This window comes from Arthrobacter sp. zg-Y1143 (assembly GCF_030125565.1).
GTDB lineage: Bacteria > Actinomycetota > Actinomycetes > Actinomycetales > Micrococcaceae > Arthrobacter_B.
The window spans coordinates 1-227844 of the sequence record NZ_JASKLW010000009.1 but is presented as its reverse complement, the minus strand read 5'-3'; the positions used below and the strand labels follow the sequence as shown (position 1 = coordinate 227844).

Annotated in this window: 210 protein-coding genes, 2 tRNA genes, 1 rRNA gene, 1 pseudogene and 2 riboswitches (1 of these 216 only partly in view); of the genes and pseudogenes, 110 read left to right on the top strand and 104 right to left on the bottom strand. The window is 66.0% G+C overall.

The genetic code is table 11. The features are described 5' to 3' along the window. The 4 genes in view from QNN98_RS11670 to QNN98_RS11655 are tightly spaced (at most 4 nt apart) and all read left to right on the top strand, a layout consistent with a single transcriptional unit that may run on beyond the window. Window positions 1-517: the 3' portion of a hypothetical protein gene (locus tag QNN98_RS11670; RefSeq protein WP_283997286.1), read on the top strand. It extends 467 nt beyond the left edge of the window; only the last 517 of its 984 coding nucleotides appear in the window; its start codon lies beyond the left edge, outside the window; it ends in the stop codon at window positions 515-517. 4 nt (window positions 518-521) lie between these two features. Then, the gene (locus QNN98_RS11665; protein WP_283997284.1) at window positions 522-1706 is read left to right on the top strand and encodes an HpcH/HpaI aldolase/citrate lyase family protein; all 1185 of its coding nucleotides are present in this window, start codon (window positions 522-524) and stop codon (window positions 1704-1706) included. After that, window positions 1703-4495: a phosphoribosyltransferase domain-containing protein gene (locus QNN98_RS11660; RefSeq protein WP_283997282.1), complete on the top strand. Its 2793-nt coding sequence runs from the start codon at window positions 1703-1705 to the stop codon at window positions 4493-4495. The genes QNN98_RS11665 and QNN98_RS11660 overlap by 4 nt, the downstream gene beginning before the upstream one ends. Further along, entirely contained in the window at window positions 4492-5301 is an 810-nt protein-coding gene (locus tag QNN98_RS11655) for an HAD family hydrolase (protein ID WP_283997280.1), read from the top strand. Before QNN98_RS11660 ends, QNN98_RS11655 begins: the two co-directional genes overlap by 4 nt. A 380-nt stretch (window positions 5302-5681) precedes the next feature. Here the strand turns inward: QNN98_RS11655 and QNN98_RS11650 are convergent, their stop codons facing one another. The 6 genes from QNN98_RS11650 to QNN98_RS11625 all read right to left on the bottom strand — a co-directional run bounded on the left by QNN98_RS11650 (window position 5682) and on the right by QNN98_RS11625 (window position 9450). Next, window positions 5682-6386, bottom strand: coding sequence for a DUF6338 family protein (locus tag QNN98_RS11650; protein WP_283997278.1), 705 nt, complete (start codon window positions 6384-6386; stop codon window positions 5682-5684). 363 nt (window positions 6387-6749) lie between these two features. After that, the gene (locus QNN98_RS11645) at window positions 6750-7187 is read right to left on the bottom strand and encodes a hypothetical protein (protein WP_283997276.1); all 438 of its coding nucleotides are present in this window, start codon (window positions 7185-7187) and stop codon (window positions 6750-6752) included. Between the two features lie 34 nt (window positions 7188-7221). Next, window positions 7222-7836, bottom strand: a complete 615-nt coding sequence (locus QNN98_RS11640) for a hypothetical protein (RefSeq protein WP_283997274.1) — start codon at window positions 7834-7836, stop codon at window positions 7222-7224. 89 nt (window positions 7837-7925) lie between these two features. Next, a complete protein-coding gene (locus QNN98_RS11635) occupies window positions 7926-8243 on the bottom strand; it encodes a hypothetical protein (RefSeq protein WP_227926818.1) in 318 nt (105 codons plus the stop codon). 398 nt (window positions 8244-8641) lie between these two features. Next, window positions 8642-9046 (bottom strand): VOC family protein, encoded by a 405-nt coding sequence (locus tag QNN98_RS11630; protein WP_283997271.1) that lies wholly within the window; start codon window positions 9044-9046, stop codon window positions 8642-8644. Window positions 9047-9099: 53 nt separating this feature from the next. Beyond that, a complete protein-coding gene (locus QNN98_RS11625) occupies window positions 9100-9450 on the bottom strand; it encodes a winged helix-turn-helix transcriptional regulator (protein WP_283997269.1) in 351 nt (116 codons plus the stop codon). A 79-nt stretch (window positions 9451-9529) separates the two neighbouring features. On the opposite strand from QNN98_RS11625, the gene QNN98_RS11620 reads away from it, so the two are divergent. After that, a complete protein-coding gene (locus QNN98_RS11620) occupies window positions 9530-10186 on the top strand; it encodes an FMN-dependent NADH-azoreductase (RefSeq protein ID WP_283997267.1) in 657 nt (218 codons plus the stop codon). Window positions 10187-10285: 99 nt separating this feature from the next. Here the strand turns inward: QNN98_RS11620 and QNN98_RS11615 are convergent, their stop codons facing one another. Continuing rightward, window positions 10286-11470 carry a thiolase family protein gene (locus QNN98_RS11615; RefSeq protein ID WP_502864713.1) on the bottom strand — a complete coding sequence of 395 codons (1185 nt, stop codon included), beginning with the start codon at window positions 11468-11470 and terminating at the stop codon, window positions 10286-10288. Window positions 11471-11521: 51 nt separating this feature from the next. Beyond that, a complete protein-coding gene (locus QNN98_RS11610) occupies window positions 11522-12655 on the bottom strand; it encodes a hypothetical protein (RefSeq protein WP_283997263.1) in 1134 nt (377 codons plus the stop codon). Window positions 12656-12773: 118 nt separating this feature from the next. On the opposite strand from QNN98_RS11610, the gene QNN98_RS11605 reads away from it, so the two are divergent. Together QNN98_RS11605 and QNN98_RS11600 are read left to right on the top strand one after the other, a co-directional pair. Next, on the top strand, window positions 12774-12899 hold the full coding sequence (locus QNN98_RS11605; protein WP_283997261.1) for a hypothetical protein: 126 nt from the start codon (window positions 12774-12776) through the stop codon (window positions 12897-12899). A gap of 46 nt (window positions 12900-12945) precedes the next feature. Then, window positions 12946-14139 carry an acyl-CoA dehydrogenase family protein gene (locus QNN98_RS11600; protein ID WP_283997259.1) on the top strand — a complete coding sequence of 398 codons (1194 nt, stop codon included), beginning with the start codon at window positions 12946-12948 and terminating at the stop codon, window positions 14137-14139. Here QNN98_RS11600 and QNN98_RS11595 read toward each other — a convergent pair. Together QNN98_RS11595 and QNN98_RS11590 are read right to left on the bottom strand one after the other, a co-directional pair. Next, entirely contained in the window at window positions 14136-15317 is a 1182-nt protein-coding gene (locus QNN98_RS11595) for a hypothetical protein (protein WP_283997257.1), read from the bottom strand. The two genes, QNN98_RS11600 and QNN98_RS11595, sit on opposite strands and share 4 nt — an antisense overlap. Window positions 15318-15498: 181 nt before the next feature. Beyond that, window positions 15499-16272: an excalibur calcium-binding domain-containing protein gene (locus QNN98_RS11590; RefSeq protein WP_283997255.1), complete on the bottom strand. Its 774-nt coding sequence runs from the start codon at window positions 16270-16272 to the stop codon at window positions 15499-15501. 279 nt (window positions 16273-16551) lie between these two features. On the opposite strand from QNN98_RS11590, the gene QNN98_RS11585 reads away from it, so the two are divergent. Further along, complete coding sequence (locus QNN98_RS11585) at window positions 16552-17079, top strand: hypothetical protein (protein WP_227926809.1); 528 nt, start codon at window positions 16552-16554, stop codon at window positions 17077-17079. A 41-nt stretch (window positions 17080-17120) separates the two neighbouring features. On the opposite strand, the gene QNN98_RS11580 is transcribed toward QNN98_RS11585, so the two are convergent. Beyond that, entirely contained in the window at window positions 17121-17795 is a 675-nt protein-coding gene (locus QNN98_RS11580) for a response regulator transcription factor (protein WP_227913400.1), read from the bottom strand. Continuing rightward, the gene (locus tag QNN98_RS11575) at window positions 17792-19015 is read right to left on the bottom strand and encodes a sensor histidine kinase (RefSeq protein ID WP_283997252.1); all 1224 of its coding nucleotides are present in this window, start codon (window positions 19013-19015) and stop codon (window positions 17792-17794) included. Before QNN98_RS11575 ends, QNN98_RS11580 begins: the two co-directional genes overlap by 4 nt. Before the next feature lie 169 nt (window positions 19016-19184). Here QNN98_RS11575 and QNN98_RS11570 point away from each other — a divergent pair, with 169 nt between their 5' ends. Next, window positions 19185-20435, top strand: a complete 1251-nt coding sequence (locus QNN98_RS11570) for a serine hydrolase domain-containing protein (RefSeq protein WP_283997250.1) — start codon at window positions 19185-19187, stop codon at window positions 20433-20435. 116 nt (window positions 20436-20551) lie between these two features. On the opposite strand, the gene QNN98_RS11565 is transcribed toward QNN98_RS11570, so the two are convergent. After that, entirely contained in the window at window positions 20552-23311 is a 2760-nt protein-coding gene (locus tag QNN98_RS11565) for a beta-glucosidase (RefSeq protein WP_283997248.1), read from the bottom strand. A 277-nt stretch (window positions 23312-23588) separates the two neighbouring features. On the opposite strand from QNN98_RS11565, the gene QNN98_RS11560 reads away from it, so the two are divergent. Continuing rightward, window positions 23589-24524 carry an alpha/beta hydrolase gene (locus QNN98_RS11560; protein ID WP_283997246.1) on the top strand — a complete coding sequence of 312 codons (936 nt, stop codon included), beginning with the start codon at window positions 23589-23591 and terminating at the stop codon, window positions 24522-24524. 46 nt (window positions 24525-24570) lie between these two features. Here the strand turns inward: QNN98_RS11560 and QNN98_RS11555 are convergent, their stop codons facing one another. Both QNN98_RS11555 and QNN98_RS11550 read right to left on the bottom strand, forming a co-directional pair. Further along, complete coding sequence (locus QNN98_RS11555) at window positions 24571-27327, bottom strand: beta-glucosidase (RefSeq protein WP_283997244.1); 2757 nt, start codon at window positions 27325-27327, stop codon at window positions 24571-24573. A 356-nt stretch (window positions 27328-27683) separates the two neighbouring features. Next, complete coding sequence (locus tag QNN98_RS11550; protein ID WP_283997243.1) at window positions 27684-28166, bottom strand: hypothetical protein; 483 nt, start codon at window positions 28164-28166, stop codon at window positions 27684-27686. A 183-nt stretch (window positions 28167-28349) separates the two neighbouring features. On the opposite strand from QNN98_RS11550, the gene QNN98_RS11545 reads away from it, so the two are divergent. Further along, the gene (locus QNN98_RS11545) at window positions 28350-28739 is read left to right on the top strand and encodes a hypothetical protein (RefSeq protein WP_283997241.1); all 390 of its coding nucleotides are present in this window, start codon (window positions 28350-28352) and stop codon (window positions 28737-28739) included. On the opposite strand, the gene QNN98_RS11540 is transcribed toward QNN98_RS11545, so the two are convergent. Together QNN98_RS11540 and QNN98_RS11535 are read right to left on the bottom strand one after the other, a co-directional pair. After that, window positions 28736-29347, bottom strand: coding sequence for a phosphatase PAP2 family protein (locus QNN98_RS11540; RefSeq protein WP_283997239.1), 612 nt, complete (start codon window positions 29345-29347; stop codon window positions 28736-28738). The genes QNN98_RS11545 and QNN98_RS11540 overlap by 4 nt on opposite strands. Window positions 29348-29408: 61 nt before the next feature. Beyond that, a complete protein-coding gene (locus tag QNN98_RS11535) occupies window positions 29409-30680 on the bottom strand; it encodes an arginine deiminase (RefSeq protein WP_283997237.1) in 1272 nt (423 codons plus the stop codon). An 860-nt stretch (window positions 30681-31540) separates the two neighbouring features. Here QNN98_RS11535 and QNN98_RS11530 point away from each other — a divergent pair. Both QNN98_RS11530 and QNN98_RS11525 read left to right on the top strand, forming a co-directional pair. Continuing rightward, window positions 31541-32338: an FRG domain-containing protein gene (locus tag QNN98_RS11530; RefSeq protein WP_283997235.1), complete on the top strand. Its 798-nt coding sequence runs from the start codon at window positions 31541-31543 to the stop codon at window positions 32336-32338. Continuing rightward, window positions 32335-33489, top strand: coding sequence for a GmrSD restriction endonuclease domain-containing protein (locus tag QNN98_RS11525; protein ID WP_283997233.1), 1155 nt, complete (start codon window positions 32335-32337; stop codon window positions 33487-33489). The genes QNN98_RS11530 and QNN98_RS11525 overlap by 4 nt, the downstream gene beginning before the upstream one ends. A 108-nt stretch (window positions 33490-33597) precedes the next feature. On the opposite strand, the gene QNN98_RS11520 is transcribed toward QNN98_RS11525, so the two are convergent. Further along, window positions 33598-34806 (bottom strand): DNA cytosine methyltransferase, encoded by a 1209-nt coding sequence (locus QNN98_RS11520; RefSeq protein WP_283997231.1) that lies wholly within the window; start codon window positions 34804-34806, stop codon window positions 33598-33600. Window positions 34807-35207: 401 nt separating this feature from the next. Here QNN98_RS11520 and QNN98_RS11515 point away from each other — a divergent pair, with 401 nt between their 5' ends. Further along, entirely contained in the window at window positions 35208-36101 is an 894-nt protein-coding gene (locus tag QNN98_RS11515) for a GIY-YIG nuclease family protein (protein ID WP_283997228.1), read from the top strand. A 620-nt stretch (window positions 36102-36721) separates the two neighbouring features. On the opposite strand, the gene QNN98_RS11510 is transcribed toward QNN98_RS11515, so the two are convergent. The 3 genes from QNN98_RS11510 to QNN98_RS11500 all read right to left on the bottom strand — a co-directional run bounded on the left by QNN98_RS11510 (window position 36722) and on the right by QNN98_RS11500 (window position 39780). Continuing rightward, window positions 36722-37567 carry a protein NO VEIN domain-containing protein gene (locus QNN98_RS11510; RefSeq protein ID WP_283997226.1) on the bottom strand — a complete coding sequence of 282 codons (846 nt, stop codon included), beginning with the start codon at window positions 37565-37567 and terminating at the stop codon, window positions 36722-36724. A 149-nt stretch (window positions 37568-37716) separates the two neighbouring features. Beyond that, window positions 37717-38865 (bottom strand): GDSL-type esterase/lipase family protein, encoded by a 1149-nt coding sequence (locus QNN98_RS11505; RefSeq protein WP_283997224.1) that lies wholly within the window; start codon window positions 38863-38865, stop codon window positions 37717-37719. A 54-nt stretch (window positions 38866-38919) separates the two neighbouring features. After that, window positions 38920-39780 carry a helix-turn-helix domain-containing protein gene (locus tag QNN98_RS11500; protein WP_283997222.1) on the bottom strand — a complete coding sequence of 287 codons (861 nt, stop codon included), beginning with the start codon at window positions 39778-39780 and terminating at the stop codon, window positions 38920-38922. A 98-nt stretch (window positions 39781-39878) separates the two neighbouring features. Here QNN98_RS11500 and QNN98_RS11495 point away from each other — a divergent pair, with 98 nt between their 5' ends. Then, a complete protein-coding gene (locus tag QNN98_RS11495) occupies window positions 39879-40427 on the top strand; it encodes a VOC family protein (protein ID WP_502864710.1) in 549 nt (182 codons plus the stop codon). Between the two features lie 30 nt (window positions 40428-40457). On the opposite strand, the gene QNN98_RS11490 is transcribed toward QNN98_RS11495, so the two are convergent. Further along, window positions 40458-41261, bottom strand: a complete 804-nt coding sequence (locus tag QNN98_RS11490; protein WP_283997220.1) for a helix-turn-helix domain-containing protein — start codon at window positions 41259-41261, stop codon at window positions 40458-40460. Between the two features lie 154 nt (window positions 41262-41415). On the opposite strand from QNN98_RS11490, the gene QNN98_RS11485 reads away from it, so the two are divergent. Further along, entirely contained in the window at window positions 41416-41685 is a 270-nt protein-coding gene (locus QNN98_RS11485; protein ID WP_227926774.1) for an Atu4866 domain-containing protein, read from the top strand. Window positions 41686-41694: 9 nt separating this feature from the next. Here QNN98_RS11485 and QNN98_RS11480 read toward each other — a convergent pair whose 3' ends face one another. The 5 genes from QNN98_RS11480 to QNN98_RS11460 form a co-directional block, all read right to left on the bottom strand. Beyond that, a complete protein-coding gene (locus tag QNN98_RS11480) occupies window positions 41695-42111 on the bottom strand; it encodes a VOC family protein (protein ID WP_227913429.1) in 417 nt (138 codons plus the stop codon). Between the two features lie 82 nt (window positions 42112-42193). Further along, window positions 42194-43369 carry a multiple monosaccharide ABC transporter permease gene (gene mmsB / locus QNN98_RS11475; protein ID WP_283997473.1) on the bottom strand — a complete coding sequence of 392 codons (1176 nt, stop codon included), beginning with the start codon at window positions 43367-43369 and terminating at the stop codon, window positions 42194-42196. Between the two features lie 23 nt (window positions 43370-43392). Next, entirely contained in the window at window positions 43393-44955 is a 1563-nt protein-coding gene (gene mmsA / locus QNN98_RS11470) for a multiple monosaccharide ABC transporter ATP-binding protein (RefSeq protein WP_283997216.1), read from the bottom strand. 123 nt (window positions 44956-45078) lie between these two features. Next, a complete protein-coding gene (chvE, locus tag QNN98_RS11465; protein WP_283997214.1) occupies window positions 45079-46200 on the bottom strand; it encodes a multiple monosaccharide ABC transporter substrate-binding protein in 1122 nt (373 codons plus the stop codon). Window positions 46201-46449: 249 nt separating this feature from the next. Further along, complete coding sequence (locus QNN98_RS11460; protein WP_227926770.1) at window positions 46450-46842, bottom strand: hypothetical protein; 393 nt, start codon at window positions 46840-46842, stop codon at window positions 46450-46452. Window positions 46843-47194: 352 nt separating this feature from the next. Here QNN98_RS11460 and QNN98_RS11455 point away from each other — a divergent pair, with 352 nt between their 5' ends. Then, a complete protein-coding gene (locus QNN98_RS11455) occupies window positions 47195-48319 on the top strand; it encodes a thermonuclease family protein (protein WP_283997211.1) in 1125 nt (374 codons plus the stop codon). Between the two features lie 56 nt (window positions 48320-48375). On the opposite strand, the gene QNN98_RS11450 is transcribed toward QNN98_RS11455, so the two are convergent. Both QNN98_RS11450 and QNN98_RS11445 read right to left on the bottom strand, forming a co-directional pair. Further along, the gene (locus tag QNN98_RS11450) at window positions 48376-48897 is read right to left on the bottom strand and encodes a hypothetical protein (RefSeq protein ID WP_227926768.1); all 522 of its coding nucleotides are present in this window, start codon (window positions 48895-48897) and stop codon (window positions 48376-48378) included. Window positions 48898-48947: 50 nt separating this feature from the next. Continuing rightward, complete coding sequence (locus QNN98_RS11445; RefSeq protein ID WP_283997210.1) at window positions 48948-49367, bottom strand: hypothetical protein; 420 nt, start codon at window positions 49365-49367, stop codon at window positions 48948-48950. A gap of 369 nt (window positions 49368-49736) precedes the next feature. On the opposite strand from QNN98_RS11445, the gene QNN98_RS11440 reads away from it, so the two are divergent. The 5 genes from QNN98_RS11440 (at window position 49737) to QNN98_RS16540 (ending at window position 55185) form a co-directional block, all read left to right on the top strand. Then, entirely contained in the window at window positions 49737-50495 is a 759-nt protein-coding gene (locus QNN98_RS11440; RefSeq protein WP_283997208.1) for a LamB/YcsF family protein, read from the top strand. Then, entirely contained in the window at window positions 50492-52315 is a 1824-nt protein-coding gene (locus tag QNN98_RS11435; RefSeq protein ID WP_283997206.1) for a 5-oxoprolinase subunit B/C family protein, read from the top strand. The genes QNN98_RS11440 and QNN98_RS11435 overlap by 4 nt, the downstream gene beginning before the upstream one ends. Then, the gene (locus QNN98_RS11430) at window positions 52312-54057 is read left to right on the top strand and encodes an acetyl/propionyl/methylcrotonyl-CoA carboxylase subunit alpha (protein ID WP_283997204.1); all 1746 of its coding nucleotides are present in this window, start codon (window positions 52312-52314) and stop codon (window positions 54055-54057) included. Before QNN98_RS11435 ends, QNN98_RS11430 begins: the two co-directional genes overlap by 4 nt. A 91-nt stretch (window positions 54058-54148) precedes the next feature. Next, complete coding sequence (locus QNN98_RS11425) at window positions 54149-54811, top strand: GntR family transcriptional regulator (RefSeq protein ID WP_283997202.1); 663 nt, start codon at window positions 54149-54151, stop codon at window positions 54809-54811. Between the two features lie 119 nt (window positions 54812-54930). Further along, window positions 54931-55185 carry a DUF2188 domain-containing protein gene (locus QNN98_RS16540; RefSeq protein WP_502864725.1) on the top strand — a complete coding sequence of 85 codons (255 nt, stop codon included), beginning with the start codon at window positions 54931-54933 and terminating at the stop codon, window positions 55183-55185. 1160 nt (window positions 55186-56345) lie between these two features. Here the strand turns inward: QNN98_RS16540 and QNN98_RS11420 are convergent. From QNN98_RS11420 to QNN98_RS11400, 5 genes are all read right to left on the bottom strand, one after another. After that, complete coding sequence (locus QNN98_RS11420; RefSeq protein ID WP_283997200.1) at window positions 56346-57197, bottom strand: putative hydro-lyase; 852 nt, start codon at window positions 57195-57197, stop codon at window positions 56346-56348. A gap of 33 nt (window positions 57198-57230) precedes the next feature. Next, window positions 57231-58448 (bottom strand): NRAMP family divalent metal transporter, encoded by a 1218-nt coding sequence (locus QNN98_RS11415; RefSeq protein ID WP_283997198.1) that lies wholly within the window; start codon window positions 58446-58448, stop codon window positions 57231-57233. A 134-nt stretch (window positions 58449-58582) separates the two neighbouring features. Then, entirely contained in the window at window positions 58583-59848 is a 1266-nt protein-coding gene (locus QNN98_RS11410) for an NRAMP family divalent metal transporter (protein ID WP_283997196.1), read from the bottom strand. 69 nt (window positions 59849-59917) lie between these two features. Next, complete coding sequence (locus tag QNN98_RS11405; RefSeq protein WP_283997194.1) at window positions 59918-60784, bottom strand: MBL fold metallo-hydrolase; 867 nt, start codon at window positions 60782-60784, stop codon at window positions 59918-59920. A 19-nt stretch (window positions 60785-60803) separates the two neighbouring features. After that, a complete protein-coding gene (locus QNN98_RS11400) occupies window positions 60804-61184 on the bottom strand; it encodes a hypothetical protein (RefSeq protein WP_283997192.1) in 381 nt (126 codons plus the stop codon). A 211-nt stretch (window positions 61185-61395) separates the two neighbouring features. Between QNN98_RS11400 and QNN98_RS11395 the strand changes: the two genes are divergently transcribed. The 5 genes from QNN98_RS11395 (at window position 61396) to QNN98_RS11375 (ending at window position 64769) form a co-directional block, all read left to right on the top strand. Beyond that, on the top strand, window positions 61396-61773 hold the full coding sequence (locus tag QNN98_RS11395; RefSeq protein WP_283997471.1) for an ArsR/SmtB family transcription factor: 378 nt from the start codon (window positions 61396-61398) through the stop codon (window positions 61771-61773). Continuing rightward, complete coding sequence (locus tag QNN98_RS11390) at window positions 61770-62276, top strand: SRPBCC family protein (RefSeq protein WP_227913443.1); 507 nt, start codon at window positions 61770-61772, stop codon at window positions 62274-62276. Before QNN98_RS11395 ends, QNN98_RS11390 begins: the two co-directional genes overlap by 4 nt. Next, window positions 62273-62767 carry an SRPBCC family protein gene (locus QNN98_RS11385; RefSeq protein WP_349643222.1) on the top strand — a complete coding sequence of 165 codons (495 nt, stop codon included), beginning with the start codon at window positions 62273-62275 and terminating at the stop codon, window positions 62765-62767. The genes QNN98_RS11390 and QNN98_RS11385 overlap by 4 nt, the downstream gene beginning before the upstream one ends. A 2-nt stretch (window positions 62768-62769) precedes the next feature. Next, window positions 62770-63204, top strand: a complete 435-nt coding sequence (locus QNN98_RS11380) for a VOC family protein (protein WP_283997190.1) — start codon at window positions 62770-62772, stop codon at window positions 63202-63204. A gap of 179 nt (window positions 63205-63383) precedes the next feature. Beyond that, on the top strand, window positions 63384-64769 hold the full coding sequence (locus tag QNN98_RS11375; RefSeq protein ID WP_283997468.1) for an amino acid permease: 1386 nt from the start codon (window positions 63384-63386) through the stop codon (window positions 64767-64769). A gap of 18 nt (window positions 64770-64787) precedes the next feature. Here QNN98_RS11375 and QNN98_RS11370 read toward each other — a convergent pair whose 3' ends face one another. Beyond that, window positions 64788-65153: a hypothetical protein gene (locus tag QNN98_RS11370; RefSeq protein WP_227926753.1), complete on the bottom strand. Its 366-nt coding sequence runs from the start codon at window positions 65151-65153 to the stop codon at window positions 64788-64790. Window positions 65154-65166: 13 nt separating this feature from the next. Then, window positions 65167-65466 carry a hypothetical protein gene (locus QNN98_RS11365; RefSeq protein WP_227926752.1) on the bottom strand — a complete coding sequence of 100 codons (300 nt, stop codon included), beginning with the start codon at window positions 65464-65466 and terminating at the stop codon, window positions 65167-65169. 139 nt (window positions 65467-65605) lie between these two features. Here QNN98_RS11365 and gluQRS point away from each other — a divergent pair, with 139 nt between their 5' ends. Both gluQRS and QNN98_RS11355 read left to right on the top strand, forming a co-directional pair. Then, window positions 65606-66526, top strand: a complete 921-nt coding sequence (gluQRS, locus tag QNN98_RS11360; RefSeq protein ID WP_227926751.1) for a tRNA glutamyl-Q(34) synthetase GluQRS — start codon at window positions 65606-65608, stop codon at window positions 66524-66526. Window positions 66527-66561: 35 nt separating this feature from the next. After that, window positions 66562-68346 (top strand): glycoside hydrolase family 15 protein, encoded by a 1785-nt coding sequence (locus QNN98_RS11355; protein WP_283997187.1) that lies wholly within the window; start codon window positions 66562-66564, stop codon window positions 68344-68346. Window positions 68347-68408: 62 nt separating this feature from the next. Here the strand turns inward: QNN98_RS11355 and QNN98_RS11350 are convergent, their stop codons facing one another. After that, window positions 68409-69428, bottom strand: a complete 1020-nt coding sequence (locus tag QNN98_RS11350) for a GmrSD restriction endonuclease domain-containing protein (protein WP_283997185.1) — start codon at window positions 69426-69428, stop codon at window positions 68409-68411. A gap of 291 nt (window positions 69429-69719) precedes the next feature. On the opposite strand from QNN98_RS11350, the gene ppk2 reads away from it, so the two are divergent. Further along, complete coding sequence (ppk2, locus tag QNN98_RS11345) at window positions 69720-70682, top strand: polyphosphate kinase 2 (protein WP_283997465.1); 963 nt, start codon at window positions 69720-69722, stop codon at window positions 70680-70682. Window positions 70683-70691: 9 nt separating this feature from the next. On the opposite strand, the gene QNN98_RS11340 is transcribed toward ppk2, so the two are convergent. After that, window positions 70692-71555 carry an NmrA/HSCARG family protein gene (locus QNN98_RS11340; RefSeq protein WP_283997183.1) on the bottom strand — a complete coding sequence of 288 codons (864 nt, stop codon included), beginning with the start codon at window positions 71553-71555 and terminating at the stop codon, window positions 70692-70694. Between the two features lie 183 nt (window positions 71556-71738). Between QNN98_RS11340 and QNN98_RS11335 the strand changes: the two genes are divergently transcribed. Both QNN98_RS11335 and QNN98_RS11330 read left to right on the top strand, forming a co-directional pair. Beyond that, window positions 71739-72461 carry a FadR/GntR family transcriptional regulator gene (locus QNN98_RS11335; RefSeq protein WP_227926746.1) on the top strand — a complete coding sequence of 241 codons (723 nt, stop codon included), beginning with the start codon at window positions 71739-71741 and terminating at the stop codon, window positions 72459-72461. A 9-nt stretch (window positions 72462-72470) separates the two neighbouring features. Then, complete coding sequence (locus QNN98_RS11330) at window positions 72471-73256, top strand: alpha/beta fold hydrolase (RefSeq protein WP_227926745.1); 786 nt, start codon at window positions 72471-72473, stop codon at window positions 73254-73256. Window positions 73257-73259: 3 nt separating this feature from the next. Here QNN98_RS11330 and QNN98_RS11325 read toward each other — a convergent pair whose 3' ends face one another. Further along, complete coding sequence (locus QNN98_RS11325; protein WP_283997180.1) at window positions 73260-73838, bottom strand: GNAT family N-acetyltransferase; 579 nt, start codon at window positions 73836-73838, stop codon at window positions 73260-73262. Window positions 73839-73972: 134 nt separating this feature from the next. Here QNN98_RS11325 and QNN98_RS11320 point away from each other — a divergent pair, with 134 nt between their 5' ends. Next, on the top strand, window positions 73973-75409 hold the full coding sequence (locus QNN98_RS11320; protein WP_283997178.1) for a DUF2252 domain-containing protein: 1437 nt from the start codon (window positions 73973-73975) through the stop codon (window positions 75407-75409). Here QNN98_RS11320 and QNN98_RS11315 read toward each other — a convergent pair. Both QNN98_RS11315 and QNN98_RS11310 read right to left on the bottom strand, forming a co-directional pair. Further along, window positions 75406-76809: a GntP family permease gene (locus tag QNN98_RS11315; RefSeq protein WP_227926742.1), complete on the bottom strand. Its 1404-nt coding sequence runs from the start codon at window positions 76807-76809 to the stop codon at window positions 75406-75408. The genes QNN98_RS11320 and QNN98_RS11315 overlap by 4 nt on opposite strands. A gap of 40 nt (window positions 76810-76849) precedes the next feature. Beyond that, window positions 76850-77365: a gluconokinase gene (locus QNN98_RS11310; RefSeq protein WP_283997175.1), complete on the bottom strand. Its 516-nt coding sequence runs from the start codon at window positions 77363-77365 to the stop codon at window positions 76850-76852. Between the two features lie 150 nt (window positions 77366-77515). Between QNN98_RS11310 and QNN98_RS11305 the strand changes: the two genes are divergently transcribed. The 3 genes from QNN98_RS11305 (at window position 77516) to QNN98_RS11295 (ending at window position 82276) form a co-directional block, all read left to right on the top strand. Further along, the gene (locus tag QNN98_RS11305) at window positions 77516-78298 is read left to right on the top strand and encodes a sulfite exporter TauE/SafE family protein (protein WP_283997464.1); all 783 of its coding nucleotides are present in this window, start codon (window positions 77516-77518) and stop codon (window positions 78296-78298) included. 152 nt (window positions 78299-78450) lie between these two features. Further along, window positions 78451-81765 carry a DEAD/DEAH box helicase gene (locus tag QNN98_RS11300; protein WP_283997173.1) on the top strand — a complete coding sequence of 1105 codons (3315 nt, stop codon included), beginning with the start codon at window positions 78451-78453 and terminating at the stop codon, window positions 81763-81765. A gap of 58 nt (window positions 81766-81823) precedes the next feature. Continuing rightward, on the top strand, window positions 81824-82276 hold the full coding sequence (locus QNN98_RS11295; RefSeq protein WP_283997171.1) for a MarR family winged helix-turn-helix transcriptional regulator: 453 nt from the start codon (window positions 81824-81826) through the stop codon (window positions 82274-82276). Between the two features lie 36 nt (window positions 82277-82312). Here the strand turns inward: QNN98_RS11295 and QNN98_RS11290 are convergent, their stop codons facing one another. From QNN98_RS11290 to QNN98_RS11280, 3 genes are all read right to left on the bottom strand, one after another. After that, window positions 82313-83230 carry an NAD(P)-dependent oxidoreductase gene (locus tag QNN98_RS11290; RefSeq protein ID WP_283997170.1) on the bottom strand — a complete coding sequence of 306 codons (918 nt, stop codon included), beginning with the start codon at window positions 83228-83230 and terminating at the stop codon, window positions 82313-82315. 98 nt (window positions 83231-83328) lie between these two features. Next, on the bottom strand, window positions 83329-84012 hold the full coding sequence (locus QNN98_RS11285) for an FMN reductase (RefSeq protein WP_283997168.1): 684 nt from the start codon (window positions 84010-84012) through the stop codon (window positions 83329-83331). A 113-nt stretch (window positions 84013-84125) separates the two neighbouring features. Beyond that, window positions 84126-85796, bottom strand: coding sequence for an FAD-binding dehydrogenase (locus tag QNN98_RS11280; protein ID WP_283997166.1), 1671 nt, complete (start codon window positions 85794-85796; stop codon window positions 84126-84128). Between the two features lie 191 nt (window positions 85797-85987). On the opposite strand from QNN98_RS11280, the gene QNN98_RS11275 reads away from it, so the two are divergent. After that, the gene (locus QNN98_RS11275) at window positions 85988-86131 is read left to right on the top strand and encodes a hypothetical protein (protein ID WP_227913462.1); all 144 of its coding nucleotides are present in this window, start codon (window positions 85988-85990) and stop codon (window positions 86129-86131) included. A gap of 80 nt (window positions 86132-86211) precedes the next feature. Here QNN98_RS11275 and QNN98_RS11270 read toward each other — a convergent pair whose 3' ends face one another. After that, window positions 86212-86448: a YegP family protein gene (locus QNN98_RS11270; RefSeq protein ID WP_227913463.1), complete on the bottom strand. Its 237-nt coding sequence runs from the start codon at window positions 86446-86448 to the stop codon at window positions 86212-86214. Window positions 86449-86575: 127 nt separating this feature from the next. Here QNN98_RS11270 and QNN98_RS11265 point away from each other — a divergent pair, with 127 nt between their 5' ends. The 3 genes from QNN98_RS11265 to QNN98_RS11255 are packed head-to-tail and all read left to right on the top strand — an operon-like array spanning window position 86576 to window position 88065. Then, the gene (locus tag QNN98_RS11265) at window positions 86576-87037 is read left to right on the top strand and encodes a very short patch repair endonuclease (protein ID WP_229960001.1); all 462 of its coding nucleotides are present in this window, start codon (window positions 86576-86578) and stop codon (window positions 87035-87037) included. A gap of 48 nt (window positions 87038-87085) precedes the next feature. Next, on the top strand, window positions 87086-87775 hold the full coding sequence (locus QNN98_RS11260; RefSeq protein WP_227913465.1) for an HAD family hydrolase: 690 nt from the start codon (window positions 87086-87088) through the stop codon (window positions 87773-87775). A gap of 29 nt (window positions 87776-87804) precedes the next feature. Then, on the top strand, window positions 87805-88065 hold the full coding sequence (locus QNN98_RS11255; protein WP_283997159.1) for a hypothetical protein: 261 nt from the start codon (window positions 87805-87807) through the stop codon (window positions 88063-88065). A 56-nt stretch (window positions 88066-88121) separates the two neighbouring features. On the opposite strand, the gene QNN98_RS11250 is transcribed toward QNN98_RS11255, so the two are convergent. Both QNN98_RS11250 and QNN98_RS11245 read right to left on the bottom strand, forming a co-directional pair. Continuing rightward, on the bottom strand, window positions 88122-90614 hold the full coding sequence (locus QNN98_RS11250; RefSeq protein ID WP_283997156.1) for a Tex family protein: 2493 nt from the start codon (window positions 90612-90614) through the stop codon (window positions 88122-88124). A gap of 53 nt (window positions 90615-90667) precedes the next feature. Next, the gene (locus QNN98_RS11245) at window positions 90668-90961 is read right to left on the bottom strand and encodes a DUF503 domain-containing protein (protein WP_227913468.1); all 294 of its coding nucleotides are present in this window, start codon (window positions 90959-90961) and stop codon (window positions 90668-90670) included. Between the two features lie 79 nt (window positions 90962-91040). Here QNN98_RS11245 and QNN98_RS11240 point away from each other — a divergent pair, with 79 nt between their 5' ends. From QNN98_RS11240 to QNN98_RS11215, 6 genes are all read left to right on the top strand, one after another. Continuing rightward, window positions 91041-91532, top strand: a complete 492-nt coding sequence (locus QNN98_RS11240; RefSeq protein ID WP_283997153.1) for a DUF2243 domain-containing protein — start codon at window positions 91041-91043, stop codon at window positions 91530-91532. Further along, window positions 91525-92304 carry a cytochrome c oxidase assembly protein gene (locus tag QNN98_RS11235; RefSeq protein WP_283997151.1) on the top strand — a complete coding sequence of 260 codons (780 nt, stop codon included), beginning with the start codon at window positions 91525-91527 and terminating at the stop codon, window positions 92302-92304. The genes QNN98_RS11240 and QNN98_RS11235 overlap by 8 nt, the downstream gene beginning before the upstream one ends. Window positions 92305-92358: 54 nt before the next feature. After that, window positions 92359-94029: a RecQ family ATP-dependent DNA helicase gene (locus QNN98_RS11230; protein WP_227913471.1), complete on the top strand. Its 1671-nt coding sequence runs from the start codon at window positions 92359-92361 to the stop codon at window positions 94027-94029. Window positions 94030-94094: 65 nt separating this feature from the next. Then, window positions 94095-95291, top strand: coding sequence for a type III polyketide synthase (locus QNN98_RS11225; protein ID WP_227913472.1), 1197 nt, complete (start codon window positions 94095-94097; stop codon window positions 95289-95291). Further along, window positions 95288-96022: a class I SAM-dependent methyltransferase gene (locus tag QNN98_RS11220; protein WP_227913473.1), complete on the top strand. Its 735-nt coding sequence runs from the start codon at window positions 95288-95290 to the stop codon at window positions 96020-96022. The genes QNN98_RS11225 and QNN98_RS11220 overlap by 4 nt, the downstream gene beginning before the upstream one ends. After that, window positions 95959-97221, top strand: coding sequence for an FAD-dependent oxidoreductase (locus QNN98_RS11215; protein WP_283997149.1), 1263 nt, complete (start codon window positions 95959-95961; stop codon window positions 97219-97221). The genes QNN98_RS11220 and QNN98_RS11215 overlap by 64 nt, the downstream gene beginning before the upstream one ends. A 12-nt stretch (window positions 97222-97233) precedes the next feature. Here QNN98_RS11215 and QNN98_RS11210 read toward each other — a convergent pair whose 3' ends face one another. The 4 genes from QNN98_RS11210 to speB all read right to left on the bottom strand — a co-directional run bounded on the left by QNN98_RS11210 (window position 97234) and on the right by speB (window position 102171). Next, window positions 97234-98880 carry an MDR family MFS transporter gene (locus QNN98_RS11210; RefSeq protein ID WP_231700795.1) on the bottom strand — a complete coding sequence of 549 codons (1647 nt, stop codon included), beginning with the start codon at window positions 98878-98880 and terminating at the stop codon, window positions 97234-97236. A gap of 41 nt (window positions 98881-98921) precedes the next feature. Continuing rightward, window positions 98922-99440 carry a MarR family winged helix-turn-helix transcriptional regulator gene (locus QNN98_RS11205; RefSeq protein ID WP_227926727.1) on the bottom strand — a complete coding sequence of 173 codons (519 nt, stop codon included), beginning with the start codon at window positions 99438-99440 and terminating at the stop codon, window positions 98922-98924. A 95-nt stretch (window positions 99441-99535) separates the two neighbouring features. Further along, the gene (locus QNN98_RS11200; RefSeq protein WP_227913477.1) at window positions 99536-101206 is read right to left on the bottom strand and encodes a thiamine pyrophosphate-binding protein; all 1671 of its coding nucleotides are present in this window, start codon (window positions 101204-101206) and stop codon (window positions 99536-99538) included. Further along, window positions 101203-102171: an agmatinase gene (gene speB, locus QNN98_RS11195; protein WP_283997145.1), complete on the bottom strand. Its 969-nt coding sequence runs from the start codon at window positions 102169-102171 to the stop codon at window positions 101203-101205. Before speB ends, QNN98_RS11200 begins: the two co-directional genes overlap by 4 nt. Window positions 102172-102327: 156 nt before the next feature. On the opposite strand from speB, the gene QNN98_RS11190 reads away from it, so the two are divergent. Beyond that, window positions 102328-104010, top strand: coding sequence for an FAD-dependent monooxygenase (locus QNN98_RS11190; RefSeq protein ID WP_283997143.1), 1683 nt, complete (start codon window positions 102328-102330; stop codon window positions 104008-104010). Here QNN98_RS11190 and QNN98_RS11185 read toward each other — a convergent pair. From QNN98_RS11185 to QNN98_RS11175, 3 genes are read right to left on the bottom strand one after another with little or no spacing between them, the layout of a single operon-like run. Further along, a complete protein-coding gene (locus QNN98_RS11185; protein WP_283997141.1) occupies window positions 104007-104582 on the bottom strand; it encodes a helix-turn-helix domain-containing protein in 576 nt (191 codons plus the stop codon). The two genes, QNN98_RS11190 and QNN98_RS11185, sit on opposite strands and share 4 nt — an antisense overlap. Before the next feature lie 23 nt (window positions 104583-104605). Beyond that, complete coding sequence (locus QNN98_RS11180) at window positions 104606-105769, bottom strand: AI-2E family transporter (RefSeq protein WP_227913481.1); 1164 nt, start codon at window positions 105767-105769, stop codon at window positions 104606-104608. A 16-nt stretch (window positions 105770-105785) separates the two neighbouring features. Further along, a complete protein-coding gene (locus QNN98_RS11175; RefSeq protein ID WP_227913482.1) occupies window positions 105786-107561 on the bottom strand; it encodes a long-chain-fatty-acid--CoA ligase in 1776 nt (591 codons plus the stop codon). Window positions 107562-107869: 308 nt separating this feature from the next. Here QNN98_RS11175 and QNN98_RS11170 point away from each other — a divergent pair, with 308 nt between their 5' ends. The 10 genes from QNN98_RS11170 (at window position 107870) to QNN98_RS11130 (ending at window position 120104) form a co-directional block, all read left to right on the top strand. Beyond that, window positions 107870-108997 (top strand): VIT1/CCC1 transporter family protein, encoded by a 1128-nt coding sequence (locus QNN98_RS11170; RefSeq protein WP_227926721.1) that lies wholly within the window; start codon window positions 107870-107872, stop codon window positions 108995-108997. Between the two features lie 146 nt (window positions 108998-109143). Then, complete coding sequence (locus QNN98_RS16535; protein ID WP_502864707.1) at window positions 109144-110154, top strand: DUF6507 family protein; 1011 nt, start codon at window positions 109144-109146, stop codon at window positions 110152-110154. Further along, window positions 110151-111965 carry an alpha/beta hydrolase gene (locus tag QNN98_RS11165; protein WP_283997137.1) on the top strand — a complete coding sequence of 605 codons (1815 nt, stop codon included), beginning with the start codon at window positions 110151-110153 and terminating at the stop codon, window positions 111963-111965. Before QNN98_RS16535 ends, QNN98_RS11165 begins: the two co-directional genes overlap by 4 nt. Beyond that, complete coding sequence (locus tag QNN98_RS11160; RefSeq protein ID WP_283997135.1) at window positions 111962-112546, top strand: hypothetical protein; 585 nt, start codon at window positions 111962-111964, stop codon at window positions 112544-112546. The genes QNN98_RS11165 and QNN98_RS11160 overlap by 4 nt, the downstream gene beginning before the upstream one ends. Before the next feature lie 242 nt (window positions 112547-112788). Next, window positions 112789-114684 (top strand): BCCT family transporter, encoded by a 1896-nt coding sequence (locus QNN98_RS11155; RefSeq protein WP_502864706.1) that lies wholly within the window; start codon window positions 112789-112791, stop codon window positions 114682-114684. A gap of 186 nt (window positions 114685-114870) precedes the next feature. Beyond that, window positions 114871-115242: a DUF6507 family protein gene (locus QNN98_RS11150; RefSeq protein WP_283997133.1), complete on the top strand. Its 372-nt coding sequence runs from the start codon at window positions 114871-114873 to the stop codon at window positions 115240-115242. Continuing rightward, a complete protein-coding gene (locus QNN98_RS11145; RefSeq protein ID WP_283997131.1) occupies window positions 115239-117014 on the top strand; it encodes an alpha/beta hydrolase in 1776 nt (591 codons plus the stop codon). Before QNN98_RS11150 ends, QNN98_RS11145 begins: the two co-directional genes overlap by 4 nt. 132 nt (window positions 117015-117146) lie before the next feature. Then, a complete protein-coding gene (locus QNN98_RS11140; RefSeq protein WP_227926715.1) occupies window positions 117147-117647 on the top strand; it encodes a hypothetical protein in 501 nt (166 codons plus the stop codon). A gap of 583 nt (window positions 117648-118230) precedes the next feature. Then, window positions 118231-118422 (top strand): hypothetical protein, encoded by a 192-nt coding sequence (locus QNN98_RS11135; RefSeq protein ID WP_227926714.1) that lies wholly within the window; start codon window positions 118231-118233, stop codon window positions 118420-118422. Window positions 118423-118562: 140 nt separating this feature from the next. Continuing rightward, window positions 118563-120104: an alpha/beta hydrolase family protein gene (locus QNN98_RS11130; RefSeq protein ID WP_283997128.1), complete on the top strand. Its 1542-nt coding sequence runs from the start codon at window positions 118563-118565 to the stop codon at window positions 120102-120104. A gap of 71 nt (window positions 120105-120175) precedes the next feature. Here QNN98_RS11130 and QNN98_RS11125 read toward each other — a convergent pair whose 3' ends face one another. The 5 genes from QNN98_RS11125 to QNN98_RS11105 form a co-directional block, all read right to left on the bottom strand. After that, window positions 120176-121585, bottom strand: coding sequence for a sugar porter family MFS transporter (locus QNN98_RS11125; protein ID WP_283997126.1), 1410 nt, complete (start codon window positions 121583-121585; stop codon window positions 120176-120178). Window positions 121586-121668: 83 nt separating this feature from the next. Beyond that, on the bottom strand, window positions 121669-122571 hold the full coding sequence (gene sucD / locus QNN98_RS11120; protein WP_227926711.1) for a succinate--CoA ligase subunit alpha: 903 nt from the start codon (window positions 122569-122571) through the stop codon (window positions 121669-121671). Between the two features lie 38 nt (window positions 122572-122609). Then, on the bottom strand, window positions 122610-123779 hold the full coding sequence (gene sucC / locus QNN98_RS11115) for an ADP-forming succinate--CoA ligase subunit beta (protein WP_227913490.1): 1170 nt from the start codon (window positions 123777-123779) through the stop codon (window positions 122610-122612). A gap of 201 nt (window positions 123780-123980) precedes the next feature. Beyond that, window positions 123981-126437 carry a DNA helicase PcrA gene (gene pcrA, locus QNN98_RS11110; protein WP_283997123.1) on the bottom strand — a complete coding sequence of 819 codons (2457 nt, stop codon included), beginning with the start codon at window positions 126435-126437 and terminating at the stop codon, window positions 123981-123983. 85 nt (window positions 126438-126522) lie between these two features. After that, window positions 126523-127326 (bottom strand): inositol monophosphatase family protein, encoded by an 804-nt coding sequence (locus QNN98_RS11105; protein WP_227913492.1) that lies wholly within the window; start codon window positions 127324-127326, stop codon window positions 126523-126525. Between the two features lie 279 nt (window positions 127327-127605). Between QNN98_RS11105 and QNN98_RS11100 the strand changes: the two genes are divergently transcribed. Continuing rightward, window positions 127606-128250, top strand: coding sequence for a hypothetical protein (locus tag QNN98_RS11100; RefSeq protein WP_227926709.1), 645 nt, complete (start codon window positions 127606-127608; stop codon window positions 128248-128250). Window positions 128251-128271: 21 nt separating this feature from the next. Here QNN98_RS11100 and QNN98_RS11095 read toward each other — a convergent pair. Then, a pseudogene (locus tag QNN98_RS11095) lies at window positions 128272-130233 on the bottom strand (MMPL family transporter); the annotation flags it as partial. A gap of 83 nt (window positions 130234-130316) precedes the next feature. Between QNN98_RS11095 and QNN98_RS11090 the strand changes: the two are divergent. Further along, a complete protein-coding gene (locus tag QNN98_RS11090; protein WP_283997120.1) occupies window positions 130317-130862 on the top strand; it encodes a MarR family winged helix-turn-helix transcriptional regulator in 546 nt (181 codons plus the stop codon). 33 nt (window positions 130863-130895) lie between these two features. Further along, window positions 130896-130969, top strand: a tRNA-Arg gene (locus QNN98_RS11085). A gap of 40 nt (window positions 130970-131009) precedes the next feature. Here the strand turns inward: QNN98_RS11085 and QNN98_RS11080 are convergent. From QNN98_RS11080 to QNN98_RS11065, 4 genes are all read right to left on the bottom strand, one after another. Further along, complete coding sequence (locus QNN98_RS11080) at window positions 131010-132185, bottom strand: ElyC/SanA/YdcF family protein (protein ID WP_227926707.1); 1176 nt, start codon at window positions 132183-132185, stop codon at window positions 131010-131012. A 19-nt stretch (window positions 132186-132204) separates the two neighbouring features. Next, window positions 132205-133116 carry a carbohydrate ABC transporter permease gene (locus QNN98_RS11075; RefSeq protein ID WP_283997117.1) on the bottom strand — a complete coding sequence of 304 codons (912 nt, stop codon included), beginning with the start codon at window positions 133114-133116 and terminating at the stop codon, window positions 132205-132207. Between the two features lies 1 nt (window position 133117). Continuing rightward, window positions 133118-134038 (bottom strand): carbohydrate ABC transporter permease, encoded by a 921-nt coding sequence (locus QNN98_RS11070; RefSeq protein WP_227926705.1) that lies wholly within the window; start codon window positions 134036-134038, stop codon window positions 133118-133120. A gap of 64 nt (window positions 134039-134102) precedes the next feature. Then, the gene (locus QNN98_RS11065) at window positions 134103-135338 is read right to left on the bottom strand and encodes an extracellular solute-binding protein (RefSeq protein ID WP_283997115.1); all 1236 of its coding nucleotides are present in this window, start codon (window positions 135336-135338) and stop codon (window positions 134103-134105) included. Between the two features lie 393 nt (window positions 135339-135731). Between QNN98_RS11065 and QNN98_RS11060 the strand changes: the two genes are divergently transcribed. The 5 genes from QNN98_RS11060 to QNN98_RS11040 are packed head-to-tail and all read left to right on the top strand — an operon-like array spanning window position 135732 to window position 140115. Beyond that, entirely contained in the window at window positions 135732-136682 is a 951-nt protein-coding gene (locus QNN98_RS11060; RefSeq protein WP_283997113.1) for an ROK family protein, read from the top strand. Then, window positions 136679-137662 carry a 1-phosphofructokinase family hexose kinase gene (locus tag QNN98_RS11055; protein ID WP_283997111.1) on the top strand — a complete coding sequence of 328 codons (984 nt, stop codon included), beginning with the start codon at window positions 136679-136681 and terminating at the stop codon, window positions 137660-137662. Before QNN98_RS11060 ends, QNN98_RS11055 begins: the two co-directional genes overlap by 4 nt. After that, window positions 137662-138534 carry a class II fructose-bisphosphate aldolase gene (locus tag QNN98_RS11050; RefSeq protein WP_227926700.1) on the top strand — a complete coding sequence of 291 codons (873 nt, stop codon included), beginning with the start codon at window positions 137662-137664 and terminating at the stop codon, window positions 138532-138534. The genes QNN98_RS11055 and QNN98_RS11050 overlap by 1 nt, the downstream gene beginning before the upstream one ends. Then, complete coding sequence (locus QNN98_RS11045; protein WP_227913502.1) at window positions 138521-139345, top strand: DeoR/GlpR family DNA-binding transcription regulator; 825 nt, start codon at window positions 138521-138523, stop codon at window positions 139343-139345. The genes QNN98_RS11050 and QNN98_RS11045 overlap by 14 nt, the downstream gene beginning before the upstream one ends. Window positions 139346-139347: 2 nt before the next feature. Beyond that, entirely contained in the window at window positions 139348-140115 is a 768-nt protein-coding gene (locus tag QNN98_RS11040; RefSeq protein WP_227913503.1) for a glucosamine-6-phosphate deaminase, read from the top strand. A gap of 7 nt (window positions 140116-140122) precedes the next feature. On the opposite strand, the gene QNN98_RS11035 is transcribed toward QNN98_RS11040, so the two are convergent. Continuing rightward, window positions 140123-142018: an ABC transporter ATP-binding protein gene (locus QNN98_RS11035; RefSeq protein ID WP_283997106.1), complete on the bottom strand. Its 1896-nt coding sequence runs from the start codon at window positions 142016-142018 to the stop codon at window positions 140123-140125. 192 nt (window positions 142019-142210) lie between these two features. On the opposite strand from QNN98_RS11035, the gene QNN98_RS11030 reads away from it, so the two are divergent. Then, a complete protein-coding gene (locus QNN98_RS11030; protein ID WP_283997104.1) occupies window positions 142211-143965 on the top strand; it encodes a sensor histidine kinase in 1755 nt (584 codons plus the stop codon). Window positions 143966-144025: 60 nt separating this feature from the next. Here the strand turns inward: QNN98_RS11030 and fdhD are convergent, their stop codons facing one another. From fdhD to QNN98_RS10985, 9 genes are all read right to left on the bottom strand, one after another. Then, window positions 144026-144874, bottom strand: a complete 849-nt coding sequence (gene fdhD, locus QNN98_RS11025) for a formate dehydrogenase accessory sulfurtransferase FdhD (RefSeq protein WP_227926693.1) — start codon at window positions 144872-144874, stop codon at window positions 144026-144028. A gap of 85 nt (window positions 144875-144959) precedes the next feature. After that, window positions 144960-146255, bottom strand: a complete 1296-nt coding sequence (locus QNN98_RS11020) for a molybdopterin molybdotransferase MoeA (RefSeq protein ID WP_227913507.1) — start codon at window positions 146253-146255, stop codon at window positions 144960-144962. Then, complete coding sequence (locus QNN98_RS11015; RefSeq protein ID WP_229960048.1) at window positions 146252-146536, bottom strand: DUF6457 domain-containing protein; 285 nt, start codon at window positions 146534-146536, stop codon at window positions 146252-146254. Before QNN98_RS11015 ends, QNN98_RS11020 begins: the two co-directional genes overlap by 4 nt. After that, window positions 146536-147192: a molybdenum cofactor guanylyltransferase gene (gene mobA, locus QNN98_RS11010; protein WP_283997100.1), complete on the bottom strand. Its 657-nt coding sequence runs from the start codon at window positions 147190-147192 to the stop codon at window positions 146536-146538. Before mobA ends, QNN98_RS11015 begins: the two co-directional genes overlap by 1 nt. Beyond that, on the bottom strand, window positions 147192-147692 hold the full coding sequence (locus QNN98_RS11005; protein ID WP_227913510.1) for an HNH endonuclease: 501 nt from the start codon (window positions 147690-147692) through the stop codon (window positions 147192-147194). The genes mobA and QNN98_RS11005 overlap by 1 nt, the downstream gene beginning before the upstream one ends. A gap of 246 nt (window positions 147693-147938) precedes the next feature. Continuing rightward, window positions 147939-148730 carry an NlpC/P60 family protein gene (locus tag QNN98_RS11000; protein WP_283997097.1) on the bottom strand — a complete coding sequence of 264 codons (792 nt, stop codon included), beginning with the start codon at window positions 148728-148730 and terminating at the stop codon, window positions 147939-147941. A 22-nt stretch (window positions 148731-148752) separates the two neighbouring features. After that, window positions 148753-149562: an NlpC/P60 family protein gene (locus QNN98_RS10995; RefSeq protein ID WP_227926687.1), complete on the bottom strand. Its 810-nt coding sequence runs from the start codon at window positions 149560-149562 to the stop codon at window positions 148753-148755. Window positions 149563-149565: 3 nt separating this feature from the next. Further along, a riboswitch (cyclic di-AMP (ydaO/yuaA leader) is annotated at window positions 149566-149724 on the bottom strand. A gap of 125 nt (window positions 149725-149849) precedes the next feature. Next, entirely contained in the window at window positions 149850-150614 is a 765-nt protein-coding gene (locus QNN98_RS10990) for a M23 family metallopeptidase (protein ID WP_227926686.1), read from the bottom strand. 3 nt (window positions 150615-150617) lie between these two features. After that, window positions 150618-150812, bottom strand: a riboswitch (cyclic di-AMP (ydaO/yuaA leader). A gap of 90 nt (window positions 150813-150902) precedes the next feature. Then, on the bottom strand, window positions 150903-151601 hold the full coding sequence (locus QNN98_RS10985) for an iron-dependent transcriptional repressor DtxR (RefSeq protein WP_227926684.1): 699 nt from the start codon (window positions 151599-151601) through the stop codon (window positions 150903-150905). A gap of 214 nt (window positions 151602-151815) precedes the next feature. Between QNN98_RS10985 and serC the strand changes: the two genes are divergently transcribed. Continuing rightward, window positions 151816-152943: a phosphoserine transaminase gene (gene serC, locus QNN98_RS10980; RefSeq protein WP_283997093.1), complete on the top strand. Its 1128-nt coding sequence runs from the start codon at window positions 151816-151818 to the stop codon at window positions 152941-152943. Window positions 152944-152991: 48 nt separating this feature from the next. Here serC and QNN98_RS10975 read toward each other — a convergent pair whose 3' ends face one another. Genes QNN98_RS10975 through QNN98_RS10965 form a run of 3 tightly spaced genes read right to left on the bottom strand, consistent with a single transcriptional unit; the run spans window position 152992 to window position 155324 of the window. Beyond that, window positions 152992-154272, bottom strand: a complete 1281-nt coding sequence (locus QNN98_RS10975) for an MFS transporter (RefSeq protein ID WP_283997091.1) — start codon at window positions 154270-154272, stop codon at window positions 152992-152994. 53 nt (window positions 154273-154325) lie between these two features. Continuing rightward, the gene (locus tag QNN98_RS10970) at window positions 154326-154919 is read right to left on the bottom strand and encodes a DUF3027 domain-containing protein (RefSeq protein ID WP_283997460.1); all 594 of its coding nucleotides are present in this window, start codon (window positions 154917-154919) and stop codon (window positions 154326-154328) included. A 21-nt stretch (window positions 154920-154940) separates the two neighbouring features. Then, window positions 154941-155324: a cold-shock protein gene (locus QNN98_RS10965; RefSeq protein ID WP_227913517.1), complete on the bottom strand. Its 384-nt coding sequence runs from the start codon at window positions 155322-155324 to the stop codon at window positions 154941-154943. A gap of 225 nt (window positions 155325-155549) precedes the next feature. On the opposite strand from QNN98_RS10965, the gene QNN98_RS10960 reads away from it, so the two are divergent. The 11 genes from QNN98_RS10960 (at window position 155550) to QNN98_RS10910 (ending at window position 166139) form a co-directional block, all read left to right on the top strand. Further along, window positions 155550-155837 (top strand): hypothetical protein, encoded by a 288-nt coding sequence (locus tag QNN98_RS10960; protein ID WP_227913518.1) that lies wholly within the window; start codon window positions 155550-155552, stop codon window positions 155835-155837. Window positions 155838-155876: 39 nt separating this feature from the next. Beyond that, window positions 155877-158306, top strand: coding sequence for a helicase-associated domain-containing protein (locus QNN98_RS10955; RefSeq protein WP_227913519.1), 2430 nt, complete (start codon window positions 155877-155879; stop codon window positions 158304-158306). After that, window positions 158299-159945, top strand: a complete 1647-nt coding sequence (locus tag QNN98_RS10950; RefSeq protein WP_283997085.1) for a DNA repair helicase XPB — start codon at window positions 158299-158301, stop codon at window positions 159943-159945. Before QNN98_RS10955 ends, QNN98_RS10950 begins: the two co-directional genes overlap by 8 nt. A 128-nt stretch (window positions 159946-160073) precedes the next feature. Further along, complete coding sequence (locus QNN98_RS10945; protein ID WP_227926680.1) at window positions 160074-160433, top strand: DUF6507 family protein; 360 nt, start codon at window positions 160074-160076, stop codon at window positions 160431-160433. Then, window positions 160430-161638 carry a hypothetical protein gene (locus QNN98_RS10940; protein WP_227926679.1) on the top strand — a complete coding sequence of 403 codons (1209 nt, stop codon included), beginning with the start codon at window positions 160430-160432 and terminating at the stop codon, window positions 161636-161638. The genes QNN98_RS10945 and QNN98_RS10940 overlap by 4 nt, the downstream gene beginning before the upstream one ends. Before the next feature lie 49 nt (window positions 161639-161687). Then, window positions 161688-162137 carry a hypothetical protein gene (locus QNN98_RS10935; protein WP_227926678.1) on the top strand — a complete coding sequence of 150 codons (450 nt, stop codon included), beginning with the start codon at window positions 161688-161690 and terminating at the stop codon, window positions 162135-162137. Continuing rightward, window positions 162124-162579, top strand: a complete 456-nt coding sequence (locus QNN98_RS10930; RefSeq protein WP_283997082.1) for a hypothetical protein — start codon at window positions 162124-162126, stop codon at window positions 162577-162579. Before QNN98_RS10935 ends, QNN98_RS10930 begins: the two co-directional genes overlap by 14 nt. Then, a complete protein-coding gene (locus tag QNN98_RS10925) occupies window positions 162572-163393 on the top strand; it encodes a hypothetical protein (RefSeq protein WP_227926676.1) in 822 nt (273 codons plus the stop codon). Before QNN98_RS10930 ends, QNN98_RS10925 begins: the two co-directional genes overlap by 8 nt. A 98-nt stretch (window positions 163394-163491) precedes the next feature. Continuing rightward, on the top strand, window positions 163492-164205 hold the full coding sequence (locus QNN98_RS10920; protein WP_227913521.1) for a response regulator transcription factor: 714 nt from the start codon (window positions 163492-163494) through the stop codon (window positions 164203-164205). Between the two features lie 4 nt (window positions 164206-164209). Then, on the top strand, window positions 164210-165703 hold the full coding sequence (locus tag QNN98_RS10915) for a sensor histidine kinase (protein WP_227926675.1): 1494 nt from the start codon (window positions 164210-164212) through the stop codon (window positions 165701-165703). A gap of 145 nt (window positions 165704-165848) precedes the next feature. Next, entirely contained in the window at window positions 165849-166139 is a 291-nt protein-coding gene (locus QNN98_RS10910) for a WXG100 family type VII secretion target (RefSeq protein WP_227913523.1), read from the top strand. A 92-nt stretch (window positions 166140-166231) separates the two neighbouring features. On the opposite strand, the gene groL is transcribed toward QNN98_RS10910, so the two are convergent. The 4 genes from groL to QNN98_RS10890 all read right to left on the bottom strand — a co-directional run bounded on the left by groL (window position 166232) and on the right by QNN98_RS10890 (window position 169712). Beyond that, window positions 166232-167869, bottom strand: coding sequence for a chaperonin GroEL (groL, locus tag QNN98_RS10905; RefSeq protein ID WP_227913524.1), 1638 nt, complete (start codon window positions 167867-167869; stop codon window positions 166232-166234). 433 nt (window positions 167870-168302) lie between these two features. Continuing rightward, window positions 168303-168506 carry a cold-shock protein gene (locus QNN98_RS10900; protein WP_227913533.1) on the bottom strand — a complete coding sequence of 68 codons (204 nt, stop codon included), beginning with the start codon at window positions 168504-168506 and terminating at the stop codon, window positions 168303-168305. Between the two features lie 211 nt (window positions 168507-168717). Further along, window positions 168718-169335: a LytR C-terminal domain-containing protein gene (locus tag QNN98_RS10895; RefSeq protein ID WP_227926672.1), complete on the bottom strand. Its 618-nt coding sequence runs from the start codon at window positions 169333-169335 to the stop codon at window positions 168718-168720. A gap of 68 nt (window positions 169336-169403) precedes the next feature. Continuing rightward, window positions 169404-169712 carry a DUF3263 domain-containing protein gene (locus tag QNN98_RS10890; RefSeq protein WP_283997077.1) on the bottom strand — a complete coding sequence of 103 codons (309 nt, stop codon included), beginning with the start codon at window positions 169710-169712 and terminating at the stop codon, window positions 169404-169406. 140 nt (window positions 169713-169852) lie between these two features. Between QNN98_RS10890 and QNN98_RS10885 the strand changes: the two genes are divergently transcribed. Further along, on the top strand, window positions 169853-170632 hold the full coding sequence (locus QNN98_RS10885; protein ID WP_227926671.1) for a uracil-DNA glycosylase: 780 nt from the start codon (window positions 169853-169855) through the stop codon (window positions 170630-170632). Window positions 170633-170660: 28 nt separating this feature from the next. Next, window positions 170661-171515, top strand: coding sequence for a siderophore-interacting protein (locus QNN98_RS10880; protein WP_229960094.1), 855 nt, complete (start codon window positions 170661-170663; stop codon window positions 171513-171515). A gap of 160 nt (window positions 171516-171675) precedes the next feature. On the opposite strand, the gene QNN98_RS10875 is transcribed toward QNN98_RS10880, so the two are convergent. The 4 genes from QNN98_RS10875 to QNN98_RS10860 all read right to left on the bottom strand — a co-directional run bounded on the left by QNN98_RS10875 (window position 171676) and on the right by QNN98_RS10860 (window position 177935). Then, entirely contained in the window at window positions 171676-173565 is a 1890-nt protein-coding gene (locus QNN98_RS10875) for a threonine/serine exporter family protein (RefSeq protein WP_349643221.1), read from the bottom strand. Window positions 173566-173623: 58 nt separating this feature from the next. After that, window positions 173624-174697, bottom strand: coding sequence for a lipid II:glycine glycyltransferase FemX (locus tag QNN98_RS10870; protein WP_227913538.1), 1074 nt, complete (start codon window positions 174695-174697; stop codon window positions 173624-173626). 142 nt (window positions 174698-174839) lie between these two features. Then, window positions 174840-176414: an MFS transporter gene (locus QNN98_RS10865; RefSeq protein ID WP_227926668.1), complete on the bottom strand. Its 1575-nt coding sequence runs from the start codon at window positions 176412-176414 to the stop codon at window positions 174840-174842. 36 nt (window positions 176415-176450) lie between these two features. After that, window positions 176451-177935 carry a CYTH and CHAD domain-containing protein gene (locus QNN98_RS10860; RefSeq protein ID WP_283997072.1) on the bottom strand — a complete coding sequence of 495 codons (1485 nt, stop codon included), beginning with the start codon at window positions 177933-177935 and terminating at the stop codon, window positions 176451-176453. A gap of 142 nt (window positions 177936-178077) precedes the next feature. Between QNN98_RS10860 and QNN98_RS10855 the strand changes: the two genes are divergently transcribed. Continuing rightward, the gene (locus tag QNN98_RS10855) at window positions 178078-179055 is read left to right on the top strand and encodes an aldo/keto reductase (protein ID WP_227926673.1); all 978 of its coding nucleotides are present in this window, start codon (window positions 178078-178080) and stop codon (window positions 179053-179055) included. Here the strand turns inward: QNN98_RS10855 and QNN98_RS10850 are convergent. Then, window positions 179052-179210, bottom strand: coding sequence for a hypothetical protein (locus QNN98_RS10850; RefSeq protein ID WP_442860178.1), 159 nt, complete (start codon window positions 179208-179210; stop codon window positions 179052-179054). The genes QNN98_RS10855 and QNN98_RS10850 overlap by 4 nt on opposite strands. 169 nt (window positions 179211-179379) lie before the next feature. On the opposite strand from QNN98_RS10850, the gene QNN98_RS10845 reads away from it, so the two are divergent. The 4 genes from QNN98_RS10845 to QNN98_RS10830 all read left to right on the top strand — a co-directional run bounded on the left by QNN98_RS10845 (window position 179380) and on the right by QNN98_RS10830 (window position 183648). Further along, window positions 179380-181083 (top strand): glycoside hydrolase family 13 protein, encoded by a 1704-nt coding sequence (locus QNN98_RS10845; RefSeq protein WP_283997070.1) that lies wholly within the window; start codon window positions 179380-179382, stop codon window positions 181081-181083. 34 nt (window positions 181084-181117) lie between these two features. Continuing rightward, window positions 181118-182134, top strand: coding sequence for a LacI family DNA-binding transcriptional regulator (locus QNN98_RS10840; protein WP_227926664.1), 1017 nt, complete (start codon window positions 181118-181120; stop codon window positions 182132-182134). A gap of 143 nt (window positions 182135-182277) precedes the next feature. Then, window positions 182278-182661, top strand: a complete 384-nt coding sequence (locus QNN98_RS10835; RefSeq protein ID WP_283997067.1) for a DoxX family protein — start codon at window positions 182278-182280, stop codon at window positions 182659-182661. Window positions 182662-182670: 9 nt separating this feature from the next. After that, on the top strand, window positions 182671-183648 hold the full coding sequence (locus QNN98_RS10830) for a hypothetical protein (protein WP_283997065.1): 978 nt from the start codon (window positions 182671-182673) through the stop codon (window positions 183646-183648). Window positions 183649-183668: 20 nt separating this feature from the next. Here the strand turns inward: QNN98_RS10830 and zapE are convergent, their stop codons facing one another. Continuing rightward, window positions 183669-184739: a cell division protein ZapE gene (gene zapE / locus QNN98_RS10825; protein WP_283997063.1), complete on the bottom strand. Its 1071-nt coding sequence runs from the start codon at window positions 184737-184739 to the stop codon at window positions 183669-183671. 220 nt (window positions 184740-184959) lie between these two features. Here zapE and QNN98_RS10820 point away from each other — a divergent pair, with 220 nt between their 5' ends. The 7 genes from QNN98_RS10820 to QNN98_RS10790 all read left to right on the top strand — a co-directional run bounded on the left by QNN98_RS10820 (window position 184960) and on the right by QNN98_RS10790 (window position 191912). After that, window positions 184960-185250, top strand: coding sequence for a DUF1540 domain-containing protein (locus QNN98_RS10820; protein ID WP_283997061.1), 291 nt, complete (start codon window positions 184960-184962; stop codon window positions 185248-185250). 3 nt (window positions 185251-185253) lie between these two features. Further along, window positions 185254-186129 (top strand): HNH endonuclease, encoded by an 876-nt coding sequence (locus QNN98_RS10815; protein WP_227926660.1) that lies wholly within the window; start codon window positions 185254-185256, stop codon window positions 186127-186129. 12 nt (window positions 186130-186141) lie between these two features. Further along, entirely contained in the window at window positions 186142-186525 is a 384-nt protein-coding gene (locus QNN98_RS10810; protein ID WP_227926659.1) for an RNA-binding S4 domain-containing protein, read from the top strand. A gap of 134 nt (window positions 186526-186659) precedes the next feature. Further along, complete coding sequence (locus QNN98_RS10805) at window positions 186660-187505, top strand: tyrosine-protein phosphatase (protein WP_283997057.1); 846 nt, start codon at window positions 186660-186662, stop codon at window positions 187503-187505. Window positions 187506-187516: 11 nt separating this feature from the next. Beyond that, window positions 187517-189355 (top strand): Na+/H+ antiporter NhaA, encoded by a 1839-nt coding sequence (gene nhaA / locus QNN98_RS10800; RefSeq protein WP_283997055.1) that lies wholly within the window; start codon window positions 187517-187519, stop codon window positions 189353-189355. A gap of 75 nt (window positions 189356-189430) precedes the next feature. Continuing rightward, complete coding sequence (locus QNN98_RS10795) at window positions 189431-190189, top strand: SDR family NAD(P)-dependent oxidoreductase (protein WP_283997053.1); 759 nt, start codon at window positions 189431-189433, stop codon at window positions 190187-190189. Window positions 190190-190349: 160 nt separating this feature from the next. Further along, complete coding sequence (locus tag QNN98_RS10790) at window positions 190350-191912, top strand: HNH endonuclease signature motif containing protein (RefSeq protein WP_283997051.1); 1563 nt, start codon at window positions 190350-190352, stop codon at window positions 191910-191912. Between the two features lie 109 nt (window positions 191913-192021). Here QNN98_RS10790 and budC read toward each other — a convergent pair whose 3' ends face one another. From budC to QNN98_RS10775, 3 genes are read right to left on the bottom strand one after another with little or no spacing between them, the layout of a single operon-like run. Next, window positions 192022-192789, bottom strand: a complete 768-nt coding sequence (gene budC / locus QNN98_RS10785; protein ID WP_227913553.1) for a meso-2,3-butanediol dehydrogenase — start codon at window positions 192787-192789, stop codon at window positions 192022-192024. 60 nt (window positions 192790-192849) lie between these two features. Further along, on the bottom strand, window positions 192850-194091 hold the full coding sequence (locus QNN98_RS10780; RefSeq protein ID WP_283997048.1) for an MFS transporter: 1242 nt from the start codon (window positions 194089-194091) through the stop codon (window positions 192850-192852). A 20-nt stretch (window positions 194092-194111) separates the two neighbouring features. Beyond that, window positions 194112-194771, bottom strand: coding sequence for a peptidyl-tRNA hydrolase (locus QNN98_RS10775; protein WP_283997046.1), 660 nt, complete (start codon window positions 194769-194771; stop codon window positions 194112-194114). Window positions 194772-194866: 95 nt separating this feature from the next. Here QNN98_RS10775 and QNN98_RS10770 point away from each other — a divergent pair, with 95 nt between their 5' ends. Both QNN98_RS10770 and QNN98_RS10765 read left to right on the top strand, forming a co-directional pair. Then, the gene (locus QNN98_RS10770) at window positions 194867-195733 is read left to right on the top strand and encodes a DUF1684 domain-containing protein (protein WP_283997044.1); all 867 of its coding nucleotides are present in this window, start codon (window positions 194867-194869) and stop codon (window positions 195731-195733) included. Between the two features lie 78 nt (window positions 195734-195811). Then, window positions 195812-196288 carry a hypothetical protein gene (locus tag QNN98_RS10765; protein ID WP_283997042.1) on the top strand — a complete coding sequence of 159 codons (477 nt, stop codon included), beginning with the start codon at window positions 195812-195814 and terminating at the stop codon, window positions 196286-196288. A gap of 10 nt (window positions 196289-196298) precedes the next feature. Here QNN98_RS10765 and QNN98_RS10760 read toward each other — a convergent pair whose 3' ends face one another. The 5 genes from QNN98_RS10760 to QNN98_RS10740 all read right to left on the bottom strand — a co-directional run bounded on the left by QNN98_RS10760 (window position 196299) and on the right by QNN98_RS10740 (window position 202174). After that, window positions 196299-199334: an alpha-mannosidase gene (locus QNN98_RS10760; protein ID WP_283997040.1), complete on the bottom strand. Its 3036-nt coding sequence runs from the start codon at window positions 199332-199334 to the stop codon at window positions 196299-196301. A gap of 92 nt (window positions 199335-199426) precedes the next feature. Then, the gene (locus QNN98_RS10755; RefSeq protein WP_227913559.1) at window positions 199427-199846 is read right to left on the bottom strand and encodes a hypothetical protein; all 420 of its coding nucleotides are present in this window, start codon (window positions 199844-199846) and stop codon (window positions 199427-199429) included. A 102-nt stretch (window positions 199847-199948) separates the two neighbouring features. Beyond that, window positions 199949-200491, bottom strand: a complete 543-nt coding sequence (locus QNN98_RS10750) for a hypothetical protein (RefSeq protein ID WP_227913560.1) — start codon at window positions 200489-200491, stop codon at window positions 199949-199951. Next, the gene (locus tag QNN98_RS10745; protein WP_227927409.1) at window positions 200488-200862 is read right to left on the bottom strand and encodes a hypothetical protein; all 375 of its coding nucleotides are present in this window, start codon (window positions 200860-200862) and stop codon (window positions 200488-200490) included. The genes QNN98_RS10750 and QNN98_RS10745 overlap by 4 nt, the downstream gene beginning before the upstream one ends. Window positions 200863-201178: 316 nt before the next feature. Beyond that, a complete protein-coding gene (locus tag QNN98_RS10740; RefSeq protein ID WP_283997034.1) occupies window positions 201179-202174 on the bottom strand; it encodes a patatin-like phospholipase family protein in 996 nt (331 codons plus the stop codon). Window positions 202175-202308: 134 nt separating this feature from the next. Here QNN98_RS10740 and QNN98_RS10735 point away from each other — a divergent pair, with 134 nt between their 5' ends. After that, window positions 202309-202911: a GNAT family N-acetyltransferase gene (locus tag QNN98_RS10735; RefSeq protein ID WP_283997032.1), complete on the top strand. Its 603-nt coding sequence runs from the start codon at window positions 202309-202311 to the stop codon at window positions 202909-202911. Next, window positions 202832-203506 (top strand): GNAT family N-acetyltransferase, encoded by a 675-nt coding sequence (locus QNN98_RS10730; RefSeq protein WP_283997030.1) that lies wholly within the window; start codon window positions 202832-202834, stop codon window positions 203504-203506. The genes QNN98_RS10735 and QNN98_RS10730 overlap by 80 nt, the downstream gene beginning before the upstream one ends. On the opposite strand, the gene QNN98_RS10725 is transcribed toward QNN98_RS10730, so the two are convergent. Both QNN98_RS10725 and QNN98_RS10720 read right to left on the bottom strand, forming a co-directional pair. Further along, on the bottom strand, window positions 203503-204585 hold the full coding sequence (locus QNN98_RS10725; RefSeq protein ID WP_283997028.1) for a PLP-dependent cysteine synthase family protein: 1083 nt from the start codon (window positions 204583-204585) through the stop codon (window positions 203503-203505). The two genes, QNN98_RS10730 and QNN98_RS10725, sit on opposite strands and share 4 nt — an antisense overlap. A 10-nt stretch (window positions 204586-204595) precedes the next feature. Next, window positions 204596-205867: an MFS transporter gene (locus QNN98_RS10720; protein WP_283997026.1), complete on the bottom strand. Its 1272-nt coding sequence runs from the start codon at window positions 205865-205867 to the stop codon at window positions 204596-204598. A gap of 201 nt (window positions 205868-206068) precedes the next feature. On the opposite strand from QNN98_RS10720, the gene QNN98_RS10715 reads away from it, so the two are divergent. The 8 genes from QNN98_RS10715 (at window position 206069) to QNN98_RS10680 (ending at window position 213880) form a co-directional block, all read left to right on the top strand. Further along, window positions 206069-207241: an SDR family oxidoreductase gene (locus QNN98_RS10715; protein WP_283997024.1), complete on the top strand. Its 1173-nt coding sequence runs from the start codon at window positions 206069-206071 to the stop codon at window positions 207239-207241. Window positions 207242-207282: 41 nt separating this feature from the next. Beyond that, the gene (locus QNN98_RS10710; RefSeq protein WP_283997022.1) at window positions 207283-208212 is read left to right on the top strand and encodes an NADP-dependent oxidoreductase; all 930 of its coding nucleotides are present in this window, start codon (window positions 207283-207285) and stop codon (window positions 208210-208212) included. Window positions 208213-208457: 245 nt separating this feature from the next. After that, window positions 208458-208709, top strand: coding sequence for a hypothetical protein (locus QNN98_RS10705; RefSeq protein WP_227913569.1), 252 nt, complete (start codon window positions 208458-208460; stop codon window positions 208707-208709). Between the two features lie 368 nt (window positions 208710-209077). After that, the gene (gene uriH, locus QNN98_RS10700; RefSeq protein WP_227927400.1) at window positions 209078-210025 is read left to right on the top strand and encodes a uridine-preferring nucleoside hydrolase UriH; all 948 of its coding nucleotides are present in this window, start codon (window positions 209078-209080) and stop codon (window positions 210023-210025) included. Beyond that, window positions 210022-211446: a uridine transporter UriT gene (gene uriT, locus QNN98_RS10695; protein WP_502864700.1), complete on the top strand. Its 1425-nt coding sequence runs from the start codon at window positions 210022-210024 to the stop codon at window positions 211444-211446. The genes uriH and uriT overlap by 4 nt, the downstream gene beginning before the upstream one ends. Before the next feature lie 34 nt (window positions 211447-211480). Next, window positions 211481-212395, top strand: coding sequence for a PfkB family carbohydrate kinase (locus tag QNN98_RS10690; protein WP_227927399.1), 915 nt, complete (start codon window positions 211481-211483; stop codon window positions 212393-212395). Window positions 212396-212576: 181 nt separating this feature from the next. Further along, window positions 212577-213143 carry a DUF4352 domain-containing protein gene (locus QNN98_RS10685; RefSeq protein ID WP_283997019.1) on the top strand — a complete coding sequence of 189 codons (567 nt, stop codon included), beginning with the start codon at window positions 212577-212579 and terminating at the stop codon, window positions 213141-213143. A 305-nt stretch (window positions 213144-213448) separates the two neighbouring features. Further along, window positions 213449-213880: a hypothetical protein gene (locus QNN98_RS10680; protein WP_227927397.1), complete on the top strand. Its 432-nt coding sequence runs from the start codon at window positions 213449-213451 to the stop codon at window positions 213878-213880. 129 nt (window positions 213881-214009) lie between these two features. On the opposite strand, the gene QNN98_RS10675 is transcribed toward QNN98_RS10680, so the two are convergent. Continuing rightward, entirely contained in the window at window positions 214010-214834 is an 825-nt protein-coding gene (locus tag QNN98_RS10675) for a histidine phosphatase family protein (RefSeq protein ID WP_227913574.1), read from the bottom strand. Between the two features lie 190 nt (window positions 214835-215024). Here QNN98_RS10675 and QNN98_RS10670 point away from each other — a divergent pair, with 190 nt between their 5' ends. Beyond that, complete coding sequence (locus tag QNN98_RS10670) at window positions 215025-216581, top strand: LTA synthase family protein (RefSeq protein ID WP_283997016.1); 1557 nt, start codon at window positions 215025-215027, stop codon at window positions 216579-216581. Window positions 216582-216746: 165 nt separating this feature from the next. On the opposite strand, the gene QNN98_RS10665 is transcribed toward QNN98_RS10670, so the two are convergent. Both QNN98_RS10665 and QNN98_RS10660 read right to left on the bottom strand, forming a co-directional pair. After that, a tRNA-Thr gene (locus tag QNN98_RS10665) sits at window positions 216747-216823 on the bottom strand. 151 nt (window positions 216824-216974) lie between these two features. Beyond that, window positions 216975-217844 carry a DsbA family protein gene (locus QNN98_RS10660; protein WP_227927379.1) on the bottom strand — a complete coding sequence of 290 codons (870 nt, stop codon included), beginning with the start codon at window positions 217842-217844 and terminating at the stop codon, window positions 216975-216977. 169 nt (window positions 217845-218013) lie between these two features. Here QNN98_RS10660 and QNN98_RS10655 point away from each other — a divergent pair, with 169 nt between their 5' ends. From QNN98_RS10655 to QNN98_RS10640, 4 genes are all read left to right on the top strand, one after another. Continuing rightward, window positions 218014-219474: an alpha,alpha-trehalose-phosphate synthase (UDP-forming) gene (locus QNN98_RS10655; RefSeq protein ID WP_227913577.1), complete on the top strand. Its 1461-nt coding sequence runs from the start codon at window positions 218014-218016 to the stop codon at window positions 219472-219474. Continuing rightward, complete coding sequence (gene otsB / locus QNN98_RS10650; RefSeq protein WP_283997015.1) at window positions 219474-220250, top strand: trehalose-phosphatase; 777 nt, start codon at window positions 219474-219476, stop codon at window positions 220248-220250. Before QNN98_RS10655 ends, otsB begins: the two co-directional genes overlap by 1 nt. 167 nt (window positions 220251-220417) lie before the next feature. After that, window positions 220418-221506, top strand: a complete 1089-nt coding sequence (locus tag QNN98_RS10645) for an ABC transporter ATP-binding protein (protein WP_227927377.1) — start codon at window positions 220418-220420, stop codon at window positions 221504-221506. 106 nt (window positions 221507-221612) lie between these two features. After that, window positions 221613-222974 (top strand): DUF4032 domain-containing protein, encoded by a 1362-nt coding sequence (locus QNN98_RS10640; RefSeq protein ID WP_283997014.1) that lies wholly within the window; start codon window positions 221613-221615, stop codon window positions 222972-222974. A 101-nt stretch (window positions 222975-223075) separates the two neighbouring features. On the opposite strand, the gene QNN98_RS10635 is transcribed toward QNN98_RS10640, so the two are convergent. Continuing rightward, entirely contained in the window at window positions 223076-223609 is a 534-nt protein-coding gene (locus tag QNN98_RS10635) for a DUF4190 domain-containing protein (RefSeq protein ID WP_283997013.1), read from the bottom strand. A gap of 226 nt (window positions 223610-223835) precedes the next feature. On the opposite strand from QNN98_RS10635, the gene QNN98_RS10630 reads away from it, so the two are divergent. Next, entirely contained in the window at window positions 223836-225554 is a 1719-nt protein-coding gene (locus QNN98_RS10630) for a glycoside hydrolase family 13 protein (RefSeq protein WP_283997012.1), read from the top strand. Window positions 225555-225616: 62 nt separating this feature from the next. Here the strand turns inward: QNN98_RS10630 and QNN98_RS10625 are convergent, their stop codons facing one another. The 3 genes from QNN98_RS10625 to rrf all read right to left on the bottom strand — a co-directional run bounded on the left by QNN98_RS10625 (window position 225617) and on the right by rrf (window position 227742). Then, window positions 225617-226987 (bottom strand): FAD-binding oxidoreductase, encoded by a 1371-nt coding sequence (locus QNN98_RS10625; RefSeq protein ID WP_283997011.1) that lies wholly within the window; start codon window positions 226985-226987, stop codon window positions 225617-225619. A gap of 9 nt (window positions 226988-226996) precedes the next feature. Further along, complete coding sequence (locus QNN98_RS10620; protein ID WP_227913584.1) at window positions 226997-227494, bottom strand: SRPBCC domain-containing protein; 498 nt, start codon at window positions 227492-227494, stop codon at window positions 226997-226999. A 131-nt stretch (window positions 227495-227625) separates the two neighbouring features. Then, window positions 227626-227742: ribosomal RNA gene (gene rrf / locus QNN98_RS10615) — 5S ribosomal RNA — on the bottom strand. Window positions 227743-227844: the final 102 nt, after the last annotated feature.

The window sequence follows — 227844 nt, the reverse complement described above, 5'->3', positions numbered from 1 at the left end:
CGCCCCGGGCATCAAGGAGCTGCGCACCCTGGACACCGGCAACCCGGTCCTGCGCCTGACTCCGATGGAATCGGCAGTGGGCAGCCTTGCCGTCGCCGGGACCATCCGCGCCGTCTGGGAAGGCCGGGACTTCAGCACCGGCAGCCAGCCCGCACCCGGTCCCGGAATCCCCGCCGACGCCCTCGAAGGCGTGGCCGTGGACACCCCGGGCAACCGCCGGCTGGTCAGTTACGAAGATGACCTGGCCCTGATCGCGCTGCGCCATTCCGGAATGCTGCGCCGGGCACTGTTCTTCCCCAAGCCCAAACAGCCCATGAACGTGGGCCTGTTCAACGGGGAATCGGTCACCATCCCGGAAGCGGCCGGAGAACGCAGCTTCTACGTGCTCTCGGTCCTGCGGATCGGCAATGTGCTGGAGCTGCGCGCCGAGGTGATGCCCTACGGCATGGAACTGAAATCCATCTGGGAGGCCTTCGGATTCAGCATGACCGCACGTTTCCCGTTCCGGGGGAACTGACGCCGTGCGCCACTTCTCCAGCCTCAGCGAGGCCGAAACCGCCCGCCTGTTCCACCGTCCGCCGCAGGATCTGGGCCTGGATTCCGACCCCGGCCTGCTGGCGACTGCGCTTGGCGCCACCCTGTACTGCCCCGGCACCCGCCCGGACCTGGTCAAGGATGTGCGCAAGCAGGCCGCCCGCGGCGTGCTGAGCATGGTGCTGTGCCTGGAGGATTCCATAGCGGACGCCGATGTTCCGGCGGCGGAAACCAATGTGGTGGACGCCCTGGTCCAGCTGGAGCGGGAAAGCCGCAGCGGCAGTGCAGCGGACCTGATGCTCTTCGTCCGGGTACGCACCCCGGAACAGCTGCTCAGCATAGCCGAACGCGCCGGCACGGCACTGGACGTGCTCACCGGGTTCGTAATCCCGAAGTTCGAGAACACCACCGGGTCCGCGCAGCGTTTCCTGGACGCCCTGCACACCGTGAACGCGGCGCGTGAAGCTTCCGTGCCGGGGACCCGGCCGCTGCGGATCATGCCGATCCTGGAATCACCGCTGATGATCCACGCCGAAACCCGCACATCCACCCTCACCGGGATACAGGACCTGCTGCAGGCAAACCGGGCGGATGTCCTCGCGGTGCGGATAGGCGCCACGGACATGTCCAGCGCCTACGGGCTGCGCCGGTCCCGGGACCTGACCATCTATGACGTCAAGGTGGTCTCCGCGGTGATCGGCGACATCGTGAACATCCTGGGCCGGCCGGACGGCTTCATCATCAGCGGACCGGTCTGGGAACACTACGGTTCAGGGGAACGGGTGCTGCGGTCTATGCTGCGTTCCACCCCGTTCGCGGAGGCGGACGAGCTGGGCCTGCGGCAGCGGTTGCTGACGGCGAACCTGGACGGGCTGATCCGCGAGATCGAACTGGACCTGGCCAACGGCCTGCTCGGCAAAACCGTCATCCATCCCTCGCACGTTCCGCTGGTCCACGCCATGTCCGTGATTAGCCATGAGGCCTACCTGGACGCCCTGCACATCTCCGGTGCGGCCGGCGGCGGGGCGGCGGCGTCCCCGTATAAGAACAAGATGAACGAAATGAAACCGCATCAGGCGTGGGCAGCTTCCACCCTCGTCCGGGCCGCCGCCTTCGGTGTGGCCGCCCCCGACACCACCTATGTAGATCTTCTGGAAGCGAGCATGAATTGAGCCAGCACCCCTGGACCGGCGGGTTTGTCCACGAGGCCCTGGGCGTGCGGATCACCTCCGACCCCAATGCGCTGCTGCCCGTGGAAGACCTGGTGGGCCTGGCGCTGCGCCGGAACCCGCGCCGGGCGCACCTCTTGGTCTCCCGCGTGCTGGCCAAGCACGTCCCCACCGAACCGGCCCTGGTGCTGGCCGCCGGCGAGCTGCTTGGCTCCCTGGCCGGCGCCGCGCTGGGCAGCACGGTGAACGAGGCCGTCCTGCGCTCGGTCGCGGCCGAGGTGCAGGCGGTGCTGCGCGGTGAAGGCGCGGCGGTCGACGGCGACGCCCGCGGCGCCGGCGCCCGCCCGGCTGCGGGCCGGTCGGCGCGCGCCCGGCTCATGCATGCCCGGGAACAGCTCTGGGACCTGCCGATTTCCCACCCCGAAGTATTGACCATCGGGTACGCGGAAACGGCCACCGGGCTGGGCCGGCTGGTCGCGGACTCGCTGGGCTCCTACTACATCCACTCCACCCGGCACGCCCCGGACGGCGCGCTGGCCTACGGCGCTTTCGAGGAAGCCCATTCGCACGCCACCTCACACCGCCTGCTGCCCACCGACCCGGCCCTGCTGAACGGCAACGTCCCGGTGGTGCTCGTGGATGATGAGCTGAGCACCGGTGCCACGGTCATCAACACCGTCGCCGAACTGCACGCCGCGGCCCCGCATCCGGTGTACGTGGTGGCCTCGCTGATTGACCTGCGTTCCGACGCCGACCGGGCGCGGTTCGACGAGCTGGCCGCCGAGCTGGGCTGCCGGATCGAAGTAGTTGCCCTCGGCATCGGCCGCATCGAGCTGGGCGAAGACATCCTGGCCCGGGCGCAGCACGTCATCGCTGCCCTGCCCGCCGCCGCAGGAAATGACGGCGCTGACCCCGCGGCAGCGGAGGCGACGGCGCAGAAACCGGGCACGCTGACCGTGCTGGACGCAGCCAAGGACTGCCAGCGGCCGCTGCGCAGCGACCGGTTCGGCAATCCCGCGGGAATGTCCTCTCAGTACCTGGGCACCCTGCCCGAGGCCCTGCCGGGCGCCGTGTCCGGCGAGGACCTGGCCGTCGTCGCTGCCGCGCTGCGCGCCGCCCTGCCCTCCGGCGCCGGGCCGGTGCTGGTGCTGGGCTGCGAGGAATTCATCCACGTGCCCCTGACCGTGGCCAACGCCCTGGCTGAAACCGGTCCGGTGCGTTTTTCCACCACCACCCGCTCCCCCATCGTGCCCATCGACCGGCCCGACTACGCCATCAACAACTCGGTGGACTTCGCCAGCCATGACCTCACCGAAGACGGCCACGGCCCGCGGCACGCCTACAACGTGGGCCCGCGGCTCGGATCGACCCAGGGCACGGGAGGGTCCGCGGTCGGTTTCGGCAGCATTGTCCTGGTGCCCGAACCCGGCACGGATCTGGCGTCCATCACCGGCCCGGGCAGCGTCACCGAGGCGCTGCGCGCGGTGACTCCCGCCGTCGTCGTGCTGCTGGCCCCCGCAGACCTGCCCGCCGCCGATGAGTGGGCCGGACACCCGGCAGCCGCTCCCGCCGCGGTGCCGGTCGCCGCGGTGCCGCTGACGGGACCGGAGTTCGGCTCCTATGCGGCTGAGGACGTGACCTGGCTGCTCAAGGACCTGCGCGATGCGCAGCTGGAGGCACCCACGGCCGAGCGGGAAGCGGCCATCCAGTCCGGCGGCGCGAACTATGCCGAGTCGCTGCCGATGGAATACCTGCCCTCGGCCCAGTACCAGGACCTGTACGAGGAGGCCCTGGTCCGCTCCGCACCCCGGGTGGCCGCCGCCGTCGGCACCGTCACCGAACTGGCGCTGGCGGCCCGCAACCGCGAGCCGGTGCTGGTGTCCCTGGCCCGGGCCGGTACACCCATCGGGATCCTGATGCGCCGCTGGGCGCAGCAGATGCACGGCCTGGACCTGCCGCACTACACCATGAGCATTGTGCGCGGGGTGGGCATGGATGAAACCGCGCTGCGCTACCTCGCCTCCCGGTACGATCCGGCGCGGATCCTGTTTGTGGACGGCTGGACCGGTAAGGGAGCCATCACCCGCGAGCTGACCGCCGCGCTGGAGAAGTTCGAGGCAACCGACGGCGTACGGTTCTCCGCGCAGCTGGCGGTGCTGGCCGATCCCGGGCATTCCGTGGAGCTGTTCGGCACCCGGGAGGATTACCTGATCCCCTCGGCCTGCTTGAATTCCACCGTTTCGGGCCTGGTATCCCGCACGGTGTTCAACAAGGAACTCATTGGACCGGAGGATTTCCACGGCGCGAAGTTCTACTCCCACCTGGCCGCAGCGGACGTTTCCCGGGACTTCCTGACCGCCGTGTCCGCGCATTTCGACGCCGTTCGGGCCGCCGCCGTCGCGCACGCCGCCGAGCTGGCCGGCACCGACCGGACACCCACCTGGGTCGGCTGGGCCGCGGTGGAACGGCTGAGCGAGGAGTACGGCATCCAAAACGTGAACCTGGTGAAGCCCGGGGTCGGCGAGACCACGCGGGTGCTGCTGCGCCGGGTGCCGTGGAAAGTACTGGTGCATCCGGCGGCCCGGACCGACGTGGCACATGTGCTGCTGCTGGCCGAACAGCGCGGCGTGCCGGTGGAGGAAGTCCCGGACCTGCCGTTCAGCTGCGTGGGCCTGATCCATCCCCGGTTCACCGCGGGGGCGGTGGGTGCGGATGGCAAGGCTGTTGCCGGTGCAGCGGCCGGCGCAGGGGCTCCAGCCGGTTCCGGAGCCGCCTCGGGGGCCGACGCGTGAGGACCCTCTTCGCCTCGGACCTGGACCGGACACTGATCTATTCCGCCAACGCCCTGTTCCTGGACACCGAGGATGCCGCCGCGCCGGGCCTGGTGGTCTCCGAGGTGTACGAGGGCAAACCGCTGTCCTTTATGACCCGTGCGGCCGAGGACCTGCTGGTGGCCGCCGCGGAGGCTGCGGTGTTTGTTCCCGTGACCACGCGGACGGTGGCCCAGTACCGGCGGATCCAGTTGCCCGCTCCGGCACCGGAGTACGCGGTGACCACCAACGGCGGGGTGATCCTGCACCACGGGGAGCCCGACGCCGACTGGCAGGACAAGGTCCGTTCCCTGGTGGCCGGCGGCTGCGCTCCCCTGGCCGAGGTGTCGGCGCATCTGGCCCGCCCGGAGTTCGCCGCCTGGACGCTGAAGCTGCGCACGGCTGAGGACCTGTTTGCCTACGCCGTGGTGGACCGGGCGGCGCTGCCGGGGCAGTTCCTGCTGGAGCTGGAGACCTGGTGTGCGGAGCGCGGCTGGACCGTCTCGCTGCAGGGCCGCAAGCTGTACTGCGTGCCGGTGCCCGTGACCAAGCAGGATGCCGTGGCCGAGGTTGCCCGCCGGACCGGGACGGAACAGATCATTGCTGCCGGGGATTCGCTGCTGGACCGGCCGATGCTCCAGGCCGCCGATGTCGCCTTCCGCCCCGCGCACGGCGAGCTGGACGACGCCGGCTACCGCGAGCGGCACCTGCAGGTCACCGCGGCCCGCGGAGTGCTGGCCGGGGAGGAGATTCTGCGGCGGGTGCTCGAGCTGGTGCGGGGCTCCTAGACGTCGACGCCTGTCCAAACCAAAGCTATTTGTTTTCACTCCCCGCGGAGGGAGCAGAAGACGCCGGGTTTGTAGGTGGTCTACGAGGTCCCGTCACCGAGGGGTTCGCCGCCGGGCGCCACCCTCGAGTGTTGAATGTTGCGTCCTTTTCGAGTGGCTTTTTCTTGTCGTCTGCCATGCTACTTGGTGTCCTTCTTGCTGGAGGAAGCACCGGTAGAGCTTGCTGGTGTCCTTGGCGGTACTCGTGTCTGAGCTCCGGCATTTTTTGCGTCAGAGACTCCTGCGTAGCCTCCGCGCGAAGGAGCAATCCACCTAGCGTTTGCCTTTGCTGCTGAACGATCCGTAGCTCGTGAGTTGGCCATGTTGTTCTCCTAACCCTCTCACCCATTATCTCTGTTATCGCCCAATGTACCAGCCCCTACTACAGGACCGGCCTGCAGCTCATTCGGCAAAAAATCGAGGAGTCGAATGTCGTCGCACCTTATGTACAGACCGTCAGGAGCGGACATTTTCCCTGTAAATACACCTTGTTCATTCATCTCATAACCCTGCTCAAGGTAGAGCTCGGGCGGCTCGGGAAATGAACTCGCAAAGGATGAACTGCCGAACCAGCCACCCATCCAGGAGCCGTCGGAGGATTGGACTCTAATCCATCCCGCGCCACGATTCGAAAAAGCAAAATCCCAAGCACTTGGAGTAGGGTCCCACTGGCTACGCAGATGCATTCTTCCGACGATTGCTAGTCTCGCGGTCTCTACAGGAGACGATGTTCCAATGTAATAAACAATGCGTGCCGTAAGCCACGGGATCCCGAGGACGAGGAACAGCGCTCCGAGTGCTGCTGTCCGCCAGGAAGTGGGCATCCCCTCGGAATCAACATCGATGATTGAGGGAGGATAGTCGAGAATCGCTATGTATACACAGAGAAAAACGACGCTTGTTGCTATAGACCGCAACACCCGGATGGTAATGCTTTGCTCATCGGGCCCGGGCCCGCGAACACGGCGGCGGCTAATCTGATAGACAAACCCCGGTACGACAGCACCGACGATTACTAGTAGCTGCAACAGGTCTTGTGGGAACATGCTTTCCTCTCCCAGTTCGGACGAATGGTCAGCAGGGGGAAGCCAAGACAACAATCGAGACGCAGCAATAGCCCGATGTTGCCTTGGCAAGCACAGCGTCAGACACGAATTGTCTTACCGCATTTCCCACAGTTGATGAGTCCATGCTTAGTGACTTTTACCCCAACAAATGTGTAATGACAGTGCGGACAGGTAATAGTCGGAATTGAAACCATGGCGGTTACCTCCCTCCTCATGAAGAACAGGTCGGGTTGATCTGTTCTGAGTGACAGGCTAGATGGGACCACTGACATTTCCCGCGCTGATGGACCTGTCGACGCTCCCGGCCGCCAACGTCGCCTTCCGTGCTGGGGCTGGTGCGGGCTAGAAACTGATGGGCGGCGGGGAAGGGACGGGTCCGGAGACGGGCAGGGTTATGCCGAGCGTCCCGGCCGCGTAACTGAGGAATTCCTCGATCCGCCGGTTGAACGTTTCCGGCACCCCGAAGGACTTGCCGCTGCCAACGCGGAAACCGAAAGTGTCGCGGGCATACACCTCCACCGCAGTGCCCGTGCCGAACCCGGAGGCAGTGAACGTCAGGGCGATCGGCAGGTGTTTGCGCCCTTCTTCGGTCATGTTGCCCCACATCCGGTATTCCGCATTGGACCCCAAACGCACCTCCACCGAGGACTTTTCCCGCCGGACATCTTCACCGTGGAAGGAGAAGGCCGCGGCCAGGGTTTCCAGGACCGCCTGCGGCGGCTGAAGCGCTGTCCACTGTTCCTTCTTCTCCACAATCGGTTTGGTGCTGAACAACGCCATGCCAATTCCCCCCTTTTGATGACTGGATTAAGATTTAGCCGATACCGAGGGCATAGAAGGCCTGCTCATAAAGGGCAGCCCGTTCGTCGCCGAGCATTCCGGTCACGCGGAGGAGCGCCGTTCCCTGCAGATACATGTATTCCCGTTTGTAGGCGGCGCCCAGGGCCAAGTGTTCCTGCAGCTGGGCGAAGCGCGCCTGGGCGTCTGCTTCGCTGGCGAAGACTTCCACCACGGCTCCGCCCACCACGCTGTTCTCCGGCGCGGCTGCGGAGGCGTCGGCGATCCACGCCGCCGAGGTGTAATAGCCCGGCTGGCCGATGAATCCGCCCGGGTCATTCTCCGCCGTTACTTCAGTGACCGAGGTGATGCCGGGGACAACTGCCTGCAGCTGCTGGGCGATGGCTATGGCGGTGACGGGCTCGGCCGGGGTGGCAGGCGCCGGTGCGGAAAGGGTTGGCGGGGGCGTTAGCGTCGGCGTCGGAGTGGGGGCGGGCGACGGCGGGGCCGGCGGAGTTGCAGGGGCCGACGACGACGCGCTCGGAGAGGGCGCTGCTGAAGCGGATTCCTTGGCTGCCTCGGCGGAGGATGAACATCCCGCTAATCCCAGAGCCGCGGCGAGCAGCAACACGGCAATGCTTCCCTTTTGCATTCTTCCCCCATTTAGAGACCTGGTATGAGCACAGCCTACTCCGCAGGATCGAGCACTTTTCTTCGACCTTTCTCGGCGCGGGAGCTGCCTTATTCGGTGAAGGCCTGTTCGTACAGGGATGCCTGACTGGGCATGAGCTTCCCGGAAACCCGGAGCAGGACTGAACCCTTGAGGTAGTGATACTCAGTACCGAATGCCGGTCCCATGCTCTTGAGCACATCTTGGATGTAGGCGGCACGGGTCTGGGCATCTGCTTCGGTGGCAAAGACCTCGACGACAGCCCCACCGTCGACGCCGGTCTGGGCGGGATCCGCCGAGGTGTCGGCGATCCATGCGGCGCTCGTGTACTGTCCTGGACGCCCAATGAGCCCATTCGAATCGTTAGCTTCGGTCACTTCAGTGACCATGCTGATACTGGGAACTTTCCCCTGCAAACGGCCTGCCACACTCATTGCGGTCTCCGCCTCTACAGGTTCCGCCGGACTCTCGTTTGGCGTCTCGACACGAGTAGGTTCGGCTGACTTTGCTTCTTTGGACGCTGTAGCGGACCCCGACGGCGCCGCAGCTTCGCTGTCGGAAGAACACCCCGCAAGTCCGAGAGCACCCAGAATCAAAACTCCCACAATAAATTGCTTGCGCATTTGTTCCCCATATCTATTTATTTATTTGTAATCAAAAACCGCGTCACAGCCTATCCCGCGCCCGCCGTGTATCGAGTGCACGACACTGTCGCCGGTCAAAGCCTCTGGATGCCACGTGGAAACCAAGCAAACGCAGACCACCTGTGTATAGCTCTGAACCCGAGTCAACCCTGTTGTGACGTGGCGTACCGTTCCGCGTGGCTGCGCAGGATGCAGAATTCGTTGCCTTCCGGGTCGGCCAGTACCACCCAGCCGGTTCCATCCGGGCGGCGCTGGTCATCGACCTGCGTGGCTCCGAGTGTCAGCAACCGTGCGAGCTCCGCATCGCGTCCGCCGGCCTCTTCCGGCTGCAGGTCCAGGTGCAGGCGGTTCTTGACCTGTTTGCGGTCCGGCACCCTGATAAACAGCAGCCGCTGGGAGCCGTCGGGCGAGAAGATCATGCACTCGTCGTCGCCGGGCCCAAAGGGCTCCTCCGGATCTGCGTGGAAATCGAGCACCTGTGCCCAGAACACGGACTGCGCGTACGGGTCGAGGCTGTCAAAGGTTGTGTGGGAGATCGAAGCAGTCATGCGGGGAAGCCTACGGCCCGTTGCGGAGGTTTTGCCGCCGGCCCGCCGAGCGGTCACCGCTCGGTCTGCTCCTCCGACTGGGGAAGGTGGGCTGTTGCCCACTGCCCCAGCTGCCGCAGCAACGGCACCAGCTGCTCACCGCTGGGCGTCAGGGTGTAGGCCACCGAGATCGGTGGGCCGGGCTCCACAACGCGCGTTAGCAGCAGGGCCTCGGCCAGCTCGGTGAGCCGGTCGGAGAGTACGGCGTCGCTGATTCCCTCGACGGATCGCCGCAGGGCCGCAAAGGACAACGGCCCGGCGCTGAGGGCATCCACAATCATCCCGTTCCAGCGCTTGCCCAGGATGGTGAAGGCAAGGCTGACCGCGGAATCACATGTGTGCATTGAAACGGGGCCTCTATCCATAGGGCGATTCTACCGCTACAGTCAGCCTAGTCGCTCTGAAAAACAGAGTTACTAAGGAACTTATTGATCGGAGACCCCCATGACTCTCTTCCGCCTGGATGCCAGCATCCTGCCCGCCACCTCCGCCAGCCGTGCCCTCGGCGACCTCGTCGAGGAGCAGTGGACTACCGCTCACCCTGATTCCAGCGTTCGACGCCGCGACCTTGCCGCTGAACCGATCCCCACCGGGGTCTGGCAGGACGCCGTCCTGGGCGGCTTCTCTCCGGAAGAGGCCCGCACCGAGGAGCAGCACCGGGCCCTCGGCTTCGCCACCGAACTGGCTGACGAACTGACCGGTGCCGATGCCCTGCTGTTCACCGTTCCCCTGTATAACTTCGGCGTCTCGCAGCATTTCAAGACCTGGTTCGACCTCGCCTACACCGATCCCCGGATCAGCCCGGAGGGCACCGCACTGCGCGGCAAGCCGGCCGTGCTGGTCACCTCGCTGGGCGGAAACTACAACCCGGGCACTCCCAAGGAGGGGTGGGACCACTCCACCCCCTGGCTGCGCCGCGTGCTGGCAGATGTCTGGGGCCTGGATCTGCGCGTTGTCGAGCGCCCCTTCACCCTCGTGGGCATGAACCCCGCCCTGGATCCCTTCAAGGACATGGCCGCCGCCCTGAAGGAGGAAGCGGAAACCGCCGCGGTGAAGTTCGGCCGGGAACTGGCCGAGCTGCGCCCCAGCCCCGTCCTCTAGGCTCCCACCGTCCACGCACCACCACCCACGCGCGCTTATCGACCGTCCGCGCACAAGCGGCACCCGCCCAAAGGCCGGGTGCCGCTTTGCTGCCAGTGGCTACACCCGTTCCAACAGCATCGACACACCCTGGCCGAGCCCCACGCACATGGTCGCCAGGCCACGCGATGCACCCTCGCGCTCCATCCGGTTCAACAGCGTCACCGTGATCCGCGACCCGGACGAACCGAGCGCGTGCCCGAGCGCAATGGCCCCGCCGTCGCGGTTCACCAGCTCCTCGTCCAGGCCGAGTTGCCGGATGCAGGCCAGGGACTGCGCGGCGAACGCCTCGTTCAGTTCCACCGCACCGATGTCCCCCAGCGACCAGCCGGTCCGTTCCAGCACTTTCCGGGTGGCCGGCACCGGGCCGATGCCCATGACCGCCGGCTCCACCCCGGCGGAGGCGCCGTCGACTATCCGGGCACGCGCGTCCAGCTTCAACCGGCGCACCGCGTCGGCGCTGGCGACGACGACGGCGGACGCGCCGTCGTTCAGCGAGCTGGCGTTCCCGGCGGTCACCACGCCGTCGGGCCGCACGATGGGCCGCAGCTTCGCCAGCGCCTCGGCGCTGGTCTCCCGGCGCGGACCCTCATCGGTCTTCACCACGCCCTTTTTTGTTTCCACCGGCACGATTTCCGCTGCGAACCGGCCCTCGTCCACGGCGGCGAGCGCCCGGGTGTGCGAGCGCAGCGCAAAGGCGTCCGAGTCTTCCCGGCTGATCCCTTCCCGGGAGGCCAGTTCCTCCGCGGTTTCGGGCATGGAATAAGTGGTGCCGGGCAGGTCGTAGAACTTCGGGTTGGTGAACCGGGCGCCGATGGCCGAGTCTGCCAGCTCCCCGGGCTTTGCAAAGGCCTTTTCCGGTTTGGCCAGCACCCATGGTGCCCGCGACATCGACTCCACTCCCCCGGCCACCACCACATCCGCCGCCCCGGACTTCACCATCTGGGAGGCGAGCAGGATCGCGCTGAGCCCGGATGCGCAGAGCCGGTTCACGGTCATGGCCGGCACGGTGTCCGGGAAGCCGGCCAGCAGGGTCGCCATCCGCGCCACGTTCCGGTTGTCCTCTCCGGCCTGGTTGGTGCAGCCCAGCAGCACCTCGTCCACGTCGGCGGGGTCCAGTCCGGCGCGGGCGACGACGTCGGCGAGCACCAGCGCAGCCAGATCGTCGGGCCGGACGGAGGACAGGGCACCGCCGTAGCGGCCCACGGGGGTACGGACGCCGGAAATCAGATAGGCCTCAGTCATGCTGGCCATCGTACTGTGATGCGCGCCGCTTACGAGTTCCGGCGGCGGCGCCTATGTGCCGCTGGTTGGGGACTGAGGGGTGCCTGTCGGCGAGGGGCCCGACGGCGATGGTACGGACGGAGAGGTGCCCGACGGCGGCGTCGGGACAGTCGGGACCGGAACGGGGACCATCGTTGGTGTGGGAGTAGCGGTGGGAGTAGCGGTGGGAGTGGGTGTCGGAACGGGCGGAGTCGGACATGGCGGCGGCGGAGTGGGCGGATCCGTAGGCACTGGTTCCGCCGGCACTGGCGGTGCCGCGGGCAGCGTCGGCACTGGCTGGCTGGTGTGCTCCCGGGCTGCGTTCCGGCGCGCGGCATCCGCTTGGCGGTGCGCCTCCGCCCGCTCGGCGGCAACACGGGCGTTCTCCTCCGCTGCCTGCTCAGCCGCCGCCTTCTCCGCTGCCGCACGCTGTTCGGCGGCCTGCCGATCCGCGTCGAGTCCGGCCCGCAGCCGTTCAGTTTCCGCACGGTCCGCCGCTGCCTGCCGGTTGAGCCGGTCAGTGGCGGCACGCGCCGCAGTGATCCGCTCCGCAGAGGCGCGGTCCATCCACACCAGTTTCCCGGCCATGTCCCGGGTGCAGCGGTAGGCCGTCCGGCCCTGCGTGCGCGCGGCCCCGTCCGGGGAACAGCGCCGGTTCATCAGCGATGCCTCCTGTCCGGCGGTCGGCGACGGCGGGCGCGCTGCCTTGCTGCGCGGCGGCGTCGGCGGGTCCACATCCACCTGCGGGCTGGGTGCCCGTTCCAGCAGGCCGCCGCGCTGCGGGGACGGCCCAGGTTCGAGCGGGGCGATAACGCCCAGTGCCGCGGCGGGCCGCTCGGTCCCCACCGAGGGGGCGGCCATGCTGGTGGCCACCGTACCGACAGCCAGCACGACGACACTGCCGGCCAGCGCCGCTTTCCGCTGCCTGCCGGTGTCCAGTCCGGCCCATGACTGCCGGTGCAGCGCCAGCGCGTACACCCCCGTGAGCAGCAGCAGGAAACCGGCCACCAGGATCCAGACGGCCAGGCCCATCACCCCGAAGAACGCCGCTACGCCAAGCAGGATTGCGGCGCCAACGACGACGGGCCAGGCCGAGCGCGGGGTTTGGCCCGGGACCTGCGGGCGGCGCCGGCGCGGACCGCGCGGCGGAGTGGGGTCGTAGAGCATGGCGCCTCGAGGAGGAGATTCAGCTCGTCAGCAGCGGCCGTCCCGGACCCCATGCACCCGTTCACGGCCAGTGCCCTTGGCATCAACGGTAGGCGCGGCCACGGGCAAACCTCTAGGGGTGGGGCGAACATCGCCCGCCGCGACCGGCAACGACGTCGCCGCCGTCGACGTCGCCGACAACGACGTCCGCCGCTCCCCCGACGTCGCCGTCCCGTTGCGGGCTAATCCCCGCACGCTCCGCTAGCATTCCTCATACTCTTCTTTACCCCTGCCAACGCGAAGGTCTCCCCGTGACAACTGTTGACTCCCTCCCGGATAGCTCCCTGCCGGGTCCCGGAGACCTGATCGACTTCGACGGCCTCCTGACCGCGGAGGAGATCACACTGCGCGATACCGTCCGCGCCTTCGTGGCCGCCGAAATCAAGCCGAACATCGCCCGCTGGTACGAGGACGCGGAGTTCCCGCTGGAGATCGTCCCTCAGCTGGCTAAGCTCGGGCTGCTCGGCATGCATCTGGAGGGCTATGGCTGTGCCGGCCGCTCCGCCGTCGAGTATGGGCTGGCCGCGGCGGAGCTGGAGGCCGGGGACTCCGGAATACGGACCTTCGTCTCGGTGCAGGGTTCCTTGGCCATGTCCGCCATCCACAAGCACGGCTCCGAGGAACAGAAGCAGCGCTGGCTGCCGGCTATGGCCGCCGGCGAGGCGATCGGCTGCTTCGGCCTCACCGAGCCCACCGCAGGGTCGGATCCGGCCGGCATGAGCACCTTCGCGAGGCGCGACGGCGGCGACTGGGTCCTCAGCGGCACCAAACGCTGGATTGGACTGGCTTCGGTGGCGCAGGTGGCCGTGATTTGGGCGCAGACCGACGGCGGCATCCGCGGCTTTGTGGTCCCCACCGACACCCCCGGCTTCACCGCCACCCCCATTGAACCGAAACTCTCCATGCGCGCCTCCATCCAATGCGACGTCACGCTCGACGACGTCCGCGTGCCCGCCGACGCTGTCCTGCCCGGCGTCGTGGGCCTCAAAGGGCCGTTCTCCTGCCTGAACGAGGCCCGCTACGGCATCATCTGGGGTGCCATGGGCGCCGCCCGGGATGCCTTCGAAGACGCGCTGGCCTATTCCCGGACCCGGATGCAGTTCGACAAACCCCTGGCCGGGTACCAGCTGACCCAGCAGAAACTGGTGGACATGGCCCTTGAAATTAACAAGGGCTTCCTGCTTGCCCTGCACATCGGCCGGAAGAAAGACGCCGGCACGCTGGGCCTGCACCAGATCTCGCTGGGCAAGCTGAACAACTGCCGCGAAGCCATTGCCGTCTGCCGCGAGGCCCGCACCCTGCTGGGCGGCAACGGCATCACCCTGGACTACTCGCCGCTGCGCCACGCCAACAACCTGGAATCGGTGCGCACCTACGAGGGCACCGATGAGGTCCACACCCTCATCCTGGGCCAGCACCTGACCGGCATCCCGGCCTTCCGCTAGACCGGTGCCGGGATCTGCGCTGCCTCCAGGTCCTGTTGGTTGGTGCCCGCGTCCCGGGTCGGCGCTGGGGGCGACACCGGAGGTGTAACCGAGCGGCCCGACGGCGGCGGCACAGTCGGATCCGGAGGTGCGGGCGGGTCCGGGGGCACGCGTGGGTCCGGCGGCGCGGTGGGGTCCGGCTGCGGCGGGGTCGGCGGCACGGTGGGGTCCGGAGTGCCGGGGGCAGGCGGTGGCGTTACCGGATCCGGCGTGCCCGGGGCGGGAGTTCCCGGGTCCGGCGTGCCCGGTGCCGGGGGCGGCGTCGTCGGGTCCGGCGTTGCCGGTTCGGTGGGGTCAGGCGGGGACGGCGGATCCGGAGGTCCGGGCTCGCCCGGAACTTCGGGCGGAGGCGCAGGCGGCAGGGTGGCGGACGGGTTTTGTTCGGCGGCCCGGCGAGCGGCTTCCCGGGCCGCCTGTTCTGCCTGCAGCCTGTCCGCTTCAGCGCGTTGCGCCACGGCCCGCGCTTCGACAAGCAGGTCCGCTGTTGCCCTATCCATCCAGACCAGCTGCCCTGCGGTGTTGGCCGTGCAACGGTATTCGATCTCGCGCTGCAGCCGCGTTGCACCCTCGGCGGTGCACGGCGAGTTGGCCAGTGCGGCTTCGGCCGCCGGGCTGCTTTCCGGTGTGTCCGCGGGCAGGCGAGCGCCCTGCACATCGGCGCGGACATCCTGCGGCCGCGGGTCTGCGGTCTCGGGCGAAGACGGCTGCGGCTGCGTCGCAGGGGGCGGCGGGGCCGCGGCGGCGTCGTCGTTGGTGGTGCGTGCCGGATGCGGCACGGACATCACCCCGGCAACCACGCCCATCACCAGCACCACGCCGCTGACCGAGAGGGCGAATTTCCGCTGCTGCAGCGTGTTCAGCCCTGCCCAGCTGCGGCGCCGGAAACCCAGGGCATAGAGGGCGCTGCACAGCAGCAGGACTCCGGCGGCCAGGATCCACACCGCTACCCCGCCAACCCCCTGTAGTACCGCGACCCACAGCAGCCCCGCCACCACGCCGAGGACCGGCCAGGCGGTGCGGGGATTGCGGAGAGGTGAGGGCGCACCGGGTCTTGGTTTACCGGGTCGGGCGTGGGCTGACGGACCGGCGGAGGAGGCGGACTCGGGATCCGGCTGGTCGGGCGTGGGCTGGTGGGACATAGGGCCTCGGCGGGACGGTGCCGGTGCGCTCCCGCCGCTGGCGGGCGGGGATTAGTCCGGCGTCTGTTGCAGCAGCTTTACCGTCCGGGTTCGAGGCTCCGGTGAGCTCCGGCGGGGGCTGCCCTTGGAACCACGCTAGGCGGCTCCAAGGGCAACATCTAGGGGTTGCCGAAACTGATGGCTACCGTTCGCAGCCGACGCCGTCGCCGTCACGGTCCAGATGGGTGCCGTAACCCGGCTGGCCGATCCGTACCGGGGCTGCTCCGGCAGCCTTCGCTGCTGCGCAGTTCGGGTAATAGGCCGCTGCCGGAGCGGGGGCCGGAGCAACATACTGCTGGCGTGCCTGTTCATCCGCCACGCGCTGGGCTTCGGCAGCCGCGGCCGCAGCCTGTTCATCGGCTACGCGCTGCGCTTCTGCAGCCTCTGCAGCGGCGGCCTCGTCGGCAAGGCGCTGCTGTTCGGCCGCTTCGGCAGCCGCGGCCGCTTCCTCGGCTGCCTTCTTCTCAGCTGCCTCCTTGTCGGCCTTCTCCTGGCGGGCGGCAACGATCTTGGTGGAATCGTCCTCGGTCATCCAGACGAGCTTGCCGTTGTCATTTTCCGTGCATACATACACGGTGCTCTGCGCGGTGGGCGTCGCCGAGGGGGAAGCCTTTGTGGTCGAGGGCGAAGACGACGGCGAAGCCTTGGCCTTAGCGGTCGAGCCCTTCGCGCTCCGGGTCGGCGTCGGCGTCGCTGACTGCTTGACCGTCTGCGTGACCCCGGCTGATTTGCAGGCCTGGTTGGCAACAACGGTTGGCGTCGGCGACGCCGACGCGGTGGATTTGGTGGGCGACGGCGTTGCGGACGCCGACGGCTCAGAGCCTTCCGACCCGCCACCGCAAGCAGTGAGGGCCAGGACCGCAGTCAGGGTGACCGCGCCTAACGATAGTGAACGGGCGCGAGGCAGAAATGACATGGATCCCCCAGGAAAGAAAGCGTGTGAAAGTGGATGCGAACGCATCGAGTGACACAGTAGCAGCCCGCGGGCCGAAATGTTACCGGCCAGTAACCAGATTCTCATCAGCCGTCCGAATCCAAGTAGTTGAGGCACCTTGACCGCCGATTCGAGGACCGCAGCCCTTCTGCTCCTCCGGCTTCTCTGGCTTGTCCCCGCCCGGGCACGTAGCTTCCATCCCCCTGTGACCGGGCACCACCGGCGCACGCACGGTGATCGGGTGAGCTTCGGAGGCGCGTTATGGACTGGCTGCTTGTTCTGACCGTGGTGCTGGTGCTTGCGGTCGGCTTTGGCACCGGCTGGCTGGCCAAGGCGTCCGTCGACCGGCGGGAGGGGTCGCGCGCCCTGAACGAGCTGGTGACGTACCTGCACCTGAAGCAGACCCTGGCGCCCATAGAGCCGCGGGCGGCAACCCCGGGGCCGGAGGTGGACCGCGCCCGGTCCGCAGTGGCCGACCTCCGGGAGAAAGTGATCGAAACCCTGGCACAGGTACACACCCGGTCCGGAGCCAACGAAGTGCTGATGCGCATGGCCGCAGCATGCACCCGGTATTTGCGCGTGGCCGGCGACGATCCCGCACGTTATCAGTTCGAGCTCATGGAACTGCGCCGGGGCCTGGTCGGGGAACTGCGGATCCTCAGCGACGGCCGGCGGGACGTGCTGTACCGTGGACCGGGCGAGCACGGAGCGGAACGTGCAGCCCGGAAAGCGGCGCCGAAAAAGAAACCGGACCGGCCACGGAAACGAGGCGACCACCTCGCCCGCTGACCTGGCCGCACCCCGCTGACGCTCCCCTGATGCTTCCCCTGTCAGCCGCCAACCCGGGGCAGGGGCACAACGCCGTTCCGGAACGCCCACACCACGGCCTGCATCCGGTCGCGGGCACCGGTTTTCGTCAAGATTCCCGCCACGTGGTACTTCACGGTGGTGGCCTCCACGAACAGCCGCTCACTGATCTCCTGCGTTGACAGCCCTTCACACAGGAGCGTCAGGATTTCGGTCTCCCGCGCTGTCAGCGGCACAACCAGCGACGCCGGCGCGCTGCGCGGCCCGGCGGTCCGGTTAGCGAACTCAATCAGCACGCGGCGGGTCAGACGCTGGTCCAGGGTGCCGTCCCCGCGGGCGACGGAACGGATTGCACCCAGCAGCGCGTCCTCGTCGGCTCCTTTCAGCAGGAACCCGGAGGCTCCGGCTTCGAGGGCGCCGAAAACATAATCATCGAGTTCGAAGGTGGTGAGCATCAGCACCCCCGTAGTGTTCTGCGGATCGCCGGTGATGGTCCGCGTCGCAGCGATGCCGTTGAGGCCCGGCATCCGAATGTCCATGCAGATGACGTCCGGGCGCAGCTCGCGCACCAGCGCCACGGCCTCGTTTCCGTCGCTGGCCTCACCCACCACTTCGACGTCGGAGCCGGCTTCCAGGATCACCCGGAGTCCGGCCCGCACAATCGCTTGGTCATCGGCGATGGCTACTGTGATCGTCATGTCTCGTCCTCATAGGGAATCACCAGGGTATTGGTCCAGCCGCCGTGGTCATCGGGTCCCGTGCGCAGGGTTGCGCCGATCAGTTCCGCACGCTCGGCCATGCCGATCAAACCGTACCCGGAACGCGATCCCTGCCGCGGTTTAGCCGGCGGCGCGTCATTGGCAACCGTCAGCCGCACCGACGTCGGGCCGTAGTCCACGCGAACAGCACGGGATGCATCGGGGGCGTGGTTCAGCGCATTGGCGAGGGATTCCTGGACCATCCGGTACGCCGCGATCCCCGCCAGCGGCCGGAGCTCCCGCGGCGTCCCGGACTCTTCAAAGCGGACTTGGGTCCCCGCCTGCGATGCTTCGGCAACCAGCGCCGGAAGGTTCTCCATGGAGGCAACGGGCGCAAGCTCGCCTTCGGCGTCGGGCCGCAGGAGTCCCACCGTTTGGCGGAGATTGTCCAGTGTGGTCCTCGCCGCGCGCTGCACCTGGCGGATGTATTCGCCGGCTTCCTCAGGGTCGGAGGTCCGCAATGCCTGTGCCGCCTGGGCGCTGACAATGATGCCGGTCAGATGGTGGGCCGCGACGTCGTGCAGTTCCCGGGCCATCAGTGTCCGCTCCCGCAGCACGGCCTCTTCGGCCAGGCGTTCCTTTTCGCGTTCCGCGGCTTCGGCCCGCTCCTGCAGTGCCTCCAGGAGCCGGACCCGCCCGCCGATAATCTCGGCGGCAACCACTCCCAGCCCAAAGACCAAAGCGGTGCGTGCCGCCGCAAAGGTTGGAATGAGTTCGGCAGGAACCACCGCGCTGGCCTGCACAGCGACCATCGTTACGACGACGGCGGCCGCGGCAAGCCCTGCCGGCACCAGGTAACGTTTCGGGCTGGCGGTTTCACGGACATAGGCATACACGGCAACTATTACCGCAATAGTTCCGGTGCCCACCTCGCCCGCGGAAAACAACAATGTGAGGCCGTCCAGGGCGGTGACCAAAAGGAGAACACCGAACGGAAAACGGCGGCGTGCGGGCAATACCGCGGCCTGGGCGAGCATCAGCAGAACCGGCATCAAATCCAGCGGACCTTTAACCGAATCCGCCTCGAAGGTGAGGACGCCCCACACATAGCCCACTGCCAGCAAAACAATGAGCACGGTGGGCGCGAACTTCCAGCGGGCCTTCCGCGCCCGGGGCTGGGCCTGGGCCGGGGCCGGGGCCGGGCCGGAATTGATGAGCATCGGATCATTCTCGCTTACCCCAGGTGGAGGGCGCCCTATCCGCAAGAACAGGTCCAATCCTGTTCGCAGGCCGGGGGCGCTGCGTTCCGCTTCCGGGAAGGCTGGTTCTCACCACCAACCGAGGGCAACGAGCACCAGGTGCCCCGCCATAACCGGAAGGAACGCCACCATGAATCCCGAAACAGAATCCGCGGCCACCACCCACGACACCAGGGCGCCGTCGTCGTTCAAACGCACCATTGCCTTTGCGGCGACCGGCCTCTTGGCCGCCGGCACGGTCAGTGCCGGTGCCTGGTGGGGCATCAGCTCCGTTGCCGCCGCCGACACCACCGACGCCCCAACCGCGGCTGCCGGCAACACAGTGATCCAAACGCAGTTGGATCAACTGGTGGACCGCGGGTTTCCCGCAGCCCTGGCCTCGCTGACGCATCCGGACGGCAGCCATGAAGACTTTGTGTCCGGCGTCGGAAACGTCGAAACCGGCGAGGACGTTCCGGTGGACGGGGAGGTGCGCATTGGCAGCAACACGAAAATGTTCACCGCCGTCACCGTGCTGCAGCTGGTGGAGCAGGGATCGGTGGAGCTGGACGCTCCCATTGAGAAGTACCTGCCCGGCCTGCTGCACGGCGAGGGGATCGACGGCGCGAACATCACCGTCCGGCAGCTGCTGCAGCACACCAGCGGGCTGCCCGAGTATACGGACGCACTGGCCGTTGATTTCAAGCAGATGCAGCACTCCTACAAGTCTCCCCGGGACCTGATGGACATGGCCCTGGCGCAGCCGGCCCTGTTCAGCCCCGGGGAACGCTGGGAATACTCCAACACAAACTACATCGTGCTCGGGCTGCTCGTGGAAAAGGTGACGCAGCGCCCCCTCGGCGAGGAAATCACCCGCCGCATCATCGAACCCCTCGGCCTGCAGCACACCTATTTCCCGGCCCAGGGCGAACAGAAAATCCGCGGCGAACACCCGTCCGGCTACCACATGGAGGCTGACCTGGAACAGTTCGACGTGACCGAGCTGGATCCCTCCTGGGCCTGGGCGGCCGGGGAAATCATCGCCAGTCCCAGCGACCTGAACGAGTTCAACCGGGCCGTGGTCGACGGCCGCCTGCTCACGGAGGTGTCAATGGCCGAAATGCAAAAGACGGTGCCCTCGGACGAGACCCTGTTTCCGGGCGCCCAGTACGGGCTCGGCCTGGAGCGGTACCCGCTGAGCTGCGGCGGCGAGATCTGGGGCCACGGCGGAGACATCCAGGGCTACGAGACGCGCAATGGGGTGACCGCCGACGGCACCGCCTTCACCATTGCCGTCACGTCCCTCCCCGCAGCCATCGGTGACCCGGCAAACGAGGAGCTGGTCCTGGAGAACTACAAGTCCGTGACGCAGGCCCTGGACACGGTCTTGTGCTCGCAGTAGCCGCTGGTGCTCGACGCGGAAAGCGGGTCCTCACGGCAGGGAGCCCGGGGCGAAAACGCCCCGGGCTCCCTGCTTTGCACTCCCGCCTTGCACTCCTGCACTCAGCTCAGCAGCAGCTACTCCACCGTGATGAACCCCGCGAGCCGGGTGTCATTCACGGAGCTGCCCACGTAAATGGGCACCTGACCGGTCGGTGTCACCCAGCCGTTCGCCGCAGTGTCCCAGTACTGCAGGGAACGCGGATCCAGGTCGATGTTCACCGTCCCGGCTGCCCCGGGAGGCAGCGTGATGCTGGCGTATCCGGCCAGCTGCCGGGCCGGCGTCGGGATGACCGTGGGCAGGTTCCCCACGTAGACCTGCACCGTTTCCTGCCCCTCGCGGGTGCCCAGGTTGGTGACCTGCACCGAGACTTCCGCCGCCGGATCCGCCGCGTCCACCACCGGGGTGGACAGCAGGTTCCCGTACTGGAACCGGGTGTAGGAAAGCCCGTGCCCAAACGGGAACAGCGGCGTCAGGCCCTGCGTGGTGTAGGACTTGTAGCCCACAAACACACCCTCCACATACGGGACCACCGGATCCACCTCGTTGATCAGGTAGAAGGTGTTCTGCTGCCCGGCCTGCGTGGCCTGCTGTTCGGACACCGGGAAGGTGACCGGCAGCTTGCCGGACGGGTTCGCGTCCCCGTACAGCAGCGAGGCCACTGCGGTGCCCTGTGCCTGCCCGGGATACCAGGTTTCCAGTACTGACGGAACGGCATCCAGCCACGGCATGGTCACCGGTCCGCTGGTGGCCAGCACCACAATGGTGTTCGGGTTCACCGCGGACACGGCCCGGATCAGCCGGTCCTGGTCCTGCGGCAGGGTCAGCGTGCCGCGGTCGGCTGCCTCCCCGGTGTAGTCGCGGGCGACGACGACGGCCACCGAGTTGCGCGAGGCGACGTCCACCGCTTCCTGGATGGACGGGGACAGGGCGTTCTCCGGGGCGAACCAGCCCAGCCGCATCATGGCGCCGGGCTGGTCATTGAGGCCGCCGTTGAACTGGTTGGGTGCGTCCGTGGTGTATTCCACCCGGATCGGCACTTCCTGCCCCGCCGCCAGGTTGATCGCGGATTCGGTCTGGTTGTACGGGGCCGGTTCCCCGGTAGTGACCAGGGTGTTGTCAACGAACAGCCGGGCGGTGCCCAGATGCGCCATGGTCAGGGTGTAGTCCCCGGTGGCCGGAGCCACCAGGGTTCCGGTCCACACCACGGACATGGGCGCGGAGACCAGCGGGACCGGCAGTCCGGGCACCTGGGAGGTGTTGATGGTGTCCGCGGAAATACCGGTGCGCAGGTTGATCTGCCGTTCGGAGCGGGCCACCACCGTGTCGCCGGTGAAGTTGTTGATCCCGCTGCGGTACTCGGCCTGCACGTTGGTCAGCACCGTGCTGGGGATCGGCGGGGCGCCGGGCAGCGTGTCGGCCAGCGATACCGGGTCGGTGCCGGCAGCGTATTCCACGTCCGCGTCCCCGGCCCGGGCGGTGATCCCGTCCAGGATGGTGGTCAGCCGTGCCGGGTTGGGAATGGCCCCGGAGCCGCCGCCGTCGATGTACCAATCAGCGTCGGAACCGATCACCGCCACCGAAGGCGTGGTGGAGGCCAGCGGCAGCGCGCCGTCGTTCTTCAGCAGCACCGCGGCGTCCTCGGCAATGTCCTCGGCAATCACGGCGTGCGCGTCCAGCTGGTTCGTTGGCACCGGGACGTTGGTGGGCTGCGGGTTCACGAAGGACCCCGGAGGCGGGTTGTCGAAAATGCCCTTCGCGAACATGGTCAGGGCCACCCGCCGGGCGGCATCGGTCACCCGTGCCTCGGACACTTGCCCGTTCTGCACCGCCGCCAGCAGCGCCGGCCCGGAGAACTCCAGGCCCGGCCCGGCGACGTCGAGCCCCGCGGCGTAGTCCGCGAAACTGTGCGCGGCGTTGAAGTCCGAGGAGACAAACCCCCGGAAGCCGAGCTGGGTCTTGAGGATCCCGTTGAGCAGCGGCGCGTTGCCGCAGGCGAACTCGGTGTTGACCTTGTTGAAGGAGCACATGATGGCGCCCGGATCGGCGTCGCGGACCACGGTTTCCCACGGCCGCGTGTAGGTCTCCTGCAGGGTCCGCTCGTCCACCTCCACGTCCACGTGTCCGCGCCGGGATTCGAAGTTGTTCAGGTTGTAGTGCTTGACCAGGGCGGATATGTCCGCGCCCTGCTCGCCCTGCACCTGCGAGGCGGCAATGGACCCGCTGAGCAGCGGATCCTCGCCCAGGTCCTCCCACATCCGCCCGTTGTACGGGGTCTTGACCAGGTCCATGGTGGGCCCGGCGAGCGCGTTCCAGCCGGTGGCGCGGGCTTCCTCCCCGCCCACCGCCCCGTAGGCGCGGGCGTAGGTGTTGTTGAAGGTGGAGGCCAGGCCGACGCCGACCGGCAGCGCCGTGGTCACGGTGTCTTCCAGCGCCAGGCCGCAGCAGCCGTCCTTGCTGCGGATGGCCGGCAGGCCGAGCTCGGGCACGCCGGGGCCGCCGCTTTGGACCAGATAGTTGACCTTCTGCTCCAAGGTCATGGCGTTGACCACCAGCAGGGCGCGCAGCTCCGGGGACAGCGACGCATCGCGCCAGGGCTGGTCCTCGACCTGCTGCGGTTCGGGGGCGTCCAGGTTTATCGCTGGTACAGCGGCTGCGACGGTGGCCCGGACGGTGGCCGGGAAGCCGGCAGCACTGGCTGCCGGTAGGAAGCTGGTGATGGCGAGCAGTGTCCCGGCCAGCAGTGCCATGGCCCTTCGCAGGAATTTGGCGGGGTTCGGGGAGTTGGATGTACGACGACGGCGGGGCGGCCCGCCGGTGCTGCGGTTTTCTTCCATGGTGGTTCCCTCATACGGGCCGCGTTCACCCCCTGGGCGCGGCGGCTACCGCTGGACATCCGCCGGGTGTTACGGGCGGATCAGGACACGGCGGGGCGCTCGGTGTATCCCCCGGTGAGGCGGCCCCGGCCGCTGGACTGCCGGACCGATAGTGCGGGTGCGGCGAGTGATGGGGGAACGCTATGGAGGCGTCCGGGCACGGTCAACCGAGATGTGCGGGGTTCGCGGCAGGGCATGCTAGATTTCTTGTCCCATCCGGCAACCCCAGGAGCAGCACATGCAGGTCCATCCCCAGGCACAGGCGTTTCTCGACCTCTTGAAGGATGCCCCGCCGCTGGACACCCAGACAGCCGAGCAGAACCGCGCTGATCTGGAGAATGCCCTGCCCCTGACCGGCGCCGCTGTTGACCTGTTTTCGGTCCGGGACCGGACTATTGCCGGGGTGCCGGTCCGGGTCTATTCGCCGGACGCGCCGAACGGGACGCTGCCCGGGGCGGTCGCCTACATCCACGGCGGCGGCTGGGTCCTCGGCGATCTGGAGATCGCAGACACGACGGCCCGCGCCCTCGCGCGGCATTCCGGCGCCATCGTCGTCAGCGTGGATTACCGCAAGGCGCCCGAGCACGTGTTTCCCGCGGCAGCCGACGACGCCGAAGCGGTCACCCTTGCCCTGCTCTCCGGGGAGTCGGGGCTGGCCATCGATCCGAACCGGGTGGCCGTGGCCGGGGACAGTGCCGGCGGCAACCTGGCAGCGGTCACCGCCCAGCAGTTGGCCGGGCACATGCCGCCGCTGGTACACCAGGTGCTGGTTTATCCGGTGACCGATGCCCGCGTGGGCTCCACGGCGAGCTACGCCGAGTTCGCGGACGGGCACTTCCTGACCCGGCGGGACATGCAGTACTTCGTGGACACCTACGCCGGTGGTGCGGACCTGGAGGATATCCGGCTGTCCCCTGCCCGGAATCCAGATCTTTCCGGTGTGGCCCCGGCAACCGTGATCACCGGCGAGTGCGATCCGCTGCGGGACGAGGGCGAGGCGTATGCCCGTCAGCTGCGGGAGGCGGGCGTGCCCACCACCGCGGTGCGCTTCGGCGGGCAGGTGCATCCCTTCCTGTACATGGCTGGATTGATTGACGACGCCGGCGCGGCACGGGAGTTCATCGGCGCCCGGCTCCGGCAGGCCCTGGCAGCGGACGCGGTCCTGCCCGGATAGGAAAACAGGGGCCCGGAGCGTAGCGCTCCGGGCCCCTGCGTCCGGGTTAGACCACCGTGATGAACCCGGCCAGCCGGATGTCATCCACGGAGCGGCCCACGTAGATGGGCACTTGGCCGGTGGGGGTGACCCAGCCGCCCGCGTTGACGTCCCAGTACTGCAGGGACTGCGGATCCAGGTCGATATTCACCGTCCCGATCCCGCCGGCCGGCAGCGAAATGCTGCCGTAGCCGGCCAGCTGCCGGGCCGGCGTCGGCACGCCGGTGGGCAGGTTCCCCACGTACACCTGCACGGTTTCCTCTCCCGGATAGGTGCCGATGTTGGTCACCTGCACCGCCACTTCGGCGTCCGGATCGTCGGCGTCCACCTCCGGCGTCGCGAACAGGTTCGCGTAGTCGAACCGGGTGTAGGAGAGCCCGTGCCCGAACGGGAACAGCGGCACCGCGCCCTGGGTGGTGTACGCCTTGTAGCCGACAAAAACGCCTTCGGCGTACGGCACCACCGGGGACACCGTGGTGAGGAAGTTGAACGGATACGGCGGGGTCACCGCAGACGCCTGCTGGTCGCTGACCGGGAACGTGACCGGCAGCTTGCCGGAGGGGTTCACATCCCCGAACAGCACGGACGCCACCGCCCGGCCCTGCGCCTGCCCGGGGTACCAAGCTTCGAGGACGGAGGGTACCGCGTCGATCCACGGCATGGTCACCGGGCCGCTGGTGGCCAGCACGACCACGGTGTTCGGGTTCGCCGCAGTGACCGCGCTGATCAGCGCGTCCTGGTTCTGCGGCAGGGTCAGGGAACCGCGGTCCGCGGCCTCGCCGGTGTAGTCCCGGGCCACGATGACGGCCACGGAATTGCGGGAAGCAACGTCCACGGCCTCCTGGATGGAGGGCTGCAGCACGCCGGCCGGCGGGGTCCAGCCCAGCCGGATCATTGCGCCCGGCTGGTCGTTCAGTCCGCCGTTGAACTGGTTCGGGGCGTCGGTGATGTATTCGATCCGGATCGGAATGCGCTGGCCTTCGGCCATGTTCACGCCGATTTCCTGCGTGGCCAGGTTGTCCGCCGGCTCGTTGATCACTTCCGCACCGTCCAGGAACAGCCGGGCGGTGCCAAGGTGGGTCAGCGAGAACGTGTAGTTCCCGGTGGCCGGCGCCACGATGGTGCCGGTCCACACCGCCGTCATGGGCGAGGCGGCCAGCTCCCCACCCACGCCGGGCACCTGGGAGGTGTTGATCTCGTCCGCGGAGATGCCGGTGCGCAGGTTCACCTGCTGTTCGGTGCGGGCCAGGGTGGGGGTTCCCTCGAAGTTGTTCAGCCCGAGCCGGTATTCGGCATTCACGTCGGTCAGCACTCCGCTGGGCAGCGGGGGCGGGCCGGGGATGGTGTCGCCCAGGCCCACCGGGTCGGTGCCGCGGGCGTATTCCACGCTTGCGTCCCCGGCCCGGGCGGTGATGCCGTCCAGGATGGTGGTCAGCCGTGCCGGGGTCGGCACGGCACCGGAGCCGCCGCCGTCGATGTACCAGTCGGCGTCGGAGCCGATCACCCCGATGGATGGAGTGCCCGCTGCCAGCGGCAGGGCGCCGTCGTTCTTCAGCAGCACCGTGCCCGCCTCGGCGACGCTCTGTGCAATGGCGTCGTGCGCGTCCAGCATGTTCGCCGGGATGGGAATATCGGTGGGCTGCGGATTCACGAAGGTGTCGATGGGCGGGTTGTCCACAATGCCCTTGGCGAACATGGTGCGCGCCACCCGGCGGGCGGCGTCGGTCACCCGCGCCTCGGACACGGTGCCGTTCTGTACCGCGGCCAGCAGGTTCGGGCCGGAGAATTCCAGCCCCGGACCGGAGACGTCCAGCCCGGCGGAGTAGTCCGCGAAGCTGTGTGCGGCGTTGAAGTCCGAGGTGACAAACCCGGCGAACCCGGTCTGCGTCTTGAGGATCTGGTTCAGCAGCTGGTCATTGCCGCAGGCGTACTCACCGTTGACCTTGTTGAAGGAGCACATGATGGAGCCGGGATCGGACTCCTCCACCATCTGCGCCCAGGGCCGGACGTAGGTTTCCTGCAGCGTCCGCTGGTCCACCAGCACGTCCACGTTTCCGCGCCGGGTCTCGAAGTTGTTGAGCATGTACTGCTTGGGAAGGGCGGAGACGGAGGCGCCCTGCTCGCCCTGCACCTGGGCGACGGCGCTGTCCCCGCTGACCAGCGGATCCTCGCCGAAGGCCTCCCAGAGCCGGCCGTTGTAGGGGGTTTTGCCCAGGTTCATGGTGGGGCCGGCAATGGTGTTGTAGCCGGTGGCGCGGGCTTCCTCCCCGGCAACGGCACCGTAGGCGCGGCCGAGGGTGGGATCGAGGGCGGATGCCAGGCTCAGCCCCACCGGGAGGGAGGTGCTGGGTTCGGTTTCCAGGGCCAGCCCGCAGCAGCCGTCCTTGCTGCGGATGGGCGGGATGCCGAACTCGGGAACCCCGGTGCCGCCGCTCTGGACCAGCAGTTCCACCTTCTGTTCCAGGGACATGGCGGCAACCACCAGAGTGGCCCGCAGGTCCGGGGAAAGGCTGGGATCGCCCCAGGGGAACTGGGAGATGTCCGGCGGGGCGGCCTGCAGGATGTCTACGCCGGTCTGCGCCGGTTCGGCGGCCACGGCGGCCACCGGCAGGAAGCTGCCCGCCATCAGCAGTCCGGCGAGCAGGGCGGTGGTTCTCTTGCGGATGCTTCTCTTGGGGATGGTTTTGCGGAAGATGTGTGGGGTTGGCCGGGACCGGGTGGCCCGGCGGCGGGGTGACTGGTTGATACTTCGCTTTGGTTCCATGGTGCTTCCCTCATACGGGCCGCGTTCACCCCCTGGGCGCGGCGGCTACCGCTGGAATCCGCCGCCACTGGCGTGCGGACAATACGCCGCCGGGGCTCCCCTGCGTCCCCCACGGGGTGCCCCGGCCGCTGACCTGCCGGCCCCGTCAGTGCGGGTGCGGCGAGTGATGGGGGAACGCTATGGAGGCGTCCGGGCAGGGTCAACCGAGATGGGCGGGGTTGGGAGCGACGCGGGCAGATTGGTGCTGCCGAGGGGGTGCGCAACCAAGGTGGACAACCAGGTTGAGCAGGGCCCGCCCTCCCCGGCAGGGGAACCACTGCCCACAGCGCGGCGGGCGGGCAGGATTTACAGGGTAATTACCGGAAGGTTCGTTCAAAGGGGTTGTCGCTGTCGCAGTCCTCGGGCAGCAGGGCCATGGAGAGCAGGTAGGCCACCTGTTCGGCGGCGCGTTCGGTTTCGTTCCAGTCCAGCGAGCGTGCGAGCATCCGGCGGATGCCCTGCCGGCTGCCGACGTGCTGGAACACCGAGGGCATGGTGGTTTCCACTCCCCCGCAGCCACGGTGGCGCAGCAGGATGTGCCCGAACTCGTGGCAGGCGGCGTGCGTGCGGTGCAGCCGGTGGTCGCCGGAGGGCAGCAGGATGATGGACTTGGCTTCCTTCTCGATCCAGAGCCCGGTGACGGACGGGATCACGGAGGAGTCAATGTCGCGCAGTTCAATGGGTTTGCCGTGCGTTTTCGTCACGGCGGCCAGCAGGTCATCGAAGGTGACGTGCTCGTCCAGCTCCAGGGCGTCGACTACTGCTTTTGAGGTTGCCCGCTTCGGCTTCCGAAAACGCATTGGCATTGCTTCCCCCTGTTGTTTCACGCGTCCGTGTTTCACAAGTGCGTCTGTGGAAAGAGACTGAACCGACTTTATCGCACGTTGGAGGTTGGGTTGGCGGGGGCGGTGGCGTGGCGAGTGGGCGGGGGCGCCTGAGGAGCGAGGGTGGTCGCTTCCCCTGAACCGGCACGATAATGGGGCATGGATAAGCGCAGGCTGCTGCTCCGGGCGGTGAAGGCGTTTCACACGGTCGTGTGGTTCACCGTTGAGGGCTGCATGCTTTACGTGCTGATCGCCGGAATCCGGAAACGCTCTGACCGCAGGGCAGGGGCCGCGGCCGCGGTGGTCGCTGCTGAGACCTTGATCTTCGCCGGCAACGGATTTCACTGCCCGCTTACGGCGGTGGCGCGGGATCTGGGAGACGAAACCGGATCGGTCACCGACATCTATCTCCCGCACCGGCTGGCCAAGAACCTTCCCGCCATCCACGTCCCACTGATCATTCTTGCGCTGGTTCTTCACGGACGGAACATTGCCGCCCGAAAGGCTGTGGAGAGGAACAACGCGCAGCCCGCCCGCGTGAGCGGTTAGGGCAGCAACAGGGCCGCGGCGAAGGCCAGGCAGCCGGCGGCGTGCCCGGCCAGGACCTGCGTGGGTGTGTGGTCGCCGAGCTTCACCCGCGACCAACCGGTGGCGGAGGCCAGCAGCAGGGCCAGCGCCGCTCCGACTGCCGGGATGGGGGCCAGCAGGGCCAGCCCGACGTAGGCGGCGACGGCGGAATGTACCGAAAGCTTCCACACCAGGTTCGCTCCCAGGCACAGCATCATGCCGATGAAGACCCCGCCAATTTCGCCGAACAATTCCGCCGGGGCGTCCAGCAGGACCAGGATCAGTGCGCCGATGCCCATGCACGCTGCAGAAGCACCCAGGATCGGAGCCCGCTGGGTGCGCACGCCGATGTGGTGGTCACTCACCTTGCCGCGGTGTTTTAGCACCAGGATCCCGGCGAACGGCAGCCCAACGGTGAACAGCGCCGCGAGGGTGCCCTGCAGCCAGGTCACGCCCGGCGTGAGCAGGGGCTGGAGCAGCAGGAGGATCCCCACCAGGACGGTCGGGGCGGTTGTTTCGGTGACGATGCGCGCCGCGCGCGTGGAGGCGGCGGAGGCTTGCGGGGTGTGCTGCTGCAGGGTGGAGGGCATCAGTCGATTCTACTGGGGCGGGGCGGCCGGGGCGTCGTGCCGCCGCCGGCCGCCGTCGTTGTTAGTCGGGCGGATCCCGGATGATCGGGCAGGTCATGCAGTGCCCGCCGCCGCGGCCGCGGCCCAGTTCGGCGCCGACGATCGGGATGACCTCGACGCCGGCGTTGTGCAGCGCTGCGTTGGTCTGGGTGTTGCGGTCATAGGTGAACACCACCCCGGGCTCGAGGGCGACGGCATTGTTCGCGCTGTCCCACTGCTGGCGTTCGGTGGCGTGGTAGTCCCCGGCGGTCTCCACCAGTCGCAGCTTTTTGTAGCCCATGGCTTCGGCGACCACGTCCACGAAGCGGCGGTCCCGGTGGTCGCGGACCTCCAGGCCGGGGGCCTTGTCCGAGGGGTGGATGGTGAAGGGGTGGATGCCGTCCACGATGGCCGGGTGGATGGTGGCCAGGTCCCGGTCCGCGAAGGTGAACACGGTGTCCAGGTGCATCGCCGAACGGAGCTTGGGCATGCCGGCGACCACGATCCGTTCCGCGGCTTCGTCCTTGAACAGGGCCTGGGCGAGCTGGGTGATGGCCTGCCGGGAGGTCCGCTCCCCCATGCCGAGCAGCACCGTGCCGTTGCCCACGGGCATGACGTCGCCGCCCTCCAGGTAGGCCTGGCTCCAGTCCTTTTCCGCGTCGCCCCACCAGATCTTCGCGCCCACGTAGTCCGGGTGGAACCGGTAGATCGCCTGCATCAGCAGGGTCTCGTCGTGCCGGGCCGGCCAGTACAGCGGGTTCAGGGTCAGCCCGGAGCCGATCCAGCAGGTGGTGTCCCGGGTGTAGAGGGTGTTGGGCAGCGGCGGCAGCAGGTATTCGGGCCGGCCGGTGGATTCGCGGACCAGAGCGACGTAGCTGCCGAGGTAGTCGTCGGGAACGTCCGACGTCGTGAGCCCGCCGATGAGGTAGCGCGCCAGTTCCGCGCCGGTGAGGGAGTCCAGGAAGGCCCGGGTGCCGGCGACCAGTCCGAGGCCGACCCGGTTGGCGATGATCTTGCGGTCCAGCAGCCAGGCCCGCGCCTCGGGCTGGTCCATGGTGGCGCCGAGCAGTTCGTGCAGTTCCACGACGTCCACGCCGCGGTCGGTCATCTGGGTGACGAAGTCGGCGTGGTCGCGCTGGGCGTTCTCCACCCACATCACGTCGTCGAAGAGCAGGTCTTCCCGATTGGTGGGGGTCAGCCGTTCGTGGGCCAGCCCGGGGGCGCAGACCAGGACCTTGCGGAGTTTGCCGACCTCCGAGTGGACGCCGTAGGTGGAGGCAGGTCCTTGTGGGGCGACGGGGGCGGGGGAAGGCATGGATGACTCCTTTATCAGCAGGCTTACATGCATCCTTGCAGACGGAGGGGCGGGGGGCCGAATTCGGGGAAATAGAGCCCCTGGGTGGCTCGTTCCATTGGTAGAGCGGCGGGGTGCCTGAGTATACGGACCCTCGCCCGCGTAGAAACTCCGAGGTGCTCAGACCGCAGAGGACGGATTCCTCATCCAGCGGTGTTAGGGAGACATTCTATGGGTGGTGAGCCTGCGGACGCGCCGATTCGGGCTGACGACAGTCACCCCAGAATGGCTCTCCAGCTTCCCCAGGAATGCATCTATTCCTGCCTCTGCAAGCTCTCCGCTCGCACCAGAGGCAGAAGACGCTACCGAAATGCCCTACCCCGAGAAGCTGAACAGAGACGCGGTGCCGAACCGTGTTTCCTGCACCTCGAGGGCCTTCTTTCCTCCGCAGACGGTAGAGCGACAGGGACCTCCAGCGCAGTTGTAAAGCCCTACGCCCTTGCAGGCACGCTTATCGCCTATAGGTAGGCGCGTCGCTAGTAATGAAATCCTAAGCGAACGCTCTTCTAAAAAGCACCGATAGTTATTCGTAGGTCAGGGGGAGCCTCTTGGCTCCCTTTTAGCGCGAGCAAACGACTAAACAGCCTTGACGGGCCGTGTACATCCCCCTTCCGCACGTCCACTGTCCGTTCTCCTATGCCCAAACTGATACTGGACATAGCCACATGCTTGCCCTTTCAAGCATCAAATGAACACCACAAGGACCATGTCCGGAATAGTTGATCTCATGATCGTCGTAACGTGCTGCTAGCTAGCAGGATGTGAGGTCAGAACAGGTAAAGCGTTCGCAGGTTGCAGTTCTTCTTGGTAACTTCATAACCGTGACTGACGATACGCAACCGACTCTTGCCGATGTAGGGTCTGCTACCCAAACTGCCTATATTACTAGTGTAGAAGATCTTGTAAGAATTTTAAGTTCAGTGACTGCTGATGGCCGTGAAATCTGGTATCGCGGCCACAAAGACCACACATGGGACCTTGAGCCGTCGGCATTCCGGAAACCCGCACACCGCGACAACGAGAGCGCGATGTTGATTCGCTTCAGACAGGAAGCTGCGGCAGCTGGTCTCCAATACGACTTTGACGAATGGGGCTGGATGACTTTTGCACAGCACCATTCCCTGCCGACTCGTTTACTCGATTGGTCCCAGAGTCCACTCGTAGCACTTTACTTCGCGTGTGAAGCGTCGCCAGATTCACAGCTGGAACCGGACGGAGAGTTTTTCTTAATCCACCCTCACGAGTTGAACCAAGAAGCTGGGGACGACGATGCCGGCCACCCGCGGCTCCTGACTGAATCAGACCAAACGCTTGAGGATTACTTGCCGGGGCGGGATCTTAGAAATAGGCGCAAGCCTAGAGCCGTTGTCGCACCTCTTCTCTTCGATCGAATTCGTTTTCAAAGTGGGATGTTCACAGTCGGACAGAGTCCGATTCAGGCAGGGCAAGAGCCTCTTCGCAACGCTCGGTCACTACAGTCGTTCCATATCCCTAGCGCGAATAAGCGCGATCTTCGTTTACAACTTGATGCTTTAGGCTTCAATGAAGTATCGATTTACCGCGACCTCGACCGAATTTCTCGAAGCATCAAAGGCAATTTCGAAAGGGGCTCGGCATGAGAATTCGTACTGAGAGAATCCCGGAGCTAACTATTTCTAAATTCAGACGGATGCAGGAGGTTATTGATGAAGATCCGCCGTACCAGCGCGAAGGCGGAATCTGGGGCGGCGATACTCGTGCTGCCCTCATCGACTCCATCATAAACGGATTTGACCTTCCCAAGTTGTACTTTGAAAAAGCGTCGGTGAGACATAAAACGCCCTCAGGGTTGACGTATCAATATGCGGTCATCGACGGAAAACAGCGCCTCGAAGCCGTGCAGAGCTTCCTGGCTGACGATCTTAGGCTCTCGCCAGATTTCAGGTTCTTTGAAGATGAAGGGGTCAAGGCCGGCGGCCTATCCCTGTCAGAGCTTAAAGAAAAGTACCCGCTCCTAGCCCAACGTTTCTTGGACTTCGAGTTGCCCGTAGTTAGTGTTTCAACAGATACTGGAGACCTGATAGAGGAACTATTCCAGCGACTCAACGCTTCTTCGTCTCTTACCGCAGCTGAACGCAGAAATGCCATTTCCGGAGCGACACGGGACGCTGCGAATGCGCTGGCTGAGCACTCGGCCCTAGTTCGATGCTCACCAATTCGGAACGCGAGATTTAAGTACCGAGAGTTGAGTGCTAAGTTTTTAGCAATTGAGCATCAAACAGCAAAAAAGGGTCGTGTTTTAGACACGAAAGCTGCCACCCTGTACGACTTATTCGTGGCAACCCATTCTACACCTGCGGCGATATCTACTACCGAAATGCACGAATACCAGCGGAAGGTTAGCGAAACTCTTGATCGGTTCGACCGTCTATTCAGCGAAAAGGACAAACTGCTCGCGTCTATCGGGACGTTCGTTGTCTATTACATCGTTCTTCGGGAAGCAAGTACAGAATCCGTGACGAACCGAGAAAAACTGATGCGTTTCGAGGAGTTGCGGCAGGAGGCAGCGAAAATGTCTGAAGACAACCCAGACTATTCCAGCCGCGGGAACGCCCGCCTCCGTGAATACAACGCTCTCGTGCAGTCCACAAACGACGGAAGGGCACTCGAAAGAAGGGCAGAAATTCTCCGCTCGTTCTTGATGAACGGTACGGAGCGAGATGCACTCGCAGGGCTGGAGAGGTTGGGTGACGTGTTCGATGTCCCAGGCGAGGGTACGGGGGATGAATAATTATTGCTAAAATGAACCTCACATAATTGGTATACGGCGTCCCCGTATCGCGCACCATAAGTCGATACGGGGACGAACTATGTAACAGGCGTTCCGACTACCTCGTGTTCAACTGGCCTGGAGTACTGCTTCATCCCTCATCCGGGCGGAGTTGAGATGTCCGGCAACTGCTGCCCCCACGGTTTTAGCCAAGAGCACCGGAACGGCGTTTCCTAGTTGGCGCATCGCTTCACCCCAGGCACCATGTAATTCATAATCATCAGGAAACGTTTGGATCCGCGCGGCTTCCCGTATCGAGTAATAGCGAACAGAGCCATCGACCCGACGTAGCATATTTTCTCCCCCTGGAACGCCGTGGCCTCCAGCTTTTAGGGCCTTACTGGGTTCATCCAGCGGGGATCCTGTGTGCCCCGGATACGCCCTAGCGCCTGGCTGATGATTATGGTTCTTCCAACCAGCCACTCCCCCGGCCAAGGGTTCGGGCATGCCATTTAGCGCATCGCGAACAGTACGCCAGGGGAGGCGCCCATTCACTTCAATTTGACCATCACGAATCTTACGGATTCGGGACTCGAAACGAGACGGAAGCAAGGGACGTTCTTTCGTCGGAACGGAATGCTCGTCCCAATAATTACCGGTCACCCACTGCGCCTCAAGTAGGGCGTCATGGCTATGTGTAGGCTGCGGGAAGGCCCATTCAGTATCGATATCAGCTCGAAAACCCACAATAAAGACTCGGTGGCGGTGTTGCGGCACTCCATAGTCTGCGGCATTCACCAGAGTATCAGCGACGTTATACGTCAAAGAATCATGTTGGCCTGCGATATGCTCTCTCTGCAGCCGCCGAAAGTGATCGAGCCAGCTTTCATTATCGTTTGCCACCAACTCGGGGTACTGCATGCGTAAGCGAATAAACTCGAAATAATCCGAGAATGCCGCTCTCTTAAGACCCCTCACATTTTCCAACAAAAACGCACGCGGTCTAAGCGTACGAACGACTTCAGCAGCCGCCGGGAACATATCTCGCTTGTCGTCGGAGGCCCTAGCCTTACCGCCCATGCTGAACGGCTGACACGGGGGCCCTCCGGTGACGAGATCCAGACCGTCCGGGACCACGCTAAAATCTACCTTGCGGACGTCGCCTTCTCTGACATCCCAGCCCTGAACAGCGCTGTGTCCCGCCTTCCGATTCTGCCTAACCGTGTCGCAGGCCCAACGATCCCACTCGACGAAAAGTTCATTCGCAAAACCCGCCGCGTGTGTACCGAGTGCCAGCCCCCCAGCACCACCGAATAGTTCAACTGCTCTCAACGACATGGGCTCCTCCGAATGGATTAGGGACGGAGACTAGCTTAACAGGCACCTCTGACTACCGGAGTGCCTGCTGACACCTGCCTCCCTACTAATGCGCGCTAGGTCACATGTGGAGGGATGGTCCCCACTGGTTCTCCCCCCCCCCCCCTTGGCTGCGATTCGACCTAAATGTGGTTCTCGATGCTTACGTTGCTACATACTGAACAGCACGGTATGTGAATGCGCATCTTCCGCCGGTGCCATACGTCACTCGGAACTTACACTGGCGGCGGCCGAGGATGCGCCACAAACATGACACATGGGTGCCCCAGTGAATGAGATTCGGTAAGGACGTTCACTTTAGATCGCTACGCATCCATCACGGAGATAGGCACCGCTAGCCACGGTGCTATAACGTAAACCTAATGACACAGAGAACGACTTCGCTTTACAGTGCTGGTGATGCACAATTCGCTGCCGACTTCAGCCTTTCAATCACCCAGGCCTTGAAAATCCAATTGACCCACGCCCTTGACCACCTGCCCCCAGCCAAGCTGACGAGGGCAAATTTGGATCTCTTGGACGATCGGGGCGGCATCTATCAGCTGATGTTGGATGGAAACTCGGTTTATATTGGCAAGTCGAAGGGCTCGCTGCCCAAAAGGCTGACAAAACATTTTTCTAAGATCTCTGGCAGAACCGCAGGGCTTCTGGATCGGATTACGTTCCGCTGCCTTTACGTAAATGAGGACTTAGATAGCATGGCTCCTGAAAAAATGCTAATACAAACTCTGAAATCGAAGGATCAAGCCCCGTGGAATCAGAACGGGTTTGGCAATAACGACCCCGGGCGAAAGCGCGATAACTCCATGGTCAAGGAGGAGCACTTTGACCGCATGTTTGGGATAAATATCGATTTGAACATCAGCCCCAAATCCAAGAAGCCGATTGAAACTCTTTACCAAACGATGACCGGGATAAAGCTAGCTCTCCCGTACACATTTCGGTTCCCCAGCAAGAGCCCCGAGGCAAAAGATCTCAGACTCATCGATGTCTCGTCCGAACGACCGGATGCACTCACAATGACAGTAGGGGAATGGATGAATTGGCTGGCACAACGGCTTCCCGCTGGTTGGATGATCACGAGTTTCCCCGGTTACATAATTTGCTATCAAGAAGCAGACCCTGAGACCTATGAGTCACGCACAGGGGTTTGGCTTTCGGAGGGCGGCGGGTTCCAGCACTTCGTCCACGTCCCCCAGTTCGATGATGATGGTCTGGTGGAAGACGAGGACAATGTGCCCGAAGATGAGGACTAGGAAGTTGTTCTTGAAACGACCAGCCTCGACGGTCATGGCTAGGACCGGCGCATTGCTTCACTCGGGTGCATCAACGTAGTGGCATCCACCGCAAGCTGTTGTGAATCGGTGATGCCGTATTTTCCTGCACATGGCTGTAATTCTCCGCGTATGAGGCGCGTATCCCCCGTTGGGCTACGGACAGCATTTACTCCGGAGGGGGGGCCACGACCACGAACGCCGTGCTGCCTGGCGCGCCTACAGACACGAGGCCGGAGTGAAGGGTGGAGTGATAGAGCGGCGGTATCCCAAATGATGCCCTGCTCGCGTACTTGAAGAAGCCTATGACGAAGGCTGCAGATATTCATGGACAAGCGGCAGGACGTTCACCTACGGTGGGCCAACGCCACGCTGGAATGGTCGCCCAACGCCGGGCTCGTCGTCCCGGGCCCTTTATAAGCCGCCGTCGGAATGAGTGGACGGCACGAATTGCCAAGGCCATTGCCCGTTAGTCAAGCAGCGTCCCTGTCCCCGCTTGACCTAGCCGGTAGGGGTTGGAAGCGCAGGGATTGCTGCTGACACATGGACGGGGTATAGGCGTGGGCCTGCGAGCTGCTCGCCGTCCAGATGGGGATACCGTCTCAGGAACAGCGAGGTACAGCGTAATAGTCATACGGCCGCAACAGGCAGCTTTCCTCAAGCGAGCCTTGAAGGGTATAAAGACCCTGCTTTGGGTTACCGAACCGGAACAGCCTGTACAGATAGTAGCTTCCTGCTTTTTCCTTGCTAAGCCTTACCTCATTATGACTGACGAAGAAGGGCCATTCCTTCGACCTGCGGGTCGTCTTGACCTCGATAAATCTTGTGGATCCGTCTGCATCATAGGATCGGATGTCGTATCCCAGGCCATCTCCCTCAGATACGGACACATGCTCAACCTTTTTCGCGAGGTCCTTGCGCCCAAGTGTCTGGAGCCGGCGCTGCTCAAACTGTACGGTCAGTTTTTCGCCAGCAAGTCCGAGAGAACGCTTCATCGCTTCGACTCTCGGGAAATCGATTCGTCCAACGGAGTGCCCGTGCAAAGTTTCCCCTGGAACTTCAACCATTGGCGGAGTTTCCTCTGCCAAGAAGTAGTCCGTTGGCCCGATATCGGGTGCATCAATCACCTTTAGCATGAGGGAGTCCAGATCATAACTGCTCTGGCGCTTCACTTGTACGGCGCTGCGCAGGGCTTCTTGAACGTTGCTTCTTGGTTTGTATCCCTCTATGTATAGGGAACCCATTTCGCGCAATATGTGACTTATGTTGCTATGTTTATACTCAATGGCCCCGGGACTCCTGCCGATCTGTTCCTGGAGTTTCCGATTAACCGCCCGTTTGCTATATACCTCCCCCTCCAGCTCAGAGCGAAGCATTCGGAAATACGCCTCAATGATCAAAGCTATCTCTGTGGCGGTCCACGATTTAACTCTTTCCCCCAGTGTCATTCACCGAGCATAGCCGGCGGATGTAACCGGCCGGGCAGAATATAGTGGCGAACCCCGTCGTCACTCGTTTCGTTCCAACGGCAGGCAGTTGCTCCCTAGCCCCTCGAATACTTGCCGTGTCCAGGCTTCCCCCAGTCAGTAAACGAGTATCAGGCCGTCCCGAACGGCCCCTTCCCCGCGAAGGCGTACTTCGCAAATCGCTCCCCTATCAGCTGGTGCGTCGCACCGTCTGGATGCAACGCGTCGGGCAGCGGGTGCTCCTCGGCGTCGGTGTGCCCATACAGCGAAAGCCCATCCAGATAGAACAGGTTCGGGTCCTCGGCCCGACGCTCCACCAGCGACGCCAGCGCCTCACGGATCACCCGCAACGTCAGCTGACCGGCAGCCACACCTTCCGGCGAGCCGGTAGCGATAAACCGTACCTGATTGGTCCCGAACGACGCCGGATCGAAAGCGCCCGGACCGGGAGTGTCCTCATGAATGCCACAGAAGATCGGCGAAACGAGCACCAGCGGCGTCTCCGGATGCCCCTCGCGGATGGTGTCCAGGAACCCGTGCACCGCCGGCACAAAGGCGCGCAGCCGCATCACGTCCCCATTCACCACGTTGATGCCCAGTTTCACGCTGATCAGGTCCGCCGGGGTATCCCGCATCAGCTGCGCGGTGAACGGATCCACCAGGGCGCTGCCGCCGAAGCCGAGGTTGTGCAGCTCGACGCCGCCGATCCGCGCCGCCACCGCAGGCCAGATGCCCGACGGCGTCGCAGCATTGGAGCCGTGGCTGATGGAACTGCCGTGATGCAGCCAGACCGGCCGCCCGGAGTCGTACGCCTCCACCGGAGCATCCGACCGCAGCTCCACCAGCTCCACCGACTCGTTGTGCGGCAGCCAGATCTCCACCACTTTCGCGCCCGCAGGCAGGGAAAACGCGCTGACGTGCGACTCCCCCTCCACCTGCCGGCTCGCCCCGGTGGACATGTTCACCTCGGTGTACGAGCCCCCGGTGAGTTCGTCGCTGTGCAGCAGCTCGCCGTCGACCAGCAGGTCAACGAATCCCCGCGGCCGGTCCGCACCCAGGTAGACCACGCGCGTGGGATGCGTGACCAGCTCGACCTGTTCCGCCGTCGTCGTAAAGACCAGCCGGACGCCGGAGGGCTGGGACTCGGCCATCAGCAGCTGCGGATCGGGGAAACGCTCCCGCACTGATGCCGGCAGCCGGTGCGGCCGGAGCCCCCGGGCGGTGGATTCGAGTTCCGCGGCGCCGCGAACGAGTGAGGGCGTAATGGCACTGGTGATCATGGGTTAAGTCATACCGCAGGCCCGGTCACTTCCGGAAAGCGCCTGCGGACACCCCTACGATTCAGCCGCGGACCGCCGGTAGCCGCTGGGCGTGAAGCCGAGTACCTCACGGAAGTCGGCGGCCAGATGGGCGTGGTCGGCGTAGCCCAGGTCGGCGGCAACATCGGCAATGGGGGTTTCGGGATGCAGCCGCAGCCGTTCCGCCGCCTCCTGCAGCCGGTAACGGCGGATCATGGCCAGCGGCGGCAGCCCGACATACCGCCGGGCGAGGCGCTGCACCGTCCGCACCGAGACGCCGAGCTGCCCGGCAAGCTGGTCCACCCGGGTGATCGACGCATCCGCCGGGATCAGGTCCTCCAGCCGGTTCGCGAGCCGCCCCTCGGCATCGGGAGCGGGAACGCGGACTTCCAGCCAACGGGCAGCCGCGGCGACGGCGGCAGCGCGGCGCACCTCAGCGACGTCAGGAACCGGTACGACGCCGGCCCCGGCACCCTCGCGGTCGGCCCCGGCCGCGTCGTCGTCGCCCTGCGGCTTACCGGCCATCGCCGCCACCACCGCGGCCAGTAAGTCCGGAGCGTCGACTTCGATCTCAGTGTCGCGGAGGCTGCCTGGATCGTCAGTGAACATCGGCACCGCAGCGGGACGCAGCAGCATGCCTACCGCCCAGCCCCGGCCCGACAGGTCGCGGAAGGACCGCCGGGTGGCAGGACCGGAAAGCGTGACCCCGTCCTTGTCCACCACAAGGTTCAACGCCGGAAAGGGCAGGACCTCCTGCCGGGACACCCGCCCCGGAGCAAGGTTCCATTCCGGAATCCACACCCAGCGGACCCGGTCCGCCAACTCTGCCGCCGGTAGGATCCGATGGAACTCCGGCAGCCGCGCCGGGTACAGGGTGCCGCGCCACTGCTCGACCATCGCCCCCCTATCCGCGCAACGAACTTCCTCACCCAGTGGCCCGGAACCTGTCGCGAATCTTCAAGCCCGGCCCCTGCCGCCCTGCCTACGCTGGCACCATGACTACAACAAACACACCGAATTCAAGCACACCGGACACCGGATCAACCGGTAAGAGCCCCGCAGGCGTCACCGGCGCCCACACCACCAACGGCATGCCGCATGGTGCCACCACCCTGACCCCGTTCCTGGCCGTACCGGACGCCCGGGCCGCGATCGACTTCTACCGGGACGTCTTCGGTGCCAGGCCCGTCGACATCACCGAGATGGGCGGGGTGGTGGTGCATGCGGACCTGGACTTCGGCACCGGGCGGCTCCAGCTGGGCGAACCGAACGCGCAGTTCGGGCTGGTCCCGATGCCGTCCGGCGACGAGGACTGCTACTCCATGGGCCTCTACTGCGCCAACGCCGACGAGACCGTGGCGAGGGCCGAGGCGGCTGGCGCGACCATCCGGGAACCGCTGAGCACCTTCGTCTCGGGAGACCGGTTCGCCAGTATCCGCGACCCGTTCGGGGTGCGCTGGTCCGTGATGAGCCGGGTGGAGGACCTCTCCGAGGAGGAAAGCGCCCGCCGGGTCGCGGAATGGGCGGCAGAGCAGTCCGGCTAGGGCCGCGCGGCTTTTAGGGGCGGGCGGTAATCAGGACCTCACAGCGAGCAGCGATTTCATCCGCTGCTCGCTGGAACCGTCGGCCTCGGCCTCGTAAACCACCAGTTGCTGCCCCGGTGCTTCTGCCACCTGGAAGGTATAGAAGGTGACGGCAATCGTGCCGGCCCGCTCGTGGTGCAGGACCTTGCCCTCCCGTGTTTTCGGCTCGACCGCGAACAGCTGCCACAACCGGTCGAACTCCGAGTCGGTCCGCAGTTCGGTGATCAGCGCGTCCCGTTCCTGCCGATCGGGGTGGAAATCCATGGTGGTGCGCAGCGCGCCGACACAGGACTCGGCCGCGCGGTTCCAGTCGGCGAAGAAGTGCCGGCCCGCCGGGTCCAGGAACGCGTTCCGGGCAAAGTTTCCGTTGTCCGCAAAGCCGCTGAAGAGCGCCTCCGCCAACGGGTTGAGCTGCGTGATGTTCAGCAGCGAATCTAGAATGAACGCGGCCGAATCCGTGGACGTTTCCAGCAGGTGTGCCAGCGAGGGATCCACCGCCCGAGGGGACGGGGTCCGCTGCGGCGAGCGCCCGGCGAGCAGGTGCAGGCGCTCGTCCTGGTGCCGGGTCATCTGCAGTGCCGCCGACAGGGCGGTGAGAACCTGCCCGGACGGGTTCTTCTCGCGGCCCTGCTCCAGGCGCAGGTAGTAGTCGGTGCTCAGCCCGGCTAGTTCGGCAACTTCTTCGCGCCGCAGCCCGGGCACCCGGCGCCGGGTGTGGCTGGCGAACGGATACAACGCTGCGTCCGCAGCGTTGCGGCGGGCCCGCAGGAACGCCCCCAGATTGTCTTCCCCCATGTCACCAGCCTATCGATTGGTGTGGAGGGTGGGTGAAGCGCACCCATGCTCGACGACGGGATTCTGCCTAGGCTCGACACCAAGACTGCCGGGATCTACCCCAATCGATCCGCAGTCCCAACGCTTCCCGGCACGAACACTAGGAGAACTACGCATGGCAACGCACGGCAGCAAGACCCAGGACCTCGACGTCGTCGGCATGTGGGTGACCGCGGACGGCTACATCCGGCAGGAACTGCTGCCCAACGGACGCTACGACGAGGCACGCGGCGACCGGGCCAGTGCCTACACCGGCAGCTACACGGTCACCGGAGCCCACCTGGACTACCGGGACGACACCGGTTTCACCGCAACGGGCGACATCCGCGACGGCGTCCTCTACCACGAGCACCTCGTGCTCTACCGGGAGACTCCGGTCCAGTAAGAGCCGGCCCTAGGAGTCCTGCCCCTCGATGCTGATCATCCAGCTCGTCCCGAACCGGTCCGTCAGCATCCCGAACAGGTCACCCCACGGCGCCCTCTCCAACGGCAGGTCCATCTGGCCGCCGTCGAGCAGCCGATCCCAGTAGCCGCGCAGTTCCTCCGCGTCGTTGCCGCTGAGTGAGATGGAGTAGCTGCTGCCCTCGTTCAGGTTCATGCCCGACGGCGTGTCCGAGGCCATCAGTACAAAGCCGTTGTCGGTGGTCAGGGAGGAGTGCATGATCTTGTTGCCCTCGGCGGGGTCCTCGGCCATGTTCATGTCGGCGAACGTGCTGGACTCCAGCGTTCCGCCGAACACGCTCTGGTAAAAGTCCATCGCCTCCCGGGCGTTGTCCCGGAAGCTGAGGTAGGGATTCATCTGGCTGGGCATAGCTGTCTCCTTGCAGGTAAGTGCGGACAGTACCCCGCCAGAGTAGGCCTCCCGCCCCGCCGGCGGAAAGGGCAAAAACCTCCTACCGTGCCTTCCGCCGGCTGAACCCGAAGGCCACCGCGGCCAGCAGCACCAGGCCCTTGATCACCTGCTGCCAGGCGGCGTCCACGGACAGAATGGACAGACCCTGGTTCAGCACGCCCATCACCAGGGCACCGATCACGGCACCCACCACGGTGCCCACGCCGCCCTGCACCGACGCTCCGCCGATGAACACGGCGGCAATCGCGTCCAGCTCGAACCCGCCGCCGGCCGATGCCACGGCGCCGCCGGCCCGCGCGGTGCTGACCACTGCGGCCAGCCCGGCTAGGAACCCCATGTTCACAAACACAAAGAAGTTCACCCACTGCGTCTTCACGCCGGACATCATGGCCGCGTTCAGGTTTCCACCCATCGCGTAGACGTGCCGGCCGAACACCGTCCGGTTCAGCAGGAACGAATAGGCGAGCACTAGCACGGCCAGGATGACCACGATGATCGGCATGCCCCGGCTGTAGGCCAGCAGGTAGCAGAGGTACATGATCGCCACCACGGCGAGCGCGATCTTGAAGATAAAGGACCCGTTGCGTTCGCGCGGCAGGTCCAGCCGGCGCAGGTCCGCCCGGCCCCGCAGCTGCTGCACCACCAGCGCCACGCACGCGAGCGCCCCGATGCCCAGCGTCACCAGGTCCGGTGTGCCGGTGGCGGGCAGCGTGCCGCTGCTGATTGCCGTATACGGGCGGGGCAGGCCGCTGATGGTGCCGCCTGTGAGCAGGATCAGGGCGGTGCCGCGGAACACCAGCATCCCGGCCAGGGTGACGATGAACGCCGGGATCCCGACGAACGCCACCCAGAACCCCTGCCAGGCACCGATCACGGCGCCGACGACGAGGGAGAGCAGCACCGCCGCCCACCAGGGCATCCCCCAGTTGTTCATGGCCAGCGCGGCAATGGCCCCGACCGTGGCCACCACTGACCCCACGGACAGGTCGATGTGCCCGGCGATAATGACAATCACCATGCCGATGGCCAGGATCAGCACATACGCGTTCTGCTGGAACAGGTTGCTGACGTTGCCCGGGTACAGCAGCCGGCCGCCGGTGAGGATCTGGAACAGCAGGATGATCACGGCCAGCGCGCCGAGGATGCCGTACGCGCGCAGGTCCACCCGGCGTCGTTTCTTGCCGGTCTTGCCGGGCTTGGGCGGCAGCGGGGCCATGGCCTGCTCTGGAGTAGTGGTGGTCACGAGGCTTGTGCTCCTTGGGTCCGGTCAGCTTGGGTCCGGTCGGCGGTCATGTGGCGCATCAGCTCCTCCTGCGTGGCCTTGGCCCGCGGCACTTCGGCGGTGAGCCGGCCCTCGGCAATGGTGTAGATGCGGTCCGCGAGCCCGATCAGTTCGGGCAGTTCACTGGAAATGACAATTACTGCCTTGCCCTGCGCCGCCATTTCGTTGATGATTCCGTAGATTTCAAACTTGGCGCCGACGTCGATCCCCCGGGTCGGTTCGTCCAGGATCAGCACTTCCGGCCCGGAGTAGATCCACTTGCTCAGCACCACCTTCTGCTGGTTGCCGCCGGAGAGGTTCTCCACCAGGGAGGAGACGCTGGGGGTGCGGATGTTCATCCGTTTGCGGTAGTCATCGGCCACCCCGTATTCGCGGTTCCGGTCGATGATGCCCAGCCTGGCCAGTTTGCCCAGCGCCGCGGCGGACACGTTCACCGTGACGCTGCCGATCAGGTTCAGCCCGTACCGTTTCCGGTCCTCGCTGACGTACGCGATGCCGTGGCCGATCGCCTCGTCCACGGTGCGGGTACGGATTTCGACGCCGTCCTTGTAGACCCGCCCGGAAATGCCGCTGCCGTAGGAGCGGCCGAAAATACTCATCGCCAGCTCGGTCCGGCCTGCTCCCATCAGCCCGGCAAACCCGACAATTTCCCCCGCCCGCACGTTGAAGGACGCCCGGTCCACCACCACCCGGTCCACGTCGATGGGGTGGTGCACCGTCCAGTCCTCCACCCGGAACTTCTCCTCCCCGATCCGGGGTTCGCGTTCCGGGAACTGGTTGTCCAGCGGCCGGCCCACCATGGCCCGGATGATCCGGGTTTCAATTTCGTCGCTGTCCTGGACCTCGAAGGTTTCAATGGTTTTCCCGTCCCGGATCACGGTGACAATGTCCGCAATGGAACGGATTTCCTTGAGCTTGTGGGAAATGATGATCGAGGTGATCCCGGTGTCGCGCAGCTGCCGGATCAGGCCGAGCAGGTGCGCGGAGTCGTCGTCGTTCAGGGCGGCGGTTGGCTCGTCCAGGATCAGGATCTTCACTTCCTTGGACAGCGCCTTGGCTATTTCCACCAGCTGCTGCTTGCCCACACCCAGTTCCACGATCTTGGTGGCCGGGTTTTCCGCCAGGCCCACCCGCCGCAGCAGCTTGGCGGCCTCCATATTGGTTTTGTTCCAGTCGATCACTCCCCCGCGCGCCACTTCGTTGCCCAGGAAAATGTTCTCCGCGATGGAGAGGTAAGGGCTCAGCGCCAGCTCCTGGTGGATGATCACAATGCCGTCATGCTCGGAGTCGTTGATCGAGCCGTAGCTGACCGGCTGGCCCTCCAGCGTGATGGTCCCGTCAAAGCTGCCGTGCGGGTACACCCCGCTGAGCACCTTCATCAGGGTGGATTTCCCGGCGCCGTTTTCGCCGCAGATCGCGTGCACACCGCCGCGTTCCACGTCCACGGAGACGCCGTCGAGCGCCCGGACCCCGCTGAATTCCTTCACAATGCCGTCCATTTGCAGGATGACGTCACTCATACGCGTTCTCGCTATCGCTTACGCGGAGCCAGGGGGTACGACGACGGCGGGAGGCGGCCGCCGTCGTCGTGCCCCTGGTCCGGGCCGGAGGAGGGACGGGATCAGTCCGGAAGGGGCGCCGGGTCAGAGGCCGGCGTCGGAAGCGGACATGAATTCCGAGTCCACCAGTTCCTCCTGGACCGTGTCCTTGGTGACGACCACCGGTTCCAGGATGTAGGTGGGAACAACTTTCACCCCGTTGTCGTAGGTGTCGGTGTCGTTGACCTCCACTTCGTTACCGGCCACGATCGCGTCCACCATGGTTTCCACCTGGGTGCCGAGTTCGCGGGTGTCCTTCCAGACGGTCATCGACTGCCGGTCCCCCTGCATGGCCTGGACGTTGGCGACGTCGGCGTCTTGGCCGGTGATCACCGGCCAGTCCGTTCCCGGTTCGTAGCCGGCGGCGTCCAGGGAGGATTCGATGCCCAGGGCGAGGCTGTCATTCGGGGAAAGCACCACGTCAACCTTCTTGTCCCCCGTGTAGAAGGACTGCAGCCGGTTGTCCATTTCCGCCTGCGCATCCGCGGACTTCCAGCCGAGGATGCCGATGGACGTCCAGTCCTCGTTGCTGGCCGGGGATTTGCCGGAGGGAACCACCAGCTGCCCGCTTTCCACGTACGGCAGCAGCACGTCCCAGGCACCGGCGAAGAAGAACGCCGCATTGTTGTCATCCGGGCTGCCGGCGAACGGTTCGAGGTTGTAGGGTCCTTCGCCGTCGGCCAGGCCCAGCTGCTCTTCGATGAACTCGCCCTGCAGCTGGCCCACCTTGTAGTTGTCGAAGGTGGCGTAGTAGTCCACCGCGTCGGTGCCGTTGATCAGGCGGTCGTACGCGATCACCTGGATGTCCTGGGACTTGGCGTCCTCGAGGGTGGGGCCGAGGACCTCGCCGTCGATGGCCGCGACCACCAGGATCTCCGCGCCGCCGGCAATCTGGTTCTGGATCTGGCTGATCTGCTGGTCGGTTTTGTCATCGGCGTACTGCAGGTCCACGGTGCAGTCCTTGGCCTCGAGTTTTTCCTTCAGACCCTCGCCGTCATTGATCCAGCGTTCCAGGCTCCGGGTGGGCATGGAGATGCCGACGTTGCAGGAAGCGGCCTCACCCTCCCCGCCCCCGTCACCCGAAGTTCCCGCCGGGGCACACGCAGCCATGCCGCTGGCAAGGCCGAAAGCGAGGAGGATAGCCGAGACATTTTTGATTCTGCTCATGCTGAAACCTTCGAAAAGGATCCCGCTGACGGAATTCGGGTACCCGGCACCTAGGGAACACGGCGGAGGGGGCCCCGGCTGGCCCGGCGGCTGGATCGAGCGGATACAACGCTGTAACGCCCGTTGAGGGCCGAGGCCGTCAACTTATTTGTAGGCGCAGACAACATATCCACCCTGCGGCGGTTACGACAAGAGAAATTGAGCAGATACCTACTCGAACGGAGCAGATTACCTACCGGTTTACTTGCACTACTCCCCGGCGGGGCGTCCCCGCACCGCCGACCACGCGCCGTCGAGCACGGTGTCTCCCACCGGTTCCCAGTCATTGGTCTCGAACAGCGACGCCACGGTGTCGCGGTTCAGGTCCGGAGCCACCCCGTCCACCTCTGCGGTGGGATAGCAGACCCACAGCACGCCGCCCGGCTCCACCGAAGCCGCCGCGGTGGCCAGTTCGTGGGCCAGGTCCGCCGCCGTGGAAACGAACAGGACAACGACGTCGGCCGGGAACCGTCCGCTGTCCTCGGCCAGGAACGCGGTGGCGGGCACAAACGCGGACAGCTCGGGGCGGCCGTGCGCACCGTAGACGGTTACGCGGGCGCCGTCAGCAATGGCGAAGGGCGAGGCGGATGATTCGGATGACATGGAGGGCTCCTGCATGAGACTGACGGTGGCGCGTCGGCACGGGGAATTCCCCAACGGGTTCTTCAGCTGAACTCCCCCGAGCCGGCTTTTGTCCATTCTTTCAGGTTTGAACGGCCGACTGTGTGCACGGGCGCCGGTGAGTGGCCACAATCTCTTTTGGGAAGCGTTCTACTGAGCAGCTCCCGGGCTTCCCCGGGCCCGCTCCCCATCTACTGAGCAGCTCCCGGGCTTCCCCGGGCGCCAATAGCCCGTTATGTGCTCAGTCGGTGCCGTGCACCTCCGGCCCTACAGCTACCCCCTCGACGGTTTGTGCCGATAGTTCTACCGGTTATTTCTATAGATGGGGAACATTTTGTATCGCACTACCGTCGGAGTTCACTGCTCCGCACTGAAAAGAAAGGCGGCTGCCGTCGCGGCAGCCGCCGTCGTAGTTCTGGCAGGATCCTCCTGCTCCGCTCCGGCTGCTGCCGACGCAGCACCGGAGCCTCGCGACGAAGCGACTGTGGTCCGGGTGATCGACGGTGACACCCTGGTGGTTGACCTCGACAACGAGGACGTCACGGTTCGGCTGCTGAACGTGGACACCCCCGAGACCAAGGACCCCAACGAGCCCGTGCAGTGCCTGGGCCCGGAGGCCACGGAGTTCCTGAAGAAGGCACTTCCGGCCGGCAGCACCGTGGAACTGGAGTACGACGTCGAGCGCGAGGACCGCTACGGACGCACCCTTGCCGGGGTGTATGACGCCAAGGACCGGCTGATGAACGCCGAAGTGGCGCGGGCGGGCCTGGGCTTCCCGGTGACCTTCGGGAAGAACGTTAAGTTCCGGCCGCCGGTGGATGAGGCGTATCAGGAGGCCCGGGAGAACAAGGTTGGCCTGTACAGCACCACTGTTGGATGCACGGTGCCCGCCATGGTCGGCGCCGCGGAGCAGGCGGTGGCCCAGGCTGCCGCTGCCGGCACCGGTTCCACTGCGGATGAGGCTGCCGCGGCCGTCGCCGTCGTGTACGCGCTGGTTCGGACCGTGGATGAAGCGGCGGACGCCGTGGAAGCCGCGCTCAAGACCGGGGACAACCTGATGTGGAAGGCACTGACCGAGGCGGAACGCACCGCACTGAAGGCGCGGTCTGCTGCGGCCAAGTCCACCATCCATACCCGGCATGACCAGCTCGTCACCCTGCAGGATCAACGGCAGGCCGCCGAAGACGAGGCAGCACGTGTAGCGGCGGAAGTCGAAGCGCAGCGGGTTGCCGCTGAGGCCGCGCAGGCTGCCCAGGCCGAAGCGGACCGGGTTGCGGCCGAGCAGGCCGAGGCCAACCGCGTTGCCGCGGCCCAGGCGGAAGCGAACCGCCAGGCCGAGGCCAACCGCCAGACCCAGCAGTATGTTGCGCCGGCCCCGCCGGTGCAGAGCAACCCGTATGCCGGTTACACCGGTCCGCGTTGCTACGCGCCCGGCGGCAAGTCCTGGCGTCCCTGCTAAACGGGTTCTGCAACAGCAACGGCTGCCGCTCGCTCGGCAGCCGTTGCTGTTGCGGGCTAGGGCGCGGTGCGGGAAACACCCTCCTGCATGGACGGATGGCTGGAGCACTCTCCGTACAGAGTCACGGCCCGGTGGCTCGGACTGGTGGCATAGTCAATCGTCAGCCCGTTCGCGCCCTGGCCGACGGCATTCCAGGCCACCCCCTCCGGATATGACGAATCCCCGAGGACGCCGCTGATCTCCATGCCCCGCCCCTCCATGTACCGGATCATTGCATCCCGATCAGCTTCAAAGTCCTCCGTCCCCGGTCCAAGGAGCTGGAGCGTTATCTGACGCGGTGAATCCTTCCAGTTTTCACTGTCGCACGGCCTCGGGATCAGGGCCTTGTCCGGTTCCGGGGGCCATGCATACCCGTATTCAGACGTCCATCCCGTGGTTGCTCCGGTGACGGCCAGGATCTCGTCCATCTGGGCTACGAACTGGTCGTACGACTCCCGGGACGTTTTGTCGGCGGAACCGGCAGGAGCATCCTCCAGCCCTTGGGCGCCAATTCCGCAGCCGGCAAGCCCGCCCGACACGACGGACAGAGCACACACCATCATCACTAGCCGCCGGGAAATCCGCATGGCTAGGGCGTGTCCCCGGAGACCTTATTCTGCATGGACGGATGGCTGGAGCACTCCCCGTACAGGCTTATCACCCGTGACTGGGAGCTCGTGCCGTAAGTAATCTCCAAGCCGTTTTCACCGAGGCCGGAAGCATCCCAGGACACACCGTCGGGATAGGAAGGGTCACCGAAGAGACCACTGACCGTCAGCCCCTTGTCCTCCATATACTGGATTATGGCGGCGCGGTCCGTCTGCGGGTCCTCCGTTCCCGGTCCGATCACCGTCAGCTGCAGCCGCTGCGGCGAGTCCTCCCAGTTCTCGGTATCACAGGCCCGCGGCACCAGGACGATATCCAGGTCAGAGTCCCACGGCTTGCCGAATTCAGTGGTCCAGCCCGTGGTCTCACCTGTCACGGCCAGGATTTCCTCCATCTGAACCACAAACTCGTCGTACGCCTGCCGGGAGGTTTTGTTCGTAGACGCTTGCGACGAATGGTTTGTGCCCTCTGCCGGATCTGCGGCATCGCCCGCGCCCGCGCAACCGCAGAGGACCGCCACCAAAAACGCAACAAGCGCAGCTGCCCGTACTTTCAGCCTGTCAGCTGGCACAGCCATATCATTCACAACTTCCCCCTTGTCGCGGACAGCCTATGGCATGTGCTGATCGCCGGACATGGGCAGAAGTACCCATGCACCGCCGGAGACTTCGGACTCCTGCCGACAGAACATCGCGCCGATTGTTGAACAATCCGACGTGACGGGGCACACTATAGGAACACCATTGCATCACCCGAGCGCGGAGGCAGAACCATGACGGTCATTGATCTGAACAGCGACGTGGGCGAGTCCTTCGGCAACTGGACCATGGGCGACGACGCCGCCGTCTTCGAATCCGTCTCCAGCGCCAACGTGGCCTGCGGCTTCCACGCCGGGGATCCGTCCACCATTGCGCAGACCTGCCGCGACGCGGTGGCCGCCGGCGTCACCATCGGCGCGCACCCCGCGTACCGTGATCTGGCCGGGTTCGGCCGGCGCTTCCTGGACTGCTCCTACACGGAGCTGTTCGATGACGTGCTCTACCAGCTCGGTGCCCTGCAGGCCATGGCCCGGGCGGCCGGCTCGGAAATCCGCTACGTCAAGCCGCACGGCGCGCTGTACAACACCATCGTGCGCCACGAGGTGCACGCCCGCGCCGTCATCGATGCCGTCCGCACCTTCGACAAAAACCTGCCCGTCCTGCTTCTGCCCGGAGCGGTTGCCCTGGACATCGCTGCCGACGCCGGGCTGCGCGGCGTCACCGAAGCCTTCGCCGACCGCAACTACAACCCCGACGGCACTCTCGTCTCGCGCCGCGAACCCAACGCGGTGATCCACGACGCCGACACTGTCACCGCCAACATGGTCCGCCTGGCCACCCAGGGCACCATCACTGCCGTCGACGGCACCGAGATCCCGATGTCCGCCGAATCGATCTGCGTGCACGGCGACACCCCCGGCGCCGTAGCCATGGCCCGGGCCGTCCGCGCCGGACTCGAAGAGGCCGGCGTCACCATCCAGAGCTTCGTATGAGTTCCCCCGTGGAGACGGACGCGGGAGGGCACATCCGCGGCATCCGTCCCGCCGGGACGAGGGCGCTGCTGGTCGAGCTTGGTTCGCTGGCCGACGTCGTCGCCCTCCACGCACAGCTGCAGTCCCGTCCGCTGCCCGGACAGGTGGACGCGCTGGCCGCTGCCGGGACCGTGCTGGTCCGGTTCGCCGGCCGCCGCGAAACGGTCGCCGCTGCCGCACTGCTGGAGAACCTGGACTTCTCCCACGCCGAGCTGCCGGACGCCCGCACGGTCACCATCGAAACGGTGTACGACGGCGAGGACCTGGCCGAGGTGGCCCAGCTCACCGGCCTCTCCGAAGCGGCTGTGGTCAACGCCCATACCGGCACAGCGTGGACCGGCGGGTTCGGCGGCTTCGCCCCCGGCTTCACCTATCTGGTGGGCGGCGACCCTGCCCTGAACGTCCCCCGCCGCACTTCCCCCCGCAAAGCCGTCCCCGCGGGCTCAGTGGCCCTGGCCGGGGACTATTCAGCCATCTACCCCCGCACTTCTCCCGGCGGCTGGCAACTTATCGGCCATACCAACGCCCTTTTATGGGACCTCTCCCGCCCAAACCCTGCTCTCATCCGCCCTGGCGATTCAGTAATCTTCCATCCCGTCCGTGAATTGGTTACCACCACTTCAAGTTCTCAGGCCGAGGCTCCGAGCACGGGCACCGAAGACCCGGCGTCTCCCGCGAGCGAGGGAACGAACGAGGGGCTGGGACACCTCGTGAGTCCCGCATCGCCGACCGAGGAACGAGGGAGGTGTCTAAGGGACGATGAGGTGTCCCCGCCCACCCAAGGCGACCAAACGACGCTCGAGGTGCGCACCCCAGGCCTCCAGTCCCTGATCCAGGATCTCGGCCGCCCCGGTTATGCGGACCTTGGCGTCTCCATAGCCGGTGCCGCGGATACCCGTTCCGCCCGTCAGGCGAACCGGCTGGTCGGCAATCCGGCCGACGCTGCCGTGATCGAGAACCTTCTCGGCGGGCTGGAGCTGACATCCCGCGGGGACACCGTCCTGGCCCTGTCCGGCGCGGAGATTCCCGCCGCCGTCGTTTCCCCCGGCGGCGAGCGGGACCGGCCCGCACCGCTGGACACCCCCTTTGCCCTACTGGACGGCGAAACGCTGACCCTCGGCACCCCGTTCCGCGGCGTCCGCTCCTACGTTGCCGTCCGCGGCGGCGTGGCCGTGGACCCGGTCCTGGGCAGCCGCAGCACAGACACGATGAGTGGCATCGGCCCGGCACCGCTCGAGGCCGGCACCCTCCTGCCCGTCGGCGCGGTCTCCGACTCAGCCCCGGTGGGCACCGCCGAACCCTCTCCCCTGCCGGAGGGCAGCACGCCCGGCAGCCTGGGCGACGGCGGCACCCCCACCCTGCTGCGGGTCACGGCCGGCCCCCGGCAGGACTGGTTCGGCCCCGACGCCGCCACTGCCCTGACCGCACACACCTGGCTGGCCACCAACGAGTCCAACCGGATCGGTGTGCGGCTGGCCGCCGACCCGCAGGACCCGGACGCCGCCCCGCTGGAACGCATCCGGGACGGGGAACTGCCCAGCGAAGGCGTGGTGGCGGGCTCGCTGCAGGTCCCGCCGTCGGGCCTGCCCGTCCTGTTCCTGGCCGACCATCCCGTCACCGGCGGCTACCCGGTGATCGCCGTCGTCGTGCCGCAGGATCTGCCCGTGGCCGCCCAGCTGCCGCCCGGGCACCCGGTGCGCTTTGTTTTCTCGAACCCCGACACCCTGGCCCCGCTGTCCGCAGAGGAAACCGCCGGGCTGTTCACGGAAGGAACCCCATGAAGAAGGTCCTCATAGCCAACCGCGGCGAGATTGCCGTGCGGGTGGCCCGCGCCTGCTCCGACGCCGGCATCAGCTCCGCCGCCGTGTACTCGGACCCCGACGCCGACGCCCTGCACGTCCGCATCGCGGACGAGGCCTACCCGCTGCACGGCTCCGCCAGCACGGACACCTACCTGAACATCCCCAAACTGATCGACGCCGCCCGGCGGGCCGGCGCGGATGCCGTGCACCCCGGCTACGGGTTCCTGTCCGAGAACGCGGACTTCGCGCAGGCGGTGCTCGACGCCGGGCTGACCTGGATCGGTCCCTCCCCGCAGGCCATCCGCGACCTGGGCAACAAGGTCACTGCCCGCGAGATCGCCGTCCGCGCCGGTGCCCCGCTGGTGCCCGGAACGCAGGGCCCGGCCCAAAGTGCCGAAGAGGTCCGTGCCTTCGCCGAGGAACACGGGCTGCCGGTGGCCATCAAGGCGGCGTTCGGCGGCGGCGGCCGCGGCATGAAGATTGCCCGTCGGCTCGAAGATGTGGAGGACGCGTTCGAATCGGCGGTCCGCGAAGCAGTGTCCGCCTTCGGCCGCGGTGAATGCTTCGCCGAACGGTTCCTGGATAAGCCCCGGCACGTGGAGGCCCAGGTGCTGGCTGATACGCACGGCAACGTCGTCGTCGTCGGCACCCGGGACTGCTCGCTGCAGCGCCGCAACCAGAAACTCGTCGAGGAAGCCCCCGCCCCGTTCCTCACCGAAGAGCAGCGGGCCACCATCCATGCCTCCGCCAAAGCCATCTGCCGCGAAGCCGGCTACACCGGTGCCGGCACCGTGGAATACCTCGTCTCCCCGGACGGGCTGATCAGCTTCCTGGAAGTGAACACCCGGCTGCAGGTGGAGCACCCCGTCACCGAGGAAACCGCCGGCGTCGACCTGGTCCGCGAGCAGTTCCGCATTGCCGACGGGCTGCCGCTGTCCAACACCACCGACCCGGCGCCGCACGGGCACGCGTTCGAATTCCGGCTCAACGCCGAGGATCCAGCCCGCGGGTTCCTGCCCGGCCCCGGCCCGGTGGAAGCCTTCGAACCGCCCACGGGTCCGGGCATCCGGATGGATTCCGGCGTCCGGACCGGGTCCGTGGTGCCCGCCGAGTATGACTCGCTGATGGCCAAGCTGATTGTGTGGGGCGAGGACAGGCCGCAGGCGCTGCGCCGGGCCCGAGCGGCCCTGGATGAGCTGGTGATCCGCGGGGTGCCTACCGTGGTGCCGTTCCACCGGGCCGTGGTCCGCTCCGAGGCCTTCACCCGGGAGGACGCCCTGGGTGTGTACACCACGTGGATCGAGTCCGAATTCGCCGAACCGCTGGCCGCGTCCCCGGAAATCGCTGCGTCACTGCCCGGCGCCGAGCGGGAAACGCTGACCATCGACGTCGACGGCAAGGCGGTGGCCCTGGGCGTGCCGGCCGCGCTGCTGAACGCGCTGCGCGCCGGCGGCGGCACTGCTGCTGCGCCTGCCGGGTCCGGCGGTGCCGGCGCGGCGGCGGACGAGGCTGTGCTCGCCTCGCCGATGGCCGGGAACCTGGTGAAATGGGTGGCCGACGACGGCGCGCAGCTGGCCGAAGGCGATCCGGTCGCCGTGCTGGAGGCGATGAAGATGGAAACCACCGTCCGCGCCCACCGGTCCGGCACCTTCACGCGGGCTGCCACCGAACCGGGCGCCGCCGTCGGACGCGGCGATGCCCTGGGCGAGATCCGCCCCTAAAAGCTCCGGAGGATCGGCCGTCCCCCAGCGGCCGGTTCTCCGGGTTCCACCTCAGGCGGCGGCACCGCTGCCGTACGGCTAGATTAGGGAGATGCCTGTGAACCTGGGGGAAGCCACCGAGCGAGCCGACCACGCCAACACCACGGTGTGGGTGGCCGATGTGCTGCGCAGCAGCATTGCCGCCGGAGAACTGCTGCCCGGCACCAAGCTCTCCGAACAGCAGCTGGCCGCGTCGCTGCAGGTCTCCCGCAATACGCTGCGCGAGGCGTTCACCATGCTCAGCATTGAAGGCGCCGTCACCCGGTACCCCAACCGGGGCGTGTTTGTGGCCGCCCCCGGCGCGGACGCAGTGCGGGAAATCTACCGGGTCCGGCGGATGCTGGAACCCTCGGCCGTTCTCTGGGGTCCGGAACTGGACCTGGACCGGCTCGACGCCGTGATCGCCCGGGCCCGGGGCGCGAAGGAGCGCGGGGCGGTAGGCGAAATGGCGGCCGCCAACCAGGCCTTCCACCAGGCACTTGTTGCAATGTCAGGCAGCGAGCAGCTGCAGCAGGTCATGGGCCGGGTCCTGGCCGAAATGCGCTTGGTCTTCCACGCCATGAGCAGCCAGCCGGACTTCCACTCCACCTACGTGGAGCAGAACGCCCGGCTGGTGGAGCTGCTCCGCACGGGCAAACGCGCCAAGGCTGCCAAGGTGCTGCAGGCCTACCTGGATGCCGCCGAGGCGGAGCTGCTCGCACACATGCACCCGTAGGTCCTGGGCGCGACCTGACCCAAAATTGCCGATCTCTTCAGTGCTCATTGCTCAATTATTGAGAATCATTGTCCATAGTGAACCTCAATGAGGTCAGTCTGGCCTCATGTACATTACAGATGAGGAGCCCGATCATTTCGGAAACAAACAAGAGAATCGTCCAGCGGCGCTCTGATGGAGACTACGAAGTTATCATCCCCGGTGGCTCCCGTGCGTCTGCTGTCACCAATACCCAAAGTCAAGCGATAGATCGAGCCCGTTCGATTTTGGGCAACGACGGCGGAGGGGAGATGTTGATTCGTGGGCTAAACGGCCGTATCCGCCAGCAGGACACGATCAAGCCGGGCAACGACCCGAAGGCATCGAGGGGATAGCGAAATGGGAAAAAAGGGATTTCGTACCATTCCAGTTTCTATCCGCAAACAAATAACTTCACTTACAACTGACACTTTTCGAGTCGGAACAACCGCACGCCTCGAGCCTAAGAAGGTTGAGCAATGGTTGAGCCTGGATGGAGGTGTTGACCAAACTGGCCTTTACACTTTTCCACCCTCTATTGTACCGCCTGCAAACAATGGGCGATATTCATCTTGGAACCAGCATGGCCGTGAGGTCTCGGTTCGAACACGAGGAAAAACTCCAAAGGACTTCGGCTGGTGGGCACCAAGCTTCAATAGCCACTCTCACCACTGGATCAGTCAGACCAGAGATGTATGGCCCCGTGAGCTCCTATATGCACTGCAACTTCCCCTCCTAATTGAAGTTGATCGGAACCGAGATTCAAAGACTAGTAATGTCGTCTTCGCTGTAGACAGAGTGTTCGATCGGGCTGCTGGTTGGGACGACGACGATCTTATATTCGCCTTGTCGCTTCTTCAAGAAAACGTAGGTTCCGTTGGCATTGTTCCAACTAATCAGACACTAGTTGCTTGGCTTCAGCAGCAATACGTTGATTGGGAAATTTTGCCCGGGGGGACCTGGCAAGACGTAGCTACTGATCCAAACAGTTCAGCCGGACATGTGCGACACATCAGTCACTCGACACAAACGCGGCTTGCGGTACTCCAGAGCCATGGTCCGACTGCCCTTATCTTTGGGAAGGGCGCATCTAACTACATTGGTTACAAGTTTCGGGAAGATCTGGTCGTTTTCGAGAATGCCCAGTACGGAAATGCCTTGTACGTCATGTACGACCAGTGGCGAGAATGGTCGAAGCTAAGCCGCGTCGACCTTTTTCGTGCGGGAGGCGTCAAGAGATACACACGTATACCCCACCGAGAAGGGTGGGAAAGTCGCCTCGCCAATACGCTTCGTACGAACGGCTGGCCCCCGGACGAAGCGCCAGCGGAAACGGATTAGTTGACCGGTCTTCTGTCCCGCCTGCCCCTTCATGCGGGACAGAAGACGCCAATGCGCGTACCGTATCTCACCGATACCGAAGGGGAATCGCCGAACGATACTCACCGTAGTCCGGGTCGACTTGGGGCCCATGACTGGTGCGCCTCCGTCAATCGCCACGCCTCTGCTTTAAGGGCTAGGGCACCAGGTACGAGCTGTCCCGGGCGTCCGTGATGAGCATGTGGCCGGGTGCGTGGCCGATGGCCAGCGAGGGCCTGGATTCCATCACTGCGGCCTGCGGCGTGACGCCGCAGGCCCAAAAGACCGGAACGTAGCCTTCGGCAATCTCCACCGGATCCCCGAAGTCCGGCCGGCCCAGGTTCGCAATGCCGATCTCGGCCGGATTGCCCACATGTACCGGAGCGCCGTGCACCGCCGGGTAGCGGGAGGTGATCCGCACGGCGTCGGCAACCTGCGAAGCAGGCACGGGCCGCATCGAGACCACCAGCGGTCCGGCCATGCTGCCGGCCGGTTCGCAGCGGACCGAGGTGCGGTACATCGGCACGTTGGTGCCCTGGTCGATGTGAGCCACCCGGATCCCGCCCTCCTGCAGGGCCGCCTCGAAGGTGAAGCTGCAGCCGACAATGAAGGTCACCAGGTCATCACGCCAGTACCCGGTGATGTCGGTGGGTTCGGCAACTTTCACGCCGTTTTCGTACACCGTGTAGCGGGGGACGTCGGTGCGGATGTCGCCGCCGGCGAGCAGCGCGCCTGCGGTTTCACCGGCGTCGAGCACGCCCAGGATGGGGCAGGACTTCGGGTTGCGCTGGGCGAAGAGCAGGACGTCGAAGGCCTGCTCTTTGGGCACGATGAGCAGGTTGGCCTGGGCGTAGCCGGCGGACCAGCCCGCCGTCGGGGTGACCAGTCCGTTCCGGAACAGCGCCCGGGCTTCCGCCGGGGCGAGGGCGGCCGGGTGTACCGGCTCCGGAACCGTGGTTCGGTCCGGAACCGTGGTGCGATCCGGAACCGCATCGGTGATGTTATCCATGATCTGTTGTCCTTTCCGAAAGTCCGGCTCCGGTTACTGCCAGAGCTTGGCGAGGCCTGACAGGGAATTCCAGCCCAGGAACAGCGTCAGCGCCCAGGCCAGCACGCCGATGATCAGCAGCCACTTGGGGTAGACGTATCCCTGCAGCAGGTCACGGCGCCGCCATGCTGCCCACAGCAGGATGCCGAAGCCCAGCGGGAGGATCAACCCGTTGAACGCGCCGGCGAAGACCAGCAGGGTCTGCGGGGCCTGGCCCAGCAGGAGGTAGACGGCGGTGCAGAAGGCGATGAAGCCCACCGTAATCCAGCTGCGCGTGCGGTCCTTGGTTTCCGGCGTCGTCACGAAGGACACCGAGGTGTAGGCCGCGCCGATCACGGAGGTCAGGGCCGCGGCCCAGAAGACAATGCCGAACATCCGCAGCCCGATTTCCCCGGCGGCATGCCGGAAGGCGTCGGCGGCCAGGTTGTCGCCGGCCAGGGTGACTCCGCCGGCGACGACGCCCAGGATGGCCAGGAACAGCAGTGCGCGCATGATGCCGGTGACAATGATGCCCAGCAGCGAGACCTTGGTGATGTCCTTCACATAGCCGGGGCCGGTGGTGCCGGAGTCGAGCAGCCGGTGCGCGCCGGCGTAGGTGATGTACCCGCCCACGGTTCCGCCGATCAGGGTGGTGATGGTCAGGAAGTCCACCTGCGCGGGCAGCACGGTATTCTTTAGTGCCTCCCCCACCGGCGGTGCGGCGCTGACGGCTACGTAGAGCATCAGCAGGATCATCACCGCGCCCAGGGCCACAACAATCCGGTCCAGGGCGAGGCCTGCCTTTTTGGACAGGAAAATGAAAATGGCGACGGCGGCGGAAATGGCGCCGCCGATTTTGGTGTCCAGCCCCAGCATGGCGTTCAGGCCCAGGCCGGTACCGGCGATGTTGCCGATGTTGAACACCAGTCCGCCGATGAAGACGAGCCCGGCAAGGACCCAGCCGGCACCGGGAAGGACCTTGTTGCCCAGGGTCTGGGCGCGCAGGCCGGAAACCCCGATGATCCGCCAGACGTTCAGCTGGACGGCTATGTCCACCAGGATTGAAACGAGGATGGCGAAGGCAAAGGCCGCGCCGAGCTGGACGGTGAAGACCGTGGTCTGGGTTATGAATCCTGGTCCGATGGCACTGGTGGCCATCAGGAACATGGCACCGAGCAGTGCGGTGCGCTTGGCGTTGGGCCGGACCTTTGCCTTAGTGGCCGTGCTGTCCATGCTGGTTCCGATCGCTGGAAGGTGTGGGGTGGGCCACAAGGGCTTCCAGCAGTCTAAAGGTTGTTCAACAATCCGCAAGCGTTTTGTTGAACGATCCGGGGATTGTTAACACGGGGTTTACACGTCGGTTGCGCCTAGGCCCAAAGGTCGATCAGCCCCGCGAGCGAGTTCCAGCCCAGATACAGGGTCAGCAGCCAGGCCAGCACCCCGGCAATCAGCAGCCAGCGCGGGTACCGGTAGCCGGCAAGCAGATCGCTGCGCCGCCAAGCAGCCCACAGCAGGATGGCGACGCCCAGCGGCAGGATGAGCCCGTTGAAGGCCCCGGCAAACACCAGGAGCGTCTGCGGCGGTTGTCCGGCGAGCAGGTAGGCGGCCGTGCAGACAGCGATGAAGGCTACCGTGAGCAGGTTCCGTGTCCGGGTGCTGGTGGTGATCTTGGTGATGAAGGAAACCGAGGTATAGGACGCACCAATGACCGAGGTCAGCGCCGCGGCCCAGAACACGACGCCAAACAGCCGGATCCCGATCTCGCCGGCCGCCACCCGGAAGGCGTCCGCAGCGAGGTTGCTGCCGGTCAGCACTGCACCGCCGGCCACCACGCCCAGGACGGCAAGAAACAGCAGCACGCGCATCACGCCGGTGACGATCACGCCCAGCAGTGCGGCGCGGGTGATGGGGCCGATGTTCTCCAGCCCGGAGTTGCCCGAGTCCACCATGCGGTGCGCCCCGGCGTAGGTGATGTAACCGCCCACCGTGCCGCCGATCAGGGTCGTAATCGCCAGGAAGTCCACGGTGTCCGGCAGCACCGTGTTCTTCAGGGCGCTGCCCACCGGCGGTCCGGCGATGATGGCCACGTAAAGCATTAGTGCGATCATCACCGCGCCGAGGACCACCACCACCCGGTCCAGCGCCAGGCCAGCCCGTTTGGACAGGAAAATCAGGATGGCCAGCACGGCCGAGACCGCCGCTCCGATCCGGGGTTCCAGCCCCAGCATGGCGTTCAGGCCCAGCCCGGTCCCGGCCACGTTGCCGATGTTGAACACCAGTCCGCCGACAAACACCAGGACGGCCAGTACCCAGCCGGCCCCCGGCAGGACCTTGTTCCCCAGCACCTGGGCCCGCAGGCCGGAAATCCCGATGATTCGCCACACGTTCAGCTGGACGCAAATGTCCACCAGGATCGAGACCAGGATGGCGAAGGCGAACGCCGCACCCAGCTGGACCGTAAAGACCGTGGTCTGCGTGATGAAGCCCGGGCCGATGGCACTGGTGGCCATAAGGAACATGGCCCCCAGGATGGCGGCCCGCTTCGGGTTCGCCGGTTTCCGTTCCCGCTTACCCCCGGAGCGTGCCGACGCTCCGGCAGCCGGCGGATCGTTGGGGGCAACCTGCTCATCCATGGCCTGTCCGTTCCACGGGGGTGCATTTCCGCCGCCAGTGTACGGCGGCCGGTTGAAGGGCAGGAAGAGCTATTCCGCCCCGGGCGCCGCAGTGCCGGAATGTTCCACCCGTCCGTAGGTCGGCTCGCCCGCAAGGCCGCCCTTCCGGCCAGGAAGCAGCACCGGCCGGGGTACCTTGACCGCCGCCCGTTGCCGCCAGGCGGTATTCGCCGCCTCGCGGATGCCGGTCCGGACGGCGGGACCGTGTCCAGGCAGGAGCAGGCAGGCATCCAGTCTCGAAAGGATCGCGAGCGCACTGTCTGCCCGCGCGCCGTCGTGGTGGAACATGGGGTGAAGCAGCTGGGGACCGTTCCGGGCACTGATCGCGTGGCCGGTGACCAGTGCGTCGCCGGTGAGCACGGCCTTGGCCCGGGGCAGGTAAAAGGCGGCATGCCCGGGTGTGTGTCCCGGCGTCGGGACCGCGACCGGAGAGCCGGGCAGACCCGCCAGCAGCGCATCGTCCCAGGCCGCCGCCGACGGCACGGGGTGTCCTGCCGCTCCCCCGGACCGCAGCACGTGCACCGCCCAACGGAAAACCCGGGGCTGCCAGGCCCGCCGCACTATCTGCAGCGGAGTCACGGAGAATTTCTCCTCGCCGCGCAGGTGGTTTAGTTCGCCGGAACTGCAGAGCACCGGGGTGCCGTAGTGCTGGGCGAAATATGCTGCGGCGCCGGTGTGGTCAACGTGGGCGTGGGTGATGAGGACGGCGACGGCGTCGTCCGGCGCCAGGCCCGCTTCCCGGATGGAGGCCAGGACCAGCGGCAGGTCGCCGCGGTAGCCGCCGTCGACCAGGGTGAACCGCTTAGCCTCCCGCAGGATGATCCAGTTCGACGCCGGTCCCTGCACAAAGACGATCCCCGCCGCCGGTTCGGTGAGGGTGTACCCGGCTCGTTTCACGGTCCTTGTCCCTCCGGGCTCAGAGGGTTAGTGCGACCAGCAGCGACGTGCTGGCCCAGACGGCAAAGATCAGCAGGAACACCAACGCGCCGCTGCGCCCGGCACCGCCGCGGTGGAACCATAGAAATACAGCCCATCCGCCTATCAGGGTGATGAGCCAGCCGAAACTTGCCCAGAAACTCAGCGGCGTCAGGTGGGATTCCACTGTCAGGTCCGTGGCCACCAGATAAACGAAGAAAGCCGGCAAAGCGGTTGCAAGGTACAGCAGGTGCACCAGCACCATCACGATGGTCCCGACTATTCCAAGCGGGTTGTCCTGTACAGGCCGGGAGTCCACAGCGGCGGGGGCGTGCGGAGTGTCGGGAGTGTCCGGATTGCTGTACGGATACTGGTATTCCATGAGCCCGTCCCCTCCGATGGTTCCTGCGTGTGCCCATCCGGCACTGCCTGCGCGGCCCACACTACCCGCCGGCCCATATACTTCAACGTTTTTCGCCAAAGCTCTTGATTGCTGTCCGGCCCGCGCGTAGCTTCGTAATCAACCGCAAGGTTGAACAACCGGCACCTTGATTACCAGCACCACTACGGACACACAGAAGCTGACCGAACGCATGGACCCACTTGGCGATGACACCTCATCGGAGAACCTGGACCAGGCTTTCCTGGCCCTGGCGGACCCGGTCCGGCGGCACATCATTGCCCGGCTTTCCAAGGGGCCGGCAACGGTCAATGAACTGGCGGAACCCTTCGAGATCTCCAAGCAGGCGGTTTCGAAGCACATCCAGGTCCTCGAGCATGCCAAGCTCGTCACGCGTAGCCGTGACGCGCAGCGCCGGCCCGTCCACCTGAACCCCGCACGGTTGGAGGCGCTCACCGCCTGGATTAGCCAGTACCGGCTGGTCCGCGAGGAGCAGTTCCGCAGCCTTGATGCCGTGCTTCGCGCACAGGCCGCAGCGACAGGCGGCCCGCAGGCAAAGGATCCCCCATGACCAACGCACTGCAGCTCACCGTCCCCGACGGAGTTCCGTTCATCGATTTCAGCCGCGAAGTGGACTATCCCGTAGACCAGGTCTTCCGGGCCTATTCGGAGCCGGACCTGCTGGTCCAGTGGCTGGGACCGCGCGGAATGAAAATGGACATCAACCACTATGACTTCCGTACCGGCGGCTCCTACAGCTACATCCACACCGGCCCGGACGGGGTGCCCTACGAATTCCGGGGCATCTTCCACACCGTGCGGGAGAACGAAGCCGCCATCCAGACCTTCGAGTTCTCCGGCTATCCGGACATCACCAGCCTGGAATTCATGACGCTTGAGGCGCTCGACGGCGACCGGACCCGGATCACGGCGCATTCCGTCTATCCCTCCATGGAGGCGCGGGACGGGATGGCCGCTTCGGGCATGGAAGCCGGAGTTGCGGAAGGCTTTGACCGGATGGATGAGCTCCTGGCCCAGCTGCAGCCGGAGGCGCTGCAGGGACGGGGTGCATGATGAGCAACCCGTTGACGCTGAACGCGCCCGCCGGCGAGCCTGTTATGGACTTTTCCCGTGAGTTCGATTTCCCGGTAGGCACCGTCTTTAACGCCCATATCGATCCCGAGCTCTTTGCGCAGTGGATCGGGCCGAGAGACGTGGCCACGCGCATCGACCAGTTCGAAGCCCGTACCGGCGGCGCGTACCGTTTTGTGCACTCGAGGGGCGAGGACGAGTACGCCTTCCGCGGTGTCTTCCACACGGTGCGCCAGGACGAGTTTGTGCTGCAGACCTTCGAGTTTGAGAGCACTCCGGAGGTGGTGACGCTTGAGTACAGTACTTTCACGGCGCTGCCCGACGGCCGGTGCCGGCTCACCGGACGCTCGCTCTATCCGTCGGTGGAAGCCCGCGACGGCTTCCTGGGCAGCGGCATGGAAGAGGGCATGTCTGACGGTTATAACCAACTGGATGCCCTGCTCGCATCCGTCGGAACCGGAAGGCAGGCATAACCATGGACTGGACGCTGGAGTTGGTGGTTGTCCCGGTCAGTGACCAGGAACGGGCAATAGCGTTCTACCGCGACCAACTGGGCTTTAACCTGGACCACCAGACCTCAAACGACCAGATGAACTTCGCGCAGCTGACGCCGCCCGGCTCCGGCTGCTCGATCCTCGTGGGCGACGGTGCAGCCAGCCAGGGCATGGTGCCCGGGTCCCTTCGCGGCCTGCAACTGGTGGTCTCAGATGCGCAGGCGGCCCGCCAGGAACTGCTGGACCGCGGCGTCGACGCGAGCGAGGTCACGGTCTTCGACGAGCGCGACGGCGGGACCTTCTTCGGCTTCGCGGATCCGGACGGCAACGCCTGGACCGTGCAGGAAATGAAGGTCCGTGCGGGTTCCCCGCTAATTCCGCCCGAGGCACGCATCAGCTACGGCACCGGCACCTAAATTCGGAGACCGCGCACCGGCACGTCCGCCAGCCTCGAAAATGGACGTGCCGGCGGCGGGCGTACCATGGATAGGCCGACTATTCGGCTGATCCCCCCAATCTCCAAGGTGCGTTTTCTTTGAAGTCCTCCTTTACCCAGGCCTTGGCCCGCGGGCTGAATGTCCGGCACATCCGCTTCATGGCGCTTGGTTCGGCCATCGGCACCGGCCTGTTCTACGGTTCGGCGTCCGCCATCCAGTCGGCCGGCCCGGCCGTGCTGCTGGCCTACATGATCGGCGGTGCCGCTGTGTTCTTGGTCATGCGCGCCCTCGGCGAGATGGCCGTTAGGCATCCGGTGTCCGGCTCCTTCGGCCACTACGCCAGCCGCTACCTGGGCCCGTTCGCCGGGTTCATTACCGGGTGGACGTTCGCCTTTGAAATGGCCATTGTCGCCATTGCAGATGTGACCGCGTTCGGTATTTACATGGGCTTCTGGTTCGAGGACGTGCCGCGCTGGATCTGGATCCTCGCGGTGGTGCTGCTGATCGCGGCACTGAACCTGATGCGGGTGAAGGTCTTTGGGGAAACCGAGTTCTGGCTATCCATCGTCAAGGTGGCGGCCATCATCGCGATGATTGTGGGCGGCGCGGCCATTGTGGTGTTCGGCTGCGGCCTGCCCGACGGCGCGAACCCGGGCTTTGAGACCATGCTCGGCTCGGGCGGGTTCTTCGCGAACGGATTCTGGGGCCTGCTGGCATCCTTCTCCATTGTGATGTTCGCCTTCGGCGGCATTGAAACCATCGGCATCACCGCCGGCGAGGCGGATAACCCCAAGAAGGCCATCCCCGCCGCAGTGAACACCGTGCCGGTACGCATCCTGCTCTTCTATGTGTGCGCGCTGGGCATCCTGATGATGATCTTCCCCTGGCAGGACATCAACGGCGAAACCAGCCCGTTTGTGCAAATCTTCGACTCGCTGGGCATCCCGGCCGCCGCGCACATCCTTAACGCCGTGGTGATCACGGCAGCAATCTCAGCCATCAACTCCGACATCTTCGGTGCCGGCCGCGTCCTTTACGGGCTCGCTCAGGAGGGCCAGGCGCCGTCGTCGTTCGCCAAGATCTCCCGGAACGGCGTGCCGTGGATGACCGTGGCCACCATGGCCGTGGTGCTGCTGGCCGGTGTGGTGCTCAACGCACTGCTGCCCGAGTCCCTCTTCACCATCATTGCGTCGATCGCCACGTTCGCCACCGTGTGGGTGTGGCTGATGATCCTGCTCTCGCACATCGCGATGAAGCGGGACATCAAGCGCCGGAGCCTGCCCGCCTCGGAATTCGGGGTGCCGTTGTGGCCGGTTGCTTCCTACGCCGCACTGGCCTTTATGGCCTTCATTGTGGTGCTGCTGGGCATCATCCCGGAGACCCGGGTGGCCCTTATTGTGGGCGCCGCCTGGATTGTGCTCCTGTTCGCTGCCTACCGGCTGTGGGTGCGCGGCGACGGGCTCAAGCGCGCCGAACTCGCGGATGAGACCGGGGTGCCCACGTCCACCACCCAGACCGAGGGCGCATTCACGGACCGGGCGTAACCGGCTCCGGGTCCAGCCCTACCCCCAGTGGATGGCGGTGGCGATGGCCGACGCGAGCAGACCCGCCACGGCGAGAATCCCGCCGATCATCCGGTTGGGCAGGTCCAGCCAGGAGGGCCGGTTGGTCAGGAACGTGTAGAGCCCGGTGCACAGGGCGATCAGGCCCGCCGAACCCAGCAGGCCGGTAAAGCCGGTTGCCACGCCCTGGGCAATGATGAGCAGCAGCACGATCACGCCCACCACCACGATGGTCCAGCGGGAGCCGCCCGACGTCGTCGTTCGCTTTCCACCCGATGAGCTGCGTCCCGCGTAAGTCATGGCATCAATCCCTACCGGGGCCGCCGTCCCGCCCAGCACGGGAGCGGCGGTAGCCTCGTCGCCCAAAACCGTACTCCGGCTAACCCGGGAGAACTCTGGGTGTCCCGTGTGAATCCCGGCCAGTGCCCGCGGGCAACCGGACCGTGCGGAACAGCGCCAGCCGCAGCGGCCCGAGCCGGAGCGTGAAAACCGGCCAGTCGATCTTGGGCCGCATGATCCCTTCCTGCCCTGTTCCTTCCTGCGCTGTCCCCTCCTGTACCCGGGCCTGCCCCAGCTGTGCCCGTTCCCGGGCCGCCCGCCGGAAGCCGTGCCAGCGCTCCATTTCCCGGGTCCGCTGCCGGTGTTCGGCTAAGGCAAGTTCCACTTCCATGAGTCCCATGCCCGCCACGCTAGGCAACCGCGAAGGTCCTTTCCATGCCCTTGCGGACACCCCCGGTCCGGAATCAAAAGCCCTCCGGTACGGTGTCCGGAAGCGCCCGGAAACACGGACCGCCCGCGCGGCTTTATAGACTGAGAGGGTGCCTACTTCCGACGCCGCCGGCCGCTTCGCCCCCAGCCCCACCGGGGAACTGCACGTAGGCAACCTGCGCACAGCCCTGCTGGCCTGGCTGTTCGCGCGCAGCACCGGCCGCCGGTTCCTGTTGCGGATGGAGGACCTGGACCGGGTCCGCTCCGGTGCCGAAGCAGCGCAGCTGCGTGACCTCGCCGCCGTCGGCCTGGACTGGGACGGGGACATCATCCGGCAGTCCGAACGGCTGGAGTTGTACCTGGAGGCAATCGCGGAACTGCGGGCAGCCGGGCTGGTCTACGAGTGTTTCTGCACCCGCCGCGAAGTAGCCGAGGCCGCCTCCGCCCCGCACGCCCCGCCCGGCGCCTACCCCGGCACCTGCCGGAACCTCACCGAGGAACAACGCGCGGTACGACGGCGGGAGCGGCCCGCTGCGCTGCGCCTGCGCGCCCAGGTTCCCGAGTTCACCGTGACCGATGAGCTGCACGGCAGCTACACCTCGGCCGTGGATGACCTGGTGCTGCTGCGCAACGACGGTGTGCCCTCCTACAACCTTGCCGTGGTGCTCGATGATGCGCTGCAGGGCATCGATCAGGTGGTGCGCGGTGATGACCTGCTCAGCTCTGCGCCCCGGCAGGCGTACCTCGGCTCGTTGCTCGGCCTGCCCCCGGTGCGTTACGCCCATGTGCCGCTGGCCCTGAATACCGCCGGGCAGCGGCTGGCCAAGCGCGACGGCGCCGTGACCCTTCCCGATTTGGCCGCCGCCGGAATGAACGCGGACGCCGCCCGTGAACTGATCCTGGCCTCCCTGGGCCTGCCCGGAAACCTCCAGGCGGCGCTGGCGGAGTTCAACCCGGCGAGCCTGCCCAGGGAACCCTGGATCTTCACCGCCGGGCCCAACGCCGGACCCACCGCCCGGCTGAATCCCTAGCCGTCCCCCACCACCCAACCAGCAAGGAGCAGCACATGAGCATGTCCCACCCGGACCGCACGGACGGCTACGTGGACCTGCGCTCCTACGGGGCAATCGGCGACGGACGGACCGTGGCCCTGGTGGCCCTGGACGGTTCCATCGACTGGTACCCCACCCCGGATCTGGACTCCACACCCGCCTTCGCCCGCCTCCTGGACGCGGAAAACGGCGGGCAGATTGAGCTGCGCCCAGTCGCGGACTTCACCGTGGAGCGCGCCTACGTGGCGGGCACCAACGTCCTGGCCACCATCTTCACCACCGGCACCGGCAGCGTGCGGGTCACCGACTCACTGAACACCGGCGTGGCCGGCCGGCTGCCGTGGGGTGAGCTGGCGCGGCGGATCGAGGGACTCGACGGCGAAGTCCAAATGCGCTGGGCCGTCACCCCGGGCAGCAGCTTCAACACCGCCTCCCCCTGGGTGCAGCAGACGGTGCACGGCCCGGTGCTGCAGGTGCAGGGCACCACCATTGCCGTCCGCGGCCGGGACATCGGCACGGAAGAAACGTCCGAGCGGGACATCAGCGGCACCTTCACCGCCCGGGCCGGCTCACGCCACCTGCTGGCCGTGATTTCCACCCACGACGAACCCCTGCCGCTGCCGGACCCGGACACCATCGACGACGGCGTGGACCGCACCATCGCCAACTGGCAGGACTGGTCCAGGGAGTTCCAGTACGAGGGCCGCTGGAGCGACGCGGTGGAACGCAGTGCCCTTGCCCTCAAACTGCTGCTGCACAGCCCCACCGGCGCGATTGCCGCTGCTGCCACCACGTCCCTGCCGGAGAACGTGCACGGCGGCAAAAACTGGGACTACCGCTACGCCTGGGTGCGGGACACGGCCTACACCCTGCACGCCATGATCCGCTTCGGGCTGCGCGAGGAAGTACACGCGGCGGTGTCCGGGATGCTCAAAAGCGTGCGGGAACAGGGCTCGGATCTGAAGGTGTTTACCCGGCTCAACGGCAGCCGTGCCGAGGACGCCGAGGTGCTGGATATGCCCGGCTGGCGCGGCATTGGACCGGTGGTCAACGGGAACGATGCCGCCGCTCAGCTGCAGATGGGCGTTTTCGGGGACCTGTTCAACATTGTCCAGATGTACGTGGACGCCGGGCATGTGCTGGACACCGGCACCGGCCGTTACCTGGCGGACCTCGCGGACCTGGCCTGCGATGTGTGGCAGCGGCGTGATTCCGGGATGTGGGAGCTGGACGAGGAGCGGCATTACACCACCTCCAAGCTGGGCTGCTGGCACGCGCTGAGCTGCGCTTCGCATCTGGCGGACCTGGGCCAGATTCCGGGTAACCCGGAACGCTGGCGGGCCGAGATGGACCGGATCCGGGACTGGGTGGATGCCAACTGCTGGTCCGAGGAACGCGGCAGCTATGTCTGGTATCCCGGCACCGACCAGCTGGATGCCTCCATCTTGCTGCACGCCATCAGCGGTTTTGACCGGGGCGAGCGGATGTCCTCCACCCTGGATGCGCTGCGCGGTGAACTGGGCCGCGGTCCCCTGCTGTACCGGTTCAGCGGAGCCGAGAAAGAGGAGGGCACCTTTGTGGCCTGCGCCTTCTGGATGGCTGCGGCCCTGGACTGCGTCGGCCGCCGGGAGGAGGCCGCCGCCCTGATGGATGAACTGGTGCCGCTGGCCAATGATGTTGGCCTGTACACCGAGATGATCGCCGAAGAAGACTCCGCCTTCCTGGGCAACTTCCCCCAGGGCCTGTCCCATCTGGCCCTGATCACGGCCGCCCTGACGCTGGGCGAAGAAAGGGACTAGCGGAGGACCCCGCCCGGGCTTAGTGGGGCACCTTCCGTACAGCTGATGCGGCCGCCCCGGAGTCAGGACTCGCAGCCCACGCCGTCGCCGTCGCGGTCGAACTTCGGGTCCCAGCCGGCGTCGCCCACCCGGATGGGTGCCGCGCCGGCGGCCCGGACCGCTGCGCAGTTGGCGTACCCGGTGCCGGGCCCTGCCGCCGGGGCCGCCGGAGCAGCGGGTGCCGGAGGGGCGGGGGGAGCTGCGGCCTCGTCTGCGGCCGGACCAGCTGCCCCAGCTCCGGTGGACACCGCAGCAGTGCCGGCCCGCACCGGCACCGGCTCCTCCGGGCAGCTGGACAGGACAGTGGCGATGGCATCGTGCTCGGCCTGGGTCATCCACAGCCGGTATTCGGCTTTGACCGCAGTCTGGCGGGCCACGTATTCGCAGCGGAAGGCGTTGTTGGCGGGCAGCCAGGTGGCGGCGTCGCCGTCGGACTTGGCGCCGTTGGCCGGGCCGTCTGCCGCCATCAGGTTCAGCGGATCATTGGCCAGCATCCGGCGCTCCTCGGCGGAAAGCTGCTGGGCACCCTTCTGCCAGGCATCGGACAACGCCACCACATGGTCAATCTGCACCGCGGTGCTGGTGGTGTTGCCGCGGACAAAGCTGATGGTGGTGCCGGTGTACGGATCCTGGAACGTGCCCGAGGCGACCACGCATTCCTGCGTACCGTCCTTGTAAACCACGTCCACCAGGTCGCGGGCAAGGATGTCGTTGCGGGTATCGCAGCCGTTGTGGTCCACGTCTGCCCAGGCCGGGCCGAACTGCTCGCGGTCATACCCGGTCTTCGGGGCGCGGCCCTTGATGGGGATTCCGGCGAGCTGTTCCAGCGCTGTTCCGGCGGCAACCACGGAATCGGATGCGGCAGGCGGCGCGGCGGGCTCCGCAGGGGCCGGGACGCCGGAAGCGGTGTCAGTGGCCGTGGCAGTTGCTGCCGAAGGCGAGGCACCCGGACCGGCATCAGCGGCTGGGGTGCAGCCGGCAGCGCCGAGCAGGACCGCGGGCAGGGCAAGAAGGGACAGGACTTTGGTGCGTAGTGAAGTCATCGCCCTCCATTATCGGCGCCGGCCTCCCGGCATCGGCTCAGGCGCGCCGCACGCCAAACCGCGCCAAACCGCACCAAACCGCGCCTGAGCCGCGCAGGAGCCGCGCTGCGGGGTGCCGGAACCCTCTTCCAATATGCCCGCGGGTACGCGTAGTTTCGGAAGGACCGAACCCGCAGGGCAGAGGTCACCCGCAGGGCACATGTCATGGGAGATGTCGTGGCAACCAATAAGAACGGCACCAAAGAAGTTAAGGAACTGGCCGAGCAGCTGGCCGAACGGGATGGCCGCAGCTTGGGCGCGGCCGAGGGCAACGGCCAGCGGGTGGCCGTCACGGAGGACTACGCCCAGGAATTGGACGAGCTCCAGGAGCTGAACAGCAAGGCCAGGAAGCTCAAGATCAAGGTCGATGACAACGCCTGGCGGCAGAACTACCCCTACGACACCAAGCTCAGCCGGCGGACCTATGACCGGCAGAAGCGGCTGCTGCAGATAGAGCTTTTGAAAATGCAGCTTTGGGTCAAAGAGAGCGGGCAGAAAATGCTCCTCATCTTTGAAGGGCGCGACGCCGCCGGGAAGGGCGGCGCGATCAAACGGTTCAATGAACACATGAATCCCCGCGGCGCCCGCGTGGTGGCCCTGGAAAAGCCCACTTCCGAAGAAGTCACCCAGTGGTACTTCCAGCGGTATGTCCGCACCCTGCCCAGCGGCGGGGAGATAGTGATGATGGACCGCTCCTGGTACAACCGCGCCGGGGTGGAACGCGTGATGGGTTACTGCACGCCGGCGCAGTATCTGGAGTTCATGCGCGAAGTCCCCGAACTGGAACGCATGCTGGTCAATTCCGGCACACTGCTGCACAAACTGTGGTTTTCGGTGGGCCGGGCCGAGCAGGTTGCCCGGTTCGCTGCCCGGGAAACCGATCCGGTGAAACAGTGGAAGCTCTCCCCCACCGACCTGGCGAGCCTGGACAAGTGGGACGCCTACACGCAGGCCAAGGAAGCCATGTTCTTTTACACCGACACCGGAGACGCCCCGTGGACGGTGATCAAGTCGAATGACAAAAAGCGTGCCCGGCTGGAGGCCATGCGCCATGTGCTGAACACGGTGGATTATCCGAACAAGGACAAGACCGTGGCGCATGCTCCGGATGCGCTCATAGTGGGTCGCGCCTCCAGCCACTTCGAGGAGGACGAGGAGCCGCACGGCAGCTTCCCGGTGGTCCGGCCGCAGGGCAACGCTGCAGCCGGAGCCTGACCCGGCCCGCTAGGAACGCACGCCGTTGGACACCAGCCAGCTGTCCAGGTCCAGGGCACCGCGGGCAAGGGTGTTGGTGGCTTCGAAGTCCCCCTGGTAGGCCGGCAGCTGCCCGAACCAGCGGAACATTGCCTGCGAGTCTGCTTGTCCCGCCAGGGTTTCCAATGGCAGGGCCTCATAACGGCCAGGCATTCCGGCAGCGGCACCCAGCACGCTGGCGATTTCGGTGCCGGTCAGTTCATCCCCGGCAACCCCCACCGCACCGCCGGGAATCTCCGACGGATCCAGCAGTGCCGCCGCCGCAACCCGGCCGACGTCGCGTACCGCCACCATCTGCAGCGGGATCCCGTCCGGCAACGGCATCCGCAGGACGGTTTCGGCGTCCTCGACCGCGGCGAGGTAGGGCAGGTTCTCCATAAAAAAGACCGGCCGGACCACAGTGAGGCCAATCGGCAGCCCTTGCAGGTACTGCTCGGCGTCGTATTTGCTGTCGAAATGCGGGACACCGCTGTTCCGCTCGGCACCGTCCACCGAACTGAAGACCAGGCGCCCGACGCCGGCCTCCACAGCGGCGTCGCCGAGCGCCTTGGCCATGGGCGCTTCCCCGGCCGGACCGTCCGGGGTATTCATGGTGGTCATGAACCAGAGCGCGTCCAGCCCGTCCATCGCCGGGCCGAGTGTCTCCGGCCGGTCGAGGTCCGCGAGGACCACTTCGGCGCCGCGGGCCGCCAGGTCCCCGGCCTGTTCAGACTCCGGCCGCCGCACCAGGGCCCGCACCCGGACACCCTGCTCCAACAGGGCCTGCGCAGTGGCGGACCCCTGCTTGCCGGTGGCGGCGAAAACGCCGTACAGCTCAGAATTGTCAGTGGACATTGGAATGACTCCTTTTTCGAGCTGGGTTTGTTCCGGTCACGCTATGGCTGCGGCCGTAAATACTCAACGGTTTTACGCCGCCCGCTGAGTGGGAATAAACGGGTGGCTACCGGCAGGTTATGGAGCAGGCGGGGAAGCCCGTGGTGCATAGAATGAACAGGTGATTCGAATACCGGCCGCCGCATGAGTTCAAGGCTGCATAACCTTGTTATTGAATCCGTGGGCAAACGGATCATTTCCGGTGAACTGGCGGCCGGTGACACCATGCATTCCGAGCACCTCGAAACCGAACTCCAGGTCTCCCGCTCGGTGGCCCGCGAAGCAGTGCGCGTTCTGCAGTCCCTCGGCCTGGTTGAAACCGTCAAACGCGTGGGCATCCGTGTGCTCCCCGAGACCAGCTGGAATGTGTTTGACCCGTCCGTGATCCGCTGGCGGCTGGCGGCCGCGGGCAAGGGCGCCCAGCTGCGCTCGTTGACTGAGCTGCGTTCCGCCGTCGAACCGGCGGCAGCCGAGTTGGCCGCCCGGTACGCTCCGGCCGATCTGAGCGCGGAGCTGATGGCGGTGGCGGCGAAAATGCGTTCGGTGGGCCGGGCCGGTGACCTGCAGCAATTCCTGGACCTGGATATCCACTATCACGGGCTGGTGCTGGCCGCTTCCGGCAATGAGATGTTCGCGCAGATGCAGTCGATGATCGCCGAGGTGCTGCGCGGCCGCACGCACTACGGCCTGATGCCGGACCGGCCGCATGAAGAGGCCCTGCAGCTGCATATTGACGTGGCCAACGCGATTTCCGGCGGCGATCCAGAGACCGCCCGCGCTGCCATGGACCAGATTATGCGCCGCACCATGGAGGAAGTGGGCAGTGTATGGACGGACGAACCGCGGGATTTTACGCCGCTGCCCTAGGATGATCCGGTGATAGCGCATGAAGTTGGACAGGGCAGGCCGCTGGTACTGGTGCACGGGTTCGAGCTGGACCACCGCAGCATGCTGCCCCTCGAAGCCTCGCTGGCCGGCAGCTCGTGGCGGCGTATCTACCTAGACCTGCCGTGGACCGAACAGGCGGTTCCGGGATCTGCCGCCAGTGCCCAGGACGTGGCCGACGGCGTCGTAAATGAACTTCGGTACCGCCTGGGAGAGGAGCCGTTCGCGATCATCGGGCATTCATTCGGCGGCATGATCGCCCGCCATGTGGCGCACACGATGCGCAGCCAGGTGCTCGGGCTGGCCACCCTCGGGGCGGTGTTCACAGCCGATCACAGCAAGCGGGTGCTCCCGGCACGCGCCGTTATCCATGCAGATGTTCCAGAACATGCAGTCGACGACGATTTCCGGGACGTGGCGGTGATCCAGACTCCGGGCACCCTTGCCGCGTTCAACGAGTTTGTCCTTCCCGGCCTTCGCGGGACGAATCAGCAGATGACGGAGCGGATTGCCGCGGACTACGCGCTGCGCCGGGAACCGGAGGCTGCGTATCCGGAACCGTTCGAGGCGCCGTCGCTGCATATCTTCGGGCGGCAGGACCACGTGACCGGGTATGAGGACGGTCTGGCGCTGCGGGACCACTATGTGCGCGGCACGTTCGCAGTGCTCGACGCCGCGGGGCACCACGTATACATGGAGCGTCCCGCAGTGGTTGCGGCGCTCGTGGACGACTGGCTGGCCAGCATCCCTGCGCCGTCGCCCGCTCTCCCCCGCTAGCCGCTACCCGGCGGCGGATGCCCGGTATTCCTGCTCCAGCATGCCCAGCAGCACCTGGTCGTGGAACGCTCCGCGGTGGAACACGGCAGCACGGCGGCGGCCTTCTTCGACAAATCCCAGTGAGGTGTAGAGGTGCAGCGCCCGCTCGTTATAGGACCAGGTCTGCAGTTCCGCCTTATGCGCTCCCATTTCCTCGAACACAATCCGCAGGCCCAGCTGCATCGCTTCCCGGCCCATCCCCTGGTTCTGGAATTCCGGACCGATGATGATCGCCATGGTGGCAATCCGCTCGGGAACGGAGATGCCCCAGACGCTGATGTGCCCCACCAGCCGTTCGGCGGGGTTCACGATGCTGTAGCCGAACCCCGAAGGTAACTCGTTTTTGCTCCAGGTCCGGAACATGGCCGCCGCGGACTCCTCCGGCCGTGCGGCCACCCGGTTCTGCTGCAGGACGGACTGGAAGGGGTCGTTCCACCACTCGGCCAGATGCGGCAGGTCCGGCTCGCGCAGTTCGCGGAAGCGGACCCGTTCGCCCGCGAGCAGTGCGGCGGACCAATTCTGCAGATCACTGATGTTGTCCACGCGGCGATACTAACCCGGGCCCGGGTGGATTGGTCTCCCTCCAGCGCTGGTCGGGGAAGATAGCGGACAGGTAACCTGACCCCGCAGGACCTGACCGATGGGCGCAGCGAACCGCTGCAGAGAGGTCGCCGACCATGGAAAGTACCCAAACCCAGCGTCCAACCGTTGCGGAACGTGCGGCAGCAGGCAAGGACCACCGAAGGTCGACCCCCGTATCAACGCATCAGGGGTGGGGTCCCGCTTCCGGCCGCCCGGATCCCGTGGCGCTCATCGAAGCACAAAACCGCACCCGCGACCCCGATCTGGTGCCGGTGCGGCACGGCCGGATGCTCGCCTCGCCGTTCACCTTCTACCGCGGCGCGGCCAAAGTCATGGCCGCCGATCTCAAGGACATGCCGCGCGCGGGCCTGACGGTCCAGCTGAGCGGGGACGCGCACCTGTCCAACTTCGGGGTCTTCGCCTCCCCCGAGCGAGCGTTGGTGTTCGATCTGAACGACTTCGACGAGACACTTCCGGGGCCGTTTGAGTATGACGTCCTGCGGATGGCCGCGAGTTTCACTATCGCAGCCCAAAACAACGGATTCTCCGCAGAAGACACACGCACGGTGACCCGTGCAGCGGTCCGGTCCTACCGGGAAGCAATGCGGGACTTCGCACAAATGGACACGATGGATATCTGGTACGCGCATCTTGCTGAAAAGGACATTTTGGAAGCGATCCGGCAGGCGACGGTCGCCAGCAAGGGCAAGGCGGATAAGAAGGCCGCCAAACACGCCCGAAAGACGGCGGAAGAGACCATCCGGAAGGCCCGGTCCCGGGACAGCCTGCAGGCACAGTCGAAGCTGGCTGAAGAGGTGGACGGGACGTACCGGATTCTCAGCCAGCCGCCGGTTATCGTTCCCCTTCGGGAGCTCGATGTTTCCTGGGGATTGACGGCCGAGGAAATGGAGACCGCCATCCGGGACCAGCTCCGGTCCTACCGGGCGAGTTTGCAGGAGGATCGACGCCGGCTCCTCGAGCGCTTCGAGGTGGTCGACGTCGCCCGGAAAGCGGTGGGGATCGGCAGCGTGGGCACGCGGGGCTTCATCGTGTTGCTGCAGGGCCGCGATTCGGGTGATCCGCTGTTCCTCCAGGTCAAGGAAGCCACCCGCTCCGTCCTGGAGGACCATCTGCCCAAAAGCAAGTATCGGCAGCCCGGTGCCCGGGTGGTGCAGGGCCAGCGCATGATGCAGGCGGCAAGCGATATCTTCCTGGGCTGGACCAGGGGCGTACAGGACAACCGCTACCTCTACTGGCGCCAGTTGAGGGACATGAAAGGTTCGATAGTTGTCGAGGCGATGAAGCCTTTCGGCATGGAGCTTTACGCCCGCACCTGCGGCTGGACCCTGGCCCGGGCCCACGCCCGGTCAGGGGACCCCATCGCAATTTCCGCCTATCTGGGCAAAGGCGAAAAGTTTGACGACGCCGTCACCGATTTCTGCGCACGGTACGCCGCCCAAAACGAACAGGACTACTCCGCCTTCGCCTCCGCCGTGCAATCGGGGCGGCTCCGAGCGGTGGAAGGGGTCTAGAACCCGGAGGCCACTAGGTAGATCACCAGGGCAAAGGCGAAGCCAACGACGCCGATCAGCGCCTGGCCAACCGTCCACGTCTTCAGCGTGGTTTTGGTGTCCATCTGGAAGAACCGGCTGATCAGCCAGAAGCCGGAGTCATTGACGTGCCCGGCGAACACCGAACCGCCGGCCAGCGCCAGCACAATGGCCACCACCTGGACCGCGTTGAAGTCCGGGTTGCCCATCACCACGGGCTGGACCAGGGCGGCAGCCGTGGTCAGGGCCACGGTGGCCGAGCCCTGCGCCATCCGCACAATGGCGGCGATGAGGAAGCCGGCCACAATCACCGGAAGGCCAATGGCGTCGAGTGACTCGGCAATAGCGTTGCCGATGCCGCTGGCGCGCAGGACGCCGCCGAACATACCGCCGGCCCCGGTGATCAGGATGATCGAGCAGACCGGGCCCAGCGCGCTGTCCACCACGGTCTCGATGAGCGTGCCCTTTTTGCCCTGGCGGCGGCCCAGCAGCCACATGGCCAGGAACACGGTGATCAGCAGCGCCACCGGGGTTTCGCCCAGTGTGCGCAGGATCTGCACCCAGCCGGTGTCCAGGGAGACGATCTCCGCGGTGGCCAGCATGTTCAATCCGGTGTTCAGGAAGATCAGCACAAACGGCAGCATCAGCAGGGTCACAATGGTGCCCAGCTTCGGCGAGGAGCGGAACTCGGACTCGGCCGATCCGGAGGGTGCGTCAAGGATGGACGGGACCGGGAGGACGAACTTCTTGCCGAGGAAGGTGCCAAAGAGGTAGCCAGCCAGGTACCAGGTGGGAATCGCAACCAGCAGGCCGAAGATCAGGACCAAGCCGACGTCGGCGCCCAGCAGGCCGGTCGCGGCCACGGGGCCTGGGTGCGGCGGGACAAACACGTGCATCACGGAGAACGCTGCAGCAGCCGGGAAGCCGTAGGTGAGCAGGGAGCCGCCCATCCGCCGCGCCACGGTGAAGATGATCGGCAGCATTACCACCAGGCCGGCATCGAAGAAGATCGGGAAGCCGAACATCAGCGAGGCCACGGACAGGGCCAACGAAGCCCGCTTCTGCCCGAACTTGCCGATCAGTGCGTTGGTCAGCACCTCGGCGCCGCCGGAGACTTCCAGCATCCGCCCGAGCATGGCACCCAGGCCGACCAGCAGGGCAACGCTGCCCAGGGTGGTGCCGAACCCGGCGGTCAGCGTCGGCACGATGCCCGATGCGGGGATGCCGGTGGCAACCGCGGTGAGCAGGCTGACGGTGATCAATGAGAGGAAAGCGTGGATTCGGAACTTCATGATCATCACCAGCAGCAGCGCAATGGCGGCTACGGCGATGAGGAGCAGGCCGGGAGTGCTCAACGTCCAGTTGAGTTCTAGATCGGTCATCGTTGTCCTATCTGGGAAAGAAAGCGGGAATCGGGGCAGGTCAGCGGGCAGTCAGTGCCTGAGCCACAAAGGCGGCAATTTCGGCTGGAGCGAGGTTGATGTCCACCGGAATTCCGGCTTCGTCCGCCGCCAGCGGTTCAAGGGTGTCGATCTGGGAGTCCAGCAGGGTCGGCGGCATGTATTCGTGGTCCCGGTGGGTGAGCCGTTCGGCAATCAGGGACCGGTTTCCGTCGAGGTGTATGAAGCGGGTGCCGGGCGCGAAGGAACGGATGAGGTCACGGTACCGGCGCTTCAGCGCGGAACAGGCGATTACTGTGGATTCGCCGCGGGCGAGGCCGTCCGCGAGCGCCGAGCCGATGGCCCGCAGCCAGGGTTCCCGGTCGGCATCGGTCAGGGGATGCCCGGAGGCCATCTTTTCCCTGTTGCTGGCCGGATGCAGGTCATCTCCGTCGATAAACGGCAGGGATAATTCATCGGCGATGGCGCGGCCCGAGGTGGACTTGCCGCACCCCTGCACACCCATCACAACCAGCGGCGGAACTAGGTACGGCGGCATGGCAGCACACTCCTCAGACGCGTCATCACATCTGATTTGCGGAGCCACGGCGGCAATAAATCAGATTTATCTTCCATAAGATAGCACGGCGTCCGGCCCGACGACGGCGGTTACTGTGCCTGCCGGGCCGCGCGTGGGAGCGTGGACTCCATGTTCGTGCTGGGAGCGGCGGTCGCCGTCGTGGTGGGAACCGTGGTGGGCCTGGTGGGCGCCGGCGGGGCCATCATCGCTGTTCCGGCACTGGTCTATCTGGTGGGCCTGCCGCCCGACGACGCCGTACCCACCTCCCTGATTGTGGTGGGCCTTTCCTCGCTGGCCGGGCTGCTGCCGCGTCTGCACACCGGGATCAACTGGACCCTGGTGGCCGTACTGGGCATTGCAGGTTTTCCGGCGTCCTGGGCCGGTGCTGGGTTGAGCGAACGGCTGGACCCCGATGCGCTGATGCTGCTGTTTGCGGCCCTCATGGTGGTGGCGGGGATCAGGATGCTGCTGGCCGGGCGGAGGATTCCCGGTGCCCTGCCAGCCGCCGTGCCGGTCCGGGGGCCGCTGCTCCGCGGAGTGGCAGTGGGCCTTGCCGTCGGCTTCCTCACCGGCCTGCTCGGGGTGGGTGGCGGGTTCCTGCTCATTCCGGCGCTGCCCATGTTCTTGGGGGTTCCGCTGCAGCAGGCCGTGGGAACGTCGCTGGCGGTAATCGCCATTAATTCCGCCTCGGGGTTCTCCGCACATCTGGCCGGCCTGGGCATGGACTGGACGCTGACCCTGGCCTTCGCGGCAGTGGCGGTGGCAGCCTCACTGGCAGCAGCACGGCTGTCCCGCCTGCTGGATGACCGGGTGGTGAGCAGGATCTTCGCCGTGCTGGTCTTGCTCGTTGCCGCCTGGGTGACGGCCCAGAGCTTGCCCGCCGTCGTCGGGCAGGCTGCCCCGGCCCGGTAGCACCGCCGTCCGGGCCGCAGAAGCCTTGGTACGCAGATCACGCCGTTGTGACCCGCGTTACCAATATCGTAGGCACGACACCCCGGAAGGCTCCAAACCGGCCTGCGGGGCCGGCCGCGCAAACCGTCGGCGCTGCGTGAGACGATAAAACCATGCCCGAAACCCTCCCGCTCGTCGACGTCACCGACGTCATCCGCGTGGTTGGCGGCTCGGCGTTCCAGCGCGGCCAGACCTACGCCAGGAGCGGCGCCGTGCAGGCCCTGGAATGGGATGCCCAGGGCGAAGTGCTGCGCGCGCAGGTACGCGGCACCGCCGCGGTTCCCTACCGGACCCTGTTGCAGCTCGGCGCCAAGCGCCAAGGCGATTACCGGCTGCTGGACAACCACTGCAGCTGCCCGCTGGGCTTTGACTGCAAGCATGTGGCGGCAGCAGCCCTGCAAAGCAATATGGACCATCTGCTGGCCCGGCAGGAACTATCCTCCCCCGCTCTGACCCCGTCTGTCCCGGCCTGGCAGCAGTCGCTGCAGACTCTCATTGACGCGGACCTGGCCGGAGCAGCACGGCCTGCCGAGACCACTCCGCTGGCACTGCAATTTGAACTGCGCAACGTAGTGGCGGCTGCTGATTCGCGCTGGGGTGCGCCGGCGCCGCGCAGCCGGCACCGGGCCACTCCCTTCCGCCTCGGGGTCCGGCCGGTGGTGCGCAATACCAAGGGCAACTGGGTCAAGAACAACCTGGCCTGGAGCAACATCAGCTATCAAACCTACGGCCTGCGGCTGGACCCGGACCAGCACCGTTGGTTCTCCCAGTTCCCGGCCCTGCACCGCTCCAACGGCGTGAGCTACTTCGGGCAGAACGACTCCTGGCTGTACCTGGACGACTTCGCCAATCCCCTGCTCTGGCAGCTTCTGGAGGAAGCTTCACGGCTGGGGATCCCGTTTGTGGGCAGCAAGAAAGACATGGACATCCGGGTGGGCAAACTGGCCGTACTGTCCCTGGACGTCCGCGCGGCCGGCGGCGAGACACCGGCTCCGCTGCGGCTGCTGCCCACCCTGGAAATCGACGGCACTCCGGTTCCCCTGGAAGCCGCCGGCATCATCGGCAGCCACGGCATCTACGTCCGGTCCGCGCAGAACACCGTCACGCTGGCGCCCACCGCCAAAACCCTGACCGAACAGGACAAGGGCCTGCTCCTGCAGGGAGCTCCCGTGACGGTTCCCAAAGCCGACGCCCCGGTATTCCTGGAGAAGTTCTATCCGCGGCTGCGGCAGGTCCTGCCCGTCACCAGCAGCGACGAGTCCGTGGAGTTTCCCGAAATATCCCCGCCGGTGCTGGTCCTGTCGGCGTCATTCGGCGCCGACGATGAACTGGTGCTGGGCTGGGAGTGGGAATACCGGCACGGCAGCACCGTGACCCGGCTGCCGCTCACCGGCAAAGCCGCAGCGGCGGACGACGCCGACACCACCTACCGCGATATCCCCGCCGAAGGTGCGCTGCTGGCAGAAGCCGGCAGCACCATGTCCGCAGTGCCGCGGAACCGCACCCTGCGCGGCATCGAAGCCGCGGAATTCACCGAGCATGTCCTTCCCGACCTGGAAAAGATCGAGGGCCTGCGGGTGGACATCTTCGGCGAACGCCCGGACTACCGGGAACTGCTCGAAGCACCCAAGCTGAAAATCACCACCGTGGAAACTGAACGCCGGGACTGGTTCGACCTGGCCGTGATGGTCACCGTGGAAGGCCGGCTGGTGCCGTTCGCGGATATCTTCAAGGCCATCGCGCAGGGCAAAACCAAGCTCCTGCTGGTGGACCGCACCTACCTGTCCCTGGACCGCCCCGAGTTCGAGCACCTGCATGCCCTGATCAACGAGGCGCAGGGACTGCAGGAATGGGACACCGGGGAACTGGGGATCAGCCGCTACCAGGCCGGGCTGTGGGCGGAGCTGGAAGAGCTCGCGGAAGAAACCGAGGAAGCCGCAGCCTGGCGGGAATCGGTGTCCGCCCTGCTGGACCTCAAGAGCGTGGACCCGGTGCCGCTGCCGGCGGGCCTGCAGGCGAACCTGCGCCCGTACCAGCATGAAGGCTTCAACTGGCTCGCGTTCCTCTGGGACCACGGCCTGGGCGGCATCCTCGCCGACGACATGGGCCTGGGCAAGACCCTGCAGACCCTGGCCCTGCTGGCCCGCGCCCGGGAAAAGCAATCCCGGGAGCAGCAGGACCGGCAGCCGGTCCGTCCGTTCCTGGTGGTTGCCCCGACCTCGGTGGTGCCCAACTGGGCATCCGAAGCGGCGCGGTTCACGCCGGGCCTGAAGGTAGTCACCGTGGGCGACACCACTGCCAAGTCCAAGGTGCCGCTGGCCGAGGTGGTGGCGGGCGCCGACGTCGTCATCACCTCCTATGCCGTGTTCCGGCTGGACTTCGCCGCCTATCGGAAGACCGAATGGGACGGGCTGATCCTGGATGAGGCGCAGTTCGTGAAGAACCGCGTAACCCGCGTGCACCAGTGTGCCCGGGACCTGCCGGTGCCGTTCAAGCTGGCCATCACCGGCACGCCCATGGAAAACAACCTGATGGAACTGTGGGGACTGTTCGCCATTGTGGCCCCGGGCCTGTTCCCGTCCGCGCGCAAGTTCGCGGATGAATACCAGCGGCCCATCGAGCGCGGTGACAGCCCCGACCTGCTGGCCCGGCTGCGCAGCCGGATCCGGCCGCTGCTGATGCGCCGTACCAAGGAAGCTGTCGCCAAGGACCTGCCCGAGAAGCAGGAACAGGTCCTGGAAGTGGAACTGCACCCCAAACACCGCAAGATCTACGAGACGCACCTGCAGCGCGAACGCCAGAAACTCATGGGGCTGATCCAGGACATGGACCGGAACCGGATGATCGTTTTCCGCTCCCTGACCCTGCTGCGCATGCTGAGCCTGGATGCCTCCCTGGTGGAGGAGGAATACGAGGGCATCCCGTCAGCCAAACTGGATGTGCTGTTCGAGCAGCTCAACGACATTACCGCTGAAGGCCACCGTGCGCTGATCTTCAGCCAGTTCACCTCCTTCCTGAAGAAGGCGGCGGAACGGCTGGATGAGGCAGGCATTAAATACGCCTATCTGGACGGCTCCACCCGCAACCGTGCCGACGTGATTGCCTCCTTCAAGGAGGGCGAGGCACCTGTGTTCTTGATCAGCCTCAAGGCAGGCGGGTTCGGCCTGAACCTGACCGAGGCGGACTACGTTTTCCTGCTCGATCCCTGGTGGAATCCTGCAGCCGAGTCCCAGGCCGTGGACCGCACCCACCGGATCGGGCAGAAAAACAATGTCATGGTCTACCGGATGGTCGCCCGGGACACCATCGAGGAGAAGGTGATGGCGCTGAAGGAGCAGAAGGCGAAGCTGTTCACCTCGGTGATGGACGACGACGCCGTTTTCAGTTCAGCGCTCACTGCAGAGGACATCCGGGCCCTCCTGCAATAGGTTCGGCTGAGCCGCCCATGTCCTTCCCGGGACGGGCATTGATTTGTACAGTGGAGTGATGGCCACTCAGGAGCGTCCCATTGGATTCTGGCTCAAGCTTGTCGACCAGCTGGTTGATGACCAGTTCGGTGCCAGCTTCGAAGAGCACGGCGTCACCCGCCGGCAGTGGCAAATGATGAACCTGCTGGTGGAGGGGCCGGCCACCCAGAAACAGCTGTCGGACGGTTTGCGGCCGTTTTTCCCTGCCGTGGAGGCCGGCACTTCCGAAGAACTCATTGAAGAACTGCGGGAGTCCGGCTGGGTGGCACTTGAGGACGGCCAGTACCAGCTGACGGACCTGGGCAGCCGCAGCTTGGAGAACCTGCGCGGCGCCGTGGACCGGATCCGGCAGTTGATGACGGAGGACATCGCCGAAGAGGAGTACACCGCCCTGCTGGCAGTGCTGCAACGGATGGCCCGGAACCTGGGCTGGGACGGCGACGTCGCCTCCGGGCCGAGGGTGGATACCTGAGTCCGGCTGGACGCACGCTCCTCTCAGCGTGCCTTCCTAGTAACCGGCGCGGACGTCCACCAGTCCCTCCAAGGCAAACCCCGCCGCCAAGTTCCTGACGTTGCGCTCCACCCGGGCCGTGAACAGCGGACGGATCATGTCCTGTGTTTCCCCGGTATGCGGCGTGATCAAAGCCCGGGGTTCGGACCAGAGGGGATGCCCGTCCGGCAGTGGCTGCGGATCGGTGACATCCAGTGCCGCCCCGGCAAGTTTGCCTTCCGCCAGGGCGGTAACCAGTGCCGCGGTTTCCACCAGCGGGCCGCGGGCGATGTTCACCAGGAAGGCGTCGGGCCGCAGCAGGGCCAACCTCCGGGCGTCCAGCAGATGCTCGGTTCCTGCCGTCATGGGTGCTGCGAGCACCAGGACATCGGCTTCCCGCAGGGCGTCGTCCAAACCCTCGTCGGTGACGGTTTTCTCCGCCCCCGGTACCGGCTGGCGGTGCGCGCGGACCATGGTGATGTGTTCGGTGAACGCCGACACCAGCCGCAGGATTTCCTTGCCCACCCCTCCGGCCCCCACAATCACCACGCGTTTGCCGTGCAGCGAGGTGCCCTGCGGCTTGCCCCAGCTCTGCGCCCGGGCAAAGGTATCCACAGAGCGCAGCAGGGCCAGGACCAGCGCCAGGGCGAACTCCCCCACCGGCTGCCCGAAGGCGCCCTTGCCGCTGGTCCACTGACGGTCGGGGTTGCGCTGCATCAGGTCTTCGTACTGGTCCACTCCGGCCAGGGGAAGCTGTATCCACGCTATGCCGGGATGCTCGGCCAAGACCGTTTCCAGGGCATCCTGGGACAGCCCTTCGGTCAGGACCAGTCCCCTGGTTGCCTCCGAGAGCGGTGCAACCACTCCGCCGCCGGCCTGCACGGCATTGACCAGGTAGTCCCTAGGCTCCGGAAGGATAACAACGCTCGGTTCCATGAACGGACCCCGTTCGGCGTGAGCTGACAGTCCCAGAAGTATAGGCGCGGCGTCGACCGCCCCGGCAGGTGCCGGAACGGTTTGCGGTCCCGAACGGGTTACTTGCGCTGGATCTGCGCGAGCATCTCTTCGAACGGCAGCGACGCCGGCAGCTGCCGGGCGGTTTCGCGCGGGGATGGAGCCGGTTGGGAGACCGGGGAAGGCTGTGAGTTCCCGGACTGCCGGGCCGTACCTCCGGGGACGTTTCCCATCAGCGCGGCAAGTTCCCCTGCGGCACGGCGCACGCGGTCATCGAGGGGCCCGGCACCTCCTTCGCCTGCACCCCAGTCCCCGGGGGCGGCATAAACACCCGTGGGGACAACCCGTGCCCGCAGGTAGCTGAACATCGGCCGCATGGAGTAATCCAGCACCATGGAATGCCGGGCGCTGCCGCCGGTGGCCGCAATGAGTACCGGTTTGCCGTCCAGGGATTTGTTGTCGATGACGTCGAAGAAGGACTTGAAGAGCCCGCTCATGGACGCCGTAAAGACCGGCGTCACTGCCACGACCGCGTCTGCGGCCACCAGCTTGCTGATCAGGGCTTCCAATTTCGGCGGCGCGTAACCGGTGACCATGGTGTTGGCTATATCAACGGCGTATTCGCGGAGTTCGTATGTGGAGACCGTCACCTGACGGCCCCGTGCTTCGATTTCCTCCCGTGCCGCCTGGGCCAGGGAATCGGCAAGCATCCGTGACGAGGACGGAACGCCCAAGCCACCCGAAACCACAACAAGATCAACCATCCGGTCCTCCTCAACATGCGTTTGCATGTAGTGGTCAACCCCGGTCCCACACCACTTATTCCTCCGGGTGGCGCCTTGACAGTCAGGTACCGATGCCGACGGCGGCCCCGCCGCTACCCGGCGGCAGCCCGCCCGGCAGCTCTGCCGCTGAACAGGCAACCGCCGAGGAACGTCCCCTCCAGGGACCGGTACCCGTGCATTCCGCCGCCACCGAAGCCGGCGGCCTCCCCAGCTGCGAACAACCCCGGAACCGGCGCGCCGTCTTGGCCCAGCACCCGCGACTCCAGGTCGGTTTGCAGCCCGCCAAGGGTCTTGCGGGTCAGCACCGACAGCCGTACGGCAATCAGGGGCCCGGCCTTGGGGTCCAGGATCCGGTGCGGTGCGGCCGTGCGGATCAGCCGGTCGCCCAGATAGGTGCGGGCACCGCGAATGGCTGTCACCTGCGAATCCTTGCTGAAGGGATTCCGGATTTCCCGGTCCCGGGCCTCGATTTCACGCCGGACCGCGTCCGCGGAAAGTTGGGGCGCCTCGCCCTGGGCGGAGGAATCCTTGGCCAGCATGTTCATTCCCGCCACCAGCTCGTCCACGGAATTGGCGGTAATGAAGTCCTCCCCATGGTCAAGGAAGGCCTGGACCGGAGCCGGCACTCCGGCTGTGGCCCGCTTCAGCACATCCCGAATGGACTTTCCCGTCAGGTCCGGGTTCTGTTCGGAACCGGAGAGGGCGAATTCCTTGCGGATGATGGCCTTGTTGAGGATGAACCAGCTGTAGTCGGAGCCCGTGCGGCGCAGGTGTTCCAAGGTCCCCAGGGTGTCAAACCCCGGAAAAAGCGGCACGGGCAGCCGGTCCCCGGCCGCATCCAGCCACAGTGACGAGGGGCCGGGAAGGATCCGGATGCCGTGGTTTTTCCACACCGGATTCCAGTTGCGGATGCCTTCCACGTAATGCCACATCCGGTCCGGGTTGATCACCCGCCCGCCGGCTGCCTGCGCAATGCCGATCCCGCGCCCGTCCACATGTTCGGGCACGCCGCTGAGCATATTCTGCGGTGCCGGTCCCATCCGGTCCGGCCATGCTGCCCGGACGGCGTCGTGGTCCCCGCCGATCCCGCCGGTAGTAAGCACCACTGCGGATGCGCTGAACTCAAAATCCCCAACGGCTGCCCGGGAGGACGCAGTGCCCCGCTCCGCCGTCGTTGGTTCCAACACTGTGCCGCGCACACCGGTCACGGCGCCGCCGGTGAGGACAAGGTCGTCGAGCCGGTGCCGGAACGCCGGGCGCACCAGGCCGCGTTCGACGCCGTCGCGCACCTTGGCCTCGAACGGCGCGGTGATTCCCGGCCCGGTCCCCCAGGTGATGTGGAAGCGCGGCACCGAGTTGCCCGGCCCGCTGGCACCGTACCCGCCGCGCTCGGCCCAACCGACCACGGGAAAGAGCCGGTGCCCCATCTGCTGCAGCCAGGCCCGTTTCTCCCCTGCCGCGAAATGCACATAGGCCTCGGCCCACTTACGCGGCCAGAAGTCTTCCTCGCGGTCAAAGCCGGCGGTGCCCTGCCAGTCCTGCCAGGCCAGTTCCACGGAATCCCGCACACGGAGCCGGCGCTGCTCGGGCGAGTTCACCAGGAACAGGCCGCCGAAGGACCACCAGGCCTGTCCGCCTATGCTCTGTTGGCCTTCCTGTTCCACCAGGATCACCGTGCGCCCGGCATCCACCAGTTCAGCGGTGGCTACCAGGCCGGCAAGTCCGGCACCAACAACAATGACGTCTGCGTCTTTTGGCTGCATCCGGCTCACGCTACCGGCAGCACCCGGTACAGGCCAGCATTGCTTGGCACGGTGTCCGGGCGCCCTCACAGGACGCACCGCACGGGCACGGCCTGTTGCATCCGTACCGGGGTTCTTAGACTGGACGGTAGGGCCGCTCCTAGGAGAACCGGCGACTGCCGGTGCCGGCTGTGGAAGAAGTGGAGAATCGCATGAGCGAACAGGGCGCCAACGAGGAGAAGGACTCCAACCGGACCCACGGCCAGGAGGCCTCCGAGGGCGATAGCAGCACGAAGCAGAACGAACAGCGCGAACATTCCCAGGAAGCCGCCGAAGGCGACGAAGGGCAGAGCTGAGCGGGACACCCTAGACGCGGAACAGGCCCTTGAACCTCCTTTTGGGGAGGGGCAGGGGCCTGTTCCGTGTCTTCGTTGACTTAGCTCGCCGCTGCCTTGCGTCCTGAGTTCTTCGCAGCGTCCAGCACATCTGCATCATGGCTCTGGTCCACCACGGGGCCCGTTCCGGCAATTTCCCGCAGCTGCGCAATTCCTGCCGCTGCGTCCTGCTTTGTGTCAAAGGTGGTGGACACAGCCATCAACGTTCCGTCGCCGGAAATGAGCTTGATCCGGTAGCTGCCTTCGTGGGCGTCCACCAGCTTAAAGTAGCCCGACATCACTTACCTCCTTGTAAGGGGTCTATCAGTGCCTCTAATAGTAAGCCACCTTAGGGCCTTGCAACTCCCCCTCCCCTAAATCCGCGTAGCCTGAAACCAAACTGAAACCGGTTCCTACACTGGAACCATGGCCGATACCGTCAGCCCCGAACAGCGCAGCCGCAATATGTCGCGCATCCGCAGCAAAAACACCAAGCCCGAGCTGCTGGTGCGCAGCCTCCTGCACGCCGCCGGCTACCGGTTCCGGCTGCACGGCAGCTTCGGCCAAACACGCCTTCCCGGCAAGCCGGACCTGGTGTTCGCCGGGCGCCGCAAAGTCCTGTTCGTCAACGGCTGCTTCTGGCATTTCCACTCCTGCCCGGCCGGCCGGCACGCTCCGCAAACCAACAGCGAGTTCTGGGCGGCCAAGCGGAACCGGACCGTGGAGCGCGACGCCGCAGCACGGGACCGGCTGGCAGCGGCCGGCTGGGAGGCCCTGGTGGTGTGGGAGTGCGAACTCCGTGACCGGAGCGTCTTGGAACAGCAACTGCGCAGGTTCCTGGGCCCGCCCGGGGCAGCACCGGCCCCGAGCCCCGAGACACGGCACTAGACTCGACCACAGACATCTACAGCAACCAGTACTACGGAGGCGGCAGGCATGGGCAGTTCGGCTAACGGCAAACGGGGCGTCCTTTTTGATGTGGACGGAACCCTGGTGGATTCCAACTACCTGCACGCGGTTTGCTGGTGGCAGGCCTTCCGCCGAATGGAGCACGATGTGCCCATGTCCGCCATTCACCGGGCCATCGGCATGGGCGGGGACAAGCTCGTGGAACATCTGCTGGGCGAGGACCGCAACAAGGACGAGGACGAAAAAATGGACGCCACACACGGCGCCATTTTCTCTACGTGGTGGCCCGCACTGCGTTCCTTCGACGGTGCCAGCGACCTCCTGAAGGCCTGCGCGGATAAGGACCTCACCGTAGTCCTGGCCTCGTCAGCATCCGAAGCTGAACTAAAGTTCCTGCGCACCGTCATCGACGCCGATTCGGCCATCAGCGGTGCGACCAGCTCCGGGGATGCCGAAGCCAGCAAACCCTCCCCCGACATTCTGGAAGCAGCTTTGGAGTCCGGCGGACTGGAGGCGGCTAATACCGTTTTTGTGGGTGACTCGGTGTGGGACGTGAAGGCAGCGGGCAAGCTTTCCATTCCCACCATCGGCCTCACCTGCGGCGGCACCAGCGAAGCCGAACTGCTCGAAGCAGGAGCCGAAGAAATCTATGAGAACCCCCGGGCACTGCTTGCGGACCTGGAGAACAGCCTCCTGCGCACCTTGCTCCAGGACTAGGACCACCCCCAGCCAAGGAAGGACCCCTCATGGCTCGCGAACCCCTTGAACACGGCCGGGCAGATTCGGAGGGACCGGCGAACGGCGCCAAAGATCCGCTCGGTCCCAGCGCACCCCAGCCCGGCCCCACCGGCGAACCCCGCACTCCGGGCCACAAGGCCCACTCCGCCGGCAACATCCGCGATGACCAGGGCACGCATGCCGCGGGTACGGTGCCCGCGTCTGGCGACCCACGGGACGCGGAACGGGACGGCGGATTGGATGAGGACCGGCCGGGCGACGCCGGCTGATCCTCCCAGCGGGATCGGCCTCAGGGATCGGGCTCCGCTGCCAGCCCGCTGCCGGCCTACTTCAACAGGCCGGCGGCGCGCAGGGCATCGGCCATGGCACCGCCCGGGGCCGGTTCTGCCCTGCTAACCCGCGCTGCACCCTTCCCAGCTGCCTGGGCTGTGGCCTTGGCGCCGCCCTTCGCGGACGCCTTGGCCTTTGGTGATGAGGCCGAAACCGGCCCCGGGCGGGACGCTGCCGGCGCGGGCACTGCTGCCCGCGGGCCCTGCCCCCGTGATGCCTGCCCCCGTGATGCCTGTCCCTGCGTTCCCTGCCCGCGCCGCGGCCGGCTCCCGGCCGGGTCTGCAGGGTCGTCGTCGAGCCGCAGGGTCAGCGAGATCCGCTTGCGCTCCGGATCCGCCTCCATCACCTTGACCTTGACCACCTGCCCGGACTTAACCACTTCCCGGGGGTCGGAAATGAAGGTGGTGGACATGGCGGAAATGTGCACCAATCCATCCTGGTGCACGCCCACATCAACAAAGGCTCCGAAGGCGGCAACGTTGGTGACCACGCCGTCCAGGACCATGCCCGGCCGCAGGTCCGAAATCTTCTCGATCCCCTCGGAGAAGGCCGCTGTTTCAAAGGCCGGGCGGGGGTCGCGCCCGGGTTTGCGCAGTTCGGCAATGATGTCCAGGACGGTGGGCAGGCCCACGTGATCGTCCACGAACGCCGCCGGATCCAGGCCGTCCAGGGACGCCCCGGACGGACTCATGGTGGCACCCGCGGCGGTTAGGACCCTGCGGGCAGTCGGATAGGACTCCGGGTGGACGCTGGTGCCGTCCAACGGCTCCGATCCCCCGCTCACGCGCAGGAACCCGGCGCACTGCTCATAGGCCTTTGCCCCCAGCCGCGGCACCTTCAAGAGGTCCCGGCGGCGGGTAAAGGGACCGTTTGCGTTCCGGTGGGCCACGATGTTTTCGCTAAGCAGCGGCCCGACGCCGGCCACCCGTGCCAGCAGCGACGGCGACGCGGTGTTCACGTCCACGCCCACCGCGTTCACGCAGTCTTCGATCACCGCATCCAGGGCGCGCTCCAGCTTGGCCGGCGTCACGTCGTGCTGGTATTGGCCCACTCCGATGGACTTGGGATCAATCTTCACCAGTTCGGCCAGCGGGTCCTGCAGCCGGCGGGCAATGGACACGGCACCGCGCAGGGAAACGTCCATGCCGGGCAATTCAGCAGAAGCAAGCGCGGATGCGGAATACACCGATGCTCCGGCTTCCGAGACCACCAGCTTGCGCACGCCTGTCACCAGCTTGATCAGTTCGGCGGCCAGCTTGTCCGTTTCACGCGATGCCGTGCCGTTGCCAATCGCAATCAGTTCCACCCCGTGCGCTTTCACCAGCCCGGCCAGGGCCACGAGGGCCTCGTCCCAGCGGCGCACCGGGGCATGCGGGTACACGGTGTCGGTGGCCACCGCTTGGCCGGTGCCGTCCACCACGGCCACCTTCACCCCGGTGCGCAGGCCCGGGTCCAGGCCCAAAGTGGCCTTGTTGCCGGCGGGCGCGGCCAGCAGCACATCACGGAGGTTCGCAGCGAAGACCCGGACCGCTTCGGTTTCCGCGTCGGTGAACAGCCGGACGCGCAGGTCCACGGACAACTTCGCCAGGATCCGCCGCCAGGCCAGCTGTACCGTCTGCATCAGCCAGGCGTCCGCCGGACGCCCCCGGTCCGCTACCCCCAGGCGCGCGGCCACCGAACGTTCATAACGGGCCCGCGCGCCGGCCAGCGCCTCGGCGTCCGCCGGGTCCCCCTCGGTCAGGGCCAGTTCCAGGATGCCCTCCTTCTCCCCGCGCAGCAGTGCCAGCACCCGGTGCGACGGCATCCCGGAGGGCGACTGGGAGAAGTCGTAGTAGTCGGTGAACTTGCGGCCTTCGGTTTCCTTGCCGGGCCGGACCTGCGAGCGCATCCGCCCCTGCCGCCACAGCTTCTCGCGCTGCTCGGTCAGCAGGTCCGCATCCTGGGACAGACGCTCGATGAGGATGGCCCGCGCGCCGGCGAGCGCCTCTACTGCGTCGGGCACGCCGTCGCGCACGTACGCTGCTGCCTCGGTTTCCGGCACGCGGCCGGGATCCGCCAGCAGGGTATCCGCCAGCGGTTCCAGTCCCGCTTCCCGGGCAATCTGCGCCTTGGTGCGCCGCTTGCTCCGGTAAGGCAGGTAGATGTCCTCCAGCCGGGACTTGGTTTCAGCCCCGACGACGGCGGCCCTCAGCTCCGGGGTCAGCTTGCCCTGGGCATCGATCGCCTCAAGGATGGTGCGCCGCCGTTCCTGCAGTTCGCGCAGGTACCGCAGCCGCTCATCCAGGTCCCGCAGCTGTGCGTCATCCAGGGTTCCGGTGGCCTCCTTGCGGTACCGGGCGATAAACGGCACCGTGGCACCGCCGTCGAGCAGTTCCACGGCAGCACGGACCTGCCACGGCGCAACGCCGAGTTCCGAGGCGAGCTGGGCAATGACCTGCTCGTCCGATGCTGATAGGTGGGCGACGGGTTCTACGCTGCTTAGACTCACCCGCCCAATTCTTCCCCATGCACCCGCTTGTGGCGAGCGGCCGGCCGGGGCGGTTAGTCCTCTTCGGTGAAGAGCCGGCGCCGGGTGCTCAACAGCTCCACTTCCGGCCGGGCCGCCACCAGTCGCTCCGCGGCATCGAGCACCTCCACCACATGCGACCTGTCCGCCGACACCACACTTACACCCAAACCCGAGCGGCGGTGCAGGTCCAGCGACCCGACCTCCGCGGCGGAGACGTCAAACTTCCGCCGCAGCTCAGCGAGGATGGGCCGCACCACCGAGCGTTTGCCCTTGAGGGAATGCACATCCCCCAGGAGCAGGTCCAGTTCCAGCGCGCCGATCCACATGGTATCCATCCTTGCCGCAGCGCACCGGCCTTGTCACGCACGCCTGCAGCCGCCGCCCGGTCGGTGTTATGTTCAAAAGATGGCAATGCAGCACCACACCCGCAGGTCTCCCCGCCCACGCAATCTGGTTTCCGGTCTCCTGTTTGGAATCGGGCTGGCTGCCTTCATGGATGAAGTGGTCTTCCACCAACTGCTGCAGTGGCACCACTTCTATGACCGCTCCACCACCTCTGTGGGCCTGTTCTCGGACGGACTGTTCCACGCCTTTGGCTGGTTTGCCGTGGTGGCCGGGTTGTTCCTGTTCGCCGACCTCCGCCGCTGGAACCAGCTCCTGTGGCCGCGCTGGATTGGCGGTGTCCTGCTCGGCGCCGGAGCCTTCCAGTTGTATGACGGCACCGTGCAGCACAAACTCATGGGCCTGCACCAGATCCGGTACGAGGTGGATCTGCTGGCCTATGACACCGTGTGGAACTCGGTGGCGGTGCTGCTGATCGTTGCCGGCGCATGGCTGACGTACCGTACCCGTGCCGCCGTTCCCCCGGGCACGGCAGAAACCACGGCCGATGCATAACCACGGCGGAGGCTTCGCCGCGGAGACGTTGTTCTTTATCCCCGCGGTTGCTGCCTTGGTGGCCTACTGGGCCGGAGCGCTCTCGCCGCGCTCGGGCAGCTGGCCCTGGTACCGGACCCTGTGCTTCACCTTGGGCGTGGGGGCGGTCCTGGTGACCGTGCTGAACCCGTTGGCCGAACTGGCGCATACGGATTTCGCCATACTCAGCTTCTCCCACCTGCTGGCCGGGATGGTCTCGCCGCTGCTGCTGGTGTTGTCCCGTCCCTTCACGCTCGCGCTGCGCAGCCTTGACGTCTTTCCGGCCCGACGGCTCTCCCGGCTGCTGCGCAGCAGGTTTGTCCGCTTCCTGGCTTTCCCCGTTACCGCGGCCGTGCTGAATACCGGCGGAATGTTCCTGATGTTCCGCACCCCGCTGCTGCAGGCCATGCAGGAGTCCATGCCGGTGCACTGGCTGGTGACGTTCCATCTGCTCGCTGCGGGGTATCTGTTTACCGCCACCATCATCGGCCGGGATCCCTCACCGCACCGGGCCGGCTACCGGTTGCGGGCCATTGTGCTGGTCCTGTCCATTGCCGCGCACAACATCCTGGCCAAGGGCATTTATGCCGATCCGCCGCCCGGCGTGAGCGCGGCCGCAGCGGAACAGGGCGCCCTGGTGATGTACTACGGCGGTGCGGTCCTGGAACTGGTGCTGGTTCTGCTCCTATGCCGCCAGTGGTTCCAGTGGTCCCGCCCACGGGCACGAATCGCATCCATATCCGGTCCTCAGTAAGCTTACTAAGTTGAATACCGGCTTTGGCCGGTTCGGTTCGCTGAAGGGTCATTCATGAACGTCACCAGGGAAACCCTGATCCGGACAGCGTCGGAGGTCTTCGGCTGGGAGACGCCCCGCGAAGGGCAGCTCGAAGCCATGACCGCCGTAGCCCAGGGCAGGGATGTCCTATGCGTTATGCCTACCGGACACGGCAAATCCGCCGTCTACCAGGTTCCGGCGCTTGCCCTGCCGGGTGTCGCCGTCGTTATTTCTCCCTTGGTCGCACTGCAGCGCGACCAAGCAGACGCCATTAACGCTGCCGCGGGCCGCACCCGTGCGTATGTAGTGAACTCCGGTCAGTCCCAAGCCCAGATCAACGACGCGTGGGCCGCGGTTGAGGACCCGGATGAGGAGCAGCGGGCCAAGTTCCTGTTCCTCGCGCCGGAACAGGTGGCCAAGGAGGACGTGGCACAACGCCTGAAGAGCCTGGATGTGTCCTTACTGGTCATCGACGAGGCGCACTGCGTCTCTGCGTGGGGCCATGATTTCCGGCCGGACTACCTCCAACTCGGCGCCCTGGTCCAGGCCCTCGGGAAACCCGTGGTTGCCCTCACCGCCACCGCCGCTCCGCCGGTGCGCACCGAGATTGCCGGCGTCCTGCAGCTGAAGGACCCGTTCCTGATAGCCCAGGGCTTTGACCGGCCCAACCTGCACCTGGCGGTTCGCATGCACGTGGAGTCCGAGGACAAGCGGCGCGCCGTGGTGGACAGTGTTCCGGACCTGGAACACCCCGGCCTGGTGTACGTGGCAACGCGCAAGGAAGCCGAGCAATACGCCGAGGACCTGGAAAAGGCGGGCCTGCGGGCAGCGGCCTTCCATTCGGGCCGGCCGGCCGGGGAACGGGAAGACGTCCACCGCCGGTTCCTGGCTGACGAACTGGACGTAGTGGTGGCCACCACTGCGTTCGGCATGGGCATCGACAAGCCCAACGTCCGCTACGTGGTGCACGCCGGGATCCCGGATTCGGTGGACAGCTACTACCAGGAAATCGGCCGGGGCGGACGGGACGGCAAACCCGCCACCGCCATCCTGCACTACCGGCCGGAGGACCTGGGCCTGCGTCGCTTCTTTGCCAGCAACCGGCCCAGCGACGACGACCTGCGGCAGTTGTTCGCGGTGCTCCGGGCACAGAACGGCACCATCAGCCAGGCCCGGCTGCGGGAAACACTGAACCTCAGCGCGCGGAAACTCGCTGGCCTGCTGAACCTGCTGTACGAGGCCGGGGCCGTCACAGCCAGCAAAAAGGGCTACAAGGCAGGCACCATGAGCCCGGACGAGGCGGTATCCGCCGCCGCCGAGTACGCCGAACGGCGCGAGAACATCGACCAGTCGCGGGTGGATATGGCCCGGCAGTACGCCGAGACCTCGGGCTGCCGCCGCCAGTTCCTGCTCGGCTACTTCGGGGAGAATATGCCCGATCCCTGCGGGAACTGCGACAACTGCGAAAAGGCCGCTGCCGCGGCGGACGTCGCCCCGGAAGACCTGGCCGAGCTGTCCCCGGACGATGCGGCGGACCTCCCGTTCCCGCTGCAGTCCCCGGTGACGCACACCGAGTGGGGTCCCGGCGTCGTGATGAGTTACGAGGATGAGACCGTCACGGTGCTTTTTGAAGCGGAGGGCTACAAGACCCTGTCGGTGGACCTCGTACTGGAAAAGGACCTGCTGCAGCCGCTAAACCAGTAGCCCACGGCAACCTTTGCAGCACTCCAACCATTGTGTGCCGGGTCACAGTCCCCTAAGAATGGACTATGACGGTTACCCTCAGGTCCTTGGAAACTGCAATTCCCCCCACTGTGCTGGTGCAGACTGAAGTCCGTGACTGCTTCGCCACCCAGCCGGGCCTGACCCGGCTGGGTGAACGGCTGGTCCGCACCTGCTTCGATTCCGCGGCCATCGACACCCGCCGCACGGCACTGGCCGAGCTGTCCCTCACCGACACCTCCGAGCATCCGGTGTTTTACGACGCCCGCAGCGGATTGCTGCTGAAGCCCAGCACCAAGGTCCGCAACGACATTTTCGCAGTGCAGGCCACCAAGCTTTTCATCGAGGCCGCAACCAAGGCCTTGGCGGCCGCCCCGGGAGTGACGGCGGCGGACATCACGCACGTCATCACCGTCTCCTGCACGGGGTTCTTCAACCCCGGCCCGGACTACAAAGTGGTCCGGGCGCTCGGGCTGGACCCCTCCGTCCAGCGATACCACCTGGGCTTTATGGGCTGCTATGCCGCGTTCCCGGCCATGCGCGCCGCGAAGTCCTTCTGCGAGGCCGATCCCGGCGCCGTGGTGCTGGTGGTCAGCGCCGAACTCTGCTCCCTGCATGTGCGCACCTCCAATGACCCCGATGCCATCATGGGGTCCTCGCTCTTTGCCGACGGCGCCGCCGCCGCGGTGATCACTGCCCGCGATGACCTGCCCGAGGGCCCCGGCATCCAACTGGACCATTTCGAGACCATCCTTACCCCGGTGGGTGAGGAAGCCATGGCCTGGAACATCGGCGACGAAGGCTTCGAGATGGTGCTGGGCACCTATGTTCCGCACATCATCGACGACCACATTGTCGGCGCCCTTGACCCGCTGCTCGCCCACGACGATTCGTTGGGAACGCTGCCGTACCGGGAGATCGAGCACTGGGCCATCCATCCCGGTGGCCGCAGCATCCTGGACAAGGTGGAGGCCAAGCTCGAACTGAGCGAGGAACAGCTGTTCCCGGCTCGGGAAACGCTGCGCACAGTGGGCAACATGAGCAGCGCTACGGTGCTGTTTGTCCTCAAACGCATCCTGGATCTGCCCTCTGCAGGTGGCAACGAGCGGATTTGTTCCATGGCCTTCGGCCCGGGCCTGACCGTGGAAACGGGATTGTTCACCCGGGTCGGCGTGCCGGTCCAGCCGGCGGCAGCGGTGGCCGGAGAACGCGCTGAGCAGCCGGCGGTAGGCGTCCCTGCATGACGGGTGTGCTCCCGTCGCTGGCTGAACGCGCCGTGGATGCCGTGGAAGAAATGGACCGGCCCGACGCCGATCCCAGGCAATTGGAACGCACCTACGCCCGCTTCTGGCTGATCAACGCCGTTGTATCGGGATGGCGGCGCAACTACGTCCGGTACCTGCGCCCGCTGTTCCGGGAGAGCGGCGGCGGGAGTTTGCTGGATATCGGTTCCGGCGGCGGGGACGTGCCCCGCTGCCTTGCCCGCTGGGCGCGCCGGGACGGCTTCGCGCTGGACATCACGGCGATCGACCCGGATCCGCGGGCGCACGCCTTCGCCTCGGCCCGCCCCCCGGTGCCGGGGCTCGCCTACCGGCAGGCATTCAGCTCCGACCTGGTTGCGGAGGGTCGGTCCTACGACGTCGTGATCTCCAACCACATGCTCCATCACCTCGGCGCGGGGGAATTGGAGGCCCTGCTGGCCGATTCGGAAAAACTCGCCACCAGGCTGATTCTGCACAGCGACATTGAGCGCAGCCGGTGGGCGTACGTGCTGTTTTCGGTGGGGACCTGGCCGTTTTTCCCCGGCTCATTCATCCGCCGGGACGGGCTGACCTCCATCCGGCGCAGTTTCACGGCGGCGGAACTGGCGGAGGTAACTCCGGCCGGCTGGCAGGGCGTGCAGCACCGGCCGTGGCAGAACCTGCTGGTCCATCCGCCGCTGTCCCGGATCCCGGCGCTGGCCAGGGAGTCCTGATCACGGTGCACCAGCTCTCCCCCGCCCCGGCGCCGCAGGCGACCGCAGCACACGTTCCCCGGGCGGCATCCGACGTCGTTATTGTGGGCGGCGGACCGGTGGGAGCCTATCTGGCTGTCCTGCTGCTGCAGGCGGGCATCACCGTCCAGGTACTCGAACAGCGGACCGGGCGCAGCCGGCATTCGCGTGCCATCGGTGTCCACCCGCCGGCCCTGGCGTCCCTCGCCCGGGCCGGAATCGCCGATGCCATGACCGCCGAAGGCGTACGGATCACCCACGGTGAGGCCCGCAGCGCGGGCCGGACGGTTGCCCGGCTGGATTTCGCCGCCGCTTCGGCACAGTATCCGTTTGTCCTGACGCTGCCGCAGATCCGCACCGAGGAGCTGCTCGAGGAACGCCTGCGCGCCCTGGACCCAACGGCGCTGGTACGCGGCGCGCGGGTGGAGTCCTTTACCGACAACGGACGCTGCGTCCGGGTCTGCGGCCGCTCCGGCGGAAAGCCGTTCAACACGCGGGCATCCCTGCTGGTGGCGGCCGACGGCGCCCGGTCCGCCGTCCGCACCGCGCTTGGCACGCGCTGGTCCTCCCGGCAGCTTGCCGATACCTATTTGATGGGCGACTTTCCGGACCAAACCGGTGACGGGCCGCTGGGAGTGCTGTATCTGGAGCCGGAGGGAATCGTGGAATCCTTTCCCCTGCCCGGCGGGCTGCGCCGGTGGGTGGCCCACACCGACTGCCTGCAGCGCGGTGCCACGGCCGAAATGCTGGCCGCCGTGGTTCTGCGCCGCACCGGATACCGGCTGGATGCCGGGGCCAACTCGATGCTCAGTGCCTTCGACGTGCGCATCGGCAGGGCGGGCCGGCTGGTCCGCGGCCGGACCGTGCTGGTGGGCGATGCCGCCCACCAGATCAGTCCCATCGGCGGGCAGGGCATGAACCTGGGCTGGCTCGACGCCGCCGCCCTGGCCCCGCTGATTGCCGCGTCCCTGCGCGGCCGGCCGGTGGGAGCGGAGCTGCGGGAGTTTGAACGGCGCCGGCGGCGCGACGCGGTGATTGCCTCCGCGCAGGCCCGGACCAACATGGTCCTGGGCCGGCCGCTGCCGGCACCTGTGCTGGCAATGCGCAACGCCGGGCTGGAACGGGTGTTCCAGGTCCCGGCGCTGGGCAACGCGGTGGCACGGCGTTTCACCATGCAGTAGGTGCCGCGGGAGTTACTTCCGGGTTGCGGCATCCTCCGCGGGGGCGTCCGTTGCCATGGTGTCCTTGGCCTGGACATCGTCAGCCTGCACGGCGGACATGGCCCCGGTCTGGAGTATTTCCGTACCGCCGGTGAGGCCCGGTTCCACCGGGTTGCCGGTGGTCGGCTTGACGTCCAGGGTACGGCGCAGGGCCTGCTCCTTGATGAACAGCACGGCCACCAGCGCAACCACGGAGACTACAGCGGCAATCCGGAAGATGTCCGCGGTGCCCTCGGCATATGCGATGCGGAAGAATTCCTGGATCTGCGGCGGCAGCTGGGCAAGGTCCAGCGTGGCGGTGGTGCCCCCGCTGGTCGGGATGCCGGCGTTGGTCAGTTCCTCGCTCACCCGGCGGCTGACCGAGCTGGAGAGCACGGCACCCAGCACGGAAACGCCGATGGCGCCGCCGACGGTGCGGAAGAAGGCGATGGAGGCGCTGGCCGAGCCAACCTCCGTGACCTTGACGGTGTTCTGGACTGCAAGGACAAGGTTCTGCATCAGCAGGCCCATGCCCACACCGAGGACGAAGATAAACAGGCTGACCAGGACCATCTGGGTTTCATGGTCGATGGTGCCGGCCAGTGCCGTGCCGATGATGACCAGGATGGTGCCGATGACCAGGAAGCGCTTCCACTTACCGAAGCGGGTGATCAGCAGGCCGGAACCGACCGATCCGAGCAGGTTGCCCGCGATCATGGGCAGCATCAGCAGTCCGGCTTCGGTGGGGCTGAAGCCGCGGGCCAACTGGAAGTACTGGCCCAGGAAGGTGGTGGAACCGAACATGGCGATACCCACGGCCACGGAGGCCAGGATGGCCAGCGCGGTGGTGCGCTGGCTGATGATCTTGAGCGGGATGATGGGTTCGGAAACCTTGGACTCCACCAGGACCAGCAGTGCCAGCAGGATCACGGAGCCGCCCACCATGGCGGCGGTTTCCCAGGAGGCCCACTCGTAGTAGTCCTCCTTGCCGGCAAACGAAACCCAGATCAGCAGCAGGGAGACGCCGGCGGTGAGCAGGATGGATCCGAGCCAGTCGATCCGGGCCGGACGGCGCACGTGTTCCAGGCGCAGGGTGAACTGGAGCAGGATCAGCGCGATGACGGCGAGCGGGACGCAGAGGAAGAAGGTCCAGCGCCAGCCCAGCGGGCTGTCTACGATGAAGCCGCCCAGCAGCGGGCCGCCGGCGGTGGCGACGGCCATGACCGCACCCATGTACCCGGAGTACCGGCCGCGCTCGCGCGGCGGGATGATTGAGCCGATGATCGCCTGCGCCAGGGCAGTCAGGCCGCCCATGCCCAGGCCCTGGATTACCCGGGCGGTGAGCAGCAGCGGCATGGATTCGGAGAACCCTGCCAGCACGGAGCCGGCCACGAAGACGATGATGCTCAGCTGCACCAGTACTTTTTTGTTGAACAGGTCAGCGAGCTTGCCCCAGATGGGTGTGCTGACCGCGTTGGCCAGCAGTGCGGCGGTGACGACCCAGGCGAAGTCGGTCTGGGTGCCGTGCAGCTCGCCCATGATGGTGGGCAGCGCGTTGGCCACGATGGTGGTGCTCAGCATCGCCGTGAACAGTGCGGCGAGCAGGCCGGTGAGGGCCTGGAGGATCTGGCGGTGGCTCATTTCCCCGGGGACGTGTTTCTTCCGGGCGGTTTTTGTTTCGCTCACTTAGTTGCTTGCTCCTGCGGAGATAGGTGTGTGGAGGTTCCGACGGCGGGGCCGGTGGTGCCCGGCGCGGCCGTACGGATGGAGGTAAGGAGGGATTCGGAGAGCGCCCCGATGGACTCGGAGGCCAGCTGGGCCTGTTCCTCGGACCACTCCGACAGCGTCTGCTGCAGGACGGCGGCCCGCCGGTTCAGGGACTGGGCGAGGACGGACTCCCCCAGTTCGGAGAGGCGGATCAGGTTGGCCCGGCGATCCTGCGGATGGGGGCGGCGGTGGACGTACCCGAGCTCCTCGAGTTCGGCGACATGCCGGCTCAGTCCAGCGGCACCGATTCCCAGTTTCGCGGCCAGTTCAGTGGCGCGCAGCTCACCGTCTTCGCCGATCATCCGCATGACGCCCTGCAGCGCGATGCCGGGACCGCCGTCGAGGATGCTGTGGTGGGTGAGGGCCCGCAGCGAACGCTGGAGGGCAAAAACACTGCGAACCAGCTCTTCTGCCGTGTGTTGCTGTACGGGCAAAGCAGGCCGCCTCCGAAACAATATTGATAGTTGACCTAGGCAACTATACGAACATTGTTTACCTAGGTCAACTAACTAAACCGCTTTGTGTCATGTCAGAGGTGGGTGGGAGCAAAGAGGCCTATCCGCGCCTCCACCACCACCACGTTGGGGCCTTCCGCAGCGAAAGATTCTTCCAGGGCCGTACGGATTCCGCCGGGAGCGCAACGGCGGGCCGGGACGCCGAACGATTCGGCCAGCTTGACGAAGTCGGGCCCGGCCAGCTCCGTGGCGGTGGCCTTGCCGAAGGCATCCTCCATGTATTCGCGCAGGATGCCGTAGCCGCCGTCGTCCACGATCAGCCAGGTCACCGGCAGGTGATGCTGCCGGGCGGTAGCCAGTTCCGCGATTGAGTACATGGCCGATCCGTCCCCGGATACTGCCAGGACCCGTTCCCCGAGCCCCACGGCTCCGCCAATTGCCCCCGGAAAGCCGTAGCCCAGCCCGCCGGCACCCTGGGCGGAGTGGAAGGCGCCGGCCTTAGCGTCCCAGCAGCTCCAGGCCCAGTAGGCGGAAATGGTCATATCCCAGTAGGTCTGCATCGTCTCGGGTACGGCCGCCCGGATATCTGCCATGAACTGCCGCTCCATGCCCAGATCCTGGCTGTCCAGCCTCGACTGCACCCGCGCCAGGGTTTCGGCCACCAGGTCCTCCGCCGCCTGGCCGTGCCAGTCCGGCAGGACGGCGGCCTGCGGCAGCGCCTGGTCCAGTGCTTGAAGTGCTTGCCGCGCGTCGGCCCGGATACCCAGTGCCGGCCGGTTGGACTCCAGCACCCGGGGCTCGGCGTCAATCTGGATGATCCGGCCACGCGGAGCCATGGTGAAGTAGTTGGAGGTCACCTCGCCCAAGGAGGAACCGATGACCAGGAGGACGTCGGCGTCCTCCAGCACGTCCGTCGTGTGCCGGTCCTCCACCCAGGACTGCAGCGACAGCGGATGGTTCCAGGGGAAGGCTCCGTTGCCGCCGGGAGTGCAGATCACCGGGGCATGGAGTTTCCCGGCAATGGAGAGCAGCTGGGCTTCGGCGCCGCTGCGGCGCACGCCGCCGCCGGCAATAACTGCCGGACGCCGGGCAACACCGAGCCAGCGGACAGCCTCCTTCACCAGCTCGCTGCGCGGCGGGTTGTCGAACGGCTCGGCCAGCGCATCTTCCACGGCCGGAACCATCACCGGATTCAGCAGCACGTTCTGCGGCACCTCAATCCACACCGGACCCATCGGTGCGGAAATGGCCTCGGTCCACGCATCCTGGATAGCGGACGGGATGCCGGAGGCGTGCTGGATCAGCCGCTGGCTCTTGGTGACGTTGGCCGCCGATGCCTTCTGGTCATCAAGCTGGTGCAGCATGCCGCGACGGCGGGCGCCCAGGCCGTCAATGGGAAGCTGGCTGGCCACCACGATCATCGGCACACCGGTGGCATAGGCTTCCTGGAGCCCGGCCAGGGAGGTCAGCGCGCCCGGCCCGGTGGAGAGGAACAGCACTCCCACCTGCCCGGTGGCCCGGGAAAAGCCGTCGGCGGCGAACGCCGAATTGTTCTCCACCCGGGAGGAGATGAACTCCAGCCGGGAGCGGGACAGCGCGTCAAAGAGGCCCAGGGCGTGCTGGCCGGGGATCCCGAAGACCGTGGTGGCACCGAGTGCTTCAAGGGTTTCCACCACCAGGTCCCCGCCGTTGCGCACGGGTGCGGAGGACGCAGCGGAAGGGTTGGCGGCAGCGTCGGCGCTCATGCGGACAGTCCCATCAGGGTGATCAGGTCATAGGCCACGTGCGAGGCGGCCACCGCCGTAATGTCGGCGTGGTCGTAGGCGGGAGCTACTTCGACGACGTCGGCGCCCACCAGGTTCAGGCCGCGCAGTCCGCGCAGGATCTCCAGCAGTTCCCGGCTGGTGATGCCGCCGGCTTCCGGAGTGCCGGTGCCCGGCGCGTGGGCCGGGTCCAAGACGTCAATGTCCACGGACACGTACAGCGGACGGGTGCCGATGCGGCTGCGCAGCCTGTCCACCACCTCATCCACCCCCTGCCGGAAAACATCCGAAGAGGTCACAATGCCGAACCCGAACCGGCGGTCCTCCTCAAGGTCCTTTTTGCCGTAGAGCGGCCCGCGGGTGCCCACATGGGATAGTGCCTCGGTGTCCAGGATGCCTTCCTCCACCGCCCGGCGGAACGGCGTTCCGTGGGTGTATTCGGCGCCGAAGTAGGTGTCCCAGGTGTCCAGATGGGCATCAAAGTGCAGCAGCGCCACCGGCTGCCCCGCCCGTTCGGATGCTGCACGCAGCAGCGGCAGGGCAATGGTGTGGTCACCACCCAGGGTCAGCAGCCTGCTTCCGGACGCCGTCAGGTCCAGCGCGTGCTGCTGGATGGTTTCGATGGCCTCGTTGATGTCAAAGGGATTCACGGCCATGTCGCCGGCGTCGGCCACCTGCAGGTTCGCGAACGGCGAGGCATCCAGCGCCGGGTGATAGGGGCGCAGCAGGCGGCTGGCCTCCCGGACGTGGTTGGCGCCGAAACGCGCCCCCGGCCGGTAGGACACCCCGCTGTCGAAGGGAACCCCCACCACGGCCACCTCGGCACGGTCCACCTGGTCCAGGCGCGGCAGGCGGGCGAAGGTCGCCGCTCCGGCATACCGGGGGATCCGCGCCGCGTCCACCGGCCCGGTGTTGCCGTTGGCGCTGACGCGGGGAAGCTCATCCATGGGTGTCTCCGGGATCCCCGGGGCGTCCTTGCCCCGGTGCGGTGGTGGTGTGCGGCGGTTGTGTGCGGCGGTTACCCGCGGTTATCTGCAGGTAATCAAATGTTTACCGAAAGGCTAAAGTGGAACTGCGCTCGCGGTCAAGACTAGGCTGAAGGCATGGCGGCCCACGATAACAGCGCAGACCCGAACTACGACGTCGACGTCCTGATTGTGGGCGCGGGCCCCACGGGGCTGGCGCTCGCCGCCCAACTCAGCGCCTTCGGCGCGAGCTTCCGCATCATTGACCGGCGGCAGAGCCCGGGCACCGAATCCCGTGCCATCGCCATCCAGCCCCGCACGCTGGAGGCACTGCGGCCCTTCGGCGTCAGCGCTGAACTGGCGGCAGCCGGCCGTCCCGCCCGGCAGCTGCACTTGCACCTGCCCGAGGAAACGCTGGAAGTGGACCTGTTCGACACCGGCATGGACGATACTGCTTTCCAGCAGCTGCTGTTCCTGTCCCAGACGGAAACCGAACGGATCCTGACGCAGTACCTGCTCTCCCGCCGCGTACGGATTGAACGCGGAGCGGAACTGCAGGACCTGGAGCGGCTGGACCCCGAGGATCCCTTTGCCGGCATGGAAGCCAAGATCCAGCGGATGGACCGCGGAATCGAACGCATCCGTGCGCGCTACGTTGTCGGCGCAGACGGGGCCGACAGCACCGTCCGTGCCAAGGCCGGCATGGATTGGCGCGGCGGGGCCTACCCCGACACCTTCATCCTGGCCGATGTCGAAATTGACGGCGCCGAACCCGAAACGGTGCACTCCTACCCCACCGAAGACGGTTTCCTGTTCCTGTTCCCGCTCGGCGGACCGGCCACCTGGCGGATGATCGGCATCAAGCCGCCGCATCGTCCGGCAACGCTTGAAACCCTCCAGGGCATGGCGGACACCTTCACGCACGGACAGCTGACCGTCCGCGATCCGAAGTGGATCAGCACTTTCCGGCTGTCGCACCAGATGGCGGAATACTTCCAGCGGGGCTCCGTGTTCCTGGCCGGCGACGCCGCACACGTCCACTCCCCCGTGGCCGCGCAGGGCATGAACACCGGCATCCAGGACGCCCTGAACCTGGGTTGGAAGCTCGCACTGGGTGCCCGCGGACTGGCCAGCGAAGAGCTGATCGACAGTTACCACGCCGAGCGGCGGCCCGTAGGCCAGGAAGTCGTTTCCACCACGGACCGCGTTTTCAAGCTGGCCACCAGCCGCAACGGCCTGAAGAAGCTCCCCCGCACCAAGCTGCTGCCCGCCGTCGCCCCCAAGGCCATGGCCTGGGACGGGCTACGCTCCCGCCTCTTCCGCTCCATGTCCCAGCTGAATGTCAACTACCGCGGCAGCAGCGTGGTGGACTCCGGAGCCTCACGGTTCCCGGCAGCACTGTCCCGCGGACCCCGCCCCGGTGACCGGCTGCCCGACGCCGACGTCATCTACCAGGACCGGGAGCGCCGGCTGCAGGACCTCCTGGCCACGCCCGGCTTCTCCGTGCTCCTCTGCGGGCCCGGCTGGCCGCAGGACGCACCAGCGCGGCTCGCCGCTGCCCTGCCGCAGCTCGCGGGCCTGCTGAACGTCCGGCAGCTCACCGCCGGCAGCAGCCTGATTGCGGACGACGCCGGCATCATCAAGGATGTCAGCGGGCTGGCGTTCCACCGCCTGGGCCTCAGCCCGCGCCGGGCCGAACTGCTCGTGGTCCGCCCCGACGGCTATGTGGGCTACCGTTCCGCAGGCCGGGACCTAAGCAGCGCCGTCGAATACCTCGAGGACCTGACCGGGACCGCCGACAGCACCGCTGTCAGCGCCTAGGAACCGCCGGGGCTGACCAGGGTCCAGAGCACAACGGTTTCTTCCCGGGACGGGTTGCGCCAGGAATGCGGCTCGCGCCCGGGGAACGTCACGGTGTCGCCCGTGCCCAGTTCCATGGACTCGTGCCCCAGGATGAGTTCGAAGGTGCCCTGGACCACGTGCAGCACCTCGACGTCGCAGTCCACCGAGTAGAGGTCCGCCTCCCCGGAACCGCCCGGTTCAATGACGGAGCGCACCATCTGCACCCGGCGCTCGGTGCGCGCGGTGAGCAGCCGTTCCTCAATGCCCTCCCCGCCCAAGTGAATCTTCGGGGCCTCGTCCCAGCGGGTCACGTGGGTCTCCGGCGCGGAAAACAGCTCGCCGATGGAGATGGACAGCACCTGGCACAGGGTGAGCAGTGACGCGACGGACGGCGAGGTGAGGTCCCGCTCCACCCGGCTGAGGAATCCCTTGGTCAGGCCGGTGGCCTCAGCCACCTGCCCGATGGTCATCCTCCGCGCCTGACGGGCGGAACGGATCCGCACGCCGATGGCCACCGGTGCGTTGCTCGGTTCTACAGGCAGGGCCTTCATGGTCGGCGCGGATCCTTTCCGGGTCAGTGCTTTTCGGCCGATTCCATTTCGGGCTGGTCCTCCGGGTTTGGGATCTCACCGGCCTCTTCGATGTCCTCGCCGGTGTCCTCCCCCGTCCACACCTTGATAACGGCCCAGCCGACGGCGGCGATGGGGACAGCAAGGATGGCACCGATGATGCCGGCGAGGATGGTGCCGGCGGTCAGCGCCAGCAGGATGACCAGGGCATGGATGCTCAGCGACTTGCCCATCACCACGGGCTGGAGGAAGTTGCCTTCCAGCTGGTTCACCAGGATGATCACGATCACCACAATCAGGGCGACCACGGGACCGTTGGCCACCAGGGCAATCAGCGCGGCGAAAACACCGGCCGCCGTGGCACCGACCAGCGGAATGAACGAACCGACAAAAACAATGACGGTCAAGGGCAGGGCCAGCGGCACGCCCAGGAAGAACAGGGCCGCACCGATGCACACGGCGTCAACCATCGCCACGATGGCGGTTCCGCGGATGTAGCCGCCCAGCACTTCCATGACCCGGAAGCCGGACAAACGGGCTTTGTCCCGCCGGTCGTCCGGGAACAGCCGCAGGAAGAAGGCCCAAATGCGGTCCCCGTCCTTGAGGAAGTAGAACAGCACCACGGCCATCAGCAGGAAACCGGTGGCGAAGGACGTGGCTGCGGAGAGGCCTGCAAGCGCGCCGTTGCTGACGGTGCTGCTGGTGGCGAAGTCAATGGCACTGTCACGCGCGCTGCGCAGCATGTTGTCATCTATGGGCAGCGGCCCGTTCTCCACAAAGTCATAGAGCTTTTCGAAGCCCTGCACGGCCTGGTCCACCAGGGAGGACCATTCGCTGCGGATGGCGAAGACAATCCCGGTGATCAGTCCGCCGAAGACGGCCAGCAGGAGCAGGAAGGAAAGGCCTGTGGCCAAGGCACTGGGCCAGCCCTTCCGCCGCAGCCAGTTGACGAACGGGGCAATAGCCGCACCCAGGATCAGGGCCAGCAGCACCGGGATCACCACCAGGGTGATCTGCATCAGCCCGTACACGGCGACGGATACCAGCAGCAGGATCAGCAGGATCTGGGCAGAGCGCTGGCCGGCATGGCCAAGTGCGCCGCTCCAGTACCGGGCAGGCCTGGTGTGGTCGGGGTGCCGTTCCGTCTGGTCCGGTTGTGATGCGCTCATGTCCGCTCTTTTCCGCTCAGGCATTGTTCTGGGCGTTGGTGGGGGCAGTACCTTCGTCTGGGGTGGCGGGGTGGCCGCCGTTTTGCAGGTTGTCGCGGACGTGGCGCCGCAGGACCTTGCCGATCAGGGATTTGGGCAGTTCCTGGATCTCCACGATGCGGCGCGGGACCTTGTAGGCGGCCAGCTCGTTGCGGACGTAGGTCCGCAACCCTTCGGCGTTGAAGCCGCTTCCGGGCTTGACCACAACTGCAGCAACCACATCCTCGCCGCCGCCTGAGCGGGCCAGTCCAACCACGGCGGCGTCCTCAACCGAGTCGTGGCGCTTCAGCGCCTCCTCCACCTCGGAGGGTGAGACGTTGAAGCCGCCGGTGATGATCAGTTCCTTGATGCGGTCGCGGATGGTGACAAACCCGTCCTCATCCACAGAGACAATATCGCCGGTCCGGAACCAGCCGCCGTTGAGCAGGACCGCTTCCGTTTCCTTGGGCTTGTTCCAGTAACCGTCAAACACCTGCGGTCCGCGGATCAGCAGTTCGCCGGGCGTGCCCTGGGCAACGTCCATGGCCGGGTTTTCGGGGTCCACAACACGGATATCCGTCAGCGGGAACGGCACACCCACCGTGCCCGGCTTCCGGGAAGGACTAAACGGGTTGCCCAGGGCAACCGGGGAAGTTTCGGTCAGCCCGTAGCCCTCAATGAGGTGTCCGCCGGTGGCCGCTTCCCAGGTTTCGACCGTTTCCAGGGGCAGGTTCATGGCCCCGGAAATAGCGAATCTGATGCCGCGCAGCGAGACGCCCTGTTCTGCTGCCGCGGCTGCCAGCCGGTCGTAGATGGGCGGCACCGCCGGCAGGAACGTGGCGGGGGACTTCTTCATCGCCTGCAGGGTGAGGTCCTCGTCGAACTTCGGGAAGAGGACCAGCCGTGACCCGGTCTTCATGGCGCAGGTCAAGCTCAGGGTGAGCCCGTAGGCGTGGAACATGGGCAGCACGGCGTAGAAGGTTTCCTCGCCTAGCCGGAGGCCCGACGCCCACGCGACACCCTGGGCAGCGTTGGCCATCAGGTTCGAATGCAGGAGCATGGCGCCCTTGGGGTCTGCCGTGGTGCCGCTGGTGTACTGGATGGCGGCAAGGTCACCGGCCGCGGGACGCGGATACCGCCGGCGCAGCGGCCGGTTGTTCAGCAGGGTCTTCCAGGTGAGCACCTTCCGGGACCCGCTGCGGGGCTTCGTGTCCACGGTCAGCGCCGCGCGGGCCTTACGCGCCTTGGGGACCGGCAGCTTCAGCGCGATCCGGTTGGACAGGGGCATTGCGGAGATCAGGTCCACGGAAATGATGGTCCGCACGGGAATGTCTGCGGGCAGATTCTGGATCTGTTCCACCGTCTTGTCCCACACAATGGCCACCGTGGCCCCGTGGTCCTCAAACTGGTGCCGCAGTTCCCTGTCGGTGTACAGCGGATTGTGCTCCACCACCACTGCACCCAACCGCAGCACGGCGTAGAACGCGACCACGTGCTGTGGTGAGTTGGGCAGTACCAGTGCCACGCGGTCACCCTTGCGCACCCCCAGCTTCAACAGACCTGTGGCAACCCGGCGGATCTGCTCTCCGAGTTCCTCATAGCTGGTGGTGGCGCCGAAGAACTCAAGGGCGGTCTTGGACCGGTACTTGCGGATGGAGGTCTCAACCATGTCGACAAGGGATTCCTCCGGAAGGGTAAAGCCATCCAGGACTCCCTCGCTGTAATGGCGGGTCCACGGGCGGTCCGGATCCGTAAGAGGGTAGTTTTTGCTCACGCATTCGACTTTAGCGCCTGCCCGCCCCTTGACTTAAGTTATTGAGCCTCCAGCTCAACCGGGCCCGCGGCGGACCGCTCCGGGTCGGTCCCGCCTTGCGCCGGCTGATTGCATTACACTGGGACGTTGAAGGGGAGTAGCTCCGGCCCGGGCCTTTGGTTCCGTACGGCCGAGGCCTGTCGACATACTGGACGCCGCGGCGTCCCGGCAGTCCACCCGACGGCACGCAGCCCGGGCGAGCGAGACCTTCGGTCAGAGACCTTTTTAACTGGCCGGATCCCCCTGTTCCGGTCCCTGTCAGGAGCACCGTGAATTCCCAGTCACCGCCGGAGCCGCACAACGGGCCCAGCGTCCCTTCCAATGCCGACCTCAAGCGCTGGCGGCAGTACCTCGCCGACGAACAGGCCGAAGCCGCCACCTACCGTTACCTCGCCGAACGCCGCGACGGGGAGGAACGCGACATCCTCCTCGCCTTGGCCGAGGCGGAGGGCCGCCATGAGGAACACTGGCGCCAGCTTTTGGGCGACGACGCCGGCCGCCCGATGCGCGCATCCTTCCGTAACCGCGCCCTCGGCCTGCTGGCCCGGCGTTTTGGCTCGGTGTTTGTACTGGCGCTGGCCCAGCGTGCCGAGGGCCGATCGCCCTATGCCCAGGACCCTAACGCCACCAGCGCCATGGCCGCTGATGAGCAGATCCATGAAGAAGTGGTCCGGGGCTTGGCCACCCGCGGACGGACCCGGCTTTCCGGCAATTTCCGTGCCGCGGTGTTCGGTGCGAATGACGGCTTGGTCAGCAACCTCGCCCTGATTATGGGCATTGGCGCCGCCGGGGTTTCCAGCACATTCATCCTGTTCAGCGGGCTGGCGGGCCTACTCGCCGGCGCCCTGTCCATGGGTGCCGGCGAGTACGTCTCGGTCCGGTCCCAGCGGGAACTGCTGGACGCTTCCCGACCCACCCAGATCACCCTTTCCGCCGCGAAATCGCTGGATATTGACGCCAACGAACTGGTGCTGGTGTACCGCGCCCGCGGAATGACCAGGGAGGCCGCCGAGCACCGTGCGGCTGAACGAATGGGGCTCTACACCTGCGACTGTGACCCCAGCTTCTCCCTCAACCCCGAGGCCGACACCGAGGACCGCCGCGACGAGCACGAATCCGTCGGCACCGGGCTGGGTGCTGCGGCCTCCAGCTTCTGCTTCTTTGCCTCCGGTGCCGTGATCCCGATCCTGCCGTACATCTTCGGCCTCACCGGACTCACCGCCGTCGTTCTCTCCTGCGTCTTGGTGGGACTGGCGCTGCTAATGACCGGCGCCGTCGTCGGTCTGCTGTCCGGTGCCTCGCCGCTCAAGCGGGCGCTGCGCCAGCTGGCGATCGGCCTCGGTGCTGCGGCCGCCACATATCTGCTGGGGATGCTTTTCGGCACCACGGCACTCTAGGGGAAGTACATGGGGAGTTCTCCCCATGTACGAATTCCTTTCGGCAGGTTATGTTCTTCCCGAAACGGGGGAACTGTTGAATATGGGCTCTCCCGACTGTGTCCGCATTTCCAGGGGCAGCAGGAAACCGGTTCAAGGGGGAGAGCATGAGCGAGTACGACATAGATGCCGCAATAGTAGGCAGGATCGTCACCGACACCGAGACGATTCTGACGGCGAGCCAGGGTGTCCACAGCCGTATCCAGGGTTTCATAGACGACGTCGAATTTGCATTAGGCAGCAGCCCGGTCCTTTCCGCCTTTTCCAATTTCGCCGGAGAAACCCTGCTAAAGGATATTGAGACCGTCCTGACGCGCTCTGACAATGCTGTCTTCGCCACCCGGCGGGCGATTCGCGCCTATGTCATTGGTGACGAGGAAATGCTGGCTAACGCACAGCTGGCGGCTGGCAGTGTTGTCCCGCTGGATCCCCCGGGTTCAACAGCAGGCGTGACATGGGAACCCCCGTCACTCGCGCCGGCGCCTGAGGCGACCGTCCCCGTTCCCGTGGCGGTTGTTCAGGCTCCAGAGGCGACCGTCCCCGTTCCCGTGGCCCAGGCGCCCGAGCCTCCGTCTCCTGCTCCCGTGCCTGGTCCGGCTCCGATTCCCATCCCCGTCGCGGAAACACTGCCCGCCCACCTGCCAGCCGCGCACATCCCCGTCGCGGAAACACTGCCCGCTCACCTGCCCGCCGCGCTTCCGGAGGTCGTCGGCACTGCTCCGGGAGTGGTGACACCCGGGCACCCGGGCCCCATCCTGCACATTCCCGATCCTTCATTTCCGGGGATGGACCCGGGGCACGGGCACGTTACCCTTCCCCTGCCGCTGCCCCTGCCAGAGTCAATCGCGGGCGGTGTGGACCAAGGAACAACACCAGCCGTTCCGGGCCACCCCGGCCCTGCAACCCCCGGCCCCGGGACTACATGGCCGGACATCGATCCGGGCTTCATTATCGACCCCGCTGACCAACCGTCCGCTGGAATCCCCATCCCCGAAACCGGAGGCGGAGAGCCTAGCGCGGCACCGGAGCCGGTTCAGTTATTCCAAACAAGCTCCCAAGCGGACGCGGCCCCGACAGCTCCCGTCCAGACATCCCGCGGAAGGTGGGGCCTAACATGAGTTTGATTGCAGTTGACCTGAGCGGTACGGACAACCTTCCGGATCCTGAAGCACTCAGCACGGCGGCTGCCGGCATAGCGGAGCAAACGGACCAGATGGCGCAAACGCTGAACGATGCGCAGGACAAGTGGCGCACGATCACGGACTACTACCGCGCGCCGGAACAACAGGTTGTCTTCAGCGCGATGGACAAGCCAAGTGACCACGGCGAGGCAATCGAGCGGGTTGCGGCGTCCGCGCGTAACGCACTTGAGGAATTTGCCGACGCGGTACGGACCATCAAGGCTAAGCGCGCAATCTTGGATGCTGAGGTGGGAGCCGCCAAGGTTGCGGATAGAGCAAGGGAGAATTTGACTCCAGGCTTTGTGCCCGACTTCATTGCCGACTTCCTGGATGAAACATCCGACGCGGCGGTTAGTGCCCTTCTTCAGCGCCGGGCAGATGCGCTGGCAGCGGACCTGCAGGCTGCGGAAGAAACCTGCCGGACGGCGCTGCGGGCACTGCGCCGGCGCACCAGCGACGTCCTCCCGGCCGCCGCAGCGAATGAAAACGAATACGCTGCGTCCGACGCCACCCGTGCGCTGAATAAGGTCCTGAACGGTGACGACGGACCGGACGCCATGCGCCAGCTCCTGGCCGCGTTGGCGTTGCTGACTCCTTCCCAAGCTGCGCAGTTCAAGCAGAGCAACCCGGAATTATTTTCCGGACCGCACCCGGGGCTGGATCCGCGAAGTAATAAGGAGGCCTGGAGCCGGTTGACGGCGGCACAGCGGCAGTCCTTGGCCAAACAATTTCCGCTCATGGTGGGCAACCTCGAGGGAATCCCCTATTCCGACCGGACCGCCGCCAATGCCGTGGCGCTGGAGGCGGCACTGGTCGACGCCGAAGGCGAGCGCAGGGATGCACTCCTGGCTATCCAAGCCGGAGCCAAATCGGCTCCCGGTGCAGCACCCCGCGGCATCATCTCCCTGGACTTGAGTTCCCCTCCTCTTGCTGCGGTAGCCATCGGCAACATGGACACGGCAGACAACGTCACATGGAACGTTCCGGGCATGGGGACTTCGTGGAAAGAGGATGAAAGCTGGACCGATGCGTCCCAGAACATCTATGACGCGCAGGGGAAGCTCGGTGAGCATAACCAGGCGGTAGTCGCATGGATCGGTTATGAGACCCCGCCGCAGCTCTCGCTGGGACATACGGAGGTCCTCGATACCGCTCACGCCAGAGCAGGCGGGGAAAAGTTCGCCACGGCGCTGAACGGTTTCCACGCTGCCAGCGGCAACCGTGATCCCTACATCGCCGTGGCTGCCCATTCGTACGGTACAACCACGTCAGCCTACGGCTTGACTCAAACGGATTTTGACGTGGATTCCGTGACCTTCTTCGGCTCAGCGGGACTGGACCAGGCGGTTGTGGACAACGCAGCGGACCTGAATATCAAGCCGGCATCAGACGGCACTCCTGCATTGTTTGCCACCAACGCTCCCCAGGACATTGTGGCCCCCAGCGGCGGGTATTTTGGGTACCGCATCAATCCGTTGGAGGAAGGTTTCGGGGCACACGAATTCAGCTCCAAGGGGGATCCCGCACGGGATCTCGTGGCGACGCGTGGACACTCTGTCAACGGTAGCGGCGACACAAACCTGGACCCCTTCGGGACCCAGAAGGGGCACGGATACCTTGATATCCGTACCCACAGCCTCGATTCGGTGGCGCGCGCCACAACCGGCAGGGGCGATAGTGTCTTGAAACGAGACCGCCAGATCTTTCCACCGCTCCATGACCCCGAAGAGATGGCCGAGTACCTATGACCTTCCCCCGACTGACCCCGGTTGCAGCCACTGTCGCTGTGGCGCTCACCCTTGTTCTGTCCGGCTGCACCACCACCTCCGAATCCGAGGACCCGATGTTCCAATCCGACAATGCCGGCAACGACGGCGCAATGAGCACTTCCAAGCCTGCCCCCGAACTCCTCCAACGGATGCTCGACCTCAATGAGGAAACCACGAAAGTGCACGGCGGCAACTGGACATTTTCCGGGCCGGACAGGCTCCCCTGGGAGAGGGACACAACCGGGTACTTCGGGCGTGTATGTCCGGGATCGGAGCCTCTGTCCCACCGGTACACCGGCATGATCATGGGTCCGGCTGTCGATGACCCCGAGGCAGCGGTTTCCAAGTACGTGTCCCACTTCGAAAAACAGGGATTCACCGAAGTGGGCCGCTACAACGAGGACGTCCCGTCCGACATCGGGTCCGGCTACTACATCATCGTCACTCTCGAGGATGCCGAGGGTAACGCGCTGATCTACCAAGCCGGTAACCACCTCAGCAGCCTGTCCTACGAGGGACCCTGCTCCGAGGACCCCGCCATGACCATCCCCACCACCTGACAGCAGCTCCCCTGGTCCCGACTCCTGCGCGAATTTGACTTGAGACGTTGCATACCGCAACTCTGGAAGAGACACACTCGCGAATTATGTAAAGGAACGCAGAGTTGGGACCACGTTGCTTTGGGGATACCGGCTGGAAGCAGGCGCGCTGATTGCGCCCTCCGCCGGGAGTGGTTGCCAATCTGCTTGCCCGTGCCCGCCATCAGGGTCCGGGCCCTTTGCGCTGACATAAGGAAAGGCCTATGGCTACCACTGAAGGTCCCATACGCGACGCTGGGAGGAACGACGGCGATCCCGCGGAACCCGCCCGGCTCTCCATTACCGTTGACGAATCCACTACCTCCTCCATGCCTGTGGTGGAGCAGGAGCATGAACTCGTCCAGCTGATGATTGAGGGACAGCGCCAACAGGAGAAGGCGTTGAGCCGCGAGATCCCGGCCAAGCTGGACAAGGTGCTTTTTGCCGTCACAGCAGTGCTGGCCCTGGCCTTCATCGCTTGGGGCTTCTTCGGCACCGACAACCTGGCCTCGGTATCCCAGACTGCCTTGGATTGGGTGATCACCAACGCCGGCTGGTTCTTTGTCCTGCTGGCTTCCTTCCTTGTGGTGTACGTGATCTGGCTTGCCGTGGGACGCTTCGGGCGGATCCCGCTGGGCAAGGACGGCGAAGAACCCCAGTTCAAGACCGTGTCCTGGATTTCGATGATGTTCTCCGCCGGCATGGGCATCGGCCTGATGTTCTACGGCGTCGCTGAACCGCTGTTCTACTACATCTCCCCTCCCCCGGGTACCGATGATCCGCAGACCGCAGAAGCACTGCAGACGGCGATGGGAACCTCCCTGTTCCACTGGGGCCTGCACCCGTGGGCCATGTACGCCGTCGTCGGCATCGCCATGGCCTACGGAACCTACCGGCTGGGCCGGAGGCAGCTGATCTCCTCCGCGTTCACCTCGCTGTTCGGTGCCAAGCGGGTGGACGGCCCGCTGGGCAAGGTCCTGAACATCTTCGCCATCTTCGCCACCCTCTTCGGCACCGCTGCGTCCCTGGGCCTCGGCGCCCTGCAGATCGGCAGCGGCATGGAGTCGGCCGGCTTCTTCGGCACAGTGGGTACGCCCATCCTCGTAGCCATTGTTGCCATCTTGACCGGTTGCTTTGTCGCCTCTGCCGTGTCCGGGATTTCCCGCGGCATCCAGTGGCTGTCCAACATCAACATGGTCCTGGCAGTGGTGCTGGCGGCAGTCATTTTCGTGGTCGGTCCGACACTGTTCATCCTCAATGTCATCCCGGCCGCCATCGGCGACTACGCAACCAACCTCGCCCAGATGGCTTCCCGCACTGAAGTTGCCGGCGATGAATCCATGCGCGCCTGGCTCTCCAGCTGGACCATCTTCTACTGGGCCTGGTGGCTGTCCTGGACGCCCTTCGTTGGCATGTTCATTGCCCGGATCAGCCGCGGACGCACCATCCGGCAGTTCGTCACCGGCGTGCTGCTGGTGCCGTTTGTGGTCAGCGTGGTCTGGTTCTCGATCTTCGGCGGCGCCGCCATCGGCACCCAGCAGAAGGCCGCAGCCAACGGGGAGCCGGGGCTGGTGACCATGGTGGACGGTGAACCTACCATTTCCTTCGATGGGTCGCTCTTCGACCTCTTCGCCGCCCTGCCCATGCCTAACCTCGTGGCCGGCGCCGTGGGCGTACTGGCCATGATCCTGGTGGCCATCTTCTTCGTCACCGGGGCGGACTCCGCCTCGATTGTGATGGCCTCCTTGAGCTCCAACGGCGCGGAGCATCCCTCCCGCGGCGTCGTGGTTTTCTGGGGCGTCCTCACCGGCGCCGTGGCGGCGGTGATGCTGCTGGCCGGCGGTGATGAACCCTCGGAAGCCCTGGACGGTCTGCAGCGGATCACCATTGTCGCGGCTCTGCCGTTCGCCGTGGTGATGCTGCTGATGACCATCGCCCTGGCGAAGGACCTGGCCCGGGATCCGCTCTCCCTGCGGCGCAGGCTCGCCGTGTCCGTGGTGGGCCGCGCCATCCAGGCCGGCGTGGAAGAGCACGGCTCCTCCTTCGACCTGCACACCCGCGAGCACGACGACGGCCCGGAAACAGGTGCGCCGGAAAACGCCTCGACGGACCGGAAGTAGCCGGGAATCACGAAGGCAATGAGCCGGTAGGAATAAGCACCAACCAATACGGGAAGGTCCCGCACATATCTGTGCGGGACCTTCCCGTATTTTTGTCCCTCGGGCATGGGCAGAACTGCCCATGTATTCGTGCCCTGGAATTTCGTATGCTCGGCAGCACCACTTGAAATTCGGGGGAAACGAAACATGGCAATCGATATTCACGTAGCGGAGGTCCAGAGCCTGCTCGGCGATACCGGTGCGGAGTTGGAAAACCTGGAAACCGAACGGACCCGTTTATCGGAAGCTGCTTCCCGGCTGCAGGAGGCGCTCACCGGCTGTGCAGGCCTGGATACCGGGATAGCGCGGGTCCATGAGGATATCTTCCGTCCGGATCTAACCGACATCATGATTCGATGCAACAACGCGGTCCAGGGTACGGGGCAGGCGGTCTCTGCGTACCTGGCCGGCGACGACGAGATGGTCCAAAACATTCAGAATGCCCAGGCTGCCGCCGCCTCCGGTGAGTACCACACGCAAACGCAGTACGGGCTCCGCCATTCGCAGGCCGTCGCATGAGTGTCTTTGTTCTCGATGTTGACATGCGCTTGCTCCGGGACTTACCCCCGGGTGAACCCATACTCGCTGCCGCTACGGGCTTGGGGGCAGCTGCATCGGGTTTCCAGGAATCGATCTCTTCGATCCGGAACAAATGGTCTGCTCTGGACACGCTCTACACGGGCCCTGGGCGGGATAAGGTGCTGCAGGCCATGGAGAGGCCCTCCCAACAAGCCCGGGACCATCAGGAAAGCGTGTCATTGGCCGCCGACGCATTGAATGAATTTGCTGCGGAACTGGTGGAGATAAATGCCGCGAGAATCGCCCTGAAACAGCAAATCGATGATGAAGAATCCCGTCTCGTACCGATTGCGACCGAGATGACTTCCGGCAATATCCCCAATTGGGACGGCGCGCACGCGATGATGGCCCAGAGGACGGCTACCTTCCAAGCAGATGTGGAGGCCCTTGAGGACAGGTACGAACGCGCGAGGGCAGCATGCCAATCGGCTCTGGACGGCATTTCCCGTGTATCCACCCCCGTCATCTCTCAGTTCGACTCACCCGGGATGGATCTGGAGACCGAGGCAGCCGAGGATCTGGCTGCTTCCTTCGCAAACGCGACCAAGCCGGACGCAAACGAGGAGGATATTGCCGCTTTCTACCGAGCGCTCGGTGAGATGGGTCCCGCGCAGGTGGCGGCGTTTGCCGCAGCCGTGCCCGCGGCCTCGCTCTTCGTAAAGGGGATGGGTGCATATCAAGAAGCCTCGTTCTGGAAGTCGCTTTCACCATCCCAACGTGCCGGTCTGGCAAAGTCCATGCCAGGTCTGACGGGAAACCTGGAGGGTGCCCCTTACAAAGTCCGAAGCGAGGCCAACCGAGACGTCCTTGAAATAGTACTGTCGCCTGCCTACGAAGCGACAGAAGAGCAACGCGAGGCCTATCGATCCATCAGCGATGCGTTGAAAGGTAGTGGAAATCCTCCTAAGCAGCTGATTTCTTTCGAACCTGACCATGATCATCCGTTAGCGGCGATAGCCGTCGGCGACTTGGATGGAGAAGTAGGAATAGACACTAATGTCACTTATGTGGTGCCAGGGATGAACAACTATTCAACAAATATGGGTTCCCTTGTTACTAATGCTGAAACGGTCCGCGACCGGCAGGTGCGAGCGGACGGGACAAGGAATCACGTGACCGTGGCCTATATAGGATATGAAACTCCGGGCGCAACTTCAGTCACTGCCGATGGCCATGCCGAGCGGGGTGCACAGGCTTTTGCCACTTCCCTAGACGGCCTGCACCTGACGTACAGCACGAACGGACTTCCTGCGCCCGAAACGAACGTGATAGCGCACTCATATGGGACTCATATGACCACCAAGGCTTTGGGCGAGACTATCTACCCGATTACTTCGGCGGTCTATGTCGGTTCGGCAGGCGTAGACAGCGATGTGTCTTCGGATCAGCTGAACATTGACCGCGGTGTTGATGGGCGGCGGGACATCTTTGTCAGCACGGCCAAAGGGGATGGACTGGCACCCGTCGGAATTTTGGTCACTGATGTTTTCGCTTTAGCAGGTGGTGATTCCGGTTCCGAGTCCAACTATCGAACTGACCCTTCAGAAGAGGACTGGGGCGGTCGATATTTCTCCTCCGAGGGTGTCAAGGTCGGGGACGAAGTGTACGTTGCCACGGAAAAACACGACTTTGATCAGTACCTGGCTGCGGATTCCAACAGTCTGCGAGGTATCGTCTATGCAACAATCGGCCAAGGACAGAAACTACCCTAAGAAAGCACAAATCATTTGAATCAATTGAGTGTTTGGGAAATGATGCCCTTCGCCAGGCGCTTGGTTGGCCTTGGACTGACCATAACTGTTCTGACCGGTGGCCTTACCGCTTGCGCTGAAAGGACTGATGATATGAAGGGTAACGTCGACAGCAGCCCTGCCTCCGTGCTGGAAACGAACCGGACCTCACGGGAGGTCTTCGATGATTTTGCCGCCGACGCCGACGCCGCGGTCCAGGCGTCCGCGGCACCCGAAGCATGGACAACCGAGGACGGCACTCCCTGGGCAGTGCATCGTGACCGGCCCCTGATGGCCGGCCCCTGCCCCTCGGTGGAATATAGCGACGGGCCGTGGCAGCTGAAACAACTGCTGCTCAGCCCCGCCACGGACGATCCGCAAGGAGACCGCGACCGGATGCGCCGTCATTTCGAAAGCCGCGGAATGACTGTGATTTCCGTCTTCGACCCCCAGCCCAATGAGCCCTCGTACGCCGAGTGGACCGTTATGGCACAGGGCAAGGACGGGTCTTGGATCGAATTTTCAGCCAATTCCAACGGGCAGGGGCTGCTGGTCTACAGCGAATGCTCCAGTCATCCGTCCATGCAGGAAGAAGTCTCCCCCACCTCCCCGTAATCTCCCGACGCGTCCACCGGACTGCCCGGTGCCCAAAGCCACGGAAACCACGACTTCGACCAGTACCTAGCTGCGGATTCCAACAGTCTGCGAGGGTATCGCCTATACAACAATCGGCCCAGGACAGAAACTACCCCCAGAAAGCACAAGTCATTTGAATCAATTGAGTGTTTGGGAAATGATCCCCTTCGCCAGGCGCCTGGTTGGCCTCGGACTGACTATGACTGTTCTGACCGGTGGTGGCCTTACCGCTTGCGCTGAAAGGACTGCTGATAGGAAGGGTAGCGTCGACTCCAGCACGGCGTCCTCCGTTCTGGAGACGAACCGGACTTCCCGAGAGATCTTCGACGGTTTCATGGCCGCGTCGGACGCAGCGATCAAGGCGACAGGGGCTACGGACGGATGGACATTAGTGAACGGGGCGCCGTGGTCGTCCACGTATGAGGAGCCCATCGTTCCGATCTTATGCCGGCCCGAGGACCGTACCGGCCCCCGGCATATGACACAACAGCTCTTAGGACCGCCTTCGGATGATCCGGGGCGTGACCGTGAGCAGATGCGCCGCTACTTCGAGGACGAGGGCATGACTATCATCGCCGAGTTCGAGCCGGAACCGGGCGATCCCCCGCAGGTCACGTGGACGGTAACTGCGGAAGGCACGGACGGGGCGGTGATCAAGTTCTGGGCTAACGAGCTGGGGCGGACCTTGAAGGTCACCAGCGAATGCTCCAGCCATCCGTCCATGCAGGAAGAAGTCTCCCCCACCTCCCCGTAATTTCCCGATGCGTCCACCGGACTGCTGCCTTATCGGGTCCAATACGCGCTCAAAGGGTTGTGCCCGTTTCCCCTTCTTCATAGTCTGCAAAAGTTACCAGACGGTAACCACTAGCCCCTCCCCACGACAATGAGGTCACCATGAGGAAACACCTGGCTATTCTGGGGGTGTCCGCCGCGCTGCTGGCTACATCCCTGAGCGCTGCACCCGCTATCGCAGCACCGGCGGCTCCCGCCATCCGCACCGACGTCGTCATCACCAGCTTTGACGGCACCCCCATCCACACCAACTTCTTCCCGGCCACGGGTCTTGCTGCCGGACAGCAGGCACCGACCGTGATGGTGGGACCCGGGTTCGGCCTTCCCGGCGGACGCATCCCCACCACAACCACCAATACCCTGATCGGCTCCATCGGCATCGCTCCCCTGCGCGATGCCGGATATAACGTTGTCACCTGGGACCCCCGCGGTTTCGGCTTCAGCGGCGGCGAAGCCTATGTAAACAATCCCGCTTACGAAGGCCGGGACGGCTCGGCGATCATCGACTTCATTGCTGCCCAGCCCGAGGCCAGCCTGGACGCCCCCGGCGATCCGGTGCTCGGCATGGCCGGCGCCTCCTACGGCGGCGGCATCCAGTTTGTCCTCGCCGCCCAGGACCAGCGGGTAGATGCCATCACCCCGACCATCGCCTGGAACGATCTGACCACGAGCCTCTACAAGGCCGGCTCCTTCAAAACCGGCTGGGGTGCGCTGCTCTGCGGGGAGGGCACGGCACTGGGGCAGCTGGGCTCCCTGGTGGGGAACGACGGCGCCCTCTCGGCTCCCGTGCGGAAGGCCTGCCAGGAGGGCCTGACCTACCCGAACCAGCTCAGTCCGGAATCCATCGCCTACTTTGCGTCCCTGACGCCGGAGGAAATGTTCACCTCGATCACCGCACCCACGCTGATCATTCAGGGCACCGCAGACACCCTGTTCACCCTCAATGAGGCCACCCGCAACTATGAACTCATCAGCAGCACCGGCACCCCCACCAAAATGCTGCAGTTCTGCGGCGGGCATGGCCTGTGCAACTCCACTGCGGGACCGGACCGGATCACTCCGGCGGTCTTGAACTGGTTTGCCAGGTATCTCCGGAATGAACCGGTGAACACCGGGGCAGCCTTTGAGTTCATCGACCAGAACGGCATCACCCGCGCCGCGCCGGGCTACCCGCAGGCCACCGGATCCCTGACAGGTACCGGGCGCGGCTCGATCCTGCTCTCGCCCGCAGCCATCAGCGGCGCCGTGATCGCCGCCGCTGTGGCGCCCGTGGCAGTGAACGTGCCGATCGTTTCCCCGGCGGTTCCGACGTCGGTCTTCGGGGCTCCGCAGCTGACCCTCACCTACCGCGGCTACGCACCGCGGGGCAACACCCACGTTTATGCCCAGATCATCGACAAATCCCGGGCATCACTTGTACTGGGCAACCAGGTGACACCCGTTCCGCTGATCCTGGACGGCACGGAACATACCCTGACGGTGCCGCTGGAAGGGGTCTCCTACACGGTGAATGCCGCCAGCCGGCTGGTGCTGCAGATTACCCCGGCCACGTCCGTGTATGCGCTGCCCAAGGCGACGGCACTGACCAGCTTCACCGCTTCGGTGGCTTTGCCGACCGTTGCCGCCTACCCGGCTGTCCCCTAGGGGCCACCGGGAACAGAAACGGAAGGGACCCCGCACCGTGGTGCAGGGTCCCTTCCGTTTCCGGCGTTGGGCTACTTGGTGCCGGCAGCGCGAAGCTGGGCTTCCACCTGCTCCAGGCTCTGTCCGCGGGTTTCCGGAACAAAGCGGCGGACAAACACCAGGGCCAGCAGCCCCAGCACCACGAAGATAAAGAAGGTCTTCGAGATCCCGATGGCGTCCATCAAGATGGGGAAGGAGAAGCCGACGGCGAAGTTGGTCATCCACTGCACAAAGACGGACAGCCCAATGCCGAGGCCGCGGACCTTCAGCGGGAAGATTTCCGAGAGCATCAGCCAGGTCACCGGGGATACCGCGCCCTGCTGGAAGCCCAGGAACAGAACCGTCAGGGCCAGGATGATGTATCCGCGGGCATCACCTTCGGCAACGAAGAGCGACACCAGGCCAATCAGCAGCAGCGAGGAACCGGTGCCGATGAGGCCGGTCATCAGCATGTGCCGGCGGCGGACCCGGCCCAGCAGCCAGATACCGAAGATGGCAGCCGCAACGGAGACCACGCCGTTGGCGATATTGGCGGTCAGGGCGGCTTCGGTGCCGAACCCCGCGTCCTCCAGGATCTGGGTGCCGTAGTACATGATGGCGTTGACGCCCGTGATCTGCTGGACAATGGACAGTCCCATGCCGATCAGGAGCACCCGCAGCAACCAAGGCTCGGCGAAATCGCGCAGCGTCCCGGTCTCCGCGGAGTCCTTTTCGGCCAAGGTGCGCACTTCGTCGTGTTCCGCCTGCGCGTCTTCCTCGCTGCGGATCCGGCGCAGGGCGGCGAGGGTCTCGGCGAAGCGGCCCTTGGACGCCAGCCAGCGCGGGCTTTCCGGAACGAAGCTGATGCCGATCCACAGGGCGATGGCAGGCAGGGTGGCCACCACGAGCATCCAGCGCCACACGCCCTGGTCCTCGCCCCAGAGGTTGCCGATCACGGCATTGGCGATGAAGGCCACCAGCTGTCCGGTGACAATCATCAGCTGGTCGCGGGTAACCATCTGTCCGCGGCGCTCCGCCGGCGCCAGTTCGGCCAGAAACACGGGCACAAGCGCGGAGGCGCCGCCGACCGCCAGGCCAAGAACCACGCGGGAGCCCACCATCACGGCAATGGTGGGCGCCAAGGACGTGCCCAGCGTGCCCAGCAGGAAGACGGCGGCCAGACCCATCAGGACCCTGCGTCGGCCGAACCGGTCCGTCAGCTTGCCGGAAATGGCTCCGCCGAAGGCTGCACCGAACAGCAGGCTGGACGTAATCAGGCCCTCGGTGACCGGAGTCAGGCCGAGATCGTCCTGCATGTACGGCAGTGCACCGTTGATAACGCCGGTGTCGTAGCCGAAGAGGAATCCGCCAAGGGTAACAATCCAGGACGCACGCCGGAGCGCCCGCCGGTGCGGTGTTGCTTTCGCGGGCTTGGTGGAGCCGTTTGATACTGAGGTGGACATGTCTAACTTTCTTACCGGATCAGTACGCACAAAAACCCCCGTCCTGCGGAAAAATCCGCAGGACGGGGGCATGCGCGGTGGAACTAGAGGGCTGCGTAAACTTCGCGCAGCAGGGTGGCGGTCTCGGACGGCGTCTTGCCGACCTTCACGCCGGCAGCCTCGAGGGCTTCTTTCTTGGCCTGGGCGGTTCCAGCGGAACCGGAGACAATGGCGCCTGCGTGGCCCATGGTCTTGCCTTCGGGAGCCGTGAAACCTGCCACGTAGCCGACAACCGGCTTCGTGACGTTGGCCTTGATGAACTCTGCGGCACGTTCCTCGGCGTCGCCGCCGATTTCACCGATCATTACGATGGCCTTGGTCTCGGGATCCGCTTCAAACGCAGCCAGGGCGTCGATGTGAGTGGTGCCGATAACCGGGTCGCCGCCGATGCCAATGGCCGTGGAGAAGCCAAGGTCGCGCAGTTCGTACATCATCTGGTAGGTCAGGGTGCCGGACTTGGAGACCAAGCCGATCGGGCCCTTGCCGGTGATGTTGTTGGGGGTGATGCCAACCAGAGCTTCGCCGGGCGTGATGATGCCGGGGCAGTTCGGGCCGATGATGCGCGTGACCTGGTTGCCGTCAGCATCCACCTTGGACTGGGCGTGGGCCCAGAACTCGGCGGAGTCCTGCACGGGAACACCTTCGGTGATGACGACGACGAGGCCGATGCCGGCGTCGATCGCTTCCATGACGGCGTCCTTGGTGAAGGCCGGCGGCACGAAGACGATGGAGACGTCTGCGTTGGTCTTGTCCATGGCCTCAGTCACGGTGCCGAAAACGGGCAGTTCCACGTCGCCGTGGGTAACCGTGGTGCCGGCCTTGCGGGCGTTAACGCCGCCGACAACCTGGGTTCCGGCCTTGAGCATCAGGGCGGTGTGCTTGGTGCCTTCGCCGCCGGTGATGCCCTGAACGATGACCTTGGAGTCCTTGTTCAAAAAGATAGACATAAGGGGATTCTCTTTCTAAAGGTTCGACAGGCTCTTGGTCAGCGAGCGGCGTAAGCGAGCTCGGCAGCCTTGTCGGCGCCTTCGTCCATGGTGGTGGCCAGGGTGACCAGCGGGTGGTTGGCCTCGGCAAGGATGCGGCGGCCTTCTTCGACGTTGTTGCCGTCCAGACGGACAACCAGCGGCTTGTTGGCTTCGTCGCCGAGGATTTCCAGGGCCTTGACGATGCCGTTGGCCACGGCGTCACAGGCGGTGATGCCGCCGAAGACGTTCACGAACACGGACCGAACCTGCTCGTCATTCAGGATGACGTCCAGGCCGGCGGCCATGACGGATGCCGAGGCTCCGCCGCCGATGTCCAGGAAGTTGGCCGGCTTCACGTTGCCGTGCTTCTCACCGGCGTAGGCGACGACGTCGAGCGTGGACATGACCAGACCGGCGCCGTTGCCGATGATGCCCACCTGGCCGTCAAGCTTGACGTAGTTCAGGTCATTGGCCTTGGCCTTGGCCTCGAGGGGATCCGCGGCGTCCTTGTCTTCCAGGGCGGCGTGTCCGGCCTGGCGGAAGTCGGCGTTCTCGTCCAGGGAGACCTTGCCGTCGAGGGCGAGGATCTGTCCGTCGCCGGTCTTCACCAGCGGATTGACCTCAACGAGGGTGGCGTCTTCCTTGGTGAAGACGTCCCACAGCTTCAGGATGGCGTTGACCACGCCTTCGCGCAGCTCGGGGGCGAACCCGGCGGCGTCGACGATCTCTTCGGCCTTGGCGGTGTCGATGCCGACGGCGGGATCAACAGCCACGCGGGCCAGGGCGTCGGGACGCTCCACGGCCAGCTGCTCGATCTCCATGCCGCCTTCGACCGAGCACATGGCCAGGTAGTTGCGGTTTGCGCGGTCCAGCAGGACCGAGAAGTAGAATTCCTCGGCAATGTCGGCACCCTGGGCGATCATCACCGTGTGAACGGTGTGGCCCTTGATGTCCATGCCCAGGATGTTGGATGCGTGCTCGAAAGCTTCATCGGCGGTCTTCGCGACCTTTACGCCGCCGGCCTTGCCGCGGCCACCAACCTTGACCTGTGCCTTGACGACGACAACGCCGCCGATCTTCTCAGCAGCAGCTTTGGCTTCTTCAGGAGTGTGCGCCACGATTCCGGCGAGCACGGGTACACCGTGCGCCTCAAACATATCGCGCGCCTGATATTCAAACAGGTCCACGGGCTAGTGTCCTTCTACGTCGAAGTAGGTTTACATTCGATCTGACGATCGCAGAGCAGATGCATCCAGCCGGTCTGCTCCATTGGGAACTTTAGTACCTCGGCGCTTGGCGCCGATCACAGACTACCTCTTTAGTGATGAAGGACACACTTCTATCGCTTGTAGAAATCGGCCGGTCTGCGTTATGAAGAACGGCGCGTTTCAGGACTCCTTCGTCAGCGGCGCATAGCGCAGCAGCAGGCGCTTTTCCCCGATGTCGAACTTCACCTTTGCCACTGTTTTGTCCCCCGCACCTTCCACGGCCAGCACGGTGCCGTGCCCGAAGGACGTGTGGTTGACCTTGTCCCCGGCTGCCACGGAGATGACTTCCTTTTGCGGCTGCACGCGGCCCATGGCCTTGGCCACCGGCGCATCGGCGGTGCTGCCGCCGGTTCCCAGCGGTGTACCGGCGCCCCAGGAGGACCCGGAGTAGCGGCTGGACGTGATGCTTCCGCCGCCGCCGCCGCCCCAGGCCGGCCGCTCCATTCCTTCGCGCTTCCAGTCGATCAGGTCCGCCGGGACCTCGCTCACGAACTGGCTGGCCGGGTTGTACTGGCTCTGTCCCCACATGCTGCGAACCTCGGACCTGGTCAGGTACAGCCGCTGCCGTGCCCGGGTCAGCCCCACGTAGGCCAGCCGCCGCTCCTCTGCCAGTTCGGCCGGGTCTGTGGCCGAGCGCTGGTGCGGGAACAGTCCCTGCTCCATACCGGTCAGGAACACCACCGGGAACTCCAGGCCCTTGGCGGTGTGCAGGGTCATCAGGGTCACCACGCCCTGCCGGCGGGATTCCTCCACGGCTGCCGCAACTTCCTCCGCGGAGCCTTCCGGCGCGTCGGGAATGGAATCGGCGTCCGCCACCAAAGAGACCTGCTCCAGGAACTCGCCCAGGGACCCTTCGGGGTTGTCCCGCTCGTACTCGCGCACCACGGCCACGAGTTCGGCAAGGTTCTCGACCCGAGACTCGTCCTGCGGGTCGTTGCTGGAGCGCAGCTGGGCCAGGTAGCCGGTCTGTTCCAGTACTGCTTCCAGGGCTGCGGCGGCACCCGAGCCGGAGGCTACCTCCGAGAGGTCATCGATCAGTTTCACGAAGCCGTTGATCGAGTTCAGCGACCGGGTGGCCAGGCCCGGCGCCTCGGCGGCACGGCGCAGTGCGGCCATAAAGGAAATCCGTTCCCGTTCGGCCAGGGCCGCCACGGAGTATTCCGCGCGGTCGCCGATGCCGCGCTTGGGTTCGTTGAGGATCCGGCGCAGGTTCACGACGTCGTCGGAGTTCACCAGGACGCGCAGGTAGGCCAGCGCATCCTTGATTTCCTTGCGTTCGTAGAACCGGGTGCCACCCACCACTTTGTAGGGCAGCCCCACGCGGACCAGCACGTCTTCGAGGGAACGGGACTGCGCGTTGGTCCGGTAGAACACCGCGACGTCGCCGGGGCGCAGGTTTTCCTCGTCCTGCAGCCGGTCAATCTCCTCGGCAATGAACCGGGCTTCCTCGTGTTCGTTCTCGCCCACGTAGCCGATGATCTTCTCGCCGTCGCCCTCAGCGGTCCAGAGCCGTTTCTCCGGCCGGTTGGGGTTGCGGGAAATCACCGCGTTGGCCGCATTGAGGATGGTTTGGGTGGAGCGGTAGTTCTGCTCCAGCAGGATGGTCCGTGCTGCGGGGTAATCCTTCTCGAAATCGTTGATGTTCCGCACGTCGGCGCCGCGGAAGGCGTAGATGGACTGGTCGGAGTCGCCCACCACGGTCAGTTCCGCCGGCGGAACGTCAAGGGCGTCGTCGTCGCTGCCCACCAGTTCGCGGACCAGCGCGTACTGGGCGTGGTTGGTGTCCTGGTACTCGTCCACCAGGATGTGCCGGAACCGCCGGCGGTAGTATTCGGCCACGCCAGGGAAGGCCCGGAACATAAACACCGTCTGGGCAATCAGGTCATCAAAGTCCATGGCGTTGGCCTGGCGCATCCGCTGCGCGTAGCCCTTGTAGACCTCGGCCACAGCGGATTCGAACGGGTCGGAGTAATTCGCCGATTCGGCGTAGGACTCTTCGTCCACCAGTTCGTTCTTCAGCGCAGAGATCTTGTTCATGATGGACTTGGGGGTGAACCGCTTGGGGTCCAGGTCCAGGCCCTTGGCCACCAACGTGATCAGGCGCAGCGAGTCCGCCGAGTCGTAGATGGAGAAGTTGGAGTTCATCCCCACCGTTTTGGCCTCGCGGCGCAGGATCCGCACGCAGGAGGAGTGGAAGGTGGAGATCCACATGGTCTTGGCGACGCCGCCCACCAGGTTCTCGATCCGCTCGCGCATTTCCGCGGCGGCCTTGTTGGTGAACGTAATGGCCAGGATCTGGCCGGGGTTCGAGCGGCCGGTGGCCAGGAGATAGGCGATGCGGTGGCTGAGGACCCGGGTTTTGCCCGATCCGGCGCCGGCCACAATCAGCAGGGGCGACCCGGCGTGTTTCACCGCTTCTTCCTGCTGCGGGTTCAGGCCCTGCAGCAGGTCCGCGGCACGGCTTTCGTCCGCATAGGAGGATCCCCGCCGGGCGTGTTCGGCCTGCGGTGCCTGCGCGGCAGGCTCCGGAGCGTTTTTGCGGGGTGCGGGAAAGAGTGGATCAACGAGGTAGTCCATGATGGCTTTAAGTCTAGGCGCTGCGGCTGACAATCCGGTGAGCACCGCCTGCGGTCCGGTCCACGCCCGGACCACGGGCAGCCGGTCAGGCGGAGGTCAGGGCTTCGTGGATCTCCCGCACGGCGCCGGCGGAACCGGCAATGTGCCAGCGGAACCCGTTTACTTCGACGACGGCGGTGCTGCCGCCGGCAGCCAGCACAATGGCTTTTCCGGGCAGCCAGTCCCATTCCGGGCAGCTGTGCTGGAACCAGGCCCCGGGCTGGCCGGAAGCCACCCGGCCCAGGTCGCAGGAGCCCGAGCCCATCATCCTCAGGGTTGCCGCGCGCGACGCCGCTGCCGTCCACGGGCCCACCACTTCCGGGCGCTGCAGCCATGTGGGGTGCAGGTAGGTGCCGGCGCATAGCCGGTTCAGCGGTTCGTCGGCCGGCGCACCGATCGGCTCCCCGTTGAGGGTGGCCGGGCGGCCCTTGCCGCCAACCCACAGCAGGTCTTCCTGCGGCTGGTAGATGGCGCCGAGCAGCACGTCGGGGTCACCCGGCAGTTCGTGCGGGCCCGGCTCGGACCGCAGTGCAATGGCCGAGCACCAGTAGGTGGACCCGGTGAAGAAGTTGTAGGTCCCGTCCACGGGGTCGATGACCCAGGACCGGCCGGAGGTGCCGTTGTGGCTGGCACCCTCCTCCCCCACGATGCCGTCGTCCGGACGCAGTTCCCGCAGCCGGCGCACCACCAGCGCCTCCGCCTCGCGGTCCGCGGCGGTGACGACGTCGGACACCGAGGTTTTCTGGCTGGCGGTCAGCCCCTCGGCACGCATCTGCAGGGCAAGCTGCCCGGCTTCGCGCACCAGGTCGGCGGCCAGTTGGAAGTCCTCGGGCAGGGCATTCTCACTCATGCCTCCCAGCGTAGCCGCCCGTCTCCGCCCCGGACAGGCGCAGGTCAGGAGGGGGCATTTGGGCGGGGTGCAGGTGGGCGGTGTGCGGGGGCGCGGGGGCGCGGGTGTACAGCTAATGCGGCTTGGAGGGCTGGCAGGCCGCATCAGCTGTACATAAGGCACCAGGCAGGCCGCATCAGCTGTACGGAAGGCGACGGTGAAGGACCCCCAAACCTGCAGCTCCCGGTCCCCGCGGCGCTGCAGGCCGGGCCTCCCCGGCAGTGCGGCCATACTGTACGTATGGGAAAATCAGCAGCACAGCGCGCCGCAAAACACGGACCTCAGGCCGGCCTGCCGCGGCCCGGCACCCCCGGAGCCCCTGCCGGTCCGGGAACCCCGGGACCGCAGGGCAAGTCCAGCCCCGGCCTGGTGGTCATTGCGGGCGTGGTGACCACGCTCTTCCTCTTCTGGTACCTGCATCTGCTGGTCCTGGGCCAGCTGACCCAGCTCGCCGACGGCCTGGCCATGCCGGATTCGATGGTCTTCGGATACGGCGAAGACCATCTGGCCGCGCTGCGTGCGGCCATGGACGCCGATGCCCTGGGCCAGCTCAGCTATGTGCACAAGACTGCCGGGGTGCTTTTCCCGCTGATCTTCGGCCTGACCTGGCTGCTGATAATCGGCCTGAACACCCAGCGCCGGACGCTGCGCTGGGTGCTCTTCAGCGCGCCGATCCTCTTTGTGGTCGCGGACCTGTGGGAGAACATCGCCATTGACAATGCCCTTGGCGCAGCCGAACTATCGGGAGGCGACGCCGCCCTGGCGTGCACGCTGACCGTCGCCCGCTGGATCCTGCTGGCCCTCAGCCTTGCGGCGTCCGTGGTTGCCGTCTTCACGCGACGGGTGGGACGGCCACCAGAACCGCTCGCCAAAGATGAAGGTTAGGGCCGGTACCACCACGGTCCGCACCAGCAGGGTGTCGAACAGGACACCGACGGCCACGATGATGCCCACCTGCGTCAGGGTCACCAGCGGAAGCACTCCCAGCACGGCGAACACAGCGGCCAGCAGGATACCGGCGCTGGTGATGACGCCGCCGGTGGAGCGCAGTGCCGCCAGCATGCCCTGCTTTGTTCCCATGGTGACCGCGTTTTCACGGGCCCGGGTGGTCAGGAAGATGTTGTAGTCCACACCCAGCGCCACCAGGAACAGGAAGGAATACAGCAGGGTCTGCACGTCCATGGCCGGGAAGTCCAGCACATTCTCGAAGACCAGCCAGCTCAGCCCGGTGGCGGCCAGGAAGGTCAGCAGCACCGAGGCCACCAGCAGCACCGGTGCTACCAGGGAGCGCAGCAGGATGGTGAGGACCAGGAAGACCAAGGCAATCACGGTGGTTCCCACCAGGACGGTGTCGTGCTGGTTGGCGGCGAGCTGGTCCACGCGTTCGGCGGCTTCACCGCCCACCAGGGCGCCGTAGTCCTCCCCGGCCAGGTCCGCGCGCAGGTCCGTGATGAAGGTGTTCGCCTCGTCGGTGCCTGCCTCGTAGCCGGTGATCAGTTCAATCCGGGTCTTGCCGTCATGCTCGGTGCCCGCCGTGGCCGCGGTAACGCCCTCGACGTCCTGCAGCTGTGAAACGGCGGCGTCGGCCGCGGCGGTGTCCACCAGGACGGTGACCGGCGAGGAGGAACCTGCCGGGAAGCCTTCAGCGAGCGTCTCGGCGGCTGTGACGGCCTGCGGTTTTTCGCGGAACTGTTCGTTCTCGCTGAGGCCAATCTGCATGCTGAACAGGGCGCTGCCCAGGGCCAGCAGGACGACGACGGCGATGCCGGCAATGGTCTTGGGGCGGCGTGCGGTGGCCTCACCCAGCCGGCCCCAGAACTTGCCTTCCTTGGCCGGGTCCCCCACCTTGGGCACAAACGGCCAGAACAGTTTGCGGCCCAGCAGCACCAGCGCCACCGGCAGGAGGAACAGGGCGCTGAAGATTGCCAGCACAATGCCGATGGCGGCGGAGAAACCCAGGCCCCGGTAGCTGGCGGTGTCAGTGAACAGCAGGGTCAGCAGCGCCAGGATCACGGTGCCGCCGGAGGCAATAATGGCCCCGCGGGTGCGGGTCAGGGCCTTGGCCATGGCTTCGTACACCGAGCTGTGGGCGCGCAGTTCCTCCCGGTAGCGGGCAATCAGCAGCAGCGCATAGTTGGTGGCGGCACCGAAGACCAGCACGCTGGTGATGCCGACCGCGGACGGGTCCACGGTAATACCGGTGGCCGGGGCCAGCAGGTCCACCACCTTGGCGGCGAGCTGTTCAATGGCACCCACGATGGCCAGCGGCACAATCCACAGCCACGGTGAACGGTAGGTGATCAGCAGCAGCACGGCAACGACGCCGGCGGTGACGGTCAGCAGCACGAAGTTTGCCCCGGAGAACACTCCGGCCAGGTCCGCACTGAATGCGGCTCCGCCGGTCAGCTCCGCTTTGACCCCCTCAGGGGCTGCATCGGAAACGGCGCTGCGCAGGGCCTCCACTTCCGCGGAGACGGCGTCGCCGTCGTCGGCCGCGGCCTGCAGTGTCAGCGGCACGATCGCCACCAGCTTGTTTTCCGAAACCACAGGCGGAACCTGCGGCGGCGGGCCGGAGGCCCCTGCTTCGGTGGCCGCGGCATTGATCCCGGCAATGGCTGCAGTATCGGCTTCGGTCAGCGGACCGCCGTCTTCCCGGGAGATGACCACGATGGCGGAGGATTCCTGTGCGTCCGGGAATTCCTCAAGCAGCTCCGCAACCTGGGTGGACTGGTACTTGTCGTCCAGGCCGCCCACCCCCGTGGTGTCGTTTTCCTCGACTGGCAGGGCAAAAAGGCCAATGATGACGGCCACCCCGATCAGCAGAGTGACCCACGCCGTCTTGGCGTTCTTCACTATCCCTGCGTACATGTGCTTCTCCCGTGACGTAAGTATCTCCATTCGAAAGTATCTCAGATATGGAGATACTTCAATTCCAAGTTAGTATGGATCTTGTGGAAGATCAGGAACTGAGGCGCGACATCGTCGACGCAATCCGCGGCATGAGCGTGGACGGGCAGCGTGTGGCGGATGCCTTTGCGCACACCCACGGACTCAACGCCACGGACATGCGGGCCCTGGTGCTCATCATGGAGGCGGAAATCCGCCACGAGGCGCTGACCGCCGGGCAGCTGAGCGCCCGGCTGGGCACGTCCTCGGGTGCCACCACCGCGGTGATCGACCGGCTTGAACGCATCGGCCACATCCACCGCAACCGCACCCACTCGGACCGGCGGAAAGTCACCCTGCACTTTGAACCGCTGGCCATGGAGCTGGCCGGAGCATACTTCGGCCCACTGGGTGCCATGAATGACGAAGTGATGTCCCGCTACACGGACCAGGAGCTGCGCACCATACTCGGCTTTATGCAGTCCATCCGCGAGAGCTATTCGCGGTACCTGGCCCGGCTGGCGCCCGACGGCAGCCAGGCAGCCGGGCCCGACGGGCCCGACGGCGCCGCACCGGAAACGCTGCAAACGGGCCGCGGGAGAAACGGGTAAGCTGATATCGCCCGCCGGGAAGCCCGGCGGTCCGCCTCCGTAGCTCAGTAGGATAGAGCGGCCCTCTCCTAAAGGGCAGGTCGTCGGTTCGATTCCGGCCGGGGGCACTTTCTGTTTAAGGCCCCTGCCTGCGTTCACCCGAACCGGCTAGCGCTGCAGCCCGGGGAAGGCCCAGATTCCCGAGGAACGCATCAGGTCCCGCATAATGACCATTTCTTCGTCCGGGCCCATAACGGACGCCTCTTCGGCGGTGGGGTAGTCGAGGTAGACGGCGTTGCCGATGTCGCGGTGCTTGCTGCCGGACAGATGGGCCAGCAGTTTCTCGGTCTCCCCGAAGACCACCAGGGCACGCCGCATGTGGCTGGCGCTGCTGATGAGCGTCATGCTTTCCACGCCGGCGTCCTGCGCCCGTTCAAGGGAGAACAGTGCGTTCTCCACCGTGTCCGTTGCCAGGCCCTCCTCGATGATCCGGTCCTCCGCCACGCCGTTCTCCGTCAGCCAGCGGGCCATCGCCTCCGACTCCGTGATGCCGCCCTTGGGAACGCCGCCGGTCACGATCAGCAGGGAATCGGGATACTTGTCCGCTGCCGCCTTCGCTACTTTGAGCCGTTCAATCAGTGTTTCTTCCATTTCACCCGTGTCCGAAAGTGCATAGCCGAGGACAACGAAGGCATGGTGCTCAGCGGGCAGTCCGTCCGGGACCTTTGTGTTAAAGGGAACGGCGGCGACGTCGTCGACAGTCTGGATCCGCGCCTCAAACTCCGCGGCACGTTCAGGTTCCAGCCGCCGCAGCTCTTCCATCCCGGCTGTGTAGGCCGCGGTGTCACCGGTCACCTTTGAGTACACGGTGTGCATAAGCCGGGCATTGAAGTTTTTCGGATCCAGGGCGAGGATGCCGGCGTAGGTGTCCATGGCCTCCGGAAGCTTCTTCTGCAGCACCTGTGCCGAGGCCAGTGAATACCTCAGGTCCACGTCCCACGGGTCCATTTCCACCGCCTGCGCAAATGCCTGCGCCACCACGTCGTAATCCCCGTGCAGGGTGATGCCTTGGAAGATTTCCTCTTCGGCCTGCAACAGGTCGCCGCCGTACCAGTAGTAGTGCATCGCGATGGCCTCCAGGGCGTCGATGCGCTCGCCTGTGGGGGCGTTGTTGCGGACCGCGCTGAACAGTGACTCGAGCGACTCCCCCTCCCCGCCGGCGTCGGCCCCCGGAGAGGACACACCCGGGGAGGCCGTGGCCGAAGCAGTGGCGCCGGCCGGACCGGAACAGGCCGAAAGCGCAACGACCGAGGCGAGCAGGACGCCCGCAGCGAGTTTCATCATGTCCGCTCCTATGGATTGCTTACTTCACGGCACCCGCGGTAAGTCCGCCGATGAGGCGCTTTTCGATGACGGCAAAGAGAATAATCACCGGCACAATGGCGACGATTGACACGCCGAAAACGTACTGCCAGCTGGTGGCGTATTGGCCGATGAACTTAGTCAGCGCCACGGACAGGGGCTGGTTCTCCGCCGTGGACATAATCACGAGGCTCGCCGCGAACTCGTTCCAGGACGCCACAAAAGTGAAAATCACCGCTGTCACAATCCCCGGCCAGACCAGCGGCAGGTTGATCCGCATCAGCACTTTGAGCCGTCCGGCGCCGTCGATCTGTGCCGCTTCGTCAATCTCCTGCGGAATGGCGGCAAAGAAGCTGTGCATGATCCATAGCGCGAAGGAGAGGTTGAAGGCCGCGTTAATCAGGATCATGGCCACCCATGTGTCGTTCAGGTCCAGCCACAGCATCTGCCGGAACAGTCCGGCCGTGAGGACCGCCGGCTGGAGCATCTGGGTCACAATCACCAGGAACAGGAAGACCAGCCGGCCCGGGAACCGGAACCTTGCGGTGTAATACGCGGCCGGGGTGGCCACCAGCAGCACCAGCAGCGTGGCTAGGACCGCAATGATGATGGTGGACAGCAGGTTGTAGGTCAGCGGGGTTTCCGGGGTGGACCACATGGACTGGTAGTTGCCGAACTGCAGCCCGTCCCCGGGCAGGTACTCGGGGGGAACCGAAAGGATTTCCGACCTGGTTTTCAGCGACCCCACCAGCATGATGAGGTACGGGGTGAGGAAAACCAGGGCAATCAGGGCACCGATGACCGTGCGCGCCCACATCCGCCGGGCACTGACATTGTCGGCGCCGTAGCGCCGCTTCCGGGGTGCCGCAGCGGGCACGGAACCTGCCGGGGGCGCAGGGGCAGTGACGGCCATGTCAGGCCTCCTTCATGGGTCGAACGATCTTCACGTAGGCGGCCACTATCACCAGCACGACGGCGAAATTGACGACGCTGAGCGCACTGGCCACATCCAGGCGCCGGTCGAACTGCAGGACCTTGAAGATGTACGTCATCAGGGTGTCGGCGCTGTAGCCCGGAATGGACCCGGTCATGATCCTCAGGATGGGCAGGTTGTTGAACACGTTGATGATGTTGATCAGCACCGCCACCGCCAGGGCGCCGCGTAACTGGGGAAGCACCACGCTGAAGTAGGTGCGCACCGGTCCCGCACCATCCATCTTGGCCGCTTCCAGCGCGTCCCCCGGCACGGCCTGCAGGCCGGCCAGCAGCGTGTAGGTGGTAAAGGGGATGGATACAAACACACCCACCACAATGGCGGCGGCGAGCGCCGTGGCCGTGTTCTTGGTGAACCCGTAGGAGGCATCCATCAGCCCCACGTCCACCAGGAACTTGTTAATGATGCCGTAGTCGCGGTCCAGGCCGTAGTAGAACACGGTGGTGGTCATGACCACGCTGGCCGCCCACGGGACCACCACTGCCATCCGCACAAAGGTGCGTCCTGGAAACGGCTTGTTCAGGAAGTTCGCCAGGGCCAGTGAAATGGCCACGGTCAAGGTGACCACCACCACCACCCAGACCACTGTGTTAAGCAGGATCCGCGGCAGGTTGGGGTCCTCGAAGACGGTGAGGAAGTTCGCCGCTCCCACACCCTCCACATTGGTGCCGGCCTGGCTGATACGCCGGGTGGAGCTGTAGATCATGTAGCCGGCGGGGAAAATAACAATGCCGAAGATCAGCAGCAGGACCGGACCGATCCAGGGCAGCGCGGCCCACACGCTTTCATTGCTGCCCCGCCGCTTGCCGGTACGCAGGCGTACCTGCCGAAGTGTGCTCATGGAGTTCAACCTGTTCTGGGACTGGTGGGGCCGCCGCCTGCGCCGGGCAGCGGCCCCGGGCGGATCAGGCTGCGTCAGCCTTGGACTGGATCTGCTCCAGGACTGCCTTGGGCTCCTGGTCTTCAAGCTGGCCCATCAGCGACTTGAAGGCGCCGTCCGTGGTGTTCCAGGCCGGGTTGGTAGTGGGGTAGAACTTGGCGCTGGGGAGCATGTCCAGGAAGGTCGACAGGTCCTCATCCGAGGCCATCGCCTCGGAGCCGCTCTTGGTAGTCGGCAGGAACCCTTCGGTCTGGACCCAGTCCACGTAGTTGTCCTCGGCGTAGAAGAAGTCCATGAATGCGGTGATGGCTTCCTGCTTATCCTCGTCGTTCTTGAAGGCCATCAGCCGGTCCGCTACGCCCAAGGTGGAGGGCTCGCCGGTGCGGGTGGGAACACTGGCTATGCCGTAGTTCAGGTCCGGGTTGTCCTCGGCAATCTGGCCTACTGTCTGGGGCAGGGCGTAGACCATGCCGATCTTGCCCTGTGCGAACACGTTGATCATGGGGGTACGCTGCGTGGCTCCCGGATCCGGCTGGGTCACGCCTCCGGCAATCATTTTCTTCATGAATTCGGCGGCCTCGAGGTTCTCCGGGGTGTCCACGGCTATGGCGGATTCGTCGCCGAAATCTCCGCCGTTGCCGGCAAACCAAATCAGGCTTTCACCCTGTGCTTCCTCGGAGCCCAGCGGCATGCCGTAGCCGGGGGTCCCGGTAGCCGAGATTTTCTGCGCAGCTGCATACAGTTCATCCCAGGTGGTCGGAGGCTCTGCCACACCCGCAGTCTGGAACAGGTCCTTGTTGTAGAAAAGGGCGCGCACCGAGGCAATGAGCGGGAATCCGTACTGCGTGCCGTCCAGCGTCTCATTGGCCGCAAACGAGTCCTGGAAGTCGCTGATGGTTTCGTCGGACGCCACGTCCTCTGCCGGGTAGAGCAGTCCCTCATCGGCAAAAGCCGAAAACGCGCCGCCGTTGTAGATGTCCGGAGCTTCGCCGGACTGGATCTTGGTCTGCAGCACCGATTCGAGGTTTTCCCACGACTCAACCTGCAGGTTGACCGTGATCCCTTCATTGGCGGCTTCAAAATCCTCGATGACGCCCTCCCACAGCGCCTTGGTGCCGTCCGAGTAGCTCGGCACCAGCAGGTCGATGGAACTTGCGCCGCCGTCACCGTCGGAACCGCTGCCCCCGAAACCGCAGGAGGAAACGGCCAGTGCTCCGGAGGCTGCCAGCGCCACCAGGCCAATTCGAAGTGTGCTCTTCATTGGGTCCTCTTTCAATTGGTTCCCGCCCGGTGCCGAGGGTGCCGAGGGCGGGGAACCGGATAGTAGCGGCCGCATTCCGCGGCGGGGAGGAACGTGCTGGGGAAGGTAATGCTGAAGTAGGTGTGATGGAAGTTGATAAGTATGCAGGACTATCAATCAGGCTCCGTCAGCCTGTTGCAGGAAATAATTGCCCTCTCCGGGCGCGCAGTCAACCCCTTCTGCGGGATATTTACTGCTCGAGTTGCCCCTGTCCCGCGGTTGCAGGGCCAACTTGGGCCTCCAGCGGGGGCGAAGTGCATGATTTTTATTGATCTATAGACACGCATACCAATCAAAGTCCATCATTGAGGGACTTTCCGTAGTTGCCGGGCCAGTCACACACCTAGGAGCACCATGTCCCATCTCCCGCCGAGCCGGCATTCCTTCGGGGAATCCGTCCTGGCCTTCGATGTGGGCGGGACAGATATCAAGGCCGCCCTCCAGGACAACGACGGCGTGTTCCACTCCCTGCAGCGGGTCCCCACGCCCCGGGACGCGGCGAGCCCCGGCGAGGCGATAATCCGCGAAGTATCCGGGCTGGCCCGCGGGTACGTGCGCGAGTTCCCGCAGGCATCGGTGCGGGCCCTTGGCTTTGTGGTGCCCGGCCTCGTGGATGAGCAGGCCGGGATCGGCATTGTTGCGGCGAACCTCGGGTGGCGGAACTTCCCGTTTGCCCGGCGGCTGCGCGAGGAGAACGGCATGTTGCCGGTAGCGTTCGGGCACGACGTCGGCCTAGCCGGTGAGGCGGAAATGCACGTCGGTGCCGGACGCGGGCTGCGGGATGCAGTGGTCCTGATCATCGGCACGGGGATTGCCGGAGCGGTGTTCTGTGACGGACGCAGGGTACGGGCAGGCGGTTTTGCCGGGGAAATAGGCCACTCACCTGTCCCGTCGGGTACGCAGTGCGCGTGCGGGGCCTACGGGTGCCTGGAAACGGTGGGCTCGGCCGGTGCCATCGTCCGGCGCTACAACGAACGAACGGGCAATCGGGCAACCGGTGCGGAAGCGGTGCTCAGGGCAGCCCGGGCCGGGGAGCAGGCAGCCCGGGAGGTGTGGGACCAGGCGGTGGCAGCCCTGGCCGAGGGAATCTGCCAGCTGGCCGCGGTGCTGGGGACCGAGGCAGTGATCCTGGGCGGCGGACTGTCCCAGGCCGGAGACGAATTAACCGGGCCCCTGGTCCGGGCCGTGGACTCACGGTTGTCTTTCCACCGCCGCCCGGACATCCGGGTGTCCACCCTCGGACAGGATGCCGGGCTTATGGGCGCGGCGCTGCATGCACGGGGGATGCTGGGGGAACCGGCGTGAACGGGTGGGGCCGCGCAGGCGGTGTCCTGACCGTGACCGCCAATCCCGCCCTGGACGAGACCTATGCTGTTTCGGCCTTCACCCCGGGCGGTAGCCACCGGGTTCCCCCTCCCCTGGTCCGGGCCGGCGGCAAAGGCCTCAATGTTGCACGGGTGGCGCACCAGCTCGGCGCGCCGGTGCTGGCCGTTGCCACCTGCGGCGGGCTGACCGGCGAGCGCTGCCGCGAGGACCTCCTCGGCAGCGGAATCCCGCACCGGCTGGTGCCGGTCACCGCGGCAACGCGGCGGACCATGGCGTTCGTGGACAGCACCTCGGGCCTCACCAGCATCTTCAACGAAACCGGGCTGCCCCTCACCTCCGCCCAGTGGCAGGAACTTGAACGCCAGGTGGACGCCGCCATGTCCGGGGCAAGCGTGGTGGTGGGCTCAGGCAGCCTCCCGCCGGGGGCCCCTGCCGGGTTCTACCCGGATCTGGTCCACGCCGCGGCCGGCCGGGACATCCCCTGCATCATCGACGCCTCGGGCGCGGACCTGGTGCGGGCGGCCGAGGCTGGTGCCTTCGCACTCAAACCCAACCAGCACGAGCTGAGGGAAGCCACCGGCGAAGAAGACCTGCGCCGGGCGGCGCGTTCCCTGCTCGACGCCGGCGCGCGGACGGTTTTCCTCAGCTGCGGGGAGGCTGGACTGCTCGCATTTTCCGCAACGGATCCGGACCACTACTGGCACGCCCGGCTGGGACGGACCCTGGCCGGCAACCCCACCGGCGCAGGCGATGCGGCGGTGGCCGCCGTCGCGGTGACTCTGGCCGCCGGCAGCCGGGACACCGCCCGCATGCTCCGCCTGGCGGCCGCCTGTTCCTCCGCCGCCGTGCTGATGCCGGCGGCCGGTGAAATCCCGTCCAGCTACCGCTCCCTGCAGGAGCAGATCACCATCACCTTGCATCATGACCGCACTGCATCCGCTGTACTGGAGGAAAACTGATGGGTCTTACACCAACCCGGGCACTCGTGGCGGACGCTTTTGCCGCAGGGACCGGCATCGGCAGCTTCAATGTCCTGCACCTGGAGACGGCGGAAGCCATTGTCGAGGGCGCCGAAGCGGCAGGGCTGCCGGTGATCCTGCAGATTTCGGAGAACTGCGCCTCCTACCACGGCGCCCTTGAACCGCTGGCGGCAGCATGCCTGTCCGTGGCCTCGGCCGCAGCCGTGCCCGTTGCCCTGCATCTGGACCACGCGCAGGATGAGGACCTGGTGCACCAGGCGGTCCGGCTCGGCTTCGGCTCGGTGATGTACGACGGCGCGCACCTGCCGTACAGCGAGAACGTGGCGGCCACGGCACGGGTGGTTAAGCATGCTGAGCCGCTGGGCGTGTTTGTGGAGGCCGAGCTGGGGAAGATAGGAGGCAAGGACGGTGCACACGCTCCCGGGGTACGGACGGATCCCTTCGAAGCAGCGGACTTTGTGATGTCCACCGGCGTCGACGCACTGGCCGTTGCCGTAGGTTCCTCGCATGCCATGGCGCAGCGCACTGCTGCACTGGACCTGGACCTCATCGCGGAACTGCACTCGGCCCTGCCCATCCCCCTGGTCCTGCATGGTTCCTCCGGGGTTGCGGATGCCATGCTGGCTGCCGCCATCACCGCCGGGATGACTAAGATTAACGTTTCCACGCACCTGAACGGCTTCTTCACCCGCGCCGTGCGCCAGTCGCTTGGAACCGACCCGGACCTGGTCGACTCCAGGAAGTACTTCTCCGCAGGCCGCCGGGCGCTCGCCCCCGAAGCAAGCCGTTTGCTGTCCCTCTTCGCGCTGAGCGCGAACGCGGAAAAGGCTGTCACCCATGGAAAAGACTGAGCGGCTCAACTCCATCCTCGACCTCCTGGCTGCGCGCGGCCACGTGCAGGTTGAGGACGTCATGGCCGAGCTGAAGGTATCCCCCGCCACCGCCCGGCGGGACCTGGATACCCTTGCCGCCCAGCGGCTCCTCACCCGGACCCGCGGCGGTGCCACCATGGAGGCAGTGGCCTATGACCTGCCGACCCGGTACACCCGCGATGACCACACTGCGCAAAAGCAGGCCATCGCGCAGGCCGCCAGTGCGCTGGTGCCCAAAGGCGCGGTGATCGGACTTTGCGGCGGAACCACCAGCACGGCCATTGCCCAGGCCCTGGGCATGCGCCGGGACCTGATGGAACCGTCCAGCAAACCCACGCTCACGGTTGTCACCAATGCCATTAACATCGCCGTGCAACTGGTGGTCCGGCCGAATATCCGCGTTATGGTGACCGGCGGCGTCGTGAACCCGAGATCCTATGAGCTGGTGGGGCCCTACACCGATGTGATCCTTCAGCGCGTAGCCCTGGACCTGGCCTTTGTGGGGGTCAACGGGCTCGACGCCGAGGTAGGCCCCACAGTCAGCGATGAAGGGGAGGCTGCAGTGAATTCACTGATGTCGCAGCGGGCCTCCGAAACCTACATCGTGGCCGACTCCTCCAAAATCGGCACCCGGAGCTTCGCGACGCTGAGCGGCTACGTCTTCAGCAACCTGATCACCGACAGCGGTATCACCGAGGGCGAGAAAGCGGAGTTCGAAAGCCGCGGAACCCGGGTTATTGTGGCGCCGGCCAAAACGGTCACCGGGTCCGCCCAGCGGGCAGGGAGCTGACAATGCATGTGGTGATCCTTGACAGTCCTGCCGAGGTGGGGGATTTCGCGGCGCAGGAAATCCTGCGCGGTGTGGCGGCCGGGCAGCTCCGCACCCTGGGCGTCGCCACCGGATCCTCTCCGCTGGCGATCTACGAAGTCCTGGAGCGGCACCGCAGCCCGCAACTGTCCGCGCTGCAGGCCTTTGCCCTGGACGAATACGTGGGCCTGGACCCGCAGCACCCGGAGAGTTACGCCTCAGTTATCCGCCGCGAGGTCACCGAACGGCTGGGCCTGGACCCCGCCAACGTGCACGTGCCGAACGGTACGGCCGCGGATCTGGCTGCCGCCTGCGCGGATTTCGAGGCCGCCATCCGTGCAGCCGGCGGTATTGACCTGCAGATCCTGGGCATTGGCCGGAACGGGCACATCGGCTTCAACGAGCCCACGTCGTCGCTGGCGTCCCGCACCCGGGTCAAAACCCTCATGTCCGCCACCCGGCGGGACAACGCCCGTTTCTTCGCCGACGCATCGCAGGTGCCCGCCCTGTGCCTCACCCAGGGACTGGGTACCATCGGTGAAGCGCGGAAGGTGCTGCTGGTGGCGCAGGGGAAGGCGAAGGCTCGGGCCGTTGCGGACGCGGTGGAGGGCCCGCTGTCCAGCATGTGCCCCGCCTCCGTGCTGCAGATGCACCCGCACGCCACGTTTGTCCTGGACCCCGACGCCGCCGCGGAACTGAAGCTGCAGGACTACTACCGGGAGGTCCGCAGCGGGATGGACACCCTGCGGTAGGCCCGGCCTAGGACCTGGCGGCAGTATCGCTTTCCGCTGCCGGATCTGCTGCGAACTGCGTGTTGTAGAGCTCCGCGTAACGTCCCCCCTGTGCCAGCAGCTGCGAGTGCGTGCCCTGCTCCGCAATCCGTCCGTCCTCAATCACCAGGATGCGGTCCGCGTTGCGGATGGTGGAGAGCCGGTGCGCAATAACGACGGCGGTCCGGCCCTGCAGGGCCTCCCCCAGGGCGGCCTGGACCGCGGCCTCCGACGTCGAGTCCAGGGCCGCCGTCGCCTCATCCAGGATGACGATGCGCGGTTGTGCCAGCAGCAGCCGTGCAATGGTCATGCGCTGGCGTTCACCGCCGGAGAGCCGGTACCCGCGCTCCCCCACCATGGTCTGGAGCCCGTCCGGCAGGGAGCGCACCATGTCCTCAAGCCGGGCCCGGCGCAGTGCGTCCCAGACCTCTTCGTCGCTGGCCCCGGGGTTCGCCAGGAGCAGGTTGGCCCGGATGGTTTCGTGGAACAGGTGCCCGTCCTGCGTGACCATGCCCAGGGCCTGCCGGATGCCGGCGAAGCTCAGGTCACGGACGTCGGTGCCGGAGAAGCGCACGGCACCCGAGTCGACGTCGTAAAGCCGGGAGAGCAACTGCGCAATGGTGGATTTGCCGGCACCGGAAGTGCCAACCAGGGCTACCGTCTGGCCCGGGTCCACCCGGAACGATATCCCGTGCAGGACTTCCTCGCCGCCGCGCGTGTCCAACACGGCCACGTCCTCCAGCGAGGCCAGGGAAACCTTGTCCGCGGTGGGGTACGCGAAGCGCACGTCGTCGAACTCCACGCTCAGCGGACCGGCGGGCACCGGGGCGGGGCTGTCCTTTTCCCGGATGAGGGGGCGCAGGTCGAGGATCTCGAAGACCCGCTCGAAACTGACCACCGCGCTCATAACCTCCACGCGGGCATTGGCCAGGGAGGTCAGCGGCGCGTACAGGCGGGTCAACAGCAGGGCCAGGGTGACGACGTCGCCCGTGTTCAGGCTTCCCTGCAGGGCCAGATAGCCGCCCAGCCCGTAAACCAGGGCCAGCGCCAGGGCGGAAACCAGGGTCAGGGCGGTCACGAAGACCGACTGCATCATGGCGGTCTTGACGCCAATATCGCGGACCCGGGACGCGCGCAGGGCGAATTCCCGGGATTCGGCGTCGGGCCGGCCGAACAGCTTGATCAGGGTGGCACCGGGGGCGGAGAACCGCTCGGTCATCTGGGTGCCCATCGAGGCATTGTGGTTGGCGGCTTCGCGCCGCAGGGCGGCCAGCCGTCCTCCCATCCGCCGGGCCGGCAGCAGGAACACCGGCAGCAGCAGCATGGCCAGCACAGTCACCTGCCAGGACGTCCCGAGCATCACGATCAGGGTCAGCACCAGGGCGACGACGTTGCTCACCACTCCGGAGAGGGTGCCGCTGAAGGCCTGCTGGGCGCCAATGACGTCATTGTTCAAACGGCTGACCAGTGCGCCGGTGCGGGTACGCGTGAAGAACGCCACCGGCATTTTCTGCACGTGGTCGAACACCGCGGTCCGCAGGTCCAGAATGACGCTTTCACCAATGCGCGAGGAGAACCACCGGGTGGCGAGGGAGACGGCGGCGTCGGCAACGGCGACGACGGCGATTAGCAGGGCCAGCCGAACCACCACGCCGGGAGCGGTCCCGGCCACGATGGAGTTGACCACCTCACCGGCCAGTACGGGCGTGGCCACGGCCAGGAATGCCCCGACCACCGACAGCAGGACAAAGCCCAGCAGCCGGAAACGGTAGGGAGCGGCGAAACGGATGATCCGCTTCAGGGTTTCCCGGGAAATCTTCCGGTCATTTCCGCTGCCGCGCGAGATTTTGTGAAGCGAGCTCCAGGCTGCGCCTTCCATACTCATGTGTTTTCCTCCGTTGTATGCACGTTCCAGCTTAAGCCCCTCTCCAGCTCCGGCCCGGCCGATCGCCAGGGGCTGAAACCGCCGGCGACTTTCCTTTCCACAGCGTGAAACATGTCACGGAGTTGGCGCCGTGCGCTGGTACACTTCGAAACGCTGCCCCCGTGCTGAACCGGGCACCTACGAAAGGCCGCTATGTCTCCGGCACTGAAACCCCCTGCTGCCCCCACGGAGGGCGTACCCACCATGGGTTCCGCTTCCGTGCAGGAGGCGGCCCCCGGGGCTGTCCCCACGGACGGCGCCGCCCGGCGCTACACCGCGCTGGTGGCCGTGCAGCGGCCCGACGTGTTCTCCGTGACCGCCGGAATCCTCGCCGCCGCGGGGCTGGAACCTGTTGCCGTCCGGGACTTGGACGGGGCCGTTGCTTCCGCACGGGCTGCCGAACCGGTACTCGCCGTAGTCGATTCCAGAGTCCGCCGGATCGCCGGAATGGACCTGCTTAAGCGCCTGCGCCATGAAGTACCGGCCTTGACCAAGCTGCCGGTGATCCTGGTGGCGGACGAAGCCGGCCTCGACATAGACCTTATGGTCGAACTGGGAATTGCGGACTTTGTCGCCAGTCCGGTAGACCCCGATGACCTGACCCGCCGGGTGGACCTCATGCTGGCGACCGCCGAGGCGCACCGGGGCCGCCGGATGACTGCAGCCCGGCTGCGCGAGGCAACCCGCCGCATTTCCGCGTCCATCCGCGCCACCAATGATCCGCAGCAGATGTCGGAAGTAGTGGTCCACGGACTCGGCGAGACCTTCCAAGCGGACCATGTCTTCCTGATGACGTTCCCGGACGAGCGCGTTCCCGAGCTGGCACTGTCCTGGAGCCGTGAGGGAACCACCGGTTCCATTCCCGCGCTGGCGGGATCCACCGCCGTCGAGCTTGCGGAAAAGCTGTGGGCACGCGGCCGTGGACTCGCCGTCGAAGACCATCGTCAGCCGGACGGCGACGAGCCGGTCCCGCTGAGCCCGGCGTCATTGGCCGCCGGCCTCGGGACGTCCATGATTGTGCCGCTTGGCCACGGGGATAAGGCCTTCGGTTTGGTGTGGCTTGCCGGTGAACGCGGCCCCCGGGACTGGACCAGCACGGAAACTTCCCTGATCCAGCATGCCAGCGGAAACCTTGCCCACGGGCTGGTGCAGGGAAACCTGATCACCGCGCAGCGGATGGTGCTCAAACGCCTGCGGGAACTGGACCAGGCGAAAACGGATTTCGTGGCCACCGTCAACCATGAGCTGCGGACCCCGCTGACCTCGATCACCGGATACCTCGACCTCATCCTGGACGGCTCCGGCGGCGACATCCCCGCCGACGTCGCGGATATGCTGAAGATCGTAGGCCGCAACGCGGTGCGGCTCAACCAGTTGATTACCGACCTGCTCACCATCTCCCGCCAGGATGCCGACGAGGGCACCCTGGATGTTGAAGAGGTGGACCTTCATGAGCTGCTCCAAGCGGTTGCGGCGTCCCTGGCCCCTGCGGCCGGCGCGAACAACCTGGATCTTCGCCTGGAGCTCGGCCCGGATCCGCTCTGTGTGGACGGTGACAGCGCTGCCCTGGAGCAGGTTTTCACCAACCTCTGCTCCAATGCCGTGAAGTTCACCCCCGCTGGCGGATCCGTCCTGGTCCGGGCAGAGCTGGTGCGTGCCGAGGGCGCCGGGCCGAGTGTCCGAGTGCAGATCACGGATACCGGAATCGGCATCCCCGAAGCCGAGCTGCCCAATCTCTTCCGCCGGTTCTTCCGCGCTTCCAACGCCACCTCGGCCGCCATTCCCGGAACCGGGCTTGGCCTGGCCATTGTGCAGGACATTGTGCTGCAGCACGGCGGGGAACTGGGCGTCGAATCGAAGGTGGGTTCGGGCACCACCGCAACGGTCCTGCTGCCCGCAGGCCGTTAGGCGTACTCCGCACCGGCACCCGGACCCGGGGCCGGTTAGGCGGACACGGGACCGTCGGCGCTAGGCGCTTACCGCGGTGACCGGGGCCAGGATCCGTTCGGGTGCCGAATAGCAGTTGAGCGAGGTGCCGCGGCTGAATCCAATCAGCGTGAGCCCCGCGTCCTGGGCCAATTCCACGGACAACGCCGACGGTGCGCTTACGGCGGCGAGCACCGGGATGCCGGCCAACTGCGCCTTCTGGACCAGTTCGAACGAGGCCCGGCCGGAGACCTGCAGCACCATGCCGCGCAATGGCAGCAGCCCGGCGCGAAGGGCCCAGCCCACCACCTTGTCCACCGCATTGTGCCGGCCCACGTCCTCACGCAGGCACAGCAGCTCCCCTTCGGCACTGAAGAGCCCGGCCGCGTGCACGCCGCCGGTCCGGTCGAAGACCTTCTGCCCTTCGCGCAACCGGTCCGGCAGGGACGCGAGCATCTCCAGGGGCAACCGGACGCCGTCGCCCTCCAAATCAAAGTGGGAGGACTTGCGCACGGCCTCGATGGAGGCCGTGCCGCAGATGCCGCAGGAACTGGAGGTATAGACGTGCCGTTCCATGCCGGTATCCGGCAGCGGGGTCCCGGGCCTCAGCTGTACATCCACCACGTTGAAGGTCTGTTTGCCGTCATCATCCACACCCGCGCAGTAGCGCAGGCTGATGAGCTGGCCGGGCTCCCAGATCACACCCTCCGAGACCAGGAAACCGGCTACCAGGTCAAAGTCGTCGCCGGGGGTGCGCATGGTGACGGTGAAACTCTTTCCTCCCACCCGGATCTCCAGCGGCTCCTCCCCCGCCAAGACGTCGTCGCGCCGGCTGACGTTTCCGTCCAGCCGGAATTTCGTGACCCGTCCCCGTGTGGTGACCCGTCCCATGATGCCTCCCTGATTCCTGTTTCCTGCTTCTATGTTGCCCCTCCGCGGCGGGATCCGCAGTCAGCGGGTGCCCGCGTACGGCACGTTATCCTGCGGGCGCCCGGTTGACCTGCCAGGGCAGGGGAAGGGCCATCACTGCTTGGTCCCTGATGCAGCCTTCGGGCGGCACCACCATCACGGCGTCCGCTTCGGCCAGGCCGCGCAGCATGCCGGAGCGGAAGTAGGGGGACGGCATGGCCCGGTCCTCCTGGATACTGCACGGCACCAGCCTGGTGCGGCCGGGCAGCGGTTCCAGGTCCACACCGGCCAGCACGTGGCGTTCCCGGGAAATCGGAGCGCCGCGCAGTCCGTCCAAGAGGGGCTGGAGGATGGTAAAAACGGCCATCATGGCTGCCAGCGGGTTACCCGGCAGGGCCACCAGGAGCCTGCCGTCCCGGAGCCGGGCGAGCATGGTGGGGTGGCCCGGACGCATCGCAATCCCGTCGATCAGGAGCTCGGCTTCCACTTCTTCCAAGGCACGGCGCAAGTGGTCGGCCTCGGAACGTCCGGTACCGCCGGTGGTGATGAGGACGTCGCCGGAGGACATCGCAATAGACATTTCGTCCGTGGCTTCGCTGCTGAGCGCTGCTACCACTTCCTCCAGCCGGTCCGGGAGCCGGCGCACCACATCCACCTTGCCGCCGAGCATGGACACCAGCTGCGGCAGCTGCGGTCCGAAGGTATCCCGGACCTGGCCCGGTTCCGGGAGCCCCGCATCAATCACTTCATCACCGGTCAGCAGCAGGGACACCCGCGGTGAACGCAGCACCGGCAGCGTGTCGTGGCCGCAGACGGCGGCCAGGGCAATATGGGCAGGGTTGAGCAGCTTGCCTGCGGGGATGGTGGTCTCTCCGGCAGATGCCTCTTCCCCGGCGGGCCGGATGTGCTCCCCGGCGGCCGGTTCGGATTCGCGGGCCCGGTCGTTGCGGGTCAGGCGCGGCGGCGTGGTGTTCGAAACAGAGCCGCTCTCGGACCGCAGGACGGCGTCGGCGCCTTCGGGAATCAATCCGCCCGTGAGGATTTTCACGGCTTCCCCGGGCTGCAGCGCCCGCCGCCCGGACTCCTTGTGGATCTGCCAGCGTTCCACTTCCGGTTCCTCCTGGGTGATGACCGTCCAGGGCGGAGGCCCGGCTATGGCCCAGCCGTCCATTGCGGCGGAAGCATAATGCGGGACGGGCTGCAGCGCGGAGGTCTCCAGGGCAAGGATCCGCCCCAGCGCTTCGTCCAGTGGAACGGTTTCGTAGGGCAGCGGGCGGGCGGCGGCATAGGCCGCGTGCCGGGCCTGGGCCCAAGACGCATTGGGTTGTGCGGGCAGGATAACGGGAGCGCTTTTTTCACTCATTGCGCATCCCCTTCGTCTGCTGCGTCCCGGCATTCGGCGGCTGCCACCGCCATGGCCGAACGCATGGACGCGGCGTCGGTCGCCTGTCCGCTGCCGGCAGCCAGTCCCGCTGCGTACCCGGCAATAAAAGTGGTCAACGGCGCTGCCGGCCGCACCACGTTGTGGGCTGCGGCCGCAGCGAGGTCAAGCACGGCGGAGATATCCACGGGTGTCCCCTCGAGCTCCAGTGCCTTGAGCAGTCTCCCGCTCCACGCCTCGAGTTGTTCCTGCTGGCTTGGCATTAGTGCTCCTTCGCTTCGCTGGACGATGCTGTTAACGCGGTTCCGTCGGTGCTTACGCCCAAGATCCGCGCGTCCGCCCAAGTGTCGACATCGGCGGTACTCATGGGGGGAACATCAACACCCCTCCATTGCACCCTAGCAAGCAGAGCCTTCATGGACATGTTCGTCAGGCCGCCGGGTGCATGGCCGAGGACGGCCTGACGAAGGTCTGCGGTCCGGTACAGGCCCGCAAGCGGCTGGCTCCTGCCGTCAGCGTCAAGGGCCAGAAGGGTGGAGTCGCCGTCGGAATCATCGCTGCCGGCCGCATCCAGCAGGACTCCGGCCGCGGAAGCAATTCGCGGCATATCGCAGGCCAGGACCAGCGTCCAGTCACCCGAGGCGGGCAGGGCTTCCAGCCCCGCTGCAACAGCGGCTGCCGGGCCGCCGAACACCGGTTCCTCCCGCACCAGCACGGTTTCGCGGGACGCGTCCTCAAGCAGCGGCAGCAGTGAGCCCGGTCCCACTACGGCCACACGCCGGGCCCCGGCAACCGCGTCCAAGGTGGTTTCCAGCAGGGTGCGCCCACCGGTACGCAGCAGTGCCTTGGGGCTGCCGCCGAGGCGGGAGGAACGGCCGCCGGCGAGGATTACGGCGTCGTACACCGGAACAACGGGCATCAGGCGGCAGTGTCGTTCTGCAGGAAGGGGTCCCATTGCGGTGACGGACGCTCCAGTTCGCGGATCTGCCAGCGCGCTCCACGGGGCGCCTTCGGGGAAATACGCAGCTGCCAGCCAAGCTGTGCCAACGTCCTGTCGCCCTTCGTATTGTTGCAGCGCAGGCAGCATGCAACCAGGTTCTCCCAGCTGTCATCGCCGCCGCGTGAACGGGGAACAACATGGTCCACCGTGGCTGCCGCCTTTCCGCAGTACGCGCATTCGTGGTTATCCCGGCGCAGCACGCCCCGACGGGTGGCAACGGTGCCCTCCCGGTACGGGACCCGGACGTACCGGTGGAGCAGGATAACCGAGGGTCTGGGGAGGATTTCAGAGGGCCCGACTACCGGCTCGCCGCTCTCCGCCACCACACTCGCTTTCCCGCTCAGGACCAGCACCAGCGCGCGGCGGAAGGTGATCACGGCCAGCGGTTCATATCCAGCATTCAGAACGAGAGTGCGCATGCACATACCTCTTCGTCGGCCGTCCATGAGCCAGTGAATACTAGACACCGGCACACTTACGGCACATCGGATTGTCTATGCAAGAGTATGACGGGAATGCAGTCTTGGCCATTTCCGGGGCCGAAACCTTGCCCTGGGCGCTGGCGCCTTCTTCCCGTCCCCGGGGACGGACCCGGGGACGGACCCGGACGGTTAACGGCAAAAGCTCCCCCCGAAGGAGGAGCTTTTGGCCGGAGAGAAAAGCCGTTATCCGCCTACGCGGATGTAGACGCCGCCCGAGCCGAGTTCTGCCGGTGCCACAACGGTGCTGTTGCCGTTGAAGCCGCCGTGCACGGCTTGGCCACCGCCTACGTATACGGCAATGTGGGCCAGGCCCATGCCGCCGTCGGCGTAGTAGATCAAGTCACCGGGCATGGCCTCGGCTGCGCTGACCGTCCGTCCAAGGGACAGGTAGCCGGCAGGCCATCCGTGGAAGTTGATCCCCGCAGCCGCCAGGGCATTGGTCACCAGCATGGTGCAGTCCTGGTTGACGCCCAGCTGGGCGTAAGCTGCTGCAGCAATGGTGGCGGCCAGCCCTGAGGGGCTGCCCTGCGGTGCCGGTGCGGCGGCGGTGTTGACCCCTGCCGCCGGAGCTGCGTTGGATGCCGGACGGGCAACCTGCGCAGCACCTGCGGCCGGCATTTCCTGAACCTGGAGAGCGGTCTGCGCCTCTTCCACCACAGGGGCTGCCGGAGCCGGCGCGGGAGTGGTGCCCGCAATGCCTTCGAACTCAAAGTGAAGTACAGCTTCTGCAGACACTTTGTCGAGCTTTGCTGCCGTGAGATCCAGGGTGCTCGTCTGGACATCCCGCAGGGGCTCCGTGCCGGAAGCATTGGCGGCCACACCGGTGGTGAGGACCAAGCCTGAGGCAGCTGCGATAACGGCAGCCTGGCGGCCAACCGTTCCTGCGTTTGCACTGACCGCACCTGCAAGGGCGTTCAGCGTGCTGGTGCGTTCAACCGGCGCCCGGTGGCGGGCGCGCTCAATTGTCGAGGTCATGATTGTTCTCGAAGACCAGGGCTTAGGAGACGCGGACGAAGCTGTAGCCGTGCAGGTCGGAGAGGCTGTGCAGACCGGTGTTCATACCGTTCAGACCGCCGCTGATGACCTGTCCGTTGCCCACGTAGATGGCGACGTGGGTAGCACTGATGACCAGGTCACCGGGAGCGGGGCTGCCAACAACGGTGCCGTACTGGAAGAACTGGCCGGGAGCCAGGTCGCCGACGGACTTGCCGACGGAGCGCAGGGCCTTCTCGACCATGGCGGTGCAATCCTGTGCCACGCCGATCTGGCTGTATGCCGAGGCCACGAGGCCGGCGGCCACATTGCCCGGAGCTACGGCGTCAGCGGCCGGTGCTGCGGGAGTGGAGGATGCGGTCTGTACTGCGCCGTTTGCAACAGGTGCGGCAACACGGGAAGCAGCGGCACGCTGGGTTGCTGCTGCCTGCTGGGTTGCTGCTGCCTGCTGGGCCTGGGCCTCAGCAGCTGCTGCGGCTGCGGCTTCTTCAGCTGCTACCTGTGCGCGGTATTCTTCGCCGGAGATGGAGCTGGGTGCTTCCATGACCGCAAGCTTTACGTCCGCGTCCGCATTAGCCTTGACTGTCCCGGCTACAACATTCAGCGGGGTGGATTCGAGTGCCTGGCGGTCCATGCTGACGGACGCTGCCTGTGCAGGGAGTCCTGCAGCCAGCACGAGGCCGGATGCTGCCACAACGACGGCGGCCTGACGGCCTACCATGCCTGCGTTGCTGCTGACTGCCTTGGAAAGTGCAGTAATCGGGTTGGTCTGAACGGTGGCTGCGCGACGGCGGCCATGAGCGTGTGATGACACAGGTTTGCCTCTCCCAATTGCCTACGAGGTGAGCTGTCGGATTCGGATGGGAGTCACCCGGTTGCCAGGCCTAAAGCCATTTGCAACTTAACCCCAAGGGCTTCTTGCGAAACCCGAAATTGGTTCCCCCGCCTCTGCCATGCGATTCTGCGAACGGACTTCAAACAGTGGCAGAGCTAGGCGATCTGTTCGAAGGTGCCCGATCTTTGGCCAATCGGGCACGAGGACGAGCGTACAGCAACATTTGCGCTATGTCACGTTCCGGTCACGAAATGATATTCGTGCGGTTACAACCAGTTCAGCGGGTCCACTACTTCACCGTTAACCATGACCTCGAAATGCAGGTGGCAACCCGTGGAAGAGCCCGTTGTTCCGCTTGCTCCCACCAGGTTTCCACGCTTGATTTCGCTGCCTACCGACACGGAAATGGCGGATAGGTGGTTATAGGTGGTTTCGACCCCGTTGCCGTGGTCAATGACAACGCGGTTGCCGCCGCCGTAGGGGTGCCAGCCGGCGAAGACCACTTTTCCGGAAGCAGCTGCGTTTACTGCGGTGCCGCAGGTGGCGGCGAAATCCTGGCCGTTATGCATTTCCCCGGTTTCGCCCGTAATGGGGCTGACGCGGTGGCCGAATCCCGATGTCTCCACCAGCGCGGAATCCAGCGGGGTGGACAGCGTGCCCTTAGCGGCCGCGGGGACCGTGTGGGACCCTGCTGCCACGCCGACGGAAGCCAGCTTGGCGTCCGGGTCATAGCTGCTGCTCAACCCGGCGCGGGCAAATCCGATGTTCGCGTTGGCATCCGCGGAAACCGGTGTGTCGGCCGAAACCGGCTGCGGCTGGACGGGATCGTCAGCGGCCGCGGAGGTGGGCAGCGCTGCGGTGAGGATCAGGCCTGATGTGGCGGCGGTGATGGCCACCTTTTGGGCGGCGCCACCCATGGACAGGGTTTTTGTTTCAACCCGCCTGCGCCCGGAGGGCGGGGAGCTGCGCCGGCGGGCGGGCGCAACAGGGGCAGCCGCACGGCGGCGCCCCGAAGCAGCATGCTTCGACAAGTGTTTCCCTCTCTTGGAACGCCTGCGAAGTTAGCTGTCGGATTCGAGTAGAGAAACTCGGCCCTCGGCTCACCGCCGGCACTGCGTGCTTCTATGCACGTTTTGCCGCCGGCCTCCGGAAGGCTTCACCCCAAGGCAGTTCTACTGCCGGAAATTGGGTCCTCCGCCCCTGCCTGACGAGTTTGGTGCTCCGGTCCGTTGGCAGGGCTCGGCGGACAGACCGGATAACGATGGTGTTTCAACGTCGGAATTCACTATAGGGTAAATGTCCCAAAAGTAACCATTCCGTTACCCGGCGTGTGCCACAAAAACGTGTGCGGCCACTTCTGCCGGCAATTCAAGCGCTCCTTCGATGCCGGGGACACGCACGGAAATATAGCCGCCTACGACTTCGGCGGTGATTTCCGCACCGGGGCGCAGCCCGGCTTCATCCAGCTGGGACAGCAGCTCCGGCTCCACCTGGATGGGTTCGGCCAGCCGCAGGAGGGTCAGCTTGGACCCTGTCTCTACGGCAGCCACGGCAGAGACCAGGTCATGCACGCCCTGGTGGAAGACCGGTGCCGGCTCTCCGCCGATGCCCTCGAGGCCTGGAATCGGATTGCCGTAAGGGGATTCCGTGGGATGTCCCAGCAGCTCATACAGCCGGCGCTCCACGCGCTCACTCATCACGTGTTCCCACCGGCAGGCCTCGTCGTGGACGTAGGCCCAGTCCAGGCCGATAACGTCCGAGAGCAGCCGCTCCGCGAGCCGGTGCTTGCGCATCACCTCGGTAGCGCGCCGGCGGCCCAGTTCCGTCAGTTCGAGCCGGCGGGTTCCCGCCACCACCACGAGGCCGTCACGCTCCATCCGGCCAACGGTCTGGGACACGGTGGGGCCTGAGTGCCTCAGCCGCTCGGCAATACGCGCCCGCAGCGCCACAATGTTCTCTTCTTCCAGCTCCAGGATGGTCCTGAGATACATCTCAGTTGTGTCAATGAGATCCGTCATGACGGGCCGCTCCTAGTAGAAGGCAAGAGGACAGCGGCAAAACGCGCTGCCCGGGTCTACGCCAACACGTTAGCCTACCGGCCGGACCCCCCGAAAATTGCGGGCTTCCCGCCACACATCCCTGTGGCGGCGGTCATAAACCGTCCGAAAGAAAGCGGTGCGGCAGAATGGAAATGCAGACGCGCTTTCCTTTCGACACGCTTGGAGCGACACAATGGGTGACACCGCCGCACTGAAGATTCCCGCTGAACTCCTCCCGCAGGACGGCCGCTTTGGTGCCGGGCCGTCCAAAGTACGTCCGGAACAGATGGCGGCGCTGGAACGTGCCGGCACCGGGCTTCTGGGCACCTCCCACCGCCAGGCACCCGTACGGAACCTCGTGGGCAGCATCCGCGAGGGACTGGCCGAGCTGTTCTCCGCTCCGGAGGGCTACGAGGTAGTTCTGGGCGTGGGCGGCTCCACTGCTTTCTGGGACGTCGCCGCTTTCGGCTTGGTTCAGGAGAAGGCCCAGCACCTGTCCTTCGGTGAGTTCGGCTCCAAGTTTGCGGCGGCTACCAATAAAGCGCCGTTCCTCTCGGCGTCGAGCATCATCACGGCTGAACCGGGCACCCGTCCGGAACCGGCGGCTGAAGCGGGGGTGGATGTCTATGCTTGGCCGCAGAACGAAACGTCCACCGGCGTTGCCGCTCCGGTGCGCCGGGTGGACGGTTCCGACGACGGCGCCCTGGTGCTGATCGACGCGACCTCGGCTGCCGGCGGCCTGGACGTGGACCTGGCGCAGTCCGATGTGTACTACTTCGCCCCCCAGAAGAACTTCGCGTCAGACGGCGGCTTGTGGCTGGGCGTGTTCTCCCCCGCTGCGCTGGAACGCTCCGCGCGGATCAATGCCGGAGACCGCTGGATCCCGGATTTCCTCAACCTGCAGACCGCCGTGGACAACTCGCGGCTGAACCAGACCTACAACACGCCGTCGTTGTCCACGCTGGTGACCCTCAACGCCCAGATTGACTGGCTGAACGGCAACGGCGGGCTGGCGTTCGCCGCCGGCCGCACCGCGGAATCTGCCGGACGGATCTATTCGTGGGCCGAACAGTCCGCCGTTGCCACCCCGTTCGTGGCCCGCCCGGAGGACCGTTCCAACGTTATTGCCACCATCGATTTCGCAGCGGACATCGACGCCGCCGCCATTGCCAAGACGCTGCGGGCCAACGGCGTCGTGGACGTGGAGCCTTACCGCAAGCTCGGCCGCAACCAGCTGCGCATTGCCACCTTTGTCGCCATTGAGCCCGACGACGTCAGCGCCCTCCTGGCGTGCATCGACTACGTGATCGCGAACTCCTGAGCCTGATTACTGCCAACATGGGCATGCACTGCCCGGAGGGCCCGGACGCTACGCGCTGTCCGGGTCCTGCGCTTTTTCCGGCGTATCTGTGGTCATGCTGAGCCGCCGGGGCAGGTTCCGGTCATAGTGGAACCGCATCCCGTAGGTCCGCCAGGCCCATACGAAACCGATGGCGGCTGCCAGCAGCCCCGAGGCTGCGGCCACACCGAGGCTCCAGCGGGGGCCGAACGAGTCCGAAACCCAGCCCACCACCGGCGCGCCCAGCGGTGTTCCGCCCATAAAGATGGCGAAATACAGCGCCATCACCCGCCCGCGCATGACCTGGGCGGTGGTGGTTTGAACATACGCATTGGCGCTCGTCATCAGGGTCAGTGCGGACAGGCCCACCGGGATCAGGCATAGACCGAACAAAATCAGGGTGGGCGCAGCTGCGGACAGGATGCAGGACAAGCCAAAGGCCCCTGCGGCTCCGAAGACAAAGCGCAGGCGCGGCCTGTCCCGCCGCGCGGAAAGCAAGGCGCCCGCGACGGAACCGATCGCCATCACCGAATTGAGGAGGCCGAACGTGCCCGCGTCCCGGCCGAACTCGGTACGTGCCATGGCAGCTATGTAAATGGCGAAATTCATGCCAAAGGTGCCCACGATGAAGATTGCCAGCATCACCATGATGAGGTCGGGCCGGTGCCTCACATAGGCCAGTCCTGCCCGGATGCGGCCCTTCCCCGGGGGCGCCTTGGGGAGTACGCGCAGTTCGCCGGCACGCATATTCAGCAGTGCGAGCACCATTGCGCCGAACGTCACGGCGTTCAGTACAAACACCAGCCCCGGCCCGACGGCGACGGTCAGGAGTCCGGCCACGGCGGGGCCGATCATCCGCGCCCCGTTAAAGGAGGCACTGTTCAGCGCCACGGCGTTGGGCAGATCCCGCTCGGAAACCACCTCGGAGACGAACGCCTGGCGCGCCGGTCCGTCCACCGCCGACACCACGCCCAGGGCCAGCGCAAATGCGTACACGTGCCACAGCTGCGCCTGGCCGGAAATCACCAGCAGGCCCAGGGCCAGACCCAGGGCACCCATGCTGATCTGCGTCATCAGCAGGACTTTGCGCCGGTTGTAGGAGTCGGCTATCAGCCCGGACCACGGGGCCAGGAGAAGCTGTGGCCCCAGCTGCAGCGCCATCACGATTCCCATGGCTGCGGCATCCTGGTTGGTGAGGATGTCGTAGACCAGCCAGTCCTGCGCGGTCCGCTGCATCCAGGTGCCGATATTGGAAACCAGTGCGCCGAAGAACCAGATCCGGTAGTTGAAGAGGCGGAGGGAGCGGAACATCAGCTCAGCGCCCCCTCAGGGATTGTTGAACCAGTTGCCGCAACCGCCACGGATTATTCGTCCTCCTGCGCGTCCGTCTCCTGATGATCCTGCGCGCCGGACTGCGCTGCATCGTCTTGGCGCGCGCTGTCTTCGGGAGCGTCGTCTTCGGGAGCGCCGTCCCGCGCTTGGCCATCCTTGTCCCGGGATTCGGCGTGGGCGTGCTGTTCGTCGTCAGCGTGTGTCTGTTCCCGGGCGGCCTGTTCGAGGGCCAACTGTTCCTGCTCGGCAGCAATGTCTTCCGGACGCAGCCGCTCCGACCAGGGCACCCACTCCGGAGCCAGCAGCGCATCCTCCGACGGAAGCAGTCCTACTTCACTGACCGTCACCTTCTTGCTGCGCGGCATCCGGGCAACAGTGGCGTACCACTGCCAGCCGCGGTAACCGGGACGCAGCGAGGTGAACCGGTGGGTCACCAGCCGTTCGCCGTCGGCCGCGGCGCCCGCGTACTCCCCAACTTCAGCCGGGGACGCAACTTCGAGCAGGCCTGCACGTGCTTCCGCCACCGCGGCAGCCAGCACGGCGTCGGGCTTCCCCGACCGCCGGGGCGCACGTTTACGGGCCGCCGGGTCGGAGGGCGTTTCGGAAGAGGGAGTTACGGGTGTCATTGTCACTTCAGCGCACGAACCTTATATATCCAAGTCATCGGCAACGGCACGCAGCACAGCGGCCACCTTGGTGGCATGCTTCTTTTCCGGGTAGCGGCCGCGGCGCAGTCCGTTGGAAATGCCATCGAGCAGTTTGATCAGGTCTTCCGTTATAACGGCCATGTCTTCGGCGTCCTTGCGCGTGGCCTTGGCAACCGACGGCGGTGCCTCCAAGATGCGGGCGGAGAGGGCCTGCGGTCCGCGCCGGCCGTCGGCTACACCGAACTCCATGCGCGTACCGGGCTTAACCTCGCTGACGCCGGCCGGCAGGGCCGAGGCATGGAGGAAGACTTCCTGTCCATCGTCCGTGGCCAGAAAACCAAAACCCTTGCCGGTGTCGAACCACTTGACCTTGCCGATAGGCACTTCGGTTACCTCGTTCTTAGTTCCGATTGCGGCAGGACATCTGCCTTGTTGCATGACCGTTCAGTTCCGCCACCGTTTCCGCGTTGCCCAGCAAGCAGCGGGGGGTACCCGTACCTCTGAGATACTACGGGGAAGTCTGTTCCCTTTAGAATATCCCGACAAGCGAATAGGGGCTCCAAGGCTGCCCCTTTGTCCCGCGGATTTCCGCTGTTAGCGTTAATCACCATGAACAAAACCCCGCCGGACTCCGTCCGGTCCGCCTCGGCCTCTGTTTCCGGCTCCCAGCCTGGGCCCCGCCGCACCCGCGCGTGGATTTCGGGGGCCCTGGCCGCGGCGGCCGGTCTTCTGGCCCTGTTCGGGCTGGGAACCCTGGCTGCCGTTTTGATCCTTGCCCTGCAGGGCCAGTCGGTTGCCCCGTGGCTGGTTGCTGCCGTCTACTTTGCGTTACCTCTCGCTTTCCTGCTGATGGCAGGTTTGGTCATCAGCGGAGTTCGGCGCAGACGCCGAGGCTGATCGGTCCGTTTCCCTTCCCACTCAGGTAACGTGGTGCTGATGTCCGCGATTCGAGCTTTGGCCGATGATCTAGCCGCACGCAGCGACGACCAGCTGCGTGAATTGTTCGCGGCCCGGCCCGATCTGGTCCTTCCTCCGGTCCCCGATTTCCAGGCCCTGGCGGCCCGCGCCTCCACTCGGGTCAGCGTGCAGCGCATCCTTGAAAAGCTGACTGCCCCCGAGCTGCAGGTGCTTGAAGCCGTTGACCTGACCACCAACGAAGATTCCCAGCTCAGCACCACCGCCTCATGGCTGAAGGCCGCAATTGCCGGGTCCACCATCAAGTCCCTGGACGCCATCCTGGCCCACCTCCATTCGCTGGCCCTGCTGCGGCGGGCCAAACCGCATCCGGGAGCGCCGAAAGCTGACGCTTCGCGGCGCTTCTACCTGCCGGTGTCCGTTCTGGGTGAGGCGCTGGGCGCCTATCCCGCGGGTCTCGGCCGGCCCTACTCCACCCTCGCCGCACAGCACCCGGAGTTCGGGCAGCGCCTGGTGGGCATCGTGGAAGGGCTGCGCAGCACCGGGCTGCCCTTGGAGAAAGCGGACACCCCCGCCACGGCTGCCCATTCCCTGCACCACTTGGTTTCGGATCCTGCCGGCTGGGCGGCGCTGATGAACGGGGCGCCTCCGGGCACCACGGAGCTGCTGCGGCGGTTCAAGTACTCCCCGGTGGGCACCATCCCGAAGAAAGCCACCATGGGACGGGCCGTCTTGGACAACCCCTCCCCCACACCGGTGGAGTGGCTGGTTTCCCGCGGCCTGCTGGTTCCCCTGGACGCGTTGCACGTGGAACTGCCCCGTCCCGTGGGCCAGGCGTCGCGCGGGCACGTCATTGTGTCCGATTTCCAGCTCGAAGCTCCCCGCCCCTCTCCCCGCAGTGTCACCCGAAACCTGAGGGATAACGCCGCGTTCGGCGCAGTGGCCGAGACCCTGCGCCTAGTCACGGAACTGCTGGCGCTGGCGGCCGAGAATCCGGTCGGCACCCTGCGTTCGGGCGGCGTGGGTGTACGCGAAGTACGCCGCCTGTCCGAGTCGCTGCGGCTCGACGGCGCCACCACCTCCTGGCTGCTGGAGCTAGCCGCCATTGCCGGGCTGATCACCCTGGACGCAGCCACTTCCCGGTGGGGCGCCTCCGAAGGGAACTGGCTGAACGAGAACCGCGAAGAGCAGTGGCGCCGGCTGGTTGAAGCGTGGCTGGACGCGGACCGTGCACCTTCCCTCGTGGGTGCTCCCCTGCCGGCAGGCGGCGCGGTCAACGCACTGGCCGCCGAAGTATCCCGGCCCGACGCCCCCGTGGTCCGCCGTCGGGCCATGGAAATGCTTGCCCTCCTTTCCGAGCGCGACAGCGAAAACGGAACGGTGGGGGCGTTTGATCCGGAAGACCTCATCAGTGCCCTGACCTGGCACCAGCCGCGGCTGCAGCGGCGGTTCGCACGCCTGGTTCCGGGCATCCTCAAGGAAGCTGCGCAGTTGGGCCTGCTCGGCTCCGGTGCGCTGACGCTGCTCGGCTCGTCCGTGGCCGCCGGGGACTATGCCGCTGCCACGCAGGTGCTGCGCGATGCGTTGCCCGCACCCCTGAATTCGTTCCTGCTGCAGGCTGACCTGACGGCAGTGGCACCAGGTTACCTGGAGCCGGACGTCGCGCGGGAACTGGCGCTGATCTCCACCGCCGAGGGTCAGGGCCCGGCGGCCATCTACCGTTTCTCCGCGGATTCCATCCGACGCGCGCTGGACGAAGGGCACGACGCCGACGGCATTCTTGCCTTCCTGCGCCAGCATTCAGCCACGGAGGTTCCGCAGCCGCTGCGCTATCTGGTGGAGGACACCGCCGCCCGGTACGGCAGGCTGCGGGTGGGAGCCGCCGGGTCATACCTCCGCAGCGACGACGAAGCCGGCCTTAATGCCCTGCTGGCCGATCCGCGGACAGCGTCGCTGGGGCTGGTCCGGCTGGCCCCCACAGTGGTTGCGGCCAATGTGCCGGCCAAGGAACTGACCTCGTCCCTGCGGGATCTGGGGTATCCCCCGGCGCTGGAGGGCCCGGCCCGCAAACCGGTGGGCTCCCACCGGATGGTCCCGGTGGCCGCCCCGTCCTCCTCCAAGACGCGCCTGAACCCGTGGGAACTGACCGATGCGGATCTGGAACGGCAATTGGCAGCCCTGCGCGGCGAAGGACCGCCGCTGCAGGCGAACGGGGAAAGCCAGTCCCTCGTCAGCCTGGAGACCCTGCGCAAGGCCATCCGGACCAAGAGTTCGGTGCGGATGGGCGTTGTGGACAGCCAGGGGAATCAGCGGCAGGAGATATTCGTTCCCCTATCGGTGACCGAGGGAAGGGTGCGGGTCTACGATCCGCGCCACGACGTGGAACGTACAGTGTCAGTACATCGGATTATGGATGTGGAAATAGTGGAGGGTAGCCCGGCGCATGGTTGACGGACCGTTGATTGTCCAGAGCGATAAAACGATTCTCCTTGAGGTCGACCATGAGCAGGCGACCGAGGCACGGCATGCAATTGCCGCGTTTGCCGAACTGGAGCGGGCACCCGAGCACATCCACAGCTACCGGCTGACCCCGCTGGGTCTGTGGAATGCGCGTGCCGCGGGGCTCGACGCCGAGCAGGTCCTGAACACGCTGCTCACCTATTCACGCTTCCCGGTGCCGCATTCACTGCTGATCGACATTGAAGAGACCATGTCCCGGTACGGCAGGCTGCGGCTGGAAAAGGACCCCCAGCACGGCTTGGTGCTGCGCACCACCGACTACCCGGTGCTGGAAGAAGTGATGCACGCCAAGAAGATCCAGCCGCTGCTCGGTCCGCGGATCGACGACGAGACGGTGGTGGTGCAGTCCGCCATGCGGGGGCAGCTGAAACAGTTGCTGCTCAAGCTCGGCTGGCCTGCCGAAGACCTGGCCGGCTATGTGGACGGCACCCCGCATCCCATCATGCTGAATGAAGACGGCTGGACCCTGCGCCCGTACCAGAAACTGGCCACCGAGAACTTCTGGGCCGGCGGGTCCGGTGTGGTGGTCCTCCCCTGCGGCGCCGGCAAGACCCTGGTGGGAGCCGCCGCCATGGCGACCAGCTCCACCACCACGCTGATCCTGGTCACCAACACCGTTTCCGCCCGGCAGTGGAAGGACGAACTGCTCAAGCGGACCTCGCTGACCGAGGACGAGATCGGTGAATACTCCGGTGCCGTGAAGGAAGTCCGCCCGGTCACGATCGCCACCTACCAGGTCCTGACACTCAAGCGCGGGGGCCTGTACCCGCACCTGGAACTGCTGGACGCCAATGACTGGGGCCTGATCATTTACGACGAGGTGCACCTGCTGCCGGCCCCGATCTTTAGGATGACGGCGGATCTGCAGGCCCGCCGCCGGCTCGGCCTGACCGCCACGCTGGTGCGCGAAGACGGACGCGAGGGTGAAGTCTTCTCCCTGATCGGACCCAAGCGGTACGACGCTCCCTGGAAGGACATCGAGGCGCAGGGCTACATTGCCCCGGCCGAATGCGTCGAGGTCCGCGTCGACCTGCCGCGCGATGAGCGGGTGGCTTACGCCATGGCCGAAGACGGGGACAAGTACCGGCTGTGCTCGACGTCGGAGACCAAGACCGGCGTCGTCGAGCAGTTGGTGAAGCGCCATACCGGTGAGCAGACCCTGGTGATCGGGCAGTACCTGGACCAGCTGGACGAACTGGCTGAACGCCTGGACGCCCCCGTCATCAAGGGCGATACCCCGGTGAAGGAGCGCCAGCGGCTGTTTGGCGAATTCCGCGAGGGCAAGCTGAACACCCTGGTGGTCTCCAAGGTTGCCAACTTCTCCATCGACCTGCCCGAGGCCTCCGTGGCCATCCAGGTGTCCGGTTCCTTCGGCTCCCGGCAGGAGGAAGCGCAGCGGCTGGGCCGGCTGCTGCGCCCCAAGGCGGACGGCAAGGCAGCCCATTTCTACACAGTGGTGGCCCGCGACACCTTGGACCAGGACTTTGCGGCCAAGCGGCAGCGCTTCCTGGCCGAGCAAGGTTATGCATATTCCATCCTCGACGCCTCCGATATCGAAAAGCCGGTCTAACTGTATTTGGCCATGGGTAGTTCTCCCCATGGCCGCCCTCTCCTTTCTGGGTTAATTTCGTCTGGACATTCGCTACATTTGTTCCAGCACTCGGAACCGTAAGCTGTTCCGTTATCCAGGGGGGAAAGATGCCGATAAACGGCTGGGATATCCAGGTCGACGTAGTCCGGGGCGTCATCGAAAAGGCACGGGTCACTGTGGAGGACCTGCAGGCAGAGGAAACCACCCTGCAGGATGCGGTCAGTTCCGCGGCCGGCTCAACAAACAGCCCCGTAATCCTTTCGGCAATGACGGAATGCTACGAGGACTATTTGTCCCGGCTGGTTAACAGCGGCACCGTACGCGCGGGGAACGCCTGCAATTCAACCGGCGATGCGGTTAATCATTATGTGAGCGGCGATGCGGAGATGGCAGGAAACGCCAATCAGTCGGCGGGCGGGTCCTCCTTAACCAGCCTCGACGACGCCCCTGCCGGAGCCCTGCCGTGAGCGCCGGCAACCTGCCGGAGCTGCCCGACACAGGCGCCATCCGCGGCGACGCAGCACGCGTGGCGGACTCGGGAAACCGGGCGAGAGGCCACGGGCAGGACCTGGTCGCAACATGGGCAGGGCTGCGGGACAGTTACCAGGCCCCTGAGCAGGACATCGTCCACGGCGCCATGGACAAGGCCGCAACGTACACCGACGCGGCGGCGGAGGTCACCGGAGGTATCCGGGACGCCCTTGATGCCTTCGCCGACGCCGTCGATGCGCTTCGCCCGCGGTACGACGCCCTGGTAGCGGCTATGGGCGCCCACGCTTCCCAAGTGCCGGATGAGGATGACGAGGACGGCGTGGCCGCTGCGGAGGCGGAAGAATCCCGTATCGCCCGTGAAACATGGGCCATCGCAGCTGAGCTCCAGGCAGCCGAAGACGTTTGCGCCGGAGCCATTTCCGGCCTGCACCAGTCGGTCTGGGAAGCGCCCGGCAGCGCAACCTCCCCCTATGCCGCCGTCGGGGGCGGTCTGCTGTCCCACGGGCTGCTGTCAATCCATTCGGCCCCGGGTCCACGGCTGATCCGAGTGGCCCTTGACCCGGGCTCCAATCGACGCAGCCTCAACGTCGACGGGTCCGTCACGCTCCGCATGAATGGCCGGCCCCACCGCTATTACCCGCCGGACAGCGTGATGGCAACACTGCTGGCGCCGATGGGCCGCCGCGCAATCACGGTCCATCGGCCGGTGTTCCGTGACCCGGTGGTCGAACACGCCCGGCGGCGGACCACGGCCGGCGGAACAACGGCAAGGGTTCCGCAGATCCCGGGTTGGGCGAATAAGGCCTCTAACGGCTTGGGCGTGATAGACGGCGTCTTGTCCATCTACAAAAACGGGTCCGAACAATGGAACCAAGACCAGTTGGAGCATCCCGATTACAGCACTGGCCAGCGCGTTGGCAGCGCCGCTGCCACGGCGATTGTCGAAGGCGGATTCGCCATCGCCGGCGGCAGTCTCGGTACCACCGCCGGGGCCGCAGTGGGCAGCTTTATTCCCATCCCCGTGGTGGGAACCGTCGTAGGAGCAGCTGTGGGAGGGTGGATCGGCGGAGCCGTCGGAGAAGGCGCCGGAAACTTCCTCAGGAACGTTGGCGAGGACGGCGTGGCCAAGGCCGCGAAGGGTGCCCTCAAAGAAACGTGGGAGAACCTGAAGCTTTGGTGACGCCGCCGTGCATGCCGCTCGGCAAGGCGGCAGGAGAAAAGAAAGAAGCATGGCAGAATCCAACGACATGAATACACTAGCGATCTTATTGGTCGGCGTGGTCGGACTCTTCATAGTCCTTTATTGCCTGATTACCGGCGTCGCCGCTATGAACGGAAGCTGGCGAAGGTGGGCGGCCGGGACGAGCATGTACCAGTTTGGCAAGCACAATTACCTGGGTTTTATGGGGTTTTACCTGCTGCCGTTTCTTGCGTTCGGCATCCTGCTGGTGATTGGCGTGGAACTTCGGATCGACTGGTTTAGCACCATGGGCCCGCAGTTTGTCCTTTCAGCTCTGATGGTGTTGGCGCTGACCTGCCTCTTCCGCCTTCCCCGCTTTATGCTGCCCCAGTGGTACAAGGATTGGCTGGACAGCGGCGCAGATAAGGAGCAGCTCCGGAAACCCGAGTATTCGTCCCCGTTCACCTGGCTTCGGAGGAGCAAGAATGTTCACCGCTGACCGAAGCGCCAATGTTGCCCTTCAACGACCGTCTGACTGGTCAGTGATTCAGCTCCCTGAGGCGGAGCTGGTAGTGGCGGCGCCCGTTGCTCCGTGGATGGACGAGGGCGGCTTCAGGCCGAACGTCACGGTAACCACGTTTGCCTTCCCCGGCACCGTCACCCAGCTGAGCACGGTGGTTATGGCGGCACTCCTGACGTCCCTGGCAGACCCTTACCTGCTCTCCGTGGATCCGGTTCCGCATCTGGAGGCCGTCCGCCGGATGGAGTACCTGCACCGCGGCTCCGGCGGGTTGATCCACTGCACCCTCCTGCTGCTGCTTGAAAACGGGCTTGCAGGTACCGTGACCACTTCCTGCGCCGCCAACCAGCTCGGCGCCTACGACGAAGTCCTGGGGTCTATCGCGCTCTCGGCCACCATGAAAGACAGCTCCAATGGTTGATATTGTCCCCGAACGTGAACCCGCGCTCGATGAGGCCGCCAGCAACATCCTCGGTGCCGATCTTGAACAGCTGTCCGGGCTGTCCGCCCGGCAGCCCTACAAGTCGCTGGGGCCATGGCTGGACGGCGACGCGGTCACCCTGCTGGATGCCGCGGCGGAGAACGGCCGGGTCGGCCGCCTCCAGCGGAAGAACCGGGAATCGGGCCTCGCGGCTCTGGTGGAAGCCGGCCTGATGGACACCGCAGGACGTTTGACGCCCGAGGGAGCCACCGTGACGGCACCCCTGACCGCAACCCGCGCCGCCATCCGTATCCAATGCCTCCACCCGCAGGGGTCCTCGGATCTGCAGATCCAGCTGGATGACGAAAATGCGTTGATACTCGCCGGCCCTTCCCATGCCGAACTCGATGCCGGCAGGACCGGTGATTATGAGGGCCTGGTCCAGCTGGATTTCGTAGGGCTTCCGGAACTCGCGCCAACCGTGGCGTCATGGTTGGGCCTGGCCCCCGCTTGGACTCTGACCCAGGGTGTCCTGGATTGTCCAACCAGCGTTTTTGACCGCCGCCTGCTTTCCGTGAACGAGCCACCACCCACGGATGATCCCGCCTGGATCCGCATGTGGCGCGAACCCTGGTTCATCTGGCGGGTCCAAGTGCAGACCGCAGACCGCGGGCCCGTTCCTGAGTGGGGGTACGTGGATGCCGGCCGTGCCGGACAGCATCTGCTCTCGGTCAGCGACGGGCAGGTCTCATTCGAGGCGGTGACCACCGGCACAGCATACCGGGACCTCCTTTCGACACTCATGGGCTTTTGACGCTCCCGCAGCCCACCCGGTCAAACTACCCGGATTTATCCAGCTGACTTCATGCAGACCTACAGACAACGTCCAGCTAAATGTAAGAAACTGGGCAGGTGAACAAATCGTCTGCACCCGAAGCACGCCTCCTTGTTGTCGATGATGAGCCGAACATCCGCGAACTGCTGTCCACCTCGCTGCGGTTCGCCGGTTTCGACGTCGTCGCTGCCGCCAACGGCCGTGAAGCACTGGCCGCCGTGGACTCGCACAACCCGGACCTCGCCGTCCTGGACGTGATGCTTCCGGACATGGACGGGTTCACGCTCACCCGCAGGCTCCGCGCCGCCGGCCAGCACTTCCCCGTGGTTTTCCTGACCGCCCGCGACGACACCGAGGACAAGGTCACCGGCCTGACCGTGGGCGGCGACGACTACGTCACCAAGCCGTTCAGCCTGGACGAGGTGGTGGCCCGCATCCGTGCAGTGCTGCGCCGCACCCAGCCCCTGGAGGATGATGACGCCGTCATCCGCGTGGATGATCTGGAGCTCGACGACGACGCCCACGAGGTCCGCCGCGGCGGCGTCACCATCGATCTCTCCCCCACCGAGTTCAAACTGCTGCGCTACCTGATGCTTAATCCCAATCGGGTGCTGTCCAAGGCCCAGATCCTGGACCATGTCTGGGAATACGACTTCAACGGCGACGCTTCGATTGTGGAGTCCTACATTTCCTACCTGCGCCGCAAGATCGACCGCAGCCCCGACGCCCCGGCCCTGATCCAGACCAAGCGCGGCGTGGGCTACCTGCTCCGCTCCTCGGAGAAGCGCTAGGGCCTTGGTACGGCGCTGGAAATCCGCTTCGCTGCGGTCGCAGCTGGTCGCCATCATGGCGGTGCTGATGGTGGTGACTGTAACCATCACCGGGTTGGCGACCATCTATGTGCTGCGCCAGATCCTGGTGGGCCGCCTGGATGCCGACATTAACGAGAACGCTCCTGCCGTCTCCCGTTACCTGCTGGTCAATGACCCCAGCACCGATGCGTCCCTGTTCCGCTACTACGGCCTCTACCTGAACGAAGACGGCAGCCACGGTCCCGCGACCCACTCCGAGTCCGCGGCGGACATTCCAATGATCCCGGACTACACCTCCGACCAGGTCGCCGAAATGGGCACGCGCGGCTTTGACGTACGCGGCACCTCCCCCATGTCCAAGGGCTGGCGGGTACGGATCTACGACTTCCAGAACCTGCCCGGCTCCGTGGCCGTTGCCATTCCGCTGGATTCGGTGGCCGCTACGGTGGACGAGGCCGCCTCGCTGGTCTTCTCCGTGGGGCTGCTGGGGACCCTGGGCGCCACCGGTATTGCCTATTGGGCCGTGACCCGGCAGTTCCGGCCCCTGAGCCAGGTGGAGAAGACGGCAGCCGCCATTGCCGCCGGTGACCTGTCCCGGCGCGTGGAGGTCGGCAATCCCGCCACGGAAATCGGCCGCCTTTCCCGCTCGTTGAACGCTATGCTGGCGCACATTGAGACTGCCTTCGCCGCCCGGACCCAGTCCGAACGGAAGATGCGCCGCTTTGTCCAGGACGCCTCCCACGAGCTGCGGACACCCCTGGTGACTATTCGCGGATTCTCGGAACTGTACCGGCACGGCGCCCTGCAGAAACCCGATGAAGTTGCCGCGGCCATGGGACGGATTGAATCCGAGGCCAAACGCATGGGCCAACTGGTGGAAGACCTGCTCACCCTGGCCCGGGTGGATGAGCAGCGGCCGCTGGAATACGAACCGGTGGACCTGATGATCCTGGGGAACGACGCCGCCATGGATGCCCGCGCCAGCGCACCGGACCGGGTCATCAAGGTGGTGGGGCTGGACGGGAACGGTCCGCAGAGTGCGCCCACCATGGGGGACGAGGCACGGCTGCGCCAGGTAGTGGCCAACCTGATGACCAATGCGCTGCGCTATACCCCGGACGGCTCGCCCATTGAGGTGGCGGTGGGGGTTGCCCCGGTCATCCACGACCGGATGGACGCCGTCCTGGAGGTGCGAGACCACGGCCCCGGCATCTCGGAGGACGACGCCGCGCGCGTCTTTGAGCGCTTCTACCGCGCCGATTCCTCCCGCTACCGGGAAACCGGCGGCACCGGGCTTGGGCTGGCCATCGTGGCTGCCCTGGTGGCCCAGCACGACGGGACGGTGCGGCTCGCGGAAACAGAGGGCGGCGGCGCCACCCTCTCCATCCGGCTGCCGTACCGGGCACCCGAGCAGTTCCCGGAGAGCCCTGATGAGGTCGAAGACGCTGACGGGGCCGAAGAGGGCAAGGGAAGCTGACGGGCGCCCCTGCGCTCCTCCACACCCCTTCCGGCCGTGTGACACCTGTTCCTGCCGTCCACAGGGGTTCCTCCCGGCATGCTGCGGTGCCCGGGGCTGCTTAGCCTTGCCGGTATCCGAACCGCACCCTTACCAGGAGGAAGACATGCCCTTATTCGCCGTGGACAGCGAGGCGCTGGCCGCCAAGAGTGCAGAAGTACAGGGAACCATCGAGCGCCTGAGGGCGGACGTCAACGGCATGCAGGCCGGGCTGGCGTCACTCGGCGAGATCTGGCGGGGCGCTGCCTCGGCCAACTTCCAGTCGCTGGTTACTGATTGGCGGGCTACGCAGGCCCGTGTGGAGGAGTCCCTGGACAGCATTAACCAGGCGTTGGCCTTCGCGTCGGCGCAGTATGCCGAAACGGAGGCAGCGAACACCTCACTGTTCCGCCACTAGACCCGGGTGAAACAAAGCAGGCACGACACCCCAACGGGGTGCCGTGCCTGCTTTACGCGTGGCGCAGAGGCTGAGCCGAGTCAGCCGGGGGCTTAGAAGCCGCCCATGCCGCCCATGCCGGCCATCTCGTCAGCGCCGCCCATGGCGGGAGCCGACTTCTCCGGCTTGTCCGCGACCACAGCTTCGGTGGTCAGGAACAGGCCGGCGATGGAGGCAGCGTTCTGCAGGGCGGAACGCGTCACCTTTACCGGGTCGTTGATGCCGGCAGCCAGCAGGTCTTCGTACTCACCGGTGGCTGCGTTCAGGCCGAAGCCTTCGGGCAGGCCGCGGACCTTGTCCACCACAACACCGGGCTCCATGCCGGCGTTGAAGGCAATCTGCTTCAGCGGGGCGTCGATGGCAACGCGGACGATGTTCGCGCCCGTTGCTTCGTCGCCCTCGAGGGAGAGGTTGGCGAAGGCCTTGAGGCCGGCCTGGATGAGGGCCACGCCGCCACCGGCGACGATGCCTTCTTCAACGGCCGCCTTTGCGTTGCGGACGGCGTCCTCAATGCGGTGCTTGCGTTCCTTCAGTTCCACCTCGGTTGCGGCACCGGCCTTGATGACAGCGACACCGCCGGCCAGCTTGGCAAGGCGTTCCTGCAGCTTCTCGCGGTCGTAATCGGAATCGGAGTTCTCGATTTCGGCGCGGATCTGGTTGACGCGGCCTGCGATCTCTTCAGCGTCGCCTGCACCTTCGACGATGGTGGTTTCGTCCTTGGTGACTACAACCTTGCGGGCCTTGCCCAGCAGGTCGAGCGTGGCGTTTTCGAGCTTCAGTCCAACTTCTTCGGCGATGACCTGGCCGCCGGTGAGGATGGCGATGTCAGCCAGCTGGGCCTTGCGGCGGTCGCCGAAGCCCGGAGCCTTGACGGCTACGGACTTGAAGGTGCCGCGGATCTTGTTGACCACCAGGGTTGCCAGGGCTTCGCCCTCGACGTCTTCGGCAATGATCAGCAGCGGCTTGCCGGACTGCATGACCTTTTCGAGGACGGCAACGAGGTCCTTGACGTTGGAGATCTTGGAGTTGACGATCAGGATGTACGGATCCTCGAGGACCGTTTCCTGGCGCTCAGCGTCAGTGACGAAGTAACCGGAGATGTAACCCTTGTCGAAGCGCATGCCTTCGGTGAGTTCCAGCTCCAGGCCGAAGGTGTTGGACTCCTCGACCGTGATGACGCCTTCCTTGCCGACCTTGTCCAGTGCTTCGGCGATCAGGTCGCCGATCTGCTGGTCACCGGCGGAGATGGAAGCCGTAGCCGCGATCTGCTCCTTGGTTTCGATCTCCTTGGCGGAAGAAATCAGCTCGGCGGTGACGGCTGCAACGGCCTTCTCAATGCCGCGCTTCAGGCTCAGCGGGTCGGCACCGGCGGCAACGTTGCGCAGCCCTTCGCGCACCAGCGCCTGGGCCAGGACAGTTGCCGTGGTGGTGCCGTCACCGGCAACATCGTCAGTCTTCTTGGCAACTTCCTTGACCAGCTCAGCGCCGATCTTCTCGTAGGGATCGTCCAGTTCGATCTCCTTGGCGATGGACACGCCGTCATTGGTGATCGTGGGAGCGCCCCACTTCTTTTCGAGGACTACGTTGCGGCCACGCGGGCCGAGGGTGACCTTGACGGCGTCGGCGAGGATGTTCAACCCGCGCTCGAGGCCGCGGCGTGCCTCTTCTTCAAATGCAATGATCTTGGCCATAACGGCTATCGTCCTTCCGGAACAGTCATGCTTGGAGCAAAAATTTCCATTCCCGGCTGAGGTGCCCGCGACGGACGGCCCGGCTAGCGCGATCTCTTTACGCGGTTCCCCGAACCTCACCCCAGTGGTTGCTGGTTCACTCAACGCCGGGGGACTTTTAGCAGTCATCCGGCAAGAGTGCTAAGTCAATAATTAGCACTCCCACACACTGAGTGCAAGCGATCACGCGTACCTGCTGCCCGCTTCACAGACCATGGCGCCTGCACCGGAGACTCCAACTAAAAGCAGCGGCGGGGCCCACCCCCCCAGCCCCGGGGTGGGGCCCGGCGGGGCCCGCGCCCCCACCCGGGCGGCCCCCCCGGCGGGCGGGCGGGGGGCGCCCCCCCGCTGCGGATCCCGTCCCCAAGCCGGGCGGATGTAGTGCATAAGGGGCCTAGACTGCCCGGACTTCCTCGGCCTGCGGACCTTTCTGCCCCTGGCCGATTTCGAACTCCACCCGCTGGCCCTCTTCCAGGGTCCGGTAACCGGAGGCCTGTATCGCCGACCAGTGGACGAACACGTCCGTTTCTGCCTCGTCGAGGGTGATGAAGCCGTACCCCTTCTCCCCGTTAAACCACTTGACGATCCCCTGCGCCATGATGTTTCTCCAACCTAGATTCCAATGCAGCCCTCCGGCGTCGCACTTGGGCTCCGGAGCCGCCGGCCACTGCGCAGGCTTTCGATTCCAGTGGAGACCGAGGCCAGCGCCGCAGACCGGCTGGCAACACTCTAACCACGGTGACGTACATCACAAGTGGGTTGTTGATAACGTTATGGTCTTTTTACACCCTTGGGGGTTTGCGCACTTCCTACCGGAAGCCGGGGGCCAGGACCACGGTGACGTTCGTGAATCCGGGCGATTCCACCACGGTGGGAATACCCAGGTCGGCGCCCAGCTGCTGCGCGTTCACGGCTTGGGCCGGGTTGCCGTAGTAGACGGCTGTAACCTGCTGGGGTGCTCCGGTCCAGTTCCCAACCGTGCCCACGGCCCATCCGGCACCGGTCACACGCCCGGAGACATTGGCCCCAAGCCCGCTTACGCCGCTGGCGTTCAGCACCACAACCGGCTGCGTACGGTCTACCGCAGGCTCAGGCGCAGGCTCGGGCACGGGTTCAGCAGTGTCGCTTGCCGCCGGCGTGGGCTCAGCACTATCTTCGGGCTCAGCCTCTGCGGGCTCACTCGATGCGCTCGGTGCCGGCGTAGCGGTGGACTGCGCTTCAGCGGACGGCCCGGGGTTGCCCGCGCCAATGCCCAGGCGCGGCAGCACGAAGTAGGCGGCGAGGCCGATCATGAGGGCAAGCACACCCACGGTGATCAACAACCCCAGTCCGCTCGAGCGGGTGGGGATAAGGCGTTCACGGTGCACGCCCTGCCGCGCCGAGGTCTCGGGGACCTTGTCGAACTCGTCCCGGGGATATTGGCTCATGGTGGAAATTTCATCCTTGCTCTGAAGGTGCCGTGTTCAACACGCCGGCGTTGGTGGCTAACGCCGGACTAGACGCCCGTGCCCAGTCGGCGGGCGGTACGGGCCTGCTGGCGGCTCGTTCGTAGTCTACGCAATCGCTTGACCAGCATCGGATCGTGGGTGAGGGCTTCTTCGGTGTCGATCAGTGCGTTGAGGACCTGGTAATACCGTGTTGCCGACATACCGAACAAATCACGGATTGCCTGTTCCTTGGCTCCGGCGTACTTCCACCAGGCCCGCTCCAAGGCGAGCATCTGCTGTTCCTGGGCCCCCAGCGGGCTGTCCGGATCCACGGTGCCGTCCAGCGAAAACCGTTCGGCTTCTGTCGATTCCGCCACATACGCTCCCAAAAAAGATCCCGTTTATACCTACCTGCCATGCTAATTGGCAATAACACAGTTGTCATTTAGGCGGTCTGGGGAGCTTCGCCGGGAGGCGCCGGTTGTCCTTCCGGAGAAAAATACCGAAAACTGGAGCAGTGACAACAAATGAACCACCGCTCTTTGCCTACAGCGCTGTTCCGGAACCGGCGGATGACATCCCGTTCCCTTTCGCCGCCCCCACCCCCCTGTCAGCGGTGATGGCGGCGGACTGGGCCGAGGCATTGGCTCCCGCTGTTACCGGCTTTCATGAGATCGCCGCGGATTTGGACGCCGAACGGCGTGCCGGCCACAGCATCCTGCCAGCCCCGGGGAACATCCTGCGGGCCTTCCAGCGCCCGCTGTCCGAAGCAAAGGTACTGATTGTCGGACAGGACCCGTACCCCACGCCTGGACACGCCGTCGGACTGTCCTTCTCGGTGGACTCCCGGGTGCGCCCGCTGCCGCGCAGCCTGAACAATATCTTTACCGAGCTCCATGCCGACCTCGGCGTGATGCCCGGCCCGTCGGGAGACCTCACGCCGTGGGCGGAGCAGGGGGTGCTCCTGTTGAACCGGGTGCTCACCGTCCGTGCCGGCGCAGCAGGGTCACACCGCCGCCGCGGCTGGGAGGAAATCACGGAGCTGGCGGTCCGGGCATTGGCCGCCAGGCGCCGCCCGGACGGAACCCGTCCCCCGCTGGTTGCCGTGTTGTGGGGCCGGGACGCTCGAAGCGTTGTCCCGTTCCTCGGGGGCTCGCCCACGGTGGAATCGGCCCATCCCAGCCCGCTCTCCGCTTCCCGCGGGTTCTTCGGTTCCCGGCCGTTCAGCCGCGTTAATGAGCTGTTGGCGGAGCAGGGCGCCGAACCGGTGGACTGGCGGCTGGGCGCGGTACGGTAGTTTGAGCGATTCCCTAGGAGATAAGTCCATGCCAGAAACTCCCCCGCGCCAGCAGCCCGGCGATTCCGCACCGCGGAAACCGCGGCCGCTGGTGACGCTGGAAGTCCTCCGCCGGGAGCAGATCAGCGAGCACATGGTCCGGATTGTTGCCGGCGGTTCCGGTTTCGACCGGTTCACGCCCAGCACCTGCGCTGATGCCTACTGCAAAATCTGGTTCGGGCCGGACGGAGCGCCGATCGACGGCACGGAGGACCTGGAGAGCATCCGTGCCCGGAGCGAGCGCGACCAGTGGCCGGTTTCGCGCACCTACACCATCCGGAGCGTAGACCGGCTCGCCCGCGAAATCAGCATCGATTTTGTGGTCCACGGCGATGAAGGCCTGGCCGGACCGTGGGCTGCACGGGCGCAGCCCGGCCAGCACCTGACCTTCTCCGGTCCGGGCGGAGCCTTCAACCCCAGCCCGGACGCAGACTGGTACCTCCTGGCAGGCGATGAGTCCGCGCTGCCCGCTATCGCCACCGTGCTCCGGGCGCTGCCGGCCGACGCCGTTGGCCAGGCCTTCGTGGAAGTGGCTGGTCCGGGTGACCGGCAGCAGATCAGCAAGCCGGCGGGCGTGGAAGTGACGTGGCTGTACCGCGGCAGCACTCCGGCCGGCCGAAGCGGGCTGCTCGCGGAAGCCCTCGCTGCAGCCCAGTGGCAGGACGGAACCGTGCAGGTCTTTGCACACGGCGAACGTGAGGCGATGAAAGCCCTGCGGGACATCCTGTTCAGCCACCGCGGGCTGGAGCGTAGCCAGGTCTCCCTCTCAGGCTATTGGGCCGCCGGGCGCACCGAGGATATTTTCCAGGCTGAGAAGCGCACCCCGGTGGGAAAGATCCTTTAGTCCCGCGCCTCCTGGCCACTGCCCCGAACTTCCCACGCTTTGGGACTGCTGTTGCCCGTGGGGTCACATTGGCCCCTCTGGTACCGAAGCGTGGGAATTCCCGTTCCCCGCCCACCCGGGCACAAAAAAGCCCGGCCCCTGCGGGCCGGGCTTTTTGCTGTCAGCGCCGCCGGTTGCGGCGGTCGTTGCCGTTGAGGTTCCGGGTGAACGGACGGCCCAGGTTGTCGCCCAGGACCACGCCACCGGAGATGGCCAGGATGACGGTAAGGGCGTCGAACAGTCCCACCGCACCTGCATACATGTCCCCGGCATCGATGCTCAGCCCGTACATGGAGCGGAAGATCGCCAGCCCCGGGAACAGGAACAGGACCGCCGGCACCGCTACGATCAGCTGCGGCGCCTCCATCCGCAGGGCCACAATCCGCGCCACCATACCAATGAAGATGGCGGACACGGCCGGCGTCAGGCGCGGACCTACCCCGCCGGCGTCGGCCACCTGGTAGACCAGGAAACCGGCCACGCCAATCAGCACCGTGGGCAGGACCAGCCTGCGCGGCGACTGTTCCACAATGCAGATGGTGGCCAGGGCGATGGCCAGCAGCAGCACCGTCACCGGGAAGGAGTATTGGGATGAGGCCACGTCCGTGACGTTCAGCCGGCCCATCCCGAAAAGCGCTCCCGCCACGAGGGCGACGGCGATGCCGGCCACCAGGGCGCCGAAGGTCAGGAACGCGGACAGGAACCGGCCCGAGGCGGTAACCGGGAACCCGTTAATGGCATCCTGTACGGCCGAGACCAGCCGGCCGGTGGGCAGCATCAGCAGGATGCCGCCCGCCACCACGATGCCGGGCGAAATGGGAACCTGCATGGACCAGAACAGCATCGCCATGGCCGTAACCACGAATCCGCTGGCCGCCGTCGTAAAGAAGTCCGGCACACGCCAGCGGCCCAGCACACGCTGGAGGAGGCTGACCATCACCGTGCCGGCGAAACCCACCAAGGAGGCCAGCGGTCCCCCACCGATGAATCCGACAATGGCTGCGGAGAAGATCCCCGCGGAGAACGTGACGGCCCAGCGCGGGAACGGCTTGGGCTGGTGCGTGATCTCGCTGAGCCGGTTGGCAGCTTCCGCGCGGGTCAGGCCGCCGTCGATGATTTCGGTGACCAGCTGGTGGACCAGCCCCAGCCCGGCATAGTTGTTGGTCCAGGAGCGCACCACGCGCATCACGGTGATGGGTGTCTGGTCCTTGGGCGAATAGTTGAGCAGCACCGACTGGTTGGTGATGTCCACTTCAATGCTTTCCAGCCCGAAGGCAGCGGTGACCGCGATGATGGCGGTTTCCACTTCCAGCGCGCCAGCCCCGTAGCGGAACATGGTTTCGGCCATGCTGAGGGCCAGGTCCAGGGTTTTGCGCGCATTGGCGTCCGGGCCTCCGGTACGCACCAACGGATTGGCGTAGGGGCTGCCGGCCAGCCGCTCCACAATGGACATGGCCTGAGTGGGCGGGTTTTCGCCTTGGACGAGACGACGCAGCATCCGCTTGGCTGCTGCGGAGGACCGGTCTGTGCGGACGGCGGTGGAGCTCAGCGGCGACGTACCTGCCGGAACGTTTTTGCGTGTCCGTGCGGGCCGTTTTTCCCGCGGCACAGCCGGCTTGCGGCTACGTTCGGGCTGCGGCGGCCGAAGGGCCTTGGACCCCACCGGGCGTACCACGGACGTGGTGGGCGGCGGCGGCTTGGGCCTGGTGCTGCGCAGTGCCGCGGTGGGAACATCTGCTGCCGGACGGGCCGAGCCCGGGGCCTTCGACGGCGGCGTGGGCGCCTTAACGCCGCCCCGCTGGGACCCGACGGGCCTTGCTTTCCCGGTCTGGGCCTTCCCGTCCGGCGCCTTTCCCGCGGGCGCCTTCCCCGTGGAGGCCTTCCCCGCCGGCCGCTGGCGCCCGGCGGGGATGCTGATCACCGGGATCAGCCCTGCGGACGGGTCCGGATTCGGTGCCGACTCCGGATTCGGTCCGGACTTGGGGCGGTCCGGACCGGACGTGTTCTCCAAGGGGCTCACCCTTTCGCCTCTGGTTCCGGGTCCTGCCCGGTTTATCTGGTGGTACGGCTTAGTAGAACGGCTGCTGGTGGCGGCGCCAGTAAATCTGCCGCGCCACCTTTTCGCCTATGGTGTTCCAGATCCGGTACCGGACGGGATCCACCACGTAGTCATAGCAGCCAACGAAGTCGGTGACCGTTTTCGAGAAACTGGTCTTGAACAGACCCAGCCCGTGATGCGGGTGGCTCTTGTCCTTGAGCTGGTTGCTCGGCGGGGTGCCGCAGAAGTCGTAGGACGTGATGCCGCATTCGTCCTTGAGCTCGTTGATGGCGGTCCACTGGACCAGGTGCGAATCTCCGTATTGAGACCGCTTGGGTTTGGAGCCGCCGTCCTTGTAAGTGCCCTTGTTCCCGTAGGCGATGACAAAGGCGCCTACGGTGGGTTCCCCGTCTTCAAAGGCGAAGTAGAAGCGGCCCTGCCCGGCGGCCACAAAGTTGGACCAGAACCGGTGGTAGTACTCGTAGGAACGCATCTTGGCCGAGGACCGGTCCTCGATGTGGGCCATCAACTGGTACATGGTCCGCATGTTTTCCTCCGTGGGTTCCACCCGGCGCACATCGGCGCCTTCACGAATGGCCCGCCGCACGGCGTTGCGGCCGCGGGAGGAGAGGTTCTTCAGCAGCTGCTCGGAATCCGGTGTGGTGTCCAGCAGGGCGGTGGAGTCGTTGGGCTGCAGGTTGAACGTCTTAATGAAGCCGGCACCGGTGAACAGTGCCTGCACCTCTTCGCTGTCCTCAATGTCGGGCTCGACTTTGATGGCGAAGACCTTGCGCCCGGTCTGCTTGATGAAGCGGGTCAAGGCGTTCACCACCAGCGGCACGTCTTCGGGCGCGGCGACGTCGGGGCCCTTGATCAGGTACCAGAGGCTGCCCAGAAGGGGAACCTTCTTCTCGATGGCGAGGGCGTAGGTGGTGTAGTCCGGTCCCGTAAAGGCCAGGTACACGGGGTTCCAGCCGTGGTGGGACTTCACCTCGGCGAAGGATGCGGACTGCAGGACGTTGCCGCCGCCGGGGTTCGCCAGCACGTGCTTATCCCAGTTGTCGATCTCCTCGGCAGTGGCCAGGCGTGCACTAAAATCTCGCAAAATACCTCAACTAATGGTTTGTTCACTGCTTCGTTTTCAGCGCATCCGGCAGGTGCGCCGGCCTGCTCGTGAAAAGCGGGCCTCGAACCGGCTCCCAGTCTATCTGTTGCAGCACCGCCCCCACGAAACTTCCTCACCGCCCTCAGCCCGGCGCCGGCAGGAACCAGCGGACCCACGGTTCTTCTTCCGTCAGGTCCCAGGCCCGCTGGATCAGCTGCCGGTCCTCCCCCGTAGTCCGGGTCTGTTCCTGCCTCAGGTACTCCCGCCAGCTGGGTACGTCGTATATCTCCCGGAACTGGTCCCGGTCGGTGATGGAATGCACCAGTTCCCAGTGCGTGGCGCCGGTCCGCATCCGGCTGAGCCGAACCTCATGCATGGCTTGGACAAAGGCGTCGGCCCGGTCCGCCGGCACTTCGTAAGCAATCAGCACGGTCACCGGCCCGGCATCGGGCGGGGGTTCAACGGGAGCGGGGATGTTGAGGTCCGGGTTCGGTGCCGCTGCCACGCTGCGGTCCAACTTGCCGGTGCCCGGCAGCAGCGGCAGCACCAGTACACTGGCGCCAACCAGGGCCAGGACGACGGCGGCAAAAGCGAGGGTGGGGGCGTAACCGGCGCCGGTGGCTCCGGATCCCCAGAACACGGCTCCCACGGCCTGGGACCCCGCGGAGATCATCAGGTAGATGGACAGTCCGCGGGCACGCACCCATTCGGGCAAGGTCAGCTGCATAGCGGCGTTGAGGGTGGAGAAGGTGAAAATCCAGGCCATGCCGCTGGCTACCAGCAGGATTGCCACGGCCCAGGCGGGCCAGTACCCGGCGGCGAACGCGCCTGCGGCGAACACCACCGAGCTGATGCCCAGCAGGGCATTTTCACCCACCACCTTGCGTGCCCGCGGCAGGAGCAGGACGCCCAGGATCGCGCCGGCGCCCAGCGCACCGAGCAGCAGCCCGTAGCCGGTGGATCCCAGCCCCAGGTGTCCGTTGACGGCCACCGGAAGCAGGGCATACAGCGCGCTGGCCGGAAACACGAAGAGCCCTAGGCGCAGAAGGATCCGCCGGATCCGCGGCGCCGCCCGGATGTAGCGCATGCCGGCGGCGAGCGCTTCGCCCACATGCTCTCGGTCCGCGGCTCCCTGAGCCGGGGCACGCCATAGGTAGATGGCTGCGGCTGTGCCAATGAAGGAGACGGCGTTGAGGCCGAACACAAAGGCCGGACCCACCAGGGAGACCAGCAGTCCGGCAATGGCCGGGCCCACGGCCCGGGCAGTGTTTATTGCCACGCTGCCCAGGGCAGACGCCGCCTGGATCTCCTTGCGGGGAACCAGTTCAGGGGTGATGGCTTGCCAAGCGGGGGTGCTCAGTGCAATGCCGCACCCGATCAGGAACGTATAGAGGAGCAGGGAATCAGGGTTTAGCAGGCCCAGGGCGGCCACTACGGTGAGCGTGGCTGCGGCACCGGCGGCAAAAACGTTAGCGCCCAGGATCAGCCGGCGGCGGTTGAAGGCATCCGCCAGGACCCCGGCAACCAGCCCCAGCAGCAGGGAGGGTGCCAGGTTTGCCGTCTGGACCAGGGACACCAGGGCAGGATTCCGGCTGTTCTCCACCAGGAACCATTGCGCGCCAACGGTCTGCATCCAGGTGCCGATATTGGAGCCGAGCTGGGCCAGCCACAGGATAAGGAACATCCTTCGCCGCAGCGGCGACCAGGGTGAGTCCATACCGGTTCCTTCCGTGCGGTGCATCCGGTCATCTGGTCAGGGGCTGGAGGGAAATCCCTTCCATGCATGGGCAAACCGCTCCCGCGCCGCCTCGGCATTGGCTTGTTCCAAGGCGTGCAGCCTGCCGTAGGTGAACCCGTTTTCCCCGGCCGCTGAAGCCGCAGCCCCCATGCGCCGCAGGTAGGCACGGGTCACCACGCTGTCCTGGTACTCGCCGAGGATTTTCTGCATGTGTTCAGCGGCCTCCACCGTGGCTCCGGCTTCCTTCGGCGCCACCGGTTCCCATACTTCGGCGGCGTAGCGCAGCCGCTTAGCGTCCTTGCGGGCCTCGTGCATGGCCTCGGCGTATTCGTCGCCGTCCAGGTCCCGGGCCTCACGGACCCTGCGGTGCAGCCGTTTCCGGTCCCGGCGGATCATCCGTGCGGCCGCCGGGCCTGCAGGGTCCGCGGCCGTCGTTGTCCATACCGGTTCCGCCACCAGGGTTTCCAGCCGGTCCAGCGCGGAGAAGTACCGTCCGGACCCCAGGGCCTCACGGATGCGTCCGTAGGCCTGGCGGTAGTCATGGAGCAGTTCCTCGTCGATCCGTGCCGCGACCGGCCCCATGACCAGGTCGACGGGTTCGGCTTCCACCAGGTCCCGAAGCCGGTGCCGCATTACCTGCGCGTCCCGGGCTTCGCCCAGGACCCGGGCCAGCCACCGCAGCTCCCCGCGCAGTGAACGCGCCGGTTCCCGCTCGACGGCGGTGCGGTAGCTGGCCAGCGCGGAGCGGAGCCGGCGGGTGGCCACGCGCATTTTGTGCACCCCGTCCGGTTCTCCCCGGCGGACCCGCGGCTCGTGCCGCAGAAGCTCGGCGAACTGCTCACGCAGATAGCGCTGCAGCAGATCCCCGACCGGGCTGTCGGCGTCCAGCGCTTCCTCCGGTCCGACGGCGGGTTCCTTCCCTTCCGCCGGCTCCGCTTCCGCCGGATCCGCCCCGGCCTGCCGCAACAGCGCCTCGAGCTGGTCGGCCAGCACGGTGTCCGGCGCCGCAGCAATCCAGTTCCGGCGGATCCGGGGCACTGCTCCCGGTGCCGCACCGGCGTCGTGGACCTCAACCGTTTCATCGGCAACCCAGCCTGCCGCGCCGCCGCCGCTGTCCAGCAGCGGATACGTCGTCACCCGCGCTTCGGCAGTTTCCACCGGTTCGAGCGGTCTGCCCCGCAGCACCGCCTGGAATCCGTCCACCAGTTCCGGTGGCACCTCAGCAGGATCCCCTGCCGCTGCGGTGCGTGCGTCCGCCTCCGATTCGCCGGGCAGGGCCGTGCGGACCCAGTGCGTCCCGTCCTCGTCGCTGATCCGGGACACCGCCAGCCCGTGCCGCCGCAGAGCGCTGTCCTCCGTGTCATACCGGGTCTCGGAGCGGTGCCCGGTGCGCGGTTGCCCTACCGCGGCCACTGCGGGGAGCTCGTGCAGCGGTGGAAGCATCAGCGCTTCGGCGGCGGAAAATCTCAGGGGGCTTTCGGTACCAGTTCCGGCAACCATGTGCGCCAGTATAGGTCGGCCGCGGCTGCTCCGGGGAGTCCCCCCGCACTACCGGCAGTGCGGGGCCGCAGGTAGCATCGCGGCATACGAAACTCGAAAGGGAGCGGATATCCAACCGGCTCGGAGGCCTTCGATGAACTCAATGCGGTACGTCAAACTCGGAAATTCCGGAGCCACGGTATCGGCCATCGGCCTGGGCTGCATGGCTTACGGCGACCCCGACCGCGGCACCCACCGGTGGACGCTGCGGGAGGAAAGCGCCAGGCCGCTGATCCGGCGCGCGGTGGAACTGGGGATCAACTTCTTCGATACTGCCAATGTGTATTCGGCCGGGCACAGCGAGGAAGTCCTGGGCGCCGCCGTCGCCGAATACTGCCGTCGCGACGAGGTGGTGCTGGCCACCAAGGTGCACGGCGAGATGGGGCCCGGACCGAACGGATGGGGGTTGTCCCGCAAGCACATCCTCTGGCAGGTCGACGCCAGCCTCCGGCGGCTGGGCACCGACTACATCGACCTCTATCAGGTGCACCGCTGGGACGGGAGCACGCCGTTGGAAGAAACCCTGGCCACCCTGGATGAACTCGTGACCGCCGGCAAGGTGCGGTACCTGGGGGCATCCACCATGTATGCCTGGCAGTTCACCAAGGCACTGTTCCTGCAGAAACAGCACGGCTGGGCGCAGTTCATCACCATGCAGGACCACTACAACCTCTTCTACCGCGAGGAAGAGCGGGAAATGCACCCGCTGTGCCGGGACCAGGGGATGGGGGTGCTCCCGTACTCCCCCCTGGCCCGCGGCCGCCTGGCCCGCCCTTGGGGAGCACGGACCGCGCGGCTGGACTTCGACGAACCCGGCAACCAGTTCTACGCCGGAAACGAAGAGGTTGACCGCCGGGTTGCCGACGCCGTGGGTGAAGTGGCCGCCGGCCGCGGGGTAAGCCGCGCCCGGGTGGCGCTGGCCTGGGTGCTGGGCAACCCGGCGGTCACGGCGCCGCTGGTCGGCGCCACGGATGCGGCACAGCTCGACGACGACGCAGCGGCCCTGGACCTGCAGCTCACCGACGAGGAGTTCCGCCGGCTGGAAGAGGACTATGTACCCCGCCCGGTGGCGGTTCTCTAGCCCTTGACGGACCCAGCGATCAGGAACCCGTCGGTGGAGGTAATGAAGGACAGCAGACCCACGATAGCCGGGATAGGCGTGGCCAGGCGCAGGATGATCGTGAAGAACACCTGGATGTGGCTGGCCCCGACACACGTCAGTGTAAGCGTGTGCACCCAATCCGTCCACCGACTTGTGCTGTGCCGTTGAAGTGGATCAGCTTGCTTACTGTTGCATGCCTCAAAAACCCCGGTATTGCGGTTCAAAAGGGGGCAAACGCGCGCTGCCGCGAAACGCAATGGAAGCGTTTGCATTTTCTGCCGGAACACACCCTAGGATGTGGGCATGCTCAGTTCTGTACTTCATGATTCTTCGGTCCTGGCCCTTGTACATCCCGCCCCTGCGGACCGTGAATGGTGGCGCTCTTCGGTGATCTACCAGATCTACCCCCGCTCGTTCCGGGACCTGAACGGTGATGGGATCGGAGACCTGCAGGGCATCACCGCAGAACTCGGAACACTGGCAGAACTGGACATCGACGCCGTCTGGCTATCCCCCTTCTACCGGTCGCCCCAAAAAGACGCCGGCTACGACGTCGCCGACTACCGGTCCGTTGATCCCATGTTCGGCACCCTGGAGGACTTTGACGCCCTCGTCGCCGAAGCCGGCCGGCACGGCATCCGCGTCATCGTGGACCTGGTCCCCAACCACTGCTCCGACCAGCACACCCTCTTCCAAGCCGCCCTGGCCGCCGGCCCCGGCTCCCCCGACCGGGACCTGTTTATCTTCCGCAACGGCACCGGAGAAAACGGATACAACCCGCCCAACAACTGGCAGTCCCACTTCGGCGGCCCCGCCTGGACCCGCATCACCGAACCCGACGGCACCCCCGGTCAGTGGTACCTGCACCTCTTTGACTCCTCCCAGCCGGATTTCAACTGGGATTCACCGGCAGTGCACGCGGAATTCGAGCAGACCCTGCGCTTCTGGCTGGATCTCGGCGTCGGCGGCTTCCGCGTGGACGTGGCCCACGCCCTGATCAAGAAATCCGGGCTGCCCGACTGGGGCGGCCGCGCCGACGGGTCCTCCTCCGAGGGCTACCCCGGAGCCGAGGCCCCCATGTTCGGACAGCCCGGCATCCATGACATTTACCGGTCCTGGCGGAAAATCCTTGACTCCTACGACGGAGACCGGGTGCTGTGCGCCGAAGCGACCATCGACCCGATAGACCGGCTGACCGACTGGGTTCGGCCGGACGAAATGCACCAGACCTTCAACTTCGCCTACCTGCACCACCCCTGGCATGCCCCGGCAGTGCGCCACGTCATTGAATCCTCGCTGCGCGCCTTCGACAAGGTAGGCGCCCCTACCACCTGGGTGCTCTCCAACCACGACGTCGTCCGGCATGCCAGCCGGTTCGGCATCACCACCCATCAGGAACGGCCAGGCGACGGAATTGGGTCATCGGATCCGCAGCCGGACTACGGCTTGGGCATCTCCAGGGCCCGCGCGGCAACCCTGCTGATGCTGGGCCTGCCCGGCGGCGTATATCTGTATCAGGGCGAAGAACTGGGCTTGCCGGACCACACCACGCTGCCGGATGAATACCGCCAGGACCCCACCTTCCACCGCACGGAAGGCGCACGCCTGGGCCGGGACGGCTGCCGGGTGCCGCTGCCCTGGACGCCGGACGCCCCGGCACTGGGATTCAGCGACGCCGGCCAGGCCTGGCTGCCCCAGCCTGAGGGGTGGAACGCCCTGGCCCGCGGCGTCCAGCAGGCCGATCCCGATTCCACGCTCAACCTCTACCGGACCGCACTGGAACTGCGCCGCAGCCTGGACCTGGGCAACGGTTCGCTGGCCTGGTACCCCGGGTACGATCCGGAGTCCGTCCTGGCCTTCGTCAACGGCGGCACCGCGGCCCTGATGAACATGGGCAGCGACCCTGTGCCGCTGCCCGACGGGGAGCTGGTGGCGTGCAGCATCAACGGCGCCGTCATGGACGGTTACCTGCTGCCCAACCACAGCGCCTGGGTTCGGCTAAGCTAGCCAACCGCACCCGCAATCGCTCCGGAGGAACACCGTGCCAGGAATCAAAGACGTCGCAGCCCACGCCGGCGTCTCCGCAGCCACGGTGTCCCGCGCGCTCAGCGGCAACGGTGCGGTCTCCGCAAGCACCCGCCGGAGGGTGCTTGCGGCAGCTGAGGAGCTGGGATTCGTCATCTCCTACAACGCTTCCTCCCTTGCCTCGGGCCGGACGCGGAATGTGGGAGTGGTGATGCCCGGTGTGGGGCGCTGGTACTTTGCCAAGGTGCTGGAGGGCGCGGCGTCGGCCCTGATTGAGGCGGGCTACGACCTGACGCTGTACAACACCGGGGACGGCCCGGGGCACCGGGAAAGCGTGCTCAAGGAGATGCTGCGGCGAAAACGGCTGGACGCGGTAATCACCGTTGCCCTGCGGCTCACCGATGAAGAGCTGGCCCAGCTGCGGGCGGTGGACAAGCCCATTGTGGCCATTGGCGGTCCGCTCCCGGGCACCGCGGCCATCCGTGTGGATGAGGTTGGCATTTCGGCCCTGGCCACCGGGCACCTGATTTCCCTTGGACACACGAGGATTGCCCATATCGGCGGCGGTGAGGAACTGGAGCGGGACTTCCAGCTTGGCGGAACCCGGCGCACCGGGTACGAAGGAGCCATGCGCGACGCCGGCCTCACGCCCGAGCCGGGCTGGGTGGCCAGCGCTGAATTCTCCGTGGCCGGTGGTTTCCGGGCCGCCAAAGCCCTGCTGGCCCGGCCAGACGTCCGGCCTACGGCAATTTTCTGCGCCGCTGACGAGATTGCCGTCGGCACCATCCTGGCCGCCCGGGACCTGGGGCTTCGGGTGCCGGAAGACCTCTCCGTGATTGGGATTGACGGCCACGACATGGGCGAAGTCTTCGGTCTGACCACCATCTCGCAAAGTCCCGAGGGGCAGGGGGCTGCTGCTGTGGCCGCCGTCCTGGCGCTGATGCGCAACGAGCCGGTGGACGATTTCGGGTTTTTTCCCACCGAGTTCGTGGTCCGTTCCAGCACAGCTGTTCCCGGCAGGTTGCGCGCCTGAACGATCCGGCGGACGCGTGTCACATTGGTTATTGCGCCACGCCCGTTATTGCAGAGATCCCGCGGGGACGGCCATGCTTAGGTTGAGATTGGTCCACTGCCTCCTTTTCCCGCGCCCTGTTACAGAAAGACGTCTGGATACGCATGCTGTCTTTGGTCTTATGGCTCATCCAGCTGGTGTTGGCACTGCTTTTTGCCGGGGTCGGATTCATGAAGCTGTCCCAGCGGCATGCCCGGCTTGTGGACAATCTTCGCTGGCCGGAGGACTTTCCCGCCGGCACCGTGAAGCTCATTGGGCTCCTCGAGGTTCTGGGCGCCGCCGGGTTGGTGCTGCCGAAGGCAACCGGGTGGCTGCCTGTGCTGACCCCCGTTGCTGCGTCCTGCCTGGCGCTGATGATGGCATTGGCCATAATGGTCCATGTCCGCCGCGGAGAGCGTAACCGCATTGCCTTGGCGGCCATCCTGATGGCCCTCTCGCTGGTGGTTGCACTGGGCAGGTTCGGTGCCTTCTCCGCCCTGGGCATGTAGGAGCCTCGAGTGGCTGCCGCTTCCAAACAACCCGAAAATCCGCCCCTTGCCCGCGTGGTGGCGGACCTCTACGCGCTCCTGCCCTCCGAGTTCACCGCCGCCCGCAACGCCCGCGCCGCCGATGCCGGACGGAACGGAGACAAGGACCTGGCCAAACGCATCAAGGCCCTGCCCAAACCGTCCACCGCAGCCTGGCTCGTGAACCTGCTGGCGGACCGGAAGCAGGATGACCTCGCGGCGGTGCTTGACCTCGGTGCTGCCCTGCGGGAAGCGCAGGAGGACCTGGACCAGAAGCAGCTGCGCCGGCTGAGCACCGAACGCCAGCGGCTGCTGCGTGCCATCGTCCGATCGGCCCGGGACCTGGCCGCGGACCTGGGCTATCCCGTCAGCGAGGCCCTCGCCGGCGAGGCGGAGCAGACCCTTTGGGCCGCAATGACTGATTCAGCGGCCGCCGACGCCGTTGCCAGCGGACAGCTGGTCCGCTCCCTTGCTGCCAGCGGCTGGGAGGAAGTGGACCTCGACGGCGCAGTAGCGGATCCGGACTCGGTGCGGCCCGCCCGGAGCGGGTCCGGGGACCGTACCGCAGCCACCAGCGGGACAGCTCCAAGCCCGGCGAAGGGCGCCGGGAAAGATTCTGCCGCCGACAGCCGCCGCCGGGCCGCGGCCGAACGGTTGGTCCGGAAGCTGCAGTCCGAACTGCAGGACGCCGAAGGCGACGAACGGACAGCGCAGGAGGCGTTCGACACCGCCCAGCAGGAAGTAGATGAAGCAGCCGGCCGCCGCGACCGGCTGACGGATGAAATCGATGACCTGCGCGAACGGATCCGGGAGCTCGAACGGGAGGTCTCGGCAGCAGACCGGCAGGCCGGGCGGCTGGAACGCGAACGGGACACTGCCCGGCGGGCGGCCCGCTCTGCCCGCCGCTCCGTGGAAAAAGCCCGCCAGAAGCTCGCCGATGCCCGGGACGCAGCCGACGCCGGGAAATAGGTACGGAGAATGAAGGCGCCCTACGGGACCGGCCGGAGCATGCCGAACCGGCTGCGGATCCGGGCCAGGTCGGTGGGATGGCCGGTCCCGGGGAACACGCCGTCGTAATCCGGCAGGCCGATCACATCCAGCCGGCACCCGGCGTCGTACAGCACGTCCACCACATTGCCGAAGCGCTGCCAGCCGTAGGGGCTGGAACCGCCGGTTTCCGGCACGCCGCAAATCACCCAGTGCCGCCGTGTGGAGGCGAGCTGCAGATAATCCGAGGTGGCGGACTGGGCGTGGCAGAGGTCCTCGAAGTCGAACCAAAGCTGCGTCCCGTCATCGCGCAGGGCCTGCAGCGTCCGGGTACCCGGGGTAAGCTGCGCCGCTTCCTCCGGTCCCGGCAGTGACAGCCCGGCGCGGGCCAGCAGGGCCGGAGCGCACCGGCGCAGGTGATGCCCCGCGGCGAACCCGTTGGTGTTCCGGGCGGTTGTTCCGGCGGTAGGCACGGTCCGGTAATCCACACCTGCATCCAGCGCCACTACCTGAATATTCCCGGTGATCAGTGCGATTCCCGGTTCGAAGAGGTGATGGAACATCGGATCGGGCAGCAGCTCGGCAGGGGCGTAGTTGGACGTGGCCACCAGGACTATCCCCCGATCCAGCACCATGCGCAGCATCCGGGTGATGAAGGCGGCATCGGCCGGATCATTGACGTGGAACTCGTCGAAGCACAGCAGACGCACGGTGCCCAGCATCTGGTCCAGTGCAGCGGCGAACGCTGACTCGCGCCGGTAGCCGGGGTCGCCGTAGCCGGCGAAGACGCGGGCGTGCAGTTCGCGGAAGAAATCGTGGAAGTGCAGGCGGCGTTTGGCCTGGATGTCCACCGACTCGAACAGGGTGTCCAGCAGCCACGTCTTGCCCCGGCCCGGCGGCCCCCACAGATAGACGGAGGCGTTCCCGGCGGCCGGTTCGGGCGAACGCGCTGCAGCGGCGGCGCTCACGAGGGCGGGCAGGGCGGCCAGCTGTCCCCGGTCCAGGTCCATGCCCTGCATGCCGGCGGCCCGGCGGAATTCCTCAGCGGCATTGTCAGCCTGGACGGTACACATGCTTCCGTTCTACCCAACCGGCAGTCCGGCACAAAATGCGTACCGGCTGTCCGGCCGGCTGCGCGCGGCATGACCGGGCCGCCTAACAAGGCTGCAAACCGGCACAAATAGGTGCAGGAAATTCGGCCTAATTATTCCAACCGGGCGGTGGTACGGTCGGAGTCCGGCACGGAACGAATAACCATTGCTGCAAGCGGACTAGCCCCGCTATGGAGGAATCATGACCGACCATGTTGCCAATGTCCAAGACTGCTCCGTCACCAACTGCGACTTCAACCATGAGGGCTGTACGGCTTATGCCATCACCGTGGGCGGATCGCGGGAGCATGCCAGCTGCTCCACCTTCATTGATACCTCGGCCACCGGCGGCCTGCCCAAGATCCTGGCCCAGGTGGGCGCCTGCCAGCGCAACGAGTGCAGGTTCAACGACCACTTGATGTGCGACGCCCACGACGTACGGGTAGGGCCGGGCGCCGAACTGGCGGACTGCCTGACCTACCAGCCCCGGTAACCGATGCCCTCAGTTCTTCTCGCCTCCAACGTTGAGCTGCCCGAGCCCTGGCCCGGCGGTTTCGCCCCGGCCGTGGCCGCTCTGGCCGGCGGCGGAAAGGTGCAGCGGCGGTTTGGCGTGGCCGCCCGGAACCGGGTTCCGGTTCCCGCGGGGACCGAGGTCTGGCTGCTGCAGCGCGGCAGCGACCTGCGCGGCCCGCGCGGGTTGGTTGGCCACGGCACCGCGCCCGGCCCCCTTGCTTCCGGGGGCACCACCCTTGAGGTGGATTTCGATCTCTTGCTCCCCTTGGGCGAGCAGTTGCCCATCGCCCTCCTCCTTCAGCGGATGCCCGGGCTGCCTTGGGCTGGACGGGCCGGCCTGAGCGCACTTCCCGACGCCGCGGTTCCGGCCCTGCGGCGCATCTGGTCCGAATTCATCGGCCCCCAGCCGGACCCGGTGGTTCCCGGCCCGGGGTCCGTTGGCGGGCAGTGGCTGCGGCAGCAGCACGTGAACCGGTTTGAGCAGGACGCCGAGGCGCGGCGGGTGTGCCTGGCTTTCCACGGTGATGCCTGCGCTGCCTGCGGACTGGACCCCGCCAGCCGGTACGGCGCAGCAGGTGCCGGCGTGATTCAGGTGCACCTCCTGGTTCCGGGTCCGGATCTCGCCGAGGACTACCGCCTGGATCCGGTGAGCGATCTGGTGCCGCTGTGCCCCACCTGCCACGCCGTGGCCCACACCCGGGTGCCGGACCCGTTGACCCCGGCCGAAGTGCGCGGACTGCTGGCTGCTTCAGGAGAAGACGCAGGGACCGGCCCCGGAACCGCCGTCGTCGGCCGCGTTGTCAGTGCACGCCAGCTGCAGGCGCAGGAAGACGCTGACCGGCTGCGCGGATTTCGCTAGACTCGAAGATCCATGAGCATTCCAGCGAGCACCTCCAAATCCGTCCGCGTGGACGCCTGGCTATGGGCCGTGCGTGCCTACAAAACGCGGTCCGCGGCCACTGCCGCCTGCCGTGCCGGGCACGTCCGGCTGAACGGCAACCCGGCCAAGGCCGCGCAGCCGGTACAGCCCGGCGACACCATCCGTGTGCGCCAGCCCGGTTTCGAACGGATCCTGGAAGTACGCCAGCTGATCAGCAAACGCGTGGGCGCCGAGGCGGCGTCGCACTGCTTCACCGACCACACGCCGGCCCGTCCGGCAGCCCCCGCGCTCGGCATTCCGGTGCGGGACCGGGGCGCCGGCCGGCCCACCAAAAAGGACCGCCGCGAACTGAACCGGCTGCGCGGCGGCAGCTAACCTGCTGCGGCGGTGTCACAGCTCACAGCGGGGCAGCCGCACACGAGCATTTGCGTGCCTAAGATGGTGCCCAACTGTTCTCCGGGACGCTGCCGGCACCGCTGCGGACCACATCCAGCAGAAGGAACCCAGGTATGCCGCAAGCACCAACTCCTCCCCCGTCCCGGCTTGCGAACCTGCGCGATTTGGGTGGCATCGCGGTAGCGGGCGGACAGGTCCGGCCCGGCTTGGTCCTGCGCGCCGACGACGTCGCCACCACCACGCCGGAGCAGGTCGCCGAGCTGGTGGAGGCAGGCCTGCACACCGTCATTGATCTCCGCTCCCCCGAGGAAGCACAGCGGACCGGGCGCGGTCCGTCCGCCAATCACGGTGTGGAGTATCTGGCCCTGCCCCTGACTGATGCCATGGGTGCTCCGACCGAGCGGGCAGGAGACCTCCTGGCCTCCGTCCGCACCCCTGAGCATGTGGGCCGCTGGTACGCGAAGATCTTCACCGCCCAGAAGGAAAGCCTGGTGCGCGGACTCGAAGCCGTGGCCGATTCCCCGGGCGCCGTGCTTTTTCATTGTGCTGCCGGCAAAGACCGCACCGGCCTGTTCGCCGCGGCGCTGCTTTCAGCGCTGGGAGCGGATCCGGAGGCCATTACCCAGGACTACGCCAAGACGCAGGAACGGTTGCCCGAGGTATACCGGCGGATGGGGTTGAAAGACCTCAGCGGCGGCATGGATATTCCGATGGACCACCCGGTGCTTGCCGCGCATCCCGCAGCTATGCGGGCCATGCTGGACACGCTGGCCGGACGGGCCGGTGGCGCCGACGGGGCCGGTGGCGCCGGCGGGGCCGGTGGCGCCGGTGGCGCCGGCGGGGCCGGTGGCGCCGGCGGGGCCGGGGCGATGGCGGTGCTGCGTGCCGGCGGACTGACCTCGGAGTTGGTGGGCAAACTTCGCAGCCGGCTGGTGCAGCCGGTGCCGGCCCAGGTGTAGGGGGCCTTCCGGTGTCCGCCCGCCCGCAGCGCATTGCCTCTGCCCCCGGGAGGGTCAGCACGGGCCCCAAACGGCCTGCTGCCCTGTTGCTGCTGGCCACGCTCGCAGCGGTGCTGTGGGCAAACGGAATATGGGTGAGCCCATCACTGGCCGGCTCCTACGAGAAGTTCTGGGCGGCTACCGTAGAGGTGCGCGCCGGCGGAATGGACCTCGAACTGACCCTGCGCGAACTGGTCAACGATGTTTTGATGGCCGTTTTCTTTTTCGTCGTCGGGTTGGAGGTGCGCCGGGAATTTGCCCTGGGAGAACTGACCAACCGGTCCCGGGCCGTGGTCCCGGTGGTGGCCGCGGCCGCGGGTTTGGCGGTACCGGCAGTGATTTTCCTGCTCCTAACCATGGGGACGGACAACGCCGGAGCTTGGGGTGTGGTCATTTCCACGGACACTGCCTTCCTGCTGGGCGCCCTGGCCATAGTGGGCCCCAAAGTTCCCGGCCGGCTGCGGATCTTCCTGCTGACCCTGGCGGTGGTGGACGACGTCGCCGCCCTGAGCGTCATCGCTGTGGTCTACACCGATCATTTGAATCCCCTGGCCCTGATCCTGGCCTTCGCCGGATTGGTCGCCGTCTTCTGCACCCGGTACCTGCCCCGGGGCCGCGGTCCCGCCTATGCCGTCCTGGCGGTACTTACCTGGCTGGCCTTCTACGCTTCGGGCGTGCACCCGACCCTCGCCGGCGTCGGCATCGCCCTGCTGGTTCCGGTGTTTGCACCCGGCCGGCACCAGGTGGAACACGCATTGGACCTCGCCCGCGTTTTCCGCCAGTCGCCCAACTCCGGCTATGCCCGTGCTGCCGCGTCCAGCCTGCGGGAATCGATTTCCATTAATGAACGTCTGCACAGCGCATACACCCCCTACGTGGACTATGCGATTCTGCCGCTTTTCGCCCTTGCCAACGCGGGGGTCCGGCTGGATGGGCAGTCCCTGCTGCGGGCAGCGCAGTCGCCGCTGGCGTGGGGCATTGTGTGCGGCCTGGTGCTGGGGAAGTTTATTGGCATTTTCGGGGCCTCGGCGGTACTGAAGCGGCTGCGGATTGGGGAATTCGGTCCTGGCCTGACTCTGGGTCGGATTGCCGGCGGGGCAGCGCTTTCCGGCATCGGCTTCACCATTGCCCTGTTCATCATCGGGCTGGCCATCCCCGATCCCGGCGTGCAGAACGAGGCACGCGTCGCTGTCCTGGCCGCGTCCGTCCTCGCTTTCGCCGCAGGGGCAGCGGTCTTCGGAGTCCTGGAGCGGCGGCGTCCCGCGGTTCCGCCGGGACAGGTCTTGGCGCGTCCGGTGAATCCGTCCCGGGACCATGTGGTGGGCCCGCCGGACGCCCCGCTTACGCTGGTGGAGTACGGGGACTATGAATGCCCGTTCTGCAGCAAGGCCACCGGCACCATCATGGAAGTACGGGAGCACTTCGGACCCCAGCTGCGCTACGTGTGGCGGCATTTCCCGCTCTCCCGCGTCCATCCGAATGCCGTGGCAGCTGCGGAAGCGGCCGAGGCAGCCGCTCTGCAGGGACAATTCCGTTCCTACAGCTCCTACCTCTTTGAGCACCAGGATGACCTGCTGCCCGAAGACCTGCTGCGCGCTGCGGAAGAGGTGGGACTCGACATGGAACGCTTCGAGGCGGACCAGCGCTCCGCCGAGGTCAGCAACCGGGTTTTGGATGATGCCCTCGACGCCGAGTCCATGGACCTGAACGGCACACCCACGTTTTTTGTCGGCACCCGCCGGCATCACGGGCCCTATGACGCCGCCACCCTCATTGCGGCATTGGAAGCGTCCCGGCCTTCCCCGTCCTGACCCGGCGCAGCCGGCTAGCCCCGGTGCTGCCGGCCAGACCCGGTGCAGTCGGTCAGCCGGGTAGGCTCTGTAGCCATGGAAAAGAAGATTTTGGTCACCGGAGCGGGTCGGGGCATCGGCGCCGCAATCGCAGCGGCCCTCGCGGAGGCCGGCTGCACAGTTGCGCTGCATACGGGTCACGACGGCGAGGCGGCCCGCCGGGTGGCTGCTGCCCTTCCCGGGACCGGGCACGCCGTCGTCGTCGGCGATCTGTCCTCGCCGGAGGAATGCGAACGCGTTTTCGCTGAAGCAGTTGGGGAGCTGGACGGGTTGGATGTGCTGGTCAACAATGCCGGGGTGTTCCGGGCGCAGCCGGTGACGTCCGGGTCCTATACCGACTGGCAGCAGGCCTGGCGGCAAACCCTGGACGTGAACCTGGTGGCACCGGCGAACTTGTGCAGGCTGATGGCCGACCACCTGATGTCCCGTCCGCAGGGGCCCGACGGCGGCCGGCTGGTCAATGTGGGCTCGCGCGGGGCGTTCCGCGGGGAACCCGAGAATCCCGCCTATGCGGCCAGCAAGGCCGGACTGCACGCGCTCACCCAGTCCCTGGCCCTGTCCCTGGCTCCGCACGGCGTCTTCGCTGCCGCCGTCGCTCCGGGTTTTGTGGATACCCGGATGGGCCGGCCCGCTTTGGAGGGAGAGAGCGGTGTGGCGATCCGGGCGCAGAGTCCGTTCAACCGCGTGGCCGAGCCGGAGGAAGTCGCGGCCACCGTGGCGTGGCTGGCGACCGAGGCGCCGGTGTGGACCAGTGGCACCATCATCGATGTGAACGGTGCGTCCTACCTGCGGTGACCGGTGGGGGGTCTCTGGTGCGTATTGAGCGGCGCCTTCCGGGGTGCCTTCCGGACCTAGGTAGTCGCATTCGAAAGTCGGGTATTTGGACTTTTCCCAGGAGTCATTGTGGCCCTGTTTTGGGCGCGGAAAAGTCAGTGCCTAGTGAAATTCTTGAGCCATGGATCAGCTCGGGAACACCGAACGGATAACCGAAGAGCCAGAGGCTGCACGCCGGACCGCCGAGGGGCGGGCTGGTACCAAGGATGCGTCGGACACGGATCGCACATTAGCGGTGTTTCGGGCGGACCCGGGTGCCGGCACTGCCGCCGACCAGACCAGTGCTGCCTCGGGATTTCCGGATGGTTTCAGTGGAACCCTGGCGCTGGCGAACCTCGAATCCTTCGACGACCAGGCAACCGGTGAAGTCCTGGTCCGGGTCGCACACCTGATCGCGTGGGCGGAGGCGCAGCGGGCCCGGGCGCTGAACCGGATGGAAACCATTTTCCGGGAGGATTACGCCGGCGCGACCGGACGGGTGGAACCCGGGATGGCTTTCACACTGGCGGCTGCCGAGTGTGCCGCCCTCCTGCAGATACCGCACGGCACCGCGCAGCGGTTGATGTTCGAAGCGGGCCTCCTATCTGGCGCCCATACGGCCACACTGGAGGCGCTGCAGGACGGGAGCCTGAGCTACGGGCATGCCCAGGTGGTGCTGGACCAGTGTGAGAGTGTTCCTGCCGCCGAGTTGCCAGAGTTCGAAGCTGCTCTACTGAAGGCGGCACAAGGTCAGACCCGGTCCCAGTTCTCCGCCAAGGCCCGCCGGCTGCGGGAGAAGAAGTACCCGCAAACCATTGAGGTCCGGCACCTCACTGCGTTCGAGAAGCGCCGGGTCTCCCTGGACCGGGAAGAAGACGGGATGTCCTGCCTGTCGGCGTATCTTCGTGCGGCGGAAGCGCAGCAGATCTACACCGCGCTGAGCAGTGCGGCCCGCGGTGAACAGTCTGATGGGGATTCCCGGACCACGGACCAGCTGCGCTCGGACATTCTGGCCCAGTTGCTTATGGGCGGTCTTGGTTCTGCCCGGTTCGATGACGGGAGTGCACGCCGCGGATCGGGCACAGGACCCGACGCTGCCGGTGGTGGTGCTGCTGGCCGCGCAGCAGGCAGCGGGCCGGAGAATGCCATCGCTGACGAGGACGCGGATAAATCGGGTGTATTGCCGCGAGCGGAAATCATGGTCCTGATCAACGCGGAAACACTCTTCGGAGCCAACGAAGACCCTGCTGAGCTGCACGGTTACGGACCAATTAGCGCCGAAGCAGCCCGCAGGCTCGCCCGCACCGCGACCCGCTGGACCGGCCTCGTCCAGAACCCGGACACCGGGGAAATCCTCGGCGTGGGCAGGCGACGGAAAGTCCCGGCCGGACTGGCCCGGTGGCTGCGTGCCCGGGACGGGACCTGCCGGTTCCCCGGCTGCCGGGTCAGCACTGCGGTCTCGGAAATTGACCACACCACCGATTGGGCGGACGGAGGCCCCACGGATCATGGCAACCTCGCCCATCTGTGCCGGCGGCATCACCGGTTCAAAACCCTGGGATTCTGGAAAGCGTCCCAGCCCGAACCGGGCGTGATGGAGTGGACCTCACCGAGCGGACGGATCTACCGAACCGAACCGTTTCTGGAACTGGCGCCACCACGCCCTGTACCAGACCGCTTAGGGGAAACAGTTCCGCCGTTCTGAGCAGAGCACCGTCAGCGAGCGCCGCAGTGGGATGTAATTTGCGAGCCGGCCCGGCTCCCCCCAGCAAAGCTCGCCGCCAAAACCCCAGCCAAAACCCCCGCCAAAGCTCCTAGGCCTGCGGCGGCTGTCCGTTGCTGGCGGTCGTGCCGCCGTCCACGGGAAGGATCGCCCCAGTGATGAAGCGAGCGGCATCGGAGGCCAGGAACAGGATCGCGTCGGCCACTTCATCGGGCTGCCCGATGCGGCCCAGGGCAATCCGTTCCGCGAACTTGGCCTTCTGCTCCTCGTCGTCCTTCTTGTCCTCCACCAGATCGGTCCAGATCAGCCCGGGAGCCACGGCATTCACGCGTACCCCGTCCTTGCCGTGGTCCAGTGCCACTGCGCGGGTGAAGTTGGTGACCCCGCCCTTCGCAGCGTTGTAGGCGCTCATATTCCAGTCCGCGGCCATACCGGAAACGGATGACGTGTTCACAATGCAGCCGCGGCTTTCGATCAGGTGAGGCATGGCCGCCTTGGTGCCGTAGAACACTCCGGAAAGGTCGGTGTCCAGCACCCGGTGCCATTCCTCGACGTCGGTCTCCTCCACCGGCCCTTGGGAGAGCGTACCGGCGTTGTTCACGAGGATGTCCAAGTGCCCGTGCGCGGCGACGGTGTCTTCAACCAGCTTGCGGACATCGTCCCAGTTGCCCGAATCGGCGACGACGGCGGTGGCCCGGCCGCCCGGCAGATCGGCCAGGGTTTCATTGATTTTTTCGGCGACTGTGTCGGTCATGACCACGGTGGCTCCTTCGGCGGCGAACCCGCGGGCCGTAGCCTCGCCAATGCCCGATCCGGCGCCGGTGACGATTACGACCTTGCCCTCAAAACGGTTGTCCATGTGCAAAGCCTTCCTCTCAATAAGCAGGTGCCAGCGGTAGTGCCAGTCCTTACGAACCTATCACCGGGCTTTTGGGGCCGTCTCCAGTTCGTCGTCCACATAGACCGGTTCAGCGGCCCGGATGCCCGCGCCCACCATCACCACGGCTGAGCCCAGCAGGATCGCCAACGGCAGGGTCCAACTGCCCGAAACATCGTGCAGCGCGCCAATGGCGAACGGCCCCAAAGCAGCCAAGAGGTACCCCACGGGCTGGATGAAGCCCGAAAGCCGGGCGGTGGTGCGAGGCTCCCGCGAACGGGCAGTGATCAGGGCCAGCGCGGTAGGGAAGGCAAACCCGGCCAGCCCCAGGCACAGCGCCCACAGCCACGGCAGGGTGGCCGGTGCCAGCAGCAGGCCCGAATACCCGGCCAGCATTAGAACGCCCAAGCCCGCAATGTAGAACCGCAGCCGCGAGGAGCGGGCCACCAGCGCCGGCATGATCAGCCCGCCGGGAATGCCGAGTGCTGCGATGATGGCCGCCATCAACCCCGCCTGCCCCTGCTCGAGGCCCGCATCGCGGTAAATCTGCGCCGCCCAGCCGAATTGCACGTAGGCGTGCATGGACTGCACCCCGAAGAAAATGCTCAGCGCGACGGCGGTGCGGGAGGAACGCATCTTCATTTCCCTGCGTTGCCGCTGTTCTCCCGCCACCACGTCGCGGCCGGTTTTAACCGCGACAAGGGTCCACGGGACAAAGGCCACCAGGGCCGCTGCACCCCAGATACCCAGGCTCAGCCGCCAGCCGTTGGGATCCCCTCCGGCCAGCACCCCGCCGAGCAGCAGCGGCAGGGTTGCTCCCAAAGCCAGGGTGGTTCCGTAGATCGAGTTCATCAGGGCCAGCCGCGCCCCTCCGTGGCGCTTGATGAACGCCGGAACCAGGATGTTGCCCACCGCCATGCCGGCGAAAGCCAGCACCGTCAGCAGCAGGAACAGGGCAGCGGAATTCACCAGGGACCGGAGCAGCAGCCCGGCAGCGATGGCGGCCAGAGCAAGGAGGATGGACCCGTTGATGCCTGCTTTGCGGGAAATCGCGACTGCGAGCGCCCCGACTACGGCGAAGGTCAACCCGGGCAGCGCAGTAAGCACTCCCGCTGCGGTGGCACCGATCCCCAGCCCGGCCTGCAGTTCTGCCAGCACCGGCCCCACGGACGAAGCACCGGGCCGCAGGTTCACCGCCACCAGGATGACGGCCAGCGCCGTCAGTAAGACGGGAAGGGAAGGCCGGGTTCCGTGTCCTGCAGGGGTCTTCCTCGTCTGGCTCATTCGAAACTTTCTACCACGCCCTAGGGGCGCCGTGCGGGTTCGTCCGCGGAGATTACGACAAAGGCCGTGGCGGTGTCGGGAGCGATTTCGGTCATTCCGGCGTCGACAATCAGCGGACCGGTTCCGTCGCTACCGGCCAGTGCAGTGAACCGCTCACCCGCAGTGAAGCGGACGCCGGCGGGCTCGCCGGCCTCGTGCCAGGCCAGTTGCTCGGCGAACGGCAGCTGCAGGAACCAGGACAGCAGGGCATGGGCGGCCTGGGCTGAAGCCTTCCCCGTGGACATCTCAAGGTCCGCGTTGAGGACGATCACCGGTGCGGACCGCGGCCAGGGCGCCGGTTCATCGTCGGGCAGCTGTGTGCCCGAGACCTGCAGCTTGGCCAGGTCCTTGGGCATCTGTTCGTAAGTGACCGGTTCAAAGGCAATGGCCTGCGCCCGGCCCACGGTGACAGCGCCCGACGGCGCGGCAGCGGCCAAGCGGGCAAAGGTGGTGGGATTGGCACGGCGCACGGTTTTCGTGAACCGGCCGTAGAGCCAGTTCTCCCAGGCCTCGCTGTCCCCGGTGGCGGCGTACGCGCGAACGCTGGCGACAGCGGCTGCCGCCACGGCGTCACGGTGCGCTGCGGGGTCGGTTTTGTCCACAAGCAGGACAATGGGCTGGACTTTGTCGAACGGCTGCATAACTCCAGTTTTCCATGACCGCCGGCGGGGAGGCGGACAACCGGGTTGCAGCGCTGCATTCCGGGGAAACGGACGGATCTGGGGATACTGGTTCCATGAGCATTGACGACACAGCCCGCACTGAGTGGCTCCGCTTCCGCGAACGGCGCAATGCGTCCCTGGCAGAGGAGCACGGATGGCTCAGCCTGTCCGGTTTTTACTGGCTGCCGGAGCACCCCGCCAAGTTCGACGGCCTGCCCGGGCTCTGGTCCGGGTCCGACGACGGCGCGGTGCTGGCAGCCGCTGCCGCTGACGGCCTGCGGGTGCTGGCCTCTGGTGAACCGGCACAGGGCCGGCTGACGGCGTCGTTGGCGGACGAGGAATCACTGAACTGGGTCGGATTCGGGGCCGGAAGCGGCGGGCAGGTTGTGGTTGAACTTGCCCGCAGGGCCGGACGGTATGCGCTGCGTCCCCGTGACGCTGCCTCGCCCGTGCGGACGTCTTTTAGCGGCGTGCCCGTCTACGAATACGCGCCGGAGTGGGTTCTTTCCGGCCGGTTCGAACCCTACCGCCAGCCTGTGGAAGTGCCCATCCGAACGGCCCATCCCGAAGTTCCGGGGGTGCAGCGTTCCGTGGGCGAGGTTCTCTTGTTCCTGCCAGGGGATGCAGCCGAACACCGGTTGCAGGTCAGCGCCGCCGGTCCGGGCACCCTCAACCTGACCTTCCACGACACGACCAACGGCAGATCAACGGCCGGGTGGCGCAGCCTGACGTTCCCCGCCCCTGCACCCGGCGCTGAAGCCGGAGCAGGAACAGGAGCACGAACAGGAACAGCGGCGGGAGGCACCGTAGTCCTGGACTTCAACTTCGCCGTGAACTATCCCAGCGCCTTCACTGAATTCGGCACCTGCCCCATGCCCGTTGACGGCAACCGGATTGGTGCAGCCGTGGAAGCCGGCGAGAAGCGCCCGGACGCCGTCTAACCTGCCTCTGGTGGTTGCAGGGCCCAAAGTGGGCACCACCCCTGCCCCTGTCTCCGCTGCGGCGGTAGCGTTGGCCGCATGAGCGATCGTCAGCCCCAGCGGCACAGCTCCGAGAAGGCCCCCGCCGGCTCTGCTCCGGCGGCGAAACGCGGCGCCGAAAAGGCCCCTGCTGCTGACCGCGACGCGGAGAAACAGTGGCAGGTCATGGAACGGGACGGCGGGCTGTTTACCATCTCGCAGATAGCCCAGCGGCTGGGGTTCGGCGGCGGACAGAACGCCATGGCGCGCCAGCTCACCGGCAAGGGCCGGATACTGGCCGTCCAGCGCGGCGGGCATTTCCTGTATCCGGGGTTCCAGTTCGAGCCTGCCGGCGGGCGGGTCATCCCTGCAGTCAAGGATGTCATCCGGATGGGACGCTACGCCGGCTGGCCGGACGAGCAGATTGCCCTGTGGTTTTATACCCCCAACCGGCAGCTGTCCGGCAAACGCCCTGTCGACGTGCGGGAGAACGAGGAACAGCTGCTGAGGGTGGCGGAAGAGAACATCTCAAAGTAGAACCCCGGTGTCAGGCCCGGCGGAAACGCAGTGTGACCAGTTCAAAGGGCCGCAGCCGCAGCACCGGTCCGGCAGCTCCGGAGACCGCCCCGGATACCTCCCCGCCCAGCACATCCGATTCGACCGTACGTTCCAGCAGGTCGGTGGCCTCGACCGCCGTGTATGGGAAGTCAGTGCGCAGCTGGGCCTCCGCCCGGCTGCCGTGCGCTTCGTAGAACCGCACCACCACGTCCCCGCTGCGGTCCTCGGCCAGCTTCACCGTTTCCACCACCACCGCAGGACTGCTGACCCTGATCAGCGGTGCCAGGTGGGTCCGGGCCGTTCCGGTCACGGTGCGCAGCGGCAGGTTCAGCCTGTAGCCCTCCGCCACGGCGTCAGGAATCCCGGAGGCGGGCCGAAGCGAATACCGGAACCGGTGCAACCCCTGGTCGGTGTCCGGATCCGGAAACAGCGGTGCCCGGAGCAGGGAAACCCGCACCATGGTGCAGGGCCGCCCGTCCACCACCTCGCGGAAAGTGTCATGTCCATAGGTTGAATCGTTGGCCACGGCGACGCCGAAGCCCGGCTCGCCCACATGGATCCACCGGTGCGCCACGGTTTCAAACCGGGCCGCATCCCAGGAGGTGTTGGCATGGGTGGGCCGGAAGATATGGCCGAACTGGATTTCCGACGCCGCCCGGTCGGCATGCACGTCCAGCGGGAAGGCCAGCTTGAGCAGTTTTTGCCGCTCGTGCCAGTCCACCTCCAGGTCCAGGTCCACCGCTGAACCGTCCGGGCTCAGCGACACCCGTTCGGTGATCCGGGTGTGCCCGAAGGAGCGTTCAATCCGCAGCACCCGTCCGCCTGCTTCCGGCACCATGGCCTCGGGCTGCATCAAATCCGTACTGCTGAAGCGGTAGTGCGCGTCCAGGTCCCACGCATCCCATTGGTTGGGAGTGTCGCGGAAGAGCTGGAACAGGTTTCCGGGCCGGCCGGGCGGGAACGCCTCCCGGCCGGAGCCGGACTCGATCAGGGAACTGAACAATCCTTCGGCAGTAACCTGCAGCCGCAGCCTGCCGCTGCTGATGCGCCAGCCGCCGCCGGACGGTTCCCACGTCCCCCTCCCCGAACCCGGCACCGGTCCCGCGCCTGACGCCGGCGTCCCCTCCAGCGGATACGGCCCCGCATTCAACACCGCCGATTCAGCGCCCTCCCCCAGCAGCGCCTGCGCCGCGTTGCCGATCAGCACTTCCAGTTCCGCGGCCACCCGGACATAGTTCCGCTCCGCCTCCTGATGGACCCATGCGATGGAGGTGCCGGGCAGGATGTCGTGGAACTGCTGCAGCAGCACCGTCTGCCAGGCCAGTTCCAGCTCGCGGTAGGGATAGGCGGCACCGGCACGGAGCGTGGCGGCAGCGGACCACAGTTCGGCCTCGTGCAGCAGGGCCTCGCTGCGGCGGTTTCCTTTTTTGGTGTTGGCCTGGCTGGTGTAGGTGCCGCGGTGGAACTCCAGGTACAGCTCACCGGACCACACGGGCGGGTCCGCCAGTTCTGCCGCTGCCGCCGCGAAGAACTGTTCGGGAGTAGCGAGCCGGACAGTCGGGGAGCCTTCCAGGGACTGCGTCCGGTGCGCGGCGGCGAGCATTTCCCTGGTGGGTCCGCCGCCGCCGTCACCCCAGCCGAAGGGCACCAGCGAACTGTTGGCGAACCCCTTCTCCGCGAACTGCCGCTGCGCCCGTGCCAGTTCCTGCCCGGACAGCTCAGAGTTGTACGTGTCCACTGGCGGAAAGTGGGTAAACAGCTGCGTGCCGTCGATGCCTTCCCAGCGGAAGGTGGAGTGCGGCATGGTGTTGGTTTCGTTCCAGGAGATCTTCTGGGTCAGGAACCAGCGTGCTCCCGCAGCCCGTGCGATCTGGGGCAGCGCGGCTGAGTAGCCGAAGGAATCCGGCAACCACACCACTTCCGGCTCCACCCCCAGCTGCTCCCGGAAGAACCGTTTCCCGGCCACGAACTGGCGGGCCAGGGATTCCCCGGAGGGCATGTTGGTGTCCGATTCCACCCACATCCCGCCGGTCGGCACAAACCTGCCTTCACGCACCCGTTCCGCCACCCGGGCGAACAGCTCCGGGTAGTGCTCCTGCAGCCAGGCGTACTGCTGGGCGGAGGACGCCGTGAAAACGAACTCCGGTTCCGTGTCCATCAACTCCAGCACGTTGGCGAATGTCCGGGCCACCTTCCGGACGGTTTCGCGCACCGGCCACAGCCAGGCCGAGTCAATGTGGGCGTGCCCGACGGCGTATACCCGGTGCGCACCGGCATAGGCGGGTGAGAACAACACGGGCGCCAACTGCTGCCGCCCGGCCGCAGCAGTACCTGGCACATCCGCAGGGTCCACGGCAGTCACTGCCCGTTCCAGTGCCCGCAGGATCTCATACCGCCGCGGCAGGTCCATGGGCAGTTCGTGCATCAGCCCGTTGAGCGTCCAGAAGTCCCGGACCAAGTTCCACACGCCGGCATCGAACAGGGCAACATCGGCGGACCGGAAGACATACAGCGGCGCCTCCCCCGCGGTGTTCCGGTCTCCCAGCGGCGTAGGGGCGAAGGTGAACCCTGCGGCGACATTCGGGTTCGACGCCGCCTCCACGTAAAACTCAAAGGCCTCGCCGGGCGCCTGGGGCAGGGGAACAAACATGTTCCTCTGCTCCACCGCCTTCACAATGCCGCCGTCCGGCGTGTAGACCAGCGCCTCGGCCCCGAATCCGGGACCACCCCCGGGGAACCCCAAATCAATCAACAGCTCTGCCCGGTTTCCGTTGCCCGGTTCCCAGCCTTCCGGCACGGTACCGGACACCCGGAACCAGGTGGTCCCCCACGGTGCGCCCCACGGCGAACCGGTGCTGAAGGGCCGGTAGTCCCGGCCCACCGCCAGGGAGAACGGCACCGGTTCCCCCGGCGCCTCCCAGACCGCGAGCGCCGCCGCCTGCCGCTCCCGCCATACCCGCCCCGGCAGACGTTCACGCAGGAAGCGGTTGATTCGGGCCTCGACCAGCTCACGGTTCTCGTGCATGCAGTGCCCCTTGGCTACTCCCGGCAGTGGGTCCGCCCGAGGCTAGTACATCCGGTGCCGTTTGAGCTATGCCCGGGAGGCTGCGGGGCCCCTTACAGGGCGATGGCCGCTTCCATCTCGCGCACGAAGTCTTCGGTCTCGGCGGCGTTGCGGAATCCGTAGGAGACCTCACGCACCGCTTCCTGCCGGGTGGACGGGACCGCGTAATACTTGGTCGCCGCGAAATTGCCGGGTTCTTCCACCGGCTCCACCAGGGGTTTGTGGTTCAGCTGCGCGAACTGGCGCAGGGTCGGGTCAATCCGCCACTGCCCGGTTTCCACCCAGAAATGGTCCCCCATCCCCGAGCTGCCGCTGGCTACCCGGATGCCTTCCATGCCGCTGCGCGCCAGAAGCCAGGCCAGCGTAAACGACGTCGGAGCACCCAGCCCGGAACCGTAGGGAATATGGTCTTCGGCCACAGCGGCTGCCCGTTCGGCGAGGCTGATGGCGTCCTGGAGGCTGAGAGTTTGCATACCTCCATGATCCCAGCCGGAACGGGGGTCCGTTGCCGGGGCGCCGGCCGAGACTCAGGCAGCCCGGCAACCCCGGCAGCGGGTGTAATCACCCGTGTGCTGTCAGGACGCGGCCCGGCCGGGTTCCGGGCGCCGCATCCGGTCCGTGGCACGGCGCACGGACGGATCACGTTCGGCGTTCTGCAGCAGGCGGTCGAAGTCCGCCAGGCCCACGTCCCCGCACCGGTAGGACAGCCGGGCCTCAGGCCGGCTGCCTGCAGGAGTTGGCTTCCGCCGGCCGGTGAGGGCGATGCGCAGCTGCCCGCCGCCGTCGTCGTTAATCTGCAGCTGCCGTGTTGCCGCCAGCTCCCGCACGCCCCGGGTATCGACGGCGGGTGCGTTGTAGAAGTATTCGCGGACTACACGGGTCAGGGACTCGGCGTCGGTGCGGTCCTGGCGGGGCCAGCGGACCAGCTTGTCGGTGGCTGCCTGCACCGGGTGGAGGATGAAGCCGAACCCGATAAGCACCGTCACCAGGTCCCCGCCGCCCAGGAAGAGGAACAGCATGGCGGCCATGCTCAGTCCGGCGACCGTGCGCAGCGAATGGCTCCGCCGCGGGCTGAGCGGTATGGGGACCAAAACCGGACTGGTCTGTGCGGGCATCATGACCAGCCGCCCTTCAGCCCCGCCAGCGCCTCGGCTTCGTGGGCGAGCCGCGCAGCTTCGTGCAGCTCCCGGTCATATCTGCTTCGGCTGTGGATCAGGGGATCCTGTTCGGCCCCTGCTTCCAGCAGACGCAGCCGGTTCCGGTGGTTCTCCGCAGTCTGGGCCAGCTTCAGCTGGGATTTGGAACTTGTTAGCTTGTGCATCAATTCCTCCACACGGGATTCCTTGGTACGGACAACGTCAAAGTGGTGACGAGCCGTGGCTTCGATGCGCACCGCGAGGTCATACATGCGGCGCGCTGTTTGGGCGAGGCTGACAGCCTGGCCGCCGGCCAGATGCTCCTCGGCTATGACGGCTTCCAGGCTTTTCATGCGGGTTTCATAGGACCGCGTAACGGCACCGTAGTGCCGCACCACCTCCCATGCCGCCCGGGCCTGGTTCCGAAGCACCTCCTGACTCGCCGCCGTGGCGGCAATCGCCGCGTCAAGCCGGTCGCAGGTTTGGGTGTAATTGTCTGCGGGTTGCCCGGTCCCGAACTGCACATGCACTATTCGACGGACCCGCCTCAAGTTTTCGCCCACAGCTGCCTCTCTCATCGCCGGATCGGGAAGAGTTGCCGATACAGGGCGCTGCACAACAGCACTTTTCCCATAATTCTTCCGCTGATTACTTCCGCTGCCAAGGCCCTCACCCCTCCGGAAGCTGCCGGGCCAGCCGGTCCAGGTCCGCGGACGTGTCCTGCACCATCTTCTCGGCGGTCGCTATCAGGCCCTCCAAGTTGTCTTGGCTGGCATCGTCGGACGCATTGCTGGCCGCTGGCAGCAGGTCTGTCTGGATCCGGACATACCTGTCGCCCAGGATCAGCTGCAGGCAATCCCGGGCCAATTGTCCGGGCCCGCTCAACACCATGGCCAGGTCTTTTTCCAGGGCCTGCAGTTCGGGGGTCTGCTGGGTCTGTTCCGCGCCCAGCCGCAGCCCCGCGTTACGGGTCCCGGTGCTGGTCCCGGTGCCCAGGGAGACCAGCAGGACGCCGTCCACAGCCTGCGGCAATACCGAACCCAGCGAATATCCCAGCAGTGCGGGATCATCAGCAGCCAGCCCGCCGTCTGCCAGTTGCCGGGCCGTCCCCTCCGGATCGGTGTAGGGCACCGCCGGGAAGTACCGGGGCAGCGACGCCGTCGCCTGGGCCGCCAGCGCCATGGATGCGTCGCCCAGGACAGAGGGTTCCAGCCCGCCGCCGGCAAAGTACAGGGCTTCGGTGCGGGCGAGGTCGCAGGTGGTCACTGCTACCGGCCGGACCGCCCGGGACAGGGGCTCATCACCAAGTGCCTCCCCCAGATAATGCTGCAGGGGTTCAGCAGCGTAGCGCGGGGCACCGGCATACTGGTCCGCGGTTTGAGGGGCACCGGCCTGCGGATCTCCGGCCTGCGGATCTCCGGCCTGGGGGAAAATTTCCTCGGCGCTGTCCAGGTTCAACTGCCGCACCTCGTCGGCGCTGTACGGCGTTCCTCCGTTCCGCGGCGAGACCAGAGCGAGGGCAGCCATGCCGCCGGCCGAGGTGCCCACCACCAGGTCAAAGAGGTCAGCCGTCCGCCGTCCGGTCTGTTCCTCCAGCGCCATCAGCCAGGTGATTGGAATGATGCCGCGGATGCCACCACCGTCAATCGAAAGAATACGAAGCATAAACGGCTCCTGACGGCGGCAGCGGTGGTCCGGTCCCATTAACCCTGCCCGCCCCGGCATAGCCGGTCAATGGAGCGGGCCGTTTCCGGCACCTGCTCTCCGGCACTGCGGGACGGGTGTGGCAGACTGCGGGCATGCAAATCCATCCTGCCCCGCTGCTGGCCGGGTCCTTCCGCGTGCGCCGGGCCTGCCGGGCCGACGTCGGGCCGATCGCGGCGCTATTGGAGGCAGACGCGCTCGGGTCGCCGGAAGCACCGCACCCCGATCTGGACACCTACCGTCGCACCTTCGAAGCCATCGATGCGGACCCCGCCCATTTCCTCGCCGTCGTTGAGGACGGCGCCGGAGCCATTGCGGCCACTGCCCAGCTGACTCTGCTCCCGTGCCTGGCGGCCGGAGCCGTAACCCGGCTGCAGGTGGAGGCGATGCATGTTCGCGCCGATCTCCGGTCACGCGGTCTGGGAGCTGCACTGATGGACTGGGCCCTTGTCCAAGGGCGGCAAAACGGTGCCGGACTGGCCCAGCTCACTTCCAATCTCAGGCGCGAAGACGCGCACCGGTTTTACCGAAGCCTTGGCTTCGAGCCCACACACATCGGGTTCAAGCACCACCTCACCGCGAACCCCAAGGAAACCGGCACCGAGCAGGAGGACCACGATGTCCCGCACAATCGGAACGGTGAGCCCGAACGGCGGGACACTGACAGTCCGGCCCGCCAACCAGGGCTCCCCGGCTGATCTGCAGGCCGTCTTCGCCGGGCGCGGGGACCCGCACCGCTGCCAGTGCCAGTGGTTCAAGGCCAGCCGGGAGCAGTGGCGGGCCATGCCGCAGGAAGAGCGGGCTTACCGGCTGCGGCAACAGGCCAACTGCGGCAGCCCTGACGCCGGATCAACCAGCGGGCTGCTGGCGTATCTGGACGCCGAACCTGTTGGCTGGTGCGCGGTGGAACCGCGCACCGCCTATCCCCGGCTGGAACGGCTGCGGGTTCCGTGGAGCGGGCGGACAGAAGACAAGGCCGACGACGGCGTCTGGGCCGTCACCTGCTTCGTCACCCGGACGGGCTACCGGCGTCAGGGGGTGAGCCATGCACTGGCACGGGGTGCCGTCGGATTCGCCCGGGAGCGGGGAGCCAGGGCCCTGGAGGGCTACCCCATGCTGACCGAGCCGGGAAAGGAGGTGGCCTGGGGCGAACTGTTCGTAGGCAGCCGCAGTGTTTTCGATGCCGCTGGGTTCACGGAGGTCAGCCATCCCACCCCGCGGCGGGTAGTGATGCGGATCGATTTTGAGGCTGCGGCGCCTTCGTTCCCGGACACCGCCGGCGTTTCCCCCTAGGGCGCGGGCCACTTTCCGGTGGCGAAGAGTTCCTGCAGCACGGCCTCTGCGGGAGCCGGATCCAGGCCCCGGGAAGCCAGCCAGTCGTCGTCGCCGTAAGACGCCGCATAACGGTCCCCCGGATCGCACATCAGCGACACGATGCTGCCGGCCTTGCCCTGTGCTTCCATCTCGGCGGCGAGCTGCCATACGCCCCAGAGGTTGGTGCCCGTGGACGGCCCCGCATGCAGCCCGGCTACGCTCCGCAGGTGCCTTGCAGCGGCCACGGAGGCGGCGTCGGGCACCTGGATCATGTGGTCGATCACGGCCGGAATGAAGCTCGGTTCAGGGCGCGGCCGGCCGATCCCCTCGATCCGGGACGGTCCGCCCACGGCAGGCACATCGGGGGTCTGCCAGGCGGGGAAGAAGGCCGAACGTTCCGGGTCCACTACCGCCAGCCGGGTGGGATAACGGTGGTAGCGGATGTACCGGCCCAGGGTCGCGCTGGTCCCGCCGGTGCCAGCGCCCACCACAATCCATTCGGGCACCGGATGCTCCTCCAGCGACAGCTGGGAAAAGATCGACTCGGCAATGTTGTTGTTGCCGCGCCAATCCGTGGCCCGCTCGGCGTAGGTGAACTGGTCCATGTAGTGGCCGCCGGTGCTGCGGGCAAGGTCCTCGGCTGCGGCGTAGACCTCGGAAGGATCGTCCACAAAGTGGCAGCTGCCGCCGTACTGCTGGATCAGCGCGATCTTCTCCGCACTGGTGGTCCTGGTCATCACGGCGATGAACGGCACGCCCAGCAGCTGCGCAAAGTAGGCTTCGGATACGGCCGTGGACCCGCTGGAAGCCTCCACCACGGTGGTGTCTTCCCGGATCCAGCCGTTCACCAGTCCAAAGAGGAACAGGGACCGGGCCAGCCGGTGCTTGAGGCTGCCGGTCCGGTGCGTCGACTCGTCCTTGAGGTACACCTTGACCGCCCAGCCCGTGGGCACCGGAATTTGGAACAGGTGTGTGTCGGCGGAACGTGCCGCCTCGGCTTCGATCCGGCGGATGGCGTCTTCGGCCCAGCTGCGGTCCCGACTGGTATGGCTATTCACCTTCCCCACCCTACGTGGCGGCAGCCACCTCATCCGGCAGCTCGGCAGGCGTCGGGCCGCCCCGGCGTGGAACCCCCATCCGCAACAGGAATACGCCCTGCAGCAGGGCAATGGCCACGGCCGCCCAGAGCGTCGGCACGGCACCGGCCACGGCCAGCAGCATCGCACCCAGAAGCCCGCCAACCACAAAACTGCCCTGGGTGATGGTCCGGCGGGTGGCCGAGAACCGGGAGAGCATCGCGTCAGGGGTCAGCTGAGTGAACAGCGCCGTGCCGTTAACGCTCATGAACCCCAGCGCAAGTCCGAACAGCGTGAAGGAGACCCCTATGCTGGGCACCGCAAGCTGCGGCCACAGAGCGGTGAGCGGAATCAGGGCAAAGTTCAGCGGCATCATCAGGCCGGCAAGCAGCATGGCACGCAACGGCCCGATCGCCCGTCCTAGTCTCGGAGCGGCCACCGCGCCCAGGATCCCGCCGACGGCGCTGACGGACCAGACGGCACCGAAAACAGCCGGATCCAATGCCAGCTCCTCCAAGATGAACCAGGTTTCCGCGGCCTGGTACAGCCCCGCAGCAAAGTTGTTCGTAGCCGTGGTCAGGACCATGGCCAGCAGCAGCCGATGGCCGGTCATGAACCGCCAGCCGTCCGCGACGGCGGCTCGGACGGACGGGCGCTCAGTTTTCGCCCTGCCCGGTTCGTCGTCGGGCAGCCGGGCCAGGCCGACGGCGGCCACCAGCTGGGCCAGGGCACTCAGCCCCAGCGCGGCGGGTGCCGGCAGCAGCTTCACCAGCTGCCCGGTGGCTGCCGGACCGACCAAGGAGATCACCTGGTCGGTTGCCATCAGGGATGAGGCGGCCTCAGGGATCCGCGGCCTTCCCACCAGCATGGGCAGCAGCGATGTCTGGGCGGCCATGAAAAACGAGTCCGCAATACTCACTGCCACCAGCACCGCCAGCAGCTGCCATGCAGCCAACCAGCCCAGGCAGAACAACGCCACGGCGCAGCCGTACGCAGCCGCCCGGATCCAGGTCATCGTGAACATGGTCCGGCGCCGGCCCCAGCGGTCCACCGCTACTCCGGCCACCAGCCCGAACAGCAGCGGCCCCGCGCTGCTCAGCGGCGCGACCAGGCCTACCTCGGCCTCGGTGGCGTCCAGGACGGTGATCATTGCTACCGAGACGGCGAACACGGCCACTGCATGCCCGGCATGCTCCACCGCGTTGGCCAGCCACAGCCCCCGGAAGGCACGCTTGGACCAGATGGAACCCGATGTGCTGCCCAATGCCGCTCCCCCGCTAGCCCGTCTGTTCACCCGGAGAGCGGACTGGCCGGCACCAACGGGTCCAGTCACCCTAAGAGACCAGCGGCCGGGAAGTGCGCAAGACCACGGTGCGCCGCCCCGCAGGCATTTTCATAAGTACCCTGATAATCGTTATGGTCAAGGGGAACCATTCCGTACAGCAGGTCAGCACCAGGAGGACCGATGAATCAGGACAACGTCTCCGAAACCGCCGAATCGCACGCCGGCGCCAACCCGTTGCCCGGCATCATCGAGCAGGACCAGGCACGTTCGGCCGAGCAGGCAGCACCGGACCGGCCCTCATCCGGTGTGGTCCTCGTGGCGGGTGCCGGCGGCGTCATCGGACGGCATGCCGCGGACGAGTATGCCCGCCGCGGCTGGAAGGTCCGCGGTGCCAGCCGCCGCCCGGTCCCGGGCGCCGCATGGGAGCACCTCTCCGTGGACCTCCTCGACGCCGGCACGGCCCGCGACGGTCTTGCCGCGGCGTCGGACACCACACACCTGGTGTTCGGCGCCTACATTGAGCGCCCGACGTCGGCCGAACTATCCGAGGTCAACACAGCCCTGCTGCGCAACACCTTGGACGCGCTGCGCTCGGCCGGTGCTCCGCTGCGCCACGTGACGCTGTACCAGGGCGGAAAGGCCTATGGCGCGCATCTGGGCTATTTCAACGCTCCGGCGAAGGAACGCGACCCGCGGCTGATCCAGCCCAACTTCTATTACGACCAGGAAGACCTGCTCCGCCAGGCAGCCCGGGAGCGCGGATTCGAACTCACCGTGCTGCGCCCGGAAGGCGTGATCGGTTACGCCACCGGCAACCCCATGAACCTGCTGATGGCCATTGCCGTGTATGCCGCCGTCAGCCGGGAACTGGGCCAGCCGCTGCGCTTCCCCGGCACGGTGGCCGCCTACGATGCGCTCTACCAGGTCACCGATGCCGAGCTGCTGGCCCGGGCCGCGGTCTGGTCCGGGTCGGAGCCGGCGGCCGCGGGGGAAATCTTCAACATCACCAACGGTGACCAGTTCCGGTGGCGGCAGCTCTGGCCGGCATTCGCTAAGCATTTCGGCATGGACTACGCCGAACCGCAGCCCGTTCCCCTGGTGGACGCCATGCCGCAGTACGCCGAGCTGTGGGAGCAGATGACCGAGCGGTACGGCCTGCAGCAGACACCGTATGCGGATTTGGTGCGCTGGGAGTTCGCCGACTTCATTTTCCGCTCGGAGTTCGACAACGTTTCTTCCACCATCAAGGCACGGCAGGCCGGTTTCGGCGACTGCCTGGATTCGGAGGACCGCTTCCTGGAGCTCTTCGACGCCCTGGCAGCACAGAAAATCATTCCTGGCTCCGCCGCCTGACCTGTTCCGAAACCACCGGCACCACCCAAGAGGAGTTCCCCGTGAAGATTGTTGGCGTCCGCACCTTCGGCGGCCCCGAGGTCCTGGAGATCTTCGAGGCGCCCGAGCCGCATGCCGGCCCGGGCGAAATCCGCATCCGTGTCCGCGCGGCCGCGGTAAGCCCTACGGACACGGTGCTGCGCTCCGGCGCCCAGGATATGGGCAGGATGGAACCGCCCTACATTCCCGGTATGGACGCTGCCGGTGTGGTGGACGAGGTGGGCGACGGCGCCCGGTGGCGGATCGGTGACGAGGTCATGGCCCTGGCCCTGCCCCGGGAAGGACGCCGCGGCGCCTACGCCCAGTACCTGGTGGCCCCGGCAGACTCCGTTGCCCGCATTCCGGGCGGCATTGGCCTGGAGGCTGCCTCCACCCTGCCAATGAACGGCCTGACCGCCGTCCAGACCCTGGAAAAGCTGGCCCTGCCCGAGGGGAAGGTCCTGGCCGTCACGGGTGCGGCCGGAACATTGGGGAACTACCTGGTCCAGCTGGCCAAGGAGGCCGGGCTCACCGTGGTGGCCGACACAGCGGACAAGGACGCCGATCTCGTCTCCGCCCTGGGTGCCGACTATGTGGTGGAGCGCGGCGACGACGTCGCGGAGCGGATCCTCGAACTCTTCCCCGAGGGTGTCGACGCCGTCGCTGACGCTGCCGTCATGAACGGGTTGGCTGCCCGGGCGGTGCGCGACGGCGGCGGGTTCGCCACCTACCGCGGATGGGACGGTGATCCCGGCCGCGGCGTGAGGGTGCATCCGATCCGGGTGGTTCAGGAATACCATTCCGGCGCGAAACTGGACCGGCTGCGCGCCCTGGCCGAGGCTGACCTGCTGAGCCCGCGGATTGCCGACGTCATGCCGGCCGAGCGGGCCGCCGAAGCCCACCGACGGCTGGAAGCCGGTGGGCTGCGCGGCCGGATTGTGCTCACCTTCTAACGGTTTTTACGGCAGGGGGTATCCCCGGCACGCGCGGCACTGCTAGGGTCCGGGGCATGAAGATTCTGACTTTCGAGTAGCGCGCTGCTGCGCCCTCTCGAACTTTCGCAGACAACCATTTCCAGCTTGTTGAGGCGCGGCCTCCGAGTCCTTCCGTCTGCACTTCCCGCTTGCGGCCACGCTCTTTGGGCTGCCCGCGGAAGGCCCGTGCCGGCGTCGACGGCGCCAGTGACAGGAGTACCACCATGCGTGCACCAAAAAAGAAGGCAACCACCAGCCCGCTGCATGTTTCACCGGAATTATCCGGGCAGGCAGCGGACCTGCACATCAACCTGGCCCCTTCGGCCGAAGCACAGCTCGGAGGAGACGGACGCGACCGTCCTGCTCCCCCGGCTGAAGCCGGCCTGCCCGGCTGGCAGAGCCTGGGCAAGGACACCAAGCCCACCCGGGCCCACACCACCCGGCAAGGCCCCCGCGAGCGCAAGGTCCGCTGGTAGGCGTAGCCGCTCCACGGTTGGAGCCACGGCCGGCCGGCACCTTCGGGTGCCGGCCGGTTCCGTTGCGGCCGCGGGCAAGGATAGGCACCGGTCTGCAGCGAGGCAAATCCGTGCCGACAGCCGGCCGGCGGCCGCGGAGCACCACGGAGTTTAGGGCTCCGGGCGCCGATATCGTTAAATGCAGTGCCCGCCCCAACTGGGGTTCGGCGCTGTCCGGCACCCTCACCCCGGGGCCCTCCGGGCAGCGGCACGCCACTCCACTCCACTGACCGCCCGCAGCGCTGCGGGCCGGCCGGCGTGCCAGAGCGGGGCACTGCAACGCCGGGATTTCGGCCCCGGCGGGAGAACCCCAACGAAGCGGAGATGCAATGCCCCACAAAATCATCCTGGACTGCGATCCCGGCCATGATGATGCGGTCGCCCTGCTGCTGGCACACGGCAGCCCGGAGATCGACCTCCTGGCGGTGACAACCGTCGTCGGAAACCAGACCTTGGAGAAGGTGACACGCAACGCGCTGGCGATTGCCCGTGTCGCAAATATCACAGGCGTCCCCTTCGCGGCAGGCTGTGACCGGCCCCTGGTCCGCACCATCGAAAACGCCCCCGACATCCACGGCGATTCCGGCATGGACGGACCCGTGCTGCCCGAGCCCACCCTCGAACTGGACCGCCGGCACGCCGTCGACCTGATCATCGATACCGTGATGGCGCACGAGCCGAACACTGTCACCCTGGTCCCCACCGCAGGCCTGACCAACATTGCCCTGGCCGTGCGCAAGGAACCCCGCCTGGCCGAACGCGTGAAGGAAGTTGTCCTGATGGGCGGCGGCTACCACGTGGGCAACTGGTCCGCCGTGGCTGAATTCAACATCAAGATCGACCCCGAAGCCGCCCACATAGTCTTCAACGAGAAGTGGCCGCTGACCATGGTCGGGCTGGACCTGACCCACCAGGCCCTGGCCACGGACGAGGTGGCTGCCCGTATCGCTGCCGTCGGCACCAAGCCCGCCAAGTTCGTCGGCGAACTGCTGGACTTCTTCGGCCACGCCTACAAGGACGCGCAGGGCTTCGATTTCCCGCCGGTGCACGATCCGTGCGCTGTCGCCTACGTCATCGACCCCTCGGTGATGACCACCCGGCGCGTGCCGCTCGATGTGGAGCTGACCGGCACCCTGACCCTGGGCATGACGGTGGCAGACTTCCGCGCGCCGGCCCCCGAAGACTGCAACACCTCAGTGGCCGTGGACCTGGACCACCAGAAGTTCTGGGACCTGGTTGTGGACGCCCTCGAGCGGATCGGCGAGGTCGACCTGTGAGTGAAATCGCCCGCCGCCGGGTCAACGTCGGCGCCCTCATGGCCGCACTGCTGGCCGCCTGCGTGGCGTTCCAGCTCAACGCTTCAATGCTCTCCCCGGCCCTGGTTACTATCGAAGAGGAACTGGACACCACCTCCGCCGCCGTCGGCCTGACCCAGACGGCGTTCTTCACCGCCGCCGCCCTCTTCTCCCTGTTCCTGCCCCGGCTCGGCGACATCATCGGGCGCAAAAAAGTCCTGTCCGGGATGCTGGTGGTCCTGACCATCGGTTCCGTGGTGGCTGCCCTGGCCCCGAACATTGAAGTCCTCTTCCTGGCCCGCCTGATCCAGGGCGTCTCCGGGCCCGTGGTGCCGCTGACGCTGATCATGCTTCGCGTGGAAATCCGTGGCGCGAAGCTGTACGGCACCCTGATGGGCGTCATCACCGCCGTAAACGGCGGCATTGCCGGCATCGACGCCGTGGCCGGCGGCTACCTGGCGCAAAACCACGGCTTCGCCTCGGTGTTCTGGGCCATGGCCGCCGTGGGCGCCGTCGCCACCGCCCTCCTGCTTTTCCTGGCACCGGAATCCCGGGCCGAGAAGAAGGAAAAGATGGACTGGGTCGGTGTGGTGCCCCTGGTCATCTCCGTGGGTACCCTGCTCACCGCATTCAACGAAGCGGGCAAGCTGGCCGCAGCCAACTGGCCGCTGGTAATCGGGCTGATGGCCGTTGCCGTCGTGGCCTTCGTAGTGTTCTGGAAGGTGGAAAACCGCACGGAACAGCCGCTGGTGGCCACCTACCTGCTGAAGCGGCGGTCCACCTGGGCGCTGCTGCTGACCACGCTGCTCACCATGACCGGCGTGTTTGCCATCATGAACGGCATCCTGCCTGCCCTGGCACAGGACGGCGCAATCGGGTTCGGCATGGGTGCCGAGGAGTCCGCCTGGTGGACCCTCACCCCGTACGCCATCGCCGGCCTGGTTCTCGGCCCCATTGCCGGCCGCCTGGCAGCCAGCTGGGGTTACGGCAAGGTCCTGCGGATCGGCATGATCGGCTCCGTGATCGCACTGGCGCTGGTGCTGCTGGTGGTCGGCAGCGACTCCAAGGCAGGCCTGCTCGGCGTCTCGGTACTGATCGGCATCACCTACGCGGGCATCGGCAACATCATGCTCAACGGCCTGGGCATTGTGCTCTCCCCAAAGGAAAACCCGGGCTTCCTGCCCGGCCTCAACGCCGGCGCCTTCAATCTGGGCGCGGGCCTGAGCTTCGCCGTGATCTACGCGGTGAAGACCGCCGCCACACCGGCCGACGGCGGGGCCGGCGGCTACTACGGCGGTATTGTTGCCGGGCTGGTCATCCTCGTCCTGGCTCTGGCTGCGTCCTTCCTTATCCCCAAGCCGGCCGCTGCCGAAGTGGCTGCCGCCGCGCCGGCCGCCCGCTGAACCCCGCCCGCCCTCGTCAAGGAGAATTCCCCGCATGCCTGCCGGAAGAGTTGTAGTTGTAGGGTCGCTGAACGCTGACCTGACCGTGCGTACTGACCGTTTTCCCTCCCCCGGGGAAACCCTCAACGGTTCGGAGCTGGTGATTGTGCCCGGCGGCAAGAGCGCCAACCAGGCCGCCGCCGCAGCGATCCTGGGCGCCGATGTCCGGCTGTTCGGCGCCGTCGGTGCCGACGGGCACGGGGACCTGCTGCTGAAGGCCGCCGCCGGTGCCGGTGTGGACGCTTCTCGCGTCCTGCGCCGCACCGGCACTGCGACGGGCACAGCCATGATCGTGGTGGACGCCGCCGGAGAGAACACCATCATCGTTTCCCCGGGTGCCAACGGCACGGTCACCGGCGCCGAGCTTCCGGCGGACCTGTTCGACGGTGCCGCGGTGCTGACCCTCAGCCTGGAGGTTCCGCTCGAAGCGGTTGCCGCTGCTGCCCGGGCCGGGCAGCAGGCCGGAGCGCAGGTGCTCCTGAACCTCTCCCCGTACCAGGAAGTTCCCGCGGAGCTGCTGGCCCTGACGGACGTACTGCTGCTCAACACCCATGAAGCGGCCCTCGTGACGGGCCTTGCCGATCCGGCCGCGGACTGGGAAGAGGTCATCGCCGCGCTGGGTGCGCTCGGCGTTCGGCGGACGATCATCACCCTGGGTGCGGACGGCGCCGTCGTGCTGGACGGGACGGCAGCCGAAAGCGAGCGGATACTCGCTGTGGCCCCTACCCGGGTCACTGCGGTGGACACGACCGGTTGCGGTGATGCCTTCACCGCAGCCACCGCCGCCCGGCTGGCAGCGGGCGATTCACTGGCGGAGGCGGCTACCTTCGCTGCCCGCGCCGGAGCGCTGGCAGCCACCCGGGAGGGAGCACAGTCCTCCTACTCCGCACTGCTGGAGCTGGCCGGCTGAGGCTGCTGCTGCCAACGGCCGGGTGCCGGGACGGGATGGCAATCCCCTTCCGGCGCCCGGCCGTTTTTGTGTGCGGTATTCTTCGTGGTTGAACCCGCCTTCTTGGGACAGGGTTCAGCTCTGCCGGGGGGAATGAGCACCAGGTACCCCCTGCGTAAATTCCTTACGAAAGAGGTTGCCGATGCCGTTGTTCCCCAAACGCCTGCTGCTGCCCGCAGCGGCCGTGGCCCTGGGCCTGTCCCTCGCCTCCTGCTCGGCCGGGGGTTCGGGCGGTCCGTCAGCCGAATCATCGGCGGACGCCGGCGATACGGCACAAACGCCCTCACGGAACACCTCGACGCAGGCAGCCGACATTGACGTCAACAACATTGGCGACACCGTCACCGTGTCCATGAGCAAGGGCAACGTAGCGAGCGTCACGGTCGTCGCCGTCGAGGAAGCCGAATCCGTGGCAGCCCGGAGCAGCACCACCATGCCGGAAAAGGGCTTCCAAAGGGTTCAGGTCATCTGGAAAACGGAAGAAGGCGTTACTGACGCCCGTTCCACCAATTTCACCTTCATGGACTCGGAAGGCCGCTTCAATGCGGCCGAAGCTCTATACATTGACGAAGGCACCCTGTGGGCCGACGGCGTTGCCGCCGGGGAAGAGGTAACCGGTTACCTCACCTTCGACGTCGAGGACGGACCGCACACCCTGATCCTGTCCGACAGCGAGCGCGAGGACGTCGCGCATTTCAAGATGCCCTAGCAGGACCTCTCGGCCGGTGCCGGGTAGACATAATGCGGCGGTCCCGCCGCACGACCATCTCATATGGGGGAAAGATGCAAGGACAGCAGGAAAACAACAACGGCTTCAATGCCTATCCGCCGGCGCCGGAGCCGGCTTCGCCGCCGGTGCCGCCTGGACCAATGGGTGCTCCTCAGGGCATGCCGGGAGCCCCGGTCGCCTATGGTGCTCCCGGAGCCTATGGTGCCCCCGGAGCCTATGGTGCCCCCGGAGCCTATGGTGCCCCCGGAGCCTATGGTGCCCCCGGTGCTCCGGGGACCCCGGTTATGCCGCAGCGGCCGAAGCAGGTGGACTCGTCCTTCTGGTTGCAGATCGTCGCCCTGGTGCTGACCGTGGTGGCCATTCCAGTCAACATTGCGGTGTTCTACGCAACGGTCAACGATGCCGGCGCCCGGGCAGATGACCCCGCCGTGGCGGTAGGCCTTGTCCTGCTGATCGCGATGGGCGTTATCTGCCTTGCCGTTAACGTACTCACTGCCGTTTTTGTCCGGAAGGGCCGCAACTGGGCCCGGATTGTGCTGACCATCTATGCCGCGCTCCATGTGGTGAGCCTCGTGACTCTGACAAACCTCCTGGCTTGGTGGGGAATCCTGGCGCTGGTTTTGGCCGCGGTGCAGCTCTACCTGACACCGGTTCCGGGGTACTTCAAGATGATGAAACAGTACCGGCTGCAGCAGAAGGCCGGTCTGGCTCCTTAGTCCGCGGCCAGCTCCGGAAATCCCAACGACGACGGCGCCCCCTTTCGGGAGGCGCCGTCGTTTTGTGCTGGCTGACTTTTGTGTGTCCGCACTGCACCCGCTGCCGGGAAGGGGACGTAGCCGGCTGGGTCAGTTCCCGAAGGAGCCCAGGAGGAAATGCCGGTTCGCTTCTGCGCGTTCCATCAGCTCCTCCCCCGTGAAGTACTTCCGGTCAAACTCCTCCCATTCGCCGACAAACATGGTCCACTCGCCGTCGACGCACACCGGCCAGCAGCGGCGGACCCAGTTGAGCTTTTCACGGACATTGTTGCGGTTGTCCGGTTCGGTGCTGGTGTACTGCAGGACAGTGCAGTTGTGGATCAGCTGCTCCTTGTCGGCATCCCGTTTCAGGAACTCTTCATCGCTCCAGCGTTCCAGGACCAAGCGCGTGGCCCACATGAATTCTCCGTGGGTCACCAGCAGGACATTGTCCCGGGCGTTTTCCCGGTGCAGGGTGCTGAGGATGTTCCGGACACGGTTCTCGGCGACGTTGGCAATGGATTCCCCCGCCGGAGGGGCCCAGTACAGCGGGTCGCTGTCGCGGTACGCAGCATTCTGCGAATACTTCTGCGCGAAATCCTGCTTCGACATGGACCCTATCTCGCCCCAGGAACGCTCACGGATCACCCGGTTCTCCTCCCAGCGCACATCCAGCCCCAGATGGGCGGCGGTCTCGCGGGTCCGGGTGTAGACCGAGACCATGGCGCGGTCGAACTGGACATTCTGTTCCGCGATCCATGCTCCGGCGACCTTTGCCTGCTGCACGCCGAGGTCCGTGAGCCGCCAGGAGCGGTCCGGGACGGTCATCGTCTCTTCGGTATACAGGCTCGGGTCCCCGGCCTTGGCTGCCCGCTGCATCACATTCGCTTCACTCTGTCCGTGGCGAACGAGGAAGAGGTTCCGGGGCATGACCATGGAGGGCTCCTGATAGGTGGGACGACTATTTTGCGCTAGTACATCCTAAAGGCCGGGGGTCGGTTGCCTAACCGCAACCGGGCAGGAGTTGAATGGGAACCGCCGTGGCAATAAGATTCAGTGTCCGGCAAAGGGTCGGGTGTCAAGGGTGGCCCGCGGAAAGCGGGCATCTGGAACGCGAGGTGTGGGCATGTCTGGCCGGATTCTCTATGTGACACGACGGGTTGGCCTCGTCGCGGCACATATCCTGGTTTATGCCCTGATTTGGCTTGGACTGGCGGCGCTCATCGCCGCCGTGGGCATCCGCTTCTTCTGGGGTGAAATCTCCGTCGGGCAGATGCTCATGAACCTCGTTTCCGTGGAGACCGACGGCGGCGGCGGGGCCATTGTATGGATCGGCATCCTGGGCATCGGTGTTGTCCCCCTCCTGATCACCGTCGCCATCGCCCTGTGGCGCTCCTCGAGGCGCCGCCGTCGCCTTCGCAACGGCAACCCGGACTCCCGTGGCACGCAGCCGTTCATGCGGCCCCTCTCCACGCTCCTGGTGGCCGCGGTGGTCCTTGCCGGTACCACCGCCTTCGCTACCACCGTGGGTTTGGGCGACTACATCAAGGCGGCGAACTCCAAGTACGACGTCGGTGACTACTACGTGGAGCCCACGGTCACCAGCGCGGATCAGAAGCGCAACCTTGTGGTCATCTACCTCGAGTCCGGCGAAGCGACGCTGGAGGACGACCAGCTTTTTGAAAAGGACGCGTTCGCGCCCCTGAAGGAAGCCACGAAGGCCGAAGAGGGCTGGCAGACCGTGGCCGATTTCCAGCAGTACGAAGGCGGCGGATGGACCATGGCCGGCCTCGCGTCCACCCAGTGCGGCATCCCCCTGAAGGGCAACGGGGCAGGCGGAGGAAGTGCCACCGACAACGGGATCGATGAGGGGGCCGAAACGTACCTGGGCGGTGCCACCTGCGTGGGCGACGTCCTGGACGAGCAAGGCTACACCAACGTCTTCCTGGGCGGCGCCAATCCTTCTTTCGCGGCCAAGGACACCTTCCTGTACAGCCACGGTTATTCCGCGGTCAAGGGCCTCTCCGATTGGCGGGCTGCCGGCGAACCGGAGGAAAACTTCCGCAAGGACTGGGGCTTGAGCGACCAACGCCTGATGGCCCATGCCAGGGACACCCTGGACGACCTCCACGCCGAAGCTGAGAAGACGGGCCGGCCGTTCAACCTCACCATGCTGACGCTGGACACGCACGAACCTGTGCACATCTACGACTACTGCGACGTGGACACGGACAGCGAGGTCACGTCGGTCTTCTCCTGCTCCATGACCCAGGTGGCCTCATTCACCGGGTACATGAAGGAGCAGGGCTACCTCGACGACACCGCAGTGGTGATCATGGGCGACCACCTCAAGCACATGAGTGCCGGGGACGCTTTCCACGAGCAGCTGGACGACCACGAGAACCGGACCATCTTCAACCGGATCTGGGTTCCGGGCGAGACGCCGGCGAACAGTACGCTGCGCGCCGGCTCTGACCAGCTGAACATGTACCCCACCATCCTGGAGGCAGCAGGCCTCACCCTCGAGCGCGGAGAGGCCGGACTGGGCGTATCGGCCTTCACCACGGAGTTTCCCGGAAGTTCGGCGCAGGCCATGGACCAGGAGGCCTACACGGAGCTGCTGGAGTCACTTTCCCCGCGGTTCTATGCCAAGGCCTGGGCCGGGGCTGGCACCCAGCAGTAGCTCCGGCCGATCCTGAAACCGTTCCGGGTGGGGGTAGTCGTGCCCGAGGTTGAGGAAGACGTCGTCTTCCGAACTGCCGCCGCCGGATTGAGGGCCGCAGACGCGCTGCGTCGTCAAAGAAAAACCCCTCCTGACCGAGCGTATTGCCGATCAGGAGGGGTTTCGTGGAGCCCCCTGCCGGATTCGAACCGGCGACCCCCTGTTTACAAGACAGGTGCTCTGGCCAACTGAGCTAAGGGGGCGTGCTGGCGGTCGAACAGACCCGCCATTCACGCAGCCGTTGCCAGCCGGATATACCAACCGGAGAAACGGCGCTAGACAAGATTAGCCCAGAGCGCCCGTCCCCGTGAAACCGGATGTGTTTCACGGGGAACGGACGCCGGGTGGCTCCTGTTACTTGTTGGCGTCGATTGCCGCCTGGACCGTTTCCACGAAGGTGTTCAGGTCGGCTTCGCTGCCGTTGACAAAGGCGGTAGGCGTGCCGGAAATGCCGTCGATCCGCGCCATCTGGTCCGCGTACTTCACGAAGGGACGGTAGGTGCCGTCGTCGATGCAGGATTCCACCGCGTCGGCGTCCGCGCCGGCGGCAGCGGCCATGTCCACCAGTCCGGCGTTATCCACCTCGCCGTTGGCGTGCTGGGCAAAGATGGCCTTCATGAAGTCCCAGTAGGACTCGGGGCTCTCGGAGGCAACACAGGCTGCGGCATTGGCACCGCGTGAGGAGTAGTTGGTGGGCGAGCCGCCGTCCAAAAACGCGACCGTGCGGTACTCGTACGTGATCTCGCCGGCGTCGAGCCACTTGGCGATCTGATCGTCGTAAGTTGCAGCGAAATCAGCGCAGTGCACGCAGTTGATGTCGACGTACTCCACCAGCGGGATAGGCTGGCCCGGCTCGCCCGCGGTGATGCCCGGCGGGACCGGTGCATTTTCATCCGCCTGGTCCGGAGCTTCGCCGAGGGAATCCACGTCGACGTCGAACGGCTCGGTGGGTTCCAGCGCGCTGGTCGAGGTCAGGGTGAAGCCGCCGTACTGGTTGGCGTTCGCCGGCGATTCCCCGCTGGAGGGAACCTTGCTGTTGACGTTGTTGACCACAATTGCCGCCACGAGGGCAACCACTGCAAGGATTGCTACCACCACGCCCCAGCGGATCAGGAGCCGGTTGCGGTGTTCCTTCTTCTGCTGCGCCTCGCGCATGGCGCGGGCCTGTTCGCGCGCAGCAGCAGTCCGCTCCGACTTGGTCGGCTTAAGATTCCGGTCAGTCATAGTTCCTCATGTCTCTCAACGCCGGCCGCGTTTCCGGGGCCTCTGGGCACATCTCCAAGTGTAGGCGGAACATACAACCCGCCCGTTGGCCAACGCCCGGGGACGGTACAAAGTTTCCGCGCTTCGATAGAGTGGCAATATACGACTAACCAACTAAGGGGTGCCATTCGTGAACGCTGAGGCCGATCCGAGCAGCAAGGGCGACGTGCCGGACGGGTATGGCGACTTCGATTTCATCGTGGTTTCCAACCGGCTCCCTGTGGACCGGGTAAGCACCGACGACGGCGAGGCGTGGCGCCGCTCCCCCGGAGGGCTGGTCACCGCACTTGCGCCGGTGATGGCCAAGGCGGACGGGGCCTGGGTGGGCTGGCCGGGTGCCCCCGACGAAACCGTGGAACCGTTTGACCACGACAACATGCACCTGAAGCCGGTCCCGCTGAGCACCGACGAGGTGGAGCTCTACTATGAGGGCTTCTCCAACGCCACGCTCTGGCCCCTCTACCACGACGTCATTGCCACACCGGAGTTCCACCGCACCTGGTGGGATGCCTACCGCACCGTGAACCGCCGGTTCGCCGACGCCGCCGCCTCCGTGGCAGCGGAGGGCGCCACCGTGTGGGTTCAGGATTACCAGCTGCAGCTTGTTCCGCAGCTGCTGCGCAAGGCACGGCCGGACCTGAAGATCGGCTTCTTCAACCACATTCCCTTCCCGCCGCTGGAAATCTTCGCCCAGCTGCCCTGGCGCCGGAACATTATTGAAGGCCTGCTCGGCGCTGACTTGATCGGCTTCCAGCGGCCCTCGGATGCCAGCAACTTCCTGCGCTGCGTCCGCCGCTTCGCGGGCTACACCATCCGCCAGCAGCAGGTGCACGTCACCACGGAGGACGGGCTGTCCTACGTTTCCCGCGCTGAAGCGTTCCCCATCTCCATTGACGCTGCGCAGATCGCGGAACTGGCCCAGCGCGAAGACATTATTGAACGCTCCAAGCAGATTCGCCGTGAACTGGGCAACCCGGACACCGTGATGCTGGGCGTGGACCGGCTGGACTACACCAAGGGCATCAGCCACCGGCTCAAGGCCTACGGGGAACTCCTGGAAGACGGCGAAATCACCGTCGAGAACGCTTCGATGATCCAGGTCGCCAGCCCCTCCCGCGAGCGCGTGGAACAGTACCGCCTGCTGCGCGAGGAGGTGGAGGGCACCGTGGGCCGGATCAGCGGCACCTACGACACCATCTCCAATACCGCGCTGCGCTACCTTCACCACAGCTATCCGGTGGAGGAAATGGTGGCGCTCTACCTGGCCGCCGACGTAATGCTGGTTACTGCCCTTCGGGACGGCATGAATCTGGTGGCCAAGGAGTACGTGGCCGCCCGCACGGGCAACACCGGTGCGCTGGTCCTCTCGGAGTTCACCGGTGCCGCCGATCAGCTGCGGCAGGCTGTGCTGGTCAATCCGCACGATATTGACGGCCTGAAGGCCTCCATTCTCACGGCCATGAACATGCCGGCCCGTGAGGCCAGCCGCCGGATGCGGCTGATGCGCCGGCAGGTACTGCAGAACGACGTCGAACGCTGGTCCCGGAACTTCCTGGACGCGCTCGAACAGGACCAGGACCGGGAGGACTAATGATCGATCCTGCCCTGCAGGAAGCATTGGAAGCGCTGGCACAGACCCAAAAGCTGCTGGTGGCGGTGGACTTCGACGGCACGCTTTCGCCGCTGGTGGAACGGGCAGAAGACGCCCGGCCGCTGGAAGGTTCCGCGGCTGCTGTACGGGCGCTGGCAGCCCTGCCCCGGACGGATACCGCGCTGATTTCCGGACGTGCCCTGGACAGCCTGCGCAGCGTGGCCTCCCCCGACCCGGAGACCCTGCTGATCGGCAGCCACGGCGCTGAGACCTGGACGGGGCCCAACGCCGAACCGCTGCAGTTGACCCCCGAGCAGGCGCAGCTGCTGGACCGCGCCCGCGCGGCCGTGGAATCCGTGGCCGCCCTGCACCCGGGTTCCCGGCTGGAAGACAAGCCGGCCGGGGTCGTCCTGCATACCCGCGGCATGGAAGCCGTGGTCGCTGTGGAGGCCACCGACGCGGTCCGGCGCGAATTGCAGCTGCTGGACGGAGTGCAGGTCACGGACGGCAAGTCGGTGCTGGAGGCTTCCGTGGTCCACACCAACAAAGGCGAAGGCATCACGGCGCTGCGGGAACTGACCGGTGCGACGGCGGTGCTCTTTGCCGGCGACGACGTCACGGACGAGCGCGGGTTCGAGGCGCTGGTGCCGGGTGATGTCGGCGTGAAGGTGGGCGAGGGCGCCACATCGGCCGCACACCGCGCAGCATCCCCTGAAGCCTTCACCGAGGTGCTGGAGGAACTGGTGCGGCTGCGCCGCGCCGCCGTCGGCCGATAACGCCCGCAACTCCTGCGCCCAGCGGCACGAAACGTATGCAATACTGACCCTGTGAACCAGCTCACAGCATCGTTGTCGATGCCTGCCGCTGGTTCATGACCTCAACTACATAGCTCTCCATTCACAACGGATCGTCGGGCACGTACCTGCCCGTGAAGGGAAATACCATGGCAACGGTAACGTTTGACCAGGCCACACGCCTGTACCCGGGGACGGAACGCCCCGCGGTTGACAACCTCAGCCTCGAAATCGCCGACGGCGAGTTCCTGGTTCTCGTAGGCCCCTCGGGCTGCGGAAAATCCACCTCGCTGCGCATGCTCGCAGGGCTCGAAGACGTGAATTCCGGCCGGATCCTCATCGGTGACCGCGACGTCACCGATGTTCCGCCCAAGGACCGCGACATCGCCATGGTTTTCCAGAACTACGCGCTGTACCCGCACATGACCGTCGCGGACAACATGGGCTTCGCCCTGAAGATCGCAGGCATTGGCAAGGAAGAGCGGATGGAACGCGTCCGCGAGGCTGCGAAGCTGCTGGACCTCGAGGACTATCTGGACCGCAAGCCGAAGGCACTCTCCGGCGGCCAGCGCCAGCGGGTGGCCATGGGGCGAGCCATTGTGCGTAATCCGCAGGTCTTCCTGATGGATGAGCCGCTGTCCAACCTGGATGCCAAGCTGCGAGTGCAGACCCGCACCCAGATCGCTTCCCTGACCCGCCGCCTCGGGGTCACCACCGTCTACGTCACCCACGACCAGGTTGAGGCCATGACCATGGGCGACCGGGTAGCGGTGCTCAAGGACGGAATCCTGCAGCAGGTCGATACCCCGCGTAACCTGTACGACCACCCCAAGAACGTGTTCGTGGCCGGCTTCATCGGTTCCCCGGCCATGAACCTCCTCGAGCTGCCCGTGGTGGACCGCGGCGTCGCGTTCGGCGGCGCGGTGTACCCGGTGGAAAGTGCCGTCCTCGGCCAGGCTGCCGGCAACACGGTGACCCTGGGCGTGCGGCCCGAAGACCTGGAACTCGTCACCGAGGGCGAAGGCCTGCGGGTTGACGTGGACGTGGTCGAGGAACTCGGCGCGGACGCCTACGTGTACGGCCACACCACGCTGGACGGCAACGAGCACGTTATTGTGGTCCGCGTTGACGGACGTCGTCCTCCGATGAAGGGCGACACCCTCCACGTACGTCCGCAGAAGGGCCATGTGCACCTCTTCGACACCTCCAGCGGAGAACGGCTGGCGGAACAGGCATAAGCGTCCTCAGAAAAATATGCGGTGGCTCCCTTGCTCAACTAAACTTTTGGGTGGGGAGCCACCGCTTTTTCGTTACCGCTTGCTCTAGACGTAAGGGCTTTCGCCTATGACAGATTCCGCTTCCGCCAACTGGCAGAACGAACCCACTGACTGGGACCAGGCCGGCAAGCTGCCCCGCACCACACGCGCCTCAACTGACCGGATCAATACCCTTGGTTCGCTGAACATCACGGCAGCCTCGATGGACCCCGCCCTGCTGGATCTGCCCTGGCACATCCCGCTGGAGGAATGGCCCAAGGAAAACCTTGCCGCCCTCCCCCGCGGCATCTCCCGCCACGTGGTGCGCTTTGCCCGGCTGGGTGACTCCCTCATCGCCATCAAGGAAACCAGCGAGCACGTGGCGCGGCAGGAGTACCACATGCTGCGCAAGCTCCGCCGGCTCAATGTCCCGGCCGTGGCCCCGGTGGCAGTCATCACCGGGCGCTTGGACCCCAACGGGGAAGAACTGCAGCCCGTCCTCGTGACCCGGCACCTGCGTTTTTCCCTGCCCTACCGTGCTGTCTTCTCCCAGACCCTCCGGGAAGTCACCCTGACCCGGCTGATCGATGCTCAGGCGTTGCTGCTGGTACGCCTGCACCTGGCGGGTTTCTACTGGGGCGATGTATCCCTGTCCAACACCCTGTTCCGGCGCGACGCCGGAGCGTTTGCCGCCTACCTGGTGGATGCAGAAACCGGGGAGCTATACCCCGAGCTCTCCAAAGGGCAGCGCGAATACGACCTTGAAATTGCCCGGGTCAACATTGCCGGGGAGCTCATGGACCTGGCCGAAGGCGGCCTGATCGAAGAGTCGGTGGACCCGCTGGCCACCAGCGAACGGATCATGGACTCCTACCGCGGACTCTGGGCAGAGCTGACCGAGCAGGAATCCTTCGGGCTGGCGGACCGCTGGCGGGTGGACGCCCGAATCCGGCGGCTGAATGACCTGGGCTTCGACGTCGACGAGCTCTCCATCAGCACGACGCCGGACGGCTCCCAGGTCCAACTGCAGCCCAAGGTGGTCGACGCCGGCCATCATCAGCGCCGGTTGCTGCAGCTGACGGGTATTGATGCCCAGGAAAATCAGGCCCGCCGGCTGCTCAATGACATGGATTCCTACCGGGCGACCAGCCACCCGGAGCTGGATGAGGAGCTGAGCGCCCACCTGTGGGTCACGCAGGTTTTTGAACCGATTGTCAAAGCTGTTCCCCGGGACCTGGGCAGCAAGCTGGAAGCGGCTGAAGTAGTCCATGAGGTGCTCGAACACCGCTGGTACATGTCCGAGAAAGCCAACCGGAATGTGCCCATGGCCGAGGCCGTGCAGTCCTATATGGACACCATCCTGCGTCACCGGCGCGATGAAGCGGCCATCCTGCTCAGCACCGACACCCGGACCATGGAGATCCTTGACGCGGGTGGAGCCCCTTCCTAGGTCGGGGCTCAGGCGACGGCGGAGGCCAGTGGCGACGGCGGAGGTCAGTGGCGACGGCGGAGGTCAGTGGCGACGGCGGAGGTCAGTGGCGACGGCGGAGGTCAGTAACCGTAGCTGGGCGCGGAGAGCGCAACAATGATGACGACAATGATGTAAATGATGAAAAGCGCGGTCAACAGGCTGCCAATCACGATGCCCGCCACGGCCATTCCGTTGCTCATACCCGCCTTTCGCGACTGCTTCAAGCCGATGATGCTCAAGATAAGCCCCACGAGCGGTGCGAAAAACGAGGTGATGAGCCCGGCCAGGCCCAGGGACTGACCCGGGTTGATTGGCGGCTGGCCGTATGAGGGGTAGGCGCCCGGCTGGCCGTATGAGGGGTAGGCGCCCTGCTGGCCGTAAGCGGGATAACCCGGCTGCTGGCCGTACGGCTGCTGCCCGTACCCGGACTGATCCTGCTCACCGTAGCCAGGATACGGCTGCTGCACGTAACCGGACTGGTCCTGCTCGCCGTAGCCGGGATAACCGGGCTGCTGACCGTACGGCTGCTGACCGTAACCGTACTGATCTGCGTTGGCCGGTTTGCCGCCGTCCGGCGCGTTCCCCTGCTGCCACTCCGGCTTGTTCTCTGACACGAGGCTTTCCCCTTGGAATAGGTGTACGCAGCACAGGGCGAATAGTTCCTGCGCAGGACGTCAGTGTGACGTAGCCCAATCCTAGCCAACACCCGCAAGCGGCCCTTAGCAGGGTGAGCTTAATCTCCTGTGACCTTCTACGCGCAGTCCGGACTAGAGCTGGCAGGAGTCGTTAAATGGAAATGTACCCCCTGCCCTTTCTCCGGACCCTAGAAGGAGCCGCCAGATGGAGAACCAATTGGCTGAAACCTTCAGCCGTCCCGACCTGCGCCTGGTCCCCGTCCACGAGGCGACAGCCTCACGCGAATGGTGGCGCTCTTCAGTGATCTACCAGATCTACCCCCGCTCGTTCCGGGACCTGCGCGGGGACGGCGTGGGAGACCTGCAGGGCATCACCGCAGAACTCGGAACACTGGCAGAACTGGACATCGACGCCGTCTGGCTATCCCCGTTCTACCGCTCCCCGCAGAAGGACGCCGGCTACGATGTTGCCGATTACTGCTCCGTGGATCCCATGTTCGGCACCCTGGAGGATTTTGACGCCCTCGTCGCCGAAGCCGGCCGGCACGGCATCCGCGTCATCGTGGATCTGGTCCCCAACCACTGCTCCGACCAACATCCGCTCTTCCAAGCCGCCCTTGCCTCCGGCCCTGGTTCCCCCGAACGGGACATGTTTGTTTTCCGCGACGGCACCGGAGAGCGCGGCGAAAACCCGCCCAACAACTGGCAGTCCCACTTCGGCGGCCCCGCCTGGACCCGCGTCACCGAAGCGGACGGGATGCCCGGTCAGTGGTACCTGCACCTCTTTGATACCTCCCAGCCGGATTTCAACTGGGACTCGCCGGCCGTGCATGCCGAGTTTGAACGCATCCTGCGCTTCTGGCTGGATCGCGGCGTCGGCGGCTTCCGCGTGGACGTGGCCCACGCCCTGATCAAGAAATCCGGGCTGCCCGACTGGGGCGGCCGCGCCGACGGGTCCTCCTCCGAGGGCTACCCCGGAGCCGAGGCCCCCATGTTCGGACAGCCCGGCATCCATGACATTTACCGGTCCTGGCGGAAAATCCTTGACTCTTACGACGGAGACCGGGTGCTGTGCGCCGAAGCGACCATCGACCCGATAGACCGGCTGACCGACTGGGTTCGGCCGGACGAAATGCACCAGACCTTCAATTTCGCCTACCTGCACCACCGGTGGGACGCACCGGACCTCCGGCACGTCATCGAGTCCTCGCTGCGCGCCTTCGACAAAGTGGGAGCCCCCACCACCTGGGTGCTCTCCAACCACGACGTCGTTCGGCACACCAGCCGCTTCGGCCTGACCGGAGCCGGACCGCGGACCGGCGACGGGCTTGGACCCCTCGACGAACAGCCCAACATGGAACTCGGCCTGGCCCGGGCGCGGGCCGCTACGCTGCTGATGCTCGGACTGCCAGGCGGTGTATACCTGTATCAGGGCGAAGAACTGGGCCTGCCGGACCACACCCTGCTTCCCAACGAGTTCCGCCAGGATCCCACCTTCCACCGCACCGCCGGCGAACGGGTGGGTCGGGACGGAAACCGGGTGCCGCTGCCATGGAAGGCCAACCGGCCCAGCTACGGATTCAGCGATGCAGGAAAGACGTGGCTGCCGCAGCCGCCCATCTGGGGCAGGCATTCCCGGGACATTCAGCAGCACAACCCCGAATCCACGCTGCACATGTACCGCAGAGCTCTGTCTTTGCGCCGGGAGCTGCGTCTGGGCGACGGCTCGCTGGCGTGGTGGCCGGAGCACGACGCCGAGGGGCTGGTTGCCTTTGTTAACGGCGGCATCCTAGTGGCCATGAACATGGGTGAATTCCCCGTGCAACTGCCCCACCTTCCGCTGCTGCTGGGCAGCGCCGGCGACGCCCTGGAAGGCGACCGGCTGCGCCCGAACCGCACCGTATGGATGCGTCTGGATCCGTAGGCGGTTCCGTGCGGCGCTCCCTGCACCTCTGCCCATCGCTGGAGCGAAGCCCCCGCCTGCAACTAAACCCCCGGAACGGCTTTGCCCGGATTGAGAATTCCGGCCGGGTCGAACAGCGTTTTGACCCGGCGCTGGAGCTCGAGCAGCTCCGCTGCCTGTTCTTCCGGCAGCCAGCGCAGCTTGAACTGGCCTATCCCGTGTTCACCGGTGATAGTGCCGCCCAGCGCCAGCGCAACGCGGATGGACTCGTCCAACGCCGCGTCCAGGCGCTGTCGGCCGTCCGTATCGCCGTCCTGCACCCAGAAGGTCGGGTGCAGGTTTCCGTCTCCGGCATGCGCCACCACCTTCAGGTTCACCCGGTGGTCCGCTGCCATGCGCTCAAGCTCTGCCACGTACCGGACCAGGGATGAACGCGGGACGGCGACGTCCTCACCGACCCGCACGCGCCCGGTTACGGGGTCCCCTCGGCTGTGCCGGCGCAATTCGACCAGGTGCTCCGCCTCTTCCGAGCCTTCCATCGTGACGCTTCCGCCCAGTTCGGTGAGCACGGAACGCACCACCTGCGCCTCGGCGTCAGCGCCGAACCCATCCGTTTGAACCAGCAGAAGGGCATCACCCCGGTGCCGCAGGCTGCTGCCGTGCACCTCGTCCAGGGCCAGCAGCGTGGCGCCGTCCAGCAGTTCAAGGATGGCGGGCTGCACCCGTTGGGCGCCAATGGCGAGAACGCCTGCCGCCGCCGTCGGAAAGTCCGGGAAAAACGCAGCGATGGTGCAGGATTGGACCGGCATATACCGCAGCCGCACGGTGATGCCCACGATAACCCCCAAGGTGCCCTCCGAACCGGTGAACAGCCCCGTGAGGTCGTAGCCGGCCACGCCCTTAAAGGTCCGGTGTCCGGTGCTGATCAGCGTTCCGTCCGCGAGGACAACGTCCAGGCGGAGTACGGCATCGCGGGTTACTCCGTACTTCGCGCAGCGCAGTCCCCCGGCATTGGTTGCCACGTTGCCGCCGATGGTGGAAATCCGGTAGCTCGCCGGGTCCGGGGCATACATCAACCCGTGACCTGCGGCCGCGGTGCTCAGGTCCGCATTGATAACACCGGGTTCGACGACGGCGGTCTCGTCCTCGGCGTTTAGTTCCAGGATCCGGTTCATCCGCTCCAGGCTCAGGACGATGCACCCGGGCGTAGCGTGCGCCCCGCCGGACACTCCGGTGCCGGCTCCGCGGGTCACCACAGGCGTGCCGCTTTCCGTGGCCCAGCGCATCACCGCCTGGACATCCCGAACGCTTGTTGCCCACACAACGGCCAACGGCTCGATGTATTCAAGGACCGGGCCCTGATCCGTGGCATACATCGCCCGGATCTCCGGCGATGTATCTACGTGCAGCCCGGGGCCGGCGAGGGGCAGGTTCTGCAAGGCATCCAGGGACATGCCAGCAGACTACCGCGCGCCCATGAACCTCGCGTAGCGGTCCAGTATCTCTTCCCACTCGCCGTTGATCCGCTCGTATTCTTCGGCAGGTTCCGGCAGCCGCTCCAGTCCGCCGTGGCGGACGGTCACCTTGGTGCTTCCATCGGCATCCGGCGTGAACTCGACCCGTACGTCGGTAGGGATTCGGGGGCTATGGCCGGCCACCCAGTCCATTTCCAAGCTGTTGTCCGGCTCCTTGGTTCGCACCGTGGCCCACACCGCTGTTTCGCCGTCGGGTCCGGTTTCGGTCAGCACACCGCCCTCAAACTCGGGGTGGGTTCCCTCGCCAAACTCGGTCAGGTCTTCCGGCCACCACAGGTGCAGGTAGTCGGTGAAACCGTTAAAGGCCTCGTGCTGGTCCCGAGGCACCCGGCAGGAGGCAACTACCTCTGCAACGGCGGCCCGGGAAGCACCGTCGGCGGGGACGGAAACGGGTTCCTCCGCATGGGAAAACAAGGAAAAGCTCATGCCTTCCACCCTATCGCCACGGCCGCGGGGCTTCGAAAAGTCAGGGCACCGGAAGGCCGCCCAGGAATCGTTTGACGGGTTAAACAGGTGAGGCCCGTACCAACACTGGTACGGGCCCCACCCCACAAATTGTCCGGCGGTGACCTACTCTCCCACACCCTCCCGGATGCAGTACCATCGGCGCTGTGGGTCTTAGCTTCCGGGTTCGGAATGGGACCGGGCGTTTCCCCCACGCTATGACCGCCGTAACCCTTCCACCCGCACCACACACCCAAAACAACCAGGCATGCGTGGGGAAAACAATGGTCACGAACATCAAACAGACGTAAGCAATATTCAAATATAGTGTT

Coding starts and splice junctions, on each gene's coding strand:
- QNN98_RS11650 (WP_283997278.1), bottom strand. CDS start 6,386: ATGTTCCCACAAGACCTGTTGCAGCTACTAGTAATCGTCGGTGCTGTC.
- QNN98_RS11645 (WP_283997276.1), bottom strand. CDS start 7,187: ATGGCGTTGTTCAGCACCAAACCGATTGTGGAGAAGAAGGAACAGTGG.
- QNN98_RS11640 (WP_283997274.1), bottom strand. CDS start 7,836: ATGCAAAAGGGAAGCATTGCCGTGTTGCTGCTCGCCGCGGCTCTGGGA.
- QNN98_RS11635 (WP_227926818.1), bottom strand. CDS start 8,243: ATGGTCACTGAAGTGACCGAAGCTAACGATTCGAATGGGCTCATTGGG.
- QNN98_RS11630 (WP_283997271.1), bottom strand. CDS start 9,046: ATGACTGCTTCGATCTCCCACACAACCTTTGACAGCCTCGACCCGTAC.
- QNN98_RS11625 (WP_283997269.1), bottom strand. CDS start 9,450: ATGGATAGAGGCCCCGTTTCAATGCACACATGTGATTCCGCGGTCAGC.
- QNN98_RS11620 (WP_283997267.1), top strand. CDS start 9,530: ATGACTCTCTTCCGCCTGGATGCCAGCATCCTGCCCGCCACCTCCGCC.
- QNN98_RS11615 (WP_502864713.1), bottom strand. CDS start 11,470: ATGACTGAGGCCTATCTGATTTCCGGCGTCCGTACCCCCGTGGGCCGC.
- QNN98_RS11610 (WP_283997263.1), bottom strand. CDS start 12,655: ATGCTCTACGACCCCACTCCGCCGCGCGGTCCGCGCCGGCGCCGCCCG.
- QNN98_RS11595 (WP_283997257.1), bottom strand. CDS start 15,317: ATGTCCCACCAGCCCACGCCCGACCAGCCGGATCCCGAGTCCGCCTCC.
- QNN98_RS11590 (WP_283997255.1), bottom strand. CDS start 16,272: ATGTCATTTCTGCCTCGCGCCCGTTCACTATCGTTAGGCGCGGTCACC.
- QNN98_RS11585 (WP_227926809.1), top strand. CDS start 16,552: ATGGACTGGCTGCTTGTTCTGACCGTGGTGCTGGTGCTTGCGGTCGGC.
- QNN98_RS11580 (WP_227913400.1), bottom strand. CDS start 17,795: ATGACGATCACAGTAGCCATCGCCGATGACCAAGCGATTGTGCGGGCC.
- QNN98_RS11575 (WP_283997252.1), bottom strand. CDS start 19,015: ATGCTCATCAATTCCGGCCCGGCCCCGGCCCCGGCCCAGGCCCAGCCC.
- QNN98_RS11570 (WP_283997250.1), top strand. CDS start 19,185: ATGAATCCCGAAACAGAATCCGCGGCCACCACCCACGACACCAGGGCG.
- QNN98_RS11565 (WP_283997248.1), bottom strand. CDS start 23,311: ATGGAAGAAAACCGCAGCACCGGCGGGCCGCCCCGCCGTCGTCGTACA.
- QNN98_RS11560 (WP_283997246.1), top strand. CDS start 23,589: ATGCAGGTCCATCCCCAGGCACAGGCGTTTCTCGACCTCTTGAAGGAT.
- QNN98_RS11555 (WP_283997244.1), bottom strand. CDS start 27,327: ATGGAACCAAAGCGAAGTATCAACCAGTCACCCCGCCGCCGGGCCACC.
- QNN98_RS11550 (WP_283997243.1), bottom strand. CDS start 28,166: ATGCGTTTTCGGAAGCCGAAGCGGGCAACCTCAAAAGCAGTAGTCGAC.
- QNN98_RS11545 (WP_283997241.1), top strand. CDS start 28,350: ATGGATAAGCGCAGGCTGCTGCTCCGGGCGGTGAAGGCGTTTCACACG.
- QNN98_RS11540 (WP_283997239.1), bottom strand. CDS start 29,347: ATGCCCTCCACCCTGCAGCAGCACACCCCGCAAGCCTCCGCCGCCTCC.
- QNN98_RS11535 (WP_283997237.1), bottom strand. CDS start 30,680: ATGCCTTCCCCCGCCCCCGTCGCCCCACAAGGACCTGCCTCCACCTAC.
- QNN98_RS11525 (WP_283997233.1), top strand. CDS start 32,335: ATGAGAATTCGTACTGAGAGAATCCCGGAGCTAACTATTTCTAAATTC.
- QNN98_RS11520 (WP_283997231.1), bottom strand. CDS start 34,806: ATGTCGTTGAGAGCAGTTGAACTATTCGGTGGTGCTGGGGGGCTGGCA.
- QNN98_RS11515 (WP_283997228.1), top strand. CDS start 35,208: ATGACACAGAGAACGACTTCGCTTTACAGTGCTGGTGATGCACAATTC.
- QNN98_RS11510 (WP_283997226.1), bottom strand. CDS start 37,567: ATGACACTGGGGGAAAGAGTTAAATCGTGGACCGCCACAGAGATAGCT.
- QNN98_RS11505 (WP_283997224.1), bottom strand. CDS start 38,865: ATGATCACCAGTGCCATTACGCCCTCACTCGTTCGCGGCGCCGCGGAA.
- QNN98_RS11500 (WP_283997222.1), bottom strand. CDS start 39,780: ATGGTCGAGCAGTGGCGCGGCACCCTGTACCCGGCGCGGCTGCCGGAG.
- QNN98_RS11495 (WP_502864710.1), top strand. CDS start 39,879: ATGACTACAACAAACACACCGAATTCAAGCACACCGGACACCGGATCA.
- QNN98_RS11490 (WP_283997220.1), bottom strand. CDS start 41,261: ATGGGGGAAGACAATCTGGGGGCGTTCCTGCGGGCCCGCCGCAACGCT.
- QNN98_RS11485 (WP_227926774.1), top strand. CDS start 41,416: ATGGCAACGCACGGCAGCAAGACCCAGGACCTCGACGTCGTCGGCATG.
- QNN98_RS11480 (WP_227913429.1), bottom strand. CDS start 42,111: ATGCCCAGCCAGATGAATCCCTACCTCAGCTTCCGGGACAACGCCCGG.
- mmsB (WP_283997473.1), bottom strand. CDS start 43,369: ATGGCCCCGCTGCCGCCCAAGCCCGGCAAGACCGGCAAGAAACGACGC.
- mmsA (WP_283997216.1), bottom strand. CDS start 44,955: ATGAGTGACGTCATCCTGCAAATGGACGGCATTGTGAAGGAATTCAGC.
- chvE (WP_283997214.1), bottom strand. CDS start 46,200: ATGAGCAGAATCAAAAATGTCTCGGCTATCCTCCTCGCTTTCGGCCTT.
- QNN98_RS11460 (WP_227926770.1), bottom strand. CDS start 46,842: ATGTCATCCGAATCATCCGCCTCGCCCTTCGCCATTGCTGACGGCGCC.
- QNN98_RS11440 (WP_283997208.1), top strand. CDS start 49,737: ATGACGGTCATTGATCTGAACAGCGACGTGGGCGAGTCCTTCGGCAAC.
- QNN98_RS11435 (WP_283997206.1), top strand. CDS start 50,492: ATGAGTTCCCCCGTGGAGACGGACGCGGGAGGGCACATCCGCGGCATC.
- QNN98_RS11430 (WP_283997204.1), top strand. CDS start 52,312: ATGAAGAAGGTCCTCATAGCCAACCGCGGCGAGATTGCCGTGCGGGTG.
- QNN98_RS11425 (WP_283997202.1), top strand. CDS start 54,149: ATGCCTGTGAACCTGGGGGAAGCCACCGAGCGAGCCGACCACGCCAAC.
- QNN98_RS16540 (WP_502864725.1), top strand. CDS start 54,931: ATGAGGAGCCCGATCATTTCGGAAACAAACAAGAGAATCGTCCAGCGG.
- QNN98_RS11420 (WP_283997200.1), bottom strand. CDS start 57,197: ATGGATAACATCACCGATGCGGTTCCGGATCGCACCACGGTTCCGGAC.
- QNN98_RS11415 (WP_283997198.1), bottom strand. CDS start 58,448: ATGGACAGCACGGCCACTAAGGCAAAGGTCCGGCCCAACGCCAAGCGC.
- QNN98_RS11410 (WP_283997196.1), bottom strand. CDS start 59,848: ATGGATGAGCAGGTTGCCCCCAACGATCCGCCGGCTGCCGGAGCGTCG.
- QNN98_RS11400 (WP_283997192.1), bottom strand. CDS start 61,184: ATGGAATACCAGTATCCGTACAGCAATCCGGACACTCCCGACACTCCG.
- QNN98_RS11395 (WP_283997471.1), top strand. CDS start 61,396: ATGGACCCACTTGGCGATGACACCTCATCGGAGAACCTGGACCAGGCT.
- QNN98_RS11390 (WP_227913443.1), top strand. CDS start 61,770: ATGACCAACGCACTGCAGCTCACCGTCCCCGACGGAGTTCCGTTCATC.
- QNN98_RS11385 (WP_349643222.1), top strand. CDS start 62,273: ATGATGAGCAACCCGTTGACGCTGAACGCGCCCGCCGGCGAGCCTGTT.
- QNN98_RS11380 (WP_283997190.1), top strand. CDS start 62,770: ATGGACTGGACGCTGGAGTTGGTGGTTGTCCCGGTCAGTGACCAGGAA.
- QNN98_RS11375 (WP_283997468.1), top strand. CDS start 63,384: ATGGCGCTTGGTTCGGCCATCGGCACCGGCCTGTTCTACGGTTCGGCG.
- QNN98_RS11365 (WP_227926752.1), bottom strand. CDS start 65,466: ATGGGACTCATGGAAGTGGAACTTGCCTTAGCCGAACACCGGCAGCGG.
- QNN98_RS11355 (WP_283997187.1), top strand. CDS start 66,562: ATGAGCATGTCCCACCCGGACCGCACGGACGGCTACGTGGACCTGCGC.
- QNN98_RS11350 (WP_283997185.1), bottom strand. CDS start 69,428: ATGACTTCACTACGCACCAAAGTCCTGTCCCTTCTTGCCCTGCCCGCG.
- QNN98_RS11340 (WP_283997183.1), bottom strand. CDS start 71,555: ATGTCCACTGACAATTCTGAGCTGTACGGCGTTTTCGCCGCCACCGGC.
- QNN98_RS11335 (WP_227926746.1), top strand. CDS start 71,739: ATGAGTTCAAGGCTGCATAACCTTGTTATTGAATCCGTGGGCAAACGG.
- QNN98_RS11320 (WP_283997178.1), top strand. CDS start 73,973: ATGGAAAGTACCCAAACCCAGCGTCCAACCGTTGCGGAACGTGCGGCA.
- QNN98_RS11315 (WP_227926742.1), bottom strand. CDS start 76,809: ATGACCGATCTAGAACTCAACTGGACGTTGAGCACTCCCGGCCTGCTC.
- QNN98_RS11310 (WP_283997175.1), bottom strand. CDS start 77,365: ATGCCGCCGTACCTAGTTCCGCCGCTGGTTGTGATGGGTGTGCAGGGG.
- QNN98_RS11305 (WP_283997464.1), top strand. CDS start 77,516: ATGTTCGTGCTGGGAGCGGCGGTCGCCGTCGTGGTGGGAACCGTGGTG.
- QNN98_RS11300 (WP_283997173.1), top strand. CDS start 78,451: ATGCCCGAAACCCTCCCGCTCGTCGACGTCACCGACGTCATCCGCGTG.
- QNN98_RS11295 (WP_283997171.1), top strand. CDS start 81,824: ATGGCCACTCAGGAGCGTCCCATTGGATTCTGGCTCAAGCTTGTCGAC.
- QNN98_RS11290 (WP_283997170.1), bottom strand. CDS start 83,230: ATGGAACCGAGCGTTGTTATCCTTCCGGAGCCTAGGGACTACCTGGTC.
- QNN98_RS11285 (WP_283997168.1), bottom strand. CDS start 84,012: ATGGTTGATCTTGTTGTGGTTTCGGGTGGCTTGGGCGTTCCGTCCTCG.
- QNN98_RS11280 (WP_283997166.1), bottom strand. CDS start 85,796: ATGCAGCCAAAAGACGCAGACGTCATTGTTGTTGGTGCCGGACTTGCC.
- QNN98_RS11275 (WP_227913462.1), top strand. CDS start 85,988: ATGAGCGAACAGGGCGCCAACGAGGAGAAGGACTCCAACCGGACCCAC.
- QNN98_RS11270 (WP_227913463.1), bottom strand. CDS start 86,448: ATGTCGGGCTACTTTAAGCTGGTGGACGCCCACGAAGGCAGCTACCGG.
- QNN98_RS11265 (WP_229960001.1), top strand. CDS start 86,576: ATGGCCGATACCGTCAGCCCCGAACAGCGCAGCCGCAATATGTCGCGC.
- QNN98_RS11260 (WP_227913465.1), top strand. CDS start 87,086: ATGGGCAGTTCGGCTAACGGCAAACGGGGCGTCCTTTTTGATGTGGAC.
- QNN98_RS11255 (WP_283997159.1), top strand. CDS start 87,805: ATGGCTCGCGAACCCCTTGAACACGGCCGGGCAGATTCGGAGGGACCG.
- QNN98_RS11245 (WP_227913468.1), bottom strand. CDS start 90,961: ATGTGGATCGGCGCGCTGGAACTGGACCTGCTCCTGGGGGATGTGCAT.
- QNN98_RS11240 (WP_283997153.1), top strand. CDS start 91,041: ATGGCAATGCAGCACCACACCCGCAGGTCTCCCCGCCCACGCAATCTG.
- QNN98_RS11235 (WP_283997151.1), top strand. CDS start 91,525: ATGCATAACCACGGCGGAGGCTTCGCCGCGGAGACGTTGTTCTTTATC.
- QNN98_RS11230 (WP_227913471.1), top strand. CDS start 92,359: ATGAACGTCACCAGGGAAACCCTGATCCGGACAGCGTCGGAGGTCTTC.
- QNN98_RS11225 (WP_227913472.1), top strand. CDS start 94,095: ATGACGGTTACCCTCAGGTCCTTGGAAACTGCAATTCCCCCCACTGTG.
- QNN98_RS11220 (WP_227913473.1), top strand. CDS start 95,288: ATGACGGGTGTGCTCCCGTCGCTGGCTGAACGCGCCGTGGATGCCGTG.
- QNN98_RS11210 (WP_231700795.1), bottom strand. CDS start 98,880: ATGAGCCACCGCCAGATCCTCCAGGCCCTCACCGGCCTGCTCGCCGCA.
- QNN98_RS11200 (WP_227913477.1), bottom strand. CDS start 101,206: ATGAGCGCCGACGCTGCCGCCAACCCTTCCGCTGCGTCCTCCGCACCC.
- speB (WP_283997145.1), bottom strand. CDS start 102,171: ATGGATGAGCTTCCCCGCGTCAGCGCCAACGGCAACACCGGGCCGGTG.
- QNN98_RS11190 (WP_283997143.1), top strand. CDS start 102,328: ATGGCGGCCCACGATAACAGCGCAGACCCGAACTACGACGTCGACGTC.
- QNN98_RS11185 (WP_283997141.1), bottom strand. CDS start 104,582: ATGAAGGCCCTGCCTGTAGAACCGAGCAACGCACCGGTGGCCATCGGC.
- QNN98_RS11180 (WP_227913481.1), bottom strand. CDS start 105,769: ATGAGCGCATCACAACCGGACCAGACGGAACGGCACCCCGACCACACC.
- QNN98_RS16535 (WP_502864707.1), top strand. CDS start 109,144: ATGAGCGAGTACGACATAGATGCCGCAATAGTAGGCAGGATCGTCACC.
- QNN98_RS11165 (WP_283997137.1), top strand. CDS start 110,151: ATGAGTTTGATTGCAGTTGACCTGAGCGGTACGGACAACCTTCCGGAT.
- QNN98_RS11160 (WP_283997135.1), top strand. CDS start 111,962: ATGACCTTCCCCCGACTGACCCCGGTTGCAGCCACTGTCGCTGTGGCG.
- QNN98_RS11155 (WP_502864706.1), top strand. CDS start 112,789: ATGGCTACCACTGAAGGTCCCATACGCGACGCTGGGAGGAACGACGGC.
- QNN98_RS11150 (WP_283997133.1), top strand. CDS start 114,871: ATGGCAATCGATATTCACGTAGCGGAGGTCCAGAGCCTGCTCGGCGAT.
- QNN98_RS11145 (WP_283997131.1), top strand. CDS start 115,239: ATGAGTGTCTTTGTTCTCGATGTTGACATGCGCTTGCTCCGGGACTTA.
- QNN98_RS11140 (WP_227926715.1), top strand. CDS start 117,147: ATGAAGGGTAACGTCGACAGCAGCCCTGCCTCCGTGCTGGAAACGAAC.
- QNN98_RS11135 (WP_227926714.1), top strand. CDS start 118,231: ATGACTATCATCGCCGAGTTCGAGCCGGAACCGGGCGATCCCCCGCAG.
- QNN98_RS11130 (WP_283997128.1), top strand. CDS start 118,563: ATGAGGAAACACCTGGCTATTCTGGGGGTGTCCGCCGCGCTGCTGGCT.
- QNN98_RS11125 (WP_283997126.1), bottom strand. CDS start 121,585: ATGTCCACCTCAGTATCAAACGGCTCCACCAAGCCCGCGAAAGCAACA.
- sucD (WP_227926711.1), bottom strand. CDS start 122,571: ATGTCTATCTTTTTGAACAAGGACTCCAAGGTCATCGTTCAGGGCATC.
- pcrA (WP_283997123.1), bottom strand. CDS start 126,437: ATGGACTACCTCGTTGATCCACTCTTTCCCGCACCCCGCAAAAACGCT.
- QNN98_RS11105 (WP_227913492.1), bottom strand. CDS start 127,326: ATGAGTGAGAATGCCCTGCCCGAGGACTTCCAACTGGCCGCCGACCTG.
- QNN98_RS11100 (WP_227926709.1), top strand. CDS start 127,606: ATGGGAAAATCAGCAGCACAGCGCGCCGCAAAACACGGACCTCAGGCC.
- QNN98_RS11080 (WP_227926707.1), bottom strand. CDS start 132,185: ATGATGAAACTCGCTGCGGGCGTCCTGCTCGCCTCGGTCGTTGCGCTT.
- QNN98_RS11075 (WP_283997117.1), bottom strand. CDS start 133,116: ATGGCCGTCACTGCCCCTGCGCCCCCGGCAGGTTCCGTGCCCGCTGCG.
- QNN98_RS11070 (WP_227926705.1), bottom strand. CDS start 134,038: ATGAGCACACTTCGGCAGGTACGCCTGCGTACCGGCAAGCGGCGGGGC.
- QNN98_RS11065 (WP_283997115.1), bottom strand. CDS start 135,338: ATGAAGAGCACACTTCGAATTGGCCTGGTGGCGCTGGCAGCCTCCGGA.
- QNN98_RS11060 (WP_283997113.1), top strand. CDS start 135,732: ATGTCCCATCTCCCGCCGAGCCGGCATTCCTTCGGGGAATCCGTCCTG.
- QNN98_RS11050 (WP_227926700.1), top strand. CDS start 137,662: ATGGGTCTTACACCAACCCGGGCACTCGTGGCGGACGCTTTTGCCGCA.
- QNN98_RS11045 (WP_227913502.1), top strand. CDS start 138,521: ATGGAAAAGACTGAGCGGCTCAACTCCATCCTCGACCTCCTGGCTGCG.
- QNN98_RS11040 (WP_227913503.1), top strand. CDS start 139,348: ATGCATGTGGTGATCCTTGACAGTCCTGCCGAGGTGGGGGATTTCGCG.
- QNN98_RS11035 (WP_283997106.1), bottom strand. CDS start 142,018: ATGAGTATGGAAGGCGCAGCCTGGAGCTCGCTTCACAAAATCTCGCGC.
- QNN98_RS11030 (WP_283997104.1), top strand. CDS start 142,211: ATGTCTCCGGCACTGAAACCCCCTGCTGCCCCCACGGAGGGCGTACCC.
- fdhD (WP_227926693.1), bottom strand. CDS start 144,874: ATGGGACGGGTCACCACACGGGGACGGGTCACGAAATTCCGGCTGGAC.
- QNN98_RS11020 (WP_227913507.1), bottom strand. CDS start 146,255: ATGAGTGAAAAAAGCGCTCCCGTTATCCTGCCCGCACAACCCAATGCG.
- QNN98_RS11015 (WP_229960048.1), bottom strand. CDS start 146,536: ATGCCAAGCCAGCAGGAACAACTCGAGGCGTGGAGCGGGAGACTGCTC.
- mobA (WP_283997100.1), bottom strand. CDS start 147,192: ATGCCCGTTGTTCCGGTGTACGACGCCGTAATCCTCGCCGGCGGCCGT.
- QNN98_RS11005 (WP_227913510.1), bottom strand. CDS start 147,692: ATGCGCACTCTCGTTCTGAATGCTGGATATGAACCGCTGGCCGTGATC.
- QNN98_RS11000 (WP_283997097.1), bottom strand. CDS start 148,730: ATGACCTCGACAATTGAGCGCGCCCGCCACCGGGCGCCGGTTGAACGC.
- QNN98_RS10985 (WP_227926684.1), bottom strand. CDS start 151,601: ATGACGGATCTCATTGACACAACTGAGATGTATCTCAGGACCATCCTG.
- serC (WP_283997093.1), top strand. CDS start 151,816: ATGGGTGACACCGCCGCACTGAAGATTCCCGCTGAACTCCTCCCGCAG.
- QNN98_RS10975 (WP_283997091.1), bottom strand. CDS start 154,272: ATGTTCCGCTCCCTCCGCCTCTTCAACTACCGGATCTGGTTCTTCGGC.
- QNN98_RS10970 (WP_283997460.1), bottom strand. CDS start 154,919: ATGACACCCGTAACTCCCTCTTCCGAAACGCCCTCCGACCCGGCGGCC.
- QNN98_RS10960 (WP_227913518.1), top strand. CDS start 155,550: ATGAACAAAACCCCGCCGGACTCCGTCCGGTCCGCCTCGGCCTCTGTT.
- QNN98_RS10955 (WP_227913519.1), top strand. CDS start 155,877: ATGTCCGCGATTCGAGCTTTGGCCGATGATCTAGCCGCACGCAGCGAC.
- QNN98_RS10950 (WP_283997085.1), top strand. CDS start 158,299: ATGGTTGACGGACCGTTGATTGTCCAGAGCGATAAAACGATTCTCCTT.
- QNN98_RS10945 (WP_227926680.1), top strand. CDS start 160,074: ATGCCGATAAACGGCTGGGATATCCAGGTCGACGTAGTCCGGGGCGTC.
- QNN98_RS10935 (WP_227926678.1), top strand. CDS start 161,688: ATGGCAGAATCCAACGACATGAATACACTAGCGATCTTATTGGTCGGC.
- QNN98_RS10930 (WP_283997082.1), top strand. CDS start 162,124: ATGTTCACCGCTGACCGAAGCGCCAATGTTGCCCTTCAACGACCGTCT.
- QNN98_RS10925 (WP_227926676.1), top strand. CDS start 162,572: ATGGTTGATATTGTCCCCGAACGTGAACCCGCGCTCGATGAGGCCGCC.
- QNN98_RS10910 (WP_227913523.1), top strand. CDS start 165,849: ATGCCCTTATTCGCCGTGGACAGCGAGGCGCTGGCCGCCAAGAGTGCA.
- groL (WP_227913524.1), bottom strand. CDS start 167,869: ATGGCCAAGATCATTGCATTTGAAGAAGAGGCACGCCGCGGCCTCGAG.
- QNN98_RS10900 (WP_227913533.1), bottom strand. CDS start 168,506: ATGGCGCAGGGGATCGTCAAGTGGTTTAACGGGGAGAAGGGGTACGGC.
- QNN98_RS10895 (WP_227926672.1), bottom strand. CDS start 169,335: ATGAGCCAATATCCCCGGGACGAGTTCGACAAGGTCCCCGAGACCTCG.
- QNN98_RS10880 (WP_229960094.1), top strand. CDS start 170,661: ATGCCAGAAACTCCCCCGCGCCAGCAGCCCGGCGATTCCGCACCGCGG.
- QNN98_RS10865 (WP_227926668.1), bottom strand. CDS start 176,414: ATGGACTCACCCTGGTCGCCGCTGCGGCGAAGGATGTTCCTTATCCTG.
- QNN98_RS10860 (WP_283997072.1), bottom strand. CDS start 177,935: ATGGTTGCCGGAACTGGTACCGAAAGCCCCCTGAGATTTTCCGCCGCC.
- QNN98_RS10855 (WP_227926673.1), top strand. CDS start 178,078: ATGCGGTACGTCAAACTCGGAAATTCCGGAGCCACGGTATCGGCCATC.
- QNN98_RS10845 (WP_283997070.1), top strand. CDS start 179,380: ATGCTCAGTTCTGTACTTCATGATTCTTCGGTCCTGGCCCTTGTACAT.
- QNN98_RS10835 (WP_283997067.1), top strand. CDS start 182,278: ATGCTGTCTTTGGTCTTATGGCTCATCCAGCTGGTGTTGGCACTGCTT.
- zapE (WP_283997063.1), bottom strand. CDS start 184,739: ATGTGTACCGTCCAGGCTGACAATGCCGCTGAGGAATTCCGCCGGGCC.
- QNN98_RS10820 (WP_283997061.1), top strand. CDS start 184,960: ATGACCGACCATGTTGCCAATGTCCAAGACTGCTCCGTCACCAACTGC.
- QNN98_RS10815 (WP_227926660.1), top strand. CDS start 185,254: ATGCCCTCAGTTCTTCTCGCCTCCAACGTTGAGCTGCCCGAGCCCTGG.
- QNN98_RS10810 (WP_227926659.1), top strand. CDS start 186,142: ATGAGCATTCCAGCGAGCACCTCCAAATCCGTCCGCGTGGACGCCTGG.
- QNN98_RS10805 (WP_283997057.1), top strand. CDS start 186,660: ATGCCGCAAGCACCAACTCCTCCCCCGTCCCGGCTTGCGAACCTGCGC.
- QNN98_RS10795 (WP_283997053.1), top strand. CDS start 189,431: ATGGAAAAGAAGATTTTGGTCACCGGAGCGGGTCGGGGCATCGGCGCC.
- QNN98_RS10790 (WP_283997051.1), top strand. CDS start 190,350: ATGGATCAGCTCGGGAACACCGAACGGATAACCGAAGAGCCAGAGGCT.
- budC (WP_227913553.1), bottom strand. CDS start 192,789: ATGGACAACCGTTTTGAGGGCAAGGTCGTAATCGTCACCGGCGCCGGA.
- QNN98_RS10780 (WP_283997048.1), bottom strand. CDS start 194,091: ATGAGCCAGACGAGGAAGACCCCTGCAGGACACGGAACCCGGCCTTCC.
- QNN98_RS10775 (WP_283997046.1), bottom strand. CDS start 194,771: ATGCAGCCGTTCGACAAAGTCCAGCCCATTGTCCTGCTTGTGGACAAA.
- QNN98_RS10770 (WP_283997044.1), top strand. CDS start 194,867: ATGAGCATTGACGACACAGCCCGCACTGAGTGGCTCCGCTTCCGCGAA.
- QNN98_RS10765 (WP_283997042.1), top strand. CDS start 195,812: ATGAGCGATCGTCAGCCCCAGCGGCACAGCTCCGAGAAGGCCCCCGCC.
- QNN98_RS10760 (WP_283997040.1), bottom strand. CDS start 199,334: ATGCACGAGAACCGTGAGCTGGTCGAGGCCCGAATCAACCGCTTCCTG.
- QNN98_RS10755 (WP_227913559.1), bottom strand. CDS start 199,846: ATGCAAACTCTCAGCCTCCAGGACGCCATCAGCCTCGCCGAACGGGCA.
- QNN98_RS10750 (WP_227913560.1), bottom strand. CDS start 200,491: ATGATGCCCGCACAGACCAGTCCGGTTTTGGTCCCCATACCGCTCAGC.
- QNN98_RS10745 (WP_227927409.1), bottom strand. CDS start 200,862: ATGAAAAGCCTGGAAGCCGTCATAGCCGAGGAGCATCTGGCCGGCGGC.
- QNN98_RS10740 (WP_283997034.1), bottom strand. CDS start 202,174: ATGCTTCGTATTCTTTCGATTGACGGTGGTGGCATCCGCGGCATCATT.
- QNN98_RS10735 (WP_283997032.1), top strand. CDS start 202,309: ATGCAAATCCATCCTGCCCCGCTGCTGGCCGGGTCCTTCCGCGTGCGC.
- QNN98_RS10730 (WP_283997030.1), top strand. CDS start 202,832: ATGTCCCGCACAATCGGAACGGTGAGCCCGAACGGCGGGACACTGACA.
- QNN98_RS10715 (WP_283997024.1), top strand. CDS start 206,069: ATGAATCAGGACAACGTCTCCGAAACCGCCGAATCGCACGCCGGCGCC.
- QNN98_RS10705 (WP_227913569.1), top strand. CDS start 208,458: ATGCGTGCACCAAAAAAGAAGGCAACCACCAGCCCGCTGCATGTTTCA.
- uriH (WP_227927400.1), top strand. CDS start 209,078: ATGCCCCACAAAATCATCCTGGACTGCGATCCCGGCCATGATGATGCG.
- QNN98_RS10690 (WP_227927399.1), top strand. CDS start 211,481: ATGCCTGCCGGAAGAGTTGTAGTTGTAGGGTCGCTGAACGCTGACCTG.
- QNN98_RS10685 (WP_283997019.1), top strand. CDS start 212,577: ATGCCGTTGTTCCCCAAACGCCTGCTGCTGCCCGCAGCGGCCGTGGCC.
- QNN98_RS10680 (WP_227927397.1), top strand. CDS start 213,449: ATGCCGCAGCGGCCGAAGCAGGTGGACTCGTCCTTCTGGTTGCAGATC.
- QNN98_RS10675 (WP_227913574.1), bottom strand. CDS start 214,834: ATGGTCATGCCCCGGAACCTCTTCCTCGTTCGCCACGGACAGAGTGAA.
- QNN98_RS10670 (WP_283997016.1), top strand. CDS start 215,025: ATGTCTGGCCGGATTCTCTATGTGACACGACGGGTTGGCCTCGTCGCG.
- QNN98_RS10660 (WP_227927379.1), bottom strand. CDS start 217,844: ATGACTGACCGGAATCTTAAGCCGACCAAGTCGGAGCGGACTGCTGCT.
- otsB (WP_283997015.1), top strand. CDS start 219,474: ATGATCGATCCTGCCCTGCAGGAAGCATTGGAAGCGCTGGCACAGACC.
- QNN98_RS10645 (WP_227927377.1), top strand. CDS start 220,418: ATGGCAACGGTAACGTTTGACCAGGCCACACGCCTGTACCCGGGGACG.
- QNN98_RS10640 (WP_283997014.1), top strand. CDS start 221,613: ATGACAGATTCCGCTTCCGCCAACTGGCAGAACGAACCCACTGACTGG.
- QNN98_RS10630 (WP_283997012.1), top strand. CDS start 223,836: ATGGAGAACCAATTGGCTGAAACCTTCAGCCGTCCCGACCTGCGCCTG.
- QNN98_RS10625 (WP_283997011.1), bottom strand. CDS start 226,987: ATGTCCCTGGATGCCTTGCAGAACCTGCCCCTCGCCGGCCCCGGGCTG.
- QNN98_RS10620 (WP_227913584.1), bottom strand. CDS start 227,494: ATGAGCTTTTCCTTGTTTTCCCATGCGGAGGAACCCGTTTCCGTCCCC.